Annotated in this window: 173 protein-coding genes, 3 tRNA genes and 3 pseudogenes; 87 read left to right on the top strand and 92 right to left on the bottom strand. The window is 60.7% G+C overall.

Annotated features, from left to right (window positions below; genetic code table 11):
• Positions 1-132 (top strand): integrase core domain-containing protein (locus CJ028_RS07880; RefSeq protein ID WP_148666437.1); only part of this gene is annotated, 132 nt, incomplete at its 5' end.
• A 6-nt stretch (positions 133-138) separates the two neighbouring features.
• Here the strand turns inward: CJ028_RS07880 and CJ028_RS07885 are convergent.
• From CJ028_RS07885 to CJ028_RS07950, 14 genes are all read right to left on the bottom strand, one after another.
• Positions 139-2130, bottom strand: a complete 1992-nt coding sequence (locus CJ028_RS07885) for a bifunctional copper resistance protein CopD/cytochrome c oxidase assembly protein (protein ID WP_105034721.1) — start codon at positions 2128-2130, stop codon at positions 139-141.
• A gap of 212 nt (positions 2131-2342) precedes the next feature.
• The gene (locus CJ028_RS07890; RefSeq protein WP_035835256.1) at positions 2343-2630 is read right to left on the bottom strand and encodes an HU family DNA-binding protein; all 288 of its coding nucleotides are present in this window, start codon (positions 2628-2630) and stop codon (positions 2343-2345) included.
• 322 nt (positions 2631-2952) lie between these two features.
• A complete protein-coding gene (gene rpsN / locus CJ028_RS07895) occupies positions 2953-3258 on the bottom strand; it encodes a 30S ribosomal protein S14 (RefSeq protein WP_092110538.1) in 306 nt (101 codons plus the stop codon).
• Positions 3259-3260: 2 nt separating this feature from the next.
• Entirely contained in the window at positions 3261-3428 is a 168-nt protein-coding gene (gene rpmG, locus CJ028_RS07900; RefSeq protein WP_035880539.1) for a 50S ribosomal protein L33, read from the bottom strand.
• Positions 3428-3664, bottom strand: coding sequence for a 50S ribosomal protein L28 (gene rpmB, locus CJ028_RS07905; protein ID WP_035835252.1), 237 nt, complete (start codon positions 3662-3664; stop codon positions 3428-3430). The genes rpmG and rpmB overlap by 1 nt, the downstream gene beginning before the upstream one ends.
• 244 nt (positions 3665-3908) lie before the next feature.
• On the bottom strand, positions 3909-4301 hold the full coding sequence (locus tag CJ028_RS07910; protein ID WP_105034722.1) for a Fur family transcriptional regulator: 393 nt from the start codon (positions 4299-4301) through the stop codon (positions 3909-3911).
• On the bottom strand, positions 4298-5149 hold the full coding sequence (locus CJ028_RS07915; RefSeq protein ID WP_105034723.1) for a metal ABC transporter permease: 852 nt from the start codon (positions 5147-5149) through the stop codon (positions 4298-4300). Before CJ028_RS07915 ends, CJ028_RS07910 begins: the two co-directional genes overlap by 4 nt.
• Positions 5149-6036 carry a metal ABC transporter permease gene (locus CJ028_RS07920; RefSeq protein WP_240607151.1) on the bottom strand — a complete coding sequence of 296 codons (888 nt, stop codon included), beginning with the start codon at positions 6034-6036 and terminating at the stop codon, positions 5149-5151. Before CJ028_RS07920 ends, CJ028_RS07915 begins: the two co-directional genes overlap by 1 nt.
• Positions 6037-6834 (bottom strand): metal ABC transporter ATP-binding protein, encoded by a 798-nt coding sequence (locus tag CJ028_RS07925; RefSeq protein ID WP_240607152.1) that lies wholly within the window; start codon positions 6832-6834, stop codon positions 6037-6039. It lies immediately after the preceding gene.
• Between the two features lie 7 nt (positions 6835-6841).
• Complete coding sequence (locus tag CJ028_RS07930; protein ID WP_105034725.1) at positions 6842-7867, bottom strand: metal ABC transporter substrate-binding protein; 1026 nt, start codon at positions 7865-7867, stop codon at positions 6842-6844.
• A 62-nt stretch (positions 7868-7929) separates the two neighbouring features.
• On the bottom strand, positions 7930-9303 hold the full coding sequence (locus tag CJ028_RS07935) for a dihydrolipoamide acetyltransferase family protein (protein WP_105034726.1): 1374 nt from the start codon (positions 9301-9303) through the stop codon (positions 7930-7932).
• Between the two features lie 22 nt (positions 9304-9325).
• Complete coding sequence (locus CJ028_RS07940) at positions 9326-10330, bottom strand: alpha-ketoacid dehydrogenase subunit beta (RefSeq protein ID WP_105034727.1); 1005 nt, start codon at positions 10328-10330, stop codon at positions 9326-9328.
• Positions 10330-11421: a thiamine pyrophosphate-dependent enzyme gene (locus tag CJ028_RS07945; protein ID WP_105034865.1), complete on the bottom strand. Its 1092-nt coding sequence runs from the start codon at positions 11419-11421 to the stop codon at positions 10330-10332. Before CJ028_RS07945 ends, CJ028_RS07940 begins: the two co-directional genes overlap by 1 nt.
• Positions 11422-11527: 106 nt before the next feature.
• On the bottom strand, positions 11528-12634 hold the full coding sequence (locus CJ028_RS07950) for a histidinol-phosphate transaminase (RefSeq protein WP_105034728.1): 1107 nt from the start codon (positions 12632-12634) through the stop codon (positions 11528-11530).
• 103 nt (positions 12635-12737) lie between these two features.
• Between CJ028_RS07950 and CJ028_RS07955 the strand changes: the two genes are divergently transcribed.
• Positions 12738-13130 (top strand): phage holin family protein, encoded by a 393-nt coding sequence (locus tag CJ028_RS07955; protein ID WP_105034729.1) that lies wholly within the window; start codon positions 12738-12740, stop codon positions 13128-13130.
• Positions 13131-13145: 15 nt separating this feature from the next.
• On the opposite strand, the gene CJ028_RS07960 is transcribed toward CJ028_RS07955, so the two are convergent.
• Both CJ028_RS07960 and CJ028_RS07965 read right to left on the bottom strand, forming a co-directional pair.
• Entirely contained in the window at positions 13146-14612 is a 1467-nt protein-coding gene (locus CJ028_RS07960; protein WP_105034730.1) for a hypothetical protein, read from the bottom strand.
• A complete protein-coding gene (locus CJ028_RS07965) occupies positions 14600-14836 on the bottom strand; it encodes a hypothetical protein (RefSeq protein WP_105034731.1) in 237 nt (78 codons plus the stop codon). The genes CJ028_RS07960 and CJ028_RS07965 overlap by 13 nt, the downstream gene beginning before the upstream one ends.
• Before the next feature lie 180 nt (positions 14837-15016).
• On the opposite strand from CJ028_RS07965, the gene CJ028_RS07970 reads away from it, so the two are divergent.
• Together CJ028_RS07970 and purB are read left to right on the top strand one after the other, a co-directional pair.
• Positions 15017-15544 carry a low molecular weight protein-tyrosine-phosphatase gene (locus CJ028_RS07970; RefSeq protein WP_105034866.1) on the top strand — a complete coding sequence of 176 codons (528 nt, stop codon included), beginning with the start codon at positions 15017-15019 and terminating at the stop codon, positions 15542-15544.
• Positions 15541-16923, top strand: coding sequence for an adenylosuccinate lyase (purB, locus tag CJ028_RS07975; protein ID WP_105034732.1), 1383 nt, complete (start codon positions 15541-15543; stop codon positions 16921-16923). Before CJ028_RS07970 ends, purB begins: the two co-directional genes overlap by 4 nt.
• Before the next feature lie 72 nt (positions 16924-16995).
• On the opposite strand, the gene CJ028_RS07980 is transcribed toward purB, so the two are convergent.
• The 11 genes and pseudogenes from CJ028_RS07980 to CJ028_RS08030 form a co-directional block, all read right to left on the bottom strand.
• A complete protein-coding gene (locus CJ028_RS07980; protein ID WP_105034733.1) occupies positions 16996-17265 on the bottom strand; it encodes a hypothetical protein in 270 nt (89 codons plus the stop codon).
• Positions 17262-17873 (bottom strand): hypothetical protein, encoded by a 612-nt coding sequence (locus CJ028_RS07985; protein ID WP_105034734.1) that lies wholly within the window; start codon positions 17871-17873, stop codon positions 17262-17264. The genes CJ028_RS07980 and CJ028_RS07985 overlap by 4 nt, the downstream gene beginning before the upstream one ends.
• Before the next feature lie 100 nt (positions 17874-17973).
• Positions 17974-19401 carry a replicative DNA helicase gene (dnaB, locus tag CJ028_RS07990; protein ID WP_167395134.1) on the bottom strand — a complete coding sequence of 476 codons (1428 nt, stop codon included), beginning with the start codon at positions 19399-19401 and terminating at the stop codon, positions 17974-17976.
• Between the two features lie 457 nt (positions 19402-19858).
• The gene (gene rplI / locus CJ028_RS07995) at positions 19859-20308 is read right to left on the bottom strand and encodes a 50S ribosomal protein L9 (RefSeq protein WP_092110565.1); all 450 of its coding nucleotides are present in this window, start codon (positions 20306-20308) and stop codon (positions 19859-19861) included.
• Between the two features lie 9 nt (positions 20309-20317).
• Positions 20318-20581 (bottom strand): 30S ribosomal protein S18, encoded by a 264-nt coding sequence (gene rpsR / locus CJ028_RS08000; RefSeq protein WP_035835236.1) that lies wholly within the window; start codon positions 20579-20581, stop codon positions 20318-20320.
• Between the two features lie 48 nt (positions 20582-20629).
• On the bottom strand, positions 20630-21148 hold the full coding sequence (locus CJ028_RS08005; RefSeq protein WP_092338335.1) for a single-stranded DNA-binding protein: 519 nt from the start codon (positions 21146-21148) through the stop codon (positions 20630-20632).
• A gap of 258 nt (positions 21149-21406) precedes the next feature.
• Positions 21407-21775 (bottom strand): annotated as a pseudogene (gene rpsF / locus CJ028_RS08010) (30S ribosomal protein S6); the annotation flags it as partial.
• Between the two features lie 164 nt (positions 21776-21939).
• On the bottom strand, positions 21940-23280 hold the full coding sequence (locus CJ028_RS08015; protein WP_105034735.1) for an ABC transporter substrate-binding protein: 1341 nt from the start codon (positions 23278-23280) through the stop codon (positions 21940-21942).
• A 43-nt stretch (positions 23281-23323) separates the two neighbouring features.
• Entirely contained in the window at positions 23324-24154 is an 831-nt protein-coding gene (locus tag CJ028_RS08020) for a carbohydrate ABC transporter permease (protein ID WP_105034736.1), read from the bottom strand.
• A complete protein-coding gene (locus tag CJ028_RS08025; protein WP_105034737.1) occupies positions 24141-25022 on the bottom strand; it encodes a carbohydrate ABC transporter permease in 882 nt (293 codons plus the stop codon). The genes CJ028_RS08020 and CJ028_RS08025 overlap by 14 nt, the downstream gene beginning before the upstream one ends.
• Positions 25012-26442, bottom strand: coding sequence for a CCA tRNA nucleotidyltransferase (locus CJ028_RS08030; RefSeq protein ID WP_105034738.1), 1431 nt, complete (start codon positions 26440-26442; stop codon positions 25012-25014). Before CJ028_RS08030 ends, CJ028_RS08025 begins: the two co-directional genes overlap by 11 nt.
• Before the next feature lie 81 nt (positions 26443-26523).
• On the opposite strand from CJ028_RS08030, the gene CJ028_RS08035 reads away from it, so the two are divergent.
• The 6 genes from CJ028_RS08035 to CJ028_RS08060 all read left to right on the top strand — a co-directional run bounded on the left by CJ028_RS08035 (position 26524) and on the right by CJ028_RS08060 (position 34430).
• Positions 26524-28836, top strand: coding sequence for a DUF6049 family protein (locus CJ028_RS08035; protein WP_105034739.1), 2313 nt, complete (start codon positions 26524-26526; stop codon positions 28834-28836).
• Positions 28829-30454 carry a murein biosynthesis integral membrane protein MurJ gene (gene murJ, locus CJ028_RS08040; protein ID WP_105034740.1) on the top strand — a complete coding sequence of 542 codons (1626 nt, stop codon included), beginning with the start codon at positions 28829-28831 and terminating at the stop codon, positions 30452-30454. Before CJ028_RS08035 ends, murJ begins: the two co-directional genes overlap by 8 nt.
• Positions 30455-30645: 191 nt before the next feature.
• Positions 30646-31617 carry a thioredoxin-disulfide reductase gene (gene trxB, locus CJ028_RS08045; protein ID WP_105034741.1) on the top strand — a complete coding sequence of 324 codons (972 nt, stop codon included), beginning with the start codon at positions 30646-30648 and terminating at the stop codon, positions 31615-31617.
• Positions 31618-31627: 10 nt separating this feature from the next.
• The gene (gene trxA / locus CJ028_RS08050; protein WP_105034742.1) at positions 31628-31951 is read left to right on the top strand and encodes a thioredoxin; all 324 of its coding nucleotides are present in this window, start codon (positions 31628-31630) and stop codon (positions 31949-31951) included.
• A 148-nt stretch (positions 31952-32099) separates the two neighbouring features.
• Entirely contained in the window at positions 32100-33431 is a 1332-nt protein-coding gene (locus tag CJ028_RS08055) for an aminotransferase-like domain-containing protein (RefSeq protein WP_240607153.1), read from the top strand.
• Between the two features lie 42 nt (positions 33432-33473).
• The gene (locus CJ028_RS08060; RefSeq protein ID WP_105034744.1) at positions 33474-34430 is read left to right on the top strand and encodes a D-alanine--D-alanine ligase family protein; all 957 of its coding nucleotides are present in this window, start codon (positions 33474-33476) and stop codon (positions 34428-34430) included.
• 194 nt (positions 34431-34624) lie between these two features.
• On the opposite strand, the gene CJ028_RS08065 is transcribed toward CJ028_RS08060, so the two are convergent.
• The 8 genes from CJ028_RS08065 to rpmH all read right to left on the bottom strand — a co-directional run bounded on the left by CJ028_RS08065 (position 34625) and on the right by rpmH (position 39772).
• Positions 34625-35575 (bottom strand): ParB/RepB/Spo0J family partition protein, encoded by a 951-nt coding sequence (locus CJ028_RS08065; protein ID WP_105034745.1) that lies wholly within the window; start codon positions 35573-35575, stop codon positions 34625-34627.
• Positions 35575-36528, bottom strand: coding sequence for a ParA family protein (locus tag CJ028_RS08070; protein WP_105034746.1), 954 nt, complete (start codon positions 36526-36528; stop codon positions 35575-35577). The genes CJ028_RS08065 and CJ028_RS08070 overlap by 1 nt, the downstream gene beginning before the upstream one ends.
• 76 nt (positions 36529-36604) lie before the next feature.
• Positions 36605-37285, bottom strand: coding sequence for a 16S rRNA (guanine(527)-N(7))-methyltransferase RsmG (gene rsmG, locus CJ028_RS08075; protein WP_105034747.1), 681 nt, complete (start codon positions 37283-37285; stop codon positions 36605-36607).
• Between the two features lie 11 nt (positions 37286-37296).
• Entirely contained in the window at positions 37297-37905 is a 609-nt protein-coding gene (locus CJ028_RS08080) for a Jag family protein (protein ID WP_105034868.1), read from the bottom strand.
• Between the two features lie 11 nt (positions 37906-37916).
• Positions 37917-38900, bottom strand: coding sequence for a membrane protein insertase YidC (gene yidC, locus CJ028_RS08085; RefSeq protein ID WP_105034748.1), 984 nt, complete (start codon positions 38898-38900; stop codon positions 37917-37919).
• A gap of 8 nt (positions 38901-38908) precedes the next feature.
• Positions 38909-39220 (bottom strand): membrane protein insertion efficiency factor YidD, encoded by a 312-nt coding sequence (gene yidD / locus CJ028_RS08090; protein ID WP_105034749.1) that lies wholly within the window; start codon positions 39218-39220, stop codon positions 38909-38911.
• Positions 39217-39594: a ribonuclease P protein component gene (rnpA, locus tag CJ028_RS08095; RefSeq protein ID WP_105034750.1), complete on the bottom strand. Its 378-nt coding sequence runs from the start codon at positions 39592-39594 to the stop codon at positions 39217-39219. Before rnpA ends, yidD begins: the two co-directional genes overlap by 4 nt.
• A 40-nt stretch (positions 39595-39634) precedes the next feature.
• Positions 39635-39772 carry a 50S ribosomal protein L34 gene (gene rpmH, locus CJ028_RS08100; RefSeq protein WP_010204566.1) on the bottom strand — a complete coding sequence of 46 codons (138 nt, stop codon included), beginning with the start codon at positions 39770-39772 and terminating at the stop codon, positions 39635-39637.
• Positions 39773-40247: 475 nt separating this feature from the next.
• On the opposite strand from rpmH, the gene dnaA reads away from it, so the two are divergent.
• From dnaA to CJ028_RS08145, 9 genes are all read left to right on the top strand, one after another.
• Positions 40248-41666, top strand: a complete 1419-nt coding sequence (gene dnaA / locus CJ028_RS08105; protein ID WP_105034751.1) for a chromosomal replication initiator protein DnaA — start codon at positions 40248-40250, stop codon at positions 41664-41666.
• 445 nt (positions 41667-42111) lie between these two features.
• Positions 42112-43269, top strand: coding sequence for a DNA polymerase III subunit beta (dnaN, locus tag CJ028_RS08110; protein ID WP_105034752.1), 1158 nt, complete (start codon positions 42112-42114; stop codon positions 43267-43269).
• Positions 43270-43274: 5 nt separating this feature from the next.
• Positions 43275-44441, top strand: coding sequence for a DNA replication/repair protein RecF (gene recF, locus CJ028_RS08115; protein ID WP_105034753.1), 1167 nt, complete (start codon positions 43275-43277; stop codon positions 44439-44441).
• Positions 44434-44973, top strand: coding sequence for a DciA family protein (locus tag CJ028_RS08120; RefSeq protein ID WP_105034754.1), 540 nt, complete (start codon positions 44434-44436; stop codon positions 44971-44973). The genes recF and CJ028_RS08120 overlap by 8 nt, the downstream gene beginning before the upstream one ends.
• A 121-nt stretch (positions 44974-45094) precedes the next feature.
• A complete protein-coding gene (gene gyrB / locus CJ028_RS08125; protein WP_105034755.1) occupies positions 45095-47113 on the top strand; it encodes a DNA topoisomerase (ATP-hydrolyzing) subunit B in 2019 nt (672 codons plus the stop codon).
• A 67-nt stretch (positions 47114-47180) separates the two neighbouring features.
• Positions 47181-49745, top strand: a complete 2565-nt coding sequence (gyrA, locus tag CJ028_RS08130) for a DNA gyrase subunit A (protein WP_240607165.1) — start codon at positions 47181-47183, stop codon at positions 49743-49745.
• Positions 49738-50142, top strand: a complete 405-nt coding sequence (locus CJ028_RS08135) for a DUF3566 domain-containing protein (protein ID WP_105034757.1) — start codon at positions 49738-49740, stop codon at positions 50140-50142. The genes gyrA and CJ028_RS08135 overlap by 8 nt, the downstream gene beginning before the upstream one ends.
• Positions 50143-50280: 138 nt before the next feature.
• Positions 50281-50354 (top strand) — tRNA-Ile (locus CJ028_RS08140).
• A 67-nt stretch (positions 50355-50421) separates the two neighbouring features.
• A tRNA-Ala gene (locus CJ028_RS08145) sits at positions 50422-50494 on the top strand.
• Positions 50495-50716: 222 nt separating this feature from the next.
• Here CJ028_RS08145 and CJ028_RS08150 read toward each other — a convergent pair.
• The gene (locus tag CJ028_RS08150) at positions 50717-51244 is read right to left on the bottom strand and encodes a hypothetical protein (protein ID WP_105034758.1); all 528 of its coding nucleotides are present in this window, start codon (positions 51242-51244) and stop codon (positions 50717-50719) included.
• Positions 51245-51396: 152 nt separating this feature from the next.
• Between CJ028_RS08150 and CJ028_RS08155 the strand changes: the two genes are divergently transcribed.
• Positions 51397-51936 carry a peptidylprolyl isomerase gene (locus CJ028_RS08155; RefSeq protein WP_105034759.1) on the top strand — a complete coding sequence of 180 codons (540 nt, stop codon included), beginning with the start codon at positions 51397-51399 and terminating at the stop codon, positions 51934-51936.
• 164 nt (positions 51937-52100) lie between these two features.
• Positions 52101-52793, top strand: coding sequence for a rhomboid family intramembrane serine protease (locus CJ028_RS08160; protein ID WP_240607154.1), 693 nt, complete (start codon positions 52101-52103; stop codon positions 52791-52793).
• A gap of 154 nt (positions 52794-52947) precedes the next feature.
• Here the strand turns inward: CJ028_RS08160 and CJ028_RS08165 are convergent, their stop codons facing one another.
• Entirely contained in the window at positions 52948-53193 is a 246-nt protein-coding gene (locus CJ028_RS08165; protein WP_105034761.1) for a cell division protein CrgA, read from the bottom strand.
• A gap of 80 nt (positions 53194-53273) precedes the next feature.
• Here CJ028_RS08165 and CJ028_RS08170 point away from each other — a divergent pair, with 80 nt between their 5' ends.
• The 3 genes from CJ028_RS08170 to CJ028_RS08175 are packed head-to-tail and all read left to right on the top strand — an operon-like array spanning position 53274 to position 54898.
• Entirely contained in the window at positions 53274-54092 is an 819-nt protein-coding gene (locus CJ028_RS08170; protein WP_105034762.1) for a class E sortase, read from the top strand.
• A 9-nt stretch (positions 54093-54101) separates the two neighbouring features.
• Positions 54102-54263: a hypothetical protein gene (locus CJ028_RS21080; RefSeq protein ID WP_167395135.1), complete on the top strand. Its 162-nt coding sequence runs from the start codon at positions 54102-54104 to the stop codon at positions 54261-54263.
• Positions 54260-54898: an anthranilate synthase component II gene (locus CJ028_RS08175; protein WP_105034763.1), complete on the top strand. Its 639-nt coding sequence runs from the start codon at positions 54260-54262 to the stop codon at positions 54896-54898. The genes CJ028_RS21080 and CJ028_RS08175 overlap by 4 nt, the downstream gene beginning before the upstream one ends.
• A gap of 100 nt (positions 54899-54998) precedes the next feature.
• On the opposite strand, the gene pknB is transcribed toward CJ028_RS08175, so the two are convergent.
• The 7 genes from pknB to CJ028_RS08210 all read right to left on the bottom strand — a co-directional run bounded on the left by pknB (position 54999) and on the right by CJ028_RS08210 (position 63860).
• The gene (pknB, locus tag CJ028_RS08180) at positions 54999-56693 is read right to left on the bottom strand and encodes a Stk1 family PASTA domain-containing Ser/Thr kinase (RefSeq protein ID WP_105034764.1); all 1695 of its coding nucleotides are present in this window, start codon (positions 56691-56693) and stop codon (positions 54999-55001) included.
• Positions 56694-56772: 79 nt separating this feature from the next.
• Positions 56773-58476 (bottom strand): protein kinase domain-containing protein, encoded by a 1704-nt coding sequence (locus CJ028_RS08185; RefSeq protein WP_105034765.1) that lies wholly within the window; start codon positions 58474-58476, stop codon positions 56773-56775.
• Entirely contained in the window at positions 58473-59924 is a 1452-nt protein-coding gene (locus tag CJ028_RS08190; RefSeq protein WP_105034766.1) for a peptidoglycan D,D-transpeptidase FtsI family protein, read from the bottom strand. Before CJ028_RS08190 ends, CJ028_RS08185 begins: the two co-directional genes overlap by 4 nt.
• Positions 59925-61313 carry an FtsW/RodA/SpoVE family cell cycle protein gene (locus tag CJ028_RS08195; RefSeq protein ID WP_240607155.1) on the bottom strand — a complete coding sequence of 463 codons (1389 nt, stop codon included), beginning with the start codon at positions 61311-61313 and terminating at the stop codon, positions 59925-59927.
• On the bottom strand, positions 61306-62541 hold the full coding sequence (locus CJ028_RS08200; RefSeq protein ID WP_105034767.1) for a PP2C family protein-serine/threonine phosphatase: 1236 nt from the start codon (positions 62539-62541) through the stop codon (positions 61306-61308). Before CJ028_RS08200 ends, CJ028_RS08195 begins: the two co-directional genes overlap by 8 nt.
• Before the next feature lie 3 nt (positions 62542-62544).
• On the bottom strand, positions 62545-63105 hold the full coding sequence (locus CJ028_RS08205; protein WP_105034768.1) for an FHA domain-containing protein FhaB/FipA: 561 nt from the start codon (positions 63103-63105) through the stop codon (positions 62545-62547).
• Positions 63102-63860, bottom strand: a complete 759-nt coding sequence (locus tag CJ028_RS08210) for an FHA domain-containing protein (protein ID WP_105034769.1) — start codon at positions 63858-63860, stop codon at positions 63102-63104. Before CJ028_RS08210 ends, CJ028_RS08205 begins: the two co-directional genes overlap by 4 nt.
• Positions 63861-64211: 351 nt before the next feature.
• Between CJ028_RS08210 and CJ028_RS08215 the strand changes: the two genes are divergently transcribed.
• Positions 64212-64295, top strand: a tRNA-Leu gene (locus tag CJ028_RS08215).
• Between the two features lie 224 nt (positions 64296-64519).
• Here CJ028_RS08215 and CJ028_RS08220 read toward each other — a convergent pair.
• Entirely contained in the window at positions 64520-66274 is a 1755-nt protein-coding gene (locus CJ028_RS08220) for a hypothetical protein (RefSeq protein ID WP_105034770.1), read from the bottom strand.
• Positions 66271-67158, bottom strand: a complete 888-nt coding sequence (locus CJ028_RS08225; RefSeq protein ID WP_129590423.1) for a site-specific integrase — start codon at positions 67156-67158, stop codon at positions 66271-66273. Before CJ028_RS08225 ends, CJ028_RS08220 begins: the two co-directional genes overlap by 4 nt.
• 213 nt (positions 67159-67371) lie before the next feature.
• On the opposite strand from CJ028_RS08225, the gene CJ028_RS08230 reads away from it, so the two are divergent.
• The 9 genes from CJ028_RS08230 (at position 67372) to CJ028_RS08275 (ending at position 80269) form a co-directional block, all read left to right on the top strand.
• Complete coding sequence (locus tag CJ028_RS08230) at positions 67372-67560, top strand: helix-turn-helix domain-containing protein (protein ID WP_105034772.1); 189 nt, start codon at positions 67372-67374, stop codon at positions 67558-67560.
• Positions 67561-67729: 169 nt separating this feature from the next.
• Complete coding sequence (locus CJ028_RS08235) at positions 67730-68143, top strand: hypothetical protein (protein ID WP_105034773.1); 414 nt, start codon at positions 67730-67732, stop codon at positions 68141-68143.
• 325 nt (positions 68144-68468) lie between these two features.
• Positions 68469-70124, top strand: coding sequence for a hypothetical protein (locus CJ028_RS08240; RefSeq protein ID WP_105034774.1), 1656 nt, complete (start codon positions 68469-68471; stop codon positions 70122-70124).
• 199 nt (positions 70125-70323) lie between these two features.
• Complete coding sequence (locus CJ028_RS08245) at positions 70324-71871, top strand: type I restriction-modification system subunit M (RefSeq protein WP_240607156.1); 1548 nt, start codon at positions 70324-70326, stop codon at positions 71869-71871.
• Positions 71868-73067, top strand: a complete 1200-nt coding sequence (locus CJ028_RS08250) for a restriction endonuclease subunit S (protein WP_105034775.1) — start codon at positions 71868-71870, stop codon at positions 73065-73067. Before CJ028_RS08245 ends, CJ028_RS08250 begins: the two co-directional genes overlap by 4 nt.
• Complete coding sequence (locus CJ028_RS08255; protein WP_240607157.1) at positions 73067-74023, top strand: restriction endonuclease; 957 nt, start codon at positions 73067-73069, stop codon at positions 74021-74023. The genes CJ028_RS08250 and CJ028_RS08255 overlap by 1 nt, the downstream gene beginning before the upstream one ends.
• A gap of 73 nt (positions 74024-74096) precedes the next feature.
• Entirely contained in the window at positions 74097-77552 is a 3456-nt protein-coding gene (locus tag CJ028_RS08260) for a DEAD/DEAH box helicase family protein (protein ID WP_105034776.1), read from the top strand.
• 615 nt (positions 77553-78167) lie between these two features.
• Complete coding sequence (locus CJ028_RS08265; protein WP_129590425.1) at positions 78168-79205, top strand: hypothetical protein; 1038 nt, start codon at positions 78168-78170, stop codon at positions 79203-79205.
• Between the two features lie 812 nt (positions 79206-80017).
• Entirely contained in the window at positions 80018-80269 is a 252-nt protein-coding gene (locus CJ028_RS08275; protein WP_105034779.1) for a hypothetical protein, read from the top strand.
• Positions 80270-80734: 465 nt separating this feature from the next.
• On the opposite strand, the gene CJ028_RS08280 is transcribed toward CJ028_RS08275, so the two are convergent.
• The 4 genes from CJ028_RS08280 to CJ028_RS08295 form a co-directional block, all read right to left on the bottom strand.
• Positions 80735-81322: a hypothetical protein gene (locus CJ028_RS08280; protein ID WP_129590426.1), complete on the bottom strand. Its 588-nt coding sequence runs from the start codon at positions 81320-81322 to the stop codon at positions 80735-80737.
• A 699-nt stretch (positions 81323-82021) separates the two neighbouring features.
• Complete coding sequence (trpS, locus tag CJ028_RS08285; protein WP_105034781.1) at positions 82022-83044, bottom strand: tryptophan--tRNA ligase; 1023 nt, start codon at positions 83042-83044, stop codon at positions 82022-82024.
• A 432-nt stretch (positions 83045-83476) separates the two neighbouring features.
• A complete protein-coding gene (locus CJ028_RS08290; protein WP_105034782.1) occupies positions 83477-83938 on the bottom strand; it encodes a DUF1643 domain-containing protein in 462 nt (153 codons plus the stop codon).
• A gap of 291 nt (positions 83939-84229) precedes the next feature.
• Positions 84230-84814, bottom strand: a complete 585-nt coding sequence (locus CJ028_RS08295; RefSeq protein WP_129590427.1) for a hypothetical protein — start codon at positions 84812-84814, stop codon at positions 84230-84232.
• 287 nt (positions 84815-85101) lie between these two features.
• On the opposite strand from CJ028_RS08295, the gene CJ028_RS21190 reads away from it, so the two are divergent.
• The 3 genes and pseudogenes from CJ028_RS21190 to CJ028_RS21195 all read left to right on the top strand — a co-directional run bounded on the left by CJ028_RS21190 (position 85102) and on the right by CJ028_RS21195 (position 87565).
• A complete protein-coding gene (locus tag CJ028_RS21190; protein ID WP_205683974.1) occupies positions 85102-86289 on the top strand; it encodes a hypothetical protein in 1188 nt (395 codons plus the stop codon).
• A gap of 656 nt (positions 86290-86945) precedes the next feature.
• Positions 86946-87125: pseudogene (locus CJ028_RS22070) on the top strand (IS30 family transposase); the annotation flags it as partial.
• Complete coding sequence (locus CJ028_RS21195) at positions 87122-87565, top strand: helix-turn-helix domain-containing protein (protein WP_205683975.1); 444 nt, start codon at positions 87122-87124, stop codon at positions 87563-87565. The pseudogene CJ028_RS22070 and the gene CJ028_RS21195, both read left to right, overlap by 4 nt.
• Positions 87566-87696: 131 nt before the next feature.
• On the opposite strand, the gene CJ028_RS08315 is transcribed toward CJ028_RS21195, so the two are convergent.
• Genes CJ028_RS08315 through CJ028_RS08340 form a run of 6 tightly spaced genes read right to left on the bottom strand, consistent with a single transcriptional unit; the run spans position 87697 to position 93849 of the window.
• Positions 87697-89127 (bottom strand): aldehyde dehydrogenase family protein, encoded by a 1431-nt coding sequence (locus tag CJ028_RS08315; RefSeq protein WP_161498926.1) that lies wholly within the window; start codon positions 89125-89127, stop codon positions 87697-87699.
• Entirely contained in the window at positions 89124-90200 is a 1077-nt protein-coding gene (locus CJ028_RS08320; protein WP_105034787.1) for a tartrate dehydrogenase, read from the bottom strand. Before CJ028_RS08320 ends, CJ028_RS08315 begins: the two co-directional genes overlap by 4 nt.
• Complete coding sequence (locus CJ028_RS08325; RefSeq protein WP_338064133.1) at positions 90197-91231, bottom strand: alcohol dehydrogenase catalytic domain-containing protein; 1035 nt, start codon at positions 91229-91231, stop codon at positions 90197-90199. Before CJ028_RS08325 ends, CJ028_RS08320 begins: the two co-directional genes overlap by 4 nt.
• Positions 91228-92088: a DeoR/GlpR family DNA-binding transcription regulator gene (locus tag CJ028_RS08330; RefSeq protein WP_105034789.1), complete on the bottom strand. Its 861-nt coding sequence runs from the start codon at positions 92086-92088 to the stop codon at positions 91228-91230. Before CJ028_RS08330 ends, CJ028_RS08325 begins: the two co-directional genes overlap by 4 nt.
• Positions 92066-92944 carry an aldolase gene (locus CJ028_RS08335; protein WP_105034790.1) on the bottom strand — a complete coding sequence of 293 codons (879 nt, stop codon included), beginning with the start codon at positions 92942-92944 and terminating at the stop codon, positions 92066-92068. Before CJ028_RS08335 ends, CJ028_RS08330 begins: the two co-directional genes overlap by 23 nt.
• Positions 92941-93849 (bottom strand): PfkB family carbohydrate kinase, encoded by a 909-nt coding sequence (locus CJ028_RS08340; protein ID WP_105034791.1) that lies wholly within the window; start codon positions 93847-93849, stop codon positions 92941-92943. The genes CJ028_RS08335 and CJ028_RS08340 overlap by 4 nt, the downstream gene beginning before the upstream one ends.
• A 146-nt stretch (positions 93850-93995) precedes the next feature.
• Between CJ028_RS08340 and CJ028_RS08345 the strand changes: the two genes are divergently transcribed.
• From CJ028_RS08345 to CJ028_RS08355, 3 genes are read left to right on the top strand one after another with little or no spacing between them, the layout of a single operon-like run.
• Positions 93996-95384, top strand: a complete 1389-nt coding sequence (locus tag CJ028_RS08345; RefSeq protein WP_129590430.1) for an ABC transporter substrate-binding protein — start codon at positions 93996-93998, stop codon at positions 95382-95384.
• Between the two features lie 31 nt (positions 95385-95415).
• Positions 95416-96426 (top strand): carbohydrate ABC transporter permease, encoded by a 1011-nt coding sequence (locus tag CJ028_RS08350; RefSeq protein ID WP_105034793.1) that lies wholly within the window; start codon positions 95416-95418, stop codon positions 96424-96426.
• Positions 96427-97263 (top strand): carbohydrate ABC transporter permease, encoded by an 837-nt coding sequence (locus tag CJ028_RS08355; RefSeq protein WP_105034794.1) that lies wholly within the window; start codon positions 96427-96429, stop codon positions 97261-97263. It abuts the gene before it with no gap.
• A 265-nt stretch (positions 97264-97528) separates the two neighbouring features.
• Here CJ028_RS08355 and CJ028_RS20645 read toward each other — a convergent pair whose 3' ends face one another.
• The 3 genes from CJ028_RS20645 to CJ028_RS08365 form a co-directional block, all read right to left on the bottom strand.
• Positions 97529-97762 (bottom strand): hypothetical protein, encoded by a 234-nt coding sequence (locus CJ028_RS20645; RefSeq protein ID WP_129590431.1) that lies wholly within the window; start codon positions 97760-97762, stop codon positions 97529-97531.
• A gap of 142 nt (positions 97763-97904) precedes the next feature.
• Positions 97905-98981 (bottom strand): XRE family transcriptional regulator, encoded by a 1077-nt coding sequence (locus tag CJ028_RS08360; protein ID WP_105034795.1) that lies wholly within the window; start codon positions 98979-98981, stop codon positions 97905-97907.
• Positions 98978-99286, bottom strand: coding sequence for a hypothetical protein (locus CJ028_RS08365; protein ID WP_129590432.1), 309 nt, complete (start codon positions 99284-99286; stop codon positions 98978-98980). Before CJ028_RS08365 ends, CJ028_RS08360 begins: the two co-directional genes overlap by 4 nt.
• A gap of 171 nt (positions 99287-99457) precedes the next feature.
• Here CJ028_RS08365 and CJ028_RS08370 point away from each other — a divergent pair, with 171 nt between their 5' ends.
• The 3 genes from CJ028_RS08370 to CJ028_RS21960 are packed head-to-tail and all read left to right on the top strand — an operon-like array spanning position 99458 to position 101326.
• A complete protein-coding gene (locus CJ028_RS08370) occupies positions 99458-99727 on the top strand; it encodes a multiubiquitin domain-containing protein (protein ID WP_161498928.1) in 270 nt (89 codons plus the stop codon).
• On the top strand, positions 99702-100940 hold the full coding sequence (locus CJ028_RS08375; RefSeq protein WP_105034798.1) for a ThiF family adenylyltransferase: 1239 nt from the start codon (positions 99702-99704) through the stop codon (positions 100938-100940). Before CJ028_RS08370 ends, CJ028_RS08375 begins: the two co-directional genes overlap by 26 nt.
• The gene (locus CJ028_RS21960; RefSeq protein ID WP_369126451.1) at positions 100937-101326 is read left to right on the top strand and encodes a ubiquitination-like system serine protease family protein; all 390 of its coding nucleotides are present in this window, start codon (positions 100937-100939) and stop codon (positions 101324-101326) included. The genes CJ028_RS08375 and CJ028_RS21960 overlap by 4 nt, the downstream gene beginning before the upstream one ends.
• Before the next feature lie 267 nt (positions 101327-101593).
• Here the strand turns inward: CJ028_RS21960 and CJ028_RS08380 are convergent, their stop codons facing one another.
• From CJ028_RS08380 to CJ028_RS08405, 6 genes are read right to left on the bottom strand one after another with little or no spacing between them, the layout of a single operon-like run.
• Positions 101594-101977 carry a hypothetical protein gene (locus tag CJ028_RS08380; RefSeq protein ID WP_105034799.1) on the bottom strand — a complete coding sequence of 128 codons (384 nt, stop codon included), beginning with the start codon at positions 101975-101977 and terminating at the stop codon, positions 101594-101596.
• A 60-nt stretch (positions 101978-102037) separates the two neighbouring features.
• Positions 102038-102787, bottom strand: a complete 750-nt coding sequence (locus CJ028_RS08385; RefSeq protein ID WP_105034800.1) for an SDR family NAD(P)-dependent oxidoreductase — start codon at positions 102785-102787, stop codon at positions 102038-102040.
• A 30-nt stretch (positions 102788-102817) separates the two neighbouring features.
• The gene (locus tag CJ028_RS08390; protein ID WP_105034801.1) at positions 102818-103597 is read right to left on the bottom strand and encodes an SDR family NAD(P)-dependent oxidoreductase; all 780 of its coding nucleotides are present in this window, start codon (positions 103595-103597) and stop codon (positions 102818-102820) included.
• Positions 103594-104949, bottom strand: a complete 1356-nt coding sequence (locus tag CJ028_RS08395) for an MFS transporter (RefSeq protein ID WP_105034802.1) — start codon at positions 104947-104949, stop codon at positions 103594-103596. The genes CJ028_RS08390 and CJ028_RS08395 overlap by 4 nt, the downstream gene beginning before the upstream one ends.
• A gap of 9 nt (positions 104950-104958) precedes the next feature.
• Positions 104959-105837, bottom strand: coding sequence for a polysaccharide deacetylase family protein (locus tag CJ028_RS08400; protein WP_105034803.1), 879 nt, complete (start codon positions 105835-105837; stop codon positions 104959-104961).
• Between the two features lie 8 nt (positions 105838-105845).
• A complete protein-coding gene (locus CJ028_RS08405; protein ID WP_105034804.1) occupies positions 105846-106832 on the bottom strand; it encodes an asparaginase in 987 nt (328 codons plus the stop codon).
• 100 nt (positions 106833-106932) lie between these two features.
• Here CJ028_RS08405 and CJ028_RS08410 point away from each other — a divergent pair, with 100 nt between their 5' ends.
• Entirely contained in the window at positions 106933-107994 is a 1062-nt protein-coding gene (locus CJ028_RS08410) for a LacI family DNA-binding transcriptional regulator (protein WP_240607159.1), read from the top strand.
• Between the two features lie 329 nt (positions 107995-108323).
• Here the strand turns inward: CJ028_RS08410 and CJ028_RS08415 are convergent, their stop codons facing one another.
• On the bottom strand, positions 108324-109589 hold the full coding sequence (locus CJ028_RS08415) for a helix-turn-helix domain-containing protein (protein WP_105034805.1): 1266 nt from the start codon (positions 109587-109589) through the stop codon (positions 108324-108326).
• 30 nt (positions 109590-109619) lie between these two features.
• On the opposite strand from CJ028_RS08415, the gene CJ028_RS08420 reads away from it, so the two are divergent.
• From CJ028_RS08420 to CJ028_RS21810, 12 genes are all read left to right on the top strand, one after another.
• Positions 109620-112580 carry an aminotransferase class III-fold pyridoxal phosphate-dependent enzyme gene (locus CJ028_RS08420; protein ID WP_161498930.1) on the top strand — a complete coding sequence of 987 codons (2961 nt, stop codon included), beginning with the start codon at positions 109620-109622 and terminating at the stop codon, positions 112578-112580.
• 28 nt (positions 112581-112608) lie between these two features.
• A complete protein-coding gene (locus tag CJ028_RS08425; RefSeq protein ID WP_105034807.1) occupies positions 112609-114096 on the top strand; it encodes a sugar ABC transporter ATP-binding protein in 1488 nt (495 codons plus the stop codon).
• Positions 114093-115118, top strand: a complete 1026-nt coding sequence (locus tag CJ028_RS08430; protein ID WP_105034808.1) for an ABC transporter permease — start codon at positions 114093-114095, stop codon at positions 115116-115118. Before CJ028_RS08425 ends, CJ028_RS08430 begins: the two co-directional genes overlap by 4 nt.
• Positions 115108-116139, top strand: coding sequence for an ABC transporter permease (locus tag CJ028_RS08435; RefSeq protein ID WP_205683976.1), 1032 nt, complete (start codon positions 115108-115110; stop codon positions 116137-116139). Before CJ028_RS08430 ends, CJ028_RS08435 begins: the two co-directional genes overlap by 11 nt.
• Positions 116140-116196: 57 nt before the next feature.
• Entirely contained in the window at positions 116197-117435 is a 1239-nt protein-coding gene (locus tag CJ028_RS08440) for a sugar ABC transporter substrate-binding protein (protein ID WP_205683977.1), read from the top strand.
• Positions 117436-117503: 68 nt separating this feature from the next.
• Positions 117504-118244: a 5-oxoprolinase subunit PxpA gene (locus tag CJ028_RS08445; protein ID WP_105034810.1), complete on the top strand. Its 741-nt coding sequence runs from the start codon at positions 117504-117506 to the stop codon at positions 118242-118244.
• A 9-nt stretch (positions 118245-118253) separates the two neighbouring features.
• A complete protein-coding gene (locus CJ028_RS08450; RefSeq protein WP_205683978.1) occupies positions 118254-119159 on the top strand; it encodes a 5-oxoprolinase subunit B family protein in 906 nt (301 codons plus the stop codon).
• A complete protein-coding gene (locus tag CJ028_RS08455) occupies positions 119156-120175 on the top strand; it encodes a 5-oxoprolinase subunit C family protein (RefSeq protein WP_105034812.1) in 1020 nt (339 codons plus the stop codon). The genes CJ028_RS08450 and CJ028_RS08455 overlap by 4 nt, the downstream gene beginning before the upstream one ends.
• Positions 120172-120417: a biotin/lipoyl-containing protein gene (locus tag CJ028_RS08460; RefSeq protein WP_105034813.1), complete on the top strand. Its 246-nt coding sequence runs from the start codon at positions 120172-120174 to the stop codon at positions 120415-120417. Before CJ028_RS08455 ends, CJ028_RS08460 begins: the two co-directional genes overlap by 4 nt.
• Before the next feature lie 5 nt (positions 120418-120422).
• Positions 120423-121814 carry an acetyl-CoA carboxylase biotin carboxylase subunit gene (locus CJ028_RS08465; RefSeq protein ID WP_105034814.1) on the top strand — a complete coding sequence of 464 codons (1392 nt, stop codon included), beginning with the start codon at positions 120423-120425 and terminating at the stop codon, positions 121812-121814.
• Positions 121811-122545 (top strand): isocitrate/isopropylmalate family dehydrogenase, encoded by a 735-nt coding sequence (locus tag CJ028_RS08470; RefSeq protein ID WP_338064134.1) that lies wholly within the window; start codon positions 121811-121813, stop codon positions 122543-122545. Before CJ028_RS08465 ends, CJ028_RS08470 begins: the two co-directional genes overlap by 4 nt.
• Positions 122470-122901 carry an isocitrate/isopropylmalate family dehydrogenase gene (locus tag CJ028_RS21810; protein ID WP_338064135.1) on the top strand — a complete coding sequence of 144 codons (432 nt, stop codon included), beginning with the start codon at positions 122470-122472 and terminating at the stop codon, positions 122899-122901. Before CJ028_RS08470 ends, CJ028_RS21810 begins: the two co-directional genes overlap by 76 nt.
• Positions 122902-122925: 24 nt before the next feature.
• Here the strand turns inward: CJ028_RS21810 and CJ028_RS08475 are convergent, their stop codons facing one another.
• The gene (locus CJ028_RS08475; protein ID WP_161498931.1) at positions 122926-123657 is read right to left on the bottom strand and encodes a DUF2971 domain-containing protein; all 732 of its coding nucleotides are present in this window, start codon (positions 123655-123657) and stop codon (positions 122926-122928) included.
• Between the two features lie 459 nt (positions 123658-124116).
• Between CJ028_RS08475 and CJ028_RS08485 the strand changes: the two genes are divergently transcribed.
• The 3 genes from CJ028_RS08485 to CJ028_RS08495 all read left to right on the top strand — a co-directional run bounded on the left by CJ028_RS08485 (position 124117) and on the right by CJ028_RS08495 (position 125734).
• Positions 124117-124332 (top strand): hypothetical protein, encoded by a 216-nt coding sequence (locus CJ028_RS08485; protein ID WP_105034816.1) that lies wholly within the window; start codon positions 124117-124119, stop codon positions 124330-124332.
• 135 nt (positions 124333-124467) lie between these two features.
• Positions 124468-125097, top strand: a complete 630-nt coding sequence (locus CJ028_RS08490; RefSeq protein WP_105034817.1) for a hypothetical protein — start codon at positions 124468-124470, stop codon at positions 125095-125097.
• A 76-nt stretch (positions 125098-125173) separates the two neighbouring features.
• The gene (locus tag CJ028_RS08495; RefSeq protein ID WP_105034818.1) at positions 125174-125734 is read left to right on the top strand and encodes a recombinase family protein; all 561 of its coding nucleotides are present in this window, start codon (positions 125174-125176) and stop codon (positions 125732-125734) included.
• Between the two features lie 25 nt (positions 125735-125759).
• Here CJ028_RS08495 and CJ028_RS08500 read toward each other — a convergent pair whose 3' ends face one another.
• Positions 125760-126626 carry a DNA/RNA non-specific endonuclease gene (locus CJ028_RS08500; protein ID WP_105034819.1) on the bottom strand — a complete coding sequence of 289 codons (867 nt, stop codon included), beginning with the start codon at positions 126624-126626 and terminating at the stop codon, positions 125760-125762.
• A 481-nt stretch (positions 126627-127107) separates the two neighbouring features.
• Complete coding sequence (locus CJ028_RS08505) at positions 127108-128436, bottom strand: hemolysin family protein (RefSeq protein WP_105034820.1); 1329 nt, start codon at positions 128434-128436, stop codon at positions 127108-127110.
• A gap of 256 nt (positions 128437-128692) precedes the next feature.
• Between CJ028_RS08505 and CJ028_RS08510 the strand changes: the two genes are divergently transcribed.
• Positions 128693-129886: an IS30 family transposase gene (locus tag CJ028_RS08510; RefSeq protein ID WP_105034821.1), complete on the top strand. Its 1194-nt coding sequence runs from the start codon at positions 128693-128695 to the stop codon at positions 129884-129886.
• 72 nt (positions 129887-129958) lie between these two features.
• Here the strand turns inward: CJ028_RS08510 and CJ028_RS08515 are convergent, their stop codons facing one another.
• A complete protein-coding gene (locus tag CJ028_RS08515; RefSeq protein WP_161498932.1) occupies positions 129959-130966 on the bottom strand; it encodes a universal stress protein in 1008 nt (335 codons plus the stop codon).
• A gap of 158 nt (positions 130967-131124) precedes the next feature.
• On the opposite strand from CJ028_RS08515, the gene CJ028_RS08520 reads away from it, so the two are divergent.
• The 3 genes from CJ028_RS08520 (at position 131125) to CJ028_RS08530 (ending at position 135739) form a co-directional block, all read left to right on the top strand.
• Positions 131125-132006 carry a universal stress protein gene (locus CJ028_RS08520; protein WP_161498933.1) on the top strand — a complete coding sequence of 294 codons (882 nt, stop codon included), beginning with the start codon at positions 131125-131127 and terminating at the stop codon, positions 132004-132006.
• Positions 132007-132096: 90 nt separating this feature from the next.
• The gene (locus CJ028_RS08525) at positions 132097-134814 is read left to right on the top strand and encodes an HAD-IC family P-type ATPase (protein ID WP_105034824.1); all 2718 of its coding nucleotides are present in this window, start codon (positions 132097-132099) and stop codon (positions 134812-134814) included.
• Positions 134815-135328: 514 nt separating this feature from the next.
• Positions 135329-135739 (top strand): hypothetical protein, encoded by a 411-nt coding sequence (locus tag CJ028_RS08530; RefSeq protein WP_105034825.1) that lies wholly within the window; start codon positions 135329-135331, stop codon positions 135737-135739.
• A 159-nt stretch (positions 135740-135898) separates the two neighbouring features.
• Here CJ028_RS08530 and CJ028_RS08535 read toward each other — a convergent pair whose 3' ends face one another.
• The 3 genes from CJ028_RS08535 to CJ028_RS08545 all read right to left on the bottom strand — a co-directional run bounded on the left by CJ028_RS08535 (position 135899) and on the right by CJ028_RS08545 (position 139111).
• The gene (locus CJ028_RS08535; RefSeq protein WP_105034826.1) at positions 135899-136939 is read right to left on the bottom strand and encodes a hemolysin family protein; all 1041 of its coding nucleotides are present in this window, start codon (positions 136937-136939) and stop codon (positions 135899-135901) included.
• Positions 136932-138299: a hemolysin family protein gene (locus CJ028_RS08540; protein WP_105034875.1), complete on the bottom strand. Its 1368-nt coding sequence runs from the start codon at positions 138297-138299 to the stop codon at positions 136932-136934. Before CJ028_RS08540 ends, CJ028_RS08535 begins: the two co-directional genes overlap by 8 nt.
• A 191-nt stretch (positions 138300-138490) precedes the next feature.
• On the bottom strand, positions 138491-139111 hold the full coding sequence (locus CJ028_RS08545) for a hypothetical protein (RefSeq protein WP_129590435.1): 621 nt from the start codon (positions 139109-139111) through the stop codon (positions 138491-138493).
• A gap of 287 nt (positions 139112-139398) precedes the next feature.
• On the opposite strand from CJ028_RS08545, the gene CJ028_RS08550 reads away from it, so the two are divergent.
• The gene (locus CJ028_RS08550) at positions 139399-139992 is read left to right on the top strand and encodes a DUF4232 domain-containing protein (RefSeq protein WP_105034828.1); all 594 of its coding nucleotides are present in this window, start codon (positions 139399-139401) and stop codon (positions 139990-139992) included.
• 360 nt (positions 139993-140352) lie between these two features.
• The gene (locus CJ028_RS08555; protein WP_240607160.1) at positions 140353-141489 is read left to right on the top strand and encodes an LCP family protein; all 1137 of its coding nucleotides are present in this window, start codon (positions 140353-140355) and stop codon (positions 141487-141489) included.
• A gap of 200 nt (positions 141490-141689) precedes the next feature.
• On the opposite strand, the gene CJ028_RS08560 is transcribed toward CJ028_RS08555, so the two are convergent.
• The 3 genes from CJ028_RS08560 to CJ028_RS08570 form a co-directional block, all read right to left on the bottom strand.
• Positions 141690-142406 (bottom strand): hypothetical protein, encoded by a 717-nt coding sequence (locus CJ028_RS08560; protein ID WP_105034830.1) that lies wholly within the window; start codon positions 142404-142406, stop codon positions 141690-141692.
• Positions 142407-142692: 286 nt separating this feature from the next.
• Positions 142693-143352, bottom strand: a complete 660-nt coding sequence (locus tag CJ028_RS08565) for a GNAT family N-acetyltransferase (RefSeq protein WP_105034831.1) — start codon at positions 143350-143352, stop codon at positions 142693-142695.
• Positions 143353-143531: 179 nt separating this feature from the next.
• The gene (locus CJ028_RS08570; RefSeq protein WP_105034832.1) at positions 143532-144332 is read right to left on the bottom strand and encodes a CPBP family intramembrane glutamic endopeptidase; all 801 of its coding nucleotides are present in this window, start codon (positions 144330-144332) and stop codon (positions 143532-143534) included.
• Positions 144333-144775: 443 nt separating this feature from the next.
• Between CJ028_RS08570 and CJ028_RS08575 the strand changes: the two genes are divergently transcribed.
• From CJ028_RS08575 to CJ028_RS08585, 3 genes are all read left to right on the top strand, one after another.
• Entirely contained in the window at positions 144776-145417 is a 642-nt protein-coding gene (locus CJ028_RS08575; RefSeq protein WP_105034833.1) for a hypothetical protein, read from the top strand.
• The gene (locus tag CJ028_RS08580) at positions 145414-146076 is read left to right on the top strand and encodes an RNA polymerase sigma factor (RefSeq protein WP_105034834.1); all 663 of its coding nucleotides are present in this window, start codon (positions 145414-145416) and stop codon (positions 146074-146076) included. The genes CJ028_RS08575 and CJ028_RS08580 overlap by 4 nt, the downstream gene beginning before the upstream one ends.
• Positions 146077-146204: 128 nt before the next feature.
• Entirely contained in the window at positions 146205-146633 is a 429-nt protein-coding gene (locus CJ028_RS08585; protein ID WP_105034835.1) for a GNAT family N-acetyltransferase, read from the top strand.
• A gap of 39 nt (positions 146634-146672) precedes the next feature.
• On the opposite strand, the gene CJ028_RS08590 is transcribed toward CJ028_RS08585, so the two are convergent.
• Together CJ028_RS08590 and CJ028_RS08595 are read right to left on the bottom strand one after the other, a co-directional pair.
• Entirely contained in the window at positions 146673-147056 is a 384-nt protein-coding gene (locus tag CJ028_RS08590) for a PASTA domain-containing protein (protein ID WP_105034836.1), read from the bottom strand.
• A gap of 95 nt (positions 147057-147151) precedes the next feature.
• Positions 147152-147922, bottom strand: a complete 771-nt coding sequence (locus tag CJ028_RS08595; RefSeq protein WP_105034837.1) for an alpha/beta fold hydrolase — start codon at positions 147920-147922, stop codon at positions 147152-147154.
• Positions 147923-147973: 51 nt separating this feature from the next.
• On the opposite strand from CJ028_RS08595, the gene CJ028_RS08600 reads away from it, so the two are divergent.
• The 3 genes from CJ028_RS08600 (at position 147974) to CJ028_RS08610 (ending at position 149628) form a co-directional block, all read left to right on the top strand.
• The gene (locus CJ028_RS08600; protein ID WP_105034838.1) at positions 147974-148549 is read left to right on the top strand and encodes a TetR/AcrR family transcriptional regulator; all 576 of its coding nucleotides are present in this window, start codon (positions 147974-147976) and stop codon (positions 148547-148549) included.
• Between the two features lie 307 nt (positions 148550-148856).
• Positions 148857-149327, top strand: coding sequence for a hypothetical protein (locus CJ028_RS08605; protein WP_105034839.1), 471 nt, complete (start codon positions 148857-148859; stop codon positions 149325-149327).
• The gene (locus CJ028_RS08610; RefSeq protein WP_105034840.1) at positions 149317-149628 is read left to right on the top strand and encodes a transcriptional regulator; all 312 of its coding nucleotides are present in this window, start codon (positions 149317-149319) and stop codon (positions 149626-149628) included. The genes CJ028_RS08605 and CJ028_RS08610 overlap by 11 nt, the downstream gene beginning before the upstream one ends.
• Positions 149629-149731: 103 nt before the next feature.
• Here the strand turns inward: CJ028_RS08610 and CJ028_RS08615 are convergent, their stop codons facing one another.
• Positions 149732-150346 (bottom strand): CPBP family intramembrane glutamic endopeptidase, encoded by a 615-nt coding sequence (locus tag CJ028_RS08615; RefSeq protein WP_105034876.1) that lies wholly within the window; start codon positions 150344-150346, stop codon positions 149732-149734.
• A gap of 284 nt (positions 150347-150630) precedes the next feature.
• Positions 150631-151218 carry a hypothetical protein gene (locus CJ028_RS08620; protein WP_105034841.1) on the bottom strand — a complete coding sequence of 196 codons (588 nt, stop codon included), beginning with the start codon at positions 151216-151218 and terminating at the stop codon, positions 150631-150633.
• Between the two features lie 65 nt (positions 151219-151283).
• On the opposite strand from CJ028_RS08620, the gene CJ028_RS08625 reads away from it, so the two are divergent.
• Positions 151284-151871, top strand: coding sequence for a TetR/AcrR family transcriptional regulator (locus tag CJ028_RS08625; RefSeq protein WP_105034842.1), 588 nt, complete (start codon positions 151284-151286; stop codon positions 151869-151871).
• A 134-nt stretch (positions 151872-152005) separates the two neighbouring features.
• Entirely contained in the window at positions 152006-152467 is a 462-nt protein-coding gene (locus tag CJ028_RS08630) for a hypothetical protein (RefSeq protein ID WP_105034843.1), read from the top strand.
• Positions 152468-152667: 200 nt separating this feature from the next.
• On the opposite strand, the gene CJ028_RS08635 is transcribed toward CJ028_RS08630, so the two are convergent.
• Positions 152668-153039, bottom strand: coding sequence for a nuclear transport factor 2 family protein (locus CJ028_RS08635; protein ID WP_105034877.1), 372 nt, complete (start codon positions 153037-153039; stop codon positions 152668-152670).
• A 270-nt stretch (positions 153040-153309) separates the two neighbouring features.
• Here CJ028_RS08635 and CJ028_RS08640 point away from each other — a divergent pair, with 270 nt between their 5' ends.
• Both CJ028_RS08640 and CJ028_RS08645 read left to right on the top strand, forming a co-directional pair.
• Positions 153310-153894, top strand: coding sequence for a hypothetical protein (locus CJ028_RS08640; RefSeq protein WP_105034844.1), 585 nt, complete (start codon positions 153310-153312; stop codon positions 153892-153894).
• Entirely contained in the window at positions 153891-154427 is a 537-nt protein-coding gene (locus CJ028_RS08645; protein WP_105034845.1) for an RNA polymerase sigma factor, read from the top strand. The genes CJ028_RS08640 and CJ028_RS08645 overlap by 4 nt, the downstream gene beginning before the upstream one ends.
• 257 nt (positions 154428-154684) lie before the next feature.
• On the opposite strand, the gene CJ028_RS08650 is transcribed toward CJ028_RS08645, so the two are convergent.
• Positions 154685-155542, bottom strand: a complete 858-nt coding sequence (locus CJ028_RS08650) for an isocitrate lyase/PEP mutase family protein (protein WP_161498934.1) — start codon at positions 155540-155542, stop codon at positions 154685-154687.
• Between the two features lie 40 nt (positions 155543-155582).
• Entirely contained in the window at positions 155583-156215 is a 633-nt protein-coding gene (locus CJ028_RS08655; protein ID WP_205683980.1) for an SDR family oxidoreductase, read from the bottom strand.
• Between CJ028_RS08655 and CJ028_RS08660 the strand changes: the two genes are divergently transcribed.
• From CJ028_RS08660 to CJ028_RS20650, 11 genes are all read left to right on the top strand, one after another.
• Positions 156189-156965, top strand: coding sequence for a TetR/AcrR family transcriptional regulator (locus CJ028_RS08660; RefSeq protein WP_205683981.1), 777 nt, complete (start codon positions 156189-156191; stop codon positions 156963-156965). The genes CJ028_RS08655 and CJ028_RS08660 overlap by 27 nt on opposite strands.
• Before the next feature lie 594 nt (positions 156966-157559).
• Positions 157560-159602, top strand: a complete 2043-nt coding sequence (locus CJ028_RS08670) for an AAA family ATPase (RefSeq protein WP_105034849.1) — start codon at positions 157560-157562, stop codon at positions 159600-159602.
• 104 nt (positions 159603-159706) lie between these two features.
• Entirely contained in the window at positions 159707-161254 is a 1548-nt protein-coding gene (gene istA, locus CJ028_RS08675; protein ID WP_105034850.1) for an IS21 family transposase, read from the top strand.
• On the top strand, positions 161251-162030 hold the full coding sequence (istB, locus tag CJ028_RS08680) for an IS21-like element helper ATPase IstB (protein WP_105034851.1): 780 nt from the start codon (positions 161251-161253) through the stop codon (positions 162028-162030). The genes istA and istB overlap by 4 nt, the downstream gene beginning before the upstream one ends.
• Positions 162031-162174: 144 nt before the next feature.
• Positions 162175-162498, top strand: coding sequence for a hypothetical protein (locus CJ028_RS08685; protein ID WP_105034852.1), 324 nt, complete (start codon positions 162175-162177; stop codon positions 162496-162498).
• A gap of 238 nt (positions 162499-162736) precedes the next feature.
• Positions 162737-163126: an XRE family transcriptional regulator gene (locus CJ028_RS08690; protein ID WP_105034853.1), complete on the top strand. Its 390-nt coding sequence runs from the start codon at positions 162737-162739 to the stop codon at positions 163124-163126.
• A gap of 64 nt (positions 163127-163190) precedes the next feature.
• Positions 163191-164237: a PDDEXK nuclease domain-containing protein gene (locus CJ028_RS08695; RefSeq protein WP_105034878.1), complete on the top strand. Its 1047-nt coding sequence runs from the start codon at positions 163191-163193 to the stop codon at positions 164235-164237.
• A gap of 312 nt (positions 164238-164549) precedes the next feature.
• A protein-coding gene (locus CJ028_RS08705; protein ID WP_240607161.1) for an IS3 family transposase occupies positions 164550-165997 on the top strand; the annotation gives its coding sequence in 2 pieces (ribosomal slippage) (positions 164550-164907 and positions 164907-165997; 1449 coding nt in all).
• A 90-nt stretch (positions 165998-166087) separates the two neighbouring features.
• Positions 166088-166246: a hypothetical protein gene (locus tag CJ028_RS20935; protein ID WP_161498935.1), complete on the top strand. Its 159-nt coding sequence runs from the start codon at positions 166088-166090 to the stop codon at positions 166244-166246.
• Positions 166243-166653 (top strand): DUF4913 domain-containing protein, encoded by a 411-nt coding sequence (locus CJ028_RS08715; RefSeq protein WP_240607162.1) that lies wholly within the window; start codon positions 166243-166245, stop codon positions 166651-166653. The genes CJ028_RS20935 and CJ028_RS08715 overlap by 4 nt, the downstream gene beginning before the upstream one ends.
• Positions 166654-168667: 2014 nt before the next feature.
• Entirely contained in the window at positions 168668-169549 is an 882-nt protein-coding gene (locus CJ028_RS20650) for a COG1361 family protein (protein WP_129590437.1), read from the top strand.
• Between the two features lie 31 nt (positions 169550-169580).
• Here the strand turns inward: CJ028_RS20650 and CJ028_RS08720 are convergent, their stop codons facing one another.
• The gene (locus CJ028_RS08720) at positions 169581-169970 is read right to left on the bottom strand and encodes an SDR family NAD(P)-dependent oxidoreductase (protein WP_105034880.1); all 390 of its coding nucleotides are present in this window, start codon (positions 169968-169970) and stop codon (positions 169581-169583) included.
• Between the two features lie 177 nt (positions 169971-170147).
• On the opposite strand from CJ028_RS08720, the gene CJ028_RS08725 reads away from it, so the two are divergent.
• Positions 170148-170522, top strand: a complete 375-nt coding sequence (locus CJ028_RS08725; protein ID WP_105034857.1) for a hypothetical protein — start codon at positions 170148-170150, stop codon at positions 170520-170522.
• A 116-nt stretch (positions 170523-170638) separates the two neighbouring features.
• Here CJ028_RS08725 and CJ028_RS08730 read toward each other — a convergent pair.
• From CJ028_RS08730 to CJ028_RS08765, 8 genes and pseudogenes are all read right to left on the bottom strand, one after another.
• Positions 170639-170887, bottom strand: a pseudogene (locus CJ028_RS08730) (IS21 family transposase); the annotation flags it as partial.
• A 284-nt stretch (positions 170888-171171) separates the two neighbouring features.
• On the bottom strand, positions 171172-171540 hold the full coding sequence (locus tag CJ028_RS08735) for a hypothetical protein (protein ID WP_105034859.1): 369 nt from the start codon (positions 171538-171540) through the stop codon (positions 171172-171174).
• A gap of 740 nt (positions 171541-172280) precedes the next feature.
• Complete coding sequence (locus CJ028_RS08740) at positions 172281-172709, bottom strand: PRC-barrel domain-containing protein (protein WP_105034860.1); 429 nt, start codon at positions 172707-172709, stop codon at positions 172281-172283.
• 371 nt (positions 172710-173080) lie between these two features.
• Entirely contained in the window at positions 173081-174316 is a 1236-nt protein-coding gene (locus CJ028_RS08745; protein ID WP_205683982.1) for an MFS transporter, read from the bottom strand.
• A 470-nt stretch (positions 174317-174786) separates the two neighbouring features.
• Positions 174787-175245, bottom strand: coding sequence for a carboxymuconolactone decarboxylase family protein (locus CJ028_RS08750; RefSeq protein WP_105034861.1), 459 nt, complete (start codon positions 175243-175245; stop codon positions 174787-174789).
• A 50-nt stretch (positions 175246-175295) separates the two neighbouring features.
• Positions 175296-176198: an alpha/beta fold hydrolase gene (locus tag CJ028_RS08755; RefSeq protein WP_105034862.1), complete on the bottom strand. Its 903-nt coding sequence runs from the start codon at positions 176196-176198 to the stop codon at positions 175296-175298.
• Between the two features lie 261 nt (positions 176199-176459).
• Entirely contained in the window at positions 176460-176669 is a 210-nt protein-coding gene (locus CJ028_RS08760; RefSeq protein WP_105034863.1) for a hypervirulence associated TUDOR domain-containing protein, read from the bottom strand.
• A gap of 91 nt (positions 176670-176760) precedes the next feature.
• A partial coding sequence (locus CJ028_RS08765) for a DUF488 domain-containing protein (RefSeq protein WP_129590440.1) occupies positions 176761-176990 on the bottom strand: 230 nt, incomplete at its 5' end.

Below are 176990 nucleotides of genomic sequence, written 5' to 3' on the forward strand. Positions count from 1 at the left end.
AATTCAGAATCTGCCCGCCGAAACGCCCTGCCCGCCTGGATCCACGAATACAATCACCACAGGCCCCACACCGCCATCGGAAACCACCCACCCATCAGCCGCTTAACCAACGTCCCTGGGCAGTACAACTAGGCCCGGCTAGCTGCTCGGGGTCTGCTCGTCGCGCTGGGCGATACGGGCCAGGTTCGCGTTGTAGGCGATCAGCTCGGCGTCCTCATTGCGGTCTGCCTTGCGGTCCAGCCGCCTGGTGACCTTGGTGTCGTCACGGCTCCACATGATCGCCACGACGACGGCGAGCACGAACGTGGGCAGTTCGCCGATTCCCCAGGCGACGCCGCCGCCCATCTGCTGATCGGCGATGGCTGACAGGCCCCAGGTTCGTCCCATCGCGCCGTACCAGTCGGCCAGGAGCAGTCCGGTGCCGCTCATCAGGGCGAGGCCGAAGAACGCGTGGAAGGCCATGGTCACGAGCAGCAGCAGCAGGCGGAAGGCGTACGGCAGTCGGTACGGCACCGGGTCGATGCCGATCAGGGACTGCACGAACAGGTAGCCGGTAATGAGAAAGTGCACGATCATCCACAGGTGGCCGATGTGGTCGGTTGTAGCCCAGCTGAAGATCGAGGTGTAGTAGAACACCCACAGTGAGACACCGAACAGCACGGCCGCGACTATCGGGTTGGCGACGATGCCGGCAAAGCGCGAGTGCACAGCGGTGAGGATCCACTCGCGCGCCCCGCGGCTGCCGTCTTGCCGTTTAGCAATCGCTCGCGCGGCGAGCGTCACCGGCGCGCCAGGCACGAGCATCAACGGCACGAGCATGGTGAGCACCATGTGCACCAGCATGTGAGTGGAGAAGAGGTACTTCTCGTACACATTCACTCCACCGTTGGTGATGTAGAACAGGGTGAGCATGCCCAGAATCCACAGCACGCTGCGGTAGATCGGCCAGGAATCACCGCGACGATGCAGTCGCCAGACGCCGGCGAGGTAGAAGAAGATGCCGAAGGCGCAAAAAAGAATCCAGGCGAGGTCGAAGTTCCACTCGGTGAAATAGCGTGAAAAGGTCAGCTCGGGAGGCAGCAGCTCACCGGTCAGAATCTGCGCCGGTGTGGACTGGGGAATCTCGGTCGCGACCACCTGGGCGACCGGGGTCGCCGTGCGGGCGAGCGCTGCCGCGACCCCGGAGGCGAGGCCCATGAAACCGAGCTCGGTCACGACCAGCCACCAGAACCAGCGGCTGCGCGCCGGTCCCGAGCGCTGCATCCGCTTGATGAAAAATTGGCGTTGCAGAATGCCAAAGCCACCGAGGGCGATGAGGGCGGTGACCTTGACCAGCACGAGAATGCCGTAGGGGCTGAACAGGTTGTCCCAGCTGCCGATGCGCAGTTCGGCACTGACATAGCCCGACGCCGCCACGACGATGAAGGAGATCAGCGCGAGCGAGGAATACCGCCCGATCACCTGGCGGATGCGTTCGCCGTCCAGCTGGGTGCGCAGAACGATGATGGTGAGGAGTCCGCCCAGCCAGATCGCCGCGAAGACCAGGTGCAGGCCGAGGGCCGTGATGGCGGCGTTGTGCCCGGCAGCGCCCGCCGAGTGGCCCTGCTGGGCCATGGGCAGCAGGGAGGTCAGGGCCAGCACGGTCACGAAGACCAACGCGGTCTGGTTTCGCACGGCGAAGCACAATACGGTGACGCCGGCGGCGATCAGGGTGGTCGCGAGCCAGGCCTGACCCAGTTCGATCTGGCTGAAGAATTGGCCGACCGTGGCGCTGAACTGGTCGCTGATGCCGAAGGGCACGTTGGTGACCTGCAGAAAGGTCAGGAAGCCCGTGACAGCGGATACGACGGCGAACACTGCAGCGCAAGCCGCGGCAAAGTCCAGGGCAGTGCCGAACTCGCGTTCCTTGGGGCTGAGCGCGAACAGCGTGAGCACGAGGGCACCGATCGTTCCGGCCGCGGCGAGGTTGACCACAAGCTTGGCGATCGGGAGTCCCCAGCGCACCACTGGTCCCGGGTCGGCCAGGAGCTGGGCCGAGGCGCCACCGCCATAGGCCAGGGCAACAAGGGTGGACAACACAGCGACCAGCAGCAGGGCTGCCGGTCCGAGAACGCGGACGAGACGGGGCACCTGCCCAGCTTATTCGCCCAGCCCTGGGCATCCGTCGCGCTGGCAGCTACTGGCGGTCTCGAACTCCCGCCGCGCCGTGAGTTTTAGCCCGATTGAACGGCGCTCGGACTCACGTCTCGACGGCGCACCCACCCGTCTCGCTGCCCAACGGATGCCCGGGGACGGCAAAAGGGGCACCGACCGTAGTCGACGCCCCTCTTTCACAGCAAAAGCTACTTGGCGGCAGCCTTGAGCTTGCTTCCGGCGGTCAGCTTGACGCGGTGGCCGGCCGCGATGGCGATTTCTTCGCCGGTCTGCGGGTTGCGGCCGGTGCGGGCTGCAGTGGCGGTGCGCTCGACGCCCAACCATCCCGGGATGGTGACCTTGCCATCAGCGGCAACGGTCTCGGCCAGGGTTGCAAAGAATGCGTTCAGAACGCCGTCAACGGCGGCCTGGCTCTGTCCGGAGTCAGCGGCAACCTTGGCAACGAGCTCGGTCTTGTTCAGCGACTTGTCAGCCATTGAGTGTCCTCCTCGGACCTTCGTCTGTATAAACAGCGATATTCGTAATACGGATGCTCCTCGAAGAGAAACCCCGCTGGTCGGTTCGACCGAGTTGAAATCTAGCATTGATCCGCCAAAATCCCCGGATTTACGGCGTTTTTAGACCATTTCGGGGTGGTTTTCCCCTCTGGGGCACCTGATTTTCGCTCTCCGCGAAACCGCCGGGGACGGAACAGGCCAAAGAGCGGGTTAAACAAAACGGGATGTCGACCGAAGCCGACATCCCGTTTGGATGATTCACAAGCCGCTGAAGACGAGCTTCAGCGGCTGCCAGAAGGAGTTACCAGCTGGACTTGGTGATGCCGGGCAGCTCGCCGCGGTGCGCCATATCGCGAAAACGAACGCGCGAGATGCCGAACTTGGAGAGGTGGCCACGGGGACGACCGTCAACGGCGTCACGGTTGCGCAGGCGCACCGGGCTCGCGTTGCGCGGCAGCTTCTGCAGGCCCTTGCGAGCGGCTTCACGCGACTCGTCGGTGCCAGCAGGGTCAACCAGGGCCTTCTTGAGCTCAAGGCGCTTGACGGCGTAACGCTCGACGATGACCTTGCGCTGGTTGTTCTTGGCAATCATGCTCTTCTTCGCCATTTTTAGCGCTCCTCACGGAAGTCAACGTGCTTACGGATGACCGGGTCGTACTTCTTGAGCACCAGACGGTCGGGGTCGTTACGGCGGTTCTTCTTGGTTACATAGGTGTAACCGGTTCCAGCCGTGGAACGAAGCTTGATGATCGGACGTACGTCATGAGCCTTAGCCATTAGATCTTCACCCCACGGGCGAGAACGTCCTTGACGACACTCTCGATACCACGAGCATCAATAACCTTGATGCCCTTTGCGGACAAGGTCAGTGTGACCTTGCGACGAAGCGACGGCACGTAGTACGTCTTCTTCTGAACGTTCGGGTCGAAACGACGCTTGGTGCGCCGGTGCGAGTGCGAAATGTTGTGTCCGAAGCCGGGAACAGCTCCGGTCACCTGGCATACAGATGCCATAGTTACCTCCATTACCGAAGAGCGAATGCCCTTCCCAAGATCCCTTGTCGACGGGCAGAACCACATCAGCCCAGAGCTAACTCAAGGCCGGGGGAGAATCGCCCGCAGTGTACGCACACAGGCGTATCAGCTATCTACGCTACTAGATCGCAGCGCGACCCGCAAATTCATCCCCCCGCGAGAGCGGAGAATTTGCTGCTTCAGCTAGCCCGAAGTGACAATTTTCCCGCTCTCGCGACACGGTTTAGGCGGCTTTGGCGGTGCAGGTGGCGCACAGCCCGAACACGTCAACGACGTGGGCGGCCTGGGTGAATCCGTTCTGCCCTGCGACGTCCTTGGCCCACCGCTCGACGGCATCCGCTTCGATTTCGACGGTGAGACCACAGTTGCGGCAGATCAGGTGGTGGTGGTGCAGGTTGGTACTGCAGGCGCGGTACAGGCTCTCGCCCTCCGGCGACTGCAGGGAGTCGGCGTCACCCTCGACGGCGAGGTCAGCGAGCGCGCGGTAGACCGTGGCCAGGCCGATGGGCGATCCGGTGGCGTGCAGGGCGGAGTGCAGCGCCTGGGCGCTGATGAAGCCGTCGTTTGCGTCAAGGGCGCCCCGCACGGCCTCACGCTGCCAGGTGTTTCGCTTCATGCTTTCAACCGTAGCGATGTTCTCGTGGGTCGGCGTGCATCCGCTTGGTGGGGCGCGCCAACGGCAGCGACCAGCCGTCGAAGAACCAGTGCGAGCAGGAACAGGGCGGCCGCGGTCAGGGCGATGGTCGGGCCGGCCGCCACGTCGAGTGAGCGGGAGAGCAGCACGCCAACGACCCCGGACACCGCGCCGAGTACGGGCGCGATGACGAACATCTGGGTGGTCGTGCGTGAGACGAGCCGGGCTGCCGCGGCGGGGGCCGCGATCAGAGCGATGGCCAGAATGGCGCCGACCGCCGGCATCGCGGTGACGACCGTGGCCGTGATGAGCACGAGGGTCAGCAATTCGATCGGCCATTCCCTGAAGCCTGCCGCCCGAAACCCGATCACGTCGAAGGTCGAGAACATGATCTGTTTGCCCAGAAAAACGATGGCCAACACGGCTAACGCCAGCACGATGGCCACGAGAGTCACGTCGTTTGTCGTCACCGTGAGTATGGAACCGACCAGATACGAGTCAACCTTCACCGGCAGGGATGGGTTGAGACCCTGGAGTAGGACGCCGAGCGCGAATCCGGCGGTGAGCAGAATGCCGGAGGCGACCTGGTTTCCCTGACGTTTGACTCTTCCGATCATGGTCATGATTCCCACGATGAACACGCTCGCCACCGCCGCACCCAGCGGGATGCTCACGCCCAGGATGGCCGCGCCGACCGCTCCGGGGAAAGTCGCGTGGGTGAGGGCCTGGGCGAAAAACGTGCGCTGTCGCAGCACGACGAGGGTACCGACGAGGCCGCTGAGGGCCCCGATCAGCAGCGCGGCCAGGAGGGCCTGTTCGAAGTAGCCCATCAGCGTGCCGCCCGCTCAGCCAAAGCCCGACGCGGGCCGCGGATCCGGTCGAGGGCGATCCGAACAACCAGGGCCAGCACGTAGCCGGCGACCAGCACGAGCACGACGGTGGCTCCGCTCGGTAAGTCGACTCCGCCGTTCACCGAGGCTTCGTAGCCGAGCGCGAGCCCCACCCAGGCGGCCAGGATCGCAAAACCCGCGGCCACCGGAAAGAGCAGCCACAGGCGATTGGTCACCAGACGGGCGACAGCACCCGGCACGATCAGCACGGCGAGCACGAGCAGGTTGCCCACAGCGCTGCTGGCCGCCACCACGACGAGGGCAATGGCCACGTTGAGCAGAATATCGAGCCGGAGCGGCCGATAGCCGGCCGCCGCGGTGCCCTCCAGGTCGAAGGCGCGAAACACCTGCTCCTTGAGCGTGAATCCCACGAGGATCAGGGCAAGTAGGCACACCACGACGGTCTGGTTGACCTCGGCCGGGCTGACGGTGAGCAAACGGCCAAACAGCAGGGCGTCGAGCTGGCCGACATAGTTTGTTTCCCGTGAAACAACGATGATTCCCACGCTGAACATGGCCGTGAAGACGATGGCGATCGCGGCATCCGACGTGACAGCGCGTCTGACGATCACCGTGAGCACGACGGCGGCAACGAGGGCCGCGATCATTGCTCCCACGAACAGACCGTCGCGCCCACCCCAGACAAATCCGATAGCCACGCCGGGAAAGACCGCGTGGGTGAGCCCGTCACTGATGAATTCGAGCCCACGCAGGTTCACGAGTACCCCAACGAGCCCGGCCACGAGGCTGAGCACCACGAGTACGAGCAGCGCCCTGGCCATGAATGGCAGCTCGAAGGCTTCGATCAAAGGCGTGAAGAAATCCACTCAGTGACCTCCGTGGCCGGGAACCACGATGGTGTGCTCATCCATTTCCACACCCACCGAACCGAACGCCCGTTGCACGTTGGCCAGGGTCAGCACCGTATCGCGCGGGCCGAAGGCCACCTGGGCGCCGTTGAGCAGCAGAACACTCTCACACACGGCCCGAGCGAGGTCGAGGTCGTGAGTGGACACGAGCACCGCCACACCCTGCTGTTTGAGGCGTTTCACGGTCTCAATGAGGGCGTCCCGGTTCACCTGGTCGAGACCGTTGAACGGCTCGTCCAGCAACAACAAGCGCGGGGCGGATGCCACGGCGCGCGCGAGCAGACCGCGTTGCTGCTGCCCGCCCGACAGTTCACCGAAGCGTGTCTTGGCGCGGTTGCCCAGGCCCACGGTTTCCAGCGCCTCGGTCACGGCCCGGCGATCGTTCTGGCCCGGCATGCGCCACCAGCCGAGTGCGCGGTAGCGGCCCATCATGACGACCTGTTCGAGTGAGACCGGAAAGTGCGGGTCAAGCTGGTCGGTCTGTGGTACATAGCCGATGTATCCAGCCGGCGCCGGCCACCGTCCGAGTACCTCAACGGTGCCGGAGGTGCGGGTGATGAGCCCGAGAATACCCTTGAGCAGGGTGGACTTGCCTGAACCGTTGGGGCCGATCAGGGCAACGGCCTGGCCGGGCGACACGGCGAAATCGATCCCCGTGAGTGCGGGCTCGGCACCGTAGGCAAAGGACGCCGCCGCCACTCGAAGAGCGGCGGCAGCGTCCGCTGGGGGGGTTACTTGAGAAGTGTTCTCGATCACGGGTTAACTATTGCAGGTCGGCGGGCAGTGCAGAGGGTGTGACGCCCCACGATTCGAGCATGAGCGTTGCATTGTGCAGCTGCGACTTGAGGTAGGTGTCCCCGGCGCTGCCGGTCGGCCCGAGCGAATCGACGTACAGGGCATCGTCACCGGAGTAGACGGTGACACCGGCTTCGATCGCGATCGTCTCGGCGGTTTTGGGGCTGAGTGATGCCTCAGAGAAAACGGCCGTGACACCGGTGGCCTTGATCGCAGCGATCAGGGAATCGATCTCGGCGGCACTCGGCTCGGCGTTGTCGTCGAAGCTCGGAATCACCGAGCCGACGTAGTCGATGTGGTACGCCGCGGTGAAGTACCCGAGGGCGTCGTGGTTGCTCACGAGCAGGCGCTCGCTCTCCGGTACGGTGTCGACGTTGGTGCGGATCCACTCATCAAGGTCAGTGAGCTGGGCCGTGTACGCGGTCGCATTGGCCTCGAAGGTGCTGGCGTTGCCCTGGTCGGCGGATACGAGGCCGTCGGTGATCGTCCGCACGATGGTCTCGGCGTTCTGAACGTTCGTCCAGATGTGCGGGTCGCCGCCGTCGTGGGCGTGCGCATCCGCTTCGTCGGTGTGGACATCCGCTTCGTCGTCACCGTGGTCCTCTCCGGCGCCAATCTCCGAGATGGTGATACCCGTATCGGCGTCGATCGTGACGCCGTCAAAGCCGGAGGCGGCAATGGCGTCGTCGAGCCATTCTTCAAGTCCGACACCGTTGATGACGAGCACATCGGCGGCACCGAGCGCGGTCAGGTCGGCTGCCGACGGGTCGTAGCTGTGCGCGCTCTGATTGGGCTGGATCAGCTGGGTGAGATCGACTCCGCTGGCATCTCCGATGACGTTCCGGGTGAAGTCGGCGACCTGGGTGGTCGTGGCGACGACCGTGAGATCAGCGGCACTGCTGTCGGCACTCGCGGTCGTGCCGGCCGAACACCCCGAGAGGGCAAGGGCGCCTGACGCGAGGAGTGCGGGAACGGCGAAATATCTCTTGTTCATCCTCCAAGAATAGCTCTGTTGATAATGATTGTCAAAACCATTAGCACGCCGTTGGGAAGCGGCTACTCGAGCAGCAGTGCCGGTTCCTCGATGATGCTCGCGACGTCGGCGAGAAAACGGCTGGCGACATCACCATCGACGACGCGATGGTCAAAGCTCGCACCGATCGTCGTGACGAAACGGGCGCGCACCTCACCATCGACGACCCACGGCTTCTGCTTGATCGTTCCGAGGGCCACGATTCCAGCCTCAGGAGAGTTCAGAATGGGGGTTCCGGTGTCCATGCCGAACACGCCGATATTGGTGATCGTGATCGTGCCGTTGCTCATCTCCGCCGGGCTGGTCTTGCCGTCGCGTGCGGTCATCGTGAGCTTCTCGAGCGCTGCAGCGAGTTCGAGCAGGCTCATGTCCTGCGCTTCCTTGATGTTGGGCACGATCAGCCCGCGCGGTGTCGCCGCGGCGATGCCAAGGTTCACATAGTGGCGCACAATGATCTCCTCATCCGTGAACGTGGAGTTCACCGTGGGGTTCCGGCGCACCGCCCAGATCATGGCTTTGGCCATGATCAGCAGGGGTGACACGCGAATGCCGGCAAAGTCGGTGGAGGCCTTGAGCCTCTTGACGAACTCCATAGTGCGCGTGGCATCCACATCGACGAACAGGCTCACGTGCGGCGCGGTGAACGCACTCTTCACCATGGCCTGCGCGATGGCCTTACGCACGCCCTTCACCGGAATATGTTCGTCGCGATCGATCGGCCACTGGGGCGTTTGAATGTTGCGGAACACGCTGGCCTGGGTCGCCCCACGCAGCACGTCTTCGCGAGTCACGTCGCCGACCGGACCGGTCGCTTCGACCAGAGAGAGGTCGACGCCGAGATCCTTGGCGAGCTTACGAATCGGCGGCTTGGCCATGACCGGTCCAGCGGATGCCGACCGACGAGTCGGCTCCAGCGGCTCGGCCCGAACGCGCACCGCTGGCTCGGGCGCGAGCGTCTCGTGGGCAACGTTCGCACCGGTGTGCCGGCGACGCCGTGTCGGCATCGTGGCGGCGGCACCGCGGCCGACGAGTACGGGTTCGGGTGCCTCGTCGCTGATGCTGCTGCTGGTGTCCTCAACCAGCGCAGTGGCGACCAGCGTGGTCGTGTTGGCTGTCTGCGCAGCGGATGCGGCGGCATCCGCTGTCGTCGCGTCGCTGCCTGAATTAATAGTGATGATCAACGTACCCACGTCGACGGTCGTACCCGCCGCGACGAGAATTTCACCGACGACGCCCACGAACGGAGACGGCAGCTCGACCAGGGATTTGGCCGTTTCGATCTCGACCAGCACCTGGTTGATCGTCACGGTGTCGCCCGGAGCGACCTTCCACTCGACGATTTCGGCCTCGGTCAGGCCTTCGCCGACATCGGGGAGGGTGAATTTAGAAACGCTCATAAGAGGCCTTTCCTGACGTTCATTAGTAAGCCAGAGCACGGTCGACGGCTTCGAGCACCCGGTCGGGGCTCGGCAGAAAGTGCGTCTCGACGGCGGCCGGCGGAAAGGGGGTGTCGAAGCCGGACACCCGCAGCACGGGTGCTTCGAGCGTGTAGAACGCGCGCTCGGCGACCGTGGCGGCGATCTCGCTGCCGACGCTGACGAAGCCGGGGGCTTCCTGGCTAACCACGAGGCGGCCGGTCTTCTGAACCGAGCCGAGGATCGGACCGTAGTCGATCGGCGAGATCGAGCGCAGGTCGATCACCTCGAGGCTGATGCCCTCGGTGGCGGCGAGTTCGGCGGCCTGCAGCAGCACGCTGACCATGGCGCCGTGGCCGACGACGGTCACGTCGAGACCGGCCCGCACCACGCGACTGGCGTGCAGCGGGGTTCCGCTCTCGCCGAAACGTACCTCGCCCTTGGGCCAGTAGCGGCTCTTCGGCTCGAAGAAGATCACCGGGTCGTCACTCTTGATTGCTTCCTGCATCATCCAGTAGGCGTCGTGCGGGTTGGACGGACTGACCACTCGCAGACCGGGGGTGTGCGCGAAGTACGCTTCCGGGCTCTCCTGGTGGTGCTCGATCGAGCCGATGTGCCCACCGTACGGAATACGAATGACGACCGGCATGATGAGACCGCCCTCATGGCGATTGCGCATGCGGGCCAGCTGGCTGGTGATCTGGTCGAAGCCGGGAAAAACGAATCCGTCGAACTGGATCTCGCACACCGGACGAAACCCGCGCATGGCCAAGCCGATGGCCGTGCCAATAATGCCGGACTCGGCCAGCGGCGTATCAAGAACCCGCTTGTCGCCGAATTCGGCGATGAGGCCCTCCGTGACTCGAAAAACGCCGCCGAGCGGGCCGATGTCCTCGCCCATCAGAAGCACTTTCGAGTCACCCTGCATGGCTTTGCGCAGCCCGGCATTGAGAGCCTTCGTCATAGGCAGCGAAGCGGATGCCACGCTCGTGTCGGTCGCAACAGTCATCAGTTCTTACCCTCGTCAAAAGACGCTTCGTAGCGTTCCAGCCAGGCTTTTTGCTCAGCCACGAGCGGATGCGGTTCGGCGTAGACGTTGTCGAAGATCACCGATTGCTCCGGGCCGGTGATTTCCAGAGCGCGACGACGGGCATCGGCGGCGAAGTCGGCGGCTTCTTCGTCGACGGCGTCGAGGAATTCCTGCTCGATGCCCCGGCCCTGCAGATAGCTGCGAAAGCGCACGATCGGGTCGCGGGCCACCCAGTAGGCAAGCTCCTCTGGGTCGCGGTACTTGGTGGGGTCGTCGGCGGTGGTGTGTGCGCCGACCCGGTAGGTGAGTGCCTCGATCAGGGACGGGCCCTGGCCGGCGCGGGCGTCATCCATCGACTTCGCCGTGACAGCAAAGCTCGCGAGCACATCGTTGCCGTCGATCTGGGTGCCCGGCATGCCGAAGCCGCCGGCGCGCAGGTAGAGCGGTGTGCGCGACTGACGTGCGACGGGCACCGAGATGGCCCAATGGTTGTTCTGCAGAAAGAACACCTGCGGGGTCTGGTAGCTCGCCGCGAAGACGAGCGCCTCGTTGGCGTCGCCCTGAGACGAGGCGCCGTCGCCGTAATAGACGATGACGGCCTGGTCGGTCTCCGGGTTGCCGGTCGCGGTCGACCCGTCGAGCTGCATTCCCATGGCATAGCCGGTGGAGTGCAAGGTCTGTGAGGCGAGAACGAGGGTATAGAGGTGAAAGTTTCCGTGCTCTTCGGGCACCCAGCCGCCGAGGGTGACTCCGCGTAGCATGCGCAGGATGTCCACAACGTCGAGGCCGCGGATCATGCCGACAACGTGCTCCCGGTAGGAGGGGAATACGTGGTCCTGGGGGCGCGTGGCGTAGGCGGACCCGACCTGGGCGGCTTCCTGGCCGTGGCTTGGAACCCACAGGGCCAGCTGACCCTGACGCTGCAGGTTGGCCGCCTCGGTATCGAACTTACGCACCACGACCATGTCGCGATAAAACCTTCGGTGGTCGGCCTCGGTGAGTCGGTCGAGGAAGGGAAGAAACTCCTCGGCAGCGGCGTTCGGTTCGAACGCGCCGTTCGGAGAGATCATCCGCACGCAAGTCTCGGCCCCGTCGAGGCCGAAGGGAGCAGTTGCTGCCGGGGTGCGCGCTGCAATGCGTGGCGCAGTCGCGTCGTTTCGGGTGGCTGACACCGTACTAACCTATCTTCCGAGCTGGGTGATCGGCAGGAAGAGCGTCGACAAGATCCGCGCTCTTTAATAGGAGTGTCGACACAGCCTGCTCCTCACCGATCGAGACCCGAATACCTTCGGGCGCGAATGGGCGCACGACCAGGCCGGCCTCACTGAGCGCCTCGGCCACAGCGGTCGTTTCAGCGCCGGTCGGCAGCCACAGAAAGTTCCCGTGGGGCGCAGGGATGTTCCAGCCCTGGCGGGTCAGCGCCTGCCAGGTCGCATCACGACGCGCGGTGATGACGCGAACCCGCTCGAGCAGTTCTTTCTCGGCTTTGAGTGAGGCGATCGCGCCGGCTGCGGCCTGCGCGGTCACCGACAGTGGAATCGCGGTCGATCGGGCGGCGTTCAGAATGTCCACCGGGCCGAGCGCATAGCCGACCCGCAGCCCGGCGAGGCCGTAGGCCTTGGATAAGGTGCGCAGGACGACCAGATTGGGGTAGCGGGCGAGCAGCGGCGGGCCCGCCACAGCATCCGCTTGGGTGACAAATTCGATATATGCCTCATCGAGAATGACCAGCAGGTCGGTCGGGACGACGGCCATGAAGGCCTCGAATTCGTCCGTGGTGACGATCGTTCCGGTGGGATTGTTCGGTGAGCAGACGATGACGACCCGGGTGTTGTCGCTGATCGCGGCGGCCATTTCGGGCAGATCGTGACCGTGATCGGTGCGATTGGGCACGCACACGCTGGTAGCACCGGTGACGGTCACGAGGGACGGGTAGGCCTCAAATGACCGCCAGGAGTAGAGCACCTCATCGCCGGGCCCGGCGGCAGCGAGAATGAGCTGGGCCAGCAGGGCCACCGAGCCGGCGCCGACGTGCACCTGGTCGACGCCGAGGCTGTACTTGGCGGCGAGGCGTTCGCGCAGAACCAGAGCCGAGGCATCCGGGTAGCGGTTGTAGGCCGTTTCGGCCGTGACCGCCGCGATTACCCCGGGCAACGGGTCGAACGGGTTCTCATTGCTGGAGAGTTTGAAGGCACTGGCGTCGGCCGGTTTGCCCTGCTTATAGGCCGGGAGGGCAATGATCTCCGGGCGCAGTCGGACTGAGGGGCGGTCTGAGAGGCTCACTCGGTGAGTCTACGCCCGGATATATTCGCGGTTGAGAATGAATGTTCGCCTGACTTTCGGCCGCCACGGCCTACTTCGCGCGAGCCGGTGAGATAGTAGGGGCATGGCCAGATTCCTGATCCAACTGATCGTCAACGCGGTAGCCCTGTGGTTCACCGCCCTGCTCGTGGCGGGGGTGCACGTCACGCCGTATGCGCCGGATGCCGGCGCCCGCGTGCTCACCTATCTTCTGATAGCGCTCATCTTTGGATTCGTGAACACCGTTGTCGGCGGGGTGCTGCGCGTCGTTGCATTTCCGCTCTACATATTGACGCTCGGACTGTTCGCGCTGATCGTCAACGGTCTGCTCCTGCTGCTCGTGGGTTGGCTTTCCGGCTTCCTGGGCTTCGGTCTCGTCGTTGACAGCTTCTGGTGGGGCGTACTGGGTGCCCTGGTACTCGGCATCATCTCGTGGCTGCTCGGGCTCATTCTGCGCCCGGTCACCGCGCGCGACTGAGCGGGCCAGGAGACACTACTGCGGCGCTGGCCCTTCCGGCACGCGGATGCCGCGCCACAAGACCGCCTCGCCGGGCGCGCTCCCGAGAATGTCGGTCACGGTGTCGCGAAAGCCCTGCAGGTTCTCTTCAGGGGAGGCATCAATGAGCCGCGCTGTCTCGCGGTAGGTGGCGAGGTTGTGAGCCGGCAGTGCATCCCCAGCGGGTAGGAGTTCGGAGGCAAAGGCCTCACGGCGCACGGTCACGCGGTCGTCGGAGTCGACCAGGCTGTCTCCGCCCATCGCGGTCACCACGTCATTTGTGTGCTCCACGGTGAGTGTTGCGACACCCGCCGGCACGGGCACCTTGGATTCGGGCGCCCCAAAGGTGGCCACCGCCTGCACGTCGAACCAGCTATAGGCAGCCACCTGAGTGGCGACCAGGCCGCCCTGGGAATGCCCGGCAAGGACAACCGGATCGGACGGTGCGATTCCGGCCGCCTTCATGGCGCTAATCACGGCCTCGAACGAACCTGCATTCTGCCCGGCCATCGCGGTGATGTTTGCGGTGAGATCCCAGGGCTCCTTTTTTGCGACGGCATCCCATTCAACGGTTCCACTGATGTAGACCGCCCACGACGGATGCTCGGCGTCGCCATAATTCTCAATGAGCACCTGCGGCTTCCCCGCGGCGGTCTTCGGGATTCGCGCAGCAAGGTCGCGGACACCAGTCGGTGGCGTCGGTCGGGTTGGAGTTCCCACTGCAGCAACGCTCACCGGACTTTCCCGGAACAAGCCTTCGTTGCGCGCTACGGCCAAAACGCCGAGCGCTGTGCTTGAGATGCCGATCACACCCAGACCTTCGTCACCGAAAACCCGACCAACAGAACGCGGTGTACCGGCCAGGCCCGCGGTTACGTCGTCGAGCGACGAGGCCGCAACTCGTACGAGGGCTACCACGTTCGGGTTCGTGAGTAGCCGGGGGTCGAGCTCGTCCGTACCATTGCGGGCGACCTGCGATCGGGATGGCGAACCTAGGCTTCCATGAAGCCGTATGTGCCCGACGCTGGCAACACCGGCCATGGAGACACCGAGCGGCGTGCCTGCAAGGGCAAAAAGGCCACCTCGAAGAAGCCGGCCCAAGCCATACGCGAGATCTGCGGCACCCATCAATGCAGCCTCCTGGGCGACACGTTCAACGTAGCCGTAACTTCTGGCCGCTGCAACGAGATTGTCTGCGATAGCACCGCAGTATTCGTGAAGGTATTTCAGTCGACTAGCCACCTGGAGCAGATCCGGCCAGGGATCCTGGCCCAGCCAGTTCGCCGGCCAGTACGGGTCCAAATAGCGGATCCGATGCGCGCGACCTACCCAATCGGCCAGATCATCTCGCAGAACGTTCAGGAACTGTGCCTGGGCCAACACTTCATCGGTGGCAACGATGGTCGTACCTCCGACCGAGACGGTCAGGTCGCCGTCAGCGAGGCCGTCCCTCACGCCGGACACAGCTCCTCCTCGACGTAGATCTGTTTTCGCACGCTCGCCAGCGCCTCATGCAGGTAGTGCAGCACAACATCGATGTGTTGCACGATGTCTACGACGCAGCCCGAATAGGCCCGCTGAGATTTGGAACTCCAGAATTCGCTCGGGTCCAGGGCGAGCAGCTGGCGACGTTTGCCCTCGATCTCGGCACGCAGGCCGAGCAGAAGATCGCGCTGGGAATGCATCATCGCCAGGTGCTCAGGACTATATGGCCCACCCGACATCCGCCCCACTGCGTCCATGACACCTCCAGGTCACGACGATCGTCGCAGAATCCGCGACGCATCCGGCAGCCCGTCGCGCAATCTGTGCACAGACACCGAATACTGAGCGTGTGGAGAAGGCGAAACTGCTCCAGAATGGAAGACATGCCCTTCGCGTCACTCACCCCCGACGAGTCGACGCCCTTTCGGATCATTTTCGTCTGCACCGGAAATATCTGTCGGTCGCCCATGGCCGAAGTCGTGCTGCGCGACCTCGTCACCAAACTCGGACTCGGACGTCTCATCGCGAGCAGCTCGGCCGGCACCGGGGACTGGCATGTTGGCGAGCAAGCCGACGGTCGCACGATCACGGCGCTGGCCAAACGTGGCTACGACGGCAGCCATCATCGGGCCCGCCAGTTTGACCCGCAATGGTTCGCCGAGCACGACCTCGTCGTCGTGCTCGACCGCAGCCAGGAGCGCATTCTGCGCAACTGGGCCCTTGAGGATCGCGATCGTGCCAAGGTACGCCTGCTGCTGAGCTTTGACGCCGAGCAGGCCGCCCTGTTCGACGTACCGGACCCCTACTATTCCGACGATGCGTTGTTTGACGCCGTATTAGGCATGATTGAGAGGGCAAGTCACGCACTTGTGAAACAACTTGCACCCGCAATTCGACAGGGAGTCCGATGAGTCACCTACCCGTACAGGTTCTGAGCCCGCTTGATGGCCGCTACCGAGCCGCCGTTTCTGATCTGGGCGAGTTCCTGTCCGAGGCCGGTCTCAACCGTGCTCGAGTGCGCGTGGAGGTGGAGTGGCTGATCACCCTCACCGACCGCAGCCTGTTTGGTTCCGCGCCCCTGAGTGACGAGCAGAAACTCGCCCTGCGCACGCTGGTGACCGACTTCGGTCAGCCCGAAATCGACGAACTGGCCGAGCTGGAGGCCACCACCCGCCACGACGTGAAGGCCGTCGAATACCTCGTTCGCCGGCGCCTCGGCACACTGGGACTCGAACACATCAGTGAGCTCACCCACTTCGCGGCCACCAGCGAAGACATCAACAACCTCTCTTATGCCCTCACCGTGCGGGATGCCGTGCAGACCGTCTGGCTGCCCAAACTTCGCCTGGTCATCGAGGCCCTGCGCAGCAATGCGCTCGAATTCCGAGCGGATGCAATGCTGGCCCGCACGCACGGGCAGCCCGCGACGCCGACCACCATGGGTAAAGAACTCGCCGTGTTCGTCTACCGCCTCGAACGCATCGTGCGGCAGATCGAGGCCGGCGAATACCTGGGCAAGTTCAGTGGCGCCACCGGTACCTTCGCCGCCCACGTGGCCGCAGACCCCTCCGTGGACTGGCCGGCCGTCTCGCGCGCGTTCGTCGAGGGCCTCGGCTTGGGTTGGAACCCCCTCACCACGCAGATTGAATCGCACGACTGGCAGGCTGAGCTGTACTCTCGCGCCTCGCACGCAAACCGCATTCTGCACAACCTAGCCACCGACATCTGGACCTATATCTCCATCGGCTATTTCCGCCAGATTCCGCAGGTCGGCGCCACCGGCTCGTCCACGATGCCGCACAAGATCAACCCGATTCGCTTCGAAAATGCCGAAGCGAACCTCGAATTGTCTTGCGCCATCCTGGACTCGCTCGCGGCCACCCTCGTCACCAGCAGGCTGCAGCGCGACCTCACCGACTCCACCACCCAGCGCAACATCGGTGTCGGTTTCGGGCATTCGCTGCTCGCCCTCGACAACATTCTGCGCGGCCTCGGCGAGATCGACATTGACCGGGCGCTGCTGGCGAGCGACCTCGACTCCAACTGGGAGATTCTGGGCGAGGCCATTCAGACCGTGATTCGCGCCGAGGTCTCGGCCGGGCGTTCAGCCATCGAAGACCCGTACGCGCTTCTCAAGGAGCTGACCCGCGGCAAGCGCATCACGAGCGCCGACCTGGCAGCATTCGTCTCGGCGCTCGACATCGGCACCGCAGCCAAGACCCGGCTTCTGGCACTGACCCCTGCAAGCTACGTCGGCCTCGCCGCCCCCTTGGTTGACTACCTGCCCTAGTTTGTCGCCAACTACACGAAGGCACCTTCGTCCCTGTGGACGAAGGTGCCTTTTTTGGCGTTCAAGTTCCGGCTAGTGCCCGTTCTGCTCGTCGAGGTCAGTCTGCTCCGAGGCGTTGGGTTTCATACCGAGCACGAGCATTGCAATCACTACGAGCGCCACGATGAACGTCACGCCGAGTCCGATGACGGAGACAATGAGTTCGCGCGTGGTGCCCAAAATGGTCAACCCGACGAACAGGGCCATCCCTGCGGAGATGGCGAGCAATTCGACCGGCTTCAGTCGATCAGAGCGGCTGGGCTGGTGCGCCGGGTTGGGGGTGTCGGGGGTCTTTTTAGTCACAGGGAGTCCAAATCGTTGGGTGCGCTGTTCGAGGACGCCGTGGCACCCGAACGCTGTCGGGGCGCGTCCCATTTGAGGGAGAGCCCGGCGATGGGCAGGAAGACGGCGAGAAAGACCAGGTAGGCGCCGAACAACCCGACCGAGACAACCGGGTTGGGCGGGAGCAGCAAGAAGAGCAGGGCGAGTAGCGCACCGCCAATGCCAGTGAACAGCCAGTCTTTGGCCGGTAGGGGGCGTTTACGCACCCGGATGCCCGCATAGATTTCGAGGAAACCGGTGACGGCGCCCCAGACGCTCACCACGAACAGGAAGAAGCCGTGGCCACCAGCGTGAAAGCCGAGGGCGATCGCACCGGCGACCATGCTCACGACGCCCTGGATGAGGAACAGGCTGCGATCCGTCGCGACGGTCAGGGTACGCGGGCCGACCAGCACGAGCAGTAGTCCGCTGGCGAGGGCGAAGGCCCCGAACGCGAGCAACCCCAGCTGGGCGGAATGGTCCCGGTTGAAGGTGATGACGATGGCCGGAACCAGCGCGATCAGGGCGCGCCCGACGGGCACGGTCCAGTAGCGGGGACCGACGCTTGATGGTGCCTGGGCCTTCGCCACGCACGACCTCTTTCGTTGCACAATTTATCAGGCCCAGTCTACGCGGCGGGACCGTGCGGATCTGCGAGCGGGCTGCACGCTGACCAGCACTCCGGTGTAGCTACCCGCCGGCCACCATGTCAGCGAACCGGGAATAGTGGCCGTGGAAGGCAACGGTTACGGTACGGGTAGGGCCGTTACGGTGCTTAGCCACGATCAGGTCGGCCTCACCGGCCCGCGGGTTGTCCTTCTCGTAGGCACTCTCGCGGTGCAGCAGAATGACCATGTCGGCGTCTTGCTCGAGCGAACCCGACTCACGGAGGTCGGAGATGGCTGGCATCTTGTCGGCGCGCTGCTCGGGCCCTCGGTTGAGCTGGGAGAGCGCGATAACCGGAACTTGAAGCTCTTTGGCCAGCAGCTTGAGCGCCCTGGAAAACTCACTGACCTCTTGCTGACGGGACTCGACTTTTTTACCACTGGTCATCAGCTGCAGGTAGTCGATGATGACCATCTTGAGACCGACCCGCTGCTTGAGCCGACGACACTTGGCGCGAATCTCGACCAGGGTCATGTTCGGGCTGTCGTCGATGTAGAGCGGTGCGTCGTTGATGCGACCACGAGTGGCAGCAATAGTGGTCCAGTCGCGAGCCTCAACGGTGCCCTTGCGCATGCTCTGCAGGGGAACGGATGCCTCCGCCGCGAGAAGGCGCATGGCAATTTCACTTCGACCCATTTCGAGGGAAAAGAAGATGCTCGGCATGTTGTGGTGGATAGACGCCGACCGCGCGAAGTCGAGGGCGAGGGTGGACTTACCCAGTGCCGGACGGGCGGCCACGATGATGAGCTGACCGCCGTGAAACCCGTTGGTGAGTTCGTCGAGGTCGGCAAAGCCCGTGGGGACACCGCTCATTTGGCCGTCTTTGAGCTTAGCGGCCTCGATTTCTTCGATGGCGGCCGTCACAGCGTCGGTGAGCGGAACGTAGTCTTCGGTCTGGGTGCCCCCGGTGACGGCATAGATTTCGGCCTGAGCGGTGTTGACGAGGTCGAGCACCTCGCCCTCGGCGGCGTACCCCATCTGGGCGATGCGCGTGCCAGCCTCGACCAGACGGCGCAGCAGTGCGCGTTCGGCGACGATGGTGGAGTAGAACCCCGCGTTGGCAGCGGTGGGCACCAGGCTCGTTAGGGTGTGCAGATAGTCCGCGCCACCGGCCCGGGAGAGTTCACCGACCTTGGTGAGCTCATCGGTGACCGTGATGACGTCGGTCGGCTCACCCTGGGCGTAGAGGGAGAGAATCGCGTCGAAGATGATCTCGTGCTTGGGGATGTAGAAGTCGGCGCCCCGCACGGTTTCGACGACGTCAGCAACGGCGTCTTTGCTCAGCATCATTCCCCCGAGGGCGCTCTGCTCGGCGAGGAGGTCGTGAGGCAGCGCCCGCTCCGACTTCCACGCTTCAGCGGACCGCTCCAGGCGGCCCTGCCCACCACTGGCCGACGAACCGTACTCGTTTGACGCTGGCTGGTTGGCCAGGCCCAGATGGGCGATCGACACTCGGTACCTCTTTCTCTGTCGTGACTACAGGTGTATCAGGACCCACCGACACGGGACGCGCTCACCCGGCCCAAGCCAGATTTCGCTATTGGATCACCCTAAGGAGCCAGTAGCACGACCCACAAACGCCCCTGTGGATAACTCTGTGGATAATCTGCGCGAAACGCCGTGGAGATTGTGCAGAACCTGTGCACTCGCTTGTGGACAAATTTAAATTATTTACAATTAATTGCGGTTTGATCAGGAGTTTAAGTTGTGCACATGGGGATGAGTAAAGTAACTTCAATCAACCCTTGAACCTTGCCGATACGAATGCTCACCTGTGCACAAAAGCAGTGGGTCAAGGCCCCAAAAGTGGTCCTTAACGCCCCATAGCGGAGGATTCCTTACGGAACCCCCCGCTATGGGAGTGGTACAAGCTACCGGCCGAACAGCCGGGCCCTACCGAGGTGCGATGCTACTTGGCAGCGACGACCACGAGCGTGATCGTGGCACTGAGCTCGTCACGAAGACGAACCGTTGCCGTGTGCTCACCGGTCAGCTTGATCGCGGTGAGCTCAATCTTGCGCTTGTCGACCGTGCCGAGACCGGCGGCTGCAACGGCGTTAGCCACATCCGTGGTCTTGACCGAGCCGAACAGGCGTCCGCCGGCGCCGGCCTTGACGACCAGGGTGACCTTGGTGTTCTCAAGTTTGACCTTGAGCGCCTCAGCCTCTTCGAAGGTGGCGTGCTCGCGCGCTGCGCGGGCTGCCTTGATCTGCTCGATCTGCTTCTCGCCACCGCGGGTCCACGCAACAGCGAAGCCCTTGGGAACGAGGTAGTTACGAGCAAACCCGTTCTTGACGTCTACGACGTCGCCGGGTGCACCGAGGCCGGAGACCTCATGCGTCAGAATCAATTTCGACATTTGGTTTCCTTACCGGCCTGAGCCTGCGTAGGGCAGCAAAGCCATTTCGCGGGCGTTCTTGACGGCACGGGCGATGAGGCGCTGTTCCTGAACGGAAACGCCTGTGATGCGGCGGGCGCGGATCTTTCCACGCTCGGAGATGAACTTGCGCAGGGTGGGGACATCTTTGTAATCAATGACACCAACCCGAATCGACTTCGCGGGAGCGGCGTTCTTGCCACCCTTAGCTCCGCGAAGCGGCTTGCGGCGGTCGCCGCTCGACTTTCCAGCCATGATTTCCTTACTTTCTAAAAAGAGGTGTTAGCTACGCGCGGGGCGAGCTTAGAAGGGGGTCTCGTCGCTGAAGTTGCCTGGACTGTTCCAGACGTCTCCACCGGATGCCGCTGGCGCAGCGGTCTTGGCGGGGGCGCTGGGTGCCCATGGCTCATCGTTGCCCTGGCCGCCGGCAGCGGGTGCACCGCTGCGGGGGCCGGAGGACTGCGCGCGGGTGAGGGAAGCGGTGGCGTAGCGCAGCGAAGGACCAATTTCGTCGATCTCAAGCTCCATACTCGTGCGCTTTTCACCTTCCTTCGTCTCATACGAACGCTGCTTGAGACGCCCGGAAGCGATGACACGCGACCCCTTGGTCAGTGAACCCGCGACGTGCTCGGCGAATTCACGCCAAACGCTCGCACGCAGGAACAGCGCGTCGCCATCTTTCCACTCGTTGGCCGCACGATCGAACGTGCGCGGTGTGGAAGCGATGGTGAAGTTGGCAACCGCCAGCCCGTTCTGCGTGTAACGCAGTTCCGGATCGCTGGTGAGGTTGCCCACCACGGTGATTACGGTCTCGCCAGCCATGGGCTACTTGTCGCTTGCCTTGTCGGCAGCGGCCGGAGCAGGAGTCGCCTTGGCAGCAGCAGGCTTGGCAGCAGCAACCTTCGCGGCGGGAGCCGCGGTGGAAGCAGCAGCAACCGGAGCGGCAGCATCGACCTTCGAGGCATCGGCCTTCGCAGCAGCGGCCGGAGCCTCTGCGACGACGGCGTTGGCAACGACGGGCTTTGCAGCAGCAGCGACCTTGGCGGCCGGAGCGGCAGCGGCTGCAGCAGCGTCAGCCTTGGCAGCGATGACCTTGGGATTGGCAGCCTTGCGGGCAGCCTTCTCTGCAGCTAGCTTGGTGGCGACGACAACCTGGGCGATGCCCTCTTCGGCGCGGAGCACCTTGGTGCGCATGACGGCCTCGGACAGCTTCAGCTGGCGGTCGAGCTCGACCGTGGCTGAGGCGTTCGCGGTGAAGTCGACGACGGCATAAATGCCTTCGGTCTTCTTGTTGATCTCGTATGCGAGACGACGACGACCCCAGACATCAACCTTGTCAATGCTGCCACCATCGTTGCGAACAACGTTGAGGAACTTGTCAAGGCTGGGAGCTACGGTGCGCTCATCGATCTCGGGATCGAGGATAACCATAAGTTCGTACTGATGCATGACTAACCCACCTCCTTCGGACTAAAACGGCTGCAGAATTTCTGCAACAGGAGGGTTGTGCATGTGCTGCAGGCGGAGGCCGGGAATCCGGCACGCAGGCAACCTGCCCAGACTACCGGATACCGCGCTCATACGCCAGTTGATCCGCCCGTCGTGGTGTCGTTCTATTCGGTCAGAGTGGCGTTGGCGGCATTCTGTGCAGCACGGATACCGGAGTCCACCTGTGTGCGGCCGAGGAATACCTCGTTGAGCAGTGGTCGCATGGCGTTCTCGGCCTCCGGCCAACCGACTCCCCGCGGTGCCGGTGCCGTTCCGGCGGCCAACACGTCGTAAAACGGGCTGATGTCAACGTTCTCCGAGGCCCAGAAGGCCGCGTAGGCCGGCTGCGCGGCCAGCACGGCCGGAGACGCCGCGCCGGAGGCCCCGATGAACTCGCTTCCGGCCGCGCTCCCGAGCCATTCCAGCACCCGCTGGGTTTCGACCGGATGCGTGGATTCCGCATTACCGGCGGCCGCGATGCCATCGACGCCGCTGATCGCGCCGGCCGGACCGCTGGGCAGTCGCACAACACCCCAGTCGAAGTTGGCTCCCGCGCTCACATTGGCCAGGTTGTACACACCGCTCTGAAACAGCACCATTTTGCCCTGCAGAAACTGCTCGCGGCTGAAGTCGCCGTTGGTATTCGTGTCGGCAGCCGACGGGGAGACGTGCCACTTGTTCATGAGATCGACGAGGTACTGGAACGACGCGATGCCGGCGTCGGACGCGAAGGCGTATTGGTTGGCCTCGTCCTGAAACTGGGCGCCACCGGAGGCCAGGTAGTTCAGCAGCATCGCCTGCAGGTCGTAACCGGCGTTGTAGCCGTATTGACTGAGGTTGGAACCGTCGAACTCGGCACTATCGGCCGTGTTGCCGTTGTAGTCCTTGGTGAGTTTCTGGAGCACGCCAATGAGCGTGTCGTTGTCACCGGTGGGATCCCAGGTGAGCGCGGACACGTCGTCGGCGCTCAGGCCGGCATCACCGAGCAGGTCGGCGTTGTAATACACCGCGATGCCGGGGTCGGCCAGCTGCGGTACTCCCCACAGCGTGGCATCCCGGGTGTACTGGGCAACGACGGCTGGAACCCAGCCGGACTGGGCATCCGCTGGAATGGCGGTCGTAATGTTGAGCAGTGCACCCGCGTCGGCATAGGCAGGATAGCTGCCGCCATCGACCCAGAACACGTCAGGGGCACTGTCACCGGCGACGTCGGTGCGCAGCTTCTCGAAGTAGTCGTCCCACGACACGATCTCGACGTCGACGTGAATGTCGGGGTTGTCCTGTTCGAAGGCGGTGAAGGATTTCTCGTAGGCAGCAGCGACCTGTTCGTCCCAGAGTCGCACGGTCACCGTGGTCGCCGCGTTCCCAGTGTCGGAGTCGGAAAAATTCAGTGCGGCGACAGCGCCGGTGATGACGAGAAGCACGGCGAGCGCGCCGGCGGCAATGATGGTGGAACGCTTGGCCATGATGTCCTCTGTTGACGGATCGAACCTTCCCCAGTGGATTAGCCTACGCAGAACCCGCAATGGTGATCGACCGGACGAAGCTGCGCTGGAACACTAGGAACAGCACGAGGAGCGGAACCAGGGCGAGCGTTGTGGCCGCCATGACGAGCGTCCAATTGCCGTTGAACTGGCTTTGCAGACTCGCGGTGGCGACGGTCACGACCCGCCACTCGGTACCGGTCGTGACCACGAGCGGCCACATGAAACTATTCCAGTGGCTCACGATTGTGATGAGGGTCAGGGTGGCGATGATCGGGCGGGACAGCGGCACCACGATCTCGACCAACACGTCGAGGGTGTTCGCCCCGTCGAGTCGGGCGGCATCGATGAGCTCCTGCGGAATCCCACGAAAATATTCGCGCAACAAAAAAATCGCGTAGGGGGAGGCGAACGCGAATGGCAGCACGAGACTCCAAAACGAGTTGCGCAGCCCGGCCTCGGTCATCATGAGGTACAGCGGAACGACGAGGACGACGGGCGGGATCATCAGCGTCGACAGATACACCCAGAACAGCACCTGGCGACCGGGGAAGTCGACCCGGGCGAAGGCATAGGCGGCGAGGATCGAACAGATCAGCTGCCCGACCAGAATCAGGACGGCCGCGAGTACCGTGATCAGGATGGCGCGCCCGAATTGGGCCGGACCGTTCAGCAAGAGCGCAAAATTCTCCAGCGTGAACGGGTCAGGCCAGCTCAGCGCCGACTGCTGCGCGAACTGCTCGCGCGTCTTGAAGGCGGTCAGGATGCTCAGAAGGAACGGGCCGACGGTGAATAGGGCGCCCAGCACCAGCACCGTGTAGACGGCGGCCGTGGAGGAGAATCTAGTCCATTTCATAGGTGACCCTCCGGCGAAAATAGAGCTGCTGGGCGAGGGTGATGACGACCAGGATGACCAGCAGTACGACGGCCATGACGGCCGCGCGGCCGAGGTCGAAGGCGTCGAAAGCTTCGTAGTAGATGCGCGCGGCCACAACATCCGTCGATCGTGCCGGGCCGCCCTGGGTGAGCGCGTACACCTGGTCGAAGACTTGAAAGGCCGAAATGACCGTGGTGACGAGCACGAAGAACATGGTTGGGCGCAACAGTGGCAGCTTGATATGCCAGAACATCTTCACCGCGCCGGCGCCGTCGATGCGGGCCGCCTCGAGAATCTGCCCAGGGATATTGAGCAGGCCGGCCATGAAGAACAGGGTGACGTAGCCGACGTTGGTCCAGATCACCACGGCGGCCACGGCCGGTAGCGCCAGTGCGGGGTCACTGAGCCACTCGACCCGCTGACCGAGCAGGGTGTTGAATACCCCATCGGTTGGTGCGAGGATCCACTTCCACACGACGCCGAGCGCAAGCGGAGCGCAAATCCACGGGAGTACGTAGATCGTACGAAACCAGGCTGACCCCGGCAGGCTGCGGGTGAGCAGGCTGGCCGCGCCCAGGCCGATCAGGGTTTGAATCGGCACCACGAGCAGGACGAAAATGAGCGTGACCAGCAGGGAATTTCCAAAGACGCCGTCACTGAGAACGGATTGGTAGTTGTCGAGACCGACGAAGGTGATCGGGCCGATCAGGTCCCAGCTCTGAAAGCTGAGCCAGACTACGACGAGCACTGGAAGGAGAAGAAAGCAGACCACGCCAAACAGACTGGGAGCGAGCAGGCCATAGCCGGTGATCGCCCTGCGTCGACGCAGGCTGCCCTTATTGGACACGCTCCGCCCACCAGCCCACGAGCCGGCGGGTAGCTTCGTCCTCGCCGAGGGGTCCGTCGTCCAGTCGTTGCTCGAGCAGATAACGGTAGGCCTCGCCCACCTCGCGCCCCGGTTTTATACCGAGCACGACCATGATCTGTTCACCGTCGAGATCGGGGCGCACGGCGCCGAGTTCTTCCTGCTCGTTCAGCTCGGCAATGCGCTGTTCCAGGTCGTCGTACGCGAAACCGAGCCGGTCTGCCTTGCGCCGGTTGCGGGTCGTGACGTCGGCACGGGTGAGAATATGCAGCCGTTCCAGCTGGTCTCCGGCGTCGCGCACATAGCGGCGCACGGCAGAGTCGGTCCAGGCGCCCTCGGTGTAGCCGAAAAATCGCAGGTGCAGCTCGATCAGGCGAGCGACGGCGTTGATGGTGTCATTGTCGAAGCGCAGGGCGCGCAGTCGTTTCTTCGCCAGCTTTGCCCCAACCACGTCGTGGTGGTAGAAACTCACGACTCCGCCCGGTTCGAGTTTGCGGGTGGCTGGCTTGCCGATGTCGTGCAGCAGGGCGGCGAGGCGCACGATCAGGTCGGGAGAATCGAGGTTGCCGCGTGATTTCTCGTAGCCCATCGCCTGCTCCAGCACGGTGAGGCTGTGCTGGTAGACGTCCTTGTGGTGGTGGTGTTCGTCGATCTCCAGCCGTAGGCCGGGAATCTCGGGGAGCACGATCTCGGCCAGGCCGGATTCCATCAGCACTTCGATGCCGGCGCGTGGGTCCTTGGAGACCAACAGCTTCGATATTTCGTCGCCGATGCGTTCGGCCGACACGATACGGATGCTGTCCCGCATCTTCTCCATGGCCAGTGCGGTATCGAGGTCCAGCGTGAAACCCAGCTGCCCGGTAAACCTGGCCGCGCGCAGCATCCGCAGCGGGTCGTCTCCGAAAGAAACCTCCGGAGTGCTCGGGGTGCGCAGTCGTTTGGCCAGCAGATCGTCGATGCCACCGGCCGGATCAACGAGCGTCAGCTGGGGCAGGCGCAGTGCCATCGCGTTGACGGTGAAGTCTCGGCGCAGCAGGTCCGGTTCCAGGTCGCGTCCGAACACGACGTCGGGCTTGCGGGTGGTGCCGTCGTAGCTGTCAGCGCGATACGTGGTGATTTCCACGGTCTCGCCGGCCAGACTGGCTCCGATCGTGCCGTATGCCCGCCCGATGTCCCACTGCGCTTCGGAGAGGGGCCTGACGAGCGCGAGAATCTGATCCGGTGTCGCATCCGTGGTGAAATCCAGGTCGTGCAACGGACGGTCCAGGAACGCATCGCGCACCGGGCCACCGACCAGGGCCAGTTCGTGGCCCGCCGCCGCAAATGCGTTCGCCAGACGGGAGACGGTGGGGGTGGCAGCCAGGTCGCCCAGTCGTGCGAGGGCTGCCGCGACGCTCTGCATATGCCCCATATTAGTTGTCATCCACGCGGCACTCAGTCGCGGTGCAGGTAGCTTCCGGCTGACACGCCGTAGAATCCCCCTATGGTGGCCGAGTCAGATTCCGCGCATCGGCCCGCGCTCCCGGCTGCCGCGTCCACTGCCGCGCGCCCGACCCGGCGCACGATGAGTCATCGACGGTCCAAGGCGATTACGGCTCTTCTGGTGGGATTCTTGACCCTAGCTTCGCTGGTTTCCGCACCGATCTTCGCTCTCACGCCGGCGCAGGCCGACCCGAAGGACGGCACCGTCACGAGCGCCGCAACCCCCCCCGACACCGTCGGCGTCACGGTCTCTCCGACCACGTCGCCGCAACTGGTGCCTGGCCAGGACCTGGTTCTGACGTTGACCGTGCACAACAACACCGACGCCGACATTCCGATCGGCCGGGTCGATGTGTACCTGGCGCAGATGGCGCTGACCACCCGCGCCGCACTCGATAGCTGGCTGCGGCCCGATGACGACGCAAATTCCGGCGACCAGCTGATCAGTGTGCCGACTACGGAAGGTATTCCGGCTGGTGCTAGCACCAACCTGAGCGTCACCGTTCCGGCTTCGGCCGTGGGATTGACCGATGTAAACGCGTGGGGAGCGCGTGGGATCGCCGCGATTCTCGTTGCGGGTGACGTGATTCAAGCTGAGGGTCGCGGCACGTTTGTCTGGTCCCAGGGCAGCGCGATTACCCCGGTCGCCCTCGCCGCCATTCTGCCGATCACGGCCCCGGAAAGCGCGACCGGCCTGATCACCGCGAAGGCACTGGAGTCTTACACAAGCTCGGTCGGTCTGCTCTCTCGCCAACTTGATGCCGCCATTGATGCGCCCACGGCAACGATTGCCATTGATCCCCAGATCATCGCCTCGATTCGGGTGCTCGGCAGCAAAGCTCCGGCGTCGGCCGTGGCCTGGCTCGACCGTCTGGCCGGTGCGAGCAATGACATCTTCCCGCTCGCCTACGCGGATGCCGACATCGCGTTGCAAGCGCAGGCCGGTGCCATGACGCTGCTCGCGCCCACCTCCTTTGTACCGGCGATCGATGCGAGCCAGTTCGTCGTGCCCTCGGCAACACCGATCCCGGAAGACACCACCGACCCGACCGACGTGCCCAGTGTCACGTCCCGCGCCAGGGCCGAAACCACCCCCTCGCTGACCCCCACCCCGGCACCCACGCTGGAACCCGGCGCAACGGTCATCCCCTCGACCAGTGACCTGTTGGCCTGGAACTACACGAGCACCGCGATCGGCTGGCCGGTCGCCGGTCAGGTTGCGCGTGCCGATCTGGACGTGTTTGCCGCGAGCGGCCTGACCACGACCATCCTCTCCAGCGGCAACGCCCTGCAATCAGACGTCTTCACCCCGAATACCGCGTTCGCCCTTCCGAGCGGCCTGGGTCTGGTCAGCGACTCCGCGCTGTCGGCCGCCATCCGCGCCGCCGCCGAAGCCCCGACCGAGGACGAGTGGCGGGTCAACATCTCCGAGGCGGCTTCGCTTCTGGCGATCGTGTCAGCCGAGAACCCCAACTCGGCGCGCACGATGTTGGCCACGTTCAACCGCAGCAGTCCGGAAAACGCCACCCGAGTCGCTCAGACACTCACTGCCCTCGATTCAACGGTCTGGTCGAATGCGGCCCCGCTGCAGGCGGCCCTGGATTCCGCCCCGGCCACCACGGTGACTTTTCAGGAGCAGGCGATTGACAGCAACCGCGTCACGCTCGCTCGATCACTGTTACAGCGCGAGGGGGCGATCGCCGAATTCGCGACCATCCTGGCCGATCCCGTTGCATTCACCGCGCCGGCACGACTGGATTTGCTCGCGCTTCTGGACACCACCTGGGCCTCGCAGACTGCGGGATGGGCTGACCAGGTTCGGGCGAACCTCGCGGCCTCGTTCGACCTTATTCACGCCGTGACCGTGACCACCCGCGGGCCGATCATCGTGGTGGGAAGCGAAGTCGACTTGCGCATCACGCTCAACAATGCGCTCGACCAGGCCGTCACCGTGCGCACCGAGATCGTGCCATCGAACGGACGCCTCGTCGTCGGTGAGACCCTCGAGACCATCATCCAACCGAACTCCGCACAGGCCGTCTCCGTGCCGCTGAGCGCCGCTGTCGGTAACGGCGATGTCGTCTTGCGGGTCACCCTGTACACCCTGAACGGCACCCCGCTCGGGCAGCCGGCCCCGATCGATGTCAGCGTGCGCGCCGACTGGGAAGGCGTCGGCGCGAGTATCTTCGCCATTCTCGTCGTCGGTTTCTTTGGCTTCGGTATTTGGCGCAATATCGTGCGCCGACGCCGAGAAAAATCGGCCGAGGCATCCGTTGTTTACGAACAGTTACCCGCGGCGGAGCCGAATGTCTGAGCCGGCTACCGGCGGCGGCGGCATCGGCCGGGCGAGCGCGTTCCTGGCCTCCGGCACGATCGTGTCGCGCATTCTCGGCTTCGTGAAGGTCATCGTTCTCGCCGCCATCATCGGCCAGTTCGGCGCCGCTGCCGACACCTTCGCGATCGCCAATCAGCTGCCGAATACCATCTATGTGATCGTGGCCGGCGGAATCCTGACGGCCGTTCTGGTTCCGCAGATCGTTCGTGCCAGCCTGCACGCCGACGGCGGCACGGCCTACATCAACAAGCTGCTCACGCTCGCCCTGGTCGTGCTGTTCACGACGACCCTCGTCGCTACCCTGTTGGCCCCGACCATCACCGGGTTCATCGGCTTAAATCTCCCCCAGAACGAGAAGGCACTGGCCGTGGCTTTCGCCTACTGGTGCCTTCCGCAAATGTTCTTCTACGGCCTTTACACCCTGCTCGGCGAAGTCCTCAACGCCCGCAAATCCTTCGGACCGTTCACCTGGGTGCCGGTCCTCAACAACCTGGTGGCCATTGTCGGCCTGATCGTTTTTGCGACACTGTTTCGCCCCGATCCGTTCGGTGATCGATCGGCTGCCGAAATCACGTCGGCCATGGTCGCCGTGCTGGGAGGCAGTGCCACCCTCGGCGTGATCACCCAGGCCGTCGTGCTGTTCTATTTCTGGCGTCGCATCGGTCTGCGCTACCGCCCGGACTTCCATTTTCGGGGCGTCGGTCTCGGGGCCGCAGGCAAAATGGCGAGCTGGACCTTCGGCATGCTGCTGCTCACTACTTTCGCGGGAATTGTCGAGACGCAGGTCGTGACGCTGGCCCACGGTGAGGCATCCGTTGCCGTGCTCGCCACCGCCTGGCTGATCTTCATGCTGCCGCACTCCGTGATCACCGTGTCGGTCGCGACGGCGTACTTCACCCGCATGAGCGAACACGCCGCTTTGGGTAATTGGTCCTTGGTCAGAACGGATGCCTCGAGCGCGATTCGCGGAACCTCGCTGGTGATCGTGCTCGCTGCGGCCGTCATCGCGGTCTGCGCCTACCCCTTCGCGGCGGTCTTCGTGGCACCATTCGATCAGGTGCAGTCCATCGGCAACGTCATCATCGCGTTCATCCTGGGCCTGGTGCCGTTCTGCGTGTTGTTCGTTTTGCAGCGCACCTTTTACGCCCTCGGTGACACGCGTACACCGTTCTTTTTCACCCTGTTCCAGGTCGTTCTGCTGATCTGCGCTGTGCTGGCCTGCGCGTGGCTGCCCACCGACTGGATTGCCGTTGGCATCGCTGGTTCGATCACGGTGACCGGTACGCTGCAGGCCATCCTGGCTGCCGTGCTCCTGCGCCGTCGAATGCTGGGTATCGACGGACGACGCATTCTGCGCAGTCTCGTGAAATATCTGGTCGCCGTCATCATTCCCCTGACCGCCGGTCTGATCCTCATGATCATCCTGGGGGGCAATGTCGAGGGCGGATTCGCCGTGTCCTCGAGGCTCACAGCCATGGTCTCCATGGTCCTGATCGGTGTGGTCATGGCCGCGAGCTACTTCGGCCTGCTGCTGCTCATGCGCAGCGGCGAGCTGACAGCGTTCCTCACGCCCTTACGGGCGCGCTTTCGCCGCTGAGTACCTCGACGGGCGCAACTGCCCGCAGCGCCGGGGTGACGGCCGAGCCCGGTCTGGCTGGGCCAGGTTTCGTGGCTGTGCAGCACCTCCAAAGCTGGGAGGCCCCGGAATAGCATCCGATTAGGATGTGTTGTATCGAAACGTGAGCCGGGGTTTTTCCCGTCTTGTCCACCACTGCAAGGAGTGTGCGCGTGCGTCAGATCATCATCATCGGTTCCGGACCGGCTGGCTATACCGCGGCTATCTATGCCGCGCGGGCCAACCTCAAACCGCTTCTGATTGCCAGTTCGGTGGAGGCCGGCGGTGAATTGATGAATACAACCGACGTCGAGAACTTTCCAGGCTTCCCAGAGGGCGTACAGGGACCCGACCTCATGACCAAGATGCAGGAGCAGGCAGAACGCTTCGGCACTGAGGTCGTCTACGACGACGTCGAATCGGTTGACCTGTCTGGCCCGATCAAGACGGTTAGCCTCGGCAACGGCGACGTAGAGCAGGCACTCACGGTGATTTTTGCCACTGGTTCCGCCTACCGCAAGCTCGGCCTCAGCGACGAAGAACGCCTGTCCGGCCGCGGTGTCTCCTGGTGTGCCACCTGCGACGGGTTCTTCTTCAAGGGCAAGGAAATCGCCGTCATCGGCGGCGGTGACTCCGCCATGGAGGAAGCCACGTTCCTCACCCGGTTCGCCTCCAAGGTGCACGTCATCCACCGCAAGGGCGAGCTGCGTGCCTCCAAGATCATGCAGGAACGTGCTTTCGCCAATGACAAGATCGAGTTCACCTGGAACTCCGAAGTCGTCGGCATCACCGGCACCGACGCTGTCGACGGACTCACCCTGCGCGACACGGTCTCCGGCACCGAGAGCAGCCTTCCGGTCGGCGGCGTGTTCGTGGCGATCGGCAACGACCCGCGCACACACCTCGTGCACAAGCAGCTCGACCTCACCCCCGATGGCACCATTGCCGTCGCGGGCCGGTCGTCGCTCACCAGCCAAGCCGGTGTCTTCGCAGCCGGTGACGTCATTGATTCCAGCTACCGTCAGGCCATCACAGCGGCCGGCTCCGGCTGCGCGGCTGCCCTCGATGCCGAGCACTACCTCAGCACCCTCCCCTCCGATTTGCTGGCCCAGGCCGGCGACACCGAACTCGTTTCAGCTAACTAAGGAGCACCGAATGACCGCACGATCCGTCACCGAAGCCAACTTCGAACAAGAAGTCATCAACAACGAGAAGACCGTTCTGGTGGACTTCTGGGCCGAGTGGTGTGGCCCCTGCCGCGCCGTCAGCCCGATTCTCGACCAGATCGCGGCCGAGAACTCGGACAAGCTCGACATCGTCAAGCTCAATGTCGACGAGCACCCAGCCCTCGCTGCCAAGTACCAGATCACCTCCATCCCGGCCATGAAGGTCTTCCAGAAGGGCGAGGTCGTCAAGACCGTCATCGGCGCCAAGCCCAAGCCGCAGCTCGAGAAGGACCTGGCTGACTACCTGGTCTAGTCCGCTCGCACGCGAAAGAACCCGCCCGGCCTACGCCGGTCGGGTTTTTTCGTGCCCGGGGTCACCCCATACGATGAAGACGACAGCAGAACGGATAGGTGACGTGACAATTCAAGGCTCCACTGCAGATAACACGCAGTCCGGGCCTGTGCAGACCAATACTGTGCAGGGCGGCAACAACCTCGACCCGTGGTACCACCACTACGCCGATCGGGCCGCCGGCCTCAAGGCCTCCGAGGTGCGCGCGCTATTCGCCGTGGCATCGCGCCCCGAAGTCGTCTCCCTCGCCGGCGGAATGCCATACGTCGCAGCCCTGCCCCAGGACCTCGTGATCAATGCCATGGACCGCGTCATGCGCGAAAAGGGTTCTACCGCCCTGCAATATGGCTCTGGTCAGGGAGTTCCCTTACTGCGTGAGCAAATTCTCGACGTCATGGCCCTCGAAGGAATCAAGGCCAACGCCGACGACGTGGTCGTGACCACCGGTTCCCAACACGCCCTGGAACTGGTCAGCAAGTTGTTCTTGAACCCCGGAGATGTCGTCATCTCCGAAGGCCCAAGCTACGTCACCGCCATGGTGATCTTCAAGTCATACCAGGCCGAGGTCGATCACGTTCCGATGGACGAGAACGGCCTGATTCCGGCTGCCCTGACCGAGCACATCGCGGCTCTCAAGGCCGCCGGGCGCACCATCAAGTTTCTCTACACGATCCCCAGTTTTCACAATCCGGCCGGCGTTACCCTCAGCTGGGCACGGCGCATAGAGATTCTCGAGATCTGCCGCTCGAACAACATCCTCGTACTCGAGGACAATCCCTACGGCCTGCTTTACTTTGACAAGCAGGCACCGGATGCCATTCGCTCACTCGAACGCGACGGTGTCGTCTACCTGGGGACCTTCTCCAAGACCCTGGCTCCCGGCTTTCGGGTTGGCTGGGCACTCGCCCCGCACGCGATCCGAGAGAAACTCGTGCTTGCCAATGAGGCGGCCGTACTCTCCCCCAGCTCCTTCACCCAGATGGTCATCTCGGAATACCTCTCCACCGCCGACTGGAAGGGGCAAATCAACACCTTCCGCGGTGTTTATCACGAGCGCAAAAACGCCATGCTGGCTGCCCTCGAGGAATACCTCCCCGATTTGACCTGGACCAACCCCACTGGCGGGTTCTATGTCTGGGTCACCCTGCCCGAACAGCTCGATTCCAAAGCCATGCTGCCTCGCGCGGTTAAGGAACTTGTGGCCTACACGCCCGGGACCGCGTTTTATGCCGATGGTGACGGGCGCCAAAACATGCGTCTCGCCTTCTGCTATCCCACTCCTGAGAGCATTCGGGTCGGCATCCGTCGTCTCGCCACGGTCCTTCGCGGCGAGCTTGATCTGCTGGACACCTTTGCCGGCACGGGAGCGCTGGGCGCCGCCCCGGACCGGACCGACGCCAATAATCAGCGCTACGCCGGTCCACCGGCCAACATCTCCTAGATTTCCCCGTTCACTGACACCAAGCTAGGGAAAAACCTGATCATGAGCGAATTCAACTCCCTCAATATCGTTATTTTGGCCGGCGGAATCTCCCACGAACGCGATGTTTCGCTACGCTCAGGGCGCCGCGTAGCGGATGCCCTCACAGATGAGGGCCACACAGTCACCGTGATCGACCCCGGATCCAGCCTGCTCACCACCCTCACCGAGCAGGCCCCCGACCTGATTTGGCCAACCCTGCACGGAGCTACTGGTGAGGATGGCGCCCTGCTCTCCCTGCTGGAAACCACCGGCATCCCATTTCTTGGCTCAACTGGACCCGCCGCCGCCTTGGCGTGGAACAAGGGCACGGCCAAGGAACTCGTGCGACGAGCTGGCTTCGCCACTCCCCCGGCCATCGCGCTTTCGACCGAGACGTTTCGAGACCTCGGTGCCACGAGTGTGCTTGAGCACCTGATCGGCGCGATCGGCCTGCCCCTGGTCGTTAAGCCCGCTCAGGGCGGTTCCTCGCAGGGGGTCACGATCGTGCGCAGCGCCGCCGATCTGCCCCGCGCCATGGTTGATGCCTACACCTACGCCAACACGGCCCTCGTTGAGGCCTATATCGACGGCACTGAGGTCACGGTGGCGGTGATTGACACCGGAACAGGGCCCACCGCCCTGCCGATCATTGAAATCGTGCCCGTCGATGGCGTCTACAGCTTCGAGGCACGGTACAACGCCGGCGAGACGGACTTCTACACACCGGCTCGCCTCCCCGACACGGCCTCGGCGGCAGTTTCCACAACAGCGGTCGCCATTCATGCTCTGCTCGGCCTCCGCCATCTGAGCCGCGTCGACCTCATTGTCGACGCCGCTGGTACCGCATGGTTCCTGGAGGTCAATGTGCTTCCAGGCCTGACGGAAACATCCCTGGTGCCGCAGGCTATCGAAGCCACCGACCGGACCCTCGGTTTCACCTACTCCGCCTTGGCTACCAACGCCCTGACCGCTCCGTAGCTCTTCCGTTTCACGTGAAACATCGCCGGACATGTTTCACGTGAAACTCCGTACCCTCGGTATCCCCAGAAAGCTCGAGGGACGCCCGTGGCGGCCGATAGGCTCGATGAGCACAGCCCGCCGATCGAGGTGATCGCTTGCGAGTGAACGAGATTCAGATGTTTCACGTGAAACTGGACGCCGCAAGAGCGAAACTAGTTTGCGCTGAAGCCCGGTTCACCGAGAACCGTGAGAATACGGTTGAGGTCACCAATCGTGGCGAAATCCACTGTGATCTGGCCTTTTCTGGCGCCGAGATTGATTTTGACGCGGGTGTCGAGTCGATCCCCGAGATGCTCAGCGATTTCATCGAGGTGTCCCTGGCGTCGACCGGGAAGCGGCTTAGGCGTTACCAGTTTCGGCACACCGGTCGCCGCAGCTTCGGCCGCGCGCACTGACAGATCCTCTTCGACGATCTTGTCAGCCAAGCGCAGCATGCCGGCTAAGTCACCCACTGACAGAATTGCCCGCGCGTGCCCAGCCGACAGCACTCCGGCGGCCACGCGCAGTTGCACAGGCTCGGGCAGTTTCAACAGGCGCAGGGTGTTGGTGATCTGCGGCCGCGAACGACCGATGCGAGTCGCTAATTCTTCCTGAGTGATGCCAAAGTCAGCGAGAAGCTGCTGATACGCGGATGCTTCTTCGAGCGGATTCAGCTGGGCCCGGTGCAGGTTCTCCAACAACGCGTCGCGCAGCATGTCGACGTCAGCGGTTTCACGCACGACGGCCGGAATGGTGCCGAGCCCGACCTCTTTGGTTGCGCGCAAACGCCGCTCACCCATGACGAGTTCATATTTGCCCGGCTCATCCGGCAACGGCCGCACGACGATCGGCTGCAGGACACCGACTTCGCGAATGCTGTGCACGAGCTCGGCAAGGTCATCCTCATCGAAAATAGTTCGCGGCTGCGCGCGGTTGGGCACAATGTCCTGCGGGTTCAGGTGGGCCAGACGCGCACCGGGCACCGGAACCAGCTCGGGGGAGGCATCCGTTTCACGTGAAACAGCGCGGGGAAAGAAGACGTCGACCGGTCGGGGAGCCGACGCGTCGTCCTGCACCGGGATGAGTGCGCCGATACCGCGGCCGAGGCCCGTTCTTTTCGCCATTAGTACTTATCTTTCATTTGGGGCTTATCTTCTGTTCGGGGAGCCCCTCGATGGGCCATTTCTGCAGCAGCTTCGAGGTACGAGAGCGATCCTGCGGAGTTGAGGTCGTAGCTGACGACACTCTGGCCGTAGCTCGGGGCCTCAGAAACGCGTACAGAGCGCGGAATCGCGGTATTCAACACCTCTTTGGGGAAGTGATCGCGCACTTCCTGGGCAACCTGGGTCGCCAGATTGGTGCGGCTGTCATACATGGTGAGCAAAATCGTGGAGACAACCAGGTCGGGGTTCAAGTGCTTCTCGATCAGAGCGATGTTCTTGAGCAGTTGACTGAGCCCCTCAAGCGCGTAATACTCGCACTGAATGGGAATGAGAACCTCGCGGGCAGCCACGAAGGCATTGATGGTCAGCAGCCCAAGCGAGGGTGGGCAATCAATGAAGACATAGTCGTAGGGCTCGGCCATCTCGGCCAGGTAGAGATCGAGGGCGCGGCGAAGACGCTGCTCACGCGCGACGAGTGAGACCAGTTCGATCTCCGCTCCGGCCAAGTGGATCGTGGCGGGGACACAGAACAGGGCACCGAACTCGGGGCTCTTCTGCACGACCTCATCCATGGGCATGTCGTTAATGATGACGTCGTAGACGCTCGGTGTCTCCGCGCGGTGCTCAACGCCCAGGGCCGTTGACGCGTTGCCCTGTGGGTCGAGGTCGATGACCAGAACGCGCGCACCCTGCCGGGCGAGGGCTGCGGCCAGATTGACGGCGGTCGTGGTCTTACCGACCCCGCCCTTCTGGTTGGAGATCGTCAGCACCCGGGTCTTGTCGGGTTTGGGCAATTCTCCGGCCGCGATAACCTGGCGCCGTCGCGTCAATTCAGCGATCTCGCGGGCGAGCGGCGTTGTACCGTCGAACCCCGCCGCCTTACCCGTGCGCTGATCTTCAGCAGGATGTTTCACGTGAAACCTTTACGCTCGACGGTTGATGAGACACCAGAAAGGGACTCCCGAACACCAAATTTGGCGACCCACGGGACTAGTCCACTGTAGCCCGGATGACCCGGGTTACCTCCGGCAATACGCCCGCGCCGAGGGTGATGACCTCGACATCGCGCAAACGATATTTGCGAATGGGCTTTGCGGCGGCCTCCACCTCACGCTGAGCTCCCTCGCCCTTCATGAGAATGAGTTCCCCACCGGTGCGCAGCAGGGGTGCCGTCAGGGGAATGAGCTTACTGAACGCACTCACAGCGCGGGCGGTCACTTGATCCAGCGGATGCTCCAGCCGCGCTTCCTCGGCGCGCGCCCGCAACACGGTCACGTTTGTCAGGTGTAGGGCTGCGACCTGGTCGTTCAGCCAGGCCACCCGGCGTTCCATCGGTTCGATCAGCACGAAATTCACGTCGGGTCGCGCGATAGCCAGTACCAGACCGGGGAGGCCGGCACCAGAGCCCACATCGCCAACGAGACCGGGACTCAATAATGGTGCAACAATGACGCAGTTCAGGATGTGGCGCGACCAGAGGCGGGGAAGTTCCAGTGGGCCGATCAGGCCAAGAATTTCGCCCTGATCAGCCAAATTAATGATAAATGAGCGAATAACATCGATCTGGGGACCAAACAGGTCAGCCGCAACGGCTGGCTCCGTTTCGAGCTCGACGGCCTCGATGGTGCCGGGTACTGCATCGATCGGCTCCGGAGTGACAGATTGCGACATGACCAACGAGACTAGGCTGCGGTGATGACGGTGTGGCGGTCGCGACCCTCGCCGGAGGACTCAGACCGGTACCCGCCACTGGCGGCAACGATGTCGTGCACGAGTTTGCGCTCGTAAGAAGACATAGCAGGCAGGTCAGCTTCGGTCGCGCCACCCTCAATCCGCAGGATCGCACGCGCCACGAGCGTGGCGAGTTCAGCCTCGCGCACCTCACGAGATCCACCAATATCCAGGATCAAACGGGAAAACGAACCCGTCTTATTCTGTACGGCGAGACGCGTCAGTTCCTGCAGGGCATTGACCGTTTCCGGCTTGGAGAGCACGCGCAGATTGTCGGCATCCGAAGCTTTGACCGAAAGGTAGGCCCGCCCGTTGCGGGCATCGATATCGATATCGCCGTCCAGGTCGCAGATATCGAGGAATTCCTCGATGTAGTCCGCGGCGATATCACCCTCACGCTCGAGCTGATCGGTCGTGAGGGGAACCTCGGTGAGGCTTCCCGTCTGAGATGAAGTGGGGGAGGCATCCGTTGGTGTGACGGGAGCTGTGGGGACGGCACCGCCAGTGTCAGTGGCGCTTACGACAGTGTCTGCTTCACTGAGGCCGGTCTTGTCCGTCACGGTGTTCTCCACTACTTCTTGGGGCCGGTTTGCTTCTTGGCGCGGGCCTTACCGACCGGCTGCTGGCGCTGCACGGGCTTGGCAGGCTCGTCCACGACAATGATGTCACCATCGGTCGCGATGAGCTTACCCTTACGTGCCAGACGCTCCTCGCGGGCCTTAGCGGCCTCACTGCCGGGCGTCGGCATGTTTCGGATGACCAGGAACTGCTGAATCATGGTCCAGAAGTTCGAGGTGAGCCAGTAGAACATGACACCCAGCGGGAAGGCCACACCGGAGAAGGCGAAGACGAGGGGGAGTAGGTAGAGCATGATGCGCTGCTGCTTGAACATTGGACTCGCCTTGGTCTCCGGCGACATGTTCTTGGAGACGATCTGCAGCTGCGTGATGAACTGCGACGCGGTCATGAGCACGACCATGGTGGCCGCGATGATCATGACGGTGCCGTTGAAGGGGTCACCGGCGGTCCACAGCGACCACTGCGAGGCGAAGGTGTCGTGCAAGGGGGCATTACCGAACAACGTCGCATTGCCGAAGCTCTCGGCAAGGCTCTGGTTGAGGGGGCCGACGCCGCGGGTGGAGCGCTGGGCATCGTTCAGCACCGAGAACAGGGCGAAGAAGATCGGCATCTGCAAGAGCAGGGGCAGGCAGGAACTGAGCGGGTTGGTCCCCGTCTTCTTGTACATGGCCATGGTCTCGCGGGACATGGCCTCACGCGAGAACTGGTCCTTCTTGCCCTTGTACTTGTCCTGGATCTTCTTGAGCTGCGGGGCCACCTCGAGCATCTTGCGCTGGCTCTTGATCTGCCGCACGAAGATGGGAATGAGGGCAGCGCGCACGACCAGAACGAGGCCGACGATGGACAGTACCCACGTGAGACCGTCGTCGTAGCCCAGTCCCGCGATTCCCATCTGGGAAAACAGCCAGTGGAAGGCGACGAGCAGCAGCTCGACCACCCATTTCAGAGGCCAGAGGATCGTACCTATGAGGTCCATACTGTGGGTTAGCCCTTTCCGTGGCTGGGTGCAACGACAAAACCGAACGACGTCACGCGGTAGCGACGCTTGCTTTTGAGGGGTACATCATCAATGCCGCCCTCAGACCACGGATGACAATGGCTCAGTCTGCGCGCAGCGAGGGCGCTTCCCCACGCTAGCCCGTGTTCCTGAACGGCCCCCAGTGCAAAGGCCGAGCAAGACGGGTAAAACCGGCACACATCTCCGTACAGCGGAGAAATCACGGCTCGATACACGCGAAGAATCACGACGCCCACATTGCGGGGTATCAGGATGATCGTCGTGACTATCGGGTTCATCGGCCCGCGCTGCCCTTTCGCACCGGAAGTGAGCGAGCGAGTGAGCGTTCGACTTCGTTGCGCAGAGTCAGCCAGGCAACACCTTGCGCCGAAGGTAAAGCACGGATGACGACATCCGTTCCTGGCATAACCAGAGAGAGCAGTTCGTACGTGACCGCCTTGAGGCGGCGGCGAACGAGATTGCGCCTCACGGCGTCACCTACATTCTTTGCGACAATGAAGCCGAACCGTGCCGGAGCGCTGGCAGCACCCGAAGGGACCTGAGCGCTCTTTCGTACATAAAGAACGGTGTGCGCACCGACGATCCGCACACCGCGCCGAACGACGCCTTGATAGTCGCTGCCGCTCGTGATGCGATTTACGTGAGCGAGCACGAGAACCTGGCGACCACACCGAACGTAGGCAGACTCTGGCCTACGCGGAGAGTTCGGTGCGACCCTTGCGACGGCGAGCACCGAGGATGGCGCGGCCTGCACGGGTGCGCATACGCAGTCGGAAGCCGTGCACCTTGGCGCGACGACGGTTGTTCGGCTGGAAGGTTCTCTTGCTCATAGTTCAATCTCCACGTATTTGAATCACCGCTGGCCAAATTCCGCTCGCCCAGAACAGCAGCGCGCACAGGAGTCGGAAGCCCGCGGGATGGGGTCAACTGATTAAAACTACGGCCTCGGCCCCTTCTGGTCAAACTCAGGCACCGAATCGGCCGATTCTCCACAATAATGACTCCAACACAGATACCAAGCGGAGAAGGCAGGTCACTGTTGAATTCGCCTCGCTGAGCGGGATTGACTACCGTAAAGACAAGTTATCCACAAGTTGGTGGCATCAACCTGAGAATTAGGTCAGTTTTATACACAAGCGGTGGATAACTTTAACGCTGAACTCGAACCCAGATTTCGAACCAGGCTCTAGAACGCGCGCCGTGCTGGCCCAGGGACGTTGGTTTGACTGGTTCAAGACCGGCCCCGCACACTCGCCCGCCACGGTCCAACAGTGAAAACCTCGAAATATACAGATTGTAGGAACAATGGCAGACGTAGAAGCGCCGATAGCCGAAACCTGGCGGTCCGTTCTGACCACGTTGGAATCCGACGCTACGATCACGCCCATGCTTTACGGGTTTCTCAGTCTGGTCGAGCCGAAGGGCATCGCTGCCGGAACCTTCTATCTCGAAGTCCCCAACGAGTTCACGGCCAGTATGCTCAACCAGCGGATGCGGGTCCCGCTGCTGACCGCGATGGGCCAGCTCGACGAAGCCACCGCCGTGTCGACCTTCTATGTGGTCGTCAACCCTGAACTCGAGCAGGAATCCCTGCGACCCGTGCAACAGACGTTGACGCCGCCCGATGTCATCACCCCGGCCCCGCCGCAATCCATATTCGAGGGTGCGGTTCCGGCGCAGCCGCACGAAACCCGGCTGAACCCTAAGTACAGTTTTGATAACTTTGTGATCGGCCAATCGAACAGATTCGCGCACGCTGCGGCTGTGGCCGTGGCTGAGGCGCCGGCCAAGGCCTACAATCCACTTTTCATCTACGGGTCGTCGGGGCTGGGCAAGACTCACCTCCTGCACGCAATCGGTCACTACGCCATGAGCCTGTACCCGGGCATCCGCGTGCGTTATGTCAGCTCAGAAGAGTTCACCAACGACTTCATCAACTCCATCGCGAACAACCGCGGATCAGCCTTTCAGGCTCGGTATCGCAACATCGACATCCTCATGATCGATGACATCCAGTTTCTGCAGAACAAAGCTGAAACCCAGGAAGCCTTCTTTCACACCTTCAATACCCTGCACGACCACAACAAGCAGGTGGTGATCACGAGCGATTTGCCACCGAAACACCTCACCGGCTTCGAAGACCGTATGCGCAGCCGTTTCGAGTGGGGCCTGATCACGGATGTCCAGGCTCCCGACCTCGAGACCCGCATTGCTATTTTGCGCAAGAAGGCCCAGAGCGAGAAGCTGCAGGTTCCCCATGACATTCTCGAGTTCATGGCGTCGAAGGTCTCCTCCAACATTCGAGAATTGGAAGGGACTCTGATTCGGGTCACCGCTTTTGCAAGCCTCAATCGCACGCCGGTGGACATGGATCTGGTGCAGACGGTGCTCAAGGACTTGATCACCCTGGATGAGGACAACGTCATCGCTCCGGTCGACATCATCACGAACACGGCCAACTACTTCAAACTGTCCGTCGACGATCTTTACGGGTCCAGCCGATCTCAGGCAATTGCCACTGCGCGCCAGATCGCAATGTACCTGTGCCGTGAGCTGACCAACCTATCCCTACCCAAGATCGGTCAGCTGTTCGGCAATCGTGACCACACGACGGTGATGTATGCGAACAAGAAGATCAGCGAACTCATGAAGGAGCGCCGATCGATCTATAACCAGGTTACCGAGCTGACCAACCGCATCAAGCAGGACCATCGATACAAGTAGTGTTCACCGACTTCAGCTCGGTAAATTTCGGCCCCTCGGGAAGCTCTGACGAGTTTTGACCCGCAGGGGCCGAAATTTTTTTAGTTTTCACACCTGTGGATAACCCTGTGGAATTAACTCACATAACCGGTCGTCGCCTGTAGAAACTCGAGGCCTGCCTGTAGAAACTTGTAATTACCAAGAGTTGTGCTTGCTCAAACGAATGACAAACTTCCACAACTCGCCCACAACTTACAAACGTGTAGTTCCCAATGCCTGAGGGCTTTTCACAGAGTTATCCACAGTTTCCACAACGGTTAAGAAGATTAACAAGAATTCTTTAACCGTGATCCAGCCGACAACCTTGAGTGCCAGGTCCCTCAAACCAACACGGTACCGATGAGACCTGTGACAACGGCTAGCATTGAGGCCCACCCATCCGCCCATCGAACGCAAGGAATGTTTCGTGAGATTTCAGGCCAATCGGGATGTCTTCAGCGAAGCAGTTTCCTTCGCGGTCAAACTTCTGCCCCAACGCACGACCCTGCCGATCCTGAGTGGTGTCCTCATCGAGGCGACCGCCACGGGCTTGATCCTCTCGTCGTTCGACTATGAGGTCTCCGCTCAGACGGAGATCGTGGCCGAGGTCGAAGAGACCGGAAAGGTTCTCGTCTCCGGCCGACTTCTCGCCGAAATCGCCAGCCGCCTCCCCAACGCTCCCGTGCGCTTCTCTACGGAAAATTCACGCATCAAGGTCAGCTGTGGATCCGCGAGCTTCACCCTGCTGTCCATGCCGGTTGAGGAATATCCGAGCATTCCGGTGGTCACCACGCAGTCCGGCCTGGTACCGGCTGAGGAATTCGCGGCCGCTATCGCCCAGGTTGCCGTCGCTGCCTCGCGCGACGACGTTACCCCCGTCATCACCGGGGTGCAGCTCGAGGTCACGGAGAACAGCCTGAGCCTTGTCGCAACCGACCGCTACCGTGTCGCGGTTCGTGAAATTGATTGGGATCCGGGTAGCAATACTGCCGGCAGTGAAACGGTAACAATCACCGCACTTGTGCCGGCCCGTACCCTGCAGGAAGTAGGCAAGACCTTCGGTCACAGCGGAACCATTTCGGTTTCCATCACGAACAGTGATGACCGCGAACTGATCGCGTTCACCGCGAACAAGAAGACCGTCACGTCGCTGCTGATCAAGGGTAATTTTCCCCCGGTTCGTCGCCTGTTCCCGGCCACCGTTGACAACTACGCGGTGATGAACACGGCCGACCTGATCGAAGCCACCCGGCGCGTTCAGCTCGTGTTGGAACGTGAGGCCGCACTGCGTTTTACCTTCGCCACCGACGGTGTCACCCTCGAAGCTGTCGGATCTGAGCAGGCCCAGGCTTCGGAAACCATCGATGCGATTCTCTCCGGCACCGAGACCGTCGTCTCACTCAAGCCGCAGTTCCTCCTGGACGGACTCAGCGCCGTGCACTCGGAATTCGTGCGCATTTCGTTCACGAAAACGGAAAACCCGAATAAGCCCGGGCCGGTATTGATCACCAGCCAGACCTCGCGCGAGCAGGCCGGAGTGGACAGCTACAAGTACCTGCTGCAGCCCAACCTGCTGCTGCGCTAACCCCGGTGCGGGTCACCCACCTCTCTCTGACCGACTTTCGCAACTATGCGAACGCCGAGGTTGGTTTCGTTTCCGGCCCGAACCTCATCGTCGGCAGGAACGGCCAGGGCAAAACTAACCTGGTCGAGGCGCTCGGCTTTCTCAGCACGCTCGGATCACACCGAGTTTCCACCGACAAAGCCATGATTCGGTCCGGGCAGGATGCCGGCATTATTCGGGCCCGGCTCGAATACAACGGACGGGATATCCTGGCCGAGGTACAGCTGAACCGTGCTGGGCAAAACCGGGCGCAGGTCAACCGATCGGTCATCAAGACCCGCGATCTGCCCCGCTATTTTTCGAGTGTGGTGTTTGCTCCTGAGGACCTTGCCCTCGTGCGCGGTGATCCTTCGGGGCGTCGTAAGTTTCTGGATCAGCTGTTGGTGCTGCGCAGCCCGCGATTAGCCGCAGTGCTCAGCGATTACGACCGGGTGCTCAAACAGCGCAATACTCTTCTCAAATCGGCCCGGTCCTCGGGAATGCGCGGAAATCAGCTATCAACACTCGATATCTGGGATGAACGGCTGGTGGAGTTCGGCTCGGAAATCATAGATGAACGCGCCAAACTCGTGCAGCAGCTTGGTGAACCGTTGCGCGCGGCCTATCGTGCTGTCGTGAATGAAGATCATGGTCCGGCGCTGGTAGCGAGCCTCAGCATCCTTGGTGCCGACGAAGACGCCGACCTCGGCGTGGTTACTGCCAGCGTCCAGCAATCCGCGGCTTCGGTGGAGTCATCTACCAATGAGATCTTTCGAGCGGCGCTGGGCGGATTGCGAAAACGTGAGTTGGAACGGGGCATCACCCTCGCCGGACCGCACCGCGATGACCTGGTCTTCATGCTCAATGCCCTGCCGGCCAAGGGATATGCCAGCCACGGGGAGTCGTGGTCTTTCGCCTTGTCATTGAAACTCGCATCCGCTCAGTTATTGCGGCAGGAATCAGCCAGTGGCGACCCGGTCCTCATTCTCGATGACGTTTTTGCCGAGCTCGACCTGCAGCGTCGGGCCCGGCTGGCCGCCGCGATTGGGTCGTTCGAGCAGGTCTTGATCACTGCCGCGGTACTCGAGGATGTTCCGCCGGCTCTCGTGGCGCACACCATTCACATTCATGCCGGAGCTGTCATCGATGGCTGAAGAAAATGTTCCACGTGAAACAACCGAAACCTTCGAGTCGGTGGAATCTGGTACCAGTGAAGCTGCACAGGTCTACCTGCGCTTCAAGAGCATTTTCGGGGATCCCAACGCCAGGCGCTCACGCGGCCGCAAACGAATTGCGCCGGTGGCCGGCTCGAGTGTTCCCTTCGGGATCGGACGAGACCCGCGTGGTCTGGGCGACACGATCAATTCGCTGACCATGCAGCTGGGATGGAACTCACCGCTGGCCCAGTCCGAACTTTTGGCGTCCTGGACGGAGCTGGCCGGTGAAGAAACCGCTAACCATTCGACCCCGGCCGGCATCGACGACGGCGTGCTCACGGTGCACTGCGAATCCACTGCCTGGGCCACCCAATTGCGACTGATGCGTAATGTGATCATGGAACACATTGCGAATCGGTACCCGGACGCAGGCATTCAATCAATTCGTTTCCAGGGGCCTAACGCTCCTTCCTGGAAAAAGGGTCCCAGATCAATTCCAGGGCGTGGTCCACGCGATACCTACGGGTAACCCAACAATTAAGGTCAACCCCTTGAACAAAACGCGTCAAACGGCGATTATGGCCGGTTGCTCTCCCCCCGTTTGGTAGACTGAATGGTCGCCCGTGCGATGGTCAGGAGCCTAATTTCAGATGACAGTTGAACCGACGCCCGAACGCACGTCCCCAGATATATCCCCAGCCGTGGCGGAGCGGGAGCCGGAGCACGAATACGGTGCCGATGATATCCAGGTGCTCGAAGGCCTGGAAGCTGTTCGCAAGCGACCCGGAATGTACATCGGGTCCACCGGACCGCGCGGACTGCACCACCTCGTCTATGAGATCGTCGACAACTCTGTCGACGAGGCTCTCGCTGGACACTGCGACACCATTGACATTCGTATTCTCCCCGACGGAGCAATCCGCGTCGAAGACAACGGTCGTGGAATTCCTGTCGATATCCACAAGGCAGAGGGTCGGTCGACCGTTGAGGTCGTACTGACCGTACTGCACGCCGGTGGCAAGTTCGGCGGTGGCGGCTATTCCGTCTCCGGTGGCCTGCACGGCGTCGGAAGCTCCGTCGTCAACGCTCTGTCGAGCCGCCTAGAGGTTGAGGTTCGTCGCCAGGGGTTCATCTGGCGCCAGAGTTTCGCCAACGGTGTTCCGAACGCTCCGCTCGAGCAGGGAGAGGCCAACGACGAAACCGGCACGACCATCACATTCTGGCCGAGTGCTGAAACGTTCGAAACGATCGAGTTCGACTACGAGACCCTGCGCGCACGTTTTCAGCAGATGGGCTTTCTCAATAAGGGCCTGCGCCTCACTCTCACCGACGAGCGTGAAGCCCACCGAACCGACGACGGCAAAGCCGTCAGCAACACTTTCAAATACGACCAGGGTCTCGTCGACTACGTCGAATACCTGAACCGTGCCAAGAAGGCCGACCTCGTCAACGACGAGATCATCTCGTTCGAGTGGGAAGATCACGAGCGCAAAATGGCCCTCGAAGTGGCCATGCAGTGGACCACGGCATACACCGAGAGCGTGCACACCTACGCGAACACCATTAACACCCACGAGGGTGGCACGCACGAAGAGGGATTCCGCGCCGCTCTGACCACGCTCGTGAACAAGTACGCGCGGGAGAAGGGCATCCTGAAAGAAAAGGATGACAACCTCACCGGCGATGACGTGCGTGAGGGACTGACCGCGGTCGTATCGATCAAACTCGCCGAACCGCAGTTCGAAGGCCAGACCAAGACCAAGCTCGGCAACACCGAGGCGAAGTCGTTCGTGCAGAAGGTCGCCAACGACCAGCTCACCGACTGGTTCAACCGCAACCCGAACCCGGCACGCGAGATCATTCGCAAATCCCTGCAGGCCTCCAACGCTCGCATGGCAGCCCGCAAGGCTCGTGAAACCGCGCGCCGCAAGGGACTGCTTGAGGGTGGCGGCATGCCGGGCAAGCTCAAAGACTGCCAGAGCAAAGACCCCTCGATTTCTGAGATTTTCATCGTGGAGGGTGACTCGGCCGGCGGTTCGGCCGTACAGGGTCGTAACCCCGAAACGCAGGCGATTCTTCCGCTGCGCGGCAAGATCCTCAACGTGGAGAAGGCCCGGCTCGACCGTGCGCTCGGCAACAACGAGGTGCAGGCCATGATCACCGCGTTCGGTGCCGGTATCGGTGAAGAGTTTAACCCCGACAAGGTGCGTTACCACAAGATTGTTTTGATGGCCGACGCCGACGTCGACGGGCAGCACATCACGACCCTGCTGCTGACCCTGCTGTTCCGCTACATGCGCCCGTTGATCGACCTCGGCTACGTGTATCTGGCCCAGCCGCCGCTCTACCGGCTCAAGTGGAGCAACTCGCCGCACCAGTATGTGTACTCCGACGTCGAGCGCGACGCCCTCCTCGCCGATGGTGCCGCCGCCGGCAAGCGTATCCCGAAGGACAACGGAATCCAGCGCTACAAGGGCCTCGGCGAGATGGACTACAAGGAGCTGTGGGAAACCACCATGGCCCCCGAATCCCGCACTCTCCTGCAGGTCACCCTGGACGACGCGGCATCCGCCGACGAAATCTTCTCCACCCTGATGGGTGAAGACGTCGAATCACGACGCAACTTCATCCAGAAAAACGCGAAGGACGTGCGTTTCCTTGACATCTGACGACACCACGGGCCAGCCCGACGCCGAAGAGACGGCGGCAACCGCGGCCGCTGCGGCAGCCCACCTCGTGCAGCACGGCAAGATCGACCAGGTCGACCTGCAGCTGGAAATGCAGCGTTCCTACCTCGATTACGCGATGAGCGTTATCGTCGGACGTGCGCTGCCCGACGTGCGTGACGGCATGAAGCCGGTACACCGCCGCGTGATCTACGCCATGTTCGACGGCGGTTACCGGCCAGACAAGGCGTTCTCGAAGTGCGCTCGCGTCGTCGGCGATGTGATGGGTCAGTTCCACCCGCACGGTGATTCCTCGATCTATGACGCGCTGGTGCGTCTCGTCCAGCCGTGGAGCCTGCGGTATCCGCTCGCCCTGGGCCAGGGAAACTTTGGTTCCCCCGGTAATGACGGTGCCGCTGCGCCGCGATACACCGAAACAAAGATGGCCCCGCTCGCCCTCGAGATGGTGCGCGATATCGACGAAGACACCGTCGACTTTCAGGACAACTACGACGGGCGCACGCTCGAGCCGACCGTGCTGCCGGCCCGTTTTCCGAACCTTTTGGTCAATGGCTCGGTCGGTATCGCTGTTGGTATGGCCACCAACATTCCGCCGCACAACCTGCGCGAGGTCGCTGCCGGTGCCCAGTGGTATCTCGACCACCCCGACGCCGACCGCGAAGAACTGCTCGAAGCGCTGATCGCGCGCATCAAGGGCCCTGATTTTCCTACCGGCGCGCAGATCCTCGGTGTCAAGGGAATTCAGGATGCCTACCGCACCGGTCGTGGCTCGATCACGATGCGGGCCGTCGTTAGCATCGAAGAGATTCAGGGTCGCACCTGTCTCGTGATCACCGAACTGCCCTACCAGGTGAACCCGGACAACCTGGCGATCAAGATTGCCGACCTGGTCAAGGACGCCAAGATCACCGGCATCGCGGACATTCGCGATGAGACCAGTGGTCGTACCGGCCAGCGCCTCGTCATCGTGCTCAAGCGCGATGCCGTTGCCAAGGTGGTGCTGAACAACCTGTACAAGCACACTCAGCTGCAGGAGAACTTCGGCGCCAACATGCTCGCCATCGTTGATGGCGTGCCCCGCACGCTCTCCCTCGACGGTTTCATCTCGGCCTGGGTCGCCCACCAGATCGAAGTCATCGTTCGGCGCACCCAATTTCGCCTGAACAAGGCCGAAGCGGATGCCCACATTCTGCGCGGTTACCTCAAGGCGCTGGACGCACTCGACGATGTAATTGCGCTCATTCGTCGCTCCAACACGGTCGACGACGCCCGCGAAGGCCTCATGGCCCTGCTGGACGTGGACAAACTGCAGGCCGACGCTATTCTCACCATGCAGCTGCGTCGCCTGGCCGCCCTCGAACGTCAGAAGATCATCGACCAGGCCGCCGAGCTCGAACTGCAGATCGCCGAGTTCAAGTCGATTCTGGCCAGCCCCGAGCGTCAGCGCACGATCATCAGCGAAGAACTCGCCGAGATCACCGCCAAGTTCGGCGATGACCGCCGCACCGAGATCATGTTCGGTTTCGACGGCGACATGTCGATCGAAGACCTCATTCCCGAAGAGGAGATGGTGGTCACCGTCACCCGGGGTGGCTACATCAAGCGCACCCGCAGCGACAATTACCGCAACCAGCACCGCGGTGGCAAGGGCGTCAAGGGCGCCCAACTGCGCGCCGACGACGTGGTCGAACACTTCTTCGTCACCACGACGCATCACTGGCTGCTCTTCTTCACCAACACCGGCCGGGTCTACCGGGCCAAGGCCTACGAGGCTCAGGAATCCGGGCGCGACGCCAAGGGTCAGCACGTCGCCAACCTGCTCGCCCTGCAGCCGGGCGAGGAAATCGCGCAGATTCTCGATATTCGGGACTACGAGGTAGCCCAGTATTTGACCCTCGCCACCCGCGATGGCCTGATCAAGAAGACCGCTCTCAGCGAGTACGACACCAACCGTACCGGCGGCATCATCGCGATCAAGCTGCGTGAGGGCGACGAGCTCGTCTCCGCGCTGCTGGTCGAAGATGATTCCGATCTGCTGCTGGTCTCTCGCAAGGGCATGTCGATTCGCTTCACCGCCACCGACGAGGCCTTGCGCCCGATGGGCCGAAGCACGTCCGGCGTGATCGGAATGCACTTCCGCGGCGAGGACACCCTGCTGGACGCATCCGTTATCAATGACGACGGCTATGTCTTCGTGGTGACCGAGGGCGGTTACGCCAAGCGCACCGCCGCTGACCAATATCGGCTGCAGAATCGCGGCGGTTTGGGTATCAAGGTGGCCAAGCTCAACGACGACCGCGGTGACCTGGTGGGCTCGCTGATCGTGAACCCCGAGGACGAGGTCCTCGTGGTTCTTGCCAGCGGCAAGGTGGTACGCTCTGACGTCGCCGAGGTTCCAGCCAAGGGCCGGGACACGATGGGCGTTGTGTTCGCGAAGTTCGCGGATGAAGACCGAATCATTTCAATCGCGAAAAACATCGAACGAAATCTGGTCGCCACGGACGAAGAGGGCGCAGCGGATGCCGATGCCACGGCTGGTAGCGTCGACACCAGTGCTGCAGATGGCGCGGTTCCGAACGCGGATTCAGGGAAAGTAGAGACACCGAATGAGTAGCGTCGCAGAAAAGCTCGCCAAGAAATCCACTCGCAAGACCGCCAGCAAGCAGGTTCGCCTCAAATTGGTCTACGTCGACTTCTGGTCGAGCGTGAAGCTGTCGTTCCTGGTGGCAGTATGCCTCGCGATCGTCACGATCGTGGCTACCTTCTTGACCTACACGGTGCTGGTACAAACCGAGGTACTGACCAAGGTCGACGACCTGTACGCCACGGTAGCGGGAGAATCGGCCGACCTGGCCGCCATTCTCTCGATCGGCAACGTCATGGGCTTTGCAGTCGTCGTGGCGGTTCTGAACATGGTTGTAATCACCGCCCTTGGTGCCATCTACGCCGTGCTCTACAACCTGAGCGTCAAAATCACCGGCGGTCTGCTCGTCGGCTTCACCAATAATTAATCACTTCACACGCACGATCGAGGGCTGTTTCACCCCGGAACAGCCCTCGTAGCCCAAAATCACGGTGATTCTCCAGCTGGAGGGTGACTCGATTTCAGGTTCCGGCCAGATTCCGGTAGTCTTCAATCTGCCCAAGAGGGGGATATAGCTCAGTTGGTTAGAGCGCTTCACTGATAATGAAGAGGTCCCAGGTTCAAATCCCGGTATCCCCACGCAGCACCAGATTCACCAGTTCTCACCCGTCTTTACCGGTTTATCAATCTGTACCGGTCGGGTAAGGGGGCCATAGCTCAATTGGTAGAGCGCCTGCTTTGCAAGCAGGAGGTCCGGGGTTCGATTCCCCGTGGCTCCACAAACAGGTGAACGGCCCGTCTTCGGACGGGCCATTCTTTTGTCCCGATCGTTTCTGTCTCAGCCCGCGACTCCACCGCCTGCGTGAGGGACCAGCGCCGGGCATCCGCTGGAATGTCGCGTGTGCAGCCCCCAGCAGGGCGTCTCGGCCACGGCCGCCGTAAATGCCGCAGGGCCCACATCCGATGGATGCGGGCCCTGCACGAGCTGGTGAGCGTCTGGTTTAGTCTTCCTGCTGCGCGGCGGGTTCGACCTCGTCATCGGCGACCCAGAGCTCGTCGTCGGCACGAAAGGTCTGCCAGACCGCGTAGGCGACGCCTACGGCGGCTACCACGGCCAGACCGAGGGCGAAGTAGGTCCCAGCTCCCGGCCCCTTAGGTTCGACCACAACCGGCTTCTGCAGCCGGAGTCGACCCAGTGCGGCGCGCACCCGGGCGTCGCGGGCGACGTCACCGACGGACATGACCGTGCCGATGGCGGTACCGATACCGGGGAGAACATCGTTGACGACGCGGCGGCGCACGCCGTCGGCAGCTTCCTGGGTGGCGTTCACGCTCGGGCGAACGTAGTGGTCATAGCTCTCGCGTACTCGCGGACCCACTTCTTCGCGCGCGAGGATTCCGGCCTGATGACCGGCCTGACGAGCGAGGACGTTCGCTCGTTCCAATACTTCTTGCTGGTGGCTCCATAATTCGTCTGCGCTTTTGCGCAGCCGAGTGAGTTCCTTGCGGCGCTTGCGTGACAGGCTCATCTAGACCCTCCATCGATGTCGTGTGGCGAATGTGTCTCTATCTTGCCACTGAGTGCCCATCTTGCCACCCAATCGACGAGTTGCCAGCGAATGCACTGGGAGCGGGTAGCGGCAATCCGATTTGGTCGAGGCAGCTGTGCAAGAATCGATGTATGTCTAAGCACACTGCTGTCGCCACCCTGAACACCACCCTCGGACCGATCAAGGTCAACCTCTTCGGCAATCACGCGCCGAAGACGGTCAAGAACTTCGTCGGCCTCGCGACCGGCGATATCGAGTGGAAGCACCCCGCCACCGGCGTCGCCTCCACCACGCCGCTCTACGACGGCACGATCTTTCACCGCATCATCAAAGACTTCATGATTCAGGCCGGCGACCCGCTCGGCCAGGGCACCGGTGGCCCCGGCTACCAGTTCGACGATGAAATCAGCCCCGACCTCGACTTCACCCAGCCGTATGTGCTCGCCATGGCCAACGCGGGAATTCAGGGCGGCCACGGCACGAACGGTTCGCAGTTCTTCATCACGGTTGTTCCGACCACCTGGCTGCAGGGAAAGCACACCATCTTCGGTGCCGTCGAAGACGAGGCCAGCCGCGCAATCGTCGCCAAGCTCGCCACCGTCGCAACCGATGGTCGGGACCGCCCCCTCGAGGACGTCTCCATCGAGAGTGTCTCCGTCGAGAACGTCTAACCAGTACCTCTGCACAGAAGATGAGTGATCTGCCGGCTTCGGCGGCGAATTTTTGCTACCGCCATCCGGGGCGGCAGAGCTTCATTCTGTGTCAGCGTTGCGGTCGCACCATCTGCGCGGAGTGCCAGACCCAGGCTGCCGTCGGGGTCATCTGCCCGGAGTGCATGAAAGAACAGCGCAAGAACGCGCCCCGCACCAAGCCGGCGGTGCTCACCCGACTGGCCGGCAGCGGGCAGCCCACGGTGACCTATTCCATTATTGGAATTACCATCGTCTTTTATCTGCTGCAGTTTGTATTCGGGGGTCAGGTCACTGGTCTGCTCTGGTACGCCGGGGCTTACTCCTATCCCGGCAGCTTTGAGCCCTGGCGCATGCTCACCACGGCCCTCGTGCACGGCTCCATCTTCCACGTGCTGCTGAATATGTACACGTTGTGGATCTTCGGCCAGCTTTTGGAATCTTTACTGGGCCGCGGACGCTACCTGGCGCTCTACCTGCTGAGCGCGCTGGCCGGTTCCCTCGGGGTGTTGTTTATGTCCGGTCCCACCACGCCGGTAGTGGGGGCATCCGGCGCCATCTTCGGCTTGATGGGCGCGTTCCTGGTGATTCAACGCCGACTCGGCGGCAATGCTACCCAGTTACTCGTGCTGGTCGGTATCAACCTCGTGATCGGATTCATTCCGGGACTGAATATTGCCTGGCAGGCGCACGTCGGCGGAATCATCGGCGGTGCGGTGCTCGGCTTAATCTTCGTGCAGACCAGGCGCATCCGCCAGAAGTCGCTGCAGATTGGGCTGATCGCCGCGTTCGCCGCAGTACTGGTGCTGCTCAGCTTCGCGCGTTTCTTCGTGGGTTAGCCAGCCGACCGCCTCACGCGGCGAGTTATCCACAGGTCTATCCACATGGGGATAATTACACCGGTGTTATTACCCGTGTTATTACCTGACGGTAACCGGGCGGTAACGGCTCACCGTTCGGGTGTGACTGGTTAGTGCCCGATTTGGCGCTGAACTAGCGCCAGCGCGTCGTCATCAGAAAGCCGATGAAGGCGATTCCGAAGCCGACCAGAATGTTCATGGCGCCAAGTCCCGCGATGGGAAGCTGGCTGCCGCTGATGTAGAACACGATGATCCAGGCCAGACCGAGCAGCATGAATCCGAACATGACCGGCTTGAACCAGACGGCGTTGGGCGCGTCTTCGTTCGAGCGGGCAACGTCGGTGCGGGCGGGCCGGGTGCGGGGATTCTTACGTGCCATTCTGCGATCCTAGCGTCTTCGCCTGTTTGAGTGGATTTGACGCGGGCTACGGGTCCCTCTCAGGTCGGTAGACTTGCAGTATGTGTCCCCAGGCAGACGATTCCGTCGAGAGTGTCACTAAGCGTCCGCGCCGGGTGAAATCGGGCAAAATCACCGTCGTCGGCGTTCTGGGTGAACTGCTCATCACCGCCGGTGCACTCGTTTTACTGTTCCTGGGTTGGCAGCTCTGGTGGAATGACATGATCATGGCCAACTCGCAGTCCTCAGCTGCCAGTGCGATCAGCCAGGACTGGATCGACCAGGACACTGCGACGCCCGAGCCCGTTCCGAGCACTGACCCGGCCGAACCGAACGCTGAACCGGCTCCCGTTGACTACGGAGCTCCGATCGTGGCCACCGCCCCAGCCAATGCCAAGGCTTTTGCCGTGTTGTATGTGCCGCGATTCGGCGCTGACTATCACCGCACCATTGCCGAGGGCACCGGCCACGATGTCTTGAACAGCAACCGCCTCGGAATTGGGCACTACGACGGTACGCAGATGCCCGGCGAGGTGGGCAACTTCGCCATCGCCGCCCATCGCAGCGCCTTCGGCGGCGGCATGCACCTGATCAATGAACTCCAGCTCGGGGACGCCATCTATGTGCAGACTGCGGACGGCTATTACACCTACCGGTATCGCGATATGGAATACGTGGCGCCGTCACAGGTGCAGGTGCTGGCATCCGTTCCAAACCATCCCGATGCCAGCGCGGTCGACCGTATCATCACCCTGACCAGCTGTAACCCGTTGTATTCCACTGCGGAACGTATCATTGCCTACGGCGTGTTCGAATCGTGGCATCCGCTCTCGGCCGGCGCTCCGGCTGAACTCGCACCAATCATCGCAGCCCAGGGCTAGGAGGCTTTCATGTACGCAGTACTGTGGCGAGTTCTTCCCGGACCAATCTGGGTGCGCATCATTCTGATTCTGATCCTGCTACTGGCGGTACTCGCCGTGCTGGCCACCTGGGTGTACCCCTGGATCGACGGAATGCTCAACAGCCAGGAAGCGACGGTGGGCGGCCCATGACCCGTATTCTCGTGATCGACAACTACGACAGCTTTGTGTATACCCTCAACGGGTACCTCATGGAGCTCGGCGCTGAGACCGAGGTCGTGCGCAACGACTCCTTCGAGAAAGCGGATGCGGCCTCCCGTATCGCCGACTACGACGGCGTGCTGATCTCCCCGGGTCCCGGTAAACCGTCAGATGCCGGTGCTTCCATTGCCGTGGTTGAGGCGGCACTGGCGGCCGAACTGCCGCTGTTTGGCGTGTGCCTCGGGCACCAGGCCATCGCTGAGGCCTTCGGAGCCACGGTGACCAACGCCGAAGAACTGATGCACGGCAAAACATCACTCATCACGCACGACGACAGCGACTTCTATGAGGGCGTGCCGCAGCCGTTCACGGCCACACGGTACCACTCGCTTGCCGTCGTCGCGTCGACCGTTCCGAGTGACCTCGTGGTGACGTCACGCACGCAGGGCGGCGTCATTATGGGGCTGCGCCACACATCCGCTCCTATTCTGGGCGTGCAGTTTCACCCGGAATCAGTGCTGACCGAGGGTGGCTACCGCATGCTCGGCAATTGGCTGGCCATGACCGGACTCGAGGGTGCCCAGGAGACGGCGAAGTCGCTGCACCCGCTGCTGCGCCTCACCTAACCGTCTTTTTCTGGACGGGGCCCAGGCCCCGTCCGTGGGCCTAGTTTATAAACTGGGCCCACGGTCCGGGCCCGGGCCCCGTCCAAGAAGCGGGAGGGGGTTAGGAGCCGGAGCAGTAGGTGAGGGTGATGTCGGAACGCTGGGGGACATCGCCGGGTGCCAGGGACTGAGCCTTGATCGGGGAACCGGACTCCTGAGCGCAGGTGGGGTCAGGCTTGGAGACGGGCGCGAGACCATTGCTGCTGACCAGATCGATCGCGGCGACGAGCGACTGACCGGTGAGATCCTCGAGCGTGACGAGCCCGCTCGACACGGTGTAGTTGATCGTGTCCCCGGCGAATTGTGAGGATGCTGCCGCCGGGTCGGTGCGCATGACGACATCGGCGGCCGCGGTCGGCGAGTTCTCGGTGGTGACCGACCCGGAAACGAAACCGAGCGCTTCGATCGCGGCCTGGGCATCCGCTATGGGCTGGTTAAGGACGTCGGGAACGACGACTGGCACTGGACCGGTGGAGACGAAGACCTTGATCACGTCGGAGGGGTTCACGATGGTGTCGGCTGGCGGGTCGGTGCGAATGACCTGATCGGCGGGCACCGTGGTGCTCGACTCTTCGGCACGCGTGGCCGCAAGATCCAGGTCGAGAAGGGTGTTCTGGGCATCATCGTAGGTCTCGCCGGTGAGCGAGGGGATCTGGCGTGAACTGTCGGGCAGTTCCACCGAGGGTTGCAGATTCGCCACCCAGATCATCACTGCCACGACAATGACGACGACGCAGACGATTCCGGCCCAGACCCAGATCACCGGAGGGCGCCGCTGCGTGCGGACCATGGTCTGGTCTTCGGAGAGTTGTTTGAGGGCCAGGGCCGAGCCGGTGATGGCAGTGGGCGCGGCGCCGAACAGTCCGGTACCGATCTCCTCGCCGGCATGATGGATGGGGATCTGGCCGGACCCGGCGGTTTCGACATCGTTGCGAAACTCGACGGCGCTCTGGTAGCGGGCAAAGCGGTCCTTGGCCAGGGCGTGCAGCACAACAGAATCGAGGGCTGGCGACACCCGGGGGTTGATCGCGGACGGCTTGACCGGCGTCTCACTGACGTGCTGGTAGGCGACGGCCACGGGGGTATCACCGCGGAACGGCAGGCGGCCGGTGAGCATTTCGAAGAGAACCACACCGGTTGAGTACAGGTCGGTGCGCGCATCGACGGACTCGCCCTTGGCCTGCTCGGGGGAGAAATAGGCGGCGGTGCCGAGGATCGCGGTGGTTTGGGCCACGGTCGTGGCGGAGTCGGAGATTGCACGGGCGATGCCGAAGTCCATCACCTTCACCTGGCCGGACTTGGTGATCATGATGTTACCCGGCTTGATGTCGCGGTGCACGACGCCAGCCCGGTGGGAATACTCGAGGGCGGTCAGCACCCCGTCGATGATGCGCACGGCCTCGGCGGCCTCGATCGGACCTTCGCGAATGATGTCCTTGAGCAGCCGACCGTCGACGTGTTCCATGACGATGAACGGAATCTGCGAGTCATGGCCGGACTCATCGGTGACGGTCTCTTCGCCGGCGTCGAAAACGCGCACGATCGTCGGGTGAGCCATGCGGGCTGCGGCCTGTGCCTCCTGGCGGAAGCGGGTGCGAAACGCCGGGTCGGCCGCGAGGGTGGACTTCAGCAGCTTGATCGCCACCGTGCGGCCAAGCCGGGAATCGGTGCCGATGTGCACGTCGGACATGCCGCCACGGCCGAGCAGGGCACCGACCCGATAGCGACCCGCGATCAAACGACCAGAGTCAGGCACTACAGCACTCCCCCACAATCAGACACTGTGTTCGGGTTGGACACAGTGTGGGCTACTTTACCGCACGGCATGGAGAGAGTTACCCGACTGTCGGCGTGACTGTTACAGATTCAGACGACGGCGAGAAATCGGAGCCGACCTGGCCGCAGAAGTAGCTGAACTTCACCGTGAAGGGTGCGTTGCCCGCGGTCACGGTCGTCGTAGTGACTGTCGCGGCAGTGAGGCCGTCAGCGGCGACGACGGCTCCGCCACCTTCAGCGACGACCTTATAGCCCGACAATGTCTGGCCGGTGGGGCAGGTCTGCGCGCTCCAATTAATGGTTACCGAATCCCCTTCGAGCACTGGGGGTGTAGAAGTGACGGTCGGGGCTGATGTCGGCGTGCTCGGCAATGCAACGGGCCCATAGACGGTGAGGACCACCTCAGTGCCAGCCGGAACCGGGCCGGTGGGGTTCACCCGATAGACCTTATCGACGCTGTCGCTGGTCTCGGCGGCATTACCCGTGACAACGTTGGACCGGAAGCCCATGTCGACGAGCAAGGCTGCGGCTTCGGCGCTCGGCTTGCCAATGAAGTCGTCGGGATTGACCGAGGTGTTGGTGGGGGTTGGGGTGGGTGTCGGGGTCGGCGTCGGTGTGGGAGACGGCGTCGGCGTGGTCGACGGCGTCGCCGACGTCTCCGCCGGCACCGGAGTCTCGTTGTTCTGGGTGAACAGCGCAATGAGCGTGCCGGTGAGCACGATCACGAGCAGGGCGACGAGGGCAATCAGCGGCCAGGTCCACTTGCTGCGCTTCTTCTTCTCCGCCTCGGCGGCCGCGGCAGCGGATGCCCGTGTGATGGGCGCACCGGTGGCCGGAAGGATGGTGGTCGCCTGGTCGTTACCGGCACCGGGCATGAGCATGGTGGCGCTGGTGGCCGAGAGGCCGCCCAGAACGGATGGCACGGCTACGGCGGCCGCGGCCACGTCACCACGACGCAGAGCGGATGCCGCGCGCGCCAGGTGCGCAGCGGACGCCGGCCGGTCGGCCGGGTTCTTGGCCAGGCAGGCGAAGACCAGGTTGCGTACCGGCTCTGACACGGTTACCGGCAGGTCTGGCGCGATCTCGTTGATCTGTGCCATGGCGATGGCGACCTGCGACTCGCCCGTGAACGGACGTCGGCCGGCGAGGGACTCGTAGGCGACGATTCCGATGGAGTAGATGTCGGTGGTCGGGGACGCCGGGTGTCCGCTGGCCTGTTCGGGCGAGAGATACTGCACGGTGCCCATGACCTGACCGGTCGCGGTGAGCGGCACCTGGTCGGCGATGCGGGCGATACCGAAGTCGGTGATCTTGACCCGGCCCTCGGGGGTGATGAGCAGGTTGCCCGGCTTGATGTCGCGGTGCACCAGACCCGCCGCGTGGGCGGCGTGCAGCGCAGCCGAGGTCTGCGCGACAATGTCGAGCACCTTGTCGGTCGGCAGCACGTGTTCGCGCTCGAGAATGGTCGAGAGGGCCTCGCCGGGAACGAGTTCCATGACGAGGAAGGCGCTGCCGTCTTCTTCGCCGTAGTCGAAGACATTCGCGATGCCCTCGTGGTTGACGAGAGCGGCGTGGCGGGCTTCGGCGCGAAAACGCTCGAGAAAGCCCGGGTCGCCAAGGTACTCGTCCTTCAAAATCTTGATGGCGACACTGCGCCCGATGACGAGGTCGGTGGACTTCCACACCTCGCCCATGCCGCCAATCGCAATGCGCGACTGCAGCTCGTATCGTCCCCCGAAGGTGAGGCCAGCTGTGGGTCTCATTTGTTAAGCACCGCCTCTAGTACTTCCTGTGCGACAGGTGCGGCAAGAAGGTTGCCGAACCCGGTTTGTCCCATTCCCCCACCGTTCTCAACGAGAACGGTAATGGCATACTGCGGGTCGTTCGCCGGTGCGAATCCGGTGAACCACAAAGTGAATGGATCGGTTGACCCGTTCTGAGCCGTGCCTGTTTTTCCCGCCACGTCAACCCCGTCTATTCTTGCATTGCTTGCCGCTCCATCCTGAACGCCATTGATCATCATCGCGGTGATCGTCGCGGCAGTTTCCTCGCTCATCACCCGCCCAAGTTCGACCGGTTTGAAGGTTTCGAGGGCGCTGAGGTTGGGCGCGAGAATTTCCTGCACCAGGTTGGGGGCCATCACGACACCGCCGTTCGCGATGGCGCCGCTCACCATGGCCATCTGCAGCGGCGTCGCCTGAACATCGAATTGGCCGAACGCCGACTGCGCCGTCTGCGGATCGTCGAGCCCGCGCGGGTAGACGCTCTCGCTGACGTTCATCGGGATGCTGTAGTTGCTGTTGAAACCGAATTTCTCGGCCGTCTCACGAATGGCCGTGTCGCCCAGCTCGAGGCCGAGTTCAGCGAACGGGATGTTGCAGGACAGCCGCAGAGCGGTGGCGAGGGTGACCGTCTCGCCGGCGCCGCAGGTTCCGCCGCTGGAGTTCTCGATCTCACTCGTTGTGCCGGGCGCAGTGTAGACGGAAGGGTTCGGAAAAGTGCTCTCCGTGGTGTACTTGCCCGATTCGAGCGCGGCCGTGGTAACGACGAGTTTGAATATCGATCCGGGAGGGTTGAGCGAATTGATCGCCCGATTGATCAGCGGGTCGTTCGGGTCGGCCAGGAGGGCGTCGTAGCTCGCAGTGACCTCAGCGTTGTTGTGCACCGTGAGCAGATTTGGGTTGAAGCCTGGTTTGGAGACCATCGCCAGGATGCGGCCCGTGGCGGGCTCGGTGACGACGACCGATCCGGTGTAGTCGCCGAGGGCATCCCAGGCTGCCTGCTGGGCGACGGGATCGATGGTGACCTCAATGGCTGCGCCCTTCGGGTCCTGGCCGGTGACCAGGGCGCTGATCTTGTCGAAGAACTGCGAGTTGGAGTTGCCGGTGAGTTCGGCGTTGAGAGCGAACTCGAGGCCGGTCGGTTCGCCGTTGATCGGGATATACCCGGTGATCGGCGCGTACAACTCTGGATTGGTATAGGTGCGCAGAAATTTGTAGTCGTCGTCGGCCGGCATTGACTGTGCGATCGGTTCGCCGGCAACCAGGATGGCGCCGCGCTCAACCTGGTAGCTGTCGTAAAGCGTGCGGGTATTGCGCGGGTCGGCCGACAGATTGTCGGCCTGGAAGGCCTGCACGACCGAGGTTGAGCTGAGCAGGGCGACGAACATCAGCATCACGACGATACTGACGCGCTTGAGTTCGCGGTTCACTTAGACCACCAGCCTGGGTTGGTTGCGCACGGTGTCGGAGAGCCGCAGGAGCAGGGCCGCGATGATCCAGTTGGCGACGAGTGATGAGCCGCCAGCGGCCAAGAAGGGGGTGGTCAAACCGGTCAGCGGAATGACCCGGGTGACACCGCCGATCACGATGAAGCACTGCAAAGCCACGACGAAGGCGAGGCCGACAGCGAGCAGCTTGCCGAAGTCATCCTGCCCGGCGAAGCCGATGCGGAAACCGCGGGCCACGAACAGAAGGTACAGGGCGAGAATGGCGAAGATTCCGGCGAGCCCGAGCTCCTCGCCGAGGCTTGCGATGATGTAGTCGCTCTGCGGGACCGGGGTGATCTCCGGGCGCCCCTGGCCCCAGCCGGTGCCGAGCAGGCCCCCTTTCGCAAGGCCGAACAGCCCCTGTACCAGCTGGAAGCTGCCGCCTTTGGCGTCGTAGACAGCGGGGTTGAGGGCGTCTAGCCAGTTGGTGAAGCGGCCGTTGACGTAGTTGAGGGTTTGGCTGGCTATCAGGGCTCCGCCGAGGAATAGGCCCATGCCCAGGATGACCCAGCTCAGTCGACCGGTGGCGAGGTAGAGCATGACCAGGAACAGGCCGAAGTAAAGCAGAGCCGTGCCGAGGTCGCGCTGAAAGATAATGACCGACATCGACAGAGCCCAGACAACGAGAATCGGGCCCAGGTCGCGAAAGCGGGGAAACCGGGCGCCGAGAATTTTCTTGCCGACCATGGAAAGACTGTCGCGGTTGCGCACCAAGTAGCCGGCGAAGAACACGGCGAGGGCGATTTTGGCGATCTCACCGGGCTGGAAGGTGCCGAAATTACCGAAGCTAATCCAGACCCTGGCGCCGCTGACCTCCTTGCCGAGGCCCGGCACGAGCGGCAGAAAGAGCAGGAGCACACCGACGAGACCAGCAATGTAGGTATAGCGAAACAGCACGCGATGGTTACGAATAACCAGCAGCACGACGATGGCGCTGAAAATGGCCAGGGCACTCCACACTGTCTGACGAACGGCGGCGCTCTCCCAGCCACCCTGCTTGTCGGCGATATCGATGCGGTAGATCATGGCGATGCCGATGCCGTTGAGCACCGTGGCGATCGGCAGAATGAACGGGTCGGCATCGCGGGCGACGAAGCGCAGCACGATGTGCAGGCCGATCACCAGGGCCGACAGGCCGGCGCCAAGCAGCACGAGGGTCGGATCCAACTCGCCGAGGGCACCGAGTTGCACGAGCACGACCGCGCTGGCATTGATGAAGCACGCGATCAGCAGCAGGAACAGTTCGAGGTTGCGCAGTTTCTGGGGCAGGTGCAGCCGACGCACCGGCTCGGTCACCGCCGGGCGCGCCGTTTGAGTGGATGCCTTACTCAACGATTGCTCCCTTCAGCCGCTCGATGATGGCCAGGGCGTCGGCGAGGGAGCCGGCGTTGATGGTTTGTTCCACCTGCTGACGGTCGTAGACGCGCAGGTCGGACAGATTAATGTCGGTGTCTTCGTAAACACTGGAGAGCTTGATCGGGCCGATGTCCTGCTGTACGCCCTGGTAGATAGCGACGCTGGAGCCGTCGACGCCCACGAAGTAGCGGGTTTGAGTCCACTGGTAGCCGATGATCGTGGTCGTGACGATGCTGAGCACCAGCAGAATGACGCCGACCAGCCAGGTGACCTTGCGGCGGCGCGCGCGGCGGGCATCCTCTTCGATCAATTCCGACAGATAGTCCTGCGAATCGGGTTCGAAGTGGGTTTCGCGCACCGGGTGCAGGCGGAGGGCCGGGATGCGCAGAGCACGGTTGCGGCCGGGTTCCTCACCGAAGGCGAGCGGATTCGCGGCGGAACCGACGATGACCGGGGTGTCTGTGCGCGCTGAGCCGTCGCCCGCGCCGATGTCGACGATGACGACCGTGACGTTGTCGGGGGCGCCGCCGTCGAGGCTCTCTTTCACGAGCAGGTCGGCGACATCCTGCGCGTTGGCACCGCTCGCCAGGGCGGAGGCCATATTGGTGTGCGAGACGACGCCGGTGAGGCCGTCGGAGCAGAGCAGCCAGCGGTCGCCGGCGGTCGTGGCGAGAATCGAGGTGTCGATTTCGGGACTCGCTTCGACGTCGCCGAGTACGCGCATGAGCACGGAGCGACGCGGATGCACCATGGCTTCGGCCTCGGTGATGCGGCCGCTGTCGACCAGACGCTGCACGAAGGTATGGTCGATGGTGATCTGGGACAACTCGTTGTCGCGCAGCAGGTAGATGCGCGAGTCGCCGATGTGGGCGATCGCGACCTCGTTCTCGAGCACCACGATGGCGCTCACGGTCGTGCCCATGCCGGTCAGTTCGGCGTGTTCGAAGACCGTTTCGGCCAGCTGGGCGTTGGCACCGATCAGGGCGGCCTGCAGGGCGAACTCGGCGTCCTGCGCGCTCGCGTAGGGCTTGTCGGCCTCGATGATGCGCTTGGTGGCGATCGACGACGCGACGTCGCCGCCGGCGTGGCCGCCCATGCCATCGGCGACCACAAACAGGCTCCGTCCGGCGTACCCGGAGTCCTGGTTGTTGGAGCGAATCTTGCCGACGTGAGACGCGGCTGCGCTATGACTGACAGTCGCCATGACCTACCGCCGAAGCTCGAAGCTGGTGGCGCCGATCTTCACGGTGGCGTTCAGGGGAATTTTGGTCGGAACGGTGACGCGGGAGCCGGCCAGAAAGGTGCCGTTGGTGGAATCCAGGTCTTGCAGCATCCACTCGTCGTTCCAGAGCATGAGACGTGCGTGGTGCGTGGAGGTGTAATCGTCGCGGATCACCAGACTGGAGTCGCTCGAACGGCCGATGGTGATGGTTTCGGTGCCCAGCGGAAACTCGGTGCCGGCCTTCGGGCCGCTCGTGATGACCAGGCGGGTGGTGTTCTGGGCGGTTGCCATTCCAGCCTGTGCATCTGGATTCGGGCTGGCGCGCGCGACCGGCGCGGTGAAGGCGTCAGCGGCAGCCGGGACAGTGACGGGAACGGCAGCGGGGACAGCGGATGCCGGGAATGCGGCGGCATCCGTTTTCATCTTGCGCACGCGCTGGCCGAACAGGTCACTGCGCAGAGCGTAGACGATGCCGAAGATGAACATCCAGAGCAGGAGCAGAAAACCGATGCGCAGCACCAGCAGGGTCAGTTCGCTGACGTTCATGCGTTCGGCCCCCAGAATCCGCCCATGTCGTGGCGTTCGGTCGGCGGATCGGCCGGTGGTGCGGCGCGCGGGTACTCGCGGGAGTCTGGTGAGACCTGGGCGAGCACGTGGAAGACGATGCGGGTGCGGCCGATGGTGACGATCGAATCGGGCTCGAGGATGGCCTGGCTGACCGGGGCGCCGTTGAGCTGCGAGCCGTTGGTGGAGCCGAGGTCGCGCACCTGGGCGCGGGCGCCGTCCCAAAGGATTTCGACGTGGCGACGGGAGGTGCCGGTGTCGTCGACGGTGATGTCGGCGTCAGAGCCGCGCCCGATCACGGTTCGGGCCTTGACCAGCGGGTGCCTGGTGCCGTTGATGTCGAGCACCGGCGTCCAGGCGACGGTGCTCTTGACCGAGCTGGAGTCGATCTGCACCATGCCCTCGCTGAGGCTGCGGTCGTCTTGCAGGGTGATCGTGATGCCGCCGGTGAACTGGTAGCGCTGTTCGGTGCCGTGCTTTTGCACGAGGGCGGTGAGCTCGTCGATGAGGGTGACGCCGAGCGCGCTCATGCGGGCGTAGTCGGTGTGGGACATGCGCACGGTGAAGCGATTAGGCGCGAGGATGCGATCCCGCGCGACTACAGCGGCCTTGGTGTCGAGCTCACGACGCAGCGCGGAGGTTATCTCCACCGGCTGCAAGCCCGATCGAAAGGTCTTGGCGAACGCTCCGTTGACGGCGCGCTCCAAGCCCTTTTCAAAGTTATCCAGTATGCCCACAGGTCTCCCGATCCGGTCCGCTTGGCTATGAGCATGTTACTTGTCTCGGGTGACAACCCACCTTGGGGGCGCAAACGGCACGAACAGCCATACTACCCGCGGAGGCTCCCGGACCGAATTCCGCACCCATTATGGCCATTCCGTGGGACTTTTTCGGTGAAGCGGATGCGGCGCGGCCGGGCCAAGCGACGGCATCCAGTGGTCACCGCGCCCGTTGGCGGTGACCGCGCCCGCTAGAGCTGGTGCGGCGACCGGCAGGTGGCGCGGTCACGCAGGAGTGGCACCATTCGCACACGCGACGCGCCGTCGAATGGCGCTGACCCCCCTCACAGTGTTAGCATTCCTAAGTTCGCGCGAGTGGCGGAATTGGCAGACGCGCTGGCTTCAGGTGCCAGTGTTCGAAAGGACGTAGGGGTTCAAGTCCCCTCTCGCGCACTGCGGGTGTTTCAGGAAATTGAAGTCTCGTTTTCATGAAATCCAAGCGAACAGGCCGGTTGAGTAGAAATACTCGGCCGGCCTTCGGTTTTTAACGGTGCTGGCGGGGCCGATCTGGTCGGTTGAGGCGGCGTCGACCTTTTAAATAGGAAAAGGCCTGCGAGGCGGCAGGCTGAAGCTTTCGGTGCGCGGGTGGTAAGTGCTGGAGTAGGTGGCGGCCGTTGTTACTGCGGTGGGGCCAGGGCCGGTAACGCGCTGTGGGCGCTTAGCGGTGTTCCGGTGGCTTCTTTGCGGCGGCGTTCGCGGGACAGCTTCTCGCCGAGGTCGAGTTCGGCGGCCTTCACGAAGAAGTCGTAGGTTTTGCGCAGGTTCGAGGAGACGGCGGCGAGGGTCGCGGCGAGGTAGTTAAAGGCGAAGCCGCGGCCGGAGCGTTTGCTGACGTTGGCGAGGTCTTCGAAGTTCTTGCCTTTGAGGGTTTTGTTGGCGGATTCGACCAGGCTGCGCATGCCGAAGTGCTTGCGATGCTCCTCGGACTTGTAAGCGAACTTCTGCAGGTGCTTGACGGCGAGGCGGGGGTCGCGGTTGCGTTCGGCGGGGGCTCCGGCGTCGAGCGGGATGGTGACGCTGACCGGTGTTGACGGTTTGGCGACGCGTTTGCCGCTGGCCCGGTCGATGGCCATGTAGCTGCCGGGGGTCGGGTAGAGGAAGCGTTGAAAGCCGTCTTTGTCGGGGAGGCCTTTGGGCTTCATCCGGTAGGCCGCGCGGTTTTCGAGGTAGGTCGTGTAGGTCTTTTTGTCGATGAGGCGGCGCGGCTTCTTCGGGCCGAGAGGGTTCGCCTCGCGGGTGTTGTAGTTCTTGGTGGCGTCGATGAGGTTCTGCGGCATATAGGTGACGTACCAGTTGCCGTCGACGAGGATGAGGTCTTTCCACTGGTTTTGGAGGCCGAGGTCGTTCTTCTTGTAGTCGATGACGAGTTCGCAGCCGCGAAGCCGCACGGGAATTTGAAAGTTTCGGGCCTTTTCGCCGTTGTAGGCGCGGTCGACGATGACGAGGCCGCCGGTGAAGCCCAGCCGTTGGTGGGAGTCGACCAGTTTGGCGCCGTGGCCGATGATTTCTCCCGGGCGGTGGAAACCAACAGAAGTAATGAGCGAGGGGAACACCATGTTCTGGCCGGGTTTATCCCACACCATGACGCTGATTTCGAGTTCGTAGCCGGCCTTGTCGGTTTTGGCTCCGAGGCCGCCGTGACTGCCTTCGCGGCGGTACCGGCCGGAGTGGGAGTCTGCATTGCCACGTCGCATGGTTGGGTCTGTCGGGTTGGGCCGTCCGGTTCCCGGAATCAGGGTTGCGTCGATGGCGATGTTGCCGTGGTACTTGGCCCAGATGTCGGCGGGGAGCATCCGAACGCTGGCGTGGAGGAGTTGTTCGCAGAGCCAGTCGAGGCGCTCTAGGTTGCGTTCCGACTTTCGTAGCGCCTTGGGCTTTGCCTGTTTCGCGAGCAGTTTCGCATAGGCCTTCGGTTTCAGTCGCCTGTTTCGGGGACCGGGGTACGGGTCAATGAGGGCCATCATGCGGTTGGCCGAGCGCCAGAGACGCTGGTACCAGTCAGTGTGGTCGCCGGGGAGGTTGCGGATGCCGAGCAGGGCGAATTCTTCGGCGCGGAAGTGAACATCGAGGGTTTCTGCGATGCGGTGGTAATTGATGCCATAGCCCAGTTGAACGTGCAGGACGAAAAGGACGAGGACGGCGCGGAACGGAATGGTTGGTTTTACGCCGGCGTTAGATTTCAATCGCGTTCGTCTCCACTCGGTGAGTTTCGTGACGACGCCCGAGCTGTCAACGATGCGAATGGCGTTGTTCAGGTAGGCGCGCGAGACGGGGCCGCGGGCGCGTTCGCGCGTGTAATCCAAACGGGTCATCCCGAACGTGGACTGCATCCGTTGCTCGAGCAGGGCGGCATCGTTGGTCGGCGCGCTCACTGGCTGACCGCGTCTCGAAGCTCAGCTCGGTACCGGGGAGTGTCGAGAGTTTGAACGTGTTCCAAGTAGCGCGGGAGGTGTTCGAACTTCTCGACGCCGAGGGCGCGCGTGAGTTCTTTCATGCGGGTGCCGGCCCGGAGGTGCGCGACGATCCACGTGGCGCGCAGTCTGTCGCTACGGGGCCGGAGCCCCACGGTGTATTGCGTGAAGTTGGACAGCAGGTTGCTCGCGCGGATGGTGTTGGTGGGACCCCACACAGGAATCTCGCGTGGGGCCTGCGCCAGAATCGCAACCATCCACTCCTCCCACTGGCGGAGCAAGGGCACGTTGCGCGGGTTGGTGCCGTGGATGGTGAAAACGATGCCCAGCGCATCGACAAGGACATCATCAGGATAAATCGTGCTCACATCGCTCGGGCGGAGCCCGGCACCGGCGCACAGCACGAGCATAAGCATTGCTCGACGGCGCTTCTCTGCGGTGATTTGGCCGAGTGCCCAGAGGGAGAATTCTTCCATTTCGCGCGCACTGTACGGTTCCGCGACTCGTTTTCGGGCCAGCGGGGTCATGGCATCGGGGTGCTCTTCCGGTGCCACCACCTCAGACACGCGCATCAAAATGGCGCGGTAATTGCGGCGGGTGCCCTCTGAACGCGTGGGACTCTCTTGGGTGCAGTACATGTCGATGGCTTGGCGGCTAAAGATTACGTCGGTTTGCAACGGCCACCCCTGAACGGTCACGCACCAGAGCGCGTAGGCGCTCGTGACCGTCAGGAGCATCGAGGCGGCGTAGCTGGTGTGTGGGGCGGCAAGGGAACAGGCATCTTTGACGAACGATTCAATAGCCGGCCATTCGGTGGAAGCGCGCTGGGGTTTGTATTTGGTCATGGTCTTGCGCACCCCCTCACTCAATTGGCTGTAACTGCAGCCACTCAGTAAAGCACAGATGTCCTCATTCGGAGAATTGGCGAACGAGCCGATGTGGGCGGATAAGCTTTTGGCATGAGTCCGCGCCCATCTCGTGTCACCCCACACGAGCTGTGTGTCAATTGGCCGACGACGCGGAGCGACGACCCTGTCGCTGAGATAGCGCGGCAATTCGTGCTGAACCTGCGGGACGCCATGGGCAGCCGCAGTATTCGCGAGGTTGCCCGTGAGACCGGCGTTGACCGGGCGAGCATCGGCACCGTTCTCAATGGGATGTCTTGGCCGGACACGTCCACCCTCGCCAGGTTGGAGCTCGGCCTGAAGGCCACGCTGTGGCCGGCCTATTCTGATGGGCCGAACTGACGACTGATCGAAATATGTATTCACAGCCTGTTCTATGCGCACCGGTGCATGCGAGTTGCACGTGCGAGACGGGGAATCACTTTAAATCTTAGAGATATTTACCCTGTATTTAGTGGTTTAATGCTACTGGGGGGTGATAAATTCGTTTCACATTGATTAGCCTGAAGGCATGATTCATCAACGAGTGCCCGGTGGGTTCAAATACGAGCCACGCAACTTGGTGGATTTCCGTAAGCAATTCGGCAAATCATCTGCCCCGCTTCGCCCCGCGCCCGGGGTGGATGCAGCTGATCCTCGATTTCTGGCGGCCCAATTACAGCACCAGGTCGCGAACGCTGTGCGAGAGGCGGTGCTCGCCCAGGGCCTCAGCTTGGAGGCCTTCCTCACAAGGCGAGAGCCGGATCAGGATTCGACGCCGTCGCCTCCCCCCGGGATGACCTATGACCGTGTCGTCCGAATCAACCGGGGCGAAACCTTAATGCAGCTCGCCGACTTGGTCAGTTGGGCGCAGCAGTTCGCTACCGTTCGCGCGCTGCTGGCTGACGATCAATGCTGGCCGGCTCGTTCTGTGGAACCGGTCTAGACCTACCCAAGACAGCTGAGCAGGGCAATGTTGAACCCGCGAGACGCTGGTGCGTGTGGTCAGGAGTAAGCCGGGCTATAGCCGTTGAAGTCGCTCCAGCCTCTTTTCGGCTCAGCCCACCTAGTTCCCGCGCGAGTTCGGAGAGTGTGGTCGCCTCATTCGAGGTGGCAATACGCAGAACTCCATGCCTGCTGCATAGAAGAGGTTGCCGGGTGGGCGCCTCGCGCAGGAGGGCGAGGGTCAGGGAATCGATAGCATGGCTGTTGGCGGGGGGTCTCAGGCGAAGTACCTACCCGTAGGGTGCATTGCAAACAAAGGAACTGAGATGAGCGACGAGATTGTGCCGGAACCGGACACCGCATCTAGCGAAGAAACTAGTCTTGTCAGCACTGACGGCGGGGCAGGGCCCGTGGCCACGCTGGTCGAAATCGAAAACGGCCTCGCAGTGCTGTTCGGTAATCATGTGCCCGAGGGCCTGGAGGTCGTCCCGTTCACCCTGATCGACACTGCGACTCGCTCTGCGATGTCGGCTGTCGTTGCGAGGTCGGTCGCCGCGGGCAACGTCGCTGCTCAGGGAGTGAATGGTGCCATGCAAGCGCAAGGCCTTGTGCGGTTGGCTCCCCAAACGCTGGAGGCCCTCAAAACCATGACGCCCGTGGTCAAGGACGGGTGGAATCTGGGCACGCTCGGCGTCCCTGGAAGATTCGGCACTGCCGTGCGGTGGCTGCCCGCGTCTGCAGCGACGGCGACATCGGTCATCGCCTCGATGGGCCAGGCGCTCACCTTGATGGCGATCCAAGTCCAGCTCAATCAGATCGCCAACGTTGCCCAGCACAACATCGAACTCACCTCCAAGGTGATGGAACTCGTGCGGCAGAAGGAGTTGTCGACCGTCATCGGGTACCACAAAACGCTCATACGGGAGCTGGGTCACGCTCGTCAGATCGGAGAGGTGACAAGCGCCGTTTTTGAGGAGATTCGCGGCTATCAAGGGGAGCTCTCGAACCAATGGGATTTCTACGAGACGGCCGTTCGACGGCATGCCAAAGAACTCGAATCAAAGCTGGGCCACAAGGAGCGCCAGCAGTACTTGACTGATCACGGGCAGGCGATCGTCGCGGATATTCATGCACTTCTCTTGGCAAAAGCGTCCTGGTTTGTCTATGACGCGTTGCGCGCTGGCCACTTGCTCAAGAGCGCGAAGTCCAATTCACAGGACGAGATGTTGTTGAGGACTTTAGTGTCGAACGCGAAGTCCTTGCATGCGAAGACACTGGACGAGACTGACTGGCTGCTCGACCAGCTCAGCCGAGAGTTCGCCGTCATCAGCGAACTTCCCGGAAAGAGAACCATCAAGATTGGCAGTACGTCCCGTGCCGCGAAGGACGCGACTGCCCTCGTGCGGCAGTTGCAACAGGCCCTGGTCTCCATCAGAGGAGAGGACACTCCGAAGGAGCCAGAACCCCTAGTTCTACCGTCGATCCTCGTGTTCGAAGGCGAAGTCCCGAGTGAGCTCGAGCGCATCCTGCCCCTGCGCCTCAGGGCCGGTGAGCGGGTCCTCGCATTGGGTGACGCATCCTGCTCCCGCTGGAACCTGCCCTTCCTCGATTCCGGCTGGGTCGTGGTGACCGACCAACGCGTCCTCATCACCAAACAGGATTCCCTGCGGCGGGTGGGCGCGATCGACACCGAGCTTGCCGTCGACGACATCCGCTATGTACGCAGATCAGACCAGAGCGACAAGGCAACCACCGTAGAAGTCATCACCAAAGACATCACCCTGACCTTGAAATTCCCCTCCTGGTCGAAAACAGGTCAGTCCCGAACGGATGCGCAGCGCTTGGGCGCGTTGGTAGCCAGTTACATGCGCCTGCCGGATTCCGAGGTACCGAAGGTGGAACGCCGTGAGCTCGACGCCGCTGTCGATCAGGCGGCCAACGCCAGCATCGGCGCCGGTTCATCCGGTTTCACCCATCACTAAGGATCCTGGGCGACATCAGCCTCTCGCACGTCAGTTAAAGCGACGCCCCAACTGGCATTGCCTCACGCTTTGCCCCAGATTTTTCAGGTCTGCGCTGTTCCTGCTCAGGGGCGCGAGTGCTGGTCTGCGATGTCAGCGGTCGCTCATAGTCTGAAAGACTCGACACAACACAGTTGAGCGAGGATCAAGCCTCGAGTATATGCGTTTCAACAAGGGGAGCACCACAGTGGTTACTGGGGAACTGAAGTCACAGATTGACAAGGTCTGGAACGCTTTTTGGACCGGCGGCATCGCCAACCCGGTCGAGGTGATCGAGCAAATCACCTACCTGCTTTTCATCCGCCGGCTCGATGACTTGCACACCCTCGCGGAGAACAAGGCGAACCGCACCGGTCAACCGATCGAGAACCGCGTCTTCCCCGAAGGGCAAGATGACACCGGCCGTGCACCCCGTGACTACAACGACTTGCGCTGGTCGGTCTTCTCAAACCGTTCGCCCGACGAGATGTTCACCATCGTGGGGCAGCACGTGTTCCCGTTCTTGCAGCAGCTCGGCGAGAAGGGCTCCAGCTACGCCCGCAACATGAAGGACGCCCGCTTCACCATCCCGACCCCCGCGTTGCTCGTGAAGGTCGTTGACCTGCTCGCCGCCATTCCTATGGAGGACCGCGACACCAAGGGCGATGTCTACGAGTACATGCTCTCGAAGCTGGCCACCGCCGGCACGAATGGGCAGTTCCGTACCCCGCGCCACATCATCAAGCTCATGGTCGATATGACGGCGCCCACCCCCGCCGACACCATCATCGACCCCGCCGCGGGCACGGCCGGCTTCCTGGTGGTCGCCGGTGAATACCTGCGCGAGCACAATCCCGAAATCTTCACGGATGCGGCCACCCGCGCCCACTTCAACGGCCCGGCTTTCACCGGCTATGACTCCGACGCTGCCATGGCCCGCATCGGCAGCATGAACCTGATGCTGCACGGGGTGGATAACCCGACCATGGAGCGTGGCGACTCTCTGGGCGAGCTGCACCCGACCACCGAGAGCTACAGTCTCGTCCTCGCCAACCCACCGTTCGCCGGAAGTCTCGATTACGAGACCACGGCGAAGGACCTGCTCGACGTCGTGAAAACGAAGAAGACCGAGCTGCTCTTCCTCGTGCTCATGCTGCGCATGCTCAAGAACGGTGGCCGTGCGGCCGTGATCGTTCCCGACGGTGTGCTCTTCGGCTCGTCCAAGGCGCACAAGGAACTGCGCCGCATTCTCGTCGAAGACCACAAACTCGACGCCGTCGTGAAGCTTCCCAGCGGTGTCTTCAAGCCCTACGCGGGAGTCTCCACCGCCATTCTGTTCTTCACCAAGACCAGCTCCGGCGGAACCGACAACGTCTGGTTCTACGACGTGCAGGCCGACGGTTTCTCCCTCGACGACAAGCGCACCGAACTGGATGCCGCGGTGCACGAGCAAAACAATCTCCCCGACGCGTTCGCCCGGTGGTCGAGCTTGGCCGGCCCTGACAGCCCAGAACTCACCCGCGCCCACACGGCCCAGTCGTTCATGGTGCCGAAGGCCGAGATCGCTGCCCAGGGCTACGATCTGTCCCTCAACCGGTACAAAGAGGTCGAGCACGAGGTCGTCGTTCACCGGACCCCGGTCGAGATCCTAAATGACCTCGCAGTGCTTGACGACCAGATCGCTGCGGGCTTGGCAACATTGCGAGTTTCGCTGAGGGTGGACGCGTGACAATTAAGATGGCTCGTGTCGGAGACATTGCTGAGCAGGTTCGAGGCGTCACCTATCAAAAAGAAGAAGTACGTCAAGGTCCCACAAGCTCGCACGTAGCTTTACTTACGGCCGGAAACATCACGGAATCGGGCATCAGTTACGACGACGTTGTTTACGTGCCCCAGTCTCGGGTTAGCGCTAAGCAGACTCTTCGTAAGGGTGACGTTCTTATTGCCGCTTCGAGCGGAAGTCTGCGGGTTGTCGGTAAAGCCGGGCGTATCAAGGCGGACGTCGATGCAACTTTCGGTGCGTTTTGCAAAGTGCTTCGCCCGGGTGTTGTCGTGGATTCCGTCTATTTCTCGCATTTTTTTCGAACGCCAGAATACCGATCGAGAATCTCACATTTGGCGGCTGGCGCGAATATCAATAACTTGAGAAACGAGGATCTCAACGATTTAGAGGTCCCGATTCCACCTATCCCGGAGCAGCGTCGTATCGCGGCGATCCTCGATCAGGCTGACGAGCTGCGCACCAAACGCCGTCGCGCCCTCACCCTCCTCGACGAACTCGCCGACTCGGTTTTTCTCGAAATGTTCGGCGGCGATGAGTACATGCTGTCGGCACCAAAACTCTCGCTCGGGTCTGTAATGGAAACGCGAGGTGGACTTCAGGTCACTCATGCTCGACAAGATCTCCCGCTTGAAGTTCCTTACCTCAGGGTGGCGAATTCTAAGCGAGGGCACATGGATTTGAGTGAGATCAAGACGATGAGGGTAACTCCAATCGAACTCGACCGCACCCGATTGAAAGAAGGAGATCTCCTCTTGGTGGAGGGCCATGGCAATGCCAGCGAGGTAGGTCGGGCCGCTCGGTGGCGCTTTTCCGACATGGATGTCATCCATCAGAATCACTTGATTCGAGTGCGGCCAAAGCCGGAAGTTTTGAATGCAACCTTCGTTGAGTACTACTTGAATTCATCGTTCGTGCGCAGCTATTGGTCAAAGGTTGCAAAGACCACCTCGGGTCTAAATACGATCAATATGAGCAATGTCAAGGCCGTGCAAGTTCTTGTGCCGTCTCTGTCACGGCAGAATAAATTCGCCGCGGCCGTGGGTCGTCTAGAGGCGGCATCAGAGCAGCAAGTCAAGGAACTCGCTCTACTCGATGAGCTGTTTGACTCCCTCCAGCACCGCGCCTTTCGAGGAAAACTATAATGATTGATTCAACACCGACTCAAGCGCACACTCCGATTCCGGGAATGCCTCGGTTTCCGCTTTTTCGTGCGGCCACACTTCAGGTGTTGAGCGACGGGCAAGTGTGGGCTCGACGCCAACTCGAAGCAGCAGTCCTCGACGCGATGCAGCTGAGCGAAGAAATTCGTGCGGACCGCTTCAAATCTGGTGGGCAGCGAGCGAATAACCGTGTCGGCTGGTCCATCTCGATGCTCCAGCGTGCCGGAGCAGCGGAACGACCGGAACGCGCTCACTTTCACATAACGGAGTTTGGACGCGAGCTTTTGGCGCAGCATCCGATGGAGATCACCGACGCAACCCTCCGTTCCATCCCTGTCTTTCGGGATTACGTGGTGCAACGCGACGAGAAACGTGATGTTGGCACGGTCACTGAACTCAGCCCGAGTGAGCCCGTTGCAGACGAGGATCCGACCGAGCTCATCGAGGCCGGCGTGCAGGCGTTTGCTGCGGAAGCAGTGGTCGATTTGATTCGCCGGCTGCGAGAACAGCATCCGGACTTCTTTGAGCAGGCCGTCGTAGACGTGCTCAACAAGATGGGTTATGGCGGAACCGAGCATCGAGGGCGGCGCCTCGGCGGGTCGGGCGACGGCGGGGTTGATGGCGTCATCGACCAAGACGCGCTCGGGCTCAGCCAGATTTACGTGCAGGCGAAGCGTTACGGGGACGGCAACACCGTCCAACGCCCGGAGATTCAGGGGTTCGTTGGCGCACTCGCTGGTAAGGGTGCCTCCCAGGGCGTCTTCGTGACGACCAGCCTGTTCTCCAAGGGTGCCCGTGAGTACGTGGAACAGATCCCAACTCGGATCGTTCTCATCGATGGTCCGCGCCTAGCGGAGCTCATGATTCGTTACCGGGTTGGCGTGCAGATCAAGCGCACCTATGAGGTTGTTGAGGTCGACGAAGATTACTTCGAGTAGGTGTGATCCCGATCGGTGACTGCTGGCCGATAGAGTCTGCCTTACAAGCGTTTGTAACCACGGGGGTGTGTGGATGGGTAACTTCGATTTTGTGACTGCGGCCTGGCCGGGCATCAGCGACGAGGCACGGCGGGCCGAGCACTACGCATTCGGTGAGCCCCGGTCATCCGTTTTCTATTCCCGCCGCACTCTTGAACTGGCCGTGCACTGGTTGTATCAGGCTGATGAGTCGCTCAGCCTGCCGTACAGCAACGACCTCTCGAGCTTGTTGTTCGAGCCCACGTTCAAGACGTTGGTGGGCCCGGGCATCCACGCGAAGATGAACGTTATTCGCATGCGGGGCAACGATGCCGTGCACCGTACCGGGGCGATGACTGACGCTCAGAGTCTGCCGGTGGTTCGGGAGCTCTTTCATGTGCTGATCTGGCTTGCTACCCGTTATGCGGCGACGCCCGAGCTGCGCCCAGCGCCGGGGGTGCCGTTTGATGCCGCCTCGATTCCGCGCCCGCGGCCCGGCGCGGCGGCTCGCACCCGGGAACAGCTGCAGAAACTCGCCGAAGGGAACGCTGCCAAAGACGCGCAGCTGGCGAAGGCCAACGAAGACAACGACAGCATGGCCGCTGAACTCGCGGAACTGCGCGCCGCCATGGCTGCCATCACCGCTGCGAACACGGTCATCCCCGACACGCATGATTACCGTGAGAACGAAACCCGGCACTTGTTCATAGACCTGCTGCTCAGCGAAGCCGGTTGGCCCCTCACCGAGGATCGCGACCGGGAGTTTCCCGTCACCGGCATGCCCGGGGCGGCCGGGGCGAAGAGCGACACTCCCGGCAAGGGGTTCGTGGACTACGTGCTGTGGGGCGATGACGGCCTCCCGCTTGGCGTGGTCGAGGCCAAGCGCACCACACGTGATCCGAAAGTTGGCCAGGAGCAGGCCCGGCTCTACGCGGATGCGCTTGAGCAGCAGTTCGGTCAACGCCCGGTGATCTTCTACACGAACGGGTACGAGCACCACATTTGGGACGACACCTTCTACCCGCCGCGGCAGGTGGCCGGGTTCTACACGCGCGACCAACTGGCGCTGCTGGTGCAGCGCCGCACGGCGAAGCATCCTCTCGTTGCCTCGGGCAAGGCACCGGGCACGACGATCAACACCGACATTGTGGGGCGGCACTACCAAGTGCAGGCCGTGACCAAAATCGCCGAGAGCTTCGAGGCAGGCCACGAACGCAAGGCACTGCTCGTGATGGCCACCGGCAGCGGCAAAACCCGAACGGTGATTGCCCTCACCGACCTGCTCATGCGGGCCAACTGGGCCAAACGCGTGTTGTTCCTCGCCGACCGGATCGCCTTAGTGAATCAGGCGGCGGGAGCGTTCAAAGAGCACCTGCCGGACGCGGCCCCGGTGAACCTGCTCACGGACCGCGACACCGACGGGCGTGTGTTTGTCTCGACGTACGGCACGATGATAGGGCTGATCGACCAGGGCGGTTCCACGGGCGACGATGCGGGCGGGGGGCTGCGCCGGTTCGGCCCCGGCTACTTCGACCTGATCATCATCGACGAAGCGCACCGGTCGGTGTACCAGAAGTACGGCGAAATCTTCTCCTACTTCGACTCCCTGCTCGTGGGCCTGACGGCGACGCCGAAGGATGAAGTCGACCACAACACCTACAGTCTCCTCAACCTTGAAGACGGGGTTCCCACCGATTCGTATGAGCTCGGTCAGGCCATCGCCGACAAATATTTGGTGCCGCCCGTCGCGCGGCCGATCGCGCTGGGGTTCATGAACCGCGGCATCCGCTACGCCGACCTGAGTGCTGACGAGCGCGACCAATGGGACATGCTCGATTGGGATGACGGCCTCGTTCCCGACGCGATCGATGCGGCTGCGGTGAACAAATGGTTGTTCAATGCCGACACCGTCGACAAGGTTCTGGAAGTACTCATGCGCGAGGGCCGCCGGGTGTCCGGAGGTGACCGGCTAGGCAAGACGATTGTCTTTGCGAAGAACAATGCGCATGCCGAGTTCATCGCCGACCGGTTTAACGCCAACTACCCCGAGTTCGCCGGCCAGTTCGCCCGAGTCGTCACCTACAAGACCGAATACGTGCAAAGTCTGATCGGCACTTTCTCCAAGACCGACGAGTCCCCGCAGATCGCGATCTCGGTGGACATGCTCGACACGGGTATCGACGTGCCGGACGTCGTCAACCTCGTCTTCTTCAAGCCCGTCTACTCGAAGACCAAGTACTGGCAGATGATCGGCCGCGGCACACGCCTCCGCCCCGACCTCTATGGCCCCGGCGCCGACAAAGAAGACTTCATGATCTTCGACGTCTGCGGCAACATCGAGTTCTTCAACGCGGAGATGAAGGACGCTGCTGCCAGCCAGGTAGAGCCTCTGCACCAACGCTCCTTCAAAGCGCGGATTGGTCTGCTGTGGGCGCTCGACTCCCTCGCCTCACCCCACGAAAGCCACATGGCTCTGCGTTTGTCGCTAGCCACCCGGTTGCACGACACCGTCGCTGGCATGAATCACGGCAACTTCCTCGTACGAAAGCACTTGCGCCAGGCTGAGCATTTCGCGGACTCCAGCGCCTGGCTCACCCCGAAGGCCGGAGATTTGGAGGCGGCCGCCGAGCACCTGTCGGGGCTGCCGTCGAGCGTGCACGTCCTCGACACCGATGAAGACGCTAAACGTTTCGACCTGCTCGCGCTGCGGGCGCAACTCGGAGTGGTGAGCCTGGAACCGGACGATGTAGACGCATTTGCGCGTGCCAAGGTGCGGCTGCAAGCCATTGCCGACGCGCTCGGCGAGCAGCGCAACATCCCGGTGATCAAACAGAACTTTGAGCTGATTCAGGCCGTGGCCAGTGATGAGTGGTGGGACGGCGTGACCGTCGGCATGCTCGAGCTGATGCGGTTGCGGCTCCGCGCTCTCGTGCGCCTCGTCGATAAGACGAAGCAGGCCATCGTGTACACCGACTTTGAAGACACCCTTGGCGAGTTTGAGCCGGCTGAGGTGCGGATCGTGACGCCCGGTGTTGACCGGGAACGCTTTCGCGAGAAGCTCCTCGCGTTCCTCCGCGAACACCAGGACCAGGTCGTGCTGCACAAGTTGCGCATGGGACGCCAGCTCACGGCCCTCGACCTGGCCGAACTCGAACGCATCCTGACCGAAACCGGCGGGTTCTCACCCGCCGAAATAGCGGCGGGCGCCTCCGAAGCCAACGGACTAGGCCTGTTCATCCGGTCGGTCGCGGGCATGGATCGCGGCGCGGCATCCGAAGCCTTGGACTCGTTCGTCGGCGGCGTGACTTTCAGCGCGAACCAGTTGGCGTTCGTCAAGCTCATCATCGATCAGCTCACTCAGCGTGGCGCTGTGGCGACGGGGTTGCTGTACGAAGCACCTTTCACTGATTACGCGCCGCACGGGCCGGATGAATTGTTTACGAACGCGCAGGTGACAAACCTGATCGACGTGTTGAAGCATGTGGCGGCGACTGCTGCCGTCGCGTCCTGATGTGGCCCGTTAGTTCGCGTGTGGTCGCCAGCTCACCGCAGGTGTGCAGCCAGCCCGTTTTGGGTCCTGTCCCCAACCCGAGCGAGACGGATGGCACCTGGTCGCGCGAGATCGCCATCTCCTACCTCGAGGGTGTGTCCGGAGCGCCTCCCCTGGCATGACCACGGAGAGGAGCCCTCCGCGTTGCAGCGTCACCGTCCGGCCACGAGCGGTCGCGTCCAGCACCTCCTTGAGGTGTGTGCGCACCTCCGTGAAGGTGCCGTAATCGGGGACGAGGGGCATTAGAGTCTCTCATTCGGTCTGGTCGCCCGTAGGGGCGTCAGATTCACGGTACCGGCTGCATTGCCGAGTTCAACCGCTGACTCTGGCGGACCGCCCCGAAACGGCAAATCTCTTCAGAAATTCCTCCCCGACGTAAACTGCGACAGCCATCGTGGATGGCGACGAACCGGATTCGGGCAGCTGTGCAGGTCGCCACCGTCCACGAAGCTGACGGCACGGTCACGAGCTGCGTCCCGTCGCGACGACACCGACATAGATCGATTTGATGAGTCCTGAAGCACTGTGTAGGGTTTGATTCAGGTACGGAGCACCATCCCCGCCGGAGACACTGACTTGTCATCCTGGAATGCGCGGGTCAAGGAGTATGACTCTCGCTTCTCAAGCTGCATTAACATTATTATCCTCATCAAAATCACGATCATTCTTGATCGAGTCAGCGATCTGCCAAGGATACTTGTGAGCCAAAAACTTCTTTCTCCCAACAATGCCCGGTTGCGTCAGCGTGCAACAGGGGAACCCTTGTTTTCCGCCAACCGAAATTCTCGAGCGTGCTGGCAGAGCGGCGCCTCCGTCCTACCTGCGGCGTCAACGGATCAGCGTTTTCTGGAGGCACAATTCCTCTGTGCAATCGACAGCCTGAAGTGCGTGCCAATAGACCACGGTTTGCTTGGGGATTCTGAATTCGTTTTTGACCTGCCTAGAGTTGAGCCTCACGCTGATCAGCTCATCGTTCAGTTCGACCGTAGAACGGAGCTCTCAGACCTCGTCCTCAGCCTCCTTCCCTCGGTGGATCCACGCGACGGTTACGTTCAGGGAATTCCCGGCCTGCGTTTTCGCACGGATAAGGGGAAAGTGTCGCTGCACGTTCCTGGCCGCAAGGCCGAGATCATTCTCGACAGAGTCTCTGAGAAGGCCTGGCTGTGTGCTGTTTCAACCGCCTTCGCTGGCGTGGACCCCAGCCTCCTCATATGGTCTCAATCACCGGAGCAGGTGTCGGCGGCGGAGACGGAGCAAACCAGCGGATTCCGCACTACGATGCCAACGGACGATCTGGAAAGTATCCTCCTCCGGCGAATTCGAGCACTCGACATTCTCAAACCGGTCGCGGTCAAGGCATGGCGCCCTGACGGTCGGGAACTTCACGTTCAAGTCCGGGTCGTAGAACACGACCTCAATCTCGCAGATGACCTCATCACGACGATGACCGACCCGCGTCTAACTCCTGATCTGCGGTTCGTCGGCCGGGATAGGACATGGCTAAAGTTCGAGAGTCCTTCCGGTGGCATGATCGTGGTCCGCGTGGAGCTCGGCCGGAGGTCTCCGGCCACCGCGTTAAAAGAAATCTCGTTCACTCCGACACTGCCTCTCTGAGCGCCGGTACCCCGGCATTACGGGCTGTTCTGTGTTCTCGAGCCCTCCCACGATGGCTTCTCACGTGGGCAAGCAACGCTCAGAACTGTGCAACCACACCACTAAATGGCACACGAACCCAGCGACCGTAGATACGCCCTAAGACTCAACGTTTTCCACTTGGACCGGCTACGTGAACTTACTGAACTTGAGTCTTCACCGTTCGAGAAACATTGAACGAAGAGTGCTGACGATACCGCGTATCTGTCGAAATGCACCTCGAACCCCGGGCCGACGGATGAATGAACAATCAGAATCGGAGGGTAATCATGATTCCAGAACGTTGCTGGCGTGATGTGGATGCAGCAGTAGGGCTCTACACGGCCGGCGAAGTTCTCGACGTCGTCGGTGTCCCTAGCGGTGGTCATAGGCTCCTCCGTCGGCTTCGAGCGGCGGGCCATCTTCTGTCAGTGCAGCGTGGTGCCGTATATGTATATCCTCGTTTCCAATTCGATCCTGAATCACTCCTCATCCTTCCTGTCATTGCTGACCTGATCGTGTTTGCTGACGCCGCCGGGTGGTCGCACCAGGAACTCCTCCTCTGGCTCTGCTCACCCTCGGGGTACTTTCAGGGCGGTCGACCGGCTGAACACATGAGCGACCCGGACATGGTCCTCAGAATGGCCAGAGTGGCGGCCGCGGTTCAGTGGTGAGGAAATGCCGTTCTCCGCCCCACGGCGACGATGACGATGAACTCCACCACCCGGCGGGAAGTAACCCAGGTGGCGACAGACAGCAGGAACGTCTAGCAGGAACCGAAAGAAGGACAGCTAATGACTAAGGAAAAATGGCGCGATGAGTGGCCTCCGTTCCGACTGAAGCTCATCGACGAGACGGCTCGGTGCTTGGCGGATCAGCAGCACACGGCAACGGGTGGGGAACGGTCAGGGTGGAAAACGCTCACGACCGTGGAGCAGAAAAACCTGACGGCGAACATCGCCGGCATCTTCCTCGCCATGGATCAGGCCATGCAGAACCTCGATGACCGGAGGGAGATCCTCTACAGCGAACGCAGCCAGACCTGATGAGTTCCACGTCTGGCTGCGGTCACCCCCGGAATGCCTCAGTGCGGCGGTTGAAAGGTCGTGCTGTTCTCGGCAGACGACAGCTTCACCCAATTACTCCGACGATGGTGGTGACTCCAAATAGCCAGCCTTCAGTGGACCATATACTGTCTGGAAATTACGGAATCAGTTCATTCGTTGCCCAGGTCAGGACCCGGCCAGAGATCTTCGCCTGTAGTGGCGGAAATCAACTACACCCGCCGAATGCATCCACCCGCATTGGCGACGGCAGTGCCGTTCAGTCGAAATCTGGTGGGATTGATGGCAAGCAATCTGGTACGGCTCACCGCGACGAACTCAACGGGGCACCGCTGGCGGACGAAGACTGGTTGACCTAAGGGCCGGAGAGAGACTGGACGGGTTTCCGTGACCTCACAGCCAGTGTGTGCAGGTCCAGAGCATGAGATGCGCGCTGTTGGCGATTCTTCAGCCTCTCGCTCGGGAGATGAGGAGTTCGGCCGTTCGTGCCTCGGTGACGCCCCACGACATGAGGGTGCTGTGCAGGAGTCGTTCCATCCGCTCGGGGAGTTGTTTGTCGCGGAGGAGTCGTGACGTTTCAATGAGGCCGAACGCAGCAGAGACGAGCTGAACGGAATGTTCGTGAAGCCCAGCGTGCATGGTCGGGTCGACAAGATCGGATTGACCGGTTGCAGACAGCGACTCACGGAGCCATTTCTCGGTCAGGTAAACCCAGATCTGCAGCGGCCTGGCACCTGGAGTTTCCGGCTGGGTGGCCTCGCGAAGTATTCGCAAGGCGGCCATGGCAACCACATCAGTCGATGCGGATATGGCCAGTTTTCGGAAATAGAAGACGAGATCGGGAAGACCCTTCATATTGGGCCGGACCTCGTAGACAAACGGTATTCCTGCAATGGCCTCCTCGAGGAATCTCGTTATGACTGCGTCGAGCGTGTGGCTCGGCCCAATCGGAAATCCGGGGTTGGCGGGTAATTCGTCGAGGATGTCCTGCGCGCTGGTTTTGAGAATGCCCCGCGCGTGAAGAACGCGGGCCACGGCCATCATCGAGTCTGAGTGAATCGCCTGCTCGTGCCAATCCCAATGTTCTGGGGCATTCGTTGGGTCCGCTTTTCCACTCCCTGTCGGGGTTGTCGGATGAAACATGGGTACCACCACCTTCGGAACTGGTCAGTCCAGTCCTCAACGAATACCCTGCGGCGGGTCCTCGGCGACAACGGAATGTTCGACAACTCGATCCACCAGATCGGCCTTTCGTGCTAATTCCTCGAGTGCCAGTTGCGCCCATCAACGCTGCTTGCGGACGGACCGGGGCGTGGTCACTGATCGACGCACTGCCCACTTCAACGCGGCGAAATCTCGAAGCGTATACGACCGTATAGCATACGGAATTTACGGCAATCAGCCCCATTTCCGCTGCTGCATCGGGAATGGAGACGGTTTGCGGGTCCGAGTGAGCAGGCTGGTGCTGACTGCAATCTTGCAAACAGCTGCGGGGAGGGCCCTCGCTGCCGGTGTTGCGGGGTGGGGTCGCCACGCCGAGATTGCAGCGATCAATGCGGTTGGGCCAACTTCACGGATGTACCAACGTGACCAAGTGCACGTAGCGCGGCGGCTGCATGCGGCCGCAGCAAAACTTGAAGCGGTGTTGCGGACTGTGCCGGAGTCGTAGGCGCAGCACCACTCTCCATCCGCGGTTAGGAAATTCGGGATTGTTCACGGGCCCGCGTGAGGAAATCAGTAGCGGGTGCCCATGACGGTTCTTACTTCGTCCAGCGTGGTGGCAGCAATGGTGTTGGCGCGATCATTGCCACGTCGAAGCACCTCGGAAGCTAGCCCCGAATCCTGCGCGAAGTCGGCACGTCGTGCTCGCATGGGAGCAAGAAAGCTATTGACCGCATCGGTGGTTAGGCGCTTCAGCTCACCGCTACCTTGGTCTCCGATCTGCGCTGCGATTTCCTCCGGTTGTTTGCCAAGGCAGAGCGCAGCGGTCGAGAGAAGTGCTGAGACGCCTGGTCTAGTCTTCGGATCAAAAGAGATCAGACGGTCACTGTCGGTGACAGTTTTCCGGATGGCTGCCGCGGTTTCATCCTCGGTCATCGACAAGGCGATCGCGTTTCCGTAGCTTTTGGACATCTTGCGACCGTCCAGCCCGGGGATCTCTGGCGACGCTGTGATCAGTGCGTCGGGCACCGGGAAAACATTCCCGTAGCGCTCGTTGAATCTGCGCGCGACCACACGTGTCATTTCGACATGCGGCAAGTTATCTTTTCCGACAGGGACGAGGCTCCCCTTGCAGAACAGGATGTCAGCGGCCTGGTGCACGGGGTATGTGAGAAGAAGGCCACTCAGGGCTCGATTCGAGGAGGCAAGTTCCGACTTCACGGTTGGATTTCGACGTAGTTCGGCCTCCGTCACCAGACTCAGAAACGGGACGATCAACTGGTTCAGGGCCGGCACGGACGAATGCGTAAAGATCGTCGTTGATTCCGGATCCAGGCCCGCAGCGAGATAGTCCAGGACGGTGCTGTAGACGTTCTGTTGAACGTTCGCCATTGTGTCCCGGTCGGTAATGACCTGATAATCAGCCAAGACCAGAAACGTTTCGACCCCGGCCTGTTGAAGCCTGACTCGTTCAATGATGGTGCCGAAATAGTGGCCGAGGTGAAGCAGGCCGGTTGGTCGCTCGCCGGTAAGCACGCGATAATGCTCCGGATGGGCATCAATGTCTCGGGCGATGATAGCCGAACGCTCGGCCATGGTCGTAAGGGATTCCACTTTGCACTCCTTAAAGTAGGAGGGCTGTACGATGTCCTGAGCTGAGGTTCACGGGCGGCGTACAGCCCGTGAACATGGTTCAACCGGCTGCTAGTGCAGCCACCACCACGAGGAACGGTTGAAACTCATTCCAGAAGAATAGCCGAGTGGCAACGGCACGGATTACCCAGTCGACGCGTTCCGAACACGCCACAACGTCGGACATGACCTTGGTGGGGTTTGTCTCTCTTCCGAATCTCGGCCGGAACCTGCTCCCGAGAGTTACTCACGGCCTCAGTGGTGGCTGTCATGGGCGAATTAGCCGAAAAGCGCGTTGTCGCGATGGATCCTGCAGTTGCTTTCACGGCTGTAGCTCGGAGAGAGCACGACGAATCCAGTTGGGCCGTGCGCACAATCGACCCCTCGCAGATGCAGTTACGGCATCCACTCGATTAGCGGCGCATCGACAGGCAAGTAAAGCGGATGCCCGGGATGCCCATCCTTCGTGATGCCCAACGCGTGAAGTCGCGGCAGCAGCGCCAGCGCCCGGGTCACGCGGGCCGGGTCCGCCTTCGTGCCCCACCCCGCAATGACGGTGCCGGTGACGCCGGCAAGCACGCAATCGTTATCTGGTCCCACCGGGTCGGTCGCAGCCAGCATCACTTTCGGGTCCTTGGTGCGGAACGCGTACAGGTTGAGGATCACCATGCCGCCGTACCCCTCGCGCTTCGCGAAACCGACGCACCGCCGGAGCGTCGGATCGAGTTGAACCGCGTCGGCGGTGCTCGGGTTGAGCAGCACGAACGTGATCATCGGCAGCACTGGGTCCCAGACGCGGGTCAGCGTGTAGCGGTATTCGCCACGAATGTCTGCGGTGGCGGAAATGAACTCAGGCATTGGGCCTCTCCAGCCAGAGCATATCGTCACACCTGCACGAAGCCCGGTCCTCGAAAGCCCATCCCCAGCGGGTCACGATCAACTCTGCCGATGGTGAAAGCCGTCCTCGCGCCCAGAGACGAGTAGATCAAGGCATGGTGCGCTGGTCACGAACCGGCGACACAAATCGCTAGCGATCATGGCCGCGAGATGTTTCACTTACCGGCTGCGGTCGAGGACTGGCCATCACTAGGGAATGTATCCACATCGCCGCCGTTGGGTGGGCGAGAGCCCCGACTGCCGAGGCCACTCTCAGCTTAGGAACCCGTCGACCTGCGCCGTGCTGAGCCCCCAGGACGAGAGGTTCGCATGAAGTAGCTGCTCCATTCGGTCAGCGAGCTCATCATCCTCAAGTAGCCGCGACATTTCGATAAGGCCGAACGCTGCAGCAGCTAGCTGAATGGCCAGTTCATGAAGTTCGCCTGGCGTGGGGAGGGGAACCCGACCACTGGTGGGGAAGTCACCGACTTCGACCGCATCGACCAGCCAGCTCTCGGTCATCTTGATCCAGGCGCGTTGCGGAAACGAGATGCGCCGCTCCGGATAGTAAGCCTCGCGCACGACGCGCAAGATGGCCCTGATTGGGATGTCTGATGCGGCCATGGACAACTTCCGGAAATAGAAGACCAAGTAGGCAATCCCCCGAAGGTCTGGTCGGGGTCCATTCACGAGAGGGTAGCCAGTAAGTGACACGTCCAAGTAGCTCTCTACAATATGTTTTATCGATGGCCACGGCCCAACGGGAAAATCTTTGGTGTGTGGAAGTGCGTTGATGAGGTCCTGTTCACTGGTCCTCATCTCGCCGCGTTCATTGATGACCTGCGCCACGGCCATCATTGAAGCCGAGTATGGTCCCGTCTCGCGCCAGTCCAAGACTTCTACGAGCTTGATTGGGGCGTCTGCACTGTCAGCGGACGAAGGAGTTTCAGGGGGAAGCATGGGACCACCATTCCGGGACCGGCTACCCTGCGGCGGGTCGGCGCTCGGGTGGGTGACCACGTTCAGTAGGCGTTGAGCCGCGATGGCGAGGATGCTGAGTGCGGAGCAAAATGCAGGAACAGCACAGTTCGCGAGATGGGCGTCGTTCTACTACCCTCATGACAACGCGGAAGGTGGGACTTTAATTGGCGCGTGAACAAGCGATCGAAGAAGCCGCAGCGGCTTTTGTGACCTGGAATCGAGAGACGACCTCTGGAATGCCGTGGCAAGTTCCGCGATCAACCCCCGGGGCACCGTACTTCCTAATCCAAGACGTATTTCCCTTCAAGGCAGTTTTCGCGCCCGAGGAGGATGGTTGGGTACTGTACGCGGACTGCAATCTGAGGGGAAGTGATTCAGTAGCTTGGAAGCTGGGTGGACTGAATTCACCGCCGGACGAGATCGCACACGCAGTCCTGTCTTGCCTCATCGATGTAGCGGGCTCCGCGGAGGGTCGATTCGACGCGTCTGCGGATGTTCCCTTTTCGTACGCTGCCTATGGAGCCGCCCGCGCATTAGGCGACACGGGCCGTGCGGGCAGTGCGGCAGCTTTGATCGGTCGTCATAGTCTTGCGCGAGTTGAAGTTGAGCCCGCAATCACCTGGTTTGAGTTGGCCCTTACGTTGCTGGAGTCTGCCGGTCAACTGGACTCAGTGCCCGAAGTGCGCGCGCAGCTAGATCATGCCCGCGCCCTCGTCCGTGCCGCTGCGCTTGCGCCAGAAGTGATCTGGGCGGTTCGATATGCGATCGAACGTCTCGGAACAATCGAGGCGCTCGACGACATGTCAGCGCACCAGGGGAACGGGTTCACGTTCCCGGTAACACCGGTGATGAACTGTCGCTTCTACTACGACGGCGGACTCAACGCCTTTACCAGCGCTTTTCTCATTGCTGACGGGCAAGAGTTCGGCCGGGTCTCCTTTAGATTCGACTTTCCATTTGACATCTCTGAATCCTCCGACGCAACTGACGCAGCGGCGGTAGCCATGAAGCTGGCGGTGGCCACGCGCAGTCGCGCGACAGAAGTGCTCCTGGAAGCGTTGCACAAGCCAAATGAACGCCGGTCAGGCCCCGTGGCGGCAGTTGCATCCCTTTACCCGGACCTCGACGTCGCGGCAGGGATCAGCCACCTCCTCAGCGACTTGGAGGCATCCGCCAAGAATTTGCTCTACCTCCTGCTCTCGGAACATCAAGATCACAACCTGTTCGACGCAATTCTTTCTGACCAGAGCATCGCAGTTCTCCAGTCCTTTCGCGCTGCCAACCCCTCGGCGGAACTTTCCGCGCACCTCGATAACTTCTTCGCTGTCATTGGTGAGCCGGTCCAAACATGACTAGCGACACGCCAACTATCCCCGCCGAAGAGGCAGACAGGAACAGTCCTATTGACGTGCTTGAGCTAATCGACGGCGAAGCGGTTAGGCCCGGCGACTTCACGCAACGAGCTATCCTCGCGCTGTCCCCCTACGAGGTTCTGCACATCAATGACCACATTTGGTGGGTGCTTGCTGTGGGTGCCGGCCAAGGGATATTCACTGTGTACGCCGCGAGCCGCAAGGCTTTGGTGCTTACTGACGACGCCGCCTTGAGCCGATACGCTCGGGATCACGCCAGTACGCCGGTTACTCGTTTCAACATGGACACCGCGTCACTGTCATTTCGGGCTCGGAAGGCATTGAACCACCCCAAACCGCGCCTGCTTCGGCGCCAGGATGCCCGCGATATGCGGCTCGCCGTAATGGACGAACGCTACCTCGTGCGGTGTCCCGAGTGCACAACGCGTGTAGCGATGCCCGGCCCGGAGAGAGCGCCTACGGGGCCGTGGCCCGCTCACCAATGCTGGGGCGATGAGTGGCGTTACGACACCTGGTGCCCGCTCGGTCTGGCTCCCACGTTGGAGGACATTGAGGACGCCCGCCTGCGGAGTCCGCCGACGTGGGCCGCAGGGACCGTTGGTGGTGGCGCACCAGGCTTGGGCAGGCGGTAACCCCACGAAAACACCAACTGCCTGCTCCGCCAGTACCTGCCCAAGAGCACGGACCTTGATCTGACGAACACCACCCGCCTCAGGGAGATCGCGACCGAGCTCAACAACCGACCACGCCGAGCATTGAAGTGGCAGACTCCTCATGAGGTCTACAGCGCCGCCGTTATTGCATTGACCGCTTGAAACTGTCGGCGATACTGGCCCTATTTTCGGTCGGCGTTAACAGGCAAGCCAACGCAGCCCCGCACCGCATCGTGCTGCTTCGCAAATGTCACAAGCAACCCCGCACAGTGGCTTTTATCGCTCGAGGCGCCGATGAAGGCCTTTACGACCGCGACAGCGTACGTTGCCGCAAACGCAACGTCGCCAACGATATATGCGCGTTGTTCACCCAAAATCCCGCTGTCTCTTTGCCCAGGGGACCGCGGCTGCGGCAACGCCGCCAAACCCTCGACATCGTGATCACTGATGCGGCCAAAGAGCTCAACGTTCGCTACCAGCGCTTACGTCGACTCGAGATAGGGCGACGCAATGACACCAACCTGGAAACCACCTTCAGCGCCTGGCTCGACGAACAACCCCGACAATCTGATCCGACCCCAAAGGCCGCTGGACAACAATAAGAGCATCCACCCAGCGGGTCGTGACCCACCCGTGGTGCGGGTGAACGCCACTGTTCGGCTTCCTATTGTGCGTTGTCCAACACCACATGCGATGGAATTGAGCACCGCTGGAAAACTCCTTTGTCGGCGGATCAAGCCCTGATGATCACTAGCTTTTCCAGGAGCATCTCAGCGACCGCATATTTCACGCCCTCGCGGCCCTGGCCCGATTCCTTCACTCCGCCATATGGCATGTGATCGGCACGAAAAGACGGAGGGATATTGACGAGTACGGTCCCGGACTGGATACGGCGCGAGAAGCTAAATGCCGCAGCCAAGTCGCTCGTGTAGATTGACGTATTCAGCCCGTAAACACTCTCGTTGATGCGTTCGATTGCCTCCTCGGCTGACTCCACGTGCACGATCGTAACGACCGGCCCGAAGACCTCCTCGCACAGAAGCGGGCTATCGCTTTGCACCGCAGTCATGACCGTCGGCGCGATGACGCCATTCATTTCAGTGCCCCCTGCAAGCACCGTCGCACCCTCAGCCACCGCCTGGGCGATCCATGTGGACACCCGGTCAGCAGCTTGGGCGGTGATCAGCGGACCGACGACTGTCTCGGGAAGAGTAGGGTCTCCAGCCGGGAGTTCCTTTACCGTAGCTGCGAGTTTGAATGAGAAATCATCGGCCACTGTCTTATGCACAAAGATTCTCTGCAGCGAAACGCATGCCTGACCAGAATTCGAATAACCGCCTGCGACTGAATCAGCAACCGCACGATCAATATCCGCGTCCTTGTCGACGTACATGGCCGCATTGGAACCAAGCTCGAGTATGTGGAGCTTGCGTGGGGAGGCTGATTTGAGGGCCCAGCCGATGCGCGCTGAACCTGTGAAAGTCAGCACTTTTACCCTGTCGTCCCTCTGCCATTCCGCAACGATGAGTTCGGGAGGGCCGGTGACTAGGTTGAGCCATCCCGCTGGAAGACCTGCGTCATGGAATGCTTGGACGAGCATGCCCGCAACGATCGGTGCTTTGTCGGAGGGTTTGAGCACGACGGGGCACCCTGCTGCGAGGGCAGGCCCGACTTTGTGGATCACCAGATTCAACGGGAAATTGAATGGCGTGATGGCTGCTACTACTCCGCGGGCCTCGGGGATGGTGAATGCGATCATGCTCTCACCTGACGAGGTGGCGTCAATGGGAACTGTTTCCCCTGGGAGGCGAGCAGCCTCCTCTGCCGCGTAGGTGAGAGTTCCGACTGCTCGGTCGACTTCGGTGCGCGCGGCTGTGATTGGCTTGCCCGTCTCGCGACTTATGGAAAGGGCAAATGCCTCGGAGGAGGTTGCGACTAGCGCAGCAACGGCGTGAAGAATTTTGACGCGTTTGTGAACCGGTAGCCCTGATCCGAATGCTTGGACCGCGGCGTCGACCGCTGAATGGGCATCTTCAGCCGTGGCGATGGCGACATCTGCGAGTTCATCGCCGGTCCAGCGGTCATGAACCGCCTCCGCGCCATCGCCGCGTGCTGAGACCCATTCGCCGCCAATGTAAAGTTTTTGGAATGTCTTTGTAATCACGGTGCCACGACCTTTGCTGTCTCGGAGATTGCGCTGAGAACGGCGGTGGTGAATTCCTCAGTCGAAGCTGATCCGCCTAAGTCTCGCGTGGAGATCCCGGCCGCCAGCACGTCCTCGAACGCATGCGAGAGGTGCATTGCCGCCTCATGGTGGCCAAGATGGTCCAGCATCATGACACCACTCCAGATCTGGCCGACGGGGTTTGCGAGCCCCTTGCCAGCGATATCGGGCGCTGAGCCGTGGACAGGTTCGAACAGACTCGGATGCTTGCGTTCAGGGTTTAGATTCGCGCTCGGAGCGACGCCGATGGAGCCGGTTAGCGCACTGCCTAGGTCAGAAAGGATGTCACCGAAAAGGTTCGACGCCACGACAACGTCGAGCGACCACGGCTTGAGTACCATTCTCGCGGCCAGCGCGTCAATCAGTACGGTCTCGAGTTCGACTCCGCCCGCTTCCGTGACAACCTGCTCTACGATTTCGTCCCAGAAGGGCATGGTGTGCACTATCCCGTTGCTTTTTGTAGCAGAGGTCAGCCTTCCTGCGCGTGACGCCGCGAGAGTCGCGGCGTAGCGCGCTGCTCTCTGTACTCCGTGTCGGGTGAATACGGACTCTTGCACTGCAGCTTCTTGTGGCAGACCGCGGTAGATGCGGCCGCCTATCTCGGAATACTCGCCCTCGTTGTTTTCTCGGACGATAAGGAAGTCGATATTGCTTCCGGCTTTCAGGGGGGAGTCCACTCCGGCCAGCGAACGCACCGGACGCAAGTTGATGTACTGCTCGAAATATCGGCGAATAGGAATCAGCAGGCCCCACAGGGTTTCCGTGTCCGGAATCTCGGGAATACCGACTGCGCCAAGGAAGATCGCGTCGTGCGTGGAAAGCTGCTCGAGACCGTCAGCTGGCATCATCGAGCCCGTGGCCATGTAGTGGTCGCTGCCCCATGGAAGGTCAACAAAATCGAACTTCAGGGAGTGAATGCTCGCAATCGACTCCAAGCATTCGATCGCCGCGGGTACGACCTCCTTGCCGATTCCGTCTCCCGCGATGACGGCGATTCGTTGCCGGGCGCTCATGCGGCCACAGCCTTTCCGCCTTGCTGAGGCATGATGAGGACTTTGTCAAACGTGCCGTTGACCTGCGCCTCAAGCGCCGCTTGGAAATCATCGAGCGCGAAGAACCCCGCGTTCATGCGATCGAGGCCGAGCGACGGAATGAGGTTTGCCGCACGACGGTGCGTGTACGGATTCAGGGCCGTACCCAGCAAGGTGAGCTCGCGAGCGTATATGTCGTTCGGACTCAATGACATGCGGGCGCTGGGATCTGCAACACCGAGCAGCAAGATCTTCCCGGCGCGACACGCGATCGAGACGGCAGTCTCGACAACTCGCGGTGATCCGACCGCGTCGATGACATAGGGGAAGCCCACGCCGTCCGTCACGGCCGCAATGTCATCTTCGAATGTGGCGGATGTCGGGTCAAGCGTCAGGTCAGCGCCGAAGCGTGACGCGAGGTCTCTGCGGCTCTCACGCGGGTCCATGACGATCACAGGACCAAGCCCTTGCAGCTTCGCGAGTGCTGTCAGGATGGCGCCAATCGGACCGGCGCCGAAAATGGCGATGGGCATGCCAGACTTGGCCTCAAGTCGATCGAGTCCGTGGACGCAGCAGGCGATTGGTTCGGTCAAAGCAGCTTGCCAGGCCGGAACCCCAACGGGCACCGCGTAGGCGAGCGTGTCCGGCACAACCAGGAACTCTGCCATGCCGCCGTCAAGGTGCACACCGGGTGCCCTGCGCGCAGGGCACATGTGTAGCGAACCCGTTTGGCAGTTGAAGCAGGTACCGCAATAAAGGTGCGGCTCCACCGTTACGAGTTGTCCAATCTGTACTGACGTCACCTCAGACCCCACTTGCACGACTCGGGCCGCGATTTCATGGCCGAGTGCCATCGGCGGGCGGGACATGAAGTGTCCCTCGATAATGTGCGTGTCCGTAGCGCACACTCCCACAGCCTCGGGGGCAAGCAGTACATCGCGTGGCCCGACCGTGGGCACACTGACATCGTCAAGGCTCACTACGTGGTCTCCGTGATAGCGAACTGTTCTCACGCTGGAATCTCCTGTCTGACGTCGACGGTAATTACCGCGACTCCGTGTGCGGCGAGCATCTCTTCGTGCTCTGGTCTGATGTCTTTGTCGACGATGATCGCGCTGATGGCATCCCAACTGCAGATCTTCACCATGGCGCCGATCGAAAACTTCGAGGAGTCGGCGATCAAGATGACCCGATCTGAAACCTCGATAAGGGCGCGCTTCGTGATGGCGTCGAAGTCGGTTCCGCAGAACGCGCCTCGCTCGCTGAGCCCGGATGCGGCCAGAAAAAGTGTCTGGATCTGAAAGTTTGCAATCGATTCGAGCGTACTGGGGCCCGCGAAACTGAGGGATTCCGGGTAGAGAACACCGCCGAGCGCTGTCACCTCAATGCCGTCATTCTGCACGAGCGTCGTGACCACTGGAAGTGATTGCGTAATGACCTTGAGGTGCAGATCCCGCGGGAGAAGCGCGGCCAGACCGGCGGCAGTCGTACCCGCGTCGAGGGCGATGACCGCGTTTGGGGTGATGTAATCAAGGGCACGTTTTGCGATCTCTCGCTTGGCATCGCCGTTACTGGCTGCGCGTGCTCGATAGTCGACGCCCTGCAACTCCTGCTGGGTAACTGAACTAACGCCGCCGTGATAGCTCTTCAGTAACTCGAGGTCAACGAGTCGTGCAACGTCGCGTCGGATCGTCATTTCTGAGACCCCAAGTAACGATGACAGCTCGGCAATCGTGCAGTAGCCCTGGTCCTCCACAACCTTCACCAGTCGATCTCGCCGATCAGGTGCCGTCCCGTACCTCAGCTCGTCGCTCACGGTGCGGTCTCCTCGCTTCCCGGACACGTGTTCACGCGGCGTCAACGATGGCATTGAGGTTCTTCAGTCGCTGGACTGATCGCTCCGCCATCGCAGCGACACGGTCTGCTTCGACGATGGTGTCAGCCCAGATCGCGCGACCAGCCAGGAAACCACTAGCGCCGCCTTCGCGGGCTGCAGCCACGGCACTTGCAAACTCATCTTTGTCGACTCCATTGGACAATACGACCCAGTCGCCGTCTACGATCTGACTCATGCGGCGCGCATGTTCGGTGATCTTGCTCACGTCTCCGACCGTGTAACCGGGAACCTCCGCCTTGTAGACGTCAGGCCGGAATGCCGACACTTCGGCGGCGGCCGCGAGAATCGCTTCATGGCGTTCCTCCGCAGACGCCCACGTGGCACCTTCCGCCGGTCGCACGATCGCCTCAACAAGGCTTGCGACACCGGCGGCCCTCGCGAGCTCGACCGCGCGTTCGATCAACGCTCCCCTCGCTTCAACTTCGTGCCCTTCACGCCAAATAACCAAGAATTTGATGGCGTCCGCACCGACCTTCTTCAGAAAATCCACGGTCACGAGTTCATCAAAAGAGCTGCCCGTGACGGCTGCACCAGGCTCCTGGTGGAGGACGTCAGCTGCCACGATTAGCGCGCAGCCGTCGGCAATTCCACTTGGCCGTTCGCCCGTGACCGAGTACGGACGATCGAGAAGGACAGCAGAGGCGAAGGGCGTCAGCACCTCGACGGCGCTCTGTTTGAACTCTCGCAGCGCTTCATCATTGACGCGCAGCCCATTCGCGTCACGTGCGAACATGTCCCGCAGTGACTCTCGCTGGTCGAGCGCCAGCATCGCGTAATTGCCGCCATCCGTTTTCAGGCGGTCTGTCACTGCCACTGTTGCTTCGGTCATTTGGTTACCTGCTTTCCGTGAGATTCGTGCTGAGCAAGAAAGGCTTCGCTTTCCTTGTGAGTAGGGATGGCGCTACGACCATCGAGGCCGCCACACGAGATCGCGGCGACGGCATTGGCTCGGCGAGTGGCACGTTCGAGCTTCATTCCGGAGATTAGGCCCGCGAGCAAAGCGCCATGGAAAACGTCTCCTGCGCCGATCGTGCTTTCGACGTCGACCTGGAATCCGGGAACGTGAATCGGCTCGCCGCCGGCGGTGAGTGCCCAAGATCCCCTCGGTCCGTCAGTTGCGACGACCATTGCAGCGCCCTCGATAATGGCCGCAAACAGCGCTGCTTCAACGCTTGAGCCCGGGTATCGCTCAAGGAGCGTTGTCACGGTAGGGGCATACAGCGCAGCGCCCACGAGATCGAGTGTCGGAATAGGGTTGCCCGCGTCAACACTCAGCCTGGCCTTAGAGCCAGCGGCCCGCATGGCTGCGCGCGTGACTTCAAACCCGGTCTGATCAACGTGCAGCCACGGCGCAGCATCGACGGGAATGTCTTCGATCCGAGGAGGTAGGGCCTCACCAGTGATGATCGACCTCGTGCTGGTATCGCGATGGGCCACCACGATGCTCTGCACGGAGGCGACCGAAGGATCCGTCTGAAGATGCGTTGTGTCCACACCTTCTCGCTCAAGCATCTCTCGCACTTGTGCTCCAGCACTGTCTGCTCCGACAACGCCGCAAAAGGCAACCCTGGCACCGAGCCGGGCGAGCGCGACGGCCGCCGTTGCGGCCGGCCCGCCACCAGCCATGACCATCGAATTGCTAGTGACTCGTTGGTCGATGCCCACAACAGTATCGACGGCGGCAATAACATCGAGGTTAGCTGCGCCGATGCAGACCACGTCGAACTTTGGCATAGAACGATCTCCGATTCATGACAAGACCAATTGTCTGATTAATTGCGCGATATCTCTCATCTTATGTTTGCATTATGCCACAAAATGTGTAATCTTTCACATGTAGTGTTGTAATTCAATCATATTGCGTTCAGAGTCGAACATGGGTGAGACGTTTTACCGTTCGAATCGACAGCAAGCCGATCGCAATCGACAGAACGGAAAAGCGCATGCACAGACGGAAGTTCACGCGGGGGGGCCTGGTCGCCACCGCAGTAATACTCACAGTTTCGATTTTTACGGGGTGTGCAGCAACGGGTGACGCGTCTGGTGAAGAGGTTGCCACCGGATCGTTCGATTGGAAACGCTTCGATGGTGAAGAGATTCGCTTCGTCGCGGGGCTCCAACCGTGGCAGGCAGCCGTAGAACCGCTGATTCCTCAGTTTGAACAGAAGACCGGCATCAAGGTCAACATGGAATCACTACCCGAGGACCAGTTCCGCCAGCGCCTCCAAGTGGAACTCACTGCTGGGAGTGACGATATCGATGTCTTCATGTCGTCCGTGCAGCAGGACGGCGCCCGTTTCGCGCAGTCCGGGTGGTACGAGGACCTGAAGCCGTACATCGAAAACAAGTCGCTCACGGCTCCGGACTACGACTTCGGAGACTTCAGCGAATCCGTCGTGAACGGTCACACGTTCGACGGCGTGCTCTCCGCGCTTCCGATCCAACTCGAAGTGCAGATGCTTTACTACCGCAAGGACCTCCTCGCGAAGGCCGGCTTCGATGCTCCGCCCGCAACTCTCGACGAGCTCCGGGAGATGGCTGCGGCGATGACAGACCCCGCCGACGGCGTCTACGGATGGGCTGCACGTGGAAAGAGCGCGGCGGCCGTGACACAGCTCACTAGCTTCCTTTTGAACTACGGCGCCACATACATGACTGAGGATGGCAAGGCGGCGTTCGATAGCAAAAAGGGAATTGCGGCCATCGAGGAGTACGGCAGCCTCATCCGCGACTACGGGCCCAGCGGGAACACAAATAACAGCTGGGAAGAACTGCTCGCTCTTTTCCAGGCTGGCAGCCTCGCCCTCTGGGCCGACAACAGCGGCCAAGCGGTAGCTGTTCGCGATGCAGCCTCCAGCAAGTATGCCGACCAGGTAGGTTTTGCTCCCATGCCCGCCGGGCCAGCGGGCGACGCGCAGACCTTCTTCGGCTGGGCTGCGGGCATCTCCTCGTCGTCAGCTCAGAAGGACGCCTCCTGGCTCTTCCTGCAGTGGCTGACAAGCCCGGATGTTGTTGGCCAGCTTCAGGATCAGGGCATTGCGGGTGGGCGACAGTCCGTGCCGTTTGGCACGGACGTGAATCCGGAATTCGTCACTGCCTTCCAGAGCGCCCTCTCCAAGGCGCAACCGCAACTCCCGCAGGTGAAATCGGTTCCCGAAGTTCGTGACGCAATTGGCGCCGCAATCGTCACGTCGATCCAAGGAGGGGACGCTGCCGCGGCGACAAAGAAAGCCGCGGAAGCGTTCGACCAGATCGTCTCTACGGAATAATCACCCGAATCCGCAACCAGAGAGCACTCCCATGTCACTAACTCCCACAAAGGAGGGAACCCCCCCGGTCGCGCGCGACACCGCGACCGGGGGGTCGGCGTCGAGGACCAAGCGTTCCGACTCCAAATTCCCGACCAAGACTCCGACACCGCTCACCACCAGGCAACGCCTGAGCCGTTTTGTCGACCGCCATGTCCTCGGGATCTACGTGGCGCCCGCAGTGGCCTTCATCTCGCTCGTGATGATCTTCCCCGTAGTATTCACGCTGTTCTTGTCATTCACTGAGTGGTTCGGAAGTGCCAGGACTCCGCCCAAGTTCGTCGGAATAGACAACTTCGTGCAACTCTTCCAAGACGAGCGATTCTTGCTTGCCACCGGCCGCACAATCCTGCTCACCGCTGGTGCCGTCACTGCACAAACGATCATCGGAGTCGGCCTCGCCGTGCTTCTGCATCGGCAATTCGTCCTCCGGGGCCTTGTTCGCAGCATCGTGCTCCTGCCGATGATCGCGACTCCCGTCGCCATCGCCCTCATCTGGCGCCTAATGTTCCATCCTCAACTCGGCATCCTCAACGACATACTCACTCGTATCGGATTCGCGCCTAGTGATTGGCTCGCAGATCCAAACCTGGCACTACTGCTCGTCGGCGTCGTGGATACGTGGGAGTGGGCACCACTCATCGCGCTAATCACGCTCGCCGGTCTCGCAGCTCTCCCGGAAGACCCATTCGAGGCCGCATCGATCGATGGTGCGAATGGGTGGCAAAAGTTCTGGCATGTGACGCTGCCCATGGTTCGCCCCATTGTCGTGGTCGCCGTCGTTTTCAGGCTCATCGAGTCTCTAAAAACATTTGACGTGATCTTCGTCATGACGCAGGGAGGACCCGGCTTTCAGACCGAGACCCTTAACATCTACGCATATAACGTGGCCTTCCAATACCAGCGACTTGGATACAGCGCGGCCCTGCTCATCGTCTTCTTCCTCCTCGTGTTGCTTATTTCAAGCTCCATGATGAAACTTCGTCGTCCTAAGGAGAAGTAAATGGCCCACACCGCTGCCTATCGGGTCAAGAAGGGCCTCGGCTCCTTCGGCTTCTATCTTCTGCTCGCCCTTGTGCTCGTGCCATTCGTCTTCGTCTTCTACTACATGGTTACGACCTCATTGAAGTCGCCTGCCGACCTAGTCGCCAAAGACTTCGTCTGGGTTTTTCAGCCGACGCTCGACAACTACGAGCAAGTCTTCGAGCAGACCGACTTCCTTCAATTCGCGCTGAATTCAATGCTCGTCGGCCTGGGCTCAGTACTCGTTGCTCTTGTACTTGGGCTACCCGCCGCTTACGCAATCGCAAGATACAAAGCGCCGAAAATTGCACTGCTCGTGCTCTCGTCACGTATTACTCCAGGAATCACATTCCTCATCCCGCTGTTCATCATCTTTAGCCAGCTCAAGTGGATCGATACCTACCAAGCACTCATCATCGCTCACCTCCTAGTCACGCTCCCTATGGTGACGTGGTTGATGATTGGATTCTTTGAGGACATTCCCCAAGAGATTATCGATTCAGCCCGCGTTGACGGCGCTAGCGCAACTAGGACCTTCCTGGAAGTCGTACTTCCACTGACACGCGGTGGAATTGCCGCAGCCTCAATCCTTGCGTTCATCTTCAGCTGGAATCACTTCATGTTCTCGGTCGTGCTGGCCGGACGGATGACGCGTACGCTCCCTGTCGCAGTGTTCGAATTCATGTCGTATGGCCAAATCAACTGGGGTGCTATCGCTGCGGCGGCGACGGTCATGACAATCCCGGTCGTCATCATGGCGCTATTCGTTCAACGCAACATCGTTCAGGGGCTCGCTGGGGGTGCGGTCAAAGGATAGGTTTCGCTGTGGAGCCTCAGCGCGTTTTTTATCGCTACCCCTGCGCCGGAAGTGCATTTCCTCTCTCCAGCCCCAAGCGGCACCAACTTAGAGGGACCGTACGCGGAAACCGGCCCCAGTATCGGTTCCACCTTGTTGTGTGGGCCACGTTACGTGAACCGTCTCTGATTTTCTGACGCCTTCTTTCTGGTGAAAGGCTTTGGATATGCCCAAGAAGCACCCAACAGAGGTTCGTGAGAGAGCGGTTTGGATGATGCGAGAGCGTTTAACGGATTACCCGTCGATGTGGGCTGCGTGCTGCGAAGTGGCACTGGTCGTCGCGGGCACCGAAGCCGCCATTCAAGACCGGCGGGCCGATCCGCCGATCACGTTCCTTGCGCGGCTGGTTCGAGTTCGGGTGGAGCGCCGCCGGGCCGCTCCCGCGGCAGGTGATCGGGGTGCGCGCGTCCAGCTGCGCGCCGCTCACCACCGGGAATCCGGAGCTGGCAGATCCGGGCATGAGTGCTCGTGTGGCGCGCCCGAATGTCGATCAGTGGCACGCGAAGCCGCCAGTCCGGGCCCCGGACGTAACCGGACATAATCAGGCGTTATCGGCTATGCGGGTCGGCGCCGTGTCGCCATTGAGGGGCGCTCTCTTTAACTCACCAGCCTTTGAGTTGTTCCGTCACGGTCGGTGCATTCCGGGCAAGGGTTGTTCGCCAGTCCAGGACTCCAGCATTCTGGAGCTGCCCGATTACGACGATCGGTGCCAGATTATGCTGCGCGGCGACGGTCGCCACCCAACCAGCACTGACGCGGTCCGGCGATGTCGGAAGCGAAGTTGGTAGGAGCCAGCTGCGTGCGTGTGCATTTGCACCCTTTTCGTTGTCGTTAGCGCCGTCCGTCTCGTCGAGTGCCTCGACGATCGTTTCCGATTGGACGTGGTCAAGAACAACGTGGGCGGTTTCGTGCAGCAGGGTGAACAAGATTTTGTCAAGTCGTTTGCCTCGACCCGAGAGTCCGATGACTGGCGTCTCGTTCAGAACGAAGGCACATCCGTCGATTTTGGCACCGGGAAGGGCCTCGACGTAGACCAGCGACACTCCTGCCGCAGCGAAGAGCGACGGAAGATTTCGGAACTCTTCCGGAGTTTTGAGTAGAGATGGAAGTGTCTTACCGAGGCCGGACAGACGCTCGCGGGAATAGGGCTGTAGGGGGGGGCGAGTGCGGGATTCTCGACGAATGCATGCGACCCAGGCGCTTTGGACGGCAGAGACCGCATCCTGGTCGTTGCTGCGGCGCGCTGCGATGGAGAAGGAGGGTGCCTCTTGGATTGATCGAAGCTCGAAGAGGTCAATGATTTCGGCTTCCAGCTCATCCAGGGTTTTGCCGGAAATAACCTTGCGCTTTTTGAGCACACTGATGGGGGCAAGTTCGTTCAGGCGCGCCCGTCGCCGGACCGCTTCTAAGGCTTTCTGGGTCTTGAAGTCCTTGGCCTGCTCGCTCAACAGATAGGCATCCTGCAGATTTAGCCAGAACTCGGCCGTCTGACCAAACGCCGCACCGATTTGAGCGGCCGACTCGCGTGTAATTTCTTTCTTGCCGGTCACGATCTCAGACACAAATTGGGTGGGGCGCCCGATGACGGTTGCGAAGTCCGATTGTGTCCATCCGCGCGCATCGAGCTCAAGTCCAAGGATTTGGCCGACAGGGATCGGATTGGGCAGCTGCGTGTTCATTCGTGTACTTCCGTTCCTACGACGGTGACGGTGAACCGCGCGACAATCGGGCTGTTCTCGTCGTTGAAGGTGATGGTCAGGCGATGTTGGGCGCCGAGTTGCACTGTCGACATCCGCGGCTTTTCCGGGTGCGGCCGGAGGCGCAGCATCCGCATGGCGTAGAGGTCGCCTTCGACCTTTGCCGCCACAGCGCATTGTGTTACGAGGAAGAATTGTCGGATCTCGCTCGCGCCCCAGCCATTGGGGCGGTAGCCAGGTTCCCTCGCCAAGCGACGCAAATCCGCGTCAAGCAGCTCGAGTTCCAACACGCTCCTTCAAGATCACCCTTTAGGTGATGACGTCTTGAGCTTACCCCGCGTTGAGGGCCACGTCGCCCCACTCGTTAATCGTTAAATGGTTATCACCTAAAGGGTGAAGACGTGGTACAGTTCACACGTCGATGGTTGTCATCGACATTTCATATGGAAGGAACAACCATGACCGCAGAAGTACAGGCTGTACAGAAGGGCCCGAAAGCCAGGGACTATGAGATTGTCATCAACGGGACGCCCCACGTTGTTGACAACGCGGACGTGACGTACGGCCAGGTCGCCCAACTCGCCTTCCCCGGTGCAAGCGACCCCGACGTGACCTACTCGGTCGCGTACCGCAAGGCTCACGGCGGCAGTGGCACGCTCGTCGCTGGCGGGTCCGTCAAAGTCAAGAAGGGAACAAGCTTCAATGTCACGCCGACAACTCGTTCTTAACAGCTTTGACCTGACCCGTCTCGTCAACGAGGGGTACTCAGTCCGCATCAAGTCCGGGCACCTTCTCGTCGATGACATCCCTTTCGCCACCGACGGGCAGGTAATTGGCCGTGGTTCTCTCGTCTGCCCTCTCGACCTGCAGGGCGAGACCACGATGAGACCGCAGACACACGTGATGTGGTTCATTGGCGGGATCCCCTGCACCAAGGATGGGGCAGAAGTGCCCCTACTGCTGCACCAGCGTGGTCCGCAACCCCTCGCGGAGGGAATTATTGCCGACTGCAGTTTCTCCCAGAAGATGGGTGGTCGTGACTATGAAAACTTCTACGAGAAGGTTGTCGCCTATGTCGGCATAATTCTGGGTCATGCGCAGGCACTGGACCCAGACGTGGTGCCGACGACTTTCAGACCCGTTGAAACAGACGAGGACGACGGCGTATTCAAGTACCTCGATACCAACTCGAGCCGTGCCGGAATCATGTCTCAGACAGACAGGCTCGCCGTAGACCGGATCGCGATCATCGGGCTAGGTGGCACCGGTTCCTACCTTCTTGATTTGCTCGCGAAGACTCCGATCAGGGAGATTCATCTGTATGACGGCGACATCTTTTCCACGCACAATGCTTTCAGGGCGCCCGCGGCGGCGAGCGTTGACGAGCTCAACGCGGCTCCGTATAAAGTTCATCACCATGCCTCTCGATACGAGCCGTTTCGGCGGGGACTGCACCCTCATGCGGAGTACGTGACCGCGGACAACATGGATGTACTCCTGGCTATGGACTTTGTCTTTCTTTCCATGGACGCGAGCACCGATAAGGAGGTAATCGTCGATCGGCTCACGAGAGCTAATGTTCCGTTCATCGACACGGGCATCGGTGTTGCACGGAGCGAAGACGGCCTTGCGGGGTTGGTACGGGTTACGACAAGTCTGCCCGGACACCGGGCACACGTTGAGGAGAACGGTCTCATCTCGTACGTGCTCGGGGATGAGGACGAGTACGAGTACGAGACCAATATTCAGGTCGCTGAGCTCAACGCGCTGGCCGCCGTACTGGCCGTGATCGCATTCAAGAAGAAGCTCGGCTTCTACCGCGATGAGGTGAAGGAGCTTCACGCCCTGTACCGGATCGATACAAACGAGATCCTCAACAGCTTTGGAGAGGAGGACGAGGACGAAGACGAAGGCGGTGTGGGATTGGTGAACGCAGCATGAGGTTGTCGGGACTAGAGCCCGTTCACGTGAGGTATATTCCAACCGACCTGGAAATTGGAAAGTTCTATGTCTCTTTGGAGTACGCGACTGCATCTCATCTTTGCGTTTGTGGGTGTGGGTGTCGAGTTGTTACGCCCCTGGGAAAGGCGGATTGGATCCTCACCTTTGATGGCACGGTGAGTCTTCATCCATCGATCGGAAACGGTCAATTCCTGTGCGGGTCGCACTACTGGATTAGGCAAAACAAGGTCGTGTGGGCGCCAAAGATGTCACGGGCGGAAGTCAAGGTCAATCAGATGGAAGACGAAGCTCGACGGGACGATCACTATGGTGTGGTGGCAAAATTGGGGCTGATTGCGTTGGTACACCGCTGGTTGCGCCGCTGAACAGGCACGGCCACGAGGACATGCATTCAGCAGGTGCTCCGTTGAAGGCCGGGCTAGCGGTGCTCCATGCGATCCTAGAAGTGACGGTGTGTTGCAGCCCTGTAGGAAATCGATTCGGAGGAACGCCCGCACCCCAGCGACGCTTCACTGCACCAAAGGAGCCGATATGGCAGAAACGTTCGGTCACATAGGTTGACATCTTCCGGTCAGCTCACGAGACGATTGGACAAAGTTTGGCCAGCAGAATTGAATTCGTAACCCACACTTCTAGGAGATTCTCTGGTTGCTTAGGTGGACGAGTAACGCAACAGTGAACTCTGCCGCACCCAATCGCGGGACAAGATCATGCATCGAGCTGTTCTGGATCTGATGAAATATTTTGTCGGACGATGACCGGCGGATAAGGCTGGATTCGTCCTGCACGACGCTTATGTGGCTTACGGTGTGTAATCTCTGCCAATAGAGGGGGCTCTTTTCAACTACGGCATCAGCTAGGGTTTCCAGGCTTGTCATGATCTGTTGCTTTCCTGTTCGTGAACGGACCAGCCATTGGTCTCCAAACATTGAGATGTTGATCCGGTTGCCGGCAACTTGTTTCAGCAATCGAGTTACCTCTGCTTTTATGCCTGTCAGGTTCACATACCCGGTCATTCTGGACAAGGTCGTCCCTCCAGGACATCCTCCACACATAGCGGTCTCTCTTCCGAGAAGTTATGGCATCACATCGCCGCTGTTGGGCCCGAGCGTCTGACCCGTGTACAGGTCACCGCCAGGAGAAGATGCCAGGAGCAGGGCAGTCGGGGCAACTTCGTGTGGCTGGCCGAATCGGCCGAGCGGCAGCTCAGACTGTTTCATCTTTTTCCATTCTGACGACAAGCCGTCCATTAATGGAGTCACGATGGGCCCGGGTGCGATCACATTGGCAAGGATTTTGTGCGGTGCCAGTTCCAGTGCTAAAGACTTGGTGAACCCAATGACTCCCGCCTTGGCTGCACAGTAGTGCGCGAGATTGATGCCGCCCTTTATCCCCAGCTGGGACGCAATATTGATGATGCGACCGCCGCCGCGCTTCACCATTTCAGGCGCGGCCCACCGTGAACAGAGGTAAACACCTTTCAAATCCACCGCGATGGTCTTGTCGAATGTCTCCGGGCTCATTTCAAGGAAAGGCGTTTCGTCCAGTATCCCGGCACTATTGACGAGAATGTCGATACCCCCGTGTTCGGCGACGATGGAAGCAATCGTTGCACGCACGCCGTCGCTGTCGGTGACGTTCACTGCGTGGCACGAGGTCTGCACGCCGTATTCACTGCACTGTTTGGCGATTTCTTGGCAGTGCTGCTCGTTCAGGTCCAGAAGTGCAACAGTGGCACCCTCCTGTGCGAACAACCGGGCGATGGCTGCTCCCATGCCGCTGCCGGCTCCGGTGATTACAGCAACTTTCCCGCTTAGTTGATTCATTTTTTTCCTTTTCTATGGATGAAAGGGGGCTTAGCTTGGCCATCTGACGGTCAGACCGCCGTCAACGATGATTTCCTGGCCGGTCACGTAGGCAGAGTCTTCACTGGTCAGGAAGCGGATGACCCGGGCGGCTTCATCGGCGTTTCCTACGCGTCCCCAAGGAATGATCTTGCCTGCTTCGTTGAGTCCTTCCCGACCGAGCGAGTTGACTGCATCGAGCGACTGCGGACTCTCGATGAGCCCGGGGATAACGGCATTGACTCGGATTTTCCTGGGCGCAAGCTCCACTGCGAGTGACCTACACATCCCTAGGACGCCGGATTTAGCTGCCGCGTAGTGGCTATGGTCCGCCCAACCGTAGACACCGCCAGCGATAGATGATGTCGCCACCATCGCGCCGGCACCGGTCATGCGTGCAGCGCAGGAACGGAATATGCGCATGACTCCCGAAAGATCCACTGCCATCATGTTGTCCCACGCTTCGTCGGTCATGTCGGCAAGTGGCGCTCGTCGGAGAATTCCTGCGGCGGCAATGGAAATGTCCAGTCTTCCGAAGGCGTCAACGGCCACCTGCGCTAGGGCTTCAGTGTCGTCGATGCTACGTACATCAACAGGTACGGGAATACACTTCGCTCCCGCTGCCTCTACTGCTGCCACGGTTTTCCTGACGTCATGCGGGTCGCTGGGCAGGTAGCCGACCACAGTATGTGTGCCAGCTCTCGCGTATGCCACCGCTAGAGCCTGGCCAATTCCGCTACCGCCGCCAGAGATGACTGCGACCTTGCCTTCCAGACCGTCATCTCGCTTCATGCTGTTACCCCCAGTGCCTTTTTGTGGTCGCTAATGCGGTTCGTTGTACGTGTACCCATCATGAACAGCCCGGAAAGCAGCATAAACAGAGAACCGGTCAGCATGGCCGAAAGACCCATGGGAACGCCACTGAGCAGCAGCAGACTCAGAAGGCCCGACCCGACTATGCCACCGACAGGCGCCATCACGTGCGCCACGTTGGTGCCCATGCCCCGCACGTGCGCTGGAAAAGATTCACCCATGTAGAAAAGCAACGCTGCGTAGGGACCATTCAAGAAAAACAGCGTGATGGCGTAAAGCGGGATGACGAACGCCCCCGTGTCCGGACCGAGCAACATGATCAGGCTGACGATTCCACCTGTGGTCCAGCCCAGTACGACTGTCAGCTTCCGACCGATGCGATCACCCAGCCAGCCGTGGAAGAGGTAACCGCAGAATCCAACGGCATTGGCCATGACAAGAATGACCAGTGCGTTTTCGAAGGTTACCTGCTTGGCCTCGACCAGCACGGTGGTTCCCAGAACTGAGAACACTTGAATCCCGATCCAGCTGCAGAACCATGCCAATGACAGGCAGGTCGTATGCTGGCGCAGTTCTGGGGTGAAAACATCCTTGAGGCCTGTCTTGTAGTGGCTTCCTTCTTCAAGATCATGTTCCTGGGCTAGGGCATGGGCTCCTTGGATGTCGGCAGTTGCGCGGCGACGCTTCACTTCCTGCATCGCTGCAAAGACGGGCGACTCAGGAAGTCTTGTTGCCAGGAGCACGACCAAGAGGGAGAGAAGGGCCGCGAGCAAGAAGCTCCAGCGCCACCCGATGATTGGAAGCAGTAAGGCTGAGATTCCAGCCGAGAGTAGAGCGCCCACTGGCCATCCGGCCTGCACAATGCTGAACATGAACCCGCGGCTCTTGGCCTTCTTGTACATTTCGTTGAGGTAGACGGCATTGACGACCTCTTCAGATATCGAGAATCCGGAGAAGGACCGGACAATGATGAGGCTCACGGCCCCAACGACCGCCCCGGTTAATCCAGACGCCAGAGCCCCACCAATCATGAGAAGGATGAGCGCTTTCTTCCGGCCCATTCTGTCCAGGATCGTGCCGACGGCCAAGGAGATGATGAAGACGCCGATTGTGGCAATGGTGTTTATGGCAGTCGATTCGCCCGCAGACCAGCCGAACTCTTCGCCGATTAGCGGCAGTAAAGTGCCGAAAAGCGTGTAATCATATACGGATGCAGTCCACGCAATGAAGCAAACAACCGATACGTAGACGATGGTCTTTTTTGTGATAGGGACGTTCCATGGCTCAACCTTTTCCTCGGTTGATGTTGATGTTATGGAGGATTTGGCCATTTCTTGCTCCTAACGGGGATTTCGCGTGGCGAAGTCGCGCGCGACGTCTTCCATGAAGGCAAACTCGACACCGTCATGTTGCTGAATGTGGTCGAAGAGTCGCTCGAGCATGAGCAGGTTCTGAGGGCGTCCGGAAACATCTGGGTGGATCGTAATGGGGAAAACGGCGTAGTCCATTTCACGGTAAACCCAGTCGAATTGATCTTTCCACAGTTGCTCAATATCGTGAGGACTCACGAACCCATGACTATTGGCACTGCCCTTAATGAACATCATTGGAGGAAGATCATCGAGATACCAGCTCGCGGGAATCTCGATAAGGCTCGTTTCCTGACCGCGAACCAGAGGCTTCATCCATTCTTTTGCGGATCCGGCATCGTAATTAATCTTGGTCCAGCTATCGCCTACCCGCACGTAGTACGGGGTGAAATCGTCGTGCATCAAGGAGTGGTCGTAGAGGAAACCTCGTTCAAGCAGGATTTCGTTTGTCACGGGCGAGAATTCCCACCAAGGTGCCACATATCCCACCGGTTTCTTACCGATTCTGGATTCAAACAGCGCGATACAGTGGTCAAGGACCTCCGTCTCCTGCTGCCGGGACATCGCGATCGGGTTTTCGTGGCTGTATCCGTGGACCCCGACTTCATGCCCGGCTGCAACCGTTGCATCAAACTGCTCGGGAAAAGTCTCAATGGAGTGGCCGGGCCAGAACCAGGTCACGGGCATCTGACGATCCGTAGCAAGTTTCAGCAGTCGCGGCACACCGACCTCGCCGGCAAACAGGCCACGCGAGATGTCACCCGGAGAGTCTTCACCACCGTAAGACCCTAGCCATCCGCCGACGGCGTCAACATCGATGCCGATGGTCACGTATATCTTCTTGGACAAAATTCCTCCTATTGGATTAGAGATGGGCTAGCAGTCGATTGGAAAAACGTCGAAAAATCATGTAGCGGGGTATCAAGCGACACCAATAAGGCCGCAAGTATTCGGGCTTGGAAAGGGTTGAGATCACCTGAAGGTATGGCGCCAGCTTTGACCAAGTCGATGCCCCCACCGTTCCCATATGTGGGAACAACCGGCCCCCAGGGGGTGCGCGTACTTAGAATGACCGGACAGCCCCTATCGACCGCCTTCTCAACTGCTTTCAGGAATCCGGGTCCGGCATTACCTACTCCGGAACCCGCGAGAACAACAGCGTCCGTCCCCGATCTGACGGCAAAGTCAAACAAATCGGTCGTCGCGCCGGGGAATGTGGTGATGATCTCCACCCGAGTCGTGTCAAATCTGGGAGGTGGAAGCGGGAGCGGTTTCCGAGCGATTGGGCGGCACATGACGACAAGGTCGTCACCGATCATGTGGGCAACTTCGCAACCACCGGCGAACGGGTTCAGGGCTGTCGTGTGGAACTTGCGTGCGCCTCGAGCGGAACGGACAACTCCACTGAACGCGATGAGCGCACCTGAACCGTGTAGATCTTCACAAACGGCAGCCTTAACGGCATCCTCTAAATTGCGGGGCCCGTCGGGATCACGGCTATCTGCCGCATGCTGCGCACCTGTAAAGACGACGTTCTTGCGCGACGAATGAACGAGATCGAGGAGAAATGCTGTCTCCTCCATCGTGTCTGTCCCGTGGGTAACGACAACGCCGTCGACATCATCATCATCCAATGACTTACGAACAAATTCTGCAACTGTGCGTAGATTGTTGAGATTCAGACGGTAGCTTCCGGTCGTGAGAATGTCGTGGGAAGCAACGGTATGAACACTCGATACGCTCTGAACCAGGCTGTTCGTGCTGTCTGACGCGAGGACACCATCTTCGCCTCGTCCCCGCGAAGCGATTGTCCCGCCCGTGCCGAAAACCTGAATGTGAGCCATGCTCTCAACTTCCTTAGTTCCGTCGTTGGCTAGGAATATAAACAAACGTATGCCGCAATCGTTTGCTTAGGTCTCTGCGCCAGATAATATCGGTGAATGGATGCGATTCATAATTCAAGGAGAACTCACAACCGTGGGAATGTGGGAGCGGAACCGAAACGTGCAGAGTTCTGAACCGGTCACGCTCAAGACCTTGGCCCACGAACTCGGTCTGAACGTTTCGACGGTTTCTCGGGTTCTCAACGATCCGCTCGGTCCTGGCTCGAGATGGGCGTCCCAGAAAACGAATGAAAAGATTTTCGCGTTGGCGAGGGATAAGGGCTACAGCAGGAACCCTTATGCGGCTTCACTGAGAACCGCCAAGTCAAACATGGTCGGCGTTATCGTGCCGCGCCTTCAGGATTACGTTCTCGCGACGATCTATGAGGGCATCGATGAGGCGGCGACCGCGCATGGACTGTTCACGGTAGTAGCCAATTCTCTCGATGTTGCGGCCAACCAAAGAGTGAAAGCGGAGATGCTCCTCGACCGCCGAGCGGACGGCCTAATCTTCGGTGATGCCCACTTGAACGAGCCTTATCTCGATGAGTTGAAAAAGCGAGGCACCCCATACACGCTGGTGAGCCGATCCTCCGAAGGACACATTTCGGTTACTTGTGATGATCATGCTGGAGGTCGTCTTATTGCTGAGCATTTCATCGCCACCGGACGAGGGACCTTTGGAGTCATAGCGGGCGATTCAAACACCTCAACCTCACGAGACCGGACAGCTGGCTTCCTAGCTGCCCTGGGTGAAAATGGCATTGCAGTGCCCGACGAGTGGATCATCCACGGGGGCTTTGATGCGACCGCCGGGCAGATGGCAGCGAAACAAATACTCCAATCCAGGCAGATCCCCGAGGGGATTTTTGCTGTTAATGACTTTGCGGCTATCGGCGCACTTGGCGTCCTCCAGAAAGTCGGCATGCGCCTACCTGATGACATCGCTTTAGCAGGGTATAACGACACTCCCTTGGCTGAAGCGGTCAACCTTACGAGCGTACGCTCACCATTGCACGAAATGGGCAGTCTGGGTCTGGAGACAGTTCTTGGACTCATGGCAGGACACGATGTGGACAGCCGAAAACTCGAGCCCACTCTTGTTGTACGCGCTAGTGGCTAGGAAGAACCACATTATTGGCTTTCGTGTTTCTTCCGTGGCGTGATTCCGGCCAGAAAATAATCGGTTCGTGACGGCACGCAAACTATCAAGCCGACCTTCAGCCGGGCGGTTGCCTGCCGTTCTGGGCTGATTAGGTGCCGAGTGCGCCGATATCGGACGTCACTTCCTCTTCGTTGTGAGGGCGTGGACGGAACAGGCCAGGATGAATATTTGAAGCCGTGGGCGCCAGGATTGCGCGCGCAGGGGAGCCGCGTGTGTTGCTTCTCGACGAGCCGCTGTCGAACCTCGATGCGTCCGCCGGCGAGTCCGGGGTGACGTCAGTCTGTGCATTAGTCATTCAACTTGATGGTGCTAAATGCGACGGCGAGGACAGCAATATCGCGGGGGAAATCAAGACGAAGGCCCGTAAGCTCCTCTATCTGAGCAAGCCGACTTCGTACGGTGTTTCTGTGCCGGAACATGTTCTTGCTAATGAGGCTGACGGTCCCGTCCGTGTCAAAGAACGCTTGAATCGTGGCCAGCAGTTCCCCGCGTGCATACGGGGTGAGCTGTTCGAATTTGAAGAACACGTCGTCGGCAATCGCTCGCGAGAGCGTGGGTTCGGCGTAGGCGAACGCGGTCAACCAGTTTTGGCGGAGTTTGTGCAGCCCTGGAGACTTAAGGGCTGCCACCAAGGTGCGCGTGTTGTCCACCGCGCTGCGCACGGTGGTCGGGATGCGTACCTCGGTGAACCCGGACTTGTATTCGTGAAACTCGGTGAGCAGCACCATCAGAAAGTCTTCATTTACGGCGCGGGACTGAACAAACCCGACGAGGTATTGTCCGTGCCAGCTGAAGTAGTTCTTGATTCCCCGTTGACTCAGGCGCGCCTGGCATGCCGAGAGCAAAGAGTACTCGGATTCGTGGAGGTCAACGACGACACAGAACAGCGATTCCGACGGGTCGAAGGTGAGGGTCGACAGAAGTTTCGAGACGATTCTACTGTCGCCCTCCGGGCCGTCTAGGAGCCGGCGAAAGACGGCTATGCGTAGTTCGCTTGTCTGCTGGTTCAAGGTGTCAGTCGCGATCCGGTAGCCCTCACTCACCTCATTAATGTTTACCTCGGTGGCTTCCCACACCCCGACCAGCTCCGATAGGTAGGCGGCGTTGCCGCCCAAGCCATTGGTTTGAGCATCGGCGAGGAACGCTTCCCAGAGCACACGCAGATCGATCCGGAATGAACGCAGAACTGCCTGCAGGTCAACCCCCTGGATGGCGCGAAGCTGACCGGTTTCGAACGCCACGGAGGCAAGTGACACCGGAATCGGTTCATCTGTGATGCGCATCAGCGTGAGGGAAATCGTCTTTCGCATCTGATCGTTGAGACTCTTGTCGGAAACCTGTTGATACACCGGATCGGCCTCGCGCAAGCGTTGAATCGACGCGCGCACAAGCTCCTCTAATTGGTCATTCAGGAGGCGCTGCGCGGCGCTGACTAAGGATAACCTCTCGCGATAATTGTGCATGATGCACATCATAATTGCGGATTCCAGGGCATGCGGCCCCTGTTCTTGTATATCGCCGTTTGGTTTGATTGGTCCTGTGCCCATAGCCATTACGTATGGTTCGATTCAATGAGGAGTAGCGTGCCCACACTTCACAGCCTGTCAGGTGATCAGCAGCAAGCCATTGTTCGCGCAATTTACGAAAGCTATGGTGTCCACATCGATCACCTTGACCGACTCGGCGGGGAGATTGATTGGAACTTTGCGGTGGACGGAACCGCGAACGAAGAATACTTGCTGCGATTGACGCCCGAACCGGCGGATATGGACGAAATCGAATGGCAAGAAAAGGTGCTCGCGCACCTTGAAAAAAGACCCGTCTCCGTTGACTTTCCGCGCATGATGCTGCAAAAGAATGGAGCGCTGCACTCTCTCCTTGCGCTCGATGACGGACAACGTTTCGTGGTGCGCCTCTTCCACTGGGTTCCCGGCGAAGTCGTCGCCAAGGTCGGAATCACCGGGCGCCACTATCGCACGCAACTCGGGGAGCTCGCTGCCGAACTCAATTCCAGCCTGAGCGAGCTGACCGCGTCGGCCACGAGCCCCGACCATCACTGGATGGTCGTGCGTAGCGACGACGCGATCCGGGAAACGATATCCGCATCCGGTGACGCCACAGAATGTGACCTCTTGTTGCACGCACTGTCCCTGTTTGACGCGGTGAAAGAACGCATCCCGGAGCTGCCGTCGGCCGTGGTGCACCAGGATCTGAATGACTTCAATCTCCTGGCGAGCCGGGACGAGCTCGGGAGGGTTGAGCTGAGGGGAGTGGTCGACTTCAACGACGCGGTGTATACGGTCAGGATCGCCGAGCTCGCGATCGCTGCCGTCTATGCGGCCCTACGGCAGGAGGATGCGTTTGGTGCGTTCTGTGATGTTGTCAAAGGTTACTTGTCCCGTGCAAAGCTCACCGACACCGAACTTGAACTGCTTTATCCGTTAGCGGTGGCGCGGCTTGCAGTCAACGCGTCTACGTGGACCTACCGTAGCTCCGGCCTGAACGGCGATTACGCGAAATCGCGAATTGCGGCGACCTGGCCGGCACTCGAACAACTACTTAGCGTGCATCCGAATGTTGCTGCCGACACGTTCCGGAAAATGACGGGCACTCTGGCGCCACACCACGATTCGAGCAGTTCCGAAGTGGTGGCGGCCGAAATAGTCGCATCTCCCACCCGTCACTTCGACCTATCGCCGAACGCAGATTTTATTGACGGAGTCGATTTCGATAGTGCCGCCATCACAACGGCGGCCAAAGCTGCAGTCTCTCTCCTAGGCGACCGCGTCGGCATCACCCTTCCGTTCTCTGCCGTCGTAACCGAGTCGGCGGTGCGGGGGGTCGGGAGCGCAGCGCCGAAAACGATCCTCAACGGTATCGGGGTGAGCGTTGCTCGCGAAACAGAGTTGTTGGTGCCCGCTGACGGCACGGTCGAATCCGTCGCTGATGATCGCGTCGTTATTCGCCACGACATAGATAAGGTGCCGGTGTACTCCGTGTGGCTCGGCGGCACTCCGCTCGTTGCGGAAGGCGACAGCATTTCGGCAGGAGAACGCGTTCTGCGGGTGGGCGCTCCTAATAACGTGCCCACCGTCTTGGCCGGAATCGTACAGTTCTTCCGCGACCCGAATCTCATTCAGCTGGCCGCCCCTACATACGTGCGCGTCTTTGAACGTGACTATTGGGCTAGCCAGTTTGATATGCGCCTCGCTGCGCCCCTCATTAATCAGTTCGATGCGGGGGATGCGTGGAATCAGGATCGTGTACTCAAGGTTCGGGCAGAGCGGTTCGCGCCCTCCCAAAAGAGCTATTATGACCAGCCGATGACTCTCGTGCGTGGCCGAGACGTGTGGCTGATGGACTCGGACGCGCAGGTCTACTTGGACGCGATCAACAACGTCACGCATGTGGGGCACGCGAACGATCGCATCGCCGACGCGGCGTATCGTCAGATGCGGCGGCTGAACACCAACAGTCGCCTCGTGTACCCGCAGATCTCGCAGTACGCAGAACGACTGACGTCGCTTCTGCCCGACAAGCTCGACACTGTCTTCTTTGTGTGCACGGGAAGTGAAGCGAACGATTTGGCGCTGAGAATTGCTCGGCAGGTCACTGGTAATGAGCAGGTGCTCGTAATCGATTCCGCATACCACGGCAACACACGTGCGGTCACCGACGTGAGCCCAAACCGATATCACGTGGCCGGGAAAGGCGTGCCCGACGGCACTCGCGAGGTTCCCACGCCGGACGCGTTTCGTGGCCCCTACCGGTACGGTGATCCCGATCTCGGTCACAAGTATGCGGCGCTTGTCGGCGAACAGGTGGACGCACTGGTGGCTGAGGGGACGCCACCAGCCGCGTTCATCGCTGAATCACTTGTCGGCACGGGCGGCAACTATGTGCTCCCCGAGGGCTACCTGCAAGAGAGCTACCAGCGCGTTCGTGATGCCGGGGGGCTGTGCATCGCGGATGAGGTCCAGATCGGGTTCGGCCGCCTCGGCACACACTATTGGGGTTTCGAAACGCAGGGTGTCGTTCCCGACATCGTGACGATGGGGAAACCTATCGGCAACGGGCACCCCCTTGCGGCGGTTGTGACCACTCGCGAAGTTGCGGAGGCATTCGACAACGGCGTCAAGTACTTCAACACATTTGGAGGCAACCCGGTTTCATGCGTGGTTGGAATGACCGTGCTCGACATCCTGGAAGACGGCAACCTTCAGCAGCAGGCGCTGCGTGTCGGCGCCTACTTCAAAGAACAGTTGGAGCAGCTCCAGCGCAGGCACTGGCGTATCGGGGATGTCCGCGGGTACGGACTGTACCTGGGCGTTGAGCTTGTGAAATCACCGGGCACGACCGACCCCGATGAGCACGCCGCGAGTACTGTCAGCGAAATGCTCAAAGACCGCGGGGTGATCATGTTCCCGAATGGCCGGTACAACAATGTCCTCAAAATCAAACCCCCGATGGTGTTTGACGAGTCGCACGTTGACAAATTTATCCAGACCCTTGACATCGTTCTGGACATCTACCAGAGCGAATGATTCGCCCCGACCACAGAAAGGAGGCAGCGTGGCCTTCGTTGAAATCCAAAATGTCAGTAAGCGTTTCGGTGCCACCCGTGCGCTTCAGAGAACGAGTCTCGCGCTGGACCGCGGAGAAATTCACGGTCTCCTTGGAGAGAACGGCGCCGGCAAGTCGACTCTCATGAAGGTGCTTTCGGGTGTAATCACACCCGATGAGGGCACAGTCGTCATCGATGGCGAGATGCTTCAGCACGGTGATCCGAAAGCGGCACGTGAAGCGGGCATCGGTATTGCGTTCCAGGAGTTGAGTTCGCCACCGAATATCAGCGTTGCGATGAAGCTGTGCCTCCGGGATACCCCAAAGAACGTCCTTGGCATGATCGCCCAAAAACGCCTCATGTCGCACGCTCGCACAGTACTGGATGAGTATCACGCCCCGTACATCCCCGTGGATGCGCTCATCTCCGAAGTTGATTTGGCGACGAAGCAGCAGATCGAAATCATCGCGGGGATGCGCGACGCGAAACGGCTCCTGGTCCTGGACGAACCGACCGCGGCCCTACCAGACACCGCTTGGCTTTTCGCGCGGATGCGTCATCTTGCCGCTCAGGGCACGAGCATTATCTACATCAGTCACAAGCTCAAGGAGATCGAAGAGATCTGCTCTCAGGGCACGGTCATTCGAAATGGCCGCAATGTTGGCAACTTCAAAGCGGGGCAGGAAAGTGAAAAGGAGCTCGTCGAGCTCATGATTGGCCGCTCGTTCGAGCACACATACCCGGAGAAACGAGACGCCGACGTCCGCGCAGTCGAACCGATCGTCATGGTCAATCGCCTGTCAGCCGGCAAGGTCGAAGACGTGTCATTTTCCATCTACCCGGGCGAAGTCCTAGGCGTCGCGGCGCTGGAGGGACAAGGTCAGCACGATCTGTTTTACGCGCTCGCGGGCATCACCCCAAGGACGGGCGGCCAGGTCCAGATCACCCGAGGTAGTGCGAGGCGCGACACCGCGCTCGTGCCGGAGGAACGCAAAGCTGAGGCGTTGTTTCTGCAGCTGAGCTCCCTATTCAATCTCACCGTTTCGACGCTGGCCGACCTGAGCCGAGCCGGCCTCGTGTCAAAGAAGCGAGAACGCGCGCTTGGGACTGCCCGCGCGGACGGGGTCCACCTGCCGCACACGATGCTCGACAAGCCTGTCAGCGCGCTCTCCGGCGGCAATCAACAAAAGGTGGTGTTCGGGCGCGCTTTGTCACAGGATCCCGCCTGCCTAATACTCTTCGACCCCACTCGCGGTGTTGACGTACCTACGAAGGTGGAACTGTACGACCTCATTCGCTCGTATGCGCAATCGGGTCGAGCAGTGCTCATGTACTCCACGGAGATCCCCGAACTTGTTGGGGTATGTGACCGAGTCTTGTCGATGCACAGTGGTCAATTCACCGGTGAGTTCACCGGCTCGCTCGTGTCCGAAACGGACATCCTTAGAGGTGCCCTCAACCTCGAATCCATGTCGGCGCAAAGGGGCACCCTATGACAATATCGACCATCTCAGCGCGCCGGCGCCGCATCTCCGGTGAACTTGTCGCCGCGGTCGTGATCTTTGTGGTGATTTATAGCCTCCTATTGGCGGTTGCACCGTTCGAGCGGAATCTGTACTCGTTTAGCAACTTTGTCGTCTTGATGATGCCCTTGGCGGTTGCGGTGATCGGCACCTCCACGGTGCTGATTACGGGCGGATTCGACTTGTCGGTGGCCGGTACGCTTGGCCTGTCCAATGTGCTTGCCACCGTGCTCACCTCGGCTTACCCGGACATGGGCGTGCCGATTACGATCGGTATTCTCGGGCTCGGGCTCGTCGTCGGGCTGTTTAACGGTGTCCTCATCGTGCTTCTTGGGTTGCAGTCGATTGCGGTGACGCTCGCCTCATATATCTGCATGACCGGGGTCGCGCTCATTCTCCTTCCCGCACCCGGTGGTTCCGTCCCGATCGAGTTCACCTCGATGTTCAAGCTTTCCGTTGGCGGTTTCCCCGCTGCGCTAGGCGCGCTCATCGTGCTGTGCCTGCTGTGGGCGTATCTGAGTCGGACGCGCTTCGGGACGACGCTATTCTCGATCGGTTCAGACCGCCAGGCGGCCGTGATCTCCGGTATGCTCGTTCGCGCCACTGAGGTCGGAGCGTACGCCTTCGCAGGCGTTATGTACGCGATCGCCGGACTGTTCCTTACTGCGGTGACGGCCTCGGGCGACCCGAACGCGGGGTTCCCGTTCCTCTTGACCAGCTTTGCCGCGGTCGCGCTCGGACTGGTGAGCTTTCGTGGTGGGAAGGGCTCCGCAATCGGTGCCGTATTTGGCGCCGGGTCCCTCATCGCACTCCCGAAGCTGCTGTTTGGGCTTCGCATTCAGGACTTTTGGTCGGGCGCGATTCTGGGGATTACTATCCTGTTAGCACTCAGCCTGCCACTTCTGTCTCACGTCGCCAAACGCCGCCGCCGCCGCCCAGCCGCAGCGGCCGTGACTGACACGCGTTCGCGAAAGGATTTGGCCGATGTCGAATAACACGCTTCCCACAGATCAGACCGGCACCACGATCCTTCCCGACCCGCGTCAGGAGAGCGTACCGCGACGGATCGGTGCCTTCTTCGCGCAACCTGTCGTGATCGTCTGGATCATACTTGTACTCATGTTTCCGCTGTCGCGGATCGTCAGCCCAAACTTTCCCTCCCTCGGACAGTTGGAAAGCACCCTCATCCTCGGGCTTTTCCTCGTCGTGGTCGCTTTCGGGCAGGGCTTTGTGATCCTCACGGGCGGCTTTGATCTGTCTCTACCACAAACCATTGCGCTTGGGGCGTTTCTCACCGGATACCTCGCGAACACCGGTTGGCCGGTTATGGGGGCAATTGTGGCCGCCACTATCGGCTGCGCCCTCATAGGGCTGATCAACGGGCTCCTCGTAGCCCATGCGAAATTTCCGCCATTCATTGTGACACTCGCCACCGGCTCGATTCTGGGTTCGGTGCTTCTCGGAGTTAGCCGCGGCACACCCGCCCAACCGTCCCCGGCCGCACTATCGAGTTTGTTTAGTGGAAAAGAATCGTTCCTTGGCGTCCCCACCCCGATCTGGGCACTGGTCATATTCGCGCTCATCGCTTATCTCATTCAGATGCGGTCAACCATTGGCCGCCGAACCTTCGCAGTCGGCAATAGCGAGATCGCCTCCCGGGTCGCGGGGGTGCCCGTCTCCTCAACGCTCATCATCGTTTACACGATCGCGGGCATCTCCTCCGGTCTCGCCGGCATTATGCTCCTTGGCTATTCTTCCGGAGCCGACCTGAACATCGGCGCCTCGTGGCTCCTGCCGAGCATCACCGCTGTCGTGGTAGGCGGGTCGGCTATTCGCGGCGGTGCTGGCTCCTACGCCGGCACTATCGGAGGGGCGCTCCTACTCACTGTCCTCGGCATCGACATCAGTGCCGCCGGTTTCTCCGAGGGGGTGAAACAAATCCTCTATGGCGTGATCATCCTGATTGCGCTCATTGCCGCGCGATTGGGCAAGGACACTGGCGCTGCCAGAATCTAAATTGAATCACAAACCGCCTGAACAAGGGAGTTATCAATGGCGTCAAGAACAAAAAAATTGAGTCGGCTGGTCGGTGCCGTCGCGGCGCTGGCGTCGGCGACAATCATGCTATCGGCGTGTACCGCGGCTCCGGGAGACAGCGGCGGTGACGGGCAGAAAGACAAGGTCTTCCTGAACCTCAGTTACAGTGGCAATAACTGGCAGGATGAGGCCGCAAACCTCGCCATGGCTATCGCTGAGGCGCCGGAGAACGCCGAAAAATATGACGTGACGAAGCAGATCTCCGGCACCGATGTTCAAAAGCAGATCTCGGATCTACAGTCCATGATCGCATCCGGTGCGAAACTTATCGTCTCCTATCCGATTTCCCCCACCGCGCTCAAACAGGTCGTTCAGGAGGGCTGCGACCGGGGAGTCACCTTTGTGTTCTACGACTCCACAGTGAACGCAGAGTGCGCCTACAACGTCGCGTTCATTACCGGTGCCCTCGCCGACGATCCCGAGCGCGCCTTCTTCGGCGCGCAGACCGCTCAGGCCCTCGTCGACCTTTTGGGGGGGGAAGGTAAAATTTTCCTGAACCGCGGCGTCGCCGGCACGTCAACCGACGCCGTCCATTTTGATACCGCCATGGCCGTGTTCAACAAGCATCCTGGGATCGAGATTGTCGCGGAATTCTATGGCAGCTGGGACTCCTCGCAGAGCCAGCAGGAGACCGCGAAAGCGCTCGCCGCTCACCCAGATGTCGAAGGCGTCTGGTCGCAGGATGGCGAAGCGGGCGTTTTGAAGGCCCTCGAAGCGGCAGGACTGGAAATTCCCGTCACCGGTGAGAACAGCAACTACTTCCGGCAACGGCTCAGCGAGGGCTGGCCCGGGGTTTCCTCTGGTTCCCCGCCCGCACAGGCTGGCATCGCGATGAAGGTAGGCCTGCACATCCTCGAACACGGCGCCGATGGCATTCCGAAAAACATCGAGGTGCCGCTGCCGTGGATCACCACCGAAACCGCGAAGCCGTGCGAGGGCGCCGACTTCGTTGACGGCTGCAACTTCTTCCCCGGCGAGGCCGACACGTTCGTCACCGAGGTGTTCCAGGTGGACCTACTCCCAGAAGCCTCCCTGGATGCTGCCAAAACGGGCACCGGCATCACCGAAGTGCAGGATCTTCCGAAAATGACGGACTTTGCACAAGCCGAGTGGCGCCGTATCTACACCCGTGATGCCTGTGACGAAGGCTGGGCGGAGGGCACGGTCACCGAGAACCAGATTCCGGCGGGCCTGCCTGGTTGCGTTCAACCGTAGGCGCACGAACATCGGTGGGGGCGGCCGCGCCGTCCCCACCGCCAATCAGGTGAGAGAAGACGAGAACCATGGAAATTAACGCGGACGCAGGAGAAAGCTTCGGCCGTTGGAACCTCGGCGACCAGGCGGAGCTGTTCAAGCATATCGACGCAGTGAATATTGCGTGCGGCTTCCATGCCGGCGACCCGACCACGATGCGAAAAACCGTTGACCAGGCGATGGAGCACGAGCTTAGCCTTGGTGCACACCCGGGCTATCAGGACCTAATCGGATTTGGGCGTCGCATAATTCCGATGGCCTCACTCAGTATCGTCGATATGATCCTTTATCAGGTTGGGGCGCTCGACGGGATCGTTACCGCTCGCGGTGGAACCCTTCGTCACATCAAACCCCATGGGTCGTTGTACGGGACGATTGCCCGCGATGCGGAACTCGCCGACATGATCGGCCGTTCGCTCGTGCGCGCCTACCCACATTTGCCCGTCTATCTCACCCCGAGTGTCGGTGCCGATGCGCTGGAGCTGGCCGGGGTGCGGGTCGTGCGGGAGAACGCCGTCGACCTCGAGTTTGACGACGAGGGGATGAACGTGATCGACCCAGTCCCACACGAGAAGGCGCCCGGTCCCATCGCCGAACAGGCGGTGCGGATCACCCAAGGTCATGTCCTCACGAACACCGGGAAAACGGTGTCCATGCATCTCGAGAGCATGTGTGTGCACGGCGACCGGGTGAACGCCCCTGATATCGCGGCACAGGTGCGCGCGGCACTGAGTGACGCGGGTGTCCACGTCGGCCCCTTGAATGTATAGGAATCATCAATGACTGATATGTATCGTCAGCTCAGCGGCGGCGGCGGCGGCAGGCTCAGCTTCGGCGGCGATGAGTTTATTTTCGTTGAGCTGTCCGAGGAGATGCGCATCCAGCAGGCGCTGACCATTCAGACGCTCGCGCGCACCCTCACCGCGATGAACCTTCCTGGTGTGACTGACGTGTGTCCCTCGCACGCCAGCTACATGATCCGTTACATCCCGGAACGAGTGAACCTACCGGAACTGCTCGCCACGCTCCAGGGGGTGCACGAGGAAATAGTCACCGGGCGTCCGGCCACGATCAACACCCGCATCGTGGATGTGCCTGTCTATTACAACGATCCGTGGACCCGTGAAGCGCTCATGAAGTTTCGAGACCGCCACCAGGACCCGGGCAGCACAGACATCGAGTACGCGGCCCGAGTCAACGGGTTTGAGAGCATCGATGAGCTCATTGCCGCGCACACTAGACACCCATTCCTCGTCACATTCATGAACTTCGTTCCGGGGAACGCGGAGAGCGTCCAGCTCGTGCCACGCGAGCTTCAGATAGAAGTTCCCAAGTACAAGTCCCCCCGGACTGAAACGCCCTCCCGCGCGGTCGGGCACGGCGGCGCCTTCACGAACATCTACCCCTCCGCCGGTGCCGGGGGTGTGCAGTTACTCGGCCGAACCCCCATCAACGTCGTGGACATGACGCAGACGCGTGCCGATTTTCGGGAACGCCCTGTCCTCTTCCCCGCAGGCACTCTCATCTCCTTCCGAGCTATCTCCGAAGCGGAATATTTCGATATCCGGGCGGCGGTGGACGCGGACGAGTATCGCGTGCGCGTCGCTGATATCGAGTTCTCTGTCGGAAAGCACCTCGAAGACTGGGAGACCTACAACGACGAACTCCTGGAGGCACTCCGATGATGCATATCATCATGCCCGGACTGCAAACCCTAGTTCAGGACAGCGGGCGCGACGGCTACTATGCCCTGGGAATGCCGCCTGCCGGTGCCCTTGACCAGCGTTCCTACACGTTAGGGAACATGCTCGTCGGAAACGATCCCCGCGCGGCCGGCTTGGAATTCGCATTCATGGGGCCGGCGATCCAGTTCCAATCAGACACCGTTATCGCGGTGACCGGGGCCGAGGTGACCGTCCTCATTGACGGTGAGCCACAGCCGATGTGGGCGAGTGTGCCTGTCAAGAACGGACAAACTCTGTCTTTTGGGCCGATGACCCGCGGCAGTCGCGGATACATTGCCGTGCGCGGCGGGGTCGATGTGCCAAAACTCTCGGGGAGCCGCTCCACATACCAAACCGTTCAGTTCGGCGGGCACATGGGCCGTGCCTTGAAACCGGGTGATGTGCTTCCCATCGGCACCCAAATCCACTCGGACGACGGTCATGGCGATCGCATCCGCGAGTTGGACCCGAAGTACCTGCCATCGCTTGATGCCAGCGCGGACCTGGCCGTGGTCACCGGCCTGTGTAACTACCGGTTCACTCCCGAGTCGGTGCAGCTCTTCTTTGAATCCGACTTCACGGTCTCCCATGAAGCCAATCGCACCGGCTACCGTCTGATCGGACCGGCCCTCGAATTCGTGGAACGTGACGTACCCTTCGGAGCCGGGAGCGACCCCAGCAACGTCGTCAACCTCGGCTACCCCCTAGGGTCGATCCAGATCCCGAGTGGGAATGAGCCCATCTGCCTGCTTCGTGACGCAGTCACTGGTGGCGGATACGTCACGTTCGGCACGATTATCTCCACCGACCTTGATGCACTTGCACAGCTGAAAACACCGGACACGGTGACCTTCACCTCCGTGTCCGTCACTGAAGCGCATGCAAAACGACGACACGCCCACAACGAACTCGCACAGATTGCAAAATCCCTCAAGTACCCGTGGGTATTTGGGGTAGAACGAAAGGAAACCGCATGAGTACACAGATGATCGCGGCCCCGGCGCCAGGGGTCTTTTGGCAACGACCGGGCTCCGACGAGGAACCCTTCCTCACACCCGGTCAGGAAGTTCGTATCGGCCAAACCATCGGCATTATCGAGATCATGAAAATGTTCGTGGAGGTGCACGCCGATCGTGACGGCATCTTCAAGCGGTATGTGATCGGCAACGGCGAAAGCATACCCATGGGCGCCAGCCTCGTCGAGCTCGAGGGGGCATAACCCAGATGAAGCGAGTCCTTGTCGCCAACCGTGGCGAGATCGCGGTGCGCATCATCCGCGCCTGCCACGACGCCGGAATTGAAGCTATTGCCGTCTACTCGGACGTCGACCGTGACGCGCTGCATGTGCAGCTGGCCGACCAAGCCGTCCACATCGGGAAAGCGGCCGCCCCTGAAAGCTACCTAAACCAGGAAGCGCTCATCGCTGCCGCCCACGAGGGAAATGCCGACGCGGTCCATCCCGGTTACGGGTTCCTCGCGGAAAACGCCCAGTTCGCCGCTCTCGTTCAGCACGAAGGCTTCATCTGGGTTGGACCCGGCGCCGACATTATCGACCGTATGGGCGATAAGGCGCAGGCGCGCGCTCTCGCGATCGAAGCGGACGTTCCGGTCGTCCCGGGAAGCGTGGTGCTAAGCAACCTCGCTCACGCTACCGACGAAGCCTCTCGGCTCGGCTACCCGGTCCTCCTTAAAGCAGCCGAAGGCGGTGGTGGCAAAGGTATCCGTGCCGTAGAGAACGAGGGTGAACTCCAGCAGGCATTTACCGAAGCGGTTCGGGAGGTCACTGCCGCCTTTGGCGCAGCGAACATCTACCTGGAGAAGTCACTCAGCAACGTCAGGCACATCGAAGTCCAAATCCTCGGAGACCAATCCGGCAACATCGTGCACCTTCACGAACGCGACTGCTCACTCCAACGGCGCCGACAAAAGGTAGTGGAAGAAGCCCCCGCGTCGAACCTTGCGCCACAAACCCGTCGGAAACTCCACGAGTACGCCGTCACGCTCGCCCAAAAGATGGGGTACTTCTCCGCAGGAACCGTCGAGTTCCTCGTCGATAACGACGGTGGTATCTACTTCATTGAGGTAAATGCTCGAATTCAGGTGGAGCACGGAATAACGGAAATGGTTACCGGGATCGACATTTGTGTGGAACAGCTCCGGGTCGCCTTTGGGAGCGAACTGTCATTTACCCAGGCGGGGGTGACTGTCACTGGCCATGCCATTGAAGCGCGAATCAATGCCGAGAATCCGGCCTTTCACTTTGTCGGGAGTCCCGGCGAAATCGAATACTGCCGCACACCGTCGGGCCCCGGAGTTCGCGTGGACACATTCGTTGAGACCGGCACCACCGTGCAACCCCACTACGATTCCCTTATCGCGAAAGTCATGGTCCACGCACCGACGCGTGAGCAGGCGAGTCTGCGAATGAACCGGGCCCTGAACGAAATGATCATAATCGGGATCAGCACAACCAAGTCCGTCGTCCAAAACGTGGTGAACACGACTTGGTTCGACGACGCTGACTATACGACCGAAACTTTGGAGAAGGTCCTGCCAACACTCGTCCACACCTCCGCGTCGGGTCTGGACCGCAAAAATATCGTGGTCAACGAGTGACCCACGCGAAACACCGCATCGCGCTTCTGCCCGGTGACGGCATCGGTCAGGAAGTGTGCGAGTCTGCGGTACGGGTCCTCGATGTACTGGCCCGCCGTCACGGCTTCGAGCTCGTCTGGACAGAATTTCCGTGGGGCTGCGATTATTACCTCCAGACAGGTTCCATGATGGCTCCCGACGCATTGGAGACGCTCGCGCCTTACGACGCCATTCTTCTTGGCGCGGTCGGGTCCCCGAAGGTGAAAGACCTCGTGTCTCTCTGGGGACTGCTAATCCCCATAAGGCGGAGGTTCGACCAGTACGTCAACCTACGACCGGTTCGTTCCTTGCGCGTCGTGCCCTCCGCGCTCAGATCCTCGGAACCGATCGACTTTCTCATCGTCCGAGAGAACAGCGAGGGCGAGTACTCCGAAGCGGGAGGGCGATTGTTCGCCGGAACGCCACGCGAACTCGCGATTCAGGAATCAATCTTCAGCAGGATCGGTATAGAGCGGATCGTGAACTTCGCCGCAGTTGCCGCGCTGGAGCGCAAGGGGAAGCTCGTGTCGGCGACCAAATCGAACGGCATCATCCACACCATGCCGTTCTGGGACGAGGTCGCTCAGAGGTGGCGGAGAGTCGCGGCGTCCTTATTGACCTCCAACACATCGACGCGCTGGCGGCTCGGTTCGTCCTCGCACCTCAAAGCCTGGATGTCGTTGTCGCCTCAAATCTCTTCGGAGACATTTTAAGCGACCTGGGATCCGCGCTCACCGGCGGAATCGGACTTGGCCCGTCGGCGAACCTCAATCCCGAACGCGATCATCCATCGATGTTCGAGTCCATCCACGGGTCCGCTCCCGATATCGCCGGACTCGGAGTGGCCAACCCTACCGGCGAACTGTGGGCGTCATCCATGATGCTCGAACACCTGGGCGAGGTCGATGCCTCGAGGGAACTCATCGAGGCGGTAGAGACCGCCTTGAGCGTACCTGGCCAATGCACCCGAGATCTCGGTGGTACTGGGACAACGCGCTCATTCACGGACGCCGTCGTGCAGCACCTCGAGTTGTCGGCCAGAAATGCTCCGCCAGTCGTGAAGGTCTAGTGGACTTGGTTCAGATCACACTCATCACCGGCGGAGGCATCGGGAAGTAATCCGGGTCTCATGCTCGTCCCGAAAAGAACGGTGCTTAGCGACGGCTGTGATCTCAGCAACCGCTTCGGGATACTCGAGGAGCAGAACGGCGAATGTGCGGTCGGTATCGCTGTTCGGCCCCGCATTTCCTGCCTCCTCCTGTTCGCTGACGTCCGCAATGTTTTCCGCATTCCAAAGATCGCCCACAGCTTTGAGCTTTGTGACTGAGAACTCCAGGTGATGGCGGCGGTTGTAGATGACGTCGCTCCACCGTGCGAGGCTCACGGAGCGGTCTTCTGCCTTATTCCCGATCACACCAAGCGGTGCATCAGGATCTAGCCCTATGGCGCAACCGGTTTGGCTGCCGCCCGAGTAGGTCCGCCACGCGTCCAGGTTGTCGGGGTCAGTTGACGCGCAAAAAATGAATCTGCTGCTAGAGAGTAAGGTGCCGGATCTACCGCGGATGAAGCCGTGCTGCTCACGTTCGAGCTGATCCCAGCGAAGGGCCCCGAGCGCGAAATCGCGGTAGGTCGGGTCTTTGCTCAGTTGCCGGAGGCCCTTTTGAATGGCTTCGCATGCGGTCTCTGGTTCTCGCTGGTCGTTTTGATAGCTGACCTCAGTGGCCAGCAAAGTATTGCTCGCCAGGATCAGATGGAGAGCTTCAAGGGTCGTGTAGTGCCATACGAGCCCGCGCGCGCGCAAATTTTTGATAGATGTCCTACTCACAGCAACAGACTGCCCTAGAACGCACTGTGCCCACTCCACTTGGAAGCGTTGTTACAAAGTTGTAGAAGACCTACAACGGCACCAACAGCGCCCAGAACCGATGGTTTCTGAACCGCTCTTTGAGCTCCAGTGCGAGGTAGGAGTATCCGGGTGCGAGGTCCATCGGTCGGGGATCAAGACCCGTGGCCGAGATTAGAAGCCGCCGAAACACCGATGTGCCCGTTTTGGATTGCGAGAGATGGCCGGCGGAGTGGTGAAGCAGCGGACTCATAATCCGTCGGTCCCGGGCTCAAGTCCCGGCCGCCCTACTAATGATTCACTGGCATCGGAGGCCATTGCCGCCGGCCAAGTCGGCCCGCGTGGGGCAGATATGGGGCAGATTTCTCAGCACATGCCGTAGCGGTTGTGGGAAAAGGGGTCGACATGGAGGCCGGCATACGGGCGAGTTAGGCTGCGGGGGTGATTATTCTTCTGATTCTGGTTGGGCTGCTGATGGCGTTCGGGTTCGTGGTGCTGATTATGTTCGCGTGGCCAGTGTCGGCGAAGACGCGGGCTGAGATGGCGGCGCACCAGACGGTGCATGAGAAGGCGCAGGTCGCGAAGGAGGCCGCTCGGGTGGTGGCGGTTGAGGCGGAGGTGGAGCGGCTTCGACGGGGTGCAGGGGCCGCTGAGTAGGGGGTACGGGGCTGCCTACGCCTCCACACTCCTTCTAGAACGGCGTGACGCTCGCTGAGGTGGGGAAACTGCTGGGCCACTCCCCGTTGGCAACGCAGTTTTACGCGCACCTGGCGGAGATCGACCGCTCGTAATATGGAACTTGCTTCGGTGATAGTAAATCTTGGGATCTTTATTGCATCGGTGATAGCGGCTATTATCGCCTTGCGCTCGGTCAACGACGCTCGTCAGGCCAGAGATGAGGCTTCCGCGCACGAGCGCACTGCTACTCGATCAGCTTCGGCAGCCGAGGTCGCTGTGCGGCATCACGAACGAACTGCGGACACTCTGGAAAGACAGACCGCGCTCCTCGAATCGGCGGCTACGCATCGAGAGGATTGGGCCCTTGAAGCTCTCACAGACGCGAGCATCGATCAACAATGGAAGGCAACGAACAAGACAGGAGACGACGTCATGCACGTCTCTATTGGCACCCCGGACGGCTTCAACGAGCAATGGATAAGGCTCGACGCGGAGGAGGCAGTCGACGTGCCGCGCGGTGGAAGTATCTTCTTTACCTTCATTTCGACGGCTCAGCTCGCCGACGAGTCGAACGATCTGGGTGCTCTGGACGCCGGCGGACGGTTCGGCGCAGAAGAAATTTGTCAAGACGATTCCCTGAACGGCGACGCCGGAACGTGCAGCACCTACGCAGATCGCGACGTGTCGTTTTGGGGTGTACCCCAACTAGGCGTCAGGTACCGTTATCTAATATTGTCAAGATAGGGTCGCTTTTTGATTGGTAGACACCCCTCATGGCCGGGTCTTAGACTTCAACCTGACAGAGCAGGGGAAAAGTCATATGACGGGTCAACGAGTTGGATATGTGCGAGTCAGCACTCTCGATCAGAACACTGTCCGACAGCTTGCTGGCGTCGAGGTCGATCGGGTGTTTGAGGATAAGGCGTCGGGGAAGGATCAGAACCGGCCCGAGCTCGAAGAGATGATTCGGTTCGTCCGAGATGGCGATACTGTTCTCGTGCATTCCATGGACCGTCTGGCCCGCAACCTCGATGATCTTCGCTTGATCGTGCGCCGACTCACAGCGAAGAAGGTTCGGGTTGAGTTCGTGAAAGAGCAGCTCGTCTTCACGGGCGATGACAATGCGATGGCAAACCTGCTTTTGAACGTCATGGGAGCATTTGCTGAGTTCGAGCGTTCCTTGATCGGTGAACGTCAACGGGAGGGCATTGCCCTGGCCAAGGAGCGTGGCGTCTACCGTGGTCGTACCCCGTCACTGGACATGGTCCGTGCGGCTGAGCTGCGTGAGAAGGCTGCTACGGGCGTGCCGAAGTCTGTTCTTGCTCGAGAGTTTGGGGTCAGCCGGGAAACCGTCTATGTTTACCTTCGCGCTAGGGACTGAGCTGACTGTAGACGATCCGGTGTGTTTAGAGGTGTATGCCTGCTGTGTCGATCAGTTCGACCCAGCGCGTTCGACGGTCGGTGTCTTCCTGGATCGCTGAGGCCGGGGCGTAGACGTCTGCTTCGGATAGGGCGGCTAGGTTGAGCCCGGTGAGGTCGACGATGTCCACGATGGGTACTTGGTAGGTGCGGTATGGTCCAAGCGGCGGGGGAGTGCCGTACATGCGGGCTGGGGCGCGGACCGTGTCAAGGTCGATGTTTTCGAACTGTGGGCTTTGGTCGAGGACGAATCCGGCAGCGTGCAGAGCGGTGGAGCCGTGCAGGGTCGTGGTCCATGCTGCGATCTTCCAGAATGCTTGCGGGATCTTCACGCCGCGGTATATCGGATCCTGGGCTGAGAGTACGGGGGCGGTGAAGACGCTGATGCGGTTACTGTTGGTGCGTGCGTAGGTGAGGACGTGGTCCTCGAGGCCGAGCCAGAGTTGTTTCGATTGGTTGAAGGCTGCGGCTTGCGGGGCGGCGTTGGTGTAGGCGAAGGTATCGTAATTTGCTCGCCGGGCTGTCGTTGTATCGCCCCAGACCGGGTCCAGGCGCCGGACGAGGTGCCCGCGGTCGAGATCGTTTCTGGCGTAGACGCCCGCCCCGGCCTGTTCGTAGAGCGGGATACGCGAGTCGAGGTGCCAGTTGTCGCCGCGGTCAACGGTAACGAGGTGATCACCGTCGATGTTGACGCCGGTCGCGATCGCGAGGCGCCGCGCGGGGTCGAGGAGCACGGTGAAATGTGTGTAGAGCAGTTCACGAATCAGGGTTCCCACGGGAGGGGCAGGGAGCGGCAGACGAGTCGCAAGGAAATCGGTGTTGTAGCCAGCAGGATAAAGTAGTGCGGCGTTCATGGTGATAGTCAAGCAGCCCGAGCAGACAATTGAGGCTGTCGGTTTTATCTGGCGGTGTTGAGGAGAAGAGCCGTTGTTGCTTCCACTATGTGAAACCACCCAGGGGTTTTGACACATTTCGGTTATGAGCGACTGTGCGTCCGCGGTGTTGTGGATCGAAAACAGGACTGTTTTCCTAGTAGACACGTCAGGCTTGGGTCCAGCGTTCTCGGCAGATATTCGGGTGGCCAGGTGAAATGGAATGGCGTCCACTAATTTGGTTTTGCCTCTCTTCGATATAGTTACCGTGAACGGCCGCATGCGAAGATGAACAGCAGCTGCGTCTCAGCCCGGTCGCCTAGCCGATGCCGCCGCCCTCATTGAGATCGGCGAAGTGGGCCTCGTGGCTATCAGCCAGTCCCTTTCGTGCCGGCCGACCTGTCAACGTTCCTGCTGGCACTCGGTGTGTGGGGCGATCGCGCCACCATTCAGGACTGTTAGATCAGCTCGGCGTAGTGTTCGCACTGGCTTCTTGAGATGGCGGTGACGGTGTCTCTCCGCGAGGGACGACTAGCAGTTCTGAAATGCGCCGGTGATCCATCGCCGTGACCTGCAGACTGATGTCGTTGAGGTGGACGACATCACCGATTCGCGCGAGACGTCCGAGCCGTTCGATCACGAAACCGGCTACGGTGTCGGATGCGCTTACGGGTAACCGCACCCCGGTCGCCTCTTCAAAGTCTTGGAAATTGAGGCGGCCGTCAAGTGCCCCTCCCTCTGATTGGAGGTCGCGTACGGGAGAGTCGGTGTCGTATTCGTCGAAGATTTCGCCTACGACTTCCTCTATGAGGTCCTCGAGGGTGACGATGCCGTCGGTTCCGCCGTACTCATCGACGATAACGGCGATCTGATGTTTTTCTGCTCTCATCATCGTGAGGGTCGGGAGCATACGCGCGGTCGCTGGGAAGTACAAGATGGGACGCATGATTTCGCGAACCTGCGTGTCGGGATTCTTTGCGATCATCTCGTAGAGGTCGCGCACGTGGACAAAGCCGATGATGTCGTCGATGGTGCGATCGACTACCGGGTATCGCGAGTACGGCAGGTCATGCACTTCGGTAAAGACCTCGCGAATGGATACCGTGCCGTCCAGGGCTGCGACTTCGGGACGGGGCCGCATAATCTCGCTGAGCTGGCGGTGCTGTAAAGAGAGTACGTCGTCGAGGATTCGCCGTTCGTCTTCGGGTAGCCCCTCATGGCTCGAAACGATGTCTCGCAGTTCCTCCTCGGTCATTTCCTCGCTGGTTTTGTGTGGGTCTCCGCCGAGTAGACGCACGATCACGTTCGTCGACCTCGATAGCAGCCAGATAACCGGGCGCATGGCGATCGCAAACCCATTAAGTGCGGGCGCGACTGCGTAGGCGAAGGCTGAGTTGCGCTGGATGGCGAGGCGTTTGGGGGCGAGCTCACCGAGCACCAGGGACAGATACGCGATTACTAGGGTGAGTGCGATCGTGGCAACCGTAGCTGCGAGCGCTTCGTTGAGGCCCAGAGCGACGAAAGACGGGGCTACCGATGGGGCGATTGAGGCGGCTCCGTAAGCGGCGGACGCGAACCCGGCTACGGTAACGCCGATCTGTACGGCTGCGAGAAACCGATTGGGGTTGCGCGCCAGAGCCGCGACTTTCTCGCCGCGCCGCCCGCGGGCCGCGATTGCGTTGAGTTGGCTATCACGGAGCGTGACGAGCGCCATTTCCGTGGCTGCGAAAACCCCGCCGATCAGGACGAAGATGAGGACGAGGGCGATGTTTAGTACGAGATCACCGTTCACAATGTTTCGACCGTCAATATGAGAGTCGGGGTCGAGACGCAGGGTCTATGACCGTCGGGAGATGACTCTTGAGGAGTCTGATGCATGCGTAGAAGGTACCAAAGGTCTCCGGCAGAAAGCTGGATTTGAGATTGCCTGATTGAGTGTTCCTTACTGGAACGATCATGAGCCGACTGAGGACCGGCATTGCGACGTCTCGTAGCCCATGGGCGGCTTCAAGGGGTCGTAGCAACACCGTATAAGTGAGGTGTTGTTGATGGCGTCAAGAGTGGTATTAAAGGATCGCGAGAACTTGTTCTGGGATCGGGTCCGTGAGGGAATGTCGGCGGCGGCCGCGTGCGAATCTATAGGAGTGAATCGCAGACAGGGATATCGGTGGATCAAGGCCGCTGGCGGGCGAATACCCGTTCCGGCCGTTGCGTCTTCGGGACGCTACTTGGGCCAAGAGGAACGTCTGCGCATCGCAGATCTGCGGCTTGGCGGTGCCGGCGTTCGCGCGATCGCACGGGACCTGGGGCGCTCCGCATCGACGATTAGCCGTGAGTTGCGTCGCAACTCTCACCCGACAACGCGCAGCTACCGGCCGTATGCCGCGCAGAAACGCTGCGTGATCAGAGCGGGCCGGCCCAAGCCGAGCAAGCTCGACGACCGGCTGCTTGCCGCTGCCGTTGAGGAGCGGTTGCGCAAGAACTGGAGTCCGCAGCAGATCAGTGACGACCTCGCGGTCGTGTTCGCCGGCCAAGACGAACTGCAGGTCTCCCACGAGTCGATCTATCAAAGCCTCTACGTTCAAAGCCGTGGTTACGTCGGAGTTCACCTGCACCGGCACCTGCACCGGCACCTGCGGCGGGGCCGATCAGCGCGAAAACCGCGGGCCACGCAGCTGAACGCGGTGGGTAAAATTCGCGACAAAGTGATGCTGAGCGAACGGCCCAAAGAGGCCAACGACAGGCTGGTCGCCGGTCATTGGGAGGGCGATTTGATCGTCGGTTCGGCATCGGGATCGGCGATCGCGACTTTGGTTGAACGCACGACCCGGTTCGTCATCTTGGTGCACCTGCCCAACGGTCACAGCTCCGCTGACCTCCACGATGGACTCATCCGTGTGCTGGAAGGTCTGCCAGCCTTTCTGCGGCGGTCATTGACGTGGGATCAGGGAACCGAGCTTGCTCGGCACGTGGAGATCACCAAAGCAACCGGGGTTCCGATCTTCTTCTGTGATCCAGGTTCACCCTGGCAGCGCGGCTCGAACGAGAACACCAACGGCCTACTGCGCCAGTACTTCCCGAAAGGCACCGATCTGAACGCCCACAGCGCCAAACGCCTCCTCGAAGTCGCCACTGAACTCAACGAGCGGCCACGCAAAACCCTCAACCGGAGCACCCCAACCGACCTGCTCAGCGAGCTAGTCTCGAAGAAAGAAATAACCCCTGTTGCTTCCACCGCTTGAAATCGCCCATGAGTTGCGTGACTTGACGCTGAACAAAATTGGTGCGGCTGCAGCCCGATCGCAGGTTCGGCGCTAACTCACCGTATTCGCTCCAGGGACTACCATCATCGGCGATCGTCCGTGGTGCAGAACGGCTTGGCTAACGGAGCCTAAGAGCAGTCCGGGGAATCCGCCGAGGCCCCGGGTCCCGAGCACTACCACGTCGGCGGTTTGCGTCGTGTGAACAAGAACTTCTGCTGGCTTTCCCACGAAGAGATGCCGACTGAGTTTCAGGTCGGGGTACTGTTCTGCGACCGTAGTGACGACGCGGGTCAACTTTGCTAATTCTTCTTCATAATACGGATCTGAATTTTCCATGGACGGCGACCAACCCAAGTCACCGATGGGTGCACCTGTCACGGACACCAGTGCAAGTGGTTTGCCGTGGATGCGCGCCATTTCTGCAGCTTCCCATAAGGCGGGGCCCTGCGTACCGGAGTCAACCGTGATCACGATTTGACCAGCAAAGGAAAGATCATTAATCACGTTTTCTTGCTGTCGCGGCCGGTCTCCTACATGCACTGCCTCGAAGAAGGTTGGGTGCATCGTGCTCTTTTCGCCGCGTTCGTTGCGGGGGGCACCATGAGTGCCTTGACTGTCTTCCGACTCGGTTGCAGTGGTGTCGTGCCCTTGCGGGACCACGACTGTGGGACAGTGTGAGTGGGCCGCCAGGCCCGATGAGACGCTACCTAATAGTCGCCCGACAAAGCCTCCTCTGCCGCGCTTGCCGACTACGGCGAGTTTGGTGGTTTCGGAATGTTCGACCAGAACGTTGGTGGCATCGCCGGACTCAACATGCGTTTCGGTGCGAACGCTGTGGGCTTCTGCGCGTTTCGTTGCATGGTCAAGGACGGCTTGGGCTTCTTGTTTTGCGGCCAGTGCATAGCTTGCTCCGACAATGGGATCCGCGACAAAAGTTGAGGGAAACGTGCTCACTAATCGCAACGGCCAATTGCGAATTTTAGCCTCGACAATTGCCCAATCCAGAGCTCTATTGCTGTTCGACGAGCCATCAACGCCAACCAGAATCACATTGCGCATGCTCACAGCCTTGCATAGTCGAGGGGAAAGAATCGACGTTTGTTGCACCATTTCAAAGGTGCCCGTCCGGGCCAGCCTCAGTTCTGGCGAACCGTGTCCGTTACACTGGAGGCCTATTTGGGCACTAATTCTCCATGAGGTCGAGGAGAGGAAACGGTATGGCCGAGACAATTGTTCTCGCGCTAAACGGCGGCACGGGAAGCCGCGCTGCACTCGACTGGGTGATCGAGCGTGCCCGCACTATTCCGGTATCCCTGGAACTGACCACTGTCATCGATTTGGCAAGGCTGCCGACGACGATCAGGAAGGACTGGGTCCTTCCTGCGTACGAGCAGATGCTCATGGATGCCGCGAATCGGGTGAGACGCGACGCGCCCATGGTGCGGGTGATGACGTCGGTACGACGGGGCGCGCCGCTCCAGGAGTTGTTGATTTCCGCCGTTGATGCCGATCTGCTGGTTATCGGTACGCGTGAGGCCGCGGGCCCCCTGTATGGAACATTGCGCCAGCAGATCGCAGCGGGGGTGAGCTGCCCCCTCGTTATCGTTCCCACAGACTGGGCGCCTCGTAATGGTTCCGTCGTCGTTGGCGTGGATGACGACGAAACCTCTCACTCTGCGGTGGCTTTCGCCGCTGGGGAAGCCGAGCGGCTCGGGCGTGAGCTGTCGGTCGTGCATGCGTGGCGCATCCCCGCCTTGCTCGCTCTCGGATGGTTGAGCGCTGGTGCTAGTCCTTATGAGGAGATACGAATGGCACACGCCGAGGTGTTGGCAGGAGCGGTTGAACGGGTCGGCGCAGAGCATCCGACCGTGACGGTTCGAAACACCCTCGAACACGGATCTGCTGCTTTGATCCTCACCAACGCCGCTGAGCACGCTGAAATGGTCGTGGTGGGCACCCACGGACGCGGGATGATGACGGGGCTCTTACTCGGCTCGGTAGCTCACGACTTGCTGATCAGTATGCCGTGCCCGGTCGTGGTCGTGCCGCCCTTAGCCGACATGCCTCTGCTCAGATCGAACGACGAGCAGGATAAATAGCGACTCTACAAGAGCGGCCGGGTTGACATATCGAATTCCTACATCCACCACCTGGGTTTCGACGCGAGGCCCTGACGAGACGGGGCTTTCATGAGCGGTACATCCCAGACGGAGGCGCTCGTACGGGCGCATGACTTTTATGCGCGCCCGGCAGAGAAAGTGCTCGCGGATCTCGAATCGAATCCGCAGGGCTTGAGCATTAGCTCGGCAGAGAAGCGGCTGGCCGTCTATGGTCCGAATCGGCTGGCGGTCCCGCGTCCGAAGAACCCGGTGGTGCGGTTTCTGGCTCACTTTAACGACGTGCTCATTTACGTGTTGCTGGCCGCTGCCGTGCTGAAGTCGATCTTTGGTGATTGGATCGATGCCGCGGTTATTTTTGCCGTGGCTGTGATCAATGCGGTGATTGGTTTCTTGCAGGAGGGCCGGGCCGAAAAAGCGTTAGACGGTATCCGCCGGATGCTGTCCCTGCACGCGTTTGTTCGCCGCGATGGTGTGTGGGCTGACGTTGATGCGGAAGCGCTCGTGCCCGGCGATATTGTGCGGGTTAAATCCGGGGACAAGGTGCCGGCCGATGTGCGATTGATCGAGGCCACTACTCTACGCGTTGAGGAGTCTGCACTTACGGGCGAGTCGGTTCCTACTGAAAAAAACACCAGCCCGGTCCCGGCTGATTCGGGACTTGGTGACCGGCATAGCATGCTCTTCTCGGGCACGATCGTTACCACCGGTCGCGGCGTCGGCGTCGTCACCGGCACCGGTGTCGACACGGAGATCGGCCGTATCCAGTCCATGCTCACCGGGGTGCAGAGCCTCGCTACGCCACTGACTCGGCAGTTGGACTCGTTCGGCAAAAAGATAACCCTGCTCATTCTGGGCGTAGCCGCCATCATGCTCGTGATCGGGCGTCTGCTGCACGATCAAAATGCCAATGATCTGCTATCGGCAGCAATTGGGTTCGCGGTCGCGGCTATTCCCGAGGGCCTGCCGGCTCTTGTCACTATTACCTTGGCCCTCGGCGTACAGCAGATGGCCAAACGTCGAGCCATCGTGCGCAAACTCACCGCGGTCGAGACGCTCGGCTCGGTCACCACCGTCTGCTCCGACAAGACCGGCACGCTCACTCGCAACGAGATGACGGTGCGAAGCGCCGTCACCCGAACCGCCCAATACCACGTCACCGGCATCGGTTACGAACCCGTTGGCACAGTCAGCGTCGATGACGAACCCGTCACGCTCGATACCCGCCCCGACCTGACCGCGCTCGTCACGGTCATGGCCCTGTGCAACGATGCCCGCGTTACCGACGAGGACGGCCACTGGCGCGTCGTCGGTGAACCGACCGAGGGCGCGCTGCGAACTCTCGCCCTCAAGACCAACTTGAATGCCGCCAACTGGAAACGAATGGCGGTCATACCGTTTGAGTCCGACAACAAATTCATGGCCACACTCGATAAAGACCCCGACGGGAAAGTGCAGATTCTTCTCAAGGGTGCCCCGGGAGAAGTACTCGAGCGCAGTAGTCTGCAGCTCGGCGCGGACGGCAGCCCAGAACCGATCGATGCGGCTTTCTGGGATACGTGTGTCGATGATCTCAGCGCGCAAGGCCTACGCGTACTTGCCGCCGCACGCGGCGTCGCGACCGACGGGATGGTCGATTTGAATATTGAAGATATTGGCAACGGAATGCTGTTTCTTGGTGTGGTCGGCATTGTCGATCCGCCCCGACCTGAGGCGGTCAAGGCGATCGCGACCATGCATGCTGCTGGTATTCGGGTAAAGATGATCACTGGCGACCATGCGGGCACCGCGCGCGCAATCAGCCGCGAAATGGGCATCACACACGACGCGAACGCGCGGGTGATTACCGGCGCCGAACTGCAAGCGATGAGCCAGGACCAGCTCATTCGGATCGTGCGCGAGGTCGACGTGTTTGCCCGCACCAGTCCCGAACACAAGCTACGCATCGTCAAGGCTTTGCAAGCCCACAAGGAGGTCGTCGCGATGACGGGTGACGGCGTCAACGACGCCCCCGCGCTCACCCGTTCCGACGTCGGGGTCGCAATGGGGATCAAGGGAACGGAGGCCACGAAAGAAGCCGCTGACATCGTTCTCGCCGACGACAACTTCGCTACCATCGAGCGCGCCGTTAAAGAAGGACGCCGCATCCGCGACAACCTGCAGAAGTCGATCGTCTTTTTATTGCCCACCACAGCAGCACAATCATTGGTCATCCTCGTCGCCGTGCTCTTCGGATTTACCTTGCCTCTTCAGCCAGCGCAAATCCTCTGGGTCAACTTGATCACTGCCATCACCCTCTCGCTCGCCCTCGCCTATGAACCCGCCGAGCCCGGCATAATGCTGCGCCAACCCCGCAAACCCGGCGGATCCCTCATCGGCCACGCCTACCTAGGCCGCATCCTCTGGGTCGCTGTGCTCATCAGCGGTGCCACCATCGCAGTTTTCTTCCTGGAACTATCTGTCGGGTCACCTCTGGCGCAAGCACAAACCACCGCGGTAACCATGCTCACTCTCAGCCAAGTCGCTTTTCTTTTCAACTCACGGTTTTTGCAGGCATCAAGCCTGAAGGTAGCCGTGTTACGCGGTAACCCGGCGATCTGGATCTCAACGGGCGCGCTTCTCCTACTGCAACTCGTATTCGTGTATACCCCCTTCATGAACCTCTGGTTCCGCTCCGCACCAATCGGGGCACGCGAGTGGGGGTACACCCTCGGCCTATCTGCTGCGATATTCCTGTTCGTCGAACTCGGCAAGGCGATCGAACGGGTGCAGGCACGACGACAAAAGTGACCGTGCCCACACACCGGCAGTGTCGGTACCGTACGTGTCAGGGCGAATGCTGGATGCGGTGTGAAAGTATCGCCGCGACCTTATGTGTGGCCGCTTGGCGGCGTCCGGAATGGCGAGGGCCCACTGCATTAGCGGTGGGCCCTCGCTCGTAGACTATCCGACGCCCCTGATAACGCCATCTCAAAAGCGGGTCAAACGGATTACACCCGGGGAATGAGCCTGGGCCGATTGCAGGCTAGGAGCGAGCCGAGCGCGGACCTGGGTGGTTGAGCGTTCCTGACGAGTTCGTTGATAGCCGCGGAAAAGCCCCGGTTTCGCTGCCCAGGAAAACGTGGTGAGAACAGCTGGAGTAGGAATTACGCCTCCGGGGCAGAACCGACAGACTGGACGTATGACGACGACTGCCGATCGACAGCACCGAGTCATTCACGCCGCTCAGGTGCCGCGCTGAGTGCGCTGCACTGCTCACGTCGTTCCGCTCTGCGTGCTGCCTTCCGGACTTTGGCGTCTTGCAATGAGTATTGGCATTCCCGTTGGCTTCAGCGATGCCGTGCTGCGCGAGGACTACGATTTGCCTGGCTGGGGTGCCGTGTACACGATTGGCCTCGCTGTGGTGCTTGAAGGTCTCGCTCTCCTCAGCCTCGGCCTCGTCTACCCCTGGGGAGAGGTCGTCCCGCAGTGGATTCCCCTCATCGGTGGGAAGTTCGTCCCTCGCATGGCGGCGGTCATTCCGGCCGGAATCGGCGCCGCTCTGATCACCATGATTGCCTTCAGCCAGCTCTTAATGTGGGACAAAGTCGACAGCAACAGCCTTCCTCTGATGGGGCCGTCCTACGCCCCGGTCCTCGCCTGGGGGCCGCTTCTCGCCGTGGTCACCGTCGCCTACTTCATTCGGCGCGGCAAGGCCGCACCCGCACTCTCCTAGCAGATGGACGGGTCCGCAGTGGAACCCTGCACGTCGAACAAGCCCAGCGCAGTCTGTTTTAGCCGCCCTGGCCAAGATGCGGTGTGACGTGGAATAGGAGCCGGTTCCTGAGCTCGCGTCTTGCCGGTGCACGGATCCGCTCCCGCTGTTCATGCGCGGCTACACGGTGGTGGCGTCTTCAATTTCTCCGATGAGTTCTTCGATGATGTCCTCGAGGAACAAGACTCCGGTGGCGACACCGTCCGCGTCGAAGGACGTGGCGACGTGCGCTCCCCGGCGACGCATGGCTGCCAGAGCATCCTCCAGCTCGCTGTCCCGAAAGACCGTAGCCAAGCGACGGATGCGTTTGGCGGGCACGGGCCGGGTGAACGCATCCCCATCGGTGAGGTCCATCACGTCCTTGAGGTGCAGGTACCCCGTGGGATGCCCGTCCACGTCGGTGAGGATATAGCGGGAGTATCCGTGCTGGGCGACGGCCCGTTGGATGTCGGACGGAGACGCCAATGCGGGAAGGTGAACCATGGACGAGATGGGTACCTCCACATCGGAGATGCGTTTCGAGGTGAACTCGAAGGCAGCCGAGAGGGTCCCCGAGGCATCCTGCAGTACGCCTTCACGCGTGGACTGCTCCACGATGCCGGCTACCTCGTCGAGGGTGAACGCGCTGGTCGCCTCATTTTTCGGCTCCACCTTGAACAGGCGTAGTACCCCGTTCGCCAACCAGTTCAAACTGCCAATCACCGGACGGAAGATGCGGGCGACGAGCACCAGCGGCGGCGCCAGGATGAGCGCAGCCCGGTCGGGAACGGAGAAGGAAATGTTCTTGGGAACCATTTCGCCGAACACCACGTGGAGGAAGGTCACGAGGGCAAGCGCGACGCCAAAAGCGATCACGCTAATCGCGGCGTCGGAGAGTCCGGTCACGGCGAGTGGGTACTCCAACAGACCGTGGATGGCCGGCTCGGAAACGTTCAGGATCAGCAGCGAGCACACGGTGATGCCGAGTTGGCTGGTTGCCAGCATCAGAGTCGCGTGTTCCATCGCCCACAGGGTGGTCTTCGCGGCCTTGCTACCGCGTTCAGCGAGAGGCTCGATCTGCGACCGACGGGCCGAGATCACGGCGAACTCGGCACCCACGAAAAACGCGTTGACAATCAACAGCACGACGAGCCAGATCAGGCCCGGCCAGTACTCACTCATGGATTAGGTCCTTCTCAATTTGGTCGACGATTCGGTCGTGTCTGGTGGCCAGACTCGGATCATGTTCCGGGTCAGACGGGGTGTAGCGCACGCGTTGAACCTGCACGCCATCCACCCGGTCGATCCGCAGGACCCCTCCGTCGACGGGGACTTCGTCTCCCACCTCCGGAATCCGGTCGAGCTGATCGGCGATGAACCCGGCGACGGTTTCGTAGTCGCCGTCGTCGGGAACGGTGACACCGGCGCGGTCGAGTAGTTCGTCCGGCCGCCAGCTGGCGTCGAACACAACGGACCGCCCCGAGCGGATGACGCCGGCCTTCGCGCGATCGTGCTCGTCTTCCAGCTCGCCCACGAGTTCTTCGACGAGGTCCTCCAGCGTGACGATGCCAGCCGTTCCGCCGTATTCGTCAGCGACGACTGCAATTTGGAAGCCGTGCTTACGCAGCAGCGCTAGGAGCGTGTCCACGGCCATCGACTCGGGCACGCGCAGCGCGTCCACCTTGAGATCGTCGGCAGTGGTCTGACCACGGCGGTCAAGCTCGACCGCGAAGGCCTGCTTCACGTGAAGCACGCCGACGATGTCGTCGGAGTTCTTATCGATGACGGGAAAACGCGAGTAGCCGGTAGCGGTGGACAGCCGCACGATGCTCTCGGCCGTGTCAGCGACCTGGACGGAGGCCATCCGCACCCGAGGGGTCATGACGTCGGCGACCGTGTGATCGGCGAACCGGAGCGTGCGGTGCAGCATCGCCGCGTGATCGGTGTCAAGTACGCCCTCCAGCGCTGACCGCCGCACCAGAAAGCTGAGTTCTTCCGCGGTGCGTGCGCCCGATAGTTCCTCTTTGGGCTCGATGCCCACCAGACGGATCAGCGCGTTGGCGGTGTTGTTGAAAAGCAAGATGATGGGCTTGAACACCGCGGTGAACAGTGCTTGCGGGGGCACGACGATCTTGGCCGTGGCCAATGGTACGGACAATGCGAAGTTCTTCGGCACGAGTTCGCCGATCACCATGGAGAACAGTGTCGCCAGCGAGATCGCGATGATGGAGCCAAGCACGGGGATCAGGCCGTCGGGTACGCCGGCGCCCGCCAGCGGCTCGGTCAGCAGAGATCTGATGGCGGGCTCGAACGTGAACCCGGTCAGCAGCGTTGTCAGAGTGATGCCCAGCTGCGCGCTTGACAAATGCGTCGACGTGATCTTCAGCGCCTTGATGGTCGGTCCGAGGCGTTTTTCGCCGCGATCTCGACGGGCCTCGAGATCGTTGCGGTTCAACGTGACCAGGGAGAACTCGGCCGCGACGAAGATACCCGTGCCCACGGTCAGGAGCAGGCCTACCCCCACCATCGCCCACTCAAACAGCATGTGGCCCCCTCAGATTCGGGAACGTTGTGCGGAGATGCGATGAAAGGGGCGAGGGTTTATCAGGATCCATTATTCACTCAGAGTACCGGAGGCATTCGGCCCAGGCTGAGAAAGACCCCGCAGCCGCCGCCCTGACGGCCCCTTACACCCACCGGGCTCACAACGCCCGTAAGCGGAATCCTTGGCGCTCAGCCGTTGATCGGCACAACCGTTCCGCTGACTTCCACCGTAATTGGGACATCCGGTCGATGCAACGCTTGCGCGAACGCAGTGCCGAGTTGCTCAAGGGTGCGCCCAGCGGGAAGTTCGACGATTCCGATCGTGATCCCGGAGGCGTCCGGTGCGGGGCTGCCCATCGCTACGTGCACGCCTGGCACCAGCCCGGGGATGGTCACTGCCCTCTGGGTGAGCTCGTTCAACTCTGCCGGTCGAAACACGGCTGGCTGGATGACCACCGTCAGCTTCTCTGGGGCCGCGGCGACCAGCTCCTCCAGCCGGGCACTGGGCGTACCGTACCAAATGATAGTGATGGTGCTTCGGTCCTTCGAGATCGACGGGGAACCAAAATTCGCGTCCCCCGTCAGCTCGCCCTGGAGCCGATCGAGCCATTGCATCGTCTCCAGATCGACTGGCGGCAAGGCCAACTCCTCCCGCAACTGGTCCTTGATCACCAGAGAATCGTCCAGCGGCAGAATCTCCGCCTCGACTGGCGGCCCACCCGGCAGTGGAACAGCTGCCGCGCAGCCACTCAACGCGACCACCGCGCACAGCCCTATCCCGGCCAGCACGAGCCTGCGACGACGTGTCACGGCGTCTCGTAGCATTGCTCCTCCTAAGCACTGGTCATCCTCACCCTAGTAAAGACGCATGCACGGCAGATAACGATCGAAGATCCCGACCTATCGGTGCAGCAGAGGAACCTCTTGCGAGGAAGCAGGAATTCGGCCCCGGTTGGGCCCTCTGATGCTGGAGCCGTCTGAGACACGCGGTTGGCGAGGGTTGCCGGACCGGCTCGCACGCCAGCCCGTTGAGAGTGTCGAAGACCCCGAGGACGCGGCGAAAACTTCGCTCCATCGACGCCAAAAGGCTTAAGAACATGAACCTCCCGTTCCACACGACCGCTATTGTTTTGACTCTTCCGCTGCTGTTTTCCATGCTCAGCGGGTGTTCTGCCATCACCGAACCGACCACGGTCGTTCCTTCCATTTCGAGCTCTGAACCAACTACGACGGCGACTGAATCCCCAGCCGCTTGCGCCGATCTATTCGGCATTTCAGTTCTGGAATCGGACTATGACCCGGCCGTTCCTCAAGTGAGCTGGCTTGCTTTCACGAATGAAGGAGATTCTCCTTGCGAGTTGACGGGGTTCCCGGAGATCACGCTCAACTCCGATGACACCGCAGGGGTTGCAACGTTGTCCGAGGCTGACGCATTTGACCGCGCGACCGATTCCGTTGCTGTTCCTGCGGGGGGAAACGCCTACATCTGGACGTGGGTTACAACAGCTGATCTCCTGCAAGACTCCTGTGCCCTGCCGACGGCGGTGCAAGGACTCAACGTAACTTTGCCAGGAGCAACCAAATCACTGACCGTGGACAGGACCTTCACAATCTGTCTCGGTTCCCCCTCCGGTGACATACAGGTTGGACCGGTTGATTCGGAACCACGCACAGCGTCCAAAGGGTATTAGGACGCGAATCTCAGCCCCTGCGACCTCAAGAAAGACCCACTGACGGACTGAGTTCCAGACCAGCCCATGGAGGATTCCCTGGCCAGCATGGCGCCCAGCAACTCCAGTCTCGCTAACGAGAGCCACGTCCGTGCGCCACAGCCGTCGCCGCGGAAAGGGTAACCTCGGGAGGGCCCAGCGCGACGTCGAGGGGCATGATCGGTCTAACGCAAAGAGATGGTTCGGGCACAGACCGGGCGCAATGAACGGGGATTTTTGGTTGACGCGAGCAGGCGAAGCAAACGGATCGTCGGGATCGCACGTCATGGGCGATTAAAGCGCTCGAATCCGTACGCCACCGCCCTCAAACTGTTGACGGCCATGCTGACCGTTGCCGTGGTCAGCACCTCAGCCGTGGCTGCTGTTGCAGTGTGGAGCTTCAGCAAGACCGTCGACGACAACGCCATCGACATCACCGGCGGCGACACGGCAGCGCCCGTGCCACAGCTCGAAAGCTACGAAAACGGCTTCAACATTCTTTTGGTCGGCATCGACAACGATGCAACGCAAAGCGCGGCGTACGGCGAACGCGACGGAACCTTGAACGATGTGAACATTCTCGTGCACGTGTCCGCAGACCACAACAACGCGGTCGTCGTAAGCATCCCCCGCGACCTCATCGTGCCGCACCCCGAGTGCACCGACGCCACGAGCGGAGCCGAGTTTTCGGCTATGGCCGCACGCCCCGTCAATGAGGCCATGTCGCGTGGCGGGCTCCCGTGCGTGGTCAAAACCGTGTCCGAATTGACGGGACTCACCATCCCGTATGCCGGACTCATATCGTTCAACGGAGTCGTGCAAATGAGCGACGCCGTCGGCGGCGTGCCCATCTGCCTGAATGCGGCCATCAACGACCCCGCCGCGGGCCTGGACCTGCCCGCAGGAACGAGCATCGTCGCCGGCGACACCGCGCTGGCGTTCCTGCGCAGCCGGATGGGCGTCGGCGACCGCAGCGACCTGGCACGAATTTCCTCACAACAGATCTACATGGCCTCACTCATGCGCACGGTTCAGGGCAACGGAACACTCACGAACATCCCTACCCTGATCAACCTCGCCAACGCGGCGGCCATCAACATTAAGCTCTCGACGTCCCTCGCCAATATCGACACCATGGTATCCATGGCCCTGGCCCTCCAAGACATCGACCTGGATCGGTTATTGTTCGTGCAGTATCCCGGCACGACCGGCGACTCCCGCTTCCCCGGCAAGGTCGTTCCCCTGGAAGCGGTGGCCGCCGAAATGTTCACCAAACTCGCCACCGATGAACCCTTCACTCTCCCGGGAACAACGCCAACACCGGCACCAACACCGGATACACCGGTGCCGGTCGAAACGTCAACGCCGGCGCCGACCGAAAGCGTCGTCCCCGCCCCGCAGCCGACCGTTCAAGCGTTGGACGGACTCACCGGTCAAACAGCGCAGGATGACTCGTGTGCCCAAGCCTTCACCGGGTGACAGCAATCACACCGCGCTATAAAACGGACGAAATAGACATAGGTATTTCCGGCCCGCCACGAACAATACGTTGTGCTCCAACTATGACGTCCCGCAACCTCTACGGGACACCGTTCACTTGATAGCTGAACACGCTCTGTTGCGCGTGATTGGCGGTTTCATAGACGGAACCGGCCGCTGATCAGCTCGTGTCGCCTTGGCTAGTTTGTGGATCGTGTCCAGGGGCTCACGCTTTCCAGCTGGACGTTGACGACGCTGGGGCCAGCGAGGAGAGTACCAACAGCCGTGAAGTCTTCCTGCGGGAGGATGCTGTCGGTCGGATCGACGCCATTGAACTGTCGAACGTTGACCCGCCCCGAGTTTAAGGACGAGAAAACGACCGGTTGCTCAGCGCCCGCATACAGATAGGCGTCGTAGCCGCCGGTCTCCGGCAGTGCAGGAAGTGCTGAAATGGGCGATACGGTGATGGACCAGTCACCCGCGCCAGGCCCGACGGTGATCCAGCCTGCCGGGCCAACGGAGGAGTCAAGACCATAGGCAACGCTGGCGGAATCGCCTTGATAATCTGCCATGCCAGCCTCGTGGTACGTGCCGTCTTCACCATAAACCTGCGCGCCGGACTGCTCATTGGCCCAGTGGCCGGGTGCCCATGTGATTGTGTAGAAGCCAGATTTAGCGTCGTCGGGAAAGACAATTTCATCAGCGCCGCTGCCGGTGACGGTGAAGGCCTTGAACGTTCCGAATGTCTTGTCCGCCCACGTCTGAGCGGATTCCTGTGCAGTGGGTTCGTCCGTCTGGGCGGGAGTCGAAGAAGCCGACGCTGATAAATCAGGTGCGACAGGTTGCTGTGCTTGGCAGCCTGACAAAACTACAGCCGTTGCGGTCGCTGCGGCCAATACGAATGTCACATGTTTCATAGAATCCCCTTGATGTTAATCGCCCTCTCCGCGTTGAGATGACGTCGTCGGACTGCGTCTTGGCGACCCACTGTTTCAGGTTGAGTTTTGCACTGCCCCAGCTCGATGGACAATTCGACAGTTGCGGTCGCGTGTGCGAGGTCTACGCGTGGGCCGTGGCTCGGACGCAGGCTCTTCAACTTACGCCGTGACTTTAGGCTGCGGTCCGAACGACAGAGAGGCCCGCAGGGGAACGTCTACCGGGCCCCTGTACGCGCGGCGCCTTTTCATCGTGTGATTCGTGCGGTTAAACCGATTCGAGCCCAAGGAACTCACGCAGCTGAGGCACGCCCGTGACGCGCAACTCCTGATCAGATCTGTTGAGCGTTTCTGTAGTCAATGTCAGTTGTTGGCTCAAAGCCATCTCACCTTCGCGCCGCCGGCGACGAACCACTCCATTCTTTTGGTAGCCGACTTTTCTTGACACAGCAAGCGAGGCTGGGTTGTCGGTGAACGCTGCGGACGTGACCTCAGCTGCATCCAGATGATCGAACATAAATGCACACAACGTTTGGCGCATGAGCGTGCCGATGCCGCGTCCGTGATACTTGGCCCCGAGCCACGATCCAGTCTCGCCCGTTCTCGTCACGCGATAGTCACTGGTCGAAATCCCTTGGCAACCCACGATTTGCCCCTCGAATCGGATTGTGGATTCAAGCTGCCACGATGCTGGCGTTATGGCAGCACGTCGACCCCAGTGAAACTGCAGGAGCCTTAGTTGAACCTCGTCGGGGGTCCCCGCTGTCCAGGGAAAATCAAATGGCATCGCAGCGGCGTCGTGGATCCCTTCGTGTGCAAGCGCCACAAGAGCCGGCAAATCGGAATCTCGAACAGGAGACAGAGACAGTGACTCGCATTCGATCAGCAATCCGAACGGCGGCCAGAGCTGGTGAGGTACATGCGACATGCCCCCAGCCCTAAGTGTGTTCACGCCGACCCCGACGTCCGTTCGCAAGCGGAACCCCGTATGCGACTTGTGAGCTAATTGATATTGCGAACTTGTGAACCGTAACGCTCGACGTCGTTCGTTTTCTCGCGGGTAGCGTCACGCGTGTTGCGCGCACATCTTTCTTCCACCTGGTGAAACTAGCCCATCAGTAACGGTGGGATCAGTACGGCAACGATTGTTGCATCGGCAATGATATGGGCGAGGTAGGTCGCGAACATTCCGCCAGTTCGGGTCCGGAGGTAGCCGAGCATAACTGCCCACGACCCGGCGAGGATCACTCCCACTACCCCGCTCGGCACGCCGTGGAAATGTGCAAGCCCGAACGCAAGCGCGGTTAGGCTCACTGCCCACCGCGGAGGGAAGTACCGCAGCATCGGAGTCAGCAGAATGCCGAAAAAGATACTGTCTTCGATCGCGCCGTTCACTATCGCGAACCCGAGCGCACCCGTTACGGCAACGGGAGCTGAGACCGACTCGATGAGCTGTCTATACGTGACGGGAAGCTGACCGTCGAACACGGATTGCCAGAGTAAGAGACCAACGACGCTGACTCCTGCCACGGCGGCTACCGTGACCCACGTGATTCCATCAAGCCGGCCGATGCGCAACCAGTGTCGCCACCGCCTCAGCCGCCCTGCACGCCACGATATGACAGCGGTGATCGTGATCGCAATTGCGGGGCCGATCGGCCAGAGTCCCACCACGGGGATGAGGCCGACGACATACAGAAAGAACACCAGAACTACAGCGTCTTTTGCCTCAGGCGCATCCGCATGGCGCAGCCATAGACCCAGTGACAGCGCAACGACCGCAGCCAGCACGACGAACGGCAGCGAGCTACCGAATACCGGCTGACACGCTCCCAGCGCAAGCACCGCAACCGTCACGATGCGACCGTGCACGGCAGCATCCAGTCCAGACAGTTCGTACTTTGGCATAGACCCATGATCCCGCACAGATCCAGATCAACCGATCAAACCGGAGCGCCACAAGCCGAACCCCGAACGGGCACTCTGAGCAGGGAAACAACACCACTCAGTGGGACATGACCTGCCTTTCCGAACACGATCCCAGAACAAGTTCTCGCGGACCTTCATGACCAATCTCGACGCCACTGACAACACCTCACTCAAACGGTGTGTTGCTACGACCCCTTGAGACTGCCGAACCTGTTGCGGGACACGTTAGCGCGGAGTGGACGATGGAAGTTCGATGAACTCCTGGACGTCGTTCTGGACGTTAACCTGGCGCGCAATCCTTCCGGCATGATCGAAGGACCAGGTGGCGGGCCCTGGGGTGGGAAGAGTTTCTGAGGCTTGCGCAGACGTTGGGCGTCGTTCCGGACATGTCTCTGATGTAACCAACTTTTGAGGAGAACATCATGGGCCCAACATCTGACGATCTGGACGGCCTGCTCGACCGATCCGCTCCGTGCACCACGGTGATAACCGACAGTGTCGCTGATGAGCTGACCCAGCTTCGGGTTGCAACAAATGTCGAGACTGCGCGCGTGACCGCACGACGGCCGTGGAGGCGGCCGGTGTTCGCGGGGCTGGCGTCCGTACTGCTTCTGGGTGGCGCAGCAACGGCAACGGCCGCGGTGACCAACAGCTGGGTTCCCTGGGCACAAACCCCGGTCGCCTCGATGGCCTACACCCTGCCCAGCGGGGTGGAGTGCGAGGAGCGGATCGGGAACGTGCGCGGGCAGGACCCCGCCGCCGTCGAGGCCGTCGAGAACTTCTACCGCACAACAGACATTGAATCCTTGCTGACCAAGGAGAAGATCGCGAGCACGATCGAGTGGATTCGGCAGGACTCGAACATCGCCGTCAACGCCGACGGCTCGACCGAACCAGCCGGCTACGGAACCGTGCACTACAACGCGGATGCGGAGTACCAGCGGGCGGTGACGATGATTGTCACCGCTGCGGCCAGCGCCGAGCTCGCGAACCAGGGCATCGACGGCGCCGACAGCAACCTCAGCTCGGACGGGCAGTCCTTCTGCCCCGGAGCCAGCTGGTGAGGGCACGCAATAGCAACTCCTCTGAGCGTCTCACTGAAGCGCTGGCTGCTGCGTCGCCGGACCTGCTGCGCTACTTCCAACGTCGACTCCCGATCGACGATGCTGCCGACGGACTTGCGGAACTGATGCTCGCGGCCTGGCGACGAGTCGACTCAACACCACCCGGTGCCGAGCAGTGCCGGATGTGGTTGTTCGGAATCGCCCGCCATGTCGTAACGAACGCCGCACGGAGTGAACGACGACGGTGGAGCCTCACCGAACGATTCCGGGAAGTCCTCCGAACCTCCCCCACCGAAGGGCGACCCGCGGACGACGGGGCCGACGTGCGAGATGCGATCGGCCGACTGACTCCGGCGCAGGCCGAACTCGTCCGCCTCATCCACTGGGACGGATTTGCCATCACCGAAGCTGCCCAGATCCTGAGCATCAGCCCATCAACCGCCCGCACCCGCTACCAACGAGCCCGAGCCGATCTGAAGACCGCGCTGAGCGACTTGACACCAGAGGTCACGGGCCACCTACCCATGACTGTCGTGGCAACATCGGCGGGCGACCCCAGCTGTACAACAGCGCCATCGATTCCACACAGGACAATCCGTCCAGCGGATGTCATCCTGTCGCCATCGCAACGGATCGACATCTCGGCCTACCCCGTCTAAACGTCGGCCCCTCGAGGAAACTTCTGCGGGACGCTTTCAGCGCGCTCGCTCTAATCGCGATTGATTTGTCGGTGGATCCAGAGTGACAGGACTCGGCACGGTCTGTGTCAACACGATTAGATGGCTTGATGAATGCAAATTATCGGTTCTCATCCGACACTGCCGAGATCGACCGTGTCCAGGTGCACCGCTGGATCAGCGAGCAGTCCTACTGGGCACCCGAGCGATCACGCTCACGGCAAGACGCAGCGATCGACGGATCACGCAACTTCGGCATCTACGACAGCGTGTCCAACAGACAGGTCGCCTACGCGCGCGTCATCACCGACGGCGTCACGTTTGCCTGGCTCTGCGATGTCTTCGTCGACCCCATGGTTCGAGGCCACGGAATTGGCAAAGCCCTCATCGCGGGCATTCTCGCGGAATGCGACCCCCTGGGACTGAGGCGCATCGCCCTCTCAACCAACGATGCACACGGCCTGTATTCCAATCTCGGGTTCTCCACTTTGATCGCCCCGGAGACGTGGATGGAGCGCATCGTCAACCCCGGCCTTTAGCCGAGACACGACTATCGGCTGGTACCGTAGCGGGAACCTTCACAGGGCCGATTCGTCCGCTTCGCTGGTGCTGATCATCTCGATCGTTTCGGCTGGGGTCTCTGGGGTGGCATGGGCCTGATCGACAGAAGGAGGCGAATCCTCGAGCTTGCGCGTCATATCCTGCTCGAAATCCGAGCGCAGCCATACCTGAAGTGAGTCCCACCGATACAACATTGAACCCGGCTTTGGCTGCTGACTTTGAATGGTCGGATTGTTCGGCCACACGATCGCTCCAATTGGTGGCCCATCTGGATCGGGATTCGCCAAACTCAGACCCATGGCAGACGCTATCTCTCGTGCAGCAAGGAACGGTAGCCCGGTCACATCGGGAACGATCACGAAATCCGCGGCGCGCTTGTCACCTTCGAACCGGTCAGGCATTTTTCCTCCCTATCTGCATCCTCGTCCGGCCGCGCCACTCTCGCAAGACGGACCCGTTGCGCTTACGCCGTAGTGCGGATTCCAGTCTTGGCGATTCAGGTCCGAGCGATCAAGTCGCGGATAGCGTCGACGACAGCGCCCGGATCACGTCTCAATAGCTGCAGGTGGTTCGATGCGACAGTTCGGAACACAGTCACGTTCTGATGTGCCGCGAGCGTTGAGTCGAGGGATGCGCGCATGCGTGCTGAGTCATCCGCGTCCGATCCCGCGTTGCCGCCCGCTGCGACAATAATTTCGATCGGGGCGCCGATACGGTCAAAGGCGTCCACAAGCTGTGGGGCGCAAACGTTCAGTTCGATGACCACATCCGCATGCTGCTGAGCAGTCATGTGACCGGCCAGCCCGAACCGCGCCAGCAGAGGAAGCAACCATGCTTGTCGTCGGAAAAGCTTCCTTGTCTTTTCTCGCTCAGCCTCGTCACCCCACGCGAACGGGTAACCGCCATCTACCAGCACAAGGCCTCGATAACATCCAGGATGTGCTGCGGCCCACCTCAGGATCGTGTGGGCACCCAGCGACCAGCCGACGAGGACCGGATTATCGAGCTGCAGGCCATCGATGACCGCACCGAGGTCCCGCTCATAGGCGGCTAGGGAGTAGTCCTCTGACCGGTGGGACCGTCCCCGACCTCGCATGTCGAACGTGATTGCTCTGAGATCCGGAGTAAGCCCATCCACCACGGCCCGCCATGCTCGTTGCGTACTGAAGGCCCCATTTGCGAATACAACGGGAGGCGTCCGGTTACAAGAATCGTGCACGCTGATTTGTGTGTCGTCAACGGTCACCATAGTTTCTGTCGAAGCCATTCTTCTAAAATAGGATGCCCGTACGGTTTAGTCAAACAAAGGAACCACGCAATGCCTCGACTGAATTCAGAACAACAACATGCCCGACGCACCCATATTCTCGAAGGCGCACGTTCGGCCTTTGCCAAATGGGGTTATCACGGATGCACAGTGCGACGACTGGAAGAGGAAATTCGGCTGTCGCGCGGAGCAATATTCAATTGGTACCCGGACAAGTGGCAACTCTTCGTAGCGGTGAGCGAGGAAGATCAGCAACGCATCGCGGCGACCTTGGTCGACCCTGTGCTTCCGATCGTCGAATGGATGACCACTTTAGAGGTGCCCTACGCTCGTGCCTACGCCGAGGCCCTAGGGCTCCTCGCAAATGACCCCCAGAAGAAGAAGCAATGGGAGGCCCGCTCGCCAGGACTATTCGAACCGGTTTACGCAGCTATGGCCGAGCGCCAATCCCGTGGCGAGATTCGAAACGATATGCCTGCACGAACCATTGTCAGCTACCTTTTAGTACTTCTCGACGGGCTCACACTGCGACGGTCATTGGGCTATCCACTCACAGTCCGCGAAGCTTCATCCATGCGTGAACTCGCCGTTGATGCACTCCGGCCACGCCCCACCCGAGTTGGCTGATATGGCTTTCGTGAAGCCCATCTGCGGAACTTTTGAGAACCTGCAACATGGATATTGCTGCCGCGATCAGTTTTGAATCCCCTAAGATTCGGACCATTTTTGATTATGAGACTGTTTGACAACACGAATAGGCCGCAGTCGGAACCGCCAGCAGCTCTCCTGCCAGGCAGCAGATACCAGCCAATGTTTCACTCTGTGAAAATGGTGAGGACTTCGGAGGCGACAAGACCAGGTTCGCTGATTTCGACGCCAGACGCGATGTCGAATCGAGTTGCATAACTAGTAGGCAAGTGATTCACTTGATCGCATGAACAGTGGCCACTTCGACCAACCTGACTCCGCATTCGCTCTCGAGGCGCTTGTGAGGATCGACGTCGATCGCCGCCGGCTGGCAGCTCGGTTCACTGCTGAGACTTGGTGGGCCGCTCCGGCACAGGCTCTCGCGGTTGCCGCAGTAGTCGCCTCGCCGGCTGCGGGCGTGGCCGTCCCGATGAGCGTCGTAGCCGCGCTTGCCACCATGGCCCTCGTCGGCATCGATCACGCCTTTCGCAAGCGGACCGGAATCTCGACCAACCGCCCGGCGGGTCCGGTAAGTTTGGCAGTGCTGATCGCGCTCTGCGCCCTGATCGTCGCAGCTTTTGTCACCTCCCTCGCTCTCGCGATGATTGGCGAACGCTCCTGGATCATCGCTTCCACGTCCGCCGGGTTCATAATCATGCTCGTTGGCGTCGCGATCTACGACAAGGCATACGCTCGGGACCTGAGACGTGCCCGCTGACCCACGCTTCGACGAGACGATCCATGCACTTACACGGCTGCGGCTCTGTGCGCTGCTCCGTCCGCTGGACGCCGCCAGTTTCAGCACCCTCGTCGACACGCTCGATGTGAGCGAAGCGAACCTCTCCAAAACGATTCGCAACCTAATCGAACTCGGCTACGTGCATACCTCGAAGCAGACATCGCCCGAACGAGCGGACTCACGTCGCACCACGACAGTTTCACTTACATCTCGAGGGCGCACGGCATTCGACGGGCACATCGCAGCGCTGCGGAAGCTCGCTAGTACGGAAGCGCTCTAGTGTGCCCGTAAGCCGGACGTCCAGCGGGCGCGTTCAAACGTGATTCAGCTCAAGTCGCTTCGCGGAGCATGTTGCCCGTAAGTGGAACCTCCTACGGGATTCCTTATCCTGAGATCTGACCAGTAATGAGGTACGCGAAGACTGCGTATCCGTTGGCCATGATGTGCGCGGCGATGACGAGCGGCAGGTTTCGGTATTTCGACCAGAGATACCCGAGCATGATGCCGAAGGAGCCCTGGACGATGATGACGGCGGCAATCTCGACAAGGAGCCCGTTGCCTTGTCGGTCTCCTCCAAGGTGCATGATCGCGAAGGCAAAGGATGCCAGAACGATGCCGCCCCAGCGTCCGAGGAGCGCTTCCGCCCGTGTCTGCAACCAGTACCGGTAAAACAGTTCCTCGCCCACGCCCGCGGTCAGCGCGGTCAGCATTGCGGCAGCGAGCAAGTATGCGAGGTCTACGCCGGGAAAAGTGGGGACCGTAATCCAGGGGCTCGCTTGCGAGAGGATCATCCAGACAGCAATGACAACGATCGGCGCCCACCACTGCCAGGCCAGACGGTGGTGGGCAATCTTGATATTGCGGCGAGATCTCCACACCAATGCTGCGGGTATCCCGACCAGAATGACGACTTTGGCTAGGAAATACCAGGCCGAGTCGTCAATTTCCGTGATGCCAATGACCAAGGGGAAGAGGACTGCGCATACTAGGAGTGCCATGACGTTGCGTCGAATCGCACGGGCATTAGAGACCATAGGCTCGAGCGCTGTAGCGCTCCACGGCAGTGCACGTGTCAGGGCAATTGCGACCAGGGGAGGCACGAGCACGACCCACAGAGGGGTGATCGGTGACCCGGGATCCGAGGATTGACGAACCCCATCGGGTGAAAGAGTCAGTAAAACGATCAGTGCAAGCACACCCAGCGCCCCGGCTGACCAGATGAGAATTTGACCGAGCTTGGTGACAGTCCGTCGATCGCTCCCCGGAGGCGCTGTCGGCAACGTTACAACTTTGACTGCTGCCCGGATGTGCCATTTGCGGGCACGTCGACCAGTGGGCTCAATGTCGGTCGCTTCTTCGGCCAGAGGGTGTACCCGAGGGCCCACAACACTTCGATCGCAACGACCAGGAGGAAAATGCTGTTGAGGTCGCTGAGCGCGCTGGTTCTGGTCTCGTTATCGACAACCACGGTCAACAGCCAAATGGTCCCCAGAGCTACGGCCACGGCCAGTGCTGTGCGCGCGACGTCTTTCCAACACTCGACGGCATAACCTCGCCCATAGAGCTTGATCAGCTCCGGCCCATTCGCGAACCGATAGGCGAAATGGCGGTCGGCCCACGCGATCATCTTGTGCCCGTAAGCCACGGAGAAGCCGAGGTAGATCGCAGCGACCCCGTGAAAGACTGTCGCCGTCGCGCCCGACATCAGATCCATCGCCGTGACCACGAGCAGGATGACGTCGACCACCGGCGTCATCGCCAGCAATGTCAGTCCGGTCCTTTTCAGACGCAGTACATATCGGGCGACGAGGCCCAGCACGATCAGAACCCAGAAGCCGACTTCGCAGGCGATGATGATGGCAATGATCATGAAGTCCCCTGTCGATGCGGCTAACCCCTGGAAGCAAACTAGCACACCCGTGCTAATCTCAGGTCATGGCGAGAACGATCGACCGAAATGCACGCAAGGTGCAGCTCGCTCAAGCGGTGTGGCAGGTTATCCTTGACCGGGGAATTAGCGCGGTTTCGGTGCGCACTGTAGCGGAGCAGGCTGGTGTTGTGGTCGGGTCGTTGCGGCATGTTTTCCCCACTCGGGCTGAACTTCTTCAGTTCTCCGCTGAGCTCATGGTGCAGCGCGCCACCGACCGAGTGCTCACTGTTCGTGAAGGCTCGGACCCGGCGGAGTACGCGCTGGAGGTCCTGAAAAATTTCTTGCCTCTTACTGCTGATAGTCGCGCGGAACTCGAGGTCAATATCGCGTTGATTGCGGAAAGCCCGGCGTTGCCGCAACTAGTTGCCATCAGAAATCACGCTTACGAAGAACTTGGGAACGCCTGCCTCCGACTGACCGAAATGTTGGCCTGCAGGCCCAACGACCCCGAACTGGTAGAACGAGCGCGCCATTTGCACGCCGTTCTCGATGGCCTTGCCATTCACCTACTCATGGACCCACCCACCAACGACAGCACCTGGGCAACCGTGATTCTCGAGAAAGAGCTTGCACGCATCATTAGAAACCGTTGACCAGTACCTCCTGCGGAGTCACCGGCGATCAGTGCATGCAACGTGCGGCCCACGGACCCATGCGGTGTTTCGCAAGGGAAACCGTCAATGCGAACCAGTCAATTACCCTATGGCTACCCTAGAATCGGTTCGTCATGATGTTCACGCGCCGTATTCTCGCCGCCCTGCTCGTCGCGGTTCCGACCGTGGGCGTCGGAATCGTGGTGATGCAATGGATGCCGTTGCCGAACCCTCTGAACGTGCAGTGGTCCGGTACCGAGGTCTCGAGCACGCAACCGTTGTGGATGGTCTTCCTGCCTCTCGCGGCTTTGACGCTCGGTGGCTTCGCCCTGGCCATCGCCGCCGTCGTCGATCGCGACCATGAGGAGCCCTTTCGAGGAACGCTCTACATCGCGGCGGTACTGACTTCAGGCAGCGCCGGGGTGTGCTGGGCGCTCCTCGCGATGAACCTTGGCTATGCCGCACCGACCGGTCCGGCCTTCCTCGGCGCGCTGGCGCTTGCGCCGGTGTATGCCCTGCTCCCGTTGGCCGTCGTCGGCATCCACGCACAGCACCGATCGAGCATCGACCAAGACATAGTGCAGGATCTCACATAGACCGTCACTCCTAATGCGCGGGTCCCGCGACTTCGACCGTAATCCGGACGCCCACCGGGGCACCTAAACACGCGATCGCCGGCTTGGGTCCGTTCCAATAAGGGAACGATCACCGGGACGACTGCTCAACTAATTTGATCACCAGATGCGCCTCGACGCATATCCGTTCCACTTTCGCGGAATGGGTCAGGCTGGCGTTGTCAGCAGGAGACGACCGTCTGCTGGTAGAGCGCTAGGCGCAGCCGTCCTTCGATTACACAGTAAACGCTGGTCATTGTCGCGACGAAAGGTGCTTCATTGCAACGAACCGATTGGGCGCGATAGATCAAGGCGGCGGTGTCAGTGCCCAGCGGGACATGTCGGTTCTCTGACATCGCGTACCGATCCCACGTGGGTGCGCCATCAAGACTCTCCTTGACCGCCGCGCGGTCGAGCACCATCCCATTGGAGATGATCATCAGCCCGCCCGGGGTCATTAGGTCTCCGTAGAAAGATCCGCCGCTTCCCTCGCAGAGCGAATCCCAGCCTGCGCGTTCCGTAGCCAGAAGAGAATCGAGTTTCAAGAGGGTCATGTGAACCACCATACCTACACCGCTTTCAGCGAGTTGAAGGTATATCCCGCTTGAATCCGAGCCGTCCCGTAAGACGAACGCCGAGTGGGACTGTCGCCACGACTTCCCGCATGGCCCGCAGCAGAGTGTCCGATTGGTGATGTAATGCGGTAGCTTGCAGACTTCTGGCTCGGCTTCTTTAAGATCGGGCGTTCGGGTCGATGTGTGGCAGTGCAACGATTCGCCGCCTGCCGGGAATGTAGTAGGTAATGACTCGCCCGGAAAGGAAAGATGATGAACGATACCGGACTCGATGAGCTGTTCTCGGCCTCGATTGCACCGTTACCGGCCTCCGTGACACGGGAGGCGATTTCACTTGCAGTGGAGACGAAGCCGTCCCGTCTACGTCGCGGACGGATGCCGCGCCGTCGCTGGATGATTCCAGTGATCGTTGTCGGTTCGCTGACCGCTGGCATCAGCCTCTCTACGTACCAGTTGTCCGTCTGGCCATGGGTGACGATGCCCGAAGGGAACACCCGAACAATCCCAATCCCAGTTGACTTTACGACGGAAAGCGGCCATTTCGAGAGCTGCCGTGCCTACGTTGAATTGCGCAACTGGAGCGACTCGAACCTCGCCGCGCTGAACGACGCAATCAGAACAACCGACTGGACCGGATTCGGCCAACAACTCTACGACGAGGGCGCTACCGTCGACGACGATCCCGACGGGGAAGGACGCGTGGGCGAAGCGTTGACGCCGGCACTTTTCGAGTTCACGAAAGCAGCTATCCCCAGCGTCGTGGTGTTCAACGAAGCGGGAGAGGGCGTCGGCATCGATGCCGTCGGTATGTCGTGCAGGCCGGATAACCCTTGAGCGCTCGCACCGAGGACAAACGCTCCCGGATAAGCCGGGCCGTCCCCGAGCACGCGCCGGCGCTTCTGGCGTATTTCGCGCGTCGAATTGACCCCCCTTACGATGCCGCGGATCTGCTCGCTGAGACCTTACTGATTTTATGGAAACGCGCGAATGGGCTCCCCGCGGACGATGACGAGATTCGTCCTTGGATGTTCGGTATCGCCCGTCACGTCCTTCTTCATCATCAGCGCAGCACCGCCAGACGTAATGCACTTGCCGACCGGCTCCGAAGTCAAATGTCGTTAGTAGTGAGACCAGGCTTCTCCGACTCTTCGACGTTCGACGATCTCCATGATGCGATACGAGAGCTTGACCAGACGGATCGAGACATCATCGGCCTGCACCACTGGGACGGGTTATCACTTGTAGAGGTCAGTCGAGTACTTCGAATGAAGGAGGGGACCGTGCGAAGCCGCTATCACCGGGCCCGTGAACGGCTTCGACACGAACTTGCCGCGACGACAACGATTGTGACGTTCGCCGAAACCTGATTCATGAGTAGCACCTCAACGGGGACGGTCACCGCGACAGAGTCGTGCCAGTCCGCCTAACGGTCACGCGTGCCGAAGCCGTGTTGCAGGGGGACCTCAACCGGCACACCCCAGCATTGAGTTACAACCTCAGGTCTGCTCCCGTTTGCGGAACGCTCTGCGGGCGAACTTTGAGCCGACCGACCGATGTCTACGAGTACCGGACGTCGCGCCCGCAAAAGAACGCTCGATGGTCTCCGGCGACCAGCTCGATTAAATCACCCTTCGTTCTCGAGGCCGTGGTTTAGCGGGATGAGTCGTCTGCCAAGCCATCCGCTTCCTGCGCGGATAGCCAGGCGCAGTGGACTAGCGTCCCCGCCGAGGCGTCGTAGCCTGTGGCGGAAGAAGTCATCACTCGCGTCGCGGGAGGTTCCTCCAAATGAGATTCTCGTGACGCCGAGACCTCGCACGAAGTCGATACGGTTGTCGAGAAAAGGGATGAGTAGTGATGTGCTTCGGGCAGGTACGCGCGCGAAGAATCTCTGGAACTGACGCCTGCTGTTCAGGCCGATGGGGAAGACAACGTCGGCTCCTGCGTGGAGGTATGCGAGTGCGCGTTCGATGCAGTCGTCGACGCGCCCGTCAGCCAGCGGGCTATCGCCGTACGCGCCCTCATGGATGAGGTCGAGCATGGAGTCCACTCGGGCGGTGAGCACGGGGCGCCCGGGAATCTTCTCAAAATGAGCACCGATTTCCGCAAGCTTGATCGCCTGGGTTTCACGATCGAGCTGACTGCCATCGCCGTCGTGATTCGAGTCCTCGATATTGATTCCAGCACAGCCAATATCGCGGACAACGTCAGCAATCTCGGCGGCAGATAGCCCGTAACCTGACTCCAGATCCACGTTGACGCTGGAAGGTGAAACCGCGCGGACGATCCTCCGATTCCAGCCCACCATGTCATCAACGGATGTCTGTTCAGCATCACCCCCGCCCAGTACTGCCGCTATCGCAGCGCTGGAGGTTCCAACCACCGAGAATCCGCTCTCTAACGCAACCTGAGCAGAACGAACGTCCCAGACGTTTGGCATCAGCAACGTCGTGCCATCGGGCAAGGCCGTGCGAAGCATGTTCATGTCAGCAGATGTTCCTTCCGGACAGCGAAATGGTTCCATGTCACGAGCCCTCCTGCGAGAGCCAGTCCACGAATCGAGGGCCGATCACTTCGACGTCCGGCATCGGCAACAAGGCCCCATCACGGAAAGCACGACCGGCAGCGCCCGGCGCACGAACCGGCAATGCCAAGACCTTCTTGTTAGGGAGTGCCTTGGTCATCCGCCACAGAGTCATGACTTCAGGTCCCGCCACGTCGTAGCCGGGCCCGCAGCGTTCACCGACAACACAATCGGCGACCACGTCGGCAACCGCGGATAGTGCGATGGGCTGGGTGGTCATCGCCGGGACGACGGCAAACGGTCCGAACCTCAAGCGTTCGATGTTCTGGCGTGCGAACTCGTACCAGAGCGTCGAACGCACGATTGTGAGGTTCACGTTCTCGGCGCGGGCAACACGCTCCTGCTCTGCTTTGCCCGCGTAGTAGCCGTTACCGTGCAGCTCGGGCTTCGCACAGTTCACGATCGACACCAGGATGTGCTTCGATGCCCCTGCTGCCCGAGCTGCTGCATTGACGGCCCGCGTCGAACGGACGAAGAAGTCGCGGGCGGTCTCCGGATCCTGCGTGAAGATGTCCGTGGCTTCAACTACCACATCAATATTCCCGAGATGCGCGCCGGCATCCGGGAGCAGCACGTCGAAGCCTGTCGAGCGCGAGTGGAGTTGCGCTGGCACTCCTCGGAGGGAGAGCGCGAACTGGACCGCTCTGCCGAGTTTCCCCGCACCTATGACCGCAACGCCCATAATCACACCCGTTTCTCACTTTCCTCTACAAAAGTAAAATCTACTACAATCGTAGAGGCAGCTCGAGGTGAGGACAACATGCAACGACGTCAACTGATTGCTGAAGCAGGCGTCAGACTGATCACCCGCGGCGGAGTACGTGCGTTGACGCATCGTGCGGTCGACCGAGAGGCCTCGCTGTCGCCAGGCTCGACGTCTTACTACGCCCGTACTCATCGCGACCTCGTCATGCTGGTCGTGAAGCACCTCGGAACACAGACACGGACGGACCTCGACAGCTTCTCCCTACCCGCATCGCTGACCGCATCCGAAGCAGCAGCATTGTTGACCATGTTGCTCGACCATCTAGCTAGACGGGCTGACGAGCAGTCAGCCCGCTTCGCGCTGCTGTTCGAAGTCCGCGGCGACGAGGAGTTGCACGCTCTCCTCACCCTGGAATCACCGGTCCGCACACTCTTGGCACAGGGGGCAGAATCCGTCCTGCAAGTCCTCGGGGTCGAGAACCCGTCACACTACGCCGCAGATCTCGTGGGACTCCTCGATGCCCTGATGATGTACCGCCTGGCCGGGGCAGCGCCCGTCAACGCGAGAAGCATAATCCAGGCCTACCTAGACGGGCTCCCACGATGCAACGTCGCATAGCGTCTATCCCTGCCGGACCGGATACTTTCCGAAATGGAAAGCATGTCAGTCGATTTGTTCTCGAGAGGTCTCGGAGGAAGGCGAAAGGAACCGCCGTTCTTACCCGCAAGGGGGACGGTGACCGGGACGCCCGCTCGGTCAAGGAGCATCGAATACGTCCCGCATAGTTCCGAGAGCGCCCGATTCCCGTAAGCCCCGCCCGAGAAAATGCCCGGTGAAGGGGGGATAAACGGCACACTCCAGCAATGACCGGAATGCTTCTCGGCTACGCACGCGTATCCACCAACGACCACGACGTCACGGCTCAAAAGAACGCTTTCGCCGCGCGCGCTTCATCGCCAGCCGCGGCGACGTGATTTGTGCCTACGAAGAAAATAACGGGGGACGGCGACGGGGCAAGACCCGCCAGGTTAACCACAACCTTCAGGTGAAATCTACTGACCCGCGCACCCTCGCATTGTCACCGCGCTCGACGGCACCGCGCGTCTGGTACTTATCGCGTACGAACAGGGATAGCTTTCAATGGTCGTCGTATTTTGTGTCGTGTGCGTCCGGACCGCACGAGTTTGATCCGGCCGACTACTGGGGGTATGGATGCTGAATAAGATTCTCACGATTGACGGCTATGGGCCGTTCGTGAACTGGCGAAGCGAAGCTAATGCGAGCTCATTCAAGAGAGTCAACGTCGTCTATGGGGCTAATGGAAGCGGGAAGTCTTCTCTCGCCAGCATGTTCCAGGCCATCGCCGGGGGTGGGGCTGGGGCAAACAAGATGGGCACCTTGACGTTGGACGTCTCCGACGGTGACTCAGGTTCAACCTCGAGAAGATGCTCAGAAAAAGACTCTACGTTTTGGGAGCGAGTTTACGTATTCAACGAAGAGTACGTGAAGCGAAGCCTCCGGTTCGATGGGGCGGACGGTCCTGACGCCAATGGGTTGCTGGTACTGGGGGAGGGGAACATCGCTCTTGAAGCGGAAATTGTCGCTCTCCAGAATCGTATTGGTGTCATCGATGGTGAGGGGATCGAAAAACGAAAAAGCCTCGACGCCGCAAAAAAGCGCATGGAGAAGCAGATATCTGCGGTGCGAGATGCTGTGATCTCGGAGCTCAAGAACGCAGACGCCAGATACAAAGCCAGCAACGTCTATCGGAGCACGGAGATCCGCAAAATGCTGGATGGCGATCGGACTTTGTTTAGTGGGCGGTCGGTGGACGCAACTGCAGACCTGGAGATAGTCCTGGCCGAGGGGCGTCCCGCCATTCGCGAGTCAGCCGTGCCTTCGCTGAATGTGGCTGATTTTCTGGCACCGTTCCGAGAAATCACGAATCGCCCTGTCACCGTGAGTGTGCTCGCCGAATTAGCAAACAATGCCCACAACGCGGAGTGGGTTCAACAAGGGATAGGACTACACGAGGGTCTGGCGACATGTCTCTTCTGTGCCTCTTCCATCACTGAAAGACGGCGTGCCGAACTCGCAGCACACTTCGACAAGAGCCTGCTAGCGGTGCAGATAGACGCCGACGCTCTAGCGCTAGAGATGGAGGATGGCCTATCCGCCGTAGTTCGGTACGCGGCGTCCTTGCCGAGGTCGGTCGAACTGTACACAGATATCATGGGCGATTACGAGATTGCACTCCGCGCCTACTCGGAGTCGGTGCACCTATTCTCCGGCAGAGTAAACGAGTTGATCGCGTGTCTCAAGATGAAGCGGGCTAACCCGTTGCAGCCCGTTCAAGCCCCTTCCTTTGCCGAAATCGTAGAACCGAACGCGGCCAGCCTCCTGTCGCAAATCCAGCGCCATAATGACAGAAGCAATCGGCACAACGAAGCCGTCAAAGGTGCCGCTCGACGGATCGAGTTGCACCGAGTTCACGCAGCTATCGAGTCTTACGATCCTGAGCTGAATGCATGTGTTGCCTTTGAAGAGGACCTCACAGATATGCGGGCGGAAAGAGCCAGCTTGAGATCAAAGATGATTCAGCTCGGGAACCAGGACGCCAATCCGTTGCATCTGGCTGACCACCTCACTGTTGGCCTTGCCAGAATTTTGGGGCGTGACGAATTGGCGTTTCGGCCATCAGAGGACTCCAAGACGTATCTGATCGAACGCGATGGCAGGCCTGCCGTAGGGCTCAGCGAAGGAGAACGCACCGCAATCTCGTTGCTTCATTTCCTCGCTCATCTGAAATCGAGGGGCATCTCGAAGTACCCGATCGTGATTATCGATGATCCAGTATCGAGTCTTGACCAGAATGTCCAGTTCGGCGTTTCTGCACACCTTTGGACAGAGCTGGTTGCTGGCCCCATAAACACGCAGGTCTTCATTCTCACCCACAGCTTTGAGTTCTTTAGGCAGTGGATAGTGCAGCTCGACTCTTTCAAAGCCAGCGCGATTGGGGGCCATACCGAACATGAACTCAGAATGAGGAATCGAGAAATTAATGGTCAGATCCGAAGAGTTCCGGTTTTTGAGGAGTGGCCGAAGGACACGATCGTGCGGCGCCGATTGCGGTCTCAGTATAATTTCCTGTTTCACAGGTTGGCCCGCGTTGTGATTGATTCGGCGGGGGGAGCAAGTCTCGCGGATCAGCTAGAAATGCTTTCGATGGCCCCAAACGTGGATGTGGCACTCTGAAATGGCCCCAGTTTTGAAGTTTGTTGCATTCTGATCTGGCCCCACCCCCGACCTGATCCGTACCGTTTTCTTGTCAGCCATGACGAGAAGGGACGGGTTGGAAAGTGAGATCGAGAGTGGAGCAGTTCGAGAGTATCCGTCGTGATTCGAGAGATAAAGGGATGTCGATCCGGGAGTTGTCCAGGGTGCATAACGTGCACCGGAGGACGGTGCGCGCCGCGTTGTCCTCGGCGGTGCCGCCGCTGAGGAAGGAGGCAGAGCGGGTGGCGCCGGTTTTGGGTCCGTGGGTGGAGACCATCACTGGTTGGTTGCGCGAGGATCTGACGTGGCCGAAGAAGCAGCGCCATACCGGGCGGCGTGTCTGGCAGCGCCTGATCGAGGAGGAAGGCGCGGTCCTTGCCGAATCGACGGTCACGCATGCCGTCGCCCGGATTCGCCGCGAGCTCGTCTCCGGAGTATCGCAGGTGATGGTCCCGCAAACCCACCTCCCGGCCGAGGAAGCGGAGGTCGACTTTGGCGAGTTCTGGGCCGTCATTGCGGGCGTCGAGTTGAAGCTGTGGATCTTCGTCCTGCGGCTCTCCTTCTCGGGCCGGGCCGTCCGTGTCGCGTATTCGAACCAGGCGCAGGAGTCGTTCCTCGATGGTCATGAGCTGGCTTTCGACCGGTTCGGCGGTGTGCCGACCCGGATGGTCCGCTACGACAATCTCAAGACCGCGGTGTTGCGGCAGTTGCTCGGCAGGGACCGGGTCGAGAACCCCAGATTCATCGCGCTGCGCTCGCACTACGGCTTCGACTCGTTCTTCTGCAAGCCCGGCATTGAGGGCGCGCACGAGAAGGGCGGCGTCGAGGGTGACATCGGCCGGTTCCGCCGCCGCTGGCTCACGCCGCTGCCGGTCTTTTCGAGCATCGCGAAGCTGAACGAGTATCTGGAGCAGTGCGATGGGCGCGATGACGGCCGCGTTATCAGTGCCAAGCCGGCAACGGTCGGGGCGCTGTTCGCCCAGGAGGCACCCCTGTTGCGGCCGCTGCCGCCGGGCAGCTTTGACGCGGCCGAGACGCTCTCCGCCAAGGCCGACGCGAAATCCCGAATCTGCGTGCGGCAGTCGTACTACTCCGTGCCAGCACGCTATGCCGGTAGGCGCGTATCGGTGCGGCTCGGCGCCCGGCAGGTCGAGGTCTTTGCCGAGGGGAAACGCGTCGCCGTCCATGTTCGCGCGATCCACCGAAACAGCTATGTCCTTGAGCTGGATCATTACCTCGAGGTCCTGCAACGCAAACCCGGTGCCTTCGCCGGCGCGACAGCGCTGGTCTCGGCGCGCGCGTCCGGCGCATTCACGCCCGGGCATCAACACTTCTGGGATCGTGCCCGCCGCCAGCTCGGTGACAGCGGTGGCACCCGCGCTCTGATCGAGGTGCTGCTGCTGCACCGCACCCTGCCCGCCGACATCGTGGCGCAGACCATGCGGCACGCCATCTTGCAGAAGGATTTCGACCTTGAGCATCTGGCCGTTTTCGCCCGCACCCACGTCGACAGTGCCACGCCGACCGTCCCGGTCACGCCGCTCGCGGCGACCATTCATCTGCCTGAACGTCAGGCGCCGTCGCTGGCCCGTTACGACCAGCTCCTCACCGCTTTCGGAGGTTCCCGATGAGCACCACCGCCACGATCACCGACCCGGCCGCGCATGCCGCGATCACCGCCGCCTGCACAGCCCTCGGCCTGCCCGGCATTCACGATGTCGCCGTGCCCCTGGCCGACGCCGCCGCCCGGCAACACCACACCCATGCCCGCTACCTCGCCGAGGTCCTCACCTACGAGTGCGAACAACGCGACGACCGCCGCCGGGCACGGCGCGTCAAGGAAGCCCGCTTCCCCAGGCCGAAACGCCTCGAAGACTTCATCGCAGCGCAGCTGCCTGACCTGCCGCCAGCCACGCTGGCCCACCTCGCCGACGGCGCCTGGATCGACAACGGCGAGCCCCTCGTGCTGCTGGGCGATTCCGGCACCGGCAAAACCCACCTGCTGATCGGGCTCGGCACCGCCGCCGCCGAACAAGGGCGACGCGTGCGCTACATCAGCACCGCAGCCCTCGTCAACGAACTCATCGAAGCCGTCGACGCGAAGGAACTCTCCCGCGTCGTGAGCCGTTACGCCCGCCTCGACCTGCTCTGCCTCGACGAGGTCGGCTACGTCCAAATCGATCCCCGCGGCGCCGAGTTGCTCTTCCAGATCATCACGGCCCGCGAGGAACGCGCGTCCATCGCCTGCGCCTCCAACGCGCCCTTCAGCGAATGGGGACGCACCTTCACCGACCCCCGACTCGCCGCCGCGATCGTCGACCGGCTCACCTTCCGCGGCCACATCATCAACACCGGCACCACGTCCTACCGCCTCAAAACCACCCAAACCCAACACCGCTCAAGCTGAGCGGTCCAACCCCCGGTGGAGCCAAAACAAAATGCTAACCCGGGGCCAAATCAGCTTGCTATATCCACAAACGCGGCCCGCAAACTATTGGAGGCATTCCTGAGCTTCCGTTTCCCAGCGAAAATAGGTGACTTCAACGGATCAATGAAAATCGCATTGGAAAAAATCGACAATCCTACGAGGACCAAGGTGACTCGCTATTTGCACGCGTACTCTCACAACGAGGAAGGTGACATCTCCGCTCCTATCGCGCCTGGGGAAGCGGCGACGATTCTGCGCGCTGTCTTCCAACTAATGAGGGCGCTGGACGAGGAGCACGTCGTCGCCATGTGTGAGTCCTTTAATATCGACCTCCAGGCGCTGGCGCCGGATACTGGCGCTCCGTCTCGTACCAGGGCAGTCATATCCAGAATCTCGGAGTTTGGAGGCCTTGGTCGCGATGAGGTCTTGACAGGGTTCGTCGGGTGACGGGGCACCCAATCAGCGACCCCGCAGTGTCCGCGCGAGTCTAAGGAAACTCCCCTTCTCATCGATTCCGAGTGGGGTAAGTACCAGGGGAGTCCTATCTGGCAGATTCTGCGATAGATGCATTATCAGCTGACATAATAACTATTATCGGTCATATTGCCCGACATGTCACCCGACATCGGACCTGTCGCGCTGATAGGTTAGAAGTCTCGAAGAGGCACTTTTACGGGGGTGGGTCATGATTGATGCGGCAGGTGGCTCTGGGCCTCGCGTCGCCGCCGATGCGGCTCATGCTCGATCCGTGGGGTTGGATGTTGCTGCCGTCGCTTCGGCTTTGCAGGGAGCTTTTGGCCAGGTGCTTTTGGGGGTGATTGTGGGCAAGGATGCCCGCACGCTCGCCCGTTGGGCCAGCGGGACGGTTCGGCCGCCGTATGCGAGCGAGCACCTGTTGAGAGATACTTTCCAGGTGTTGGAACTTCTCATGTCGGTTGAGTCGCCCGAAGTTGCCCGAGCTTGGTTCATGGGCATGAACCCACAGCTCGATGATGCTTCGCCGGCCGAGGCGCTCTCGGATGGGCGGTCCAAGGATGTGATGGCGGCGGCTCGCGCTTATACCGGCGGACGTTAACGACTCGCTTCTAGCCGGAAGCCTGGTGACCGTTCTGTGGTCTGGGGCGGGAGACAATGAGGGCATGGCTCGTGCTGAGATTGTTCTCCCTGACGGATACGCCGCGTTTCTTGGCGGGCTGAAACGAAGGGTCCGAGACGCTCAAGGACATGCGCAACGCACGATCAATACCCAACTCATCGAGCTGTATTGGTCCCTGGGCCGTGCCATAGTCGCTGAGCAGGAGCAGCAAGGCTGGGGCGCTGGCGTGATCGACCGCTTAGCCGGGGATTTGCGCGTTGAGTTTCCCCAGATGAGCGGGTTATCTCGCAGCAATCTGCAATATATGAGGGCGCTTGCTGCGGCCTGGCCTGCCAACGCAAATGTCCCGCAAGCTGTGGGACATTTGCCGTGGGGGCACATTCGGCTGCTCCTCGACAAGTTGGACGATCAAGACACACGTGAGTGGTATGCCACGGCTTCTGTGAAGAATGGTTGGTCTCGCAACGTGCTGCTGAATCAGATCAAGAACCGCACGCTTGAGAGAACTGGCGCCGCGCCATCAAACTTCAGCGCCGAGTTGGCACCCGCCGATTCCGATCTGGCCAGGCAGATCGCCAAAGACCCTTACGTCTTCGACTTTTTGAATATGACCGAAGACGCGGCCGAACGCGACCTGGAACAAGCGCTGATGGACCGGATCGTGGACACGCTCCGAGAGCTTGGGACTGGGTTCGCCTTCGTGGGGCGCCAGGTGCATTTCGACGTGGCCGGCGATGACTTCTATCTCGACCTGCTGTTCTTCCACATCGAGCAACTGCGGTACGTGGTCATCGAACTGAAAACCGGGAAATTCCAGCCCGAGCACGCCGGGAAGCTCAGCTTCTACGTCTCCCTCGTTGACGACAGACTCCGCCGGGAAACCCATACACCAACGGTGGGCATACTCATCTGCGGCGACCGAAACGACCACACCGTCCGTTACGCACTCAGTCGGTCGGGCTCCCCCATGGCCGTCTCCACCTACACCTACGACTCCCTGCCGCCCACCGAAAGGAATGCGCTCCCAGATGCCGACGAACTTACGTCGGCTCTTGGTTGGAACGAAGAAGAGCCGGCGCAACACGACTAATTCCGTAGCGACAACGAGTTTTCGGTCGTGCAGATGTCGCATTTGACGGACGTGAGTGCGAACCCGGTGCGGGCAGGGCAAACGGGACAGCCGCTCTCCCCCACGCGCCACATCCTTTCGTTGTGCGGGGATGCGCGTTCAGGGTCCGGCTTACGGTCGTTTTGTGTCCAATCGCCGTGGACCTCAAGGAGTCGATAGTGTCATCCGCATGAGCGAACGGATGCCCTCTCTGTCAACCTTGTGTAAGGCATCGGGATCGTCCCGAATAGTGTCGTAGAAGGCGGGGAAGGAGTTCCCTTGACGAATGCAGTAATGACAGGACCCAGCTCGACGGAGCAGGCTGTAGGGATGGAAGATGTTCCCGATCCCCAAGTTCCCGAGCGTGCGCGGCGGCGGACCTACACGGCCAAGTACAAACGCGACATTCTGACCGAGTACGACAGCCTCGATCGCCAGGGCCGCGGCGCATTGCTCCGCCGAGAAAAGCTGTATACCTCGTTGGTCGGCAAGTGGCGTGATCAGCGCGATAAAGGAGTGCTGGTGGCGTTGGCACGGCCGGCGGGAGCGCCGCCTGCCAGCATCGCGGAGAAGGACGCTGCCCGGCTGCGGAAAGAGAACCAGCGCCTCACGGGCGAGTTGGATACGGCACGGCAGGTGATCGCGATCCAGGGAAAACTTTCGGCTCTGTTGGATCAACTCTCGACCAACAGCAGCGAGACGAACACCGAGAAATAATCGACGCCACCATCACCGCCCTCGTCCCGCTCGTCGGCACCAGGGACGCATGCCGAGCCGTGGGACGATCCCGGGCCACGCACTACCGGCAACACCCCCGCGCACCACGGCCGCCCTCATCGCCGCGGCCCCGGCCGGAGCCGATGAAGCAGCCTCGGGCGCTGACCGAGTCGGAGCGCGCCGCGGTTCTGGAGGTGCTGCGGTCGGAACGGTTCGTGGACAAGGCACCGGCGGAGATTCAGGCGATCCTCCTCGACGAGGGCACCTACCTGTGCTCGGTGGCGACGATGTATCGTTTGCTCCGCGCGCACGGCGAGACCGGGGAGCGTCGCGCTCAGGCCGAGCACCCGGCACGGGTCAAGCCCGAACTCATCGCGACGGGACCCAACATGACCTGGTCGTGGGATATCTCGAAGATCAAGGGTCCGGCCAAATGGTCGTACTTCCACCTCTATACGATCATCGACATTTACTCTCGGTACGTCGTCGGCTGGATGGTCGCCACCCGCGAATCCGCCGAGCTGGCCGAGCGGCTCTTGTTCGACACGATCGAGAAGCAAAACATTCGCCGCGATCAGTTGACGATCCACTCTGACAACGGGTCGTCGATGGCGTCGAAACCCGTCGCGTTTCTGCTCGTCGACCTCGGCGTGACCAAGTCGCACTCCCGCCCACATACCAGCAATGACAATCCATTCAGCGAATCGCATTTCAAAATCCTGAAGTACCGGCCCGAGTTCCCCGACCGGTTCTACAGCCTCCCCGAGGCACGCTCATTCTGCACCGAATTCTACGACTGGTACAACGCTGAACATCGTCATTCGGGCATTGGAATGCATACCCCGTTCAACGTTCACTACGGCCGCGCCCCGGCCGTTCAGCACGCCCGTGCCCGCGTCCTCACGACGGCACATACCGAGCACCCCGAGCGCTTTGTGCGGCAGCATCCGCAGCCACCCACGTTCCCGACGACGACCTGGATCAACGAACCCACGAAGGAAGAAACGAACTCAATGACCGGCTAAAGAAACTGACTCATATAGGTCGACATCTTCCGCAGCGCCGTCGTATTCGCCTCCGGCGCACCCGCAACATTGATCGAAACAGTGCCCTGGATGCGCAGCCCACAAGCTGACGCTGTGCGCGCGTCCATCGCCGCACACGACCCATCACGCCGCACGGCGCCGGACTACGACCACCCAACACCGGTCACACCCGACGGCGGAACGCAAGTCTGGTTGAACGCCGCTCCCCGACAAGAGGACGACCTGTGAACGAGTTCGACGCACTCCGCGACGACGACGAAACAGAAGCTTCAGAAGAGGCCGTTCCGCAGCTGTTCTACGGATCGTCGGACGAGTTCATGCATGACCGGCTCCGGCATATGTACTCCCGCCGCGTCGGCCCCGGAAACGCGAGCTTTCGATGGGCGGCAAACTGGTGGAACTACCCCGAAGCTCTCGCCCGCATCGACGCCCTCTGGCGCGCCTGGGAACACCTCAGACTCGACGGCGCCACCGGATCAAGCACTTGGTGGATCGAACACGCCAACCACCACATGCCAATCCTGCTCAGCACAGAAGGACCATTCGCAAAATCAGAAGACACAAACAAACCCGGTGAGCCACTGCCTTACACCGCACCGCCAGAAGGACTCTTCCCCGACATGCGCGAGAATTGAACGTGACTAACGATACGGGCCGCGCAATGTAAGGTCCTTATCCTGTCCCACGCAAAGGCTTTCGTGCAGACTATTCGTGACTATTCGTCGGGTGTGAATACAGCACACGGGGATTAGAGCCACAGCGCGTCAAATCTCTTCTTACCGCCACGGTTTGCGGCTCGGTCTTAGACACCTCATGACGTAGACAGCTCCTGCCAGAGACCCAGCGGCTGCTATAGTACGGATTAGGTTTATTTACTGCCTTGCGTTCTAACTGTCAAACGCAAGATGCAAACTCCTCGGGCCCATGGCTTCGTTGGTTCATAAGTCAAGCGCGTTTCAGCGCTATACTCATGCCCCGCCATTTAAGCAAACTCTAGTCCACGGCGATAGCGGAAGTCTTCGTGCGGCGAACTGAAGCTTGGTGCTTGCCGCCGCCACGATAGCCCCAGTCAACCATCGTGTCTCGGGTCCGAGACAGTCCAGCGCTAGATCGCTGGAACGTTAGATCTGGCCTCGTCGGCGTTCTTACTCTCCTGCTACTTTGAAGGAATGATTTGTTGAGGAATTCACGCATTGTGACAGTTAGCCTTCGTCACGATAGTTCTGCCATGCCGTCGGCGATCATTCGTGTCCACGTTAATCAGTTCGGTCACGTCCCCGCCGTTCTGGTTGACCCCATAGATCGTAAGGGCCGGGTTGTTCATGGAACGTGGTTGGGCGCGGATCTTGATGATCGAGCTGACGGCACATCATACATTAAAGTCGGGTCCAGAAAATGGAGACCGAATGCTGGCAGCGTTGCGCCCAAACCAAGCCACCTAATCTCCCGGTGCAAAACATGCGGTCGGGAGGCAATGTGTCGCAGAAACCCGTTCTTTGGACAGGGACTGTCTGTGTACGAATTCATTGTCGAATGTACGGCTTGCTCCCACGTCGAGTTGCTGCTCGGGCTCACCACCAATGTAGTTGAACCTCCGGCGGTTGAAAGCCGCGGACGTCGGACCAGGCTTCGCCGCTTCCTCTCCCTTCGTCGCGATGAGGCAGGTTGAAGATATGTTGACGGTTTTCAAACCACCCAACACCTTCAATGCCCATTAATTTGCCCCCAAAACTGGGGTAGACACAGGTTAGGTTAATCGATCTCTATTTTCGTAGGATCGATTAAGTCGATCTATAGCCTCCTGTATTGGGGTAGAAGCGTTTTTTGACAGTTACGCTTTCCGCCCGTTATATCTCTTTCGAAAGGCATTTCATGCGTAAAATCACCCTTGCCACAGTTGCTCTTGCAGGCTCTATGGCCCTCATCGGCATCACGGCGGTTCCTGCATTCGCAGCCACAACAGGCGGAACCCCGGCAACAGTTACTATTGAGCCCGGCGCACTCTCCATCACTGTTCCCGGAACCGCAGCCCTCTCGACGGTAGTCCCCGGCGCTAGCTCCACTGTCACCTTGGGCGCTACCGTTGTGAGCGATGGCCGAGCTGGTACCACGAACTGGACTGCGACTGTCGTTCTTCCGGTATTGAGCGACGGTGCTACAACCCCCAAAACTATCCCCACGACCACTGCCACATACTTGGCAACGGCGGCAACAGTGACCGGATCGCCCACACTAGCCGCAGTCACCACTCAAACCGACCTGTCTACTGCAAAAACTTCGCAGGTCACCACCGCGGTGAGCGGCAACAACACGGCTAGCTGGACTGCAACGCTCACGGTCCCCATCCCGGCTCAAGCCCTCGCAGCCGTCTACACGGGGACTATGACACAGTCCGTTTCCTAAAACGATGACCAATAATCGTTGGGTGACCGTGGAGACGGCCACCCAACGATGAATAATGAAAATTTTCGTCCACCGCATGGTGGCAGAAGTCACCTAGGGGCTTTAGTTTTGCGGTCTGTATTCACAGTTCTCTGTCTGTTTTGCTTCGTATTAGCTCCAGCCGCGCCGAGCATAGCCCAATCCCTCCACCAAATGTTACCGACGGCCGTGATCACAGAAACGCCGCCACCGCCATCGGGAATTGGAGTGCAACTGCTCGATATTCCGGCTGCGACGCAAGATGATCCACGCGCCCAAACGTACATTGTTGACCGACTCGCACCCGGAGTAGAAATTCAACGTCGAATCCAGGTGCAAAACAATTCAGACGCTACCCAACTGGTGCTGGTCTATCCGGGGGCAGCCACTATTAGCAATGGCACCTTTCTCGGTGGAAACGATCCAGCTGTAAACGATCTAACGACCTGGACCTCAATCGATCAGCCGCAGGCTGAAATCACCGCTAATAATTCAACTGAAATTACGGTGACAATCGCCGTCCCTCCAGATGCGCCCGAGGGCGAGCAATACGCAGTCATATGGGCCGAAGTACGCAGCGCGCCGGCCGATGGGTCCAATATCGTGCAGGCCAGCCGTACCGGCATACGCATTTATCTGTCCGTGGGACCAGGCAATGGGGCACCTGCCGATTTCGAAGTCACATCTCTCACCTCCAACAGAGATGCAGAGGGAAACCCAACCGTAACGACCCTTGTTTCCAATACTGGCGGGCGAGCCCTAGACATCACGGGTGAGCTGACTCTCACTGAAGGCCCGTCTGGCTTGTCAGCTGGCCCTTTCCCCTTACAACAAACAACAACAATTGCGCCCGGGGCGAATCAAAACGTCACGTTCGCGTTGGACGCCAACCTACCAAACGGGCCGTGGAAAGCACTACTCACACTGAAGAGTGGTCTGATCGAGCGTACGGCGATGGCAACCTTCACATTCCCCGACATTGGTCAAGGCGAGACTGTCACGCCAAACGAGCCGTCGCGCACACTCTGGATTATTCTCGGAGCAGGAGTCTTCGTTATCATCGGCGCAGTCTTGTGGTGGCTACGTCACAGGAACGCACGAAATAAATAATTCACGGTACCGGTTGATGTAGAGCCTCAATCTATCGGTCCTCCTTGATTGAACGGCACCACTGAATTCTGCGCCCATTCGATGATAAGCAGGACGAGGCTACCGAAATATTCCTGGAATATCGGATGCCGCCCTTGGAGGCGCAGTAGCCAGGCTCTTGCACTAGCCCGACCAGGCCTCCGATCGAGGCGATGTTGACGACAGATCCGCGCGAATTACTATTCACTTCCTGCTGGAAGAATTGCGTAATCGCGAGCTTCGAGCCAATCCAGACGCCCTTCAGGTTGACAGCGATGGTTTTGTCGGAGTTCTCTTCACTCTCGTCGACGATTGTCGCAAGACCCGTGAAGATGCCCGCGTTGTTGACCATCACATCGAGGCGTCCGTACTGGCTCACAGCGGTCTTGACGACCTCACTCATCTCCTCGAACAAGCTACGCCGCGAGCGGCGTGGGACTTGCTCGAGCACACGCCAGCGACCGAGCCGATCCCGCTGTCGGTGCTGGAAGCCAAAGCCTCAGAGTACCGGCGGGCTCGAGCGCGACGACAGTCAGACCTTCACCGGGCGTCGTTGACGATCTCCAAAACCGGGCAGGTTATGCCCGACGACAACGCGCGGCCGCAAACAGCGGATCAGTCACTTGTGGAGGCCACCAAAGCGAACCGGCAGGTCTACTTTCAGGGCTACCAGGTCTCCCTGCCGACGACGTACGCCGACCGCACGTTCTACCGGACGATCACCGACGACGCGTTCTTGCTCACCGATCCCGTCACCGCTGAGATCGTGTTCTCATTCCCGCTGCCGATGGTCGCGCTGAACGTCCGAGGCCGATACGTTGCCTCATACTCCCTCCAGGGCGTTGGCGTGGCCCACCCGACGAAGCCCTGGGAACGCAAGAACGCGGAATATCAGACACAGTTCGCCCAGCGTCAGACTGATCTCCCCGCAGTGCTCGGTGAGCCAGGGCGGTAGATGTGCACGAAGCCATGAGACCCAGCGTCCACGAAGTGCTGAGATCCACTGTCCACGATGTCACGAGGTTACACACCAAGTCACCGGATTGGCGCTACCAACAAGCGCTACTCGCCACGCTGGGCCGTGTGGCGTTGCTTGCGCGGCCGCCGCTGGTCCTGACCTAACCACAGCTCCATGGTGTCTTCAAACCCGGTCAACACCGACCCGGTCGGCCTGGGAACAGGCGTCGGTGGCTTCGGCGAGTAGTCCTGCCCCCCGGTGTATTTCGTCACCGAATCGCGGCTGACCCCCAACCGGCGGGCGATTTCACGGCCCGCGATTCCGTGGGAGTCGAGAGTTCTGATATTTTCTTGGACGGACATGGGTACCGTCATCTGCTTTCTGTTCCCTTCCGGCGCGACCGCTTGGCAGTAGCTACGCCTTAAGGAATCGAGGGGTGGTGGGCCCATGTCCCCAACACTCTGGAGAAGGCCCCGGCCACCAGGTGATCTCAAACTCTGCGCATCCCTGAATCCACCGTCGTGGAGGGAAATGCCTGGCCTGATAATTAGCGCTCATTCGGCCCGAAACCAGCCACTGACTTGGCAGGAATCCAGCGCCGAAACGGCCTACACAGAGTTGATCACACACAGACGACTCGTGAAAATCAATTGCGAGGTGCCGGCAACCGCCTGACGATCGCGGAGCACACGAGCACGACCCCCAGAGTCGACGGGTAGCCGCTTGCCGCGCCGTGCCCCAGAATGCCAGGTACGTCCTGTAACAATGATGCCGGAGGTCCCGAGCTGATTCCGGTGAGTCCGGCGAACAACACGAACGCGACGATGAGGATGCCAGCAGTCAGACCAACGATCGGCCAGCGCCACCCGACGAAGACGCTCAGCCCAGCGACGATGGAGATTGCGATCCTCGCCCAAGGGCCGGACCCAAAGCCACCCATCGTCAGAACCACCCATGCGACCGCAGTGGCGTAGTAGATCAGTACACCCGCCGCGACGCCAAGAAGCGCCTGCACTCCACGAGAAACTCTCCGTCGATCGACACGCCCTCGACTGTTCTCAGCAACAATCCCTGACATAATCGATCCTTCTCTCACACTCGTATGGTCATCCTGGATTGGTTACGACCGGCCAAGCCTTGACTATGTCCAACGCTGCTCGCAGCTGTACCCACGGTAACCCCGACCCTAGCGACACTGCCGTTGCCAGCACATGCAACATCTACCGTTTGCCATCACCGCAGACGGTGCTGCGCAGAGTCCTAACTGACCTCACGTAGATGGTATTGCCGGTATTCCGAACCCATTTTGACCCAGGTCTTGATCCATTCAAGTTCAAGCCCGATCGAAGTCTCCACGTTGAAGATCTCTAGACGGAGCATCTTGTGGCATTACAGTTTGACGCTCGCTCATAAGGCCGTCTGGGCGAGAGGCCTCTTATTCCATGTCGCCACGAGCACGCGTTCCTATGCGACGAACTCTGCCGGAGTGATTATCGCCATCTCGCACAGTCGGGCAGGACGACGAGCAAGTTCAGCCACACACAAGTCATCGTGCGCGATTACCAACCACTCGGTCGCCGAAGTAGATCACCCCACCAACTTTCGCCGCCAATTCAACCACCCGAACGCATGGATAGCTCAATAATTGGACACTCTCTCTCGCCATGTCCGCAACAATGCCATTAAGTCGTTTTTAGGGCTTCTCCTGGCTAAATCTTTACATCAGAATCGCGCACGAACGACTGCAGTCGACACTTAGTTCCGATCGGTGTAATACGGATAAGGCGGGTAGACATATCCCATTCCCCAATAGGGTAAGAACCCATAGTAACCGTACGTGTCATGAAAGAAGACGGTGTCTTCAACGAGATCGGGATCATAGGCTGGAGATCCGGCCACAGTGTCGGTCAGCAGGTTTAGGTGGACGTCTTTATCGTCGATATGAGTGATTGCATCGACAGGGATAAAGGATTTACTTTTGCCAATACCAAGGAAACCGCCCGTGGCGACTTCAAAGAATCGTACTTTCTCTTCCCGCTCGTCGATCAGGAGAGCGTCCACTTTTCCGAGGTCGTTGCCGTCCTTGTCAAGAACTCGATGCCCTCGGATATCGGAATCCGTCGCGGCGATGGTCTTATCGGTGTCCTGTAGTCGGACGAGCCTGCTGCGCTCTGTGGAGGTCATGATTCATGTCCTTTCAATCGTTTGTAAGAGTAAGAATTGCAGGGAAGCGTACACAAGAGGGGGCTGCGCATCGGGAGTCTCGGCTTCCTCCGTTCGATGACTCGGCGCCTTGATTGAGTAGTGACCGCACGGTTGCTCATCCTGAGGCCAGCAGGACAGTTTGCGCTCAATAACTCCTCGGCGCGGTACCGACATAGTGCGCTGCCGAGGTTTGGAACCATAATTAAAGAGTATGACTAAGGGTCCCCCCGGTCAAGGATGCGCATTGAGCGTTCGAAAACCTCTGCGTGACTCTTTTTATTGCCTCATGTGAAAACGTTCGTTTTGGCATGGTCCATGACACGAGTGATGATATGTATTTTGGTGTTTGTTTAGTCCGCGGTGGCTGGAGCCTGTTCCTCTCGGAAGAGCCGCAGTCCAATTCCTGCACCCAGCAAAGCCGCTGTCCCGAAGACTACGAGTGCCAGGGGGAAGCCCATCACTAACAGGCCCTGAAAAATCAGGCTCCCCAGACCTAAACCGATGAACAAGACAAACGCCATCAGGCCTACCGACTGACCGACGGTACCGGGCAAATCCGTGACGATACCCCCCAGCAGCGGCTGTGTCATGTCGTACCCCAGAGACAGTACCGCGACGGTTATTACGACAACTGGTAAGGGTGCCTCGATGGCCAGGATGAAGGCGCACACGCCGGCGACGAGCACCCCCGCCGGGATGGTTCTTGCCCGCCCATAACGATCGGCGAGCTTCCCGATAATCGGGCCGAAGAGGAATCCAGGAATCCCGTATCCGAGCAGCGCCAAACCAACCCCGATCGGGCCGAGCTCGAAACGTTGGACCAGATACAGCCCAAACCAGGTATAGATACCAGAGTGCAGCACCGCGTTGAGGAGCACATAGCTGTAGGTCCGTCGGCCTCGTGAGATAGACAGCAGCTTCCCGTAGGCCGCGATTACAGCATTCCACGGCGGCGCATTCCGCGTCGTTTGCGAGACGGGCAGCAAGAAAACGGACAACACCCCGATCATTAAAATACCTGCTGACGATACGAGGAACAACCCCTCCCAACCGATGAACGGTTCCGCCACGGCGCCGGCGGTAGAGCCAACCGCGATGCCTCCAGCCATCCCACCGAACAACCATCCCAACGCCCTGCCGCGTTGAGCGAAAGGAAACACATCACCGATCAACGCCAAGGAAATTGGGACGACCCCGCTGGCCGCCGCCCCCGTCACAAGACGCATTAACATGAACATTCCGGCTGTGCCAGACAGCGCTGTGCCCGCGGTGAGAACGGCGAACGTCAGCAACGAACCGAGAATGATTGGACGTCGTCCGATCCGGTCGGAGAGCGGCCCCCACAGTAACGTCATCACCCCGTAGGGAACCAAATAAGCCGGAACGGCCAGACCTATCGTTCCGGAGTCGGTGTGAAACGCCTGCGCCAGCTGAGGCAGGATCGGGGCGACCATGAAAGCCTGCGCGAAAGTCAGAAATGCCGCCGCGGTGACCAGGGCGAGGAATCCGCGTGGCGCTTGATCTAAAGCAGTACTCCCGACAGTGTGCGTCGGTACCTTGGCCACGTTGAAATCATCAGAACTCAACGGCGCACACCATGTCGTAATAAACCACCGAACACGACGGCGTGAACGGCCGTCCCCATCGAGTTAGGGCTAGGCACCATTACGCGATTAGAGTCCAAGACGGTTTGTTGTTGGGCGGCTAATGGCGTATCACGGTCCGGTCTTGTGTTTTTTTGCGTGATCGTTGTTCTTTCTCTCCTTGAAATGGACTGTAGCCTGAGGCGGTTGCCATAAGCTCGCGTGGTACAAAACCCAGTAAAGTACGTGATGAAACGCATTGGAAATACGGATGGCCGTATTCATGCATGCATTAACGATCGCTTTAGCGATGCAGCGAGCTACTTGTGCAGTCGCGCGAAGACCGAATGTCTGGTGAGACCGGACGCAGAGTAGGCACCAGCTCATACGATGAGATAACTGCTGCCGAGGCTATGCCTCCGCCGCCCCGGCCAGTACCGCGCTACCCACCGATTGTGCAAGTAGCGCGATTGTTAGGCTGTTTGTCGCGGAAGGCTCTGGTGAGTGCTGACCGCCAGGCGGTTCCACACGTTGATCGCGGCAATGGCCATCAACAGCTGCACAATTTCCTTCTCCTCGAATGATTTCCTCACTTGTCCCCACAACGAGTCCGACACACCGCCGTTTCCGATGAGCGTCACCGCCTCAGTGAGTGCGATGGCGGCACGTTCGCGCTCGGAGTATAAGTTCGGTGCCTCCTCCCAGCCAGCTAGCACATCAAGGCGCCGCTGATCGATGCCCGCCGCTCGAGCTTCCCGCCCGTGCATGTCTAGGCAGTACGCACATCCATTGATCTGCGAAGCACGAATTTTCACGAGCGCTAACAGCGCTTCACCCAGGCTTCCCGCGTGGATGTATTTTTCTAAGGCGATCATCGGTTTATAGGCCGCGGGATCGACGTCCGAGACGGAGAGTCGTTGCTCAAATGACATTGTCGTTATCTTTCTGTCTGTGTTCGTGGTGCGTGTACTTCGAAGGGTTCCTATTGCTTATGTCGCCCGATGAAGTCATCGATCAGATGCACGACGGTATCGAGCTGTTCATCCAAGGCGAAGTGCCCAGCGTCGAGCAGGTGCAGTTCAGCGGATGGAAGATCATCGAGGTACGCGCGCGCCCCTGCTTCAGGAAAGAACTGATCGTTACGCCCCCAAGGCAAAAGCATGGGGGGCTGATGCTCGCGCATCCACGCTTGCCACGCGGGATACAGCGTGACGTTGGACTGATAGTCATAGAGCAAATCGAGCATGATCTGGTCTCGCCCAGCTTTATCGAGCCAGTGTTGATCCAAAGTCCATACGTCCGGATCAACGGACTCTGGGTTAGCCGTTCCCTCAAGATGTTGGGAGCGCGTTGCCTCAGCTGTAAGCACTCCGCGGATGACAGGCTCCATCTCCTCGTGATTTATCCAGTACTGAACCAGTGGCTGCATATTCGGTCCCAGTCCGGACTCGTACGCGTTGCCATTTTGTGCGATGACCCCCTGTATCCAATTCGGATGTCGCGCCGCGATGCGATACCCGATAGGGGCCCCAAAGTCGAAAACGTACATAAAGAACTCGTCGATGCCAAGGGTGACCAGAAACGCTTCGATGATCTCGGCGATGTGATCGAAAGAGTAAACGAAGTCTCCGCCGCTGCTGCTCGAGGTGGGAGCGCTACTGTAACCAAACCCTGGGTAATCCGGTGCGATGAGATGCACCCGATCGCTGAGCCGATCCATGAGGCGCACATACTGGTGCGACGCAGCAGGAAAACCGTGCAGTAGCACGAGCGTCGGCCCATCCGCCGGACCCGCTTCCCTGAAGAAGATCTCTACTCCATCGACGGAAATGGTGCGGTGCCGCACCCCCGTGAGTTGATCAGTTTCCGTTGTGAATTCGGTCATACTGTCCTCATTTCGCCCGTCTATGCCTACAATTCAGACTTTCACTCGCGGTAGCTTGTGTCAACACGTCCACGACGTGATGTCATCCTTGTTCTCCATCACGAGACGGAAGATGACTACGTTTACGCCCCAACTCATTTTTATCCGGGCTGCGGCATCCACCGTCGATCGTCGCCCTCCGATCATGGCTGCCATCACTGTTGCCAGCAGGCACAGATCGTTCGCACGTTCGCGTTGGTTTCCATCGGCGGCCGCGCATGGCTAGATTTTCGTCAGGGCTTCGCCCTTGTGCATCGCCACGTGGTCGGTCGTGTCGCTTGTGATCTCATACTGCGGATCATCACGACTGCAGCGGCGAGTGTGGCCTTTGTATTCCACGTCTTTCGTATGAATCTTCGTGATGGTGCCGTGCACCTGGCCGGCCTCGGAGTTCCAGCGCACGTGATCGCCGATTGAGAATTTATTTATCATGGGTGTACCTCCCGCTGTCACAACGTTGCCGAATCTCTTCACCATATTCGCTGTACTACGTCGCCCCGATCTGGATTTGTAACCTCGATGATCACTCTTCTGGTGGGTACCAGACGCGATGACCATCGACTTTGGCAAAGCTGGTCAGGGTGTGCGGTTTGGTCGAGGTTAGACTCATAATGTCGGCAACCTGGACGTCCTGAGCCAACAATGCGTCTCCGATCAATGATCGGTGACAACGCCACGGCACGGCCTCGGCACACATGACCGCCACCGTCTGCTTCCTCGCCAGGGCAATCAACGCGTCGACACCGGCACCAA

This window comes from Cryobacterium aureum (assembly GCF_002954245.1).
Lineage (GTDB): Bacteria > Actinomycetota > Actinomycetes > Actinomycetales > Microbacteriaceae > Cryobacterium > Cryobacterium aureum.

What these genes read in the sequence shown, in the direction of transcription:
- CJ028_RS08445 (WP_105034810.1), top strand. Translation starts at nt 117,504, where the DNA reads ATGGAAATTAACGCGGACGCAGGAGAAAGCTTCGGCCGTTGGAACCTC.
- CJ028_RS08560 (WP_105034830.1), bottom strand. Translation starts at nt 142,406, where the DNA reads ATGAAACATGTGACATTCGTATTGGCCGCAGCGACCGCAACGGCTGTA.
- CJ028_RS08455 (WP_105034812.1), top strand. Translation starts at nt 119,156, where the DNA reads ATGATGCATATCATCATGCCCGGACTGCAAACCCTAGTTCAGGACAGC.
- CJ028_RS08340 (WP_105034791.1), bottom strand. Translation starts at nt 93,849, where the DNA reads ATGCCAAAGTTCGACGTGGTCTGCATCGGCGCAGCTAACCTCGATGTT.
- CJ028_RS08640 (WP_105034844.1), top strand. Translation starts at nt 153,310, where the DNA reads ATGATGAACGATACCGGACTCGATGAGCTGTTCTCGGCCTCGATTGCA.
- CJ028_RS07965 (WP_105034731.1), bottom strand. Translation starts at nt 14,836, where the DNA reads ATGATGCATTCCCAGCGCGATCTTCTGCTCGGCCTGCGTGCCGAGATC.
- dnaA (WP_105034751.1), top strand. Translation starts at nt 40,248, where the DNA reads ATGGCAGACGTAGAAGCGCCGATAGCCGAAACCTGGCGGTCCGTTCTG.
- CJ028_RS08360 (WP_105034795.1), bottom strand. Translation starts at nt 98,981, where the DNA reads ATGAACACGCAGCTGCCCAATCCGATCCCTGTCGGCCAAATCCTTGGA.
- CJ028_RS08615 (WP_105034876.1), bottom strand. Translation starts at nt 150,346, where the DNA reads ATGGCACTCCTAGTATGCGCAGTCCTCTTCCCCTTGGTCATTGGCATC.
- CJ028_RS08260 (WP_105034776.1), top strand. Translation starts at nt 74,097, where the DNA reads ATGGGTAACTTCGATTTTGTGACTGCGGCCTGGCCGGGCATCAGCGAC.
- CJ028_RS08380 (WP_105034799.1), bottom strand. Translation starts at nt 101,977, where the DNA reads ATGACCGGGTATGTGAACCTGACAGGCATAAAAGCAGAGGTAACTCGA.
- CJ028_RS20645 (WP_129590431.1), bottom strand. Translation starts at nt 97,762, where the DNA reads ATGCCCGGATCTGCCAGCTCCGGATTCCCGGTGGTGAGCGGCGCGCAG.
- CJ028_RS08535 (WP_105034826.1), bottom strand. Translation starts at nt 136,939, where the DNA reads ATGAGTGAGTACTGGCCGGGCCTGATCTGGCTCGTCGTGCTGTTGATT.
- CJ028_RS08435 (WP_205683976.1), top strand. Translation starts at nt 115,108, where the DNA reads ATGTCGAATAACACGCTTCCCACAGATCAGACCGGCACCACGATCCTT.
- CJ028_RS08410 (WP_240607159.1), top strand. Translation starts at nt 106,933, where the DNA reads ATGCGATTCATAATTCAAGGAGAACTCACAACCGTGGGAATGTGGGAG.
- CJ028_RS08205 (WP_105034768.1), bottom strand. Translation starts at nt 63,105, where the DNA reads ATGAACGTCAGCGAACTGACCCTGCTGGTGCTGCGCATCGGTTTTCTG.
- CJ028_RS08570 (WP_105034832.1), bottom strand. Translation starts at nt 144,332, where the DNA reads ATGCCAAAGTACGAACTGTCTGGACTGGATGCTGCCGTGCACGGTCGC.
- CJ028_RS08060 (WP_105034744.1), top strand. Translation starts at nt 33,474, where the DNA reads ATGAGCGAATTCAACTCCCTCAATATCGTTATTTTGGCCGGCGGAATC.
- CJ028_RS08725 (WP_105034857.1), top strand. Translation starts at nt 170,148, where the DNA reads ATGCCCGACGACAACGCGCGGCCGCAAACAGCGGATCAGTCACTTGTG.
- CJ028_RS08690 (WP_105034853.1), top strand. Translation starts at nt 162,737, where the DNA reads ATGATTGATGCGGCAGGTGGCTCTGGGCCTCGCGTCGCCGCCGATGCG.
- CJ028_RS08590 (WP_105034836.1), bottom strand. Translation starts at nt 147,056, where the DNA reads ATGCCTGACCGGTTCGAAGGTGACAAGCGCGCCGCGGATTTCGTGATC.
- rplI (WP_092110565.1), bottom strand. Translation starts at nt 20,308, where the DNA reads ATGTCGAAATTGATTCTGACGCATGAGGTCTCCGGCCTCGGTGCACCC.
- CJ028_RS08555 (WP_240607160.1), top strand. Translation starts at nt 140,353, where the DNA reads ATGCTGACCGTTGCCGTGGTCAGCACCTCAGCCGTGGCTGCTGTTGCA.
- CJ028_RS07890 (WP_035835256.1), bottom strand. Translation starts at nt 2,630, where the DNA reads ATGGCTGACAAGTCGCTGAACAAGACCGAGCTCGTTGCCAAGGTTGCC.
- CJ028_RS08020 (WP_105034736.1), bottom strand. Translation starts at nt 24,154, where the DNA reads ATGAAATGGACTAGATTCTCCTCCACGGCCGCCGTCTACACGGTGCTG.
- CJ028_RS21080 (WP_167395135.1), top strand. Translation starts at nt 54,102, where the DNA reads ATGTACGCAGTACTGTGGCGAGTTCTTCCCGGACCAATCTGGGTGCGC.
- CJ028_RS08510 (WP_105034821.1), top strand. Translation starts at nt 128,693, where the DNA reads ATGGCGTCAAGAGTGGTATTAAAGGATCGCGAGAACTTGTTCTGGGAT.
- CJ028_RS08415 (WP_105034805.1), bottom strand. Translation starts at nt 109,589, where the DNA reads ATGGCTATGGGCACAGGACCAATCAAACCAAACGGCGATATACAAGAA.
- CJ028_RS08395 (WP_105034802.1), bottom strand. Translation starts at nt 104,949, where the DNA reads ATGGCCAAATCCTCCATAACATCAACATCAACCGAGGAAAAGGTTGAG.
- CJ028_RS08390 (WP_105034801.1), bottom strand. Translation starts at nt 103,597, where the DNA reads ATGAAGCGAGATGACGGTCTGGAAGGCAAGGTCGCAGTCATCTCTGGC.
- rsmG (WP_105034747.1), bottom strand. Translation starts at nt 37,285, where the DNA reads ATGTCGCAATCTGTCACTCCGGAGCCGATCGATGCAGTACCCGGCACC.
- CJ028_RS08120 (WP_105034754.1), top strand. Translation starts at nt 44,434, where the DNA reads ATGGCTGAAGAAAATGTTCCACGTGAAACAACCGAAACCTTCGAGTCG.
- CJ028_RS08335 (WP_105034790.1), bottom strand. Translation starts at nt 92,944, where the DNA reads ATGACCGAAGCAACAGTGGCAGTGACAGACCGCCTGAAAACGGATGGC.
- CJ028_RS08155 (WP_105034759.1), top strand. Translation starts at nt 51,397, where the DNA reads ATGTCTAAGCACACTGCTGTCGCCACCCTGAACACCACCCTCGGACCG.
- CJ028_RS08165 (WP_105034761.1), bottom strand. Translation starts at nt 53,193, where the DNA reads ATGGCACGTAAGAATCCCCGCACCCGGCCCGCCCGCACCGACGTTGCC.
- CJ028_RS08585 (WP_105034835.1), top strand. Translation starts at nt 146,205, where the DNA reads ATGAATGCAAATTATCGGTTCTCATCCGACACTGCCGAGATCGACCGT.
- CJ028_RS07970 (WP_105034866.1), top strand. Translation starts at nt 15,017, where the DNA reads ATGCCCTTCGCGTCACTCACCCCCGACGAGTCGACGCCCTTTCGGATC.
- CJ028_RS08575 (WP_105034833.1), top strand. Translation starts at nt 144,776, where the DNA reads ATGGGCCCAACATCTGACGATCTGGACGGCCTGCTCGACCGATCCGCT.
- CJ028_RS08135 (WP_105034757.1), top strand. Translation starts at nt 49,738, where the DNA reads ATGAGTAGCGTCGCAGAAAAGCTCGCCAAGAAATCCACTCGCAAGACC.
- CJ028_RS07945 (WP_105034865.1), bottom strand. Translation starts at nt 11,421, where the DNA reads ATGATCTCTCCGAACGGCGCGTTCGAACCGAACGCCGCTGCCGAGGAG.
- CJ028_RS08695 (WP_105034878.1), top strand. Translation starts at nt 163,191, where the DNA reads ATGGCTCGTGCTGAGATTGTTCTCCCTGACGGATACGCCGCGTTTCTT.
- CJ028_RS07940 (WP_105034727.1), bottom strand. Translation starts at nt 10,330, where the DNA reads ATGACTGTTGCGACCGACACGAGCGTGGCATCCGCTTCGCTGCCTATG.
- CJ028_RS08030 (WP_105034738.1), bottom strand. Translation starts at nt 26,442, where the DNA reads ATGCAGAGCGTCGCGGCAGCCCTCGCACGACTGGGCGACCTGGCTGCC.
- CJ028_RS08670 (WP_105034849.1), top strand. Translation starts at nt 157,560, where the DNA reads ATGCTGAATAAGATTCTCACGATTGACGGCTATGGGCCGTTCGTGAAC.
- CJ028_RS08625 (WP_105034842.1), top strand. Translation starts at nt 151,284, where the DNA reads ATGGCGAGAACGATCGACCGAAATGCACGCAAGGTGCAGCTCGCTCAA.
- CJ028_RS08740 (WP_105034860.1), bottom strand. Translation starts at nt 172,709, where the DNA reads ATGACCTCCACAGAGCGCAGCAGGCTCGTCCGACTACAGGACACCGAT.
- CJ028_RS08465 (WP_105034814.1), top strand. Translation starts at nt 120,423, where the DNA reads ATGAAGCGAGTCCTTGTCGCCAACCGTGGCGAGATCGCGGTGCGCATC.
- CJ028_RS08620 (WP_105034841.1), bottom strand. Translation starts at nt 151,218, where the DNA reads ATGATCATTGCCATCATCATCGCCTGCGAAGTCGGCTTCTGGGTTCTG.
- CJ028_RS08430 (WP_105034808.1), top strand. Translation starts at nt 114,093, where the DNA reads ATGACAATATCGACCATCTCAGCGCGCCGGCGCCGCATCTCCGGTGAA.
- CJ028_RS08595 (WP_105034837.1), bottom strand. Translation starts at nt 147,922, where the DNA reads ATGGCTTCGACAGAAACTATGGTGACCGTTGACGACACACAAATCAGC.
- CJ028_RS08755 (WP_105034862.1), bottom strand. Translation starts at nt 176,198, where the DNA reads ATGACCGAATTCACAACGGAAACTGATCAACTCACGGGGGTGCGGCAC.
- CJ028_RS08720 (WP_105034880.1), bottom strand. Translation starts at nt 169,970, where the DNA reads ATGAGTGAGGTCGTCAAGACCGCTGTGAGCCAGTACGGACGCCTCGAT.
- CJ028_RS08385 (WP_105034800.1), bottom strand. Translation starts at nt 102,787, where the DNA reads ATGAATCAACTAAGCGGGAAAGTTGCTGTAATCACCGGAGCCGGCAGC.
- CJ028_RS08650 (WP_161498934.1), bottom strand. Translation starts at nt 155,542, where the DNA reads ATGAACATGCTTCGCACGGCCTTGCCCGATGGCACGACGTTGCTGATG.
- gyrB (WP_105034755.1), top strand. Translation starts at nt 45,095, where the DNA reads ATGACAGTTGAACCGACGCCCGAACGCACGTCCCCAGATATATCCCCA.
- CJ028_RS08295 (WP_129590427.1), bottom strand. Translation starts at nt 84,814, where the DNA reads ATGATGGCCGTGGCGCAGGTCATCAATGAACGCGGCGAGATGAGGACC.
- CJ028_RS08490 (WP_105034817.1), top strand. Translation starts at nt 124,468, where the DNA reads ATGGAACTTGCTTCGGTGATAGTAAATCTTGGGATCTTTATTGCATCG.
- rpsR (WP_035835236.1), bottom strand. Translation starts at nt 20,581, where the DNA reads ATGGCTGGAAAGTCGAGCGGCGACCGCCGCAAGCCGCTTCGCGGAGCT.
- CJ028_RS08495 (WP_105034818.1), top strand. Translation starts at nt 125,174, where the DNA reads ATGACGGGTCAACGAGTTGGATATGTGCGAGTCAGCACTCTCGATCAG.
- CJ028_RS08685 (WP_105034852.1), top strand. Translation starts at nt 162,175, where the DNA reads ATGAAAATCGCATTGGAAAAAATCGACAATCCTACGAGGACCAAGGTG.
- yidD (WP_105034749.1), bottom strand. Translation starts at nt 39,220, where the DNA reads ATGAACCCGATAGTCACGACGATCATCCTGATACCCCGCAATGTGGGC.
- yidC (WP_105034748.1), bottom strand. Translation starts at nt 38,900, where the DNA reads ATGGACCTCATAGGTACGATCCTCTGGCCTCTGAAATGGGTGGTCGAG.
- CJ028_RS08160 (WP_240607154.1), top strand. Translation starts at nt 52,101, where the DNA reads ATGAAAGAACAGCGCAAGAACGCGCCCCGCACCAAGCCGGCGGTGCTC.
- CJ028_RS08170 (WP_105034762.1), top strand. Translation starts at nt 53,274, where the DNA reads ATGTGTCCCCAGGCAGACGATTCCGTCGAGAGTGTCACTAAGCGTCCG.
- CJ028_RS08005 (WP_092338335.1), bottom strand. Translation starts at nt 21,148, where the DNA reads ATGGCTGGCGAGACCGTAATCACCGTGGTGGGCAACCTCACCAGCGAT.
- CJ028_RS08240 (WP_105034774.1), top strand. Translation starts at nt 68,469, where the DNA reads ATGAGCGACGAGATTGTGCCGGAACCGGACACCGCATCTAGCGAAGAA.
- CJ028_RS08635 (WP_105034877.1), bottom strand. Translation starts at nt 153,039, where the DNA reads ATGACCCTCTTGAAACTCGATTCTCTTCTGGCTACGGAACGCGCAGGC.
- CJ028_RS08150 (WP_105034758.1), bottom strand. Translation starts at nt 51,244, where the DNA reads ATGAGCCTGTCACGCAAGCGCCGCAAGGAACTCACTCGGCTGCGCAAA.
- CJ028_RS07915 (WP_105034723.1), bottom strand. Translation starts at nt 5,149, where the DNA reads ATGGGCTACTTCGAACAGGCCCTCCTGGCCGCGCTGCTGATCGGGGCC.
- rpsN (WP_092110538.1), bottom strand. Translation starts at nt 3,258, where the DNA reads ATGGCGAAGAAGAGCATGATTGCCAAGAACAACCAGCGCAAGGTCATC.
- CJ028_RS08200 (WP_105034767.1), bottom strand. Translation starts at nt 62,541, where the DNA reads ATGGCGACTGTCAGTCATAGCGCAGCCGCGTCTCACGTCGGCAAGATT.
- CJ028_RS08185 (WP_105034765.1), bottom strand. Translation starts at nt 58,476, where the DNA reads ATGAGACCCACAGCTGGCCTCACCTTCGGGGGACGATACGAGCTGCAG.
- CJ028_RS08275 (WP_105034779.1), top strand. Translation starts at nt 80,018, where the DNA reads ATGACTAAGGAAAAATGGCGCGATGAGTGGCCTCCGTTCCGACTGAAG.
- rpmG (WP_035880539.1), bottom strand. Translation starts at nt 3,428, where the DNA reads ATGGCTAAGGCTCATGACGTACGTCCGATCATCAAGCTTCGTTCCACG.
- CJ028_RS20935 (WP_161498935.1), top strand. Translation starts at nt 166,088, where the DNA reads ATGCGCAGCCCACAAGCTGACGCTGTGCGCGCGTCCATCGCCGCACAC.
- rpmB (WP_035835252.1), bottom strand. Translation starts at nt 3,664, where the DNA reads ATGGCATCTGTATGCCAGGTGACCGGAGCTGTTCCCGGCTTCGGACAC.
- CJ028_RS21960 (WP_369126451.1), top strand. Translation starts at nt 100,937, where the DNA reads ATGAGGTTGTCGGGACTAGAGCCCGTTCACGTGAGGTATATTCCAACC.
- CJ028_RS08605 (WP_105034839.1), top strand. Translation starts at nt 148,857, where the DNA reads ATGAACAGTGGCCACTTCGACCAACCTGACTCCGCATTCGCTCTCGAG.
- CJ028_RS08375 (WP_105034798.1), top strand. Translation starts at nt 99,702, where the DNA reads ATGTCACGCCGACAACTCGTTCTTAACAGCTTTGACCTGACCCGTCTC.
- CJ028_RS08460 (WP_105034813.1), top strand. Translation starts at nt 120,172, where the DNA reads ATGAGTACACAGATGATCGCGGCCCCGGCGCCAGGGGTCTTTTGGCAA.
- CJ028_RS08065 (WP_105034745.1), bottom strand. Translation starts at nt 35,575, where the DNA reads ATGGCGAAAAGAACGGGCCTCGGCCGCGGTATCGGCGCACTCATCCCG.
- CJ028_RS08255 (WP_240607157.1), top strand. Translation starts at nt 73,067, where the DNA reads ATGATTGATTCAACACCGACTCAAGCGCACACTCCGATTCCGGGAATG.
- CJ028_RS08530 (WP_105034825.1), top strand. Translation starts at nt 135,329, where the DNA reads ATGAGTATTGGCATTCCCGTTGGCTTCAGCGATGCCGTGCTGCGCGAG.
- CJ028_RS08630 (WP_105034843.1), top strand. Translation starts at nt 152,006, where the DNA reads ATGATGTTCACGCGCCGTATTCTCGCCGCCCTGCTCGTCGCGGTTCCG.
- purB (WP_105034732.1), top strand. Translation starts at nt 15,541, where the DNA reads ATGAGTCACCTACCCGTACAGGTTCTGAGCCCGCTTGATGGCCGCTAC.
- CJ028_RS08235 (WP_105034773.1), top strand. Translation starts at nt 67,730, where the DNA reads ATGATTCATCAACGAGTGCCCGGTGGGTTCAAATACGAGCCACGCAAC.
- CJ028_RS08600 (WP_105034838.1), top strand. Translation starts at nt 147,974, where the DNA reads ATGCCTCGACTGAATTCAGAACAACAACATGCCCGACGCACCCATATT.
- CJ028_RS07935 (WP_105034726.1), bottom strand. Translation starts at nt 9,303, where the DNA reads ATGAGCGTTTCTAAATTCACCCTCCCCGATGTCGGCGAAGGCCTGACC.
- rpmH (WP_010204566.1), bottom strand. Translation starts at nt 39,772, where the DNA reads ATGAGCAAGAGAACCTTCCAGCCGAACAACCGTCGTCGCGCCAAGGTG.
- trpS (WP_105034781.1), bottom strand. Translation starts at nt 83,044, where the DNA reads ATGGCCGAGCGTTCGGCTATCATCGCCCGAGACATTGATGCCCATCCG.
- CJ028_RS08035 (WP_105034739.1), top strand. Translation starts at nt 26,524, where the DNA reads ATGGTGGCCGAGTCAGATTCCGCGCATCGGCCCGCGCTCCCGGCTGCC.
- CJ028_RS08405 (WP_105034804.1), bottom strand. Translation starts at nt 106,832, where the DNA reads ATGGCTCACATTCAGGTTTTCGGCACGGGCGGGACAATCGCTTCGCGG.
- murJ (WP_105034740.1), top strand. Translation starts at nt 28,829, where the DNA reads ATGTCTGAGCCGGCTACCGGCGGCGGCGGCATCGGCCGGGCGAGCGCG.
- CJ028_RS08225 (WP_129590423.1), bottom strand. Translation starts at nt 67,158, where the DNA reads ATGACCAAATACAAACCCCAGCGCGCTTCCACCGAATGGCCGGCTATT.
- CJ028_RS08015 (WP_105034735.1), bottom strand. Translation starts at nt 23,280, where the DNA reads ATGGCCAAGCGTTCCACCATCATTGCCGCCGGCGCGCTCGCCGTGCTT.
- CJ028_RS08370 (WP_161498928.1), top strand. Translation starts at nt 99,458, where the DNA reads ATGACCGCAGAAGTACAGGCTGTACAGAAGGGCCCGAAAGCCAGGGAC.
- CJ028_RS07930 (WP_105034725.1), bottom strand. Translation starts at nt 7,867, where the DNA reads ATGAACAAGAGATATTTCGCCGTTCCCGCACTCCTCGCGTCAGGCGCC.
- CJ028_RS08660 (WP_205683981.1), top strand. Translation starts at nt 156,189, where the DNA reads ATGCGCGCCGGCATCCGGGAGCAGCACGTCGAAGCCTGTCGAGCGCGA.
- CJ028_RS08750 (WP_105034861.1), bottom strand. Translation starts at nt 175,245, where the DNA reads ATGTCATTTGAGCAACGACTCTCCGTCTCGGACGTCGATCCCGCGGCC.
- CJ028_RS07910 (WP_105034722.1), bottom strand. Translation starts at nt 4,301, where the DNA reads ATGAAGCGAAACACCTGGCAGCGTGAGGCCGTGCGGGGCGCCCTTGAC.
- CJ028_RS08565 (WP_105034831.1), bottom strand. Translation starts at nt 143,352, where the DNA reads ATGTCGCATGTACCTCACCAGCTCTGGCCGCCGTTCGGATTGCTGATC.
- CJ028_RS08350 (WP_105034793.1), top strand. Translation starts at nt 95,416, where the DNA reads ATGTCACTAACTCCCACAAAGGAGGGAACCCCCCCGGTCGCGCGCGAC.
- CJ028_RS08520 (WP_161498933.1), top strand. Translation starts at nt 131,125, where the DNA reads ATGGCCGAGACAATTGTTCTCGCGCTAAACGGCGGCACGGGAAGCCGC.
- CJ028_RS08290 (WP_105034782.1), bottom strand. Translation starts at nt 83,938, where the DNA reads ATGCCTGAGTTCATTTCCGCCACCGCAGACATTCGTGGCGAATACCGC.
- CJ028_RS07955 (WP_105034729.1), top strand. Translation starts at nt 12,738, where the DNA reads ATGGCCAGATTCCTGATCCAACTGATCGTCAACGCGGTAGCCCTGTGG.
- CJ028_RS08355 (WP_105034794.1), top strand. Translation starts at nt 96,427, where the DNA reads ATGGCCCACACCGCTGCCTATCGGGTCAAGAAGGGCCTCGGCTCCTTC.
- CJ028_RS08320 (WP_105034787.1), bottom strand. Translation starts at nt 90,200, where the DNA reads ATGAGCGCCCGGCAACGAATCGCCGTCATCGCGGGAGACGGAATCGGC.
- CJ028_RS08760 (WP_105034863.1), bottom strand. Translation starts at nt 176,669, where the DNA reads ATGATAAATAAATTCTCAATCGGCGATCACGTGCGCTGGAACTCCGAG.
- CJ028_RS08330 (WP_105034789.1), bottom strand. Translation starts at nt 92,088, where the DNA reads ATGCCATCGTTGACGCCGCGTGAACACGTGTCCGGGAAGCGAGGAGAC.
- CJ028_RS08500 (WP_105034819.1), bottom strand. Translation starts at nt 126,626, where the DNA reads ATGAACGCCGCACTACTTTATCCTGCTGGCTACAACACCGATTTCCTT.
- trxA (WP_105034742.1), top strand. Translation starts at nt 31,628, where the DNA reads ATGACCGCACGATCCGTCACCGAAGCCAACTTCGAACAAGAAGTCATC.
- CJ028_RS08175 (WP_105034763.1), top strand. Translation starts at nt 54,260, where the DNA reads ATGACCCGTATTCTCGTGATCGACAACTACGACAGCTTTGTGTATACC.
- CJ028_RS08550 (WP_105034828.1), top strand. Translation starts at nt 139,399, where the DNA reads ATGAACCTCCCGTTCCACACGACCGCTATTGTTTTGACTCTTCCGCTG.
- CJ028_RS08525 (WP_105034824.1), top strand. Translation starts at nt 132,097, where the DNA reads ATGAGCGGTACATCCCAGACGGAGGCGCTCGTACGGGCGCATGACTTT.
- CJ028_RS08245 (WP_240607156.1), top strand. Translation starts at nt 70,324, where the DNA reads ATGCGTTTCAACAAGGGGAGCACCACAGTGGTTACTGGGGAACTGAAG.
- istB (WP_105034851.1), top strand. Translation starts at nt 161,251, where the DNA reads ATGAGCACCACCGCCACGATCACCGACCCGGCCGCGCATGCCGCGATC.
- CJ028_RS08450 (WP_205683978.1), top strand. Translation starts at nt 118,254, where the DNA reads ATGACTGATATGTATCGTCAGCTCAGCGGCGGCGGCGGCGGCAGGCTC.
- CJ028_RS08515 (WP_161498932.1), bottom strand. Translation starts at nt 130,966, where the DNA reads ATGCGCAATGTGATTCTGGTTGGCGTTGATGGCTCGTCGAACAGCAAT.